General features: G+C 72.5%; 210 protein-coding genes, 1 other RNA gene, 13 pseudogenes and 1 riboswitch (1 of these 225 only partly in view). Of the genes and pseudogenes, 98 read left to right on the forward strand and 126 right to left on the reverse strand.

The genetic code is table 11. The annotated features are described in order from the left end of the window. Window positions 1-451: helix-turn-helix domain-containing protein (locus G567_RS31930; protein WP_051232629.1), on the forward strand; the 451-nt coding region annotated here is incomplete at its 5' end. Continuing rightward, on the forward strand, window positions 448-1,041 hold the full coding sequence (locus tag G567_RS27660; RefSeq protein ID WP_147201388.1) for an IS630 family transposase: 594 nt from the start codon (window positions 448-450) through the stop codon (window positions 1,039-1,041). The genes G567_RS31930 and G567_RS27660, both read left to right, overlap by 4 nt. A gap of 256 nt (window positions 1,042-1,297) precedes the next feature. Here the strand turns inward: G567_RS27660 and G567_RS0108935 are convergent, their stop codons facing one another. Continuing rightward, on the reverse strand, window positions 1,298-1,636 hold the full coding sequence (locus G567_RS0108935) for a DUF6247 family protein (protein WP_147201293.1): 339 nt from the start codon (window positions 1,634-1,636) through the stop codon (window positions 1,298-1,300). Between the two features lie 532 nt (window positions 1,637-2,168). Here G567_RS0108935 and G567_RS37120 point away from each other — a divergent pair. From G567_RS37120 to G567_RS0108965, 4 genes and pseudogenes are all read left to right on the forward strand, one after another. Next, window positions 2,169-2,465, forward strand: a pseudogene (locus G567_RS37120) (FAD-dependent monooxygenase); the annotation flags it as partial. Between the two features lie 261 nt (window positions 2,466-2,726). Then, window positions 2,727-3,056, forward strand: a pseudogene (locus G567_RS37125) (FAD-dependent monooxygenase); the annotation flags it as partial. Between the two features lie 481 nt (window positions 3,057-3,537). Beyond that, a complete protein-coding gene (gene gnd, locus G567_RS0108955; protein ID WP_028929722.1) occupies window positions 3,538-4,560 on the forward strand; it encodes a phosphogluconate dehydrogenase (NAD(+)-dependent, decarboxylating) in 1,023 nt (340 codons plus the stop codon). Between the two features lie 194 nt (window positions 4,561-4,754). Then, on the forward strand, window positions 4,755-5,495 hold the full coding sequence (locus tag G567_RS0108965; RefSeq protein ID WP_147201296.1) for a hypothetical protein: 741 nt from the start codon (window positions 4,755-4,757) through the stop codon (window positions 5,493-5,495). A 127-nt stretch (window positions 5,496-5,622) separates the two neighbouring features. On the opposite strand, the gene G567_RS27665 is transcribed toward G567_RS0108965, so the two are convergent. Next, window positions 5,623-6,672 carry a PucR family transcriptional regulator gene (locus G567_RS27665; protein WP_307724173.1) on the reverse strand — a complete coding sequence of 350 codons (1,050 nt, stop codon included), beginning with the start codon at window positions 6,670-6,672 and terminating at the stop codon, window positions 5,623-5,625. Window positions 6,673-6,837: 165 nt separating this feature from the next. Next, complete coding sequence (locus G567_RS36840; protein WP_307724172.1) at window positions 6,838-7,125, reverse strand: hypothetical protein; 288 nt, start codon at window positions 7,123-7,125, stop codon at window positions 6,838-6,840. Between the two features lie 178 nt (window positions 7,126-7,303). Between G567_RS36840 and G567_RS0108975 the strand changes: the two genes are divergently transcribed. The 6 genes from G567_RS0108975 to G567_RS27675 all read left to right on the forward strand — a co-directional run bounded on the left by G567_RS0108975 (window position 7,304) and on the right by G567_RS27675 (window position 12,683). Next, a complete protein-coding gene (locus G567_RS0108975; RefSeq protein WP_028929724.1) occupies window positions 7,304-8,221 on the forward strand; it encodes a proline dehydrogenase family protein in 918 nt (305 codons plus the stop codon). 188 nt (window positions 8,222-8,409) lie between these two features. Further along, window positions 8,410-8,640, forward strand: coding sequence for an amino acid permease C-terminal domain-containing protein (locus G567_RS36095; protein ID WP_084795994.1), 231 nt, complete (start codon window positions 8,410-8,412; stop codon window positions 8,638-8,640). 82 nt (window positions 8,641-8,722) lie between these two features. Further along, entirely contained in the window at window positions 8,723-10,036 is a 1,314-nt protein-coding gene (locus G567_RS0108985) for a branched-chain amino acid ABC transporter permease (protein WP_028929725.1), read from the forward strand. A gap of 9 nt (window positions 10,037-10,045) precedes the next feature. Next, the gene (locus G567_RS27670; RefSeq protein ID WP_084795995.1) at window positions 10,046-11,116 is read left to right on the forward strand and encodes a branched-chain amino acid ABC transporter permease; all 1,071 of its coding nucleotides are present in this window, start codon (window positions 10,046-10,048) and stop codon (window positions 11,114-11,116) included. After that, complete coding sequence (locus G567_RS0108995; protein ID WP_028929726.1) at window positions 11,113-11,955, forward strand: ABC transporter ATP-binding protein; 843 nt, start codon at window positions 11,113-11,115, stop codon at window positions 11,953-11,955. Before G567_RS27670 ends, G567_RS0108995 begins: the two co-directional genes overlap by 4 nt. Beyond that, window positions 11,952-12,683, forward strand: a complete 732-nt coding sequence (locus tag G567_RS27675) for an ABC transporter ATP-binding protein (RefSeq protein ID WP_084795996.1) — start codon at window positions 11,952-11,954, stop codon at window positions 12,681-12,683. The genes G567_RS0108995 and G567_RS27675 overlap by 4 nt, the downstream gene beginning before the upstream one ends. Before the next feature lie 66 nt (window positions 12,684-12,749). Here G567_RS27675 and G567_RS0109005 read toward each other — a convergent pair whose 3' ends face one another. Then, window positions 12,750-14,027, reverse strand: coding sequence for an ABC transporter substrate-binding protein (locus G567_RS0109005; RefSeq protein WP_028929727.1), 1,278 nt, complete (start codon window positions 14,025-14,027; stop codon window positions 12,750-12,752). Between the two features lie 544 nt (window positions 14,028-14,571). Here G567_RS0109005 and G567_RS27680 point away from each other — a divergent pair. Further along, window positions 14,572-15,624, forward strand: coding sequence for a helix-turn-helix domain-containing protein (locus G567_RS27680; RefSeq protein ID WP_147201292.1), 1,053 nt, complete (start codon window positions 14,572-14,574; stop codon window positions 15,622-15,624). Window positions 15,625-15,692: 68 nt separating this feature from the next. Next, window positions 15,693-15,986, forward strand: a pseudogene (locus tag G567_RS37130) (DUF2784 domain-containing protein); the annotation flags it as partial. 62 nt (window positions 15,987-16,048) lie between these two features. Here G567_RS37130 and G567_RS36100 read toward each other — a convergent pair. The 3 genes and pseudogenes from G567_RS36100 to G567_RS27690 form a co-directional block, all read right to left on the reverse strand. Continuing rightward, window positions 16,049-16,591 carry a response regulator gene (locus G567_RS36100; RefSeq protein WP_051232631.1) on the reverse strand — a complete coding sequence of 181 codons (543 nt, stop codon included), beginning with the start codon at window positions 16,589-16,591 and terminating at the stop codon, window positions 16,049-16,051. Between the two features lie 2 nt (window positions 16,592-16,593). Beyond that, complete coding sequence (locus G567_RS37135; protein ID WP_425414243.1) at window positions 16,594-17,142, reverse strand: response regulator; 549 nt, start codon at window positions 17,140-17,142, stop codon at window positions 16,594-16,596. Beyond that, window positions 17,119-19,782, reverse strand: a pseudogene (locus G567_RS27690) (HAMP domain-containing protein); the annotation flags it as partial. The pseudogene G567_RS27690 and the gene G567_RS37135, both read right to left, overlap by 24 nt. Before the next feature lie 223 nt (window positions 19,783-20,005). On the opposite strand from G567_RS27690, the gene G567_RS27695 reads away from it, so the two are divergent. Continuing rightward, a complete protein-coding gene (locus tag G567_RS27695) occupies window positions 20,006-22,156 on the forward strand; it encodes a SpoIIE family protein phosphatase (RefSeq protein WP_147201277.1) in 2,151 nt (716 codons plus the stop codon). On the opposite strand, the gene cobN is transcribed toward G567_RS27695, so the two are convergent. Continuing rightward, window positions 22,120-25,782 (reverse strand): cobaltochelatase subunit CobN, encoded by a 3,663-nt coding sequence (gene cobN, locus G567_RS0109035; RefSeq protein WP_028929729.1) that lies wholly within the window; start codon window positions 25,780-25,782, stop codon window positions 22,120-22,122. The genes G567_RS27695 and cobN overlap by 37 nt on opposite strands. A 38-nt stretch (window positions 25,783-25,820) precedes the next feature. Continuing rightward, window positions 25,821-25,986, reverse strand: a riboswitch (cobalamin riboswitch). A gap of 74 nt (window positions 25,987-26,060) precedes the next feature. Here cobN and G567_RS36105 point away from each other — a divergent pair. From G567_RS36105 to G567_RS0109050, 3 genes are read left to right on the forward strand one after another with little or no spacing between them, the layout of a single operon-like run. Then, a complete protein-coding gene (locus G567_RS36105; protein WP_037056479.1) occupies window positions 26,061-27,404 on the forward strand; it encodes a hypothetical protein in 1,344 nt (447 codons plus the stop codon). Further along, complete coding sequence (locus G567_RS0109045) at window positions 27,401-28,027, forward strand: precorrin-8X methylmutase (protein WP_028929730.1); 627 nt, start codon at window positions 27,401-27,403, stop codon at window positions 28,025-28,027. Before G567_RS36105 ends, G567_RS0109045 begins: the two co-directional genes overlap by 4 nt. Window positions 28,028-28,029: 2 nt before the next feature. Further along, on the forward strand, window positions 28,030-29,538 hold the full coding sequence (locus G567_RS0109050; protein ID WP_028929731.1) for a precorrin-2 C(20)-methyltransferase: 1,509 nt from the start codon (window positions 28,030-28,032) through the stop codon (window positions 29,536-29,538). Here G567_RS0109050 and G567_RS0109055 read toward each other — a convergent pair. The 3 genes from G567_RS0109055 to G567_RS0109065 are packed head-to-tail and all read right to left on the reverse strand — an operon-like array spanning window position 29,526 to window position 32,253. Next, window positions 29,526-30,284: a cobalt-precorrin-6A reductase gene (locus G567_RS0109055; protein ID WP_245585606.1), complete on the reverse strand. Its 759-nt coding sequence runs from the start codon at window positions 30,282-30,284 to the stop codon at window positions 29,526-29,528. The genes G567_RS0109050 and G567_RS0109055 overlap by 13 nt on opposite strands. Next, window positions 30,281-31,024, reverse strand: coding sequence for a precorrin-4 C(11)-methyltransferase (cobM, locus tag G567_RS0109060; RefSeq protein WP_028929733.1), 744 nt, complete (start codon window positions 31,022-31,024; stop codon window positions 30,281-30,283). Before cobM ends, G567_RS0109055 begins: the two co-directional genes overlap by 4 nt. Next, window positions 31,021-32,253 carry a bifunctional cobalt-precorrin-7 (C(5))-methyltransferase/cobalt-precorrin-6B (C(15))-methyltransferase gene (locus G567_RS0109065; protein WP_028929734.1) on the reverse strand — a complete coding sequence of 411 codons (1,233 nt, stop codon included), beginning with the start codon at window positions 32,251-32,253 and terminating at the stop codon, window positions 31,021-31,023. The genes cobM and G567_RS0109065 overlap by 4 nt, the downstream gene beginning before the upstream one ends. Window positions 32,254-32,352: 99 nt before the next feature. Here G567_RS0109065 and G567_RS27705 point away from each other — a divergent pair, with 99 nt between their 5' ends. Beyond that, window positions 32,353-33,021 carry a haloacid dehalogenase type II gene (locus G567_RS27705; protein ID WP_037056492.1) on the forward strand — a complete coding sequence of 223 codons (669 nt, stop codon included), beginning with the start codon at window positions 32,353-32,355 and terminating at the stop codon, window positions 33,019-33,021. A gap of 52 nt (window positions 33,022-33,073) precedes the next feature. Here the strand turns inward: G567_RS27705 and G567_RS0109075 are convergent, their stop codons facing one another. The 7 genes and pseudogenes from G567_RS0109075 to G567_RS33000 form a co-directional block, all read right to left on the reverse strand. Continuing rightward, a complete protein-coding gene (locus G567_RS0109075; RefSeq protein ID WP_028929735.1) occupies window positions 33,074-33,841 on the reverse strand; it encodes an ABC transporter ATP-binding protein in 768 nt (255 codons plus the stop codon). Next, window positions 33,834-34,631 (reverse strand): ABC transporter permease, encoded by a 798-nt coding sequence (locus G567_RS0109080; protein ID WP_028929736.1) that lies wholly within the window; start codon window positions 34,629-34,631, stop codon window positions 33,834-33,836. The genes G567_RS0109075 and G567_RS0109080 overlap by 8 nt, the downstream gene beginning before the upstream one ends. Further along, a complete protein-coding gene (locus tag G567_RS0109085) occupies window positions 34,598-35,644 on the reverse strand; it encodes an ABC transporter substrate-binding protein (RefSeq protein ID WP_245585592.1) in 1,047 nt (348 codons plus the stop codon). The genes G567_RS0109080 and G567_RS0109085 overlap by 34 nt, the downstream gene beginning before the upstream one ends. Before the next feature lie 149 nt (window positions 35,645-35,793). Further along, entirely contained in the window at window positions 35,794-36,732 is a 939-nt protein-coding gene (locus tag G567_RS0109090; RefSeq protein WP_028929738.1) for a GAF and ANTAR domain-containing protein, read from the reverse strand. Window positions 36,733-36,916: 184 nt separating this feature from the next. Further along, window positions 36,917-37,643, reverse strand: a pseudogene (locus G567_RS27710) (enoyl-CoA hydratase-related protein). Further along, window positions 37,640-37,906, reverse strand: coding sequence for a Clp protease/crotonase-like domain-containing protein (locus tag G567_RS0109100; RefSeq protein ID WP_028929739.1), 267 nt, complete (start codon window positions 37,904-37,906; stop codon window positions 37,640-37,642). Before G567_RS0109100 ends, G567_RS27710 begins: the two are co-directional and overlap by 4 nt. After that, on the reverse strand, window positions 37,903-38,778 hold the full coding sequence (locus tag G567_RS33000) for an acyl-CoA dehydrogenase family protein (protein WP_084796027.1): 876 nt from the start codon (window positions 38,776-38,778) through the stop codon (window positions 37,903-37,905). Before G567_RS33000 ends, G567_RS0109100 begins: the two co-directional genes overlap by 4 nt. Window positions 38,779-38,992: 214 nt before the next feature. Here G567_RS33000 and G567_RS0109110 point away from each other — a divergent pair, with 214 nt between their 5' ends. Together G567_RS0109110 and G567_RS36110 are read left to right on the forward strand one after the other, a co-directional pair. Beyond that, window positions 38,993-39,622 carry a TetR/AcrR family transcriptional regulator gene (locus G567_RS0109110; RefSeq protein ID WP_051232637.1) on the forward strand — a complete coding sequence of 210 codons (630 nt, stop codon included), beginning with the start codon at window positions 38,993-38,995 and terminating at the stop codon, window positions 39,620-39,622. Between the two features lie 220 nt (window positions 39,623-39,842). Further along, a pseudogene (locus G567_RS36110) lies at window positions 39,843-39,923 on the forward strand (hypothetical protein); the annotation flags it as partial. A 189-nt stretch (window positions 39,924-40,112) separates the two neighbouring features. On the opposite strand, the gene G567_RS36115 reads toward G567_RS36110, so the two are convergent. Genes G567_RS36115 through G567_RS31935 form a run of 4 tightly spaced genes read right to left on the reverse strand, consistent with a single transcriptional unit; the run spans window position 40,113 to window position 45,723 of the window. Next, window positions 40,113-43,025, reverse strand: a complete 2,913-nt coding sequence (locus G567_RS36115; protein ID WP_051232638.1) for a sensor histidine kinase — start codon at window positions 43,023-43,025, stop codon at window positions 40,113-40,115. Next, window positions 43,022-44,362 carry a sensor histidine kinase gene (locus G567_RS0109120; RefSeq protein WP_037056496.1) on the reverse strand — a complete coding sequence of 447 codons (1,341 nt, stop codon included), beginning with the start codon at window positions 44,360-44,362 and terminating at the stop codon, window positions 43,022-43,024. Before G567_RS0109120 ends, G567_RS36115 begins: the two co-directional genes overlap by 4 nt. Before the next feature lie 36 nt (window positions 44,363-44,398). Further along, on the reverse strand, window positions 44,399-45,064 hold the full coding sequence (locus G567_RS0109125; protein WP_028929742.1) for a response regulator transcription factor: 666 nt from the start codon (window positions 45,062-45,064) through the stop codon (window positions 44,399-44,401). After that, entirely contained in the window at window positions 45,055-45,723 is a 669-nt protein-coding gene (locus G567_RS31935; protein ID WP_051232640.1) for a histidine kinase, read from the reverse strand. The genes G567_RS0109125 and G567_RS31935 overlap by 10 nt, the downstream gene beginning before the upstream one ends. A 177-nt stretch (window positions 45,724-45,900) precedes the next feature. Here G567_RS31935 and G567_RS0109135 point away from each other — a divergent pair, with 177 nt between their 5' ends. After that, complete coding sequence (locus G567_RS0109135) at window positions 45,901-48,474, forward strand: Hsp70 family protein (RefSeq protein ID WP_028929743.1); 2,574 nt, start codon at window positions 45,901-45,903, stop codon at window positions 48,472-48,474. Window positions 48,475-48,607: 133 nt separating this feature from the next. Next, the gene (locus G567_RS27735; protein ID WP_037056498.1) at window positions 48,608-48,787 is read left to right on the forward strand and encodes a DUF7455 domain-containing protein; all 180 of its coding nucleotides are present in this window, start codon (window positions 48,608-48,610) and stop codon (window positions 48,785-48,787) included. Between the two features lie 41 nt (window positions 48,788-48,828). Here G567_RS27735 and G567_RS27740 read toward each other — a convergent pair whose 3' ends face one another. Further along, the gene (locus G567_RS27740) at window positions 48,829-49,713 is read right to left on the reverse strand and encodes a DMT family transporter (protein WP_245585607.1); all 885 of its coding nucleotides are present in this window, start codon (window positions 49,711-49,713) and stop codon (window positions 48,829-48,831) included. An 83-nt stretch (window positions 49,714-49,796) separates the two neighbouring features. Next, the gene (locus G567_RS27745; RefSeq protein WP_051232644.1) at window positions 49,797-50,678 is read right to left on the reverse strand and encodes an EamA family transporter; all 882 of its coding nucleotides are present in this window, start codon (window positions 50,676-50,678) and stop codon (window positions 49,797-49,799) included. Between the two features lie 290 nt (window positions 50,679-50,968). Here G567_RS27745 and G567_RS36120 point away from each other — a divergent pair, with 290 nt between their 5' ends. Continuing rightward, window positions 50,969-51,154, forward strand: coding sequence for a DUF7455 domain-containing protein (locus G567_RS36120; RefSeq protein WP_028929744.1), 186 nt, complete (start codon window positions 50,969-50,971; stop codon window positions 51,152-51,154). Between the two features lie 112 nt (window positions 51,155-51,266). Here G567_RS36120 and G567_RS0109160 read toward each other — a convergent pair whose 3' ends face one another. After that, entirely contained in the window at window positions 51,267-52,994 is a 1,728-nt protein-coding gene (locus tag G567_RS0109160; protein ID WP_028929745.1) for a DEAD/DEAH box helicase, read from the reverse strand. Window positions 52,995-53,183: 189 nt separating this feature from the next. Between G567_RS0109160 and G567_RS27750 the strand changes: the two genes are divergently transcribed. Further along, entirely contained in the window at window positions 53,184-54,341 is a 1,158-nt protein-coding gene (locus tag G567_RS27750) for a YihY/virulence factor BrkB family protein (RefSeq protein WP_051232646.1), read from the forward strand. On the opposite strand, the gene G567_RS0109170 is transcribed toward G567_RS27750, so the two are convergent. Continuing rightward, window positions 54,314-54,556 carry a DUF3039 domain-containing protein gene (locus tag G567_RS0109170; protein WP_028929746.1) on the reverse strand — a complete coding sequence of 81 codons (243 nt, stop codon included), beginning with the start codon at window positions 54,554-54,556 and terminating at the stop codon, window positions 54,314-54,316. The genes G567_RS27750 and G567_RS0109170 overlap by 28 nt on opposite strands. Before the next feature lie 10 nt (window positions 54,557-54,566). Here G567_RS0109170 and G567_RS0109175 point away from each other — a divergent pair, with 10 nt between their 5' ends. Next, on the forward strand, window positions 54,567-55,496 hold the full coding sequence (locus G567_RS0109175) for a pseudouridine-5'-phosphate glycosidase (protein ID WP_051232648.1): 930 nt from the start codon (window positions 54,567-54,569) through the stop codon (window positions 55,494-55,496). A 32-nt stretch (window positions 55,497-55,528) separates the two neighbouring features. Here the strand turns inward: G567_RS0109175 and G567_RS0109180 are convergent, their stop codons facing one another. The 7 genes from G567_RS0109180 to G567_RS0109210 all read right to left on the reverse strand — a co-directional run bounded on the left by G567_RS0109180 (window position 55,529) and on the right by G567_RS0109210 (window position 59,578). Then, on the reverse strand, window positions 55,529-55,849 hold the full coding sequence (locus G567_RS0109180; RefSeq protein WP_028929748.1) for a DUF3099 domain-containing protein: 321 nt from the start codon (window positions 55,847-55,849) through the stop codon (window positions 55,529-55,531). A gap of 90 nt (window positions 55,850-55,939) precedes the next feature. Beyond that, a complete protein-coding gene (locus tag G567_RS27755; protein WP_051232650.1) occupies window positions 55,940-56,800 on the reverse strand; it encodes an energy-coupling factor ABC transporter ATP-binding protein in 861 nt (286 codons plus the stop codon). A 34-nt stretch (window positions 56,801-56,834) separates the two neighbouring features. Continuing rightward, a complete protein-coding gene (gene cbiQ, locus G567_RS0109190) occupies window positions 56,835-57,581 on the reverse strand; it encodes a cobalt ECF transporter T component CbiQ (protein WP_028929749.1) in 747 nt (248 codons plus the stop codon). Beyond that, complete coding sequence (locus G567_RS0109195) at window positions 57,581-57,889, reverse strand: energy-coupling factor ABC transporter substrate-binding protein (protein WP_028929750.1); 309 nt, start codon at window positions 57,887-57,889, stop codon at window positions 57,581-57,583. The genes cbiQ and G567_RS0109195 overlap by 1 nt, the downstream gene beginning before the upstream one ends. Beyond that, window positions 57,886-58,572: an energy-coupling factor ABC transporter permease gene (locus G567_RS0109200; protein ID WP_028929751.1), complete on the reverse strand. Its 687-nt coding sequence runs from the start codon at window positions 58,570-58,572 to the stop codon at window positions 57,886-57,888. Before G567_RS0109200 ends, G567_RS0109195 begins: the two co-directional genes overlap by 4 nt. A 126-nt stretch (window positions 58,573-58,698) precedes the next feature. Continuing rightward, window positions 58,699-59,145, reverse strand: coding sequence for an ArsR/SmtB family transcription factor (locus G567_RS27760; protein WP_051232652.1), 447 nt, complete (start codon window positions 59,143-59,145; stop codon window positions 58,699-58,701). Between the two features lie 10 nt (window positions 59,146-59,155). Continuing rightward, on the reverse strand, window positions 59,156-59,578 hold the full coding sequence (locus G567_RS0109210) for an HhH-GPD-type base excision DNA repair protein (RefSeq protein ID WP_261763879.1): 423 nt from the start codon (window positions 59,576-59,578) through the stop codon (window positions 59,156-59,158). Window positions 59,579-59,638: 60 nt separating this feature from the next. Between G567_RS0109210 and G567_RS0109215 the strand changes: the two genes are divergently transcribed. Continuing rightward, the gene (locus G567_RS0109215) at window positions 59,639-61,162 is read left to right on the forward strand and encodes a DUF7782 domain-containing protein (protein ID WP_028929753.1); all 1,524 of its coding nucleotides are present in this window, start codon (window positions 59,639-59,641) and stop codon (window positions 61,160-61,162) included. Window positions 61,163-61,202: 40 nt separating this feature from the next. On the opposite strand, the gene G567_RS0109220 is transcribed toward G567_RS0109215, so the two are convergent. The 3 genes from G567_RS0109220 to G567_RS0109230 all read right to left on the reverse strand — a co-directional run bounded on the left by G567_RS0109220 (window position 61,203) and on the right by G567_RS0109230 (window position 62,772). Continuing rightward, a complete protein-coding gene (locus G567_RS0109220) occupies window positions 61,203-61,733 on the reverse strand; it encodes a hypothetical protein (protein ID WP_028929754.1) in 531 nt (176 codons plus the stop codon). A 142-nt stretch (window positions 61,734-61,875) separates the two neighbouring features. After that, window positions 61,876-62,262: a hypothetical protein gene (locus tag G567_RS0109225; RefSeq protein ID WP_028929755.1), complete on the reverse strand. Its 387-nt coding sequence runs from the start codon at window positions 62,260-62,262 to the stop codon at window positions 61,876-61,878. 69 nt (window positions 62,263-62,331) lie between these two features. Beyond that, on the reverse strand, window positions 62,332-62,772 hold the full coding sequence (locus G567_RS0109230) for a helix-turn-helix domain-containing protein (RefSeq protein ID WP_028929756.1): 441 nt from the start codon (window positions 62,770-62,772) through the stop codon (window positions 62,332-62,334). 262 nt (window positions 62,773-63,034) lie between these two features. Here G567_RS0109230 and G567_RS27765 point away from each other — a divergent pair, with 262 nt between their 5' ends. Then, a complete protein-coding gene (locus G567_RS27765) occupies window positions 63,035-64,261 on the forward strand; it encodes an alpha/beta fold hydrolase (protein WP_051232654.1) in 1,227 nt (408 codons plus the stop codon). Window positions 64,262-64,419: 158 nt separating this feature from the next. After that, entirely contained in the window at window positions 64,420-65,433 is a 1,014-nt protein-coding gene (locus G567_RS0109240) for a sigma-70 family RNA polymerase sigma factor (RefSeq protein ID WP_028929757.1), read from the forward strand. A gap of 19 nt (window positions 65,434-65,452) precedes the next feature. Here G567_RS0109240 and G567_RS35445 read toward each other — a convergent pair whose 3' ends face one another. Both G567_RS35445 and G567_RS33020 read right to left on the reverse strand, forming a co-directional pair. Beyond that, complete coding sequence (locus tag G567_RS35445) at window positions 65,453-65,677, reverse strand: hypothetical protein (RefSeq protein WP_028929758.1); 225 nt, start codon at window positions 65,675-65,677, stop codon at window positions 65,453-65,455. A gap of 685 nt (window positions 65,678-66,362) precedes the next feature. After that, a complete protein-coding gene (locus tag G567_RS33020) occupies window positions 66,363-66,863 on the reverse strand; it encodes an MFS transporter (protein WP_028929759.1) in 501 nt (166 codons plus the stop codon). Between G567_RS33020 and G567_RS34070 the strand changes: the two are divergent. The 3 genes and pseudogenes from G567_RS34070 to G567_RS0109265 all read left to right on the forward strand — a co-directional run. After that, a pseudogene (locus tag G567_RS34070) lies at window positions 66,798-67,411 on the forward strand (PLP-dependent aminotransferase family protein); the annotation flags it as partial. The gene G567_RS33020 and the pseudogene G567_RS34070 sit on opposite strands and share 66 nt — an antisense overlap. Further along, window positions 67,404-67,617, forward strand: a pseudogene (locus tag G567_RS33030) (L-serine ammonia-lyase, iron-sulfur-dependent, subunit alpha); the annotation flags it as partial. The pseudogenes G567_RS34070 and G567_RS33030, both read left to right, overlap by 8 nt. 229 nt (window positions 67,618-67,846) lie before the next feature. Then, window positions 67,847-68,326, forward strand: coding sequence for a flavin reductase family protein (locus G567_RS0109265; RefSeq protein WP_051232720.1), 480 nt, complete (start codon window positions 67,847-67,849; stop codon window positions 68,324-68,326). Window positions 68,327-68,344: 18 nt separating this feature from the next. Here the strand turns inward: G567_RS0109265 and G567_RS0109270 are convergent, their stop codons facing one another. Genes G567_RS0109270 through G567_RS0109295 form a run of 6 tightly spaced genes read right to left on the reverse strand, consistent with a single transcriptional unit; the run spans window position 68,345 to window position 74,983 of the window. Beyond that, window positions 68,345-69,538, reverse strand: a complete 1,194-nt coding sequence (locus tag G567_RS0109270; RefSeq protein WP_028929763.1) for a vWA domain-containing protein — start codon at window positions 69,536-69,538, stop codon at window positions 68,345-68,347. 34 nt (window positions 69,539-69,572) lie between these two features. Next, the gene (locus G567_RS27780; protein WP_051232656.1) at window positions 69,573-70,439 is read right to left on the reverse strand and encodes an AAA family ATPase; all 867 of its coding nucleotides are present in this window, start codon (window positions 70,437-70,439) and stop codon (window positions 69,573-69,575) included. Further along, window positions 70,436-71,209 carry an XdhC family protein gene (locus G567_RS27785; RefSeq protein WP_084796003.1) on the reverse strand — a complete coding sequence of 258 codons (774 nt, stop codon included), beginning with the start codon at window positions 71,207-71,209 and terminating at the stop codon, window positions 70,436-70,438. The genes G567_RS27780 and G567_RS27785 overlap by 4 nt, the downstream gene beginning before the upstream one ends. A 3-nt stretch (window positions 71,210-71,212) precedes the next feature. Further along, entirely contained in the window at window positions 71,213-73,615 is a 2,403-nt protein-coding gene (locus tag G567_RS0109285; RefSeq protein ID WP_051232658.1) for an aerobic carbon-monoxide dehydrogenase large subunit, read from the reverse strand. Then, entirely contained in the window at window positions 73,612-74,091 is a 480-nt protein-coding gene (locus G567_RS27790; protein WP_037056502.1) for a (2Fe-2S)-binding protein, read from the reverse strand. The genes G567_RS0109285 and G567_RS27790 overlap by 4 nt, the downstream gene beginning before the upstream one ends. A 1-nt stretch (window position 74,092) precedes the next feature. Beyond that, window positions 74,093-74,983, reverse strand: coding sequence for an FAD binding domain-containing protein (locus G567_RS0109295; RefSeq protein WP_028929765.1), 891 nt, complete (start codon window positions 74,981-74,983; stop codon window positions 74,093-74,095). 114 nt (window positions 74,984-75,097) lie between these two features. Here G567_RS0109295 and G567_RS0109300 point away from each other — a divergent pair, with 114 nt between their 5' ends. Beyond that, a complete protein-coding gene (locus G567_RS0109300) occupies window positions 75,098-76,045 on the forward strand; it encodes a LysR family transcriptional regulator (protein ID WP_028929766.1) in 948 nt (315 codons plus the stop codon). Between the two features lie 6 nt (window positions 76,046-76,051). On the opposite strand, the gene G567_RS0109305 is transcribed toward G567_RS0109300, so the two are convergent. Further along, window positions 76,052-76,732 carry a maleylpyruvate isomerase N-terminal domain-containing protein gene (locus G567_RS0109305; protein WP_051232660.1) on the reverse strand — a complete coding sequence of 227 codons (681 nt, stop codon included), beginning with the start codon at window positions 76,730-76,732 and terminating at the stop codon, window positions 76,052-76,054. A gap of 208 nt (window positions 76,733-76,940) precedes the next feature. Here G567_RS0109305 and G567_RS36125 point away from each other — a divergent pair. From G567_RS36125 to G567_RS0109325, 3 genes and pseudogenes are all read left to right on the forward strand, one after another. Beyond that, a pseudogene (locus tag G567_RS36125) lies at window positions 76,941-77,186 on the forward strand (DNA glycosylase AlkZ-like family protein); the annotation flags it as partial. Window positions 77,187-77,269: 83 nt separating this feature from the next. Beyond that, the gene (locus G567_RS27795) at window positions 77,270-77,575 is read left to right on the forward strand and encodes a DUF3099 domain-containing protein (RefSeq protein ID WP_051232662.1); all 306 of its coding nucleotides are present in this window, start codon (window positions 77,270-77,272) and stop codon (window positions 77,573-77,575) included. Window positions 77,576-77,800: 225 nt separating this feature from the next. Next, complete coding sequence (locus G567_RS0109325) at window positions 77,801-79,324, forward strand: GDSL-type esterase/lipase family protein (protein ID WP_028929769.1); 1,524 nt, start codon at window positions 77,801-77,803, stop codon at window positions 79,322-79,324. A gap of 34 nt (window positions 79,325-79,358) precedes the next feature. Here the strand turns inward: G567_RS0109325 and G567_RS34790 are convergent, their stop codons facing one another. Both G567_RS34790 and G567_RS0109335 read right to left on the reverse strand, forming a co-directional pair. After that, window positions 79,359-79,781 (reverse strand): MarR family winged helix-turn-helix transcriptional regulator, encoded by a 423-nt coding sequence (locus G567_RS34790; protein WP_161631685.1) that lies wholly within the window; start codon window positions 79,779-79,781, stop codon window positions 79,359-79,361. Window positions 79,782-80,653: 872 nt separating this feature from the next. Then, window positions 80,654-83,329, reverse strand: a complete 2,676-nt coding sequence (locus G567_RS0109335; RefSeq protein WP_028929771.1) for a PEP/pyruvate-binding domain-containing protein — start codon at window positions 83,327-83,329, stop codon at window positions 80,654-80,656. 222 nt (window positions 83,330-83,551) lie between these two features. Here G567_RS0109335 and G567_RS0109340 point away from each other — a divergent pair, with 222 nt between their 5' ends. From G567_RS0109340 to G567_RS0109375, 7 genes are all read left to right on the forward strand, one after another. Beyond that, on the forward strand, window positions 83,552-84,574 hold the full coding sequence (locus tag G567_RS0109340; RefSeq protein WP_028929772.1) for an Acg family FMN-binding oxidoreductase: 1,023 nt from the start codon (window positions 83,552-83,554) through the stop codon (window positions 84,572-84,574). Between the two features lie 102 nt (window positions 84,575-84,676). Next, entirely contained in the window at window positions 84,677-85,219 is a 543-nt protein-coding gene (locus tag G567_RS0109345) for a hypothetical protein (RefSeq protein ID WP_028929773.1), read from the forward strand. Between the two features lie 117 nt (window positions 85,220-85,336). Further along, window positions 85,337-85,897 (forward strand): copper chaperone PCu(A)C, encoded by a 561-nt coding sequence (locus G567_RS0109350; RefSeq protein WP_037056504.1) that lies wholly within the window; start codon window positions 85,337-85,339, stop codon window positions 85,895-85,897. Then, a complete protein-coding gene (locus tag G567_RS0109355; RefSeq protein WP_028929775.1) occupies window positions 85,897-87,099 on the forward strand; it encodes a Dyp-type peroxidase in 1,203 nt (400 codons plus the stop codon). Before G567_RS0109350 ends, G567_RS0109355 begins: the two co-directional genes overlap by 1 nt. Before the next feature lie 177 nt (window positions 87,100-87,276). Then, window positions 87,277-88,302, forward strand: a complete 1,026-nt coding sequence (locus tag G567_RS0109360) for an Acg family FMN-binding oxidoreductase (RefSeq protein WP_028929776.1) — start codon at window positions 87,277-87,279, stop codon at window positions 88,300-88,302. Between the two features lie 25 nt (window positions 88,303-88,327). Continuing rightward, entirely contained in the window at window positions 88,328-88,609 is a 282-nt protein-coding gene (locus G567_RS0109365) for a hypothetical protein (RefSeq protein ID WP_028929777.1), read from the forward strand. A gap of 136 nt (window positions 88,610-88,745) precedes the next feature. Then, complete coding sequence (locus G567_RS0109375) at window positions 88,746-89,405, forward strand: response regulator (protein ID WP_028929778.1); 660 nt, start codon at window positions 88,746-88,748, stop codon at window positions 89,403-89,405. A gap of 7 nt (window positions 89,406-89,412) precedes the next feature. Here the strand turns inward: G567_RS0109375 and G567_RS0109380 are convergent, their stop codons facing one another. Continuing rightward, a complete protein-coding gene (locus G567_RS0109380) occupies window positions 89,413-90,306 on the reverse strand; it encodes a universal stress protein (RefSeq protein ID WP_028929779.1) in 894 nt (297 codons plus the stop codon). A gap of 153 nt (window positions 90,307-90,459) precedes the next feature. Here G567_RS0109380 and G567_RS31940 point away from each other — a divergent pair, with 153 nt between their 5' ends. The 3 genes from G567_RS31940 (at window position 90,460) to G567_RS34075 (ending at window position 92,063) form a co-directional block, all read left to right on the forward strand. Further along, a complete protein-coding gene (locus G567_RS31940) occupies window positions 90,460-91,053 on the forward strand; it encodes a hypothetical protein (RefSeq protein WP_051232665.1) in 594 nt (197 codons plus the stop codon). Window positions 91,054-91,208: 155 nt separating this feature from the next. Further along, window positions 91,209-91,745, forward strand: coding sequence for an HdeD family acid-resistance protein (locus G567_RS0109390; RefSeq protein WP_028929780.1), 537 nt, complete (start codon window positions 91,209-91,211; stop codon window positions 91,743-91,745). Window positions 91,746-91,802: 57 nt separating this feature from the next. Next, a complete protein-coding gene (locus G567_RS34075; RefSeq protein WP_245585608.1) occupies window positions 91,803-92,063 on the forward strand; it encodes a nuclear transport factor 2-like protein in 261 nt (86 codons plus the stop codon). On the opposite strand, the gene G567_RS27805 is transcribed toward G567_RS34075, so the two are convergent. Continuing rightward, window positions 92,038-92,940: a YihY/virulence factor BrkB family protein gene (locus tag G567_RS27805; RefSeq protein WP_051232666.1), complete on the reverse strand. Its 903-nt coding sequence runs from the start codon at window positions 92,938-92,940 to the stop codon at window positions 92,038-92,040. The genes G567_RS34075 and G567_RS27805 overlap by 26 nt on opposite strands. A gap of 44 nt (window positions 92,941-92,984) precedes the next feature. Further along, window positions 92,985-93,668, reverse strand: coding sequence for an alternative oxidase (locus G567_RS31945; RefSeq protein WP_028929781.1), 684 nt, complete (start codon window positions 93,666-93,668; stop codon window positions 92,985-92,987). A gap of 241 nt (window positions 93,669-93,909) precedes the next feature. Between G567_RS31945 and G567_RS0109410 the strand changes: the two genes are divergently transcribed. The 3 genes and pseudogenes from G567_RS0109410 to G567_RS27820 form a co-directional block, all read left to right on the forward strand. Beyond that, window positions 93,910-94,341, forward strand: coding sequence for an NfeD family protein (locus G567_RS0109410; RefSeq protein ID WP_028929782.1), 432 nt, complete (start codon window positions 93,910-93,912; stop codon window positions 94,339-94,341). 2 nt (window positions 94,342-94,343) lie between these two features. After that, a complete protein-coding gene (locus G567_RS27815) occupies window positions 94,344-95,426 on the forward strand; it encodes an SPFH domain-containing protein (RefSeq protein ID WP_051232668.1) in 1,083 nt (360 codons plus the stop codon). A gap of 134 nt (window positions 95,427-95,560) precedes the next feature. Next, window positions 95,561-96,496: pseudogene (locus tag G567_RS27820) on the forward strand (isopenicillin N synthase family dioxygenase); the annotation flags it as partial. Window positions 96,497-96,597: 101 nt separating this feature from the next. Here the strand turns inward: G567_RS27820 and G567_RS0109425 are convergent. Genes G567_RS0109425 through G567_RS36130 form a run of 3 tightly spaced genes read right to left on the reverse strand, consistent with a single transcriptional unit; the run spans window position 96,598 to window position 99,547 of the window. Then, window positions 96,598-97,848 carry a tyrosine-type recombinase/integrase gene (locus tag G567_RS0109425; RefSeq protein ID WP_028929783.1) on the reverse strand — a complete coding sequence of 417 codons (1,251 nt, stop codon included), beginning with the start codon at window positions 97,846-97,848 and terminating at the stop codon, window positions 96,598-96,600. A gap of 2 nt (window positions 97,849-97,850) precedes the next feature. Then, window positions 97,851-98,051 carry a helix-turn-helix domain-containing protein gene (locus G567_RS0109430; protein WP_028929784.1) on the reverse strand — a complete coding sequence of 67 codons (201 nt, stop codon included), beginning with the start codon at window positions 98,049-98,051 and terminating at the stop codon, window positions 97,851-97,853. Further along, window positions 98,048-99,547: a replication initiator gene (locus G567_RS36130; RefSeq protein WP_245585594.1), complete on the reverse strand. Its 1,500-nt coding sequence runs from the start codon at window positions 99,545-99,547 to the stop codon at window positions 98,048-98,050. Before G567_RS36130 ends, G567_RS0109430 begins: the two co-directional genes overlap by 4 nt. Between G567_RS36130 and G567_RS36135 the strand changes: the two genes are divergently transcribed. Further along, the gene (locus G567_RS36135; protein WP_342662916.1) at window positions 99,440-99,883 is read left to right on the forward strand and encodes an NUDIX hydrolase; all 444 of its coding nucleotides are present in this window, start codon (window positions 99,440-99,442) and stop codon (window positions 99,881-99,883) included. The genes G567_RS36130 and G567_RS36135 overlap by 108 nt on opposite strands. On the opposite strand, the gene G567_RS0109445 is transcribed toward G567_RS36135, so the two are convergent. From G567_RS0109445 to rnpB, 5 genes are all read right to left on the reverse strand, one after another. Beyond that, a complete protein-coding gene (locus G567_RS0109445; protein WP_028929785.1) occupies window positions 99,880-100,431 on the reverse strand; it encodes an HD domain-containing protein in 552 nt (183 codons plus the stop codon). The two genes, G567_RS36135 and G567_RS0109445, sit on opposite strands and share 4 nt — an antisense overlap. Before the next feature lie 84 nt (window positions 100,432-100,515). Beyond that, window positions 100,516-101,223, reverse strand: coding sequence for a PaeR7I family type II restriction endonuclease (locus tag G567_RS27835; RefSeq protein WP_147201185.1), 708 nt, complete (start codon window positions 101,221-101,223; stop codon window positions 100,516-100,518). After that, window positions 101,216-102,892, reverse strand: coding sequence for an Eco57I restriction-modification methylase domain-containing protein (locus tag G567_RS33050; protein WP_084796010.1), 1,677 nt, complete (start codon window positions 102,890-102,892; stop codon window positions 101,216-101,218). Before G567_RS33050 ends, G567_RS27835 begins: the two co-directional genes overlap by 8 nt. 372 nt (window positions 102,893-103,264) lie before the next feature. Continuing rightward, the gene (locus G567_RS0109455; protein WP_147201184.1) at window positions 103,265-103,453 is read right to left on the reverse strand and encodes a hypothetical protein; all 189 of its coding nucleotides are present in this window, start codon (window positions 103,451-103,453) and stop codon (window positions 103,265-103,267) included. A 381-nt stretch (window positions 103,454-103,834) separates the two neighbouring features. Beyond that, an RNA gene (gene rnpB / locus G567_RS31955) (RNase P RNA component class A) lies at window positions 103,835-104,261 on the reverse strand. Between the two features lie 60 nt (window positions 104,262-104,321). Here rnpB and G567_RS0109460 point away from each other — a divergent pair. Next, a complete protein-coding gene (locus G567_RS0109460) occupies window positions 104,322-105,083 on the forward strand; it encodes a sulfite exporter TauE/SafE family protein (RefSeq protein WP_028929787.1) in 762 nt (253 codons plus the stop codon). 86 nt (window positions 105,084-105,169) lie between these two features. Here the strand turns inward: G567_RS0109460 and G567_RS33055 are convergent. The 4 genes and pseudogenes from G567_RS33055 to cobC form a co-directional block, all read right to left on the reverse strand. Further along, a pseudogene (locus tag G567_RS33055) lies at window positions 105,170-106,245 on the reverse strand (histidine phosphatase family protein). A gap of 10 nt (window positions 106,246-106,255) precedes the next feature. After that, window positions 106,256-106,993: a zinc ribbon domain-containing protein gene (locus tag G567_RS0109470; RefSeq protein ID WP_028929788.1), complete on the reverse strand. Its 738-nt coding sequence runs from the start codon at window positions 106,991-106,993 to the stop codon at window positions 106,256-106,258. Between the two features lie 50 nt (window positions 106,994-107,043). Then, complete coding sequence (locus tag G567_RS0109475) at window positions 107,044-108,192, reverse strand: Nif3-like dinuclear metal center hexameric protein (protein WP_028929789.1); 1,149 nt, start codon at window positions 108,190-108,192, stop codon at window positions 107,044-107,046. Beyond that, a complete protein-coding gene (gene cobC, locus G567_RS27850) occupies window positions 108,189-109,289 on the reverse strand; it encodes an Rv2231c family histidinol phosphate aminotransferase CobC (RefSeq protein ID WP_084796011.1) in 1,101 nt (366 codons plus the stop codon). The genes G567_RS0109475 and cobC overlap by 4 nt, the downstream gene beginning before the upstream one ends. Window positions 109,290-109,440: 151 nt before the next feature. Here cobC and G567_RS0109485 point away from each other — a divergent pair, with 151 nt between their 5' ends. From G567_RS0109485 to G567_RS0109495, 3 genes are all read left to right on the forward strand, one after another. Then, window positions 109,441-109,854 carry a low molecular weight protein-tyrosine-phosphatase gene (locus G567_RS0109485; RefSeq protein WP_245585609.1) on the forward strand — a complete coding sequence of 138 codons (414 nt, stop codon included), beginning with the start codon at window positions 109,441-109,443 and terminating at the stop codon, window positions 109,852-109,854. Next, window positions 109,851-110,693, forward strand: coding sequence for a fructosamine kinase family protein (locus G567_RS0109490; RefSeq protein ID WP_037056514.1), 843 nt, complete (start codon window positions 109,851-109,853; stop codon window positions 110,691-110,693). Before G567_RS0109485 ends, G567_RS0109490 begins: the two co-directional genes overlap by 4 nt. Before the next feature lie 167 nt (window positions 110,694-110,860). Further along, window positions 110,861-111,118 (forward strand): hypothetical protein, encoded by a 258-nt coding sequence (locus tag G567_RS0109495; RefSeq protein ID WP_147201220.1) that lies wholly within the window; start codon window positions 110,861-110,863, stop codon window positions 111,116-111,118. A 24-nt stretch (window positions 111,119-111,142) separates the two neighbouring features. Here G567_RS0109495 and G567_RS27855 read toward each other — a convergent pair whose 3' ends face one another. From G567_RS27855 to G567_RS0109540, 9 genes are all read right to left on the reverse strand, one after another. Beyond that, on the reverse strand, window positions 111,143-111,991 hold the full coding sequence (locus tag G567_RS27855; protein WP_051232674.1) for a hypothetical protein: 849 nt from the start codon (window positions 111,989-111,991) through the stop codon (window positions 111,143-111,145). 13 nt (window positions 111,992-112,004) lie between these two features. Further along, window positions 112,005-113,291, reverse strand: coding sequence for an ABC transporter permease (locus G567_RS0109505; protein WP_211223879.1), 1,287 nt, complete (start codon window positions 113,289-113,291; stop codon window positions 112,005-112,007). An 11-nt stretch (window positions 113,292-113,302) separates the two neighbouring features. Beyond that, entirely contained in the window at window positions 113,303-114,040 is a 738-nt protein-coding gene (locus G567_RS0109510; protein ID WP_245585596.1) for an ABC transporter ATP-binding protein, read from the reverse strand. Further along, entirely contained in the window at window positions 114,030-115,217 is a 1,188-nt protein-coding gene (locus G567_RS0109515; RefSeq protein ID WP_028929795.1) for a peptidoglycan-binding protein, read from the reverse strand. Before G567_RS0109515 ends, G567_RS0109510 begins: the two co-directional genes overlap by 11 nt. 18 nt (window positions 115,218-115,235) lie before the next feature. After that, entirely contained in the window at window positions 115,236-115,940 is a 705-nt protein-coding gene (locus tag G567_RS0109520; RefSeq protein ID WP_037056521.1) for a hypothetical protein, read from the reverse strand. A 26-nt stretch (window positions 115,941-115,966) separates the two neighbouring features. Then, the gene (locus G567_RS27860; protein WP_147201219.1) at window positions 115,967-116,923 is read right to left on the reverse strand and encodes a hypothetical protein; all 957 of its coding nucleotides are present in this window, start codon (window positions 116,921-116,923) and stop codon (window positions 115,967-115,969) included. A gap of 117 nt (window positions 116,924-117,040) precedes the next feature. Then, entirely contained in the window at window positions 117,041-120,196 is a 3,156-nt protein-coding gene (locus G567_RS0109530) for an efflux RND transporter permease subunit (RefSeq protein ID WP_028929797.1), read from the reverse strand. 34 nt (window positions 120,197-120,230) lie between these two features. Continuing rightward, the gene (locus G567_RS0109535; RefSeq protein WP_028929798.1) at window positions 120,231-120,665 is read right to left on the reverse strand and encodes an efflux RND transporter periplasmic adaptor subunit; all 435 of its coding nucleotides are present in this window, start codon (window positions 120,663-120,665) and stop codon (window positions 120,231-120,233) included. 33 nt (window positions 120,666-120,698) lie between these two features. Beyond that, on the reverse strand, window positions 120,699-123,872 hold the full coding sequence (locus G567_RS0109540; protein WP_028929799.1) for an efflux RND transporter permease subunit: 3,174 nt from the start codon (window positions 123,870-123,872) through the stop codon (window positions 120,699-120,701). Between the two features lie 261 nt (window positions 123,873-124,133). Between G567_RS0109540 and G567_RS0109545 the strand changes: the two genes are divergently transcribed. Then, window positions 124,134-125,699, forward strand: coding sequence for a sensor histidine kinase (locus G567_RS0109545; RefSeq protein ID WP_028929800.1), 1,566 nt, complete (start codon window positions 124,134-124,136; stop codon window positions 125,697-125,699). After that, on the forward strand, window positions 125,696-126,367 hold the full coding sequence (locus G567_RS0109550; RefSeq protein WP_028929801.1) for a response regulator transcription factor: 672 nt from the start codon (window positions 125,696-125,698) through the stop codon (window positions 126,365-126,367). The genes G567_RS0109545 and G567_RS0109550 overlap by 4 nt, the downstream gene beginning before the upstream one ends. A gap of 29 nt (window positions 126,368-126,396) precedes the next feature. Here the strand turns inward: G567_RS0109550 and G567_RS0109555 are convergent, their stop codons facing one another. From G567_RS0109555 to G567_RS34795, 5 genes are all read right to left on the reverse strand, one after another. Then, window positions 126,397-126,750, reverse strand: coding sequence for a PepSY domain-containing protein (locus G567_RS0109555; RefSeq protein WP_028929802.1), 354 nt, complete (start codon window positions 126,748-126,750; stop codon window positions 126,397-126,399). A 71-nt stretch (window positions 126,751-126,821) separates the two neighbouring features. Continuing rightward, window positions 126,822-128,213, reverse strand: coding sequence for a sensor histidine kinase (locus tag G567_RS27865; RefSeq protein ID WP_084796013.1), 1,392 nt, complete (start codon window positions 128,211-128,213; stop codon window positions 126,822-126,824). Beyond that, window positions 128,203-128,880 (reverse strand): response regulator transcription factor, encoded by a 678-nt coding sequence (locus G567_RS0109565; RefSeq protein ID WP_028929803.1) that lies wholly within the window; start codon window positions 128,878-128,880, stop codon window positions 128,203-128,205. Before G567_RS0109565 ends, G567_RS27865 begins: the two co-directional genes overlap by 11 nt. A 198-nt stretch (window positions 128,881-129,078) precedes the next feature. Next, window positions 129,079-130,257 (reverse strand): FAD binding domain-containing protein, encoded by a 1,179-nt coding sequence (locus G567_RS0109570; RefSeq protein ID WP_051232681.1) that lies wholly within the window; start codon window positions 130,255-130,257, stop codon window positions 129,079-129,081. A 13-nt stretch (window positions 130,258-130,270) separates the two neighbouring features. Then, window positions 130,271-130,549, reverse strand: coding sequence for a hypothetical protein (locus G567_RS34795; RefSeq protein WP_161631686.1), 279 nt, complete (start codon window positions 130,547-130,549; stop codon window positions 130,271-130,273). A gap of 19 nt (window positions 130,550-130,568) precedes the next feature. On the opposite strand from G567_RS34795, the gene G567_RS0109580 reads away from it, so the two are divergent. After that, window positions 130,569-132,149 carry a thiamine pyrophosphate-binding protein gene (locus G567_RS0109580; RefSeq protein WP_028929806.1) on the forward strand — a complete coding sequence of 527 codons (1,581 nt, stop codon included), beginning with the start codon at window positions 130,569-130,571 and terminating at the stop codon, window positions 132,147-132,149. 68 nt (window positions 132,150-132,217) lie between these two features. Next, window positions 132,218-133,039 carry a (2Fe-2S)-binding protein gene (locus G567_RS27870; RefSeq protein WP_147201217.1) on the forward strand — a complete coding sequence of 274 codons (822 nt, stop codon included), beginning with the start codon at window positions 132,218-132,220 and terminating at the stop codon, window positions 133,037-133,039. Here the strand turns inward: G567_RS27870 and G567_RS0109590 are convergent. From G567_RS0109590 to G567_RS0109610, 5 genes are read right to left on the reverse strand one after another with little or no spacing between them, the layout of a single operon-like run. Beyond that, a complete protein-coding gene (locus G567_RS0109590; RefSeq protein WP_084796015.1) occupies window positions 133,020-134,018 on the reverse strand; it encodes an ABC transporter substrate-binding protein in 999 nt (332 codons plus the stop codon). The genes G567_RS27870 and G567_RS0109590 overlap by 20 nt on opposite strands. A 55-nt stretch (window positions 134,019-134,073) precedes the next feature. Then, window positions 134,074-135,468, reverse strand: coding sequence for a WS/DGAT/MGAT family O-acyltransferase (locus G567_RS0109595; RefSeq protein ID WP_028929808.1), 1,395 nt, complete (start codon window positions 135,466-135,468; stop codon window positions 134,074-134,076). A gap of 7 nt (window positions 135,469-135,475) precedes the next feature. After that, the gene (locus G567_RS0109600; protein WP_037056529.1) at window positions 135,476-136,708 is read right to left on the reverse strand and encodes an SAM-dependent methyltransferase; all 1,233 of its coding nucleotides are present in this window, start codon (window positions 136,706-136,708) and stop codon (window positions 135,476-135,478) included. Next, the gene (locus G567_RS0109605) at window positions 136,705-138,045 is read right to left on the reverse strand and encodes an FAD-binding oxidoreductase (protein ID WP_028929810.1); all 1,341 of its coding nucleotides are present in this window, start codon (window positions 138,043-138,045) and stop codon (window positions 136,705-136,707) included. The genes G567_RS0109600 and G567_RS0109605 overlap by 4 nt, the downstream gene beginning before the upstream one ends. A 52-nt stretch (window positions 138,046-138,097) precedes the next feature. Further along, window positions 138,098-139,081, reverse strand: a complete 984-nt coding sequence (locus G567_RS0109610; protein ID WP_028929811.1) for an aldo/keto reductase — start codon at window positions 139,079-139,081, stop codon at window positions 138,098-138,100. A gap of 118 nt (window positions 139,082-139,199) precedes the next feature. On the opposite strand from G567_RS0109610, the gene G567_RS0109615 reads away from it, so the two are divergent. The 13 genes from G567_RS0109615 (at window position 139,200) to G567_RS0109675 (ending at window position 148,777) form a co-directional block, all read left to right on the forward strand. Beyond that, window positions 139,200-139,823: a DUF47 domain-containing protein gene (locus G567_RS0109615; protein WP_245585598.1), complete on the forward strand. Its 624-nt coding sequence runs from the start codon at window positions 139,200-139,202 to the stop codon at window positions 139,821-139,823. Further along, window positions 139,824-140,819: an inorganic phosphate transporter gene (locus G567_RS0109620; protein ID WP_028929813.1), complete on the forward strand. Its 996-nt coding sequence runs from the start codon at window positions 139,824-139,826 to the stop codon at window positions 140,817-140,819. A 149-nt stretch (window positions 140,820-140,968) separates the two neighbouring features. Next, window positions 140,969-141,823: a (2Fe-2S)-binding protein gene (locus G567_RS27875; RefSeq protein WP_051232685.1), complete on the forward strand. Its 855-nt coding sequence runs from the start codon at window positions 140,969-140,971 to the stop codon at window positions 141,821-141,823. A gap of 14 nt (window positions 141,824-141,837) precedes the next feature. Then, window positions 141,838-142,566 carry a pyrimidine reductase family protein gene (locus G567_RS0109630; protein ID WP_245585599.1) on the forward strand — a complete coding sequence of 243 codons (729 nt, stop codon included), beginning with the start codon at window positions 141,838-141,840 and terminating at the stop codon, window positions 142,564-142,566. A gap of 111 nt (window positions 142,567-142,677) precedes the next feature. Beyond that, window positions 142,678-143,166, forward strand: coding sequence for an Asp23/Gls24 family envelope stress response protein (locus G567_RS0109635; protein WP_028929815.1), 489 nt, complete (start codon window positions 142,678-142,680; stop codon window positions 143,164-143,166). Window positions 143,167-143,203: 37 nt separating this feature from the next. Beyond that, on the forward strand, window positions 143,204-143,455 hold the full coding sequence (locus G567_RS27880; RefSeq protein WP_037056532.1) for a hypothetical protein: 252 nt from the start codon (window positions 143,204-143,206) through the stop codon (window positions 143,453-143,455). Between the two features lie 16 nt (window positions 143,456-143,471). Continuing rightward, on the forward strand, window positions 143,472-143,651 hold the full coding sequence (locus G567_RS0109645; protein WP_028929816.1) for a hypothetical protein: 180 nt from the start codon (window positions 143,472-143,474) through the stop codon (window positions 143,649-143,651). Further along, window positions 143,648-144,055, forward strand: coding sequence for an Asp23/Gls24 family envelope stress response protein (locus G567_RS0109650; protein ID WP_245585600.1), 408 nt, complete (start codon window positions 143,648-143,650; stop codon window positions 144,053-144,055). Before G567_RS0109645 ends, G567_RS0109650 begins: the two co-directional genes overlap by 4 nt. 20 nt (window positions 144,056-144,075) lie before the next feature. Then, window positions 144,076-144,639, forward strand: coding sequence for a DUF6286 domain-containing protein (locus G567_RS0109655; RefSeq protein WP_028929818.1), 564 nt, complete (start codon window positions 144,076-144,078; stop codon window positions 144,637-144,639). Next, on the forward strand, window positions 144,636-145,265 hold the full coding sequence (locus G567_RS0109660; protein WP_154667133.1) for an alkaline shock response membrane anchor protein AmaP: 630 nt from the start codon (window positions 144,636-144,638) through the stop codon (window positions 145,263-145,265). The genes G567_RS0109655 and G567_RS0109660 overlap by 4 nt, the downstream gene beginning before the upstream one ends. Window positions 145,266-145,310: 45 nt before the next feature. Further along, a complete protein-coding gene (locus tag G567_RS0109665) occupies window positions 145,311-146,084 on the forward strand; it encodes a 3-hydroxybutyrate dehydrogenase (RefSeq protein WP_028929820.1) in 774 nt (257 codons plus the stop codon). Between the two features lie 69 nt (window positions 146,085-146,153). Continuing rightward, window positions 146,154-147,734 (forward strand): alpha/beta fold hydrolase, encoded by a 1,581-nt coding sequence (locus G567_RS0109670; RefSeq protein ID WP_028929821.1) that lies wholly within the window; start codon window positions 146,154-146,156, stop codon window positions 147,732-147,734. Window positions 147,735-147,796: 62 nt separating this feature from the next. After that, window positions 147,797-148,777: a glycine betaine ABC transporter substrate-binding protein gene (locus tag G567_RS0109675; protein WP_245585601.1), complete on the forward strand. Its 981-nt coding sequence runs from the start codon at window positions 147,797-147,799 to the stop codon at window positions 148,775-148,777. A gap of 33 nt (window positions 148,778-148,810) precedes the next feature. Here the strand turns inward: G567_RS0109675 and G567_RS0109680 are convergent, their stop codons facing one another. The 5 genes from G567_RS0109680 to G567_RS0109700 all read right to left on the reverse strand — a co-directional run bounded on the left by G567_RS0109680 (window position 148,811) and on the right by G567_RS0109700 (window position 156,095). Beyond that, entirely contained in the window at window positions 148,811-149,047 is a 237-nt protein-coding gene (locus G567_RS0109680) for a hypothetical protein (protein WP_028929823.1), read from the reverse strand. Between the two features lie 144 nt (window positions 149,048-149,191). Further along, complete coding sequence (gene ligD, locus G567_RS0109685) at window positions 149,192-150,238, reverse strand: non-homologous end-joining DNA ligase (RefSeq protein ID WP_037056537.1); 1,047 nt, start codon at window positions 150,236-150,238, stop codon at window positions 149,192-149,194. A gap of 29 nt (window positions 150,239-150,267) precedes the next feature. Continuing rightward, a complete protein-coding gene (locus tag G567_RS0109690) occupies window positions 150,268-153,171 on the reverse strand; it encodes a LuxR C-terminal-related transcriptional regulator (RefSeq protein WP_147201289.1) in 2,904 nt (967 codons plus the stop codon). Between the two features lie 252 nt (window positions 153,172-153,423). Next, on the reverse strand, window positions 153,424-155,718 hold the full coding sequence (locus G567_RS34080) for a hypothetical protein (RefSeq protein ID WP_154667134.1): 2,295 nt from the start codon (window positions 155,716-155,718) through the stop codon (window positions 153,424-153,426). Between the two features lie 119 nt (window positions 155,719-155,837). Continuing rightward, a complete protein-coding gene (locus G567_RS0109700) occupies window positions 155,838-156,095 on the reverse strand; it encodes a hypothetical protein (protein WP_028929826.1) in 258 nt (85 codons plus the stop codon). Window positions 156,096-156,465: 370 nt separating this feature from the next. Here G567_RS0109700 and msrB point away from each other — a divergent pair, with 370 nt between their 5' ends. After that, a complete protein-coding gene (gene msrB, locus G567_RS0109705) occupies window positions 156,466-156,894 on the forward strand; it encodes a peptide-methionine (R)-S-oxide reductase MsrB (RefSeq protein ID WP_028929827.1) in 429 nt (142 codons plus the stop codon). Between the two features lie 254 nt (window positions 156,895-157,148). Here the strand turns inward: msrB and G567_RS0109710 are convergent, their stop codons facing one another. Further along, the gene (locus G567_RS0109710) at window positions 157,149-157,790 is read right to left on the reverse strand and encodes a class I SAM-dependent methyltransferase (protein ID WP_028929828.1); all 642 of its coding nucleotides are present in this window, start codon (window positions 157,788-157,790) and stop codon (window positions 157,149-157,151) included. A gap of 396 nt (window positions 157,791-158,186) precedes the next feature. Between G567_RS0109710 and G567_RS33065 the strand changes: the two are divergent. Together G567_RS33065 and G567_RS27890 are read left to right on the forward strand one after the other, a co-directional pair. Then, window positions 158,187-158,387: pseudogene (locus G567_RS33065) on the forward strand (QcrA and Rieske domain-containing protein); the annotation flags it as partial. A gap of 373 nt (window positions 158,388-158,760) precedes the next feature. Further along, window positions 158,761-160,077 carry a PucR family transcriptional regulator gene (locus G567_RS27890; protein ID WP_084796017.1) on the forward strand — a complete coding sequence of 439 codons (1,317 nt, stop codon included), beginning with the start codon at window positions 158,761-158,763 and terminating at the stop codon, window positions 160,075-160,077. Between the two features lie 28 nt (window positions 160,078-160,105). On the opposite strand, the gene G567_RS27895 is transcribed toward G567_RS27890, so the two are convergent. After that, window positions 160,106-160,669, reverse strand: a complete 564-nt coding sequence (locus G567_RS27895) for a hypothetical protein (protein ID WP_051232687.1) — start codon at window positions 160,667-160,669, stop codon at window positions 160,106-160,108. Window positions 160,670-160,744: 75 nt separating this feature from the next. After that, complete coding sequence (locus G567_RS0109730; protein ID WP_028929830.1) at window positions 160,745-161,845, reverse strand: enolase C-terminal domain-like protein; 1,101 nt, start codon at window positions 161,843-161,845, stop codon at window positions 160,745-160,747. Between the two features lie 63 nt (window positions 161,846-161,908). On the opposite strand from G567_RS0109730, the gene G567_RS0109735 reads away from it, so the two are divergent. Then, window positions 161,909-162,919: an SDR family oxidoreductase gene (locus G567_RS0109735; protein ID WP_028929831.1), complete on the forward strand. Its 1,011-nt coding sequence runs from the start codon at window positions 161,909-161,911 to the stop codon at window positions 162,917-162,919. 20 nt (window positions 162,920-162,939) lie between these two features. Here the strand turns inward: G567_RS0109735 and G567_RS0109740 are convergent, their stop codons facing one another. Then, window positions 162,940-164,127: a zinc-dependent alcohol dehydrogenase gene (locus G567_RS0109740; protein WP_028929832.1), complete on the reverse strand. Its 1,188-nt coding sequence runs from the start codon at window positions 164,125-164,127 to the stop codon at window positions 162,940-162,942. A 104-nt stretch (window positions 164,128-164,231) separates the two neighbouring features. Beyond that, window positions 164,232-165,323, reverse strand: coding sequence for a substrate-binding domain-containing protein (locus G567_RS0109745; RefSeq protein WP_261763854.1), 1,092 nt, complete (start codon window positions 165,321-165,323; stop codon window positions 164,232-164,234). A gap of 128 nt (window positions 165,324-165,451) precedes the next feature. Here G567_RS0109745 and G567_RS0109750 point away from each other — a divergent pair, with 128 nt between their 5' ends. Next, window positions 165,452-166,756: an acetamidase/formamidase family protein gene (locus G567_RS0109750; RefSeq protein ID WP_245585602.1), complete on the forward strand. Its 1,305-nt coding sequence runs from the start codon at window positions 165,452-165,454 to the stop codon at window positions 166,754-166,756. Window positions 166,757-166,848: 92 nt separating this feature from the next. Here G567_RS0109750 and G567_RS27900 read toward each other — a convergent pair whose 3' ends face one another. Next, complete coding sequence (locus tag G567_RS27900) at window positions 166,849-167,073, reverse strand: hypothetical protein (protein WP_211223880.1); 225 nt, start codon at window positions 167,071-167,073, stop codon at window positions 166,849-166,851. On the opposite strand from G567_RS27900, the gene G567_RS34085 reads away from it, so the two are divergent. Further along, window positions 167,072-167,278, forward strand: coding sequence for a hypothetical protein (locus tag G567_RS34085; protein ID WP_028929835.1), 207 nt, complete (start codon window positions 167,072-167,074; stop codon window positions 167,276-167,278). The genes G567_RS27900 and G567_RS34085 overlap by 2 nt on opposite strands. 7 nt (window positions 167,279-167,285) lie before the next feature. Here G567_RS34085 and G567_RS0109765 read toward each other — a convergent pair whose 3' ends face one another. Then, the gene (locus G567_RS0109765) at window positions 167,286-168,404 is read right to left on the reverse strand and encodes a baeRF11 domain-containing protein (RefSeq protein ID WP_028929836.1); all 1,119 of its coding nucleotides are present in this window, start codon (window positions 168,402-168,404) and stop codon (window positions 167,286-167,288) included. A gap of 78 nt (window positions 168,405-168,482) precedes the next feature. After that, the gene (locus tag G567_RS34090; RefSeq protein WP_154667135.1) at window positions 168,483-168,629 is read right to left on the reverse strand and encodes a hypothetical protein; all 147 of its coding nucleotides are present in this window, start codon (window positions 168,627-168,629) and stop codon (window positions 168,483-168,485) included. A 484-nt stretch (window positions 168,630-169,113) separates the two neighbouring features. Between G567_RS34090 and lexA the strand changes: the two genes are divergently transcribed. Next, on the forward strand, window positions 169,114-169,854 hold the full coding sequence (lexA, locus tag G567_RS0109775; RefSeq protein WP_028929838.1) for a transcriptional repressor LexA: 741 nt from the start codon (window positions 169,114-169,116) through the stop codon (window positions 169,852-169,854). 218 nt (window positions 169,855-170,072) lie between these two features. Here lexA and G567_RS27905 read toward each other — a convergent pair whose 3' ends face one another. The 5 genes from G567_RS27905 to G567_RS27910 all read right to left on the reverse strand — a co-directional run bounded on the left by G567_RS27905 (window position 170,073) and on the right by G567_RS27910 (window position 175,233). After that, entirely contained in the window at window positions 170,073-171,116 is a 1,044-nt protein-coding gene (locus tag G567_RS27905; RefSeq protein ID WP_028929839.1) for an SdiA-regulated/phytase-like domain-containing protein, read from the reverse strand. Window positions 171,117-171,151: 35 nt separating this feature from the next. Then, window positions 171,152-172,612 carry a GTPase HflX gene (gene hflX / locus G567_RS0109785; RefSeq protein WP_028929840.1) on the reverse strand — a complete coding sequence of 487 codons (1,461 nt, stop codon included), beginning with the start codon at window positions 172,610-172,612 and terminating at the stop codon, window positions 171,152-171,154. Between the two features lie 75 nt (window positions 172,613-172,687). Next, window positions 172,688-173,560: a diaminopimelate epimerase gene (dapF, locus tag G567_RS0109790; RefSeq protein WP_211223887.1), complete on the reverse strand. Its 873-nt coding sequence runs from the start codon at window positions 173,558-173,560 to the stop codon at window positions 172,688-172,690. Between the two features lie 18 nt (window positions 173,561-173,578). Further along, entirely contained in the window at window positions 173,579-174,514 is a 936-nt protein-coding gene (gene miaA / locus G567_RS0109795; protein WP_028929842.1) for a tRNA (adenosine(37)-N6)-dimethylallyltransferase MiaA, read from the reverse strand. After that, window positions 174,511-175,233 carry a DODA-type extradiol aromatic ring-opening family dioxygenase gene (locus G567_RS27910; protein ID WP_037056539.1) on the reverse strand — a complete coding sequence of 241 codons (723 nt, stop codon included), beginning with the start codon at window positions 175,231-175,233 and terminating at the stop codon, window positions 174,511-174,513. The genes miaA and G567_RS27910 overlap by 4 nt, the downstream gene beginning before the upstream one ends. Before the next feature lie 243 nt (window positions 175,234-175,476). Between G567_RS27910 and G567_RS27915 the strand changes: the two genes are divergently transcribed. Next, window positions 175,477-177,057: a DUF349 domain-containing protein gene (locus tag G567_RS27915; protein ID WP_245585603.1), complete on the forward strand. Its 1,581-nt coding sequence runs from the start codon at window positions 175,477-175,479 to the stop codon at window positions 177,055-177,057. Between the two features lie 19 nt (window positions 177,058-177,076). Here the strand turns inward: G567_RS27915 and G567_RS27920 are convergent, their stop codons facing one another. Beyond that, complete coding sequence (locus tag G567_RS27920; protein ID WP_051232689.1) at window positions 177,077-177,544, reverse strand: Rv2732c family membrane protein; 468 nt, start codon at window positions 177,542-177,544, stop codon at window positions 177,077-177,079. Beyond that, entirely contained in the window at window positions 177,541-179,031 is a 1,491-nt protein-coding gene (gene miaB, locus G567_RS0109820) for a tRNA (N6-isopentenyl adenosine(37)-C2)-methylthiotransferase MiaB (protein WP_028929844.1), read from the reverse strand. The genes G567_RS27920 and miaB overlap by 4 nt, the downstream gene beginning before the upstream one ends. An 85-nt stretch (window positions 179,032-179,116) precedes the next feature. Here miaB and G567_RS0109825 point away from each other — a divergent pair, with 85 nt between their 5' ends. Further along, window positions 179,117-180,094: a TAXI family TRAP transporter solute-binding subunit gene (locus G567_RS0109825; protein WP_037056541.1), complete on the forward strand. Its 978-nt coding sequence runs from the start codon at window positions 179,117-179,119 to the stop codon at window positions 180,092-180,094. 8 nt (window positions 180,095-180,102) lie between these two features. Here G567_RS0109825 and G567_RS0109830 read toward each other — a convergent pair whose 3' ends face one another. Further along, window positions 180,103-181,488: a sensor histidine kinase gene (locus G567_RS0109830; RefSeq protein ID WP_028929846.1), complete on the reverse strand. Its 1,386-nt coding sequence runs from the start codon at window positions 181,486-181,488 to the stop codon at window positions 180,103-180,105. Window positions 181,489-181,495: 7 nt separating this feature from the next. Next, a complete protein-coding gene (locus tag G567_RS27925) occupies window positions 181,496-182,194 on the reverse strand; it encodes a response regulator transcription factor (protein ID WP_037056543.1) in 699 nt (232 codons plus the stop codon). Window positions 182,195-182,328: 134 nt separating this feature from the next. On the opposite strand from G567_RS27925, the gene G567_RS0109840 reads away from it, so the two are divergent. From G567_RS0109840 to G567_RS0109855, 4 genes are all read left to right on the forward strand, one after another. Continuing rightward, a complete protein-coding gene (locus G567_RS0109840) occupies window positions 182,329-183,057 on the forward strand; it encodes an amino acid ABC transporter ATP-binding protein (RefSeq protein WP_028929847.1) in 729 nt (242 codons plus the stop codon). Window positions 183,058-183,093: 36 nt separating this feature from the next. Beyond that, on the forward strand, window positions 183,094-183,990 hold the full coding sequence (locus tag G567_RS0109845; RefSeq protein WP_028929848.1) for a glutamate ABC transporter substrate-binding protein: 897 nt from the start codon (window positions 183,094-183,096) through the stop codon (window positions 183,988-183,990). 65 nt (window positions 183,991-184,055) lie between these two features. Next, the gene (locus G567_RS0109850; protein WP_028929849.1) at window positions 184,056-184,706 is read left to right on the forward strand and encodes an amino acid ABC transporter permease; all 651 of its coding nucleotides are present in this window, start codon (window positions 184,056-184,058) and stop codon (window positions 184,704-184,706) included. Further along, window positions 184,703-185,581, forward strand: a complete 879-nt coding sequence (locus G567_RS0109855) for an amino acid ABC transporter permease (protein ID WP_028929850.1) — start codon at window positions 184,703-184,705, stop codon at window positions 185,579-185,581. The genes G567_RS0109850 and G567_RS0109855 overlap by 4 nt, the downstream gene beginning before the upstream one ends. A gap of 219 nt (window positions 185,582-185,800) precedes the next feature. Here the strand turns inward: G567_RS0109855 and G567_RS34800 are convergent, their stop codons facing one another. The 6 genes from G567_RS34800 to G567_RS0109880 all read right to left on the reverse strand — a co-directional run bounded on the left by G567_RS34800 (window position 185,801) and on the right by G567_RS0109880 (window position 193,473). Further along, window positions 185,801-186,121 carry a Rieske (2Fe-2S) protein gene (locus G567_RS34800; RefSeq protein ID WP_028929851.1) on the reverse strand — a complete coding sequence of 107 codons (321 nt, stop codon included), beginning with the start codon at window positions 186,119-186,121 and terminating at the stop codon, window positions 185,801-185,803. Continuing rightward, window positions 186,118-186,336, reverse strand: a complete 219-nt coding sequence (locus G567_RS34805; RefSeq protein ID WP_161631688.1) for a hypothetical protein — start codon at window positions 186,334-186,336, stop codon at window positions 186,118-186,120. The genes G567_RS34800 and G567_RS34805 overlap by 4 nt, the downstream gene beginning before the upstream one ends. Before the next feature lie 51 nt (window positions 186,337-186,387). Beyond that, entirely contained in the window at window positions 186,388-189,426 is a 3,039-nt protein-coding gene (locus tag G567_RS0109865) for a bifunctional [glutamine synthetase] adenylyltransferase/[glutamine synthetase]-adenylyl-L-tyrosine phosphorylase (RefSeq protein ID WP_028929852.1), read from the reverse strand. Between the two features lie 91 nt (window positions 189,427-189,517). Then, window positions 189,518-190,351 (reverse strand): GNAT family N-acetyltransferase, encoded by an 834-nt coding sequence (locus tag G567_RS0109870; protein ID WP_028929853.1) that lies wholly within the window; start codon window positions 190,349-190,351, stop codon window positions 189,518-189,520. Window positions 190,352-190,478: 127 nt separating this feature from the next. Next, on the reverse strand, window positions 190,479-191,822 hold the full coding sequence (locus tag G567_RS0109875; protein WP_028929854.1) for a glutamine synthetase family protein: 1,344 nt from the start codon (window positions 191,820-191,822) through the stop codon (window positions 190,479-190,481). Between the two features lie 67 nt (window positions 191,823-191,889). Next, entirely contained in the window at window positions 191,890-193,473 is a 1,584-nt protein-coding gene (locus G567_RS0109880) for an alpha/beta hydrolase (RefSeq protein ID WP_245585604.1), read from the reverse strand. Between the two features lie 58 nt (window positions 193,474-193,531). Here G567_RS0109880 and G567_RS0109885 point away from each other — a divergent pair, with 58 nt between their 5' ends. The 5 genes from G567_RS0109885 (at window position 193,532) to G567_RS0109905 (ending at window position 198,080) form a co-directional block, all read left to right on the forward strand. Further along, window positions 193,532-195,253, forward strand: coding sequence for an NAD+ synthase (locus G567_RS0109885; protein WP_028929856.1), 1,722 nt, complete (start codon window positions 193,532-193,534; stop codon window positions 195,251-195,253). 167 nt (window positions 195,254-195,420) lie between these two features. After that, entirely contained in the window at window positions 195,421-196,284 is an 864-nt protein-coding gene (gene panB, locus G567_RS0109890) for a 3-methyl-2-oxobutanoate hydroxymethyltransferase (RefSeq protein WP_028929857.1), read from the forward strand. A 212-nt stretch (window positions 196,285-196,496) separates the two neighbouring features. Continuing rightward, window positions 196,497-197,090, forward strand: coding sequence for a nitroreductase family protein (locus tag G567_RS27935; protein WP_051232691.1), 594 nt, complete (start codon window positions 196,497-196,499; stop codon window positions 197,088-197,090). A gap of 112 nt (window positions 197,091-197,202) precedes the next feature. Further along, the gene (locus G567_RS0109900) at window positions 197,203-197,379 is read left to right on the forward strand and encodes a hypothetical protein (protein ID WP_154667136.1); all 177 of its coding nucleotides are present in this window, start codon (window positions 197,203-197,205) and stop codon (window positions 197,377-197,379) included. 5 nt (window positions 197,380-197,384) lie between these two features. Continuing rightward, on the forward strand, window positions 197,385-198,080 hold the full coding sequence (locus tag G567_RS0109905; RefSeq protein WP_037056546.1) for a hypothetical protein: 696 nt from the start codon (window positions 197,385-197,387) through the stop codon (window positions 198,078-198,080). A gap of 50 nt (window positions 198,081-198,130) precedes the next feature. Here the strand turns inward: G567_RS0109905 and G567_RS0109910 are convergent, their stop codons facing one another. The 4 genes from G567_RS0109910 to G567_RS0109925 form a co-directional block, all read right to left on the reverse strand. Then, window positions 198,131-198,850 carry a maleylpyruvate isomerase family mycothiol-dependent enzyme gene (locus G567_RS0109910; RefSeq protein ID WP_028929860.1) on the reverse strand — a complete coding sequence of 240 codons (720 nt, stop codon included), beginning with the start codon at window positions 198,848-198,850 and terminating at the stop codon, window positions 198,131-198,133. Beyond that, a complete protein-coding gene (locus G567_RS0109915; protein WP_028929861.1) occupies window positions 198,847-199,674 on the reverse strand; it encodes a fumarylacetoacetate hydrolase family protein in 828 nt (275 codons plus the stop codon). The genes G567_RS0109910 and G567_RS0109915 overlap by 4 nt, the downstream gene beginning before the upstream one ends. Before the next feature lie 103 nt (window positions 199,675-199,777). Beyond that, window positions 199,778-200,932, reverse strand: coding sequence for a serine hydrolase domain-containing protein (locus G567_RS0109920; RefSeq protein ID WP_037056549.1), 1,155 nt, complete (start codon window positions 200,930-200,932; stop codon window positions 199,778-199,780). Between the two features lie 138 nt (window positions 200,933-201,070). Continuing rightward, window positions 201,071-203,437, reverse strand: a complete 2,367-nt coding sequence (locus tag G567_RS0109925; RefSeq protein WP_028929863.1) for a xanthine dehydrogenase family protein molybdopterin-binding subunit — start codon at window positions 203,435-203,437, stop codon at window positions 201,071-201,073. A gap of 166 nt (window positions 203,438-203,603) precedes the next feature. On the opposite strand from G567_RS0109925, the gene G567_RS0109930 reads away from it, so the two are divergent. Further along, window positions 203,604-205,253, forward strand: a complete 1,650-nt coding sequence (locus tag G567_RS0109930) for a fumarate hydratase (protein ID WP_028929864.1) — start codon at window positions 203,604-203,606, stop codon at window positions 205,251-205,253. 49 nt (window positions 205,254-205,302) lie between these two features. Here G567_RS0109930 and G567_RS27940 read toward each other — a convergent pair whose 3' ends face one another. The 3 genes from G567_RS27940 to G567_RS0109945 form a co-directional block, all read right to left on the reverse strand. After that, window positions 205,303-208,053, reverse strand: coding sequence for a bifunctional acetate--CoA ligase family protein/GNAT family N-acetyltransferase (locus G567_RS27940; protein ID WP_084796021.1), 2,751 nt, complete (start codon window positions 208,051-208,053; stop codon window positions 205,303-205,305). Between the two features lie 60 nt (window positions 208,054-208,113). Beyond that, a complete protein-coding gene (locus tag G567_RS0109940) occupies window positions 208,114-209,283 on the reverse strand; it encodes an acetoin utilization protein AcuC (protein ID WP_028929865.1) in 1,170 nt (389 codons plus the stop codon). Between the two features lie 94 nt (window positions 209,284-209,377). Further along, window positions 209,378-210,241: a sulfurtransferase gene (locus G567_RS0109945; protein ID WP_028929866.1), complete on the reverse strand. Its 864-nt coding sequence runs from the start codon at window positions 210,239-210,241 to the stop codon at window positions 209,378-209,380. Between the two features lie 80 nt (window positions 210,242-210,321). Between G567_RS0109945 and G567_RS0109950 the strand changes: the two genes are divergently transcribed. Next, the gene (locus tag G567_RS0109950; protein WP_028929867.1) at window positions 210,322-211,050 is read left to right on the forward strand and encodes an iron-dependent transcriptional repressor DtxR; all 729 of its coding nucleotides are present in this window, start codon (window positions 210,322-210,324) and stop codon (window positions 211,048-211,050) included. A gap of 113 nt (window positions 211,051-211,163) precedes the next feature. Further along, complete coding sequence (gene galE / locus G567_RS0109955) at window positions 211,164-212,126, forward strand: UDP-glucose 4-epimerase GalE (protein ID WP_028929868.1); 963 nt, start codon at window positions 211,164-211,166, stop codon at window positions 212,124-212,126. A 24-nt stretch (window positions 212,127-212,150) separates the two neighbouring features. Here galE and G567_RS0109960 read toward each other — a convergent pair whose 3' ends face one another. The 3 genes from G567_RS0109960 to G567_RS27945 form a co-directional block, all read right to left on the reverse strand. Continuing rightward, window positions 212,151-213,425, reverse strand: coding sequence for an acyl-CoA dehydrogenase family protein (locus G567_RS0109960; protein WP_028929869.1), 1,275 nt, complete (start codon window positions 213,423-213,425; stop codon window positions 212,151-212,153). Beyond that, on the reverse strand, window positions 213,404-214,006 hold the full coding sequence (locus G567_RS37140; RefSeq protein ID WP_425414242.1) for an AraC-like ligand-binding domain-containing protein: 603 nt from the start codon (window positions 214,004-214,006) through the stop codon (window positions 213,404-213,406). Before G567_RS37140 ends, G567_RS0109960 begins: the two co-directional genes overlap by 22 nt. Before the next feature lie 104 nt (window positions 214,007-214,110). Then, window positions 214,111-215,148: a DUF4192 domain-containing protein gene (locus G567_RS27945; RefSeq protein WP_147201309.1), complete on the reverse strand. Its 1,038-nt coding sequence runs from the start codon at window positions 215,146-215,148 to the stop codon at window positions 214,111-214,113. 253 nt (window positions 215,149-215,401) lie between these two features. Between G567_RS27945 and sthA the strand changes: the two genes are divergently transcribed. Then, a complete protein-coding gene (sthA, locus tag G567_RS0109970) occupies window positions 215,402-216,808 on the forward strand; it encodes a Si-specific NAD(P)(+) transhydrogenase (RefSeq protein ID WP_028929870.1) in 1,407 nt (468 codons plus the stop codon). A 3-nt stretch (window positions 216,809-216,811) separates the two neighbouring features. On the opposite strand, the gene G567_RS27950 is transcribed toward sthA, so the two are convergent. Both G567_RS27950 and G567_RS0109980 read right to left on the reverse strand, forming a co-directional pair. Next, entirely contained in the window at window positions 216,812-217,753 is a 942-nt protein-coding gene (locus tag G567_RS27950; protein WP_245585605.1) for a M23 family metallopeptidase, read from the reverse strand. 447 nt (window positions 217,754-218,200) lie between these two features. Then, a complete protein-coding gene (locus G567_RS0109980) occupies window positions 218,201-221,674 on the reverse strand; it encodes an indolepyruvate ferredoxin oxidoreductase family protein (protein ID WP_028929871.1) in 3,474 nt (1,157 codons plus the stop codon). Window positions 221,675-221,909: 235 nt separating this feature from the next. Here G567_RS0109980 and G567_RS0109985 point away from each other — a divergent pair, with 235 nt between their 5' ends. Beyond that, a complete protein-coding gene (locus G567_RS0109985; protein WP_028929872.1) occupies window positions 221,910-222,701 on the forward strand; it encodes a 2-keto-4-pentenoate hydratase in 792 nt (263 codons plus the stop codon). Then, window positions 222,701-223,465, forward strand: coding sequence for a 2-keto-4-pentenoate hydratase (locus G567_RS0109990; protein WP_028929873.1), 765 nt, complete (start codon window positions 222,701-222,703; stop codon window positions 223,463-223,465). Before G567_RS0109985 ends, G567_RS0109990 begins: the two co-directional genes overlap by 1 nt. A gap of 37 nt (window positions 223,466-223,502) precedes the next feature. On the opposite strand, the gene G567_RS36625 is transcribed toward G567_RS0109990, so the two are convergent. Beyond that, the gene (locus tag G567_RS36625; RefSeq protein WP_273701364.1) at window positions 223,503-224,009 is read right to left on the reverse strand and encodes a UGSC family (seleno)protein; all 507 of its coding nucleotides are present in this window, start codon (window positions 224,007-224,009) and stop codon (window positions 223,503-223,505) included. Continuing rightward, window positions 224,006-225,475, reverse strand: a complete 1,470-nt coding sequence (locus G567_RS0110005) for a thioredoxin family protein (RefSeq protein WP_211223883.1) — start codon at window positions 225,473-225,475, stop codon at window positions 224,006-224,008. Before G567_RS0110005 ends, G567_RS36625 begins: the two co-directional genes overlap by 4 nt. Before the next feature lie 32 nt (window positions 225,476-225,507). On the opposite strand from G567_RS0110005, the gene G567_RS27955 reads away from it, so the two are divergent. After that, window positions 225,508-225,816, forward strand: a complete 309-nt coding sequence (locus G567_RS27955) for a hypothetical protein (protein ID WP_147201308.1) — start codon at window positions 225,508-225,510, stop codon at window positions 225,814-225,816. Window positions 225,817-225,837: 21 nt separating this feature from the next. On the opposite strand, the gene G567_RS0110015 is transcribed toward G567_RS27955, so the two are convergent. After that, window positions 225,838-226,188 (reverse strand): YkvA family protein, encoded by a 351-nt coding sequence (locus G567_RS0110015; RefSeq protein WP_028929877.1) that lies wholly within the window; start codon window positions 226,186-226,188, stop codon window positions 225,838-225,840. Beyond that, window positions 226,185-226,352 carry a hypothetical protein gene (locus G567_RS35140; protein WP_028929878.1) on the reverse strand — a complete coding sequence of 56 codons (168 nt, stop codon included), beginning with the start codon at window positions 226,350-226,352 and terminating at the stop codon, window positions 226,185-226,187. The genes G567_RS0110015 and G567_RS35140 overlap by 4 nt, the downstream gene beginning before the upstream one ends. Before the next feature lie 149 nt (window positions 226,353-226,501). Between G567_RS35140 and G567_RS0110025 the strand changes: the two genes are divergently transcribed. Further along, on the forward strand, window positions 226,502-226,957 hold the full coding sequence (locus G567_RS0110025) for a hypothetical protein (protein WP_147201307.1): 456 nt from the start codon (window positions 226,502-226,504) through the stop codon (window positions 226,955-226,957). 59 nt (window positions 226,958-227,016) lie between these two features. Here G567_RS0110025 and groEL read toward each other — a convergent pair. Next, window positions 227,017-227,178, reverse strand: a pseudogene (groEL, locus tag G567_RS33085) (chaperonin GroEL); the annotation flags it as partial. Window positions 227,179-227,339: 161 nt separating this feature from the next. Here groEL and G567_RS0110035 point away from each other — a divergent pair. Then, window positions 227,340-228,099, forward strand: partial view of a thiamine pyrophosphate-binding protein gene (locus tag G567_RS0110035; protein ID WP_028929880.1) — the start only. The gene runs 827 nt beyond the window's last position; 760 of the gene's 1,587 nt are visible here — the first part of the coding sequence; it begins with the start codon at window positions 227,340-227,342; its stop codon lies beyond the right edge, outside the window.

Here is a 228,099-nt window from a genome sequence, read left to right on the forward strand (position 1 = left end):
ACTGACAGCGGTGTGCTGGTTGGTTGGCGGGGGTACCCAGGGCGACGTGCGGGCGTACTCGATGGATCTGCGTGAGCGGGTGGTGGCCGGGGTCGATGCGGGGATGACCCAGCCGCAGGCGGCTGCCCGGTTCGGCGTGTCGGTGAGGACCGTGCAGCGGTATCTGGCCCGTCGGCGGGCCACCGGCGGCCTGGCCGCGACCGGGCAGCGGCACGGGCCGGAGCCGAGGAAGAAGCGGCGGCTGCACGCCTGGCTGCCGGCCCGCCTCGACGCCGCCGCCGACGCCGCCCCGGCCGAGCACGTCGCGGCCTTCGTCGCCGCGGGTGGTGAGCCGGTGTCGCTGGCGTCGATGTCGCGGGCGATCGCCAGCCTGCCGGCCGCCCCCGGCCAGGCGCGGACCCCGACGGGGCGGGCGCGGCGGCCGGGCCGGCCGCTGAAGCAACGACCCTGACCGCCACCGAACGTGACGAGGACGCGCGCGCCGCGTGGCGGGAGCGGATGGCCCCGATCGATCCGGGCCGGCTGGTGTTCGTCGAGGAGTGCGGCACGCACACCGCGATGACCCGCCGCCGGGCCCGCGCGGTGCGCGGAGAACGCGCGCACGGGGCCCTGCCGCGCAACCGTGGCCCGGTGACCACCTTGCTCGCCGGGCTGGCGCTGGCCGGGATGAGCCCGGCGATGACCGTGGAGGGCGGCACCGACACCGCGGTCTTCGCCACCTATCTCGAGTACTTCCTGCTGCCCGGCCTGCGCCCGGGGAGGGTGGTCGTGGTGGACAACGTCGGCGCGCACAACCCCGACCGGATCCGCGCGCTGGTCGAGGCCGCCGGCTGCGAGCTGGTCTTCCTGCCCGCCTACTCGCCGGACCTCTCGCCGATCGAGGAGGCCTTCAGCAAGCTCAAGGCCCTCATCCGGGCGGCCGCCGCGCGCAGCCGGGCGGCCCTGGACGCCGCGATCGCCGCCGCGCTGGACGCGGTCACCCCGGCCGACGCCGCCGGCTGGTTCACCCACGCCGGCTACCCCACCCGTCAAGCTGCCTGAAAACCGCTGTGACACGATGTCCACGCGCTCGTCGCGGTCGAGGATCAGGTAGGTGACCAGGCCGGACGCGCCGAACGGCATGTTCCGCAGGGGCGCGTCCGGGTTGGCCACGGGGTCGACGGACCGGCCGGCCCACGGGGTCAGCTCGAGCACGGCGAAGACCTCGGCCAGCGCCTGCAATCCCTCGGGCGGAACGGCCGCGATGGCGGCCTGGGCCTCGGGGTAGACCTCGATCGTGTAGGTCACCGAGGAGGCGTCACTCCGCGAGCCCGAGCTCGACCTTGAGTTGGCTCCACGGCACAGCTCCTTCGGCCCTCTCGCCGGTACGGAGCCGTTCCTCCGCCGAGGCGAGGATCTTCCGGTAGCCGTCGTGGCCGTGCGCCGAGGTCAACCAGGCGACTCGGCGCCAGGACTCGAGTGCCTCATAGACCTCGGTGAGGTCGAGGCGTTCGGTCGCCCGCTGCATCACCGAGCGCCAGTGCTGGTCGAACTTCGCCGCGTCCTCGCTGGTCAGCGCGGCGCGGATCTGCGCAGGGGTGGCGTCGGCGAAAGGTGGGCCGCTCGCGCTCGCTCCGCCTGCCACCGCTGCTGTCATGACCTGGACTCTAGCGGTCCTCACGGTCACCGCCGAGTCGCGAACGGGCGGCTGCCAAGCCTCGGCCCGGCACGGGCAACGCCGCGGCGCGGGTGGGCGCCGGGAGCGATGGATCCTGGTGCTCGCTCCGAACCTCGGGCGAGCGATCGGGCAGCTCGGATCGCAGGCCTCGGCCGTGCACGTGATCGCGTGGTAACGCGTGCTCATTGACCACAGCCTGATCACACTCCTCAAATAGGTCTCTCATGGGCATCGTGGGGTGCTGCTCGAGCGAGCCGCCACACTGCACATCCTGGTGAACACGGTGCGCGATGCCGCAGCAGGCCACAGCTCGATCGTGCTGGTCACCGGCGAGGCGACCTGCTGACCCCGCGTCCGCTCGGTCCGCTGCGCGACGCCGCCGGAACCGGTGGCCTCCTGGGCGCGGCGCCGGACCGGACGCTGAACGGCATGTTCACCACCGATGTCCTCCTCGTCGGCGCCGGCCCGGCAAGGCTGGCCACGGCCGTGACCGCCCTCGACCGTCCCGCGCGCGGCCGGCGTCAGCACCCGCACCATGGGACTGTTCCGGTTCTGGGGAATCGCCGACGCGGTGCGCGCCGAGGCCGTGGCGTGCGACCCGCTCGTCGCCGTCACCCGCACCCTCGCCGAGGAACCCGCCGAGCTCGTCCCGTTCAACCACCCGTCGATGCGCGAGGCGCTGCCGGTCAGCCCCGCGTTCCCGGCGGTCTGCGCGCAGGACCGCATCGAGCCGCTGCTGGTGCAGCAGGTGCGCGGGCTCGGCGGCGAGGTCCGGTTCGCCACCCCGCTGATCGGTCTGCGGGTGACGGCCGACGGCGCGCGCCGACCTCGGCGCGGCCGGGCCCGTCCGCGCCCGGTACGTCGTCGGCGCCGACGGCCCGCGCAGCACCGTGCGGCGGCACTGGGGATCGGCTGGGAGCACCTCGCCACGATCGGCGAGTTCGTCCAGGTGCTGTTCCGGCCCGACCTCGCCGCGCTGCTGGGGCGACGACCGCCCGGCCGGGTCTTCGTCACCCACCCCGACGCCGAGGGTGTGCTGCTGCCGGTCGGCGCCGGCCGCTGAGGGTTCGTGCGGCAATGGGATCCCCGGCGCGGCGAGAGCCCGGCGGACTACACCCCGGCGCGCTGGACGGCGCTGCTGCGCACCGCCACCGGCCTGCCCGGCCTCGATCCGGAGATTCTCGCCGGCTCCGCGTTCACAATGGCGGCCGACGTGTCCACTGCCGTCCGGGCCGGGCCCGGCTTCCTCGTCGGCGACGCCGCGCACCGCATGAGGCCCTACGGCGGGATCGGGATGAGCACCGCCATCCACGACGGCCACGAGCTCGGCTGGCGGCTCGGCTGGGTCGTGCGCAGCCTGGCCGGCGCGGCGCTGCTCGACAGCTATGCCGCCGAGCGCGAGCCGGTCGGGCGCTGGCGGCACGGTCGCTGCGCGGAGCGGGACCCGAGCGACGGGCTGCCCGGCGACCTGGGCCGCACCTACCGGTCGGCGGTCATCACCGACGACGGTGCCCTGCCCGCGGAGGGCCACTCCCGCACCGCGCGGCCCGGCGGGCGCGGCCCCGGCGGTGGCCGTAGGCAGGCGCATCATTCGGACCAGCATGTTCCCCCGTTTCCCGGGGTGACACCGCCGCGCGGGTGGGTCTACCGTCCGAGCCGGGTGACCGGCGCTCTCGGGGTGAGCCGGGAATTCGGCATACAGCCGCGGTCAGGCGGCGCGACCACCACCACCGCCACCGCGACAGGCTCGGCCCGGTGCCCACCATCGCCGGGACCCTCAGGGGCATCGTGCTGTGGACCCAGGAGGAGATGCCGGCCCGGGCGACCGCCCCGCAGGCGCACGTCCACCCGGCGGTGCAACCACGGCAAGGGAGCCAGGCATGAAGATCGGCATGGTCGGACTGGGCCGGATGGGCTCGGACATGGTGCGCCGGTTGCTGCGGGCCGGGCACGAGTGCGTGGTCTACGACGTCTCGGACCAGGCGGTGGAGCAGCTGGTCGGCGAGGGTGCACAGGGCGCGGGCTCGCCGGCGGAGCTGGTCTCCGCGCTGACCCCGCCGCGAGCGGTGTGGCTGATGCTGCCCGCGGCGATCACCGGCGACATCGTCACCACGCTGCTGGGCCTGCTCGACCGCGACGACACGATCGTCGACGGCGGTAACTCCTCCTATCGTGACGACATCGACCGTGCCGAGACGGCCGCCGCACAGGGCGTGCACTACGTCGACTGTGGCACCAGCGGCGGGGTCTGGGGCCTGGACCGGGGCTATTGCCTGATGATCGGGGGGGATACCACGGCGGTCGAGCGGCTGGACCCGGTGTTCGCGGCGCTGGCTCCTGGCGTGGCCGCCGCCGAGCGCACCCCTGGGCGCGCCGGGGACCCGTCACCCGCGGAGCGGGGCTACCTGCACTGCGGATCGCCGGGGGCGGGCCATTTCGTCAAGATGGTGCACAACGGCATCGAGTACGCCTTGATGGCCGCCTACGCGGAGGGCCTGAACGTCATCCGGGGCGCGGGGGTGGGCGCCCGCGGCCGGGAGGCCGACGCCGAGACCGCACCGCTGCGCGACCCGCGCTACTACCCCTACGACAAGATCGACCTGGCTGCGGTGGCCGAGGTGTGGCGGCGCGGCAGCGTCATCGGTTCGTGGCTGCTGGACCTCACCGCGGAGGCGCTGCTCGCGGACCCGGGGCTCGACCAGTTCACCGGCCGGGTCTCCGACTCCGGGGAGGGCCGCTGGACCTCGATCGCCGCGATCGAGGAAGGAGTCTCCGCGCCGCTGCTCACCGCCGCGCTCTTCAGCCGGTTCGCCTCGCGCGGCAGCGAGCTGTTCGCCGACAAGGTGCAGTCCGCGCAGCGCAAGGAGTTCGGTGGGCACGTCGAGAAGCCGGTGCCGCGGTGAGCAGGACGCCGGCGGGGCCGGGCATGATCGGCGACATCCTGGTTCTCTTCGGCATCACCGGCGACCTGGCCCGAAAGAAGATCCTCCCGGCGCTGTAGCGGCTCACCGAGCGCGGCGCGCTCACGGTGCCGGTGGTCGGTGTGGCGCTGACCGACTGGGACACCGACGCGGCCACGTTCGGCCGGTTGGCCGACATGGTGCGCGAACAGGCGGCCCCGAGGCGTTCTCGGTGCACCATCTCGCGGTCCCGCCCGGTCTGTTCGGCACGGTCGTCGACGGCCTCGCCGCGGTCGGGCTGCACGAGCGGGCCCGGGTGGTGGTGGTCCGCGGGCAGTACGTCGGCTACCTCGACACCCCCGGGGTCCGGGTCGGCTCGGCCACCGACCTTCGTCGCGGTGACGCTGCACATCGACAACTGGCGGTGGGCGGGCGTGCCGGTCCGGCTGCGTGCCGGGAAGTCCCTGCCGGTGACGACACTGGAGGTCGTCGTCGAGCTCCGCACCCCGCCCCGCCCGCTCTTCGGTGGGCCGGGTGGCGTCCTGCCCCCGCCCAACCTGGTCCGCCTGCGGCTGCAGCCCGACGCGGGCGTGGAGCTCGAGCTGATCGCAAAGCAACCCGGCACCGGCGACGTGGCCACCGCGCTGCCGTTGGCGGTCGACTTCCGCACCGTGCTCAGCCCGATGCACGCCCCCTACGAGCGGATCTTCGCCGACGCGCTGGCCGGCGACCCCGCGCACTTCGCCCGGATGGACACCCTCACCGAGGCCTGGCGGATCGTCGGCCCGGTGCTCGATCCCGGCACACCACCCCTGCCGTACCCGCCGGGGACCTGGGGTCCGGAGGCCGCCGCCGTCGTCCCCGGCGAGCGCGGCTGGCATCCCGTGAGGGGCGCGCCACGACCGTCACCTCCAGCACCTGCGACCGCGGCGCCATGATCCCGCCCGACGCGTACGACCTGGGCCGGCGCAGGCGGGCGAATCCGGTTGATCGGCGTTTCGGCAGGCGCGGCCGCGGCTGCCGCGGCTCCCGGTGCCCAAACGGTAATCGGCGCCCAAACGGTAATCATGGTGAGCCGGCGACGGCGCGGGGTCTGGTCAAACCGGACGGGGCGGATCGCCGGGCGATCAGCAGCTCCAGGTGGTGCATCAGCCGCGACCGCGGGTCGTCGAGAGCGAGCCCGCCGACGGCCACCGCGCGCCGCACCCGGTACCGCAGCGTGTTCGGGTGCACGCCGAGCGCCGCCGCCGCGGCCCGCACGTCGCCCAGCGCGTCGAGCCAGGCGAGCACCGAGCCGACCAGGTCGGTGCGGTGCGCGGCGTCGTAGCCGACGAGCCGGGCAACAGCGGGGTCCTGGAGGTCGGGATCGCCGGCGAGCGTCTCCAGCGTCTGCTGCAGCAGCACCTCCGCGCGCAGGTCCCCGATCAGTGCGACGTCGGCGGCGGCGGGCATCGCCTCGAGCACCCGGTCGGCCTCCGCGCGCGACGCGGGCACCTCGGCCAGCCGCGGCACCGCGGAGCCGAGGCCGACCTGCACCCGTGCGCCCGTCCGCCGTCCCACCGACGCCGCGATATCGGTGCACAGCGCCACCAGCGCAAGCTCCGCACGTTCGACCCCGGGCAGCACCGCGTAGATCCGGGAACCGGCGGTCGCGGTCAGCGCGCCCCGCCGGTGCGTCGCGGCGAGCACGGGCACCATCTCGGCGAGGTCGGCGCGACCCAGCTCGTGGACGGCCGGGTCGCCGGTGTCGGTGCGGACGGCGAACCCGGCGACGATCGCGGTCACCCGCTCGTCCAGCCCGAGCGCGGGCGCCACCACGTCGGCGCCGATGCGCCCGTCGAGCAGGCCGGCGACCAGCTGACGCTCGGGCGGGTGGCGGGTGCGGCGGCGGATGAGATGCCCGGCCGCCACCCGCGCCGCGCCGAGCAGCACACCCGGCGACCGCTCGGCGAACGGTTCGGCGCCCTCCTGCACCCAGATCGTGCCGAGGGTGCGCTGCCCCGCGTGGATGCCGACAGCGAGGCGGGCCCGGATGCCCAGCTCGGTGTGCTCCTCGACGCACACCACCTCCTCGCCCGCCCGCAGCCGGTCGAACACTCCCCATTCGCGCAGCATCCGCAGATAGCCCGGTGGCCCTGGCGACCGAGGATCGACAACCTGCGCAGCTCGTCGGGGGTGTCCCCGTCGGTGCGCGAGTAGGCCAGGACGCGGCTCGCGGTGTCCTCGATGCTCACGATGCCGCCGGTGAGCATCGCGACGGTCTGCGCCAGGGAAGACAGGTCACCGTCGGGGTTCTGGGCACCGGGACCGCCCGCCGCGTCGAGCACGTCGCGGACCAGCAGCTCCAGCTGGTCCCAGCGCGCCTCCGGCCGGACGGCGAGCACCGCGATCCCGCGCGTCGGAGGCGGGCGGCGCGACCCTCGGCGTGCCCTTGACCGCGACGGCCGCCGCTCCCCGCCGGGCCAGGCTGCCCACCAGCCGATCGGCCTCCCGGCCGCGGGCGCCGATCACCAGCACGAGCTGATCGGGGTAGTGGTCGAGCTGGTCGTCGGGATCGACGATGGCCACGCCGTCGATCGCGATGTCGAGGCCCGCCGGCGCCGCGACGACGTCGAGGAGCGGCTCGCCGAACGCCGGAGGAGGTGGCGCACGGTAGCGCTCATCGTCGGATCCTACGACCGATCGAGACGAACATCATCCGATCGGACAAACCCGGTGGCCGCCCGCCGCTCTAGTGTTCCGGGACATGTTCCGGTCGACGCTGCTCGCCGCCTCTCGTTCGACCGCGGTCCGTGCGCTGGTCGAGTCCGCCCCGCTGAGCCGGCTGGTGGTCGATCGGTTCGTGGCCGGGACCGGGGTGGACCAGGCGCTCGCCGTCACCCGCGAGATCCTCACCGACCGGCTGGTCACCATCGACCACCTCGGCGAGGACACGACCGACCGGGCGCGCGCCGACGCCGCGGTGGAGACCTACCGGACGCTGCTGCGCCGGCTCGGCGACGCCGGTCTCGCCGACCGGGCCGAGGTGTCGGTCAAGCTGTCGGCGCTCGGCGCACGCCTGCCGGTGGATGCGGAGAAGATCGCGCTCGACGGCGCGCGGCGGATCTGCGAGGCGGCCGACGCGGTCGGCACCACGGTGACGGTGGACATGGAGGACCACACCACCACCGACGCGACCCTGCAGGCCGTCCAGGACCTGCGGCTGGATTTCCCGTGGGTCGGCGCGGTGCTGCAGGCCTATCTGCGGCGGACCGAGTCCGACTGCCGCAATCTCGCCGTCCGTGGTTCACGGGTCCGGCTCTGCAAGGGGGCCTACGACGAACCGGCGTCGGTGGCCTTCCGGGACCGGCACGAGGTGGACCGGTCGTTCGTCCGCTGTCTGATGGCCCTCATGGCCGGCGCCGGGCTGCCCATGGTGGCCACCCACGACCCGCGCCTGATCGCCATCGCGCGTTCCCTCGGACAGCGTCACGGCACCGCCTACGAGCTCCAGATGCTCTACGGGGTACGGCCCCAGGCGCAGACCCGGCTGGCCGCCGAGGGCGAACGGGTCCGGATCTACCTGCCCTACGGGACGGACTGGTTCGGCTACTTCATCCGCCGTCTCGCGGAACGTCCCGCGAACACGGCGTTCTTCCTGCGCTCGCTGATCACGGGAGGCTGACCAAGGGGGTTCACCTTGACCCGGTGATCTTTCGGCGCAAGCCCGCTCGTACAGGGCCGGGATGGCCGCTCGATCTGGTCGTCGTTGCTACTCCACGTGCTGTCGAAGGATTGACAGCGGGACGCCGCCGCGCGACGCGGCGAACTACGACGGCGACCACGGGTGCTCGGCGAGCGGGAATACGTGGAGTGCGCACACGCCCGTTCTGCCCCGCCGCCGGAGGGTGTCAGGGTTGTCAGAGGTTCTCGCTCTGGCTGATCAGCCTGCTGAGCCCGGAGACCTGGCTGCGGTTCGCGGTGTGGTTCGTGATCGGGTGCGCCGTGTACTTCGGCTGCAGCATCCGGCGCTCGGTACTGGGACGCGACGCCGCGGGCGCATCGGGTTCGGTGCCCCGCGCGGCTGACCCTCGATCGAGGTAACGATTGTGAACGTCTCCGCGCCCACCCTTCCCGGCCAGGGCATGGTATAGCCACATACCACGTATCGGGGCGAGGAGGGTCCGTGCGCATTCGCCTGGTGTTACTGCTCCTCGTGGTCGCCGCGCTGATGATGCCCTCCGCCGCCGCGATCGCCCAGGAGGGGCAGGCGGTCGGCGGCACGCTGCGCGGCCCCGACGGCGGGCCGGTGGCCGGGGTGACGATCAGCGTCGCGCAGGGCGGCGCGGCGATCGGCACCGCGACCTCCGGCCCGGACGGGACATGGCAGGTGCCGATTCCGGCACCCGGCAACTACGACATCACGCTGGACACCTCGACGCTGCCGGCCGGCGTGGAGCTGCGCGACCCGGACGGGGCGACGCTGGCCGGGGTGACCGTCCGTCCGGGCCAGCAGCGCACCGTGCTGTTCCCCCTCGTCGCGGCCGGCGCCGCCACCGGGGACGGCGGGGCGGCCCCGGCACCCGTACCTGCCCCCGCGGGCCCCGGAACCGGCGCCGTGCTCGCCCAGCTCACCCTGGCGGGCATCAAGTTCGGCGCCATCATCGCGATCACGGCGATCGGGCTGTCGCTGATCTTCGGGACCACGAACCTGATCAACTTCGCGCACGGCGAGCTGGTGACGATCGGGGCGATCGCCGCGTTCTTCCTCAACGCGGCGACGCTGGGACCGGAATGGGGCCTGATCCCGTCGGCGCTGGTGGCCATCGCGATCGGGGCCCTGGTCGGCGCCGCGCTGGAGCTGGGGCTCTGGCGGCCGCTGCGCCGCCGGGGCACCGGTCGCATCCAGTTGTTCGTCGTCTCGATCGGGCTGTCCCTGCTGCTGCGCCACATCCTGCTCGTGATCTTCGGTTCCCGGCCGCGGCCCTACGCCCAGTACGTCATCCAGGAGGTCATGGTGTTCGGGCCGATCTCGATCACCCCGCGCGACCTGGTGATCACCCTGCTGTCCCTCGGCGCGCTGGTGGCGGTGGGGCTGATGCTGCTGCGCACCCGCATCGGGAAGGCCATGCGGGCGGTCTCCGACGACCGCGAGCTCGCCGAGGCATCCGGGGTGAACGTCTCCCGGGTCATCCTCTACGTCTGGATCCTCGGCGGCGGGCTGGCGGCCCTGGGTGGCGTCCTGTTCGGACTGGCCGAGATCGTCGCCTGGGACATGGGTTTCCGCCTGCTGCTGCTGATGTTCGCCGCGGTGATCCTCGGCGGGCTGGGCAGCCCGTTCGGCGCGATGGTGGGCGGGCTGCTGGTCGGACTCGTCGCCCAGCTGTCCACCGTGTACTTCCCGGTCGAACTGCAGAACGCCTGGGCCCTGGGCGTACTCATCCTCGTGCTGCTGGTGCGCCCGCAGGGCATCCTCGGCCGCCCGGTGCGGGTCGGGTAGGCGGTGGCGATGGACCTGATGGTGATTCTCTCCGACGCCGGGCGCGGCGCGCTGGGCCCGGTGGCGGCGATCTACGCGCTCGCCGCGGTCGGGTTGAACATCCACTTCGGCTATACCGGCCTGCTGAACTTCGGGCACGTCGCGTTCATGCTCGTCGGCGCCTACGGCGTCGCCGTGACCGTCGCGGTCTACGACGGGCCGCTGTGGCTGGGCGCGCTGGTCGGCCTGATCGGCGCCGGCCTGCTCGCGCTCCTGCTGGGGCTGCCGACCCTGCGGTTGCGCGCCGACTACCTCGCGATCGCCACGATCGCCGCCGGGGAGGTCCTGCGCATCGTCTTCAATGCGGGCTTCGCCCAGCCGGTCACCGGCGGCGTCTACGGCCTGCAGCAGTTCGCCGGGGCCTTCTACGCCGTCAACCCGATCCCCTCGGGGTCCTACGGGCTGGGCCCGCTGAGCTTCACCCAACGGGACGTGTGGGTGATGCTCGTCGGCTGGGGCGCCGTCGCGCTGGCCGCCCTGGGCCTGTTCCTGCTCGTGCACAGCCCGTGGGGACGCGTGCTGCGGGCGATCCGCGAGGACGAGGAGGCCGTCCGCAGCCTCGGCAAGAACGTCTACGGCTACAAGATCCAGAGCCTCGTGCTCGGCGGGCTGATCGGCGCCGCCGGCGGGATCCTGCTGGCGGTCGACGCCCAGTCGGTGACCCCCAACACGTTCAACCCGGTGGTGACGTTCTACCTGTACACGCTGCTCATCCTCGGCGGCGCCGGCACGGTCCTCGGGCCGGTCCTGGGCTCGGTGCTGTTCTGGTTCCTGCTCTCGTTCGCCGACAGCGCGCTGCGCCAGGCGATCGGAGCGGGATACGTCTCGCCGCAGGTGATCGAGCCCGCCGACGTCGGTGCCCTGCGGTTCGCGCTGGTCGGCCTCGGCCTGGTGCTGCTGCTGGTGTTCCGGCCGGAGGGCATTCTCGGCAACCGCGCCGAGATGCGGCTGGAGGCGGGTGCGGCCGGCACCCCGCGCCGTCCGCGCCGCCGTCCGCCGAACCAGGTATCGGGTCGGATCAAGGAGGAGGCCGGTCAATGACACCGCGGGAGGCGCTGGCCGGCGTCGCCGCAGTACCCGGGGCGGCCAAGCCGGACCCCCACCTCGTCGTGGACGCCGTGCGCCGGGACTTCGGCGGGATGCGCGCCGTGGACGTCGAGCACCTCGAGGTGCAGCGCGGGGTGATCACCGGGCTGATCGGGCCCAACGGCGCGGGCAAGACCACGTTGTTCAACGTGCTCACCGGGTTCGACCGGGCCGATTCCGGACATTGGGCCTTCGACGGACGCAACGCCTCGGGTCTGCCCGCACACCGGTTGGCCCGCCGTGGCATGGTCCGCACCTTCCAGCTCACCCGCGTCCTGTCCCGGCTGACCGTGCTGGAGAACATGAAGCTGGCCGCCGTGGGGCAGCGGGGGGAGCGCTTCGGGCCCGCGCTGCTGCGGCCACTGTGGAGCGCCCAGGAGGCCCGGGTCGAGCGGCATGCCGACGAGCTGCTGACCCGGTTCCGGCTGGCGGCCAAGCGCGACGACTACGCGGGCTACCTGTCGGGCGGGCAACGCAAGCTGCTGGAGATGGCGCGCGCCCTCATGGTCGACCCGGCGCTGGTGCTGCTGGACGAGCCGATGGCCGGGGTGAACCCGGCGCTGCGCCAGGACCTGCTCGGCCACATCACCGACCTGCGCGACGCGGGTCGCACCGTGTTGTTCGTCGAGCACGACATGGACGTGGTGATGACGATCAGCGACTGGGTGGTGTGCATGGCCGAGGGCCGCATCATCGCGGAGGGACCACCCGCTGCCGTCGCGGGCAACCGCGCGGTCATCGACGCCTACCTCGGCTCCCGCCACGACGAACCCGAGTTCCGGGAGGGCCGATGAGTGCGCAACCGCTGCTGGCCGCCGAGTCCGTTGTCGCCGGCTACCTGCCCGAGGTCAACATCCTCGACGGCTGCGACCTGTGCCTGGAGCAGGGCGAGATCGTGGGCATCATCGGGCCCAACGGGGCCGGGAAGTCCACCCTGGTGAAAACCATGTTCGGACTGCTGCCCGTCCGGTCCGGAGCGATCCGGCTCGAGGGTGCGGACATCACCGACCTGCCCGCGCACCAGTTGGTGTCCCTCGGGATCGGCTACGTGCCCCAGACCCGCAACGTGTTCCCCAGCCTCACCATCGAGGAGAACCTGCAGATGGGGCTCTACCAGCGGCCCAAACGGTTCGCGCAGCGGATGCGGGCCGTCGCGGAGCTGTTCCCGCTGCTGGCCCGGCGGCGCACCCAGCGCGCCGGCTCGCTGTCCGGCGGCGAACGCCAGGTGGTCGCGATGGCCCGGGCGCTGATGATGGAGCCGAAGGTCCTGCTGCTCGACGAACCCTCCGCCGGGCTGTCCCCGATCGCCCAGGACGACGCGTTCGAGCGGATCCGGGCGATCAACGAGGCGGGCGTCTCGCTGGTCATGGTCGAGCAGAACGCCCGGCGCTGTCTGGAGATCGCCCACCGTGGCTACGTGCTCGACCAGGGCCGCAACGCCTACACCGGCACCGGCCGCGAGCTGCTCACCGACGACGCGGTGATCGAGCTCTACCTGGGCACGCTGGCCAGGGCCGGATGAACCCGCGTCCGGGTCCGGCAGTCCACTGCCGGACCCGGACGCGGACGGCACCGCCGCGGTGCCCGCCTACTGCACCGGTGTCGACTGCACGGTCCGCAGCGACTGCAGCCTGCCCTGCTCGTCGAACGAGTAGATCTCGATCGACGCGGTGCCCGGCTCACCGGCCGGGATGAAGTCCAGCGGCCCGCTGGCGCCGTCGTAGTCGATGTTCTGGCCGTCGGCGAGAAGCTTCTGGCACTCGGCGAAGCTGGTGCACTTCGTGCCGTCCTTCGTCACCTCGACGATCCGGTCCTTGAAGACGGTCGGATCGTCGCTGTTCGCCGCAGCCGCGGCGAGCGCGATGATGTTCACGCAGTCGAACACCTGGGGCGCGAACTGCACCTCGACGAGGTCCGGCGCGAACTTCTTGAGGTCGGCGATGAACTGCTCGTTGGCCCCCGACGCGGGCGCAGTGCCCTTCATCCCCGCCAGCACCCCGGGGTTGCCCGGGGCCACGAGCTCGGGCAGCTCCTCGCTGCGCAGCCCGTCGGCGCCGTAGATCCCGACGGTGCCCGGCCCCATCCCGGCCTCGATCAGGCCCTGCAGGATCTGGGTGCCCTCCTCGAAGGCGATCACGACGACCGCATCCGGCTGCGCACCCCGGACCTGCTGCACCAGCGCGTCGAAGTTCTGCGCGTTCGGGTCGTAGGTCTCGTTCAGCACGACGGTGGCCCCGGCCTCCTTGAGCGCCTGCGCGGTCGCCCCGGCCAGCCCGACGCCGTAGTCGTCGGCGCGGGCGACGATGGCCACCCGGCTGTGACCGTCCGAGATGATCGTCTCGGCCAGCACCGGGCCCTGCAGGGCATCGCTGGGCGCGGTGCGGAAGTAGTAGCCCGCATCGTTGTAGTCGGTGAAGTTCGGTGCCGTGTTCGACCCGGAGCACTGCACGACCTGCGCCCCGGTCACCCGGTCGATGATGGCCAGCGACATGCCCGACGCGGCCGCGCCGATGACCGCGTCCACCCCGCTCGCGAGCACCCGGTCGGCCGACTGCTGGGCCACCGCGGCCTGGTCGCCCTCATCGCCGCCGACCAGCTCCGGAATCGGTTTCCCGAGCACCCCACCGGCGTCGTTGATCTGCGAGACGGCGTAGCTGGCCGCCTGGATCTGCGGCGGGCCGAGGAAGGCGAGCTGTCCCGTCTGCGGCAGCACGTACCCCAGCTTGAGGGTGCCGTCCGCGCGGGCACCCCCGCCGTCGGTGGGCGGGGCGGCACCACCACCCGGTTCCCCGCCGCCCCCGCCGCACCCGGCGGCGACCAGCGCCAACACCGATAGTCCCACCAGCAACCGCATGCGCCTGCGCATCGTTTTGTCCCTTATGCGATACCGAGCGAGCTTCTGGCCTTACCCGTCACTCTCGTGACCCGGCAGCAGTGGGCAAACGATCGCAGAGCAATCGTTATCAGTCCGTGTCTATGGAGCATCGGTACCCGTCGGCGGAGCGGCGGCCGGGCCCGGGCCACCGCCACCTGAGCGGCGCAAGCGTCGTCGGGCGGCGTATGAGCCGCTCAGGCGCGGGCGCTTCGGCCGCGATGCGGCGCACCGCCCGGCGGAGGACCGCGAGATCACGCGAGGGCGAATGCGCCCGGCGAGCGGCCTGCCCGACGGGAGGTGCCGGTCCGCGACGGATCCACCAGTCCTGGCCGTCGCGGCTGTCGACCCCGTACCGCCACGCCGCGGCGTAGCACAGTCCGAACAGGAGCAAGGCGACCAACCAGGCCGGCATCAGGAGCACCTCCGGTCGGGCAGCGTCGCGCGGATCGAGGGAACGCGCATACGCCAAGCATCCGCCGGGCCGAGACTCCCCGGGACTGGCAGGACTGTCAGGGACCGGGCATATCCTGCCAATATGCTGCGCGACGTGGTCGCCCTTGTCGACGGGCGGATCCACCCGTTCGAGCTCGGCGTGGTCTGCGAGGTGTTCGGGCTCGACCGGACCGCCGATGGCCTGCCGGAATTCGCCTTCGCCGTCTGCGCCGCCCGGCGCAGGCGGCTGCCCGCACCCGGCGGCGCCACGCTGCACGCGAGCCACGGGCTCGACCGGGTCGCCACCGCCGACCTGGTGGTCATCCCGGCCTGGGAGACCGGGGAAGGCGCGGTTCCGGCCGGGGTCACCCGCGCCCTGCGCGCGACGCTCGAGCGCGGCGCCACGGTGCTGAGCGTGTGCTCCGGAGTGTTCCTGCTGGCCGCGGCCGGCCTGCTCGAGGGCCGCCGGGTCACCTGCCACTGGCTGCACGCCGAGGTCCTCGCGCACCGGTTTCCCTCGCTGCGGGTCGAGCCGGACCGGCTCTACGTCCACGACGGTCCGATCATCACCAGCGCCGGCACCGGCGCCGGGATCGATGCCTGCCTCTACGTGGTGCGCCGCGAGTTCGGGGCCCGGGCCGCCAACGCCATCGCCCGGCGCATGGTCGTGCCGCCGCACCGCGACGGTGGCCAGGCCCAGTACATCGACACCCCCGTCCCTCGCCGCGCCGGGGATGGCGAGGACCTCGCGCCCCTGCTCGCCTGGATACAGGCCCACCTGCACCGCCGGATCACGGTCGCCGGCCTGGCCAGACGGGCCCACATGTCCCCGCGGAGCTTCGCTCGTCGCTTCGCCGCCGCCACCGGGACCACCCCGCACCGGTGGCTGATCCGGCAGCGGGTCCTGCTCAGCCAGGAGCTCCTCGAACACGGCGACCTCACCATCGACGAGATCGCCCGCCGCAGCGGCTTCGGCACCGCGGACCTGCTCCGCCACCACTTCACCCGCCAGGTCGGCACCACCCCCCGGGCCTACCGGCAGATGTTCGGCCCGCGGTCCGGGGGCGGTCCGGATGGGGGCGGTCTGGCTCGCCGGGTGATCACACCGGTCCCGAGCGCACCGGATCGCTCGGCGCCGGCCGAGACGCCGGCGTAACGTCGGGTCACGGGGTGGATCCGCGGGTCGATCCGGAGGCGGCCGTGGGCTATCAGGTTCTCGCCGATGTGACCATGGCTGTGCATTTCGCCTTCCTGGTCTACGTGGCCCTCGGAGGGTTCCTCGCCTGGTGGCGGACGTGGCTGATCGTCCCGCACGTCGGGTCCGCGGTCTGGGGCCTGCTCACTGTGGCGGTCGGTCTGGTCTGTCCGCTCACCCTCATCGAGGACTCAGCCCGCCGCCGAGCCGGGGAGCAGGGCCTGCCCCGCGGGTTCATCGACACCTACCTGACCGGCGTGGTCTACCCCACCGACGCCGTCGTCGTCATCCGCTCGGCGGTGGCCGCGACGGTCGCGCTGTCCTGGATCGGGTTGCTGGTGCTGCTGCACCGCAGACGACGCGCGCGGCGAGCGCCCGGCCTGCCTCACCCGTGGCGACGCCGGTCGCGGACGGCGGCGAGCCGGCCGCGGACCCGGACGAGCGCATCGGCGGGGTCGTCCCCGGGATCGGTGAGCAGCAGGAGCGCGTCGTCGACGGCCCGGCCGAGCTCGTCGCGCTCCGCGGCCCGTTCCGCGAGCTCGGTGTTGAGCCGCCACAGATCGACGAACACCGCGATCTTCGACCGCAGCACCCACGGGTCGAACGGTTTGGTGATGTAGTCGACCGCGCCGGCCTGGTAACCGCGGAACGCCAGGTGGGCGTCGTAGTCCACCGCGGTGAGGAACACGATCGGGATATGCCGGGTGCGTTGCCGGTTCTTGATATGCCCCGCGGTCTCGAACCCGTCCATCCCGGGCATCTGCGCGTCGAGCAGGATGACGGCGAAGTCGTCGACGAGCAGCCGTTTGAGCGCGTCGTCCCCGCTGGTCACGCCGACCACCTCGAGCGGAAGGCCCTGCAGGATCGCCTCGAGCGCGAGAAGGTTCTCCTTGCGGTCGTCCACCGCAAGGGCCTTGGCGGTGCACATCGTCACGGGACCGGCTCCTGCCCGGCGGTGCGACCCACCCGGGACCGCTCGACCCAGGATGCCATCACCGCGAGCAGCCGGTCGATGTCGACCGGCTTGGTGATGTAGTCCGACGCCCCGGCGGCCAGGCTCGACTCCCGGTCGCCGGGCATCGCCTTGGCGGTCAGAAACACCACCGGAAGACCCCGCCCCTGGGGCAGCCGCCGGATCCGCCGGGTCGTCTCGTTCCCGTCGAGGTCGGGCATCATCGCGTCCATCAGCACGATGTCGACCTCCGGGTGCTCGGTGAGCAGCCGGATCCCCTCGATCCCGGTGTCGGCGTAGAGCACCCGCAGCCCGTGCAGCTCCAGCGCGCTGGTCAGCGCGAACACGTTGCGCACGTCGTCGTCGACGATGAGAACGGTGACGCCGTCGAGCCGGCAGGCAGAACCGTCGCCGCCCGGACCGGAGAGGAGGATCGGCTCCGCGGATCCGCGCGGCGAGGGTGCCGTCCCGGGCGGGCCCGGTGGTTCGGTGGCCAGTGCCGCCGGCAGCTCGTCGGGCAGCAGCAGCGTGAACACCGAGCCGTTCCCCGGCCGCGCCGACACCCGGATGGCGCCGCCGAGCAGCTGCGCCAGCTCCTTGCTGATCGACAGCCCCAGCCCGGTGCCGCCGTACTTTCGGCTGGTGGTGCCGTCCGCCTGCTGGAACGCCTCGAAGATCATGCCGAGCTTGTCGTCGGCGATGCCGATACCGGTATCGCTGACCACGAAGGCGATCACCGACCGGGCCGCGTCCAGGGTCGGCACCTCGTACCTCAGCTCCGACGCCGCGGGTTCGATCCGCAGGCTCACCCGGCCCGCATCGGTGAACTTCACGGCGTTGGACAGCAGATTGCGCAGGATCTGCTGCAGCCGCTGCGGGTCGGTCGTGATCGTCGAGGGCAGCCCGGGCGCGAGGTCGACGTGCAGCTCGAGGCCCTTGTGCTCGGTGTGCGGGCCGAAGGCGGCCAGGACGTACCCGCGGATCTCGGCCAGATCGACCGAGTCGGCTTCGACGTCCACCCGACCGGCCTCGACCTTGGAGAGGTCGAGGATGTCGTCGATGAGCCGCAACAGGTCCGAGCCCGCCCGGTGGATGGTGCTCGCGAACTCCCGCTGCTTGTCGGTGAGACGGCGTTCGGGGTCCTCGGCCAGCAGCCGCGACAGCAGCAGCAGCGAGTTGAGCGGGGTCCGCAGCTCGTGGCTCATGTTGGCCAGGAACTCCGACTTGTAGCGGCTCGTCCTGGCCAGCTGCTGGGCCTTCTCCTCCACCCCGCGCCGGGCGGCGTCGATCTCGGCGTTCTTGATCTCGATGCTGCGGTTCTGCGCGGACAGCTGCGCCGCCTTCTCCTCCAGCTCCGCGTTGGTCCGCTGCAGCTCGGCCGATCGGTCCTGCAGCTCGCGGGCCATGTCCTGGGACTGCGCCAGCAACTGCGCGGTACGCCGGTTGACCTGGATCGTCTTGATCGCCACCCCGATCGTGCCGACCAGGCGCTCGAGAAAGCTCAGGTGCAGCGGCGAGAACGGCCGGACCGAACCGAGCTCGATGACCCCGAGCGGCTCCCCCTCGAACAGCACCGGCAGCACGACGAGGGCGCGGGGCGAGGTCGAGCCGAGGCCCGATCGGATGGGCAGGTAGCCCTCCGGGATCTCCTCGACCAGCACGACGTCCTTGGTCACCGCGACCTGCCCGACGAGCCCCTCGCCGGGACGGTAGGACTGCGCGGCGGCATCGGGGCCAAGCGCGTAGCCGGCGCACAGCCGCCATTCCGCGGGTTCGGCGAGCGGCTCGTCACCGCCCGGTTCGGCCGCCACGAAGAACGCACCGACCTGCGCGTTGACCAGGGGGGTCACCTCGTTCATGATCATCTGACAGACCTCGCGGACGTCGTGCTGCCCCTGCATCGACTCGCTGATGCGTGCCAGGTTGGAGTCGAGCCAACCCTGTTCGGCGTTCTCCTTCGTGGTCGCGCGGAGGGTGACGATCATCTGGTTGATCGTGTCCTTGAGATCGGCGACCTCCCCGTGGGCCGCCACGCTGATCTGCTGGGTGAGATCGCCGCTGGCGACAGCCGTCGACACCGCCGAGATGGCACGCAGCTGCGTGGTGAGCGTCGAGGCGAGCTGGTTGACGTTCTCGGTGAGATCCCGCCAGGTGCCGGCGATGCCCCGGACATACGCCTGGCCGCCGAGCTTGCCCTCGGTGCCCACCTCCCGGGCCACCCGCGTCACCTCGTCGGCGAAGCTCGACAGCTGATCCACCATCGTGTTCACCGTCGAGGTCAGCTCGAGGATCTCCCCCCGCGCGTCCACGGTGATCTTCTGCGACAGGTCGCCGCGCGCCACGGCCGTCGCCACCTGGGCGATGCCGCGCACCTGGGCGGTGAGGTTGGCGGCCATGAGGTTCACCGCATCGGTGAGGTCCTTCCACGTCCCGGCCACGTTCGGCACCTCGGCCTGGCCGCCGAGCCTGCCCTCGGTGCCCACCTCCCGGGCCACCCGCGTCACCTCGTCGGCGAACAGCCGCAGCGTGTCGGTCAGCGAGTTGATGGTGTCGGCCAGCTCGGCGACCTCGCCGCGGGCGATCACGGTGATCCGCCGCGACAGGTCGCCGCGGGCGATCTCGGTGGCGGCCGAGGAGATGGACCGAACCTGGTTGGTGAGGTTGCTAGCCATGGTGTTCACCGAATCGGTGAGCGCCCGCCAGGTGCCGGCGACGCCGCGCACGTCCGCCTGGCCGCCGAGCCTGCCCTCGGTGCCCACCTCCCGGGCCACCCGCGTCACCTCGTCGGCGAAGCTCGACAGCTGGTCCACCAGCGTGTTGACGGTGCGGGCGATGCGCAGGAACTCCCCCCGCAGCGGGCGGCCCTCGATGTCCAGGGCCATGTGCTGGGACAGATCGCCCTCGGCGACCGCCTCGAACACCCGGGCGATCTCGGCGGTCGGCCCGGCGACGTCGTCGATCAGCCCGTTCACCGCCCGCACCGCGGACGCCCACGCCCCCTCGTAGGACTCCTCGTCGAGCCGCTCCAGCATCCGGCCCTCGCGCCCGACCATCCGGCTGATCCGCAGCAGATCGCGGTTGCACCGCTCCAGCATCGCGATCAGGCCGTTGAACTGGGCGACCACCTCGCCGGCCTGCCCGCCGCGACGCGCCAGACGCACGTCGAACCGCCCGCATCGCACCCGCGTCAGCGCCTCGACGAGCTCATCGAGCAGCTCGGCGGGATCCCCCGATGTCCGTCTGTCACCGGCCGGGCCACCGGGGCCCGCCGGCCGTACCGCGCCTTCTACATCCATTCCTCGTGCCTCCACCCCCAGCGGCACCAGCCTGCCACCCAACGAGGAGGGGTGTGCCGCTGCACCCCTGCGATCTGCCCGGCAAACTGTCCGAGTGGCGACCCGGGGTCAATGGCGGATGCGGTTCCCGCCCGCCGCCGACGCGCCGCGGCGGGCGCGCGGCCTGCTCCGCCGCGAGCTCACCGCCGCAGGTCTCGACGAGTTCGACGAGCTCGCCGAGACGGTCGTGCTGCTCGCCAGTGAGTTGTGCGACAACGCCGTGCTGCACGCCGGTACCGAGTTCGAAATCGAGCTGGAGGCGGCGCCGGATGTGGTGACGGTCGCGGTCAGCGACCACGGCGCGGGCCCGCTCGAACAGCATCTCACCCAGCCCCGGCAGCGCTTCGGCCGGGCGGCGGAGCACGGCCGCGGGCTGCTCCTCGTGCAGCGGATGGCCACGACCTGGGGCACCCGGCACGACGCCGACGGCACCCACACCGTCTGGTTCACCCTGCACCGCGATGCGCCCGAGCGGCGGCCGGCGCCGGCCGCGCCGGAACCGGCGGTGGGTGGGTCGGCGCCGACGTGGCCGCAGCCCGACCAGGTCCGCTGGCTGCTCCACGTCCCCAACAGGGTCGGTGACCGCCTCGACACGACCACGCTGGTCGCCGAGCTGGCCCGGCGGCTGCGCGAGATCCTCACCCCCGAGGGGGTCGACGGGGTCGCGGGAGTCGAGGGGGTGGCCGTCGAGGTCGATCACGGCGATGGGACCGGCCTGCGGCAGCTCACCCGCGACGGGCGCGATCCCGACACGCAGGTCTCCCCCGACCGGGTGCTCGACGTCGCGCTGCCGCTCACCGCCCCGCAGCGCGGCAGGCTGCGGATCGCCATCGGGCCCGGCGACAGGCCGGCACCGAGCCTCACCGAGATCGCCGAGCTCGCCGCGCACCGGATCGCGCTCGCCGTCGAGTCGGACTGGCTGCGCGGGGCCGACCTGCGCCGCCGGTCCTGGATGACCTATCTCGCCGACACCAGCCAGCTACTCGGCCAGTCCCTGGACGTCGAGCTCACCGTCACCGTCATCCCGCAGATCGTCGTGCCGCGGCTGGGCGCGTGGTGCGCGGTCCACCTGCTCGGCCCCGCTCGGGAGCTGACCCTGGCCGCGCTCACCCACGCCGACGAGGCCACCATCCCCGAACTGCGCGCCGCGCTGGACCCCGCGCCCGGCGGCGCCCTGCCCGACGCCCTGCGCGCGCAGCTCGCGAAGCTGACCGATGCGGGCGCCGCGACCACCGCGACCACGGAACCGGCCTGGGTCAGCGGGCCCACCGACGGGATCGCCGTGCCGCTGGTGGCCGATGGGCGCCCGATCGGAGTGCTGAGCGTCGGGCGCCCGGCCGACCGGCCGCACGCGCCCGAGGACGTCGTCCTCGTCACGGATGTCGCCCGCCGCTCGGCACTGGCGATCGACAACGCCCAGCGCACCGCCCGCCACGTCGCCACCTCCCAGGCGCTGCAGCAGGCTCTCCTGCCCCGGGCGCTACCCACCGCCGAGGGGGTGGAGTTCGCCGCCGAGTATCTCCCCGCCAGCATCGGCAGCGATGTCGGCGGGGACTTCTACGACGTCATCACCCTGGCCCCCGGACACTGGCTCGCGGCCATCGGCGATGTGTGCGGCAAGGGTGCCGCGGCCGCGGCGCGCACCGGGCTCGTCCGGGACGTGCTGCGGGTCCTTGCCCGCGACGGACGCCCGCTGACCAGCGCGCTCGAGCTGCTCAACGACGTGATGACGGAGGCGCACGACCCGTCGCAGTTCTGCACGCTCGCCGCCGCCGAGGTGCGGCGGCGCGCGACCGGCGGGCTGCTGGTCGATCTCGTGCTCGCCGGCCACGAACGACCGGTACTGGTCCGCGGCCGTCACGGCGCCGCCGAGCTGGTCGGTACGTACGGGACCGCGCTCGGCCTGGTCAACCGGGTGCAGCTGACGCATACCCGGCTGCACCTCGCGCCCGGCGACGCGCTGCTGGCCTATACCGACGGCGTCACCGAGCGCCGCGACGCCGACGAGTTCTACGGCGCCGACCGGCTGCTGGAGGCCGTCGCCGCGATCGGGGGCACCTCGGCCGCCCAGCTCGTCGGCGGCGTGCGCGCTTCGGTCGAGGCGTTCTCCCGCGCCGAACGCCGCGACGACATCGCCCTGCTCGCCGTGGCCGCCACCGAGCGCGGCGCTCAGTCCCCCTCGAGATCGCCCTCGGTCTCCAGATAGGCCTGGCGCAGCGCCTCGAGCGTCGCGGGCTCCGGGGCCGCCCACATCCCGCGGTCGACGGCCTCCAGCAGCCGTTCGGCCATGCCGTGCAGCGCCCACGGGTTGGAATCGGTGAGGAACTTGCGGTTCTCCGGGTCGAGCACGTACTCAGCCGTCAGCCGCTCGTACATCCAGTCGGCGACGACGTTGGTGGTCGCGTCGTAGCCGAACAGGTAGTCCACCGTCGCGGCCATCTCGAACGCGCCCTTGTACCCGTGCCGGCGCATCGCCTCCATCCACCGCGGGTTGACCACCCGCGCGCGGAACACGCGGGCGGTCTCCTCGGTGAGGGTGCGGGTGCGGACCGACTCCGGGCGGGTGGAGTCGCCGATATAGGCCTCGGGGGCCTTGCCGGTCAGCGCGCGGACGGTCGCGATCATGCCGCCGTGGTACTGGTAGTAGTCGTCGGAGTCGGCGATGTCGTGCTCGCGGGTGTCGGTGTTCTTGGCCGCCACCGCGATCCGCCGGTAGGCGGTCTGCATGTCCTCGCGCGCCGGGACACCGTCGAGGCCGCGGCCGTAGGCGAAGCCGCCCCAGGAGGTGTAGACCTCGGCCAGATCGGCGTCCCCGCGCCAGTTGCGGGACTCGACGAGCTGCAACAGCCCCGCCCCGTAGCTGCCCGGTTTGGAGCCGAAGATCCGGGTGGTGGCGCGGCGGCGGTCCCCGTGGCGCTGCTGGTCGGCAAGCACGTGGGCGCGCACGAAGTTCTGCTCGGCGGGTTCGTCGAGGTCCGCGACGAGATGGACCGCGTCGTCCAGCAGCCCCAGCACATGCGGGAACGCGTCGCGGAAGAACCCGGAGATCCGGACCGTGACGTCGATGCGCGGGCGGCCCAGCTCGTCGAGGTCGATCACCTCCAGCCGCACCACCCGCCGCGACATCTCGTCCCACACCGGCCGCACCCCCAGCAGCGCGAACACCTCGGCCACGTCGTCACCGCTGGTGCGCATCGCGCTGGTCCCCCACACCGACAGGCCGACCGAGCGTGGCCATTCGCCGTGGTCGCGGCGGTAGCGCTCCAGCAGCGAGTCCGCCATCGCCTGCCCGGTCTCCCACGCCAGCCGCGAGGGGACGGCCTTCGGGTCCACCGAGTAGAAGTTGCGTCCGGTGGGCAGCACGTTGATCAGCCCGCGCAGCGGCGAACCGGACGGTCCGGACGGGATGAAACCACCGTCGAGGGCGTGCAGCACCCGATCGATCTCACGGTCGGTCTCGGCCAGCCGCGGCACGATCTCGGTCGCCGCGAACCGCAGCACCCTGCCCACCTCCTCCCCGCGAGTCGCGGTATTTCCGCGCGCGAGTCGCGAGATTTCCGAGCGCGCGTCGGGGTCGTCGTGCCTCCCGAGCCGCCCCGCGACGACGCCCGCGACGGCGTCGGGCTCCCAGCCGGCGGCGTCCATGTCCGCGACGAGCGCGTGCGCCAGCGCCTCCGTCTCGTCGACGCGTGCCTTGGTCTCCGAACCGTCCTCGACGAGGCCGAGCGCCTCGCGCAGTCCCGGCACGCTCTGCTCGCCGCCCCACATCTGCCGGGCGCGCAGCATCGCGAGCACCAGATCGACCCGGGACTCGCCCTGCGGCGCCGCACCGAGCACATGCAGCCCGTCGCGGATCTGCACGTCCTTGATCTCGCACAGCCAGCCGTCGACGTGCAGCAGGAAGTCGTCGAACTCCGCCTCGTGCGGGCGCTCGGTGAGCCCGAGATCGTGGTCGAGCTTGGCCGCCTGCATGAGCGTCCAGATCTGCTGACGGATCGCGGGCAGCTTCGCCGGGTCGAGCGCGGCGACGTTGGAGTGTTCGTCGAGCAGCTGCTCGAGGCGGGCGATATCGCCGTAGCTCTCCGCGCGCGCCATCGGCGGGATCAGGTGGTCGACGAGGGTGGCGTGGGCCCGGCGCTTGGCCTGCGTGCCCTCGCCGGGGTCGTTGACCAGGAAGGGGTAGACCAGCGGCAGGTCGCCGAGTGCCGCGTCGGTGGCACACGCCGCGCTCATGCCGAGCGTCTTGCCCGGCAGCCACTCCAGGTTGCCGTGCTTGCCGACGTGCACGACGGCGTCGGCGCCGAACCCGCCGTCGGCCGCGGCCAGCCACCGGTAGGCGGCGAGATAGTGGTGCGACGGCGGCAGGTCCGGATCGTGGTAGATCGCGACCGGGTTCTCCCCGAAGCCGCGCGGCGGCTGCACCATGAGCACGACGTTCCCGGCGCGCAGCGCGGCGATGACGATCTCGCCGTCCGGGTCGGCGGACCGGTCGACGAACAGTTCGCCCGGCGCCGGGCCCCAGTGCTCCTCGACGCGCTCGCGCAGCTCGGCGGGCAGCTGTGCGAACCACTGCCGGTAGCGCGCCGCGGAGATCCGGATCGGGTTGCCCGACAGCTGCTCCTCGGTGAGCCAGTCCGGGTCCTGGCCGCCCGCGGCGATCAGCGCGTGGACGAGCGCATCGCCGTCGCACGCGTCGACCCCGGGAAGCTCGCCGATCTCGTACCCGGCCTCGCGCATGGCGCGCAGCAGCGCGACCGTGCTGGCCGGGGTGTCGAGGCCGACGGCGTTGCCGATCCGGGAGTGCTTGGTCGGATAGGCCGACAGCATCAGCACGATCCGCTTGTCCCGGTTCGGGATGTGCCGCAGCCGGGCGTGGCGCACGGCGATCCCGGCGACCCGGGCGGCTCGTTCCGGGTCGGCGACGTAGACCGACAGCCCGTCGGCGTCGATCTCCTTGAACGAGAACGGCACCGTGATCAGCCGGCCGTCGAACTCGGGGATCGCGACCTGGGACGCGACATCCAGCGGGGTCAGCCCGTCGTCGGCCTCCTCCCAGCTCGCCCTGCTGCTGGTCAGGCAGAGGCCCTGCAGGATGGGGATGTCGAGCGCGGCGAGCGCGGCGACGTCCCACTCCTCGTCGTCTCCGCCCGCCGTCGCCGCCGCGGGCCGGGTTCCGCCCGCCGCAAGGACTGTGACGATCATCGCATCCGCTTCCCGGAGTTTCTCCAGCAGCGCGGCATCGGCCTGGCGCAGCGAGGCGCAGTAGACCGGCATCGGGCGAGCGCCCGCCTGTTCGATCGCGGCGCAGAGCGCGTCGATGTAGGCGGTGTTCCCGGCGAGCTGCTGGGCGCGGTAGTACAGGACCGCGATGGTCGCTCGTGCGTGGCGATACTCGCTCGGGCGATCCGCGTCGCGCACGAGCCCCCACAGGGGCAGTTCGACCGGCGGTGCGAAGCCCTCGCCGGTGAGCAGGATCGTGTCGGACAGGAACGCGTGCAGCTGGCCGAGGTTGTCGGGGCCGCCCTGCGCGAGGTACCGGTGGGCCTCCGCGGCGACTCCGGCCGGGACGGTCGAAAGGCCCATCATCTCGGCGTCCGGCGACTGCTCGCCACCGAGCGCCACCAGCGGTTTCCCGGACGCGATCAGCGCGTCGAGGCCGTCCTCCCAGTAGCGGCGGCCGCCGAGGATCCGCACGATCACCACGTCGGCGCCCTCGAGCAGGGCGGGTAGGTCGTCGAGGGTCAGCCGCGCCGGGTTGGCCAGCCGGTAGTCGGCGCCGGAGGCGCGCGCGGACAGCAGGTCGGTGTCCGAGGTGGACAGCAGCAGGATCACCGGGATGAGCCTTCCTCGGGATCCGCGTCCCGGGTTGGAGGGAAAAGGGCGGGCGGGTCAGTGTCCTGGCTCCCGGATCGACGCTCGCCCCGGCCTTCCAGGCGTGCCGCCCGTGGCCGTGCGTGGGGTCCGCTCCCCGGTGACAGTGGCGGGACCGCGCCGGACTCGCACCGGCTTCCTGGCTCCCGCTCGCCGCATGCAATTGTGCGTCCACTCTCGGCAACCAGGGGCCACCCGTCAAGCCAGGACCGGAGCGGGAGGGTGTTTACAGTGGCGCCGTGCCCGCCCCCCTTCGTGCCCGAGCCGACGCGTGTCCCGGCGTGTTCGCCGTGCACGACGCCGCCGACGGCGCGCTGGCGCGGATCCGGCTGCCCGGGGGGACTGTCGGCGCGGCCCAGCTGCGGGCCCTCGCCGCCTGTGCCGAGGATCTCGGTGACGGCGCGGTGCACCTCACCTCGCGCGGGAACCTGCAGCTGCGCGGCCTCGACCGGGACGACCCCGAGTTGGCCCGGCGGCTCACCGCCGCCGGGCTGCTGCCCTCCCCCGCCCACGAGCGGGTCCGCAACGTCCTCGCCTCCCCGCTCAGCGGCATCCACGGCGGGCTGGCCGACGTGCGTGGCCGCGCCGCCGCGCTCGACACCGCCCTGTGCGCCCGGCCCGGGCTCACGGCGCTGCCCGGCCGGTTCCTGTTCGCCCTCGACGACGGCCGCGGCGATATCGCCGCCGAGGAGCCCGACGTGTGCTGGCGCGCGTCCGGCCCGGTGGTGGGCGCGCTGTTGGTCGCCGGCACCGACACCGGGCTGGCGGTGCCGATCGCCGACGCGGTCGACGTGCTGCTGGCCGCCGCCGAGGCGTTCCTGCTGGTCCGCGGGCCCGGCGGGGACGGGGCGAGTCCGGCATGGCGGGCCCGGGAGATCCCCGACGCCGCCGCCCGGATCGCGGCCGCCCTTGGCGGGCCCGAGGCTCCGGTCGAACAGGGTCCCGTCCGCCGTGATCGGCTCTCCCATGACCCTGCCGGCCCCGATCCCGATCCCCATGATCGCCGTTTGGGCGGCGCCGACCGCGAGAATCGCGGCTGTCGGCTCCCAAACGGCGATCATGCTGACGGCGGGGCCGGAGGCGGCACGCACGACGGCGACGGGCTCGGGGGCACGGTCGGCCGGATCGGCACCGGGCCCGCGGTTGGCGTCGCCCCCCGTCTCGGCGAGCTGTCGGCCGCGGGGCTGCGGCTCCTGGCCGGGCTCGCCCCGACCTTGATCGTCACGCCGTGGCGCACGCTGGTCCTGCCCGACCCGGCCGCCGGGACCACGCCCGCACTGGCCGCGGCCGGGCTGATCGTCGAGCAGGGCGACCCGGCGCTCGGGGTGAGCGCCTGCGCCGGGCGGCCGGGGTGTGCGAAGGCGCTGGCCGACGTCCGCGCCGAGGCCCGAACACTGCTGGACACCGGCGCGCTGCCCGGCGGGTTGCGCGCCCACCTCGCCGGTTGCGAGCGGCGCTGCGGAGCCCCGCACGGGCCGCACGCCGACGTCGTCGCGACCGCGGACGGCTACCGGGTCGACGGCACCCCGGTGCCGGTGGCCGCACTCGCCACCACCCTGCAACAGCTCGGAGGAGCACCGTGAGCAGCACCTACATCCGGGACGGCGCGGAGATCTACCGACGGTCCTTCGCCACGATCCGCGCGGAGGCCGACCTGTCGCGGCTACCCTCCGACGTCGCCGACGTGGTCGTCCGGATGATCCACGCCTGCGGTCAGGTCGACCTCGTCGCCGACATCGGCCACTCCCCCGGCGTCGTGGCCGCCGCGCGCGCCGCGCTGCGCGGCGGCGCGCCGATCCTGTGCGACGCGATGATGGTCGCCTCCGGGGTCACCAGGGCCCGGCTGCCGCGCGCGAACGAGGTGCTCTGCCTGCTGCGAGACGAGCACGTCCCGGCGCTGGCCGAGCGGCTGGGGACCACGCGCACTGCCGCGGCCGTCGAGCTGTGGCGCGAGCATCTCGACGGGTCCGTGGTCGCCATCGGCAACGCCCCCACCGCCCTGTTCCACCTGCTGGACATGATCGACGCCGGGGCGCCGCGACCGGCCGCGGTTCTCGGCATCCCGGTCGGGTTCATCGGTGCGGCGGAGTCCAAGCAGGCCCTCGCCGCGCGCACCGACCTCGAGCACCTCGTGGTCCACGGCCGTCGCGGCGGCTCGGCGATCACCGCGGCCGCACTCAACGCGCTGGCCAGCGAGCAGGAGTGACAATGAGTTCCACGACGGGCACGCTCTACGGCGTCGGGCTCGGCCCCGGCGACCCCGAACTGATGACGATCAAGGCGGCCCGGCTGATCGCCGCCGCCGACATCATCGCCTACCACTCCGCCCGGCACGGCCGCTCGATCGCGCGGAGCATCGCCGAGCCGCACCTGCGGGGCGACCAGATCGAGGAGCCGCTGGTCTATCCGGTCACCACCGAGACCACCGACCATCCCGGCGGCTACCAGGGCGCGATGGACGAGTTCTACGCCGAGGCGGCCGGGCGGCTCGCCGCGCATCTCGACGCCGGCCGCGACGTCGTGCTGCTCGCCGAGGGCGACCCGCTCTTCTACGGCTCCTACATGCATATGCACAAGCGGCTCGCGCACCGCTACCGCGCCGAGGTCGTCCCCGGCGTCACCTCGATCAGCGCGGCCTCGGCCGCCCTGGGCGCGCCGCTGGTCGAACGCGACGAGATCCTCACCGTGCTCCCCGGCACGCTGCCCCGCGAGGAACTCGCCCGGCGGCTGTCCGAAACGGACTCGGCGGCGGTCATGAAGCTCGGCCGCACCTTCACCCGGGTGCGGGGCGCGTTCGTCGATGCGGGCCGCATCGACGAGGCCCACTACGTGGAACGCGCCACGATGGACGGCCAGCGCACCGCGCCGCTGGCCGACGTCGACCCGGCGTCGGTCCCCTACTTCGCCATCGCGCTGCTGCCCGGGAAGGTCGCCTCCGCGGTGCCCGAGCCTTCCCCTGCCCCGACCAGCGGCGCCGGTGAGGTCGTCGTGGTCGGCACCGGCCCGGCCGGGCGCGACTGGCTCACCCCGCAGGTTGCCGCCGCGCTCGCCGCAGCCGACGACCTCGTCGGCTACGGCCCCTACCTCGACCGGGTCCCGCCCAACCCGCGGCAGACCCGCCACCCCTCGGACAACCGGGTGGAGGCGCAGCGCGCCGCGCTCGCCCTCGACCTCGCCGCAGCCGGACGCTGCGTCGCGGTGGTCTCCGCCGGCGACCCGGGGGTTTTCGCGATGGCCAGCGCGGTGCTGGAGGTCGCCGCCGAGCCGACGTACCGCGACGTCCCCGTCCGGATCCTGCCCGGTCTCACCGCGGCGCAGGCCGTCGCAGCCGCGGTCGGCGCCCCGCTCGGCCACGACTTCGCGATGATCTCCCTGTCGGACCGGCTCAAGCCGTGGGACGTGGTCGCCGAGCGGCTCGTCGCGGCGGCGCGGGCCGATCTGGCCATCGCGATCTACAATCCGCGTTCGAACGCCCGGCCGTGGCAGGTCGGCGCCGCCCGCGACCTGCTGCTCGAACACCGCCGCGCCGACACCCCGGTCGTGCTCGGCCGCGACGTCGGCGGCAGCGGCGAACGGATCGTCGTCACCACGCTCGCCGACCTCGATCCCGAGCAGGTCGACATGCGCACGCTGCTGATCATCGGATCGTCGACCACCCGGATCATCGAGCGCGCCGGGCACACCACGGTCTTCACCCCGCGGCACTACTCCCGCTGACCCGCATCCCCCCGCGACTCGCGGAGCCAGGTGAGGGCCTCGTCGACGGTGGGGACCGCGGTGACCCCGGCCGGAAGCGGCGGGCGCCGCTGCACGACCACCGGGATTCCGGCGTCGCGGGCGGCGGTGAGCTTGGCGGCCGTCATGATCCCCCCGCTGTCCTTGGTCACCAGCACGTCGATGCGGTGCTCGTGCAGCAGGGCGCGTTCGCCGTCGATGGAGAACGGGCCGCGGTCGAGCAGGACCTGCATCCGCGCCGGAGCCGGCGGCTGCGGCGGGTCGACCGACCGGACCAGGAACCACAGGTCGAGCTGCGCGAACGCCGCGAGGTCCTGGCGGCCCGTGGTCAGGAACACCCGGGAGCCGAGCGAGGGCAGCAGCGCCGCCGCCTCGGACAGCGAGTCGACCCAGCGCCATTCGTCACCGGGACCCGCGGTCCAGCCCGGGCGGCGCAGCACCCGCAGCGGCACCCCGGTCGCCGCACTCGCCGCCGCCGCGTTGGCCGTCATCCGGGACGCGAACGGGTGGGTGGCGTCGACGACCGCGTCGATTCCCTTGTCCCGCAGCCACTGCGCGAGCCCCTCGGCCCCGCCGAAGCCGCCGATCCGCACCGCGCCCGGTGGCAGCGACGGGGCGCGCACCCGCCCGGCGAGCGACGAGACGACCTCCATTCCCGGGGCGTCGACGAGCGCGGCGGCCAACCGGCGTGCCTCGGAGGTCCCGCCGAGGATCAGCAACCGGATCAGGATCGGCACCTCGCCTCGGAGTAGAGGTGGCTGTCGGGGAACTGCTCGGCGGCCAGCGCCGGCCCGATGATGATCACCGCGGTGCGCTGGATCCCGGTCCGCTGCACCGCGCCGGCGATCTCGTCGAGCCGTCCGCGCAGCACCACCTCGTGCTCACGGCTGGCATGGGCGACCACCGCCGCCGGGCAGTCCGGCCCGTAGCTGCCCACCAGCTCCTTGACCAGCTCGTCGATCCGGTGCACCGCCAGGTGCAGCACCAGCGTTCCCCCGGCGGAGCCGAGCGCGGCGAGGCTCTCCCCCTCCGGCATCGGGGTCGCTCGGGCCGCGATTCGGGTCAGCGTCACCGTCTGCGCGACGGTCGGGACCGTCAGCTCCCGGCGCAGCGCCGCCGCGGCGGCCGCGTAGGCGGGAACGCCGGGGCACACGTCATAGGGCACCCCGGCCGCGTCCAGTCGACGCATCTGCTCGGCCATCGCCGAGAACACCGACGGGTCCCCGGACACCAGCCGCGCCACGTCCAGCCCGTGCTCGTGCGCCCGGACCATCTCCTCGACGATCTCGGTCAGCGTCATCAGCGCGGTGTCGACCTTGCGGGCGTCCGGCGGACAGAACTCGAGCATCTCCGGCGGCACCAGGCTGCCCGCGTACAGGCACACCGGTGACGCGGCGAGCAGTCCCCGGCCGCGGATCGTCAGCAGGTCGGACGCGCCCGGCCCGGCACCGATGAAGTGAATGGTCATGGCTTCTCCACGCTCCAGATCGTCACCGGCATCGCCGGGCGCCAACCGGTGAACCCGCCGACCGGCGCCGCCCGCTGCACGGCCACCCGCACCAGCGACCCGCCGAACCGGGCGTGCCCGGCAGCGAGCACCCCCTCGGCCTCCAGCGTCACGGCGTTGGCCACCAGTCGCCCGCCGGATCCGAGCGCCTCCCAGCAGGCGTCCAGCACGCCGTCGCGGGTCACCCCGCCGCCGATGAACACCGTGTCCGGGTCCGGCAGCCCGGCCAGCGCGGCCGGGGCCCGGCCGGTCACCACCTGAAGCCCGGGGACGCCGAGCGCCGCGGCGTTACGGGTGACCGCCGCGGCGCGCTCGGGGTGCGACTCCACCGCGACGGCCCGGCAGGACCGATGGGCGCGCATCCACTCGATCGCGATGCTGCCCGCCCCGGCGCCGACGTCCCACAGCAGCAGGCCGGGTCGCGGGGCCAGCTGGGCCAGGGTCACCGCCCGCACCTCGCGCTTGGTGAGCTGGCCGTCGTGCTCGTAGGCCTCGTCGGGCAGCCCGGGGACCTCGCCGAGCAGTCGCGCCCCCGCCTCGGCCGCACAGGACACCGCGACCACGTTGAGCGCGTCGCCGGGCGGGTGGTCCCAGTCGCGGGCGGTCCCGTCGAGCCGCCGCTCCTCCGGGCCGCCCAGCTGCTCCAGCACGGTCATCGCGCTCGGCCCGTACCCGTCGCCGGCCAGCAGCGCGGCCAGCTGCTTCGGCGAGTCGGCACCGGCGGACAGCACCAGCACCCGGCGGCCCGGGGCCAGCACCCGGCGGACCGCGGCGAGCGGACGGCCGACGACGCTCACCGTCTCGACGTCGTCGGCGGCCCAGCCCAGCCGCGCGCAGGCCAGCGCCGCCGACGAGGGCACCGGCAGGACGCGCAGCCGCTGCGGGCCCAGCACCCGCGCCAGCGTGGCGCCCAGCCCGAAGAACATCGGGTCGCCGCTGGCCAGCGCGCACACCCTCCGGTCCCGCAGGCTCTCGAACAGCGCGGGCAGCGCGGGCACCATCGGCGACGGCCACGCCACCCGTTCCGCACCCACCTGCGCGGGCAGGAGCGCGAGCTGGCGCGGGGCACCCAGCACGACCTGCGCCGCGCACACCGCCTCCCGCGCCGCTCCGGACAGCCCGTTCCACCCATCGGCTCCGATGCCGACGACCGTCACCGGAGTCTCCGCCACCACTGCCCCTCTCGTCACGACCGGACTGCACGCTAACCCGGCGGCGGGCGGTTTCGGCGATGAGCCCCGCCACTGATGAGCCCGCCACGGGCGCCGGAGGCTGCGACGATCGCGGCCATGAACCGACCCACCGTCGTCGTCTTCGACGTCAACGAGACCCTGTCCGACCTCGCGCCGCTGGCCGACCGCTTCACCGACGTGGGCGCGCCGGCGCAGCTGGCGCCGCTGTGGTTCACCTCGGTGCTGCGGGAGGGACTCGGGCTCGCCGCCTGCGGCGACATCCAGACCTTCGCGACGATCGGCCGGGAGGTCGGCCGGGTGCTGCTGGCCGGCGTGGCGCTCGACCGGGACGTCGACGCCGCCGTGGACCACTTGTTGGCCGGTTTCCTCGCGCTGCCGGTGTATCCCGACGTTACCGAGGGGGTCCGCGCGCTGCGCGCCGCGGGGTACCGGCTGGTGACACTCAGCAACGGCGCGGCGGACGTCGCGGAGCGGCTGCTGGGCCGCGCCGGGCTGCGCGGCGAGTTCGAGCACCTGCTGTCGGTGGAGGACGCCGGGGTGTGGAAGCCGGCGCGGGCGCCCTACGCGTACGCCGCGCGGGTGTGCGGAACCGAGCCGGCGGACATGGTCATGGTCGCGGTGCATCCCTGGGATCTGCACGGCGCCGCCAGGGCGGGTCTGCGCACCGCCTGGATCAACCGGACCGGCGCGCCGTACCCGGGTCATGTGCAACCGCCGACCCACACCGTGCGGGTGCTTCCCGAACTGGTGAATCTGCTGGGCTGAACCAAGCCTCGGCAACGAAGCAGGCGGACCTCCCACGGCCCGGCACCGCGGCTCACCGGGTCGTGGGCACGGGGTCGGTCCGTCCAGGCCCGCGCAGCGCGTCGAGCAGTTCCGCCTCGACGGCGTGCAGCCGCGGCCAGCCGACCATCCCGGCCTCGCGGGGGCGCGGCAGTCCCACCTCGACCTCGCGGCACACCCTCGCCGGACGCGGGCCCAGCACCACGACCCGATCGGAGAGGAACACCGCCTCTCGGATGTCGTGGGTGATCAGCAGCACCGTCCAGCCGTAGCGGGCCCGCACCTTCTCCAGCCACTCCTGCATCCCGGTGCGGGTCAACGAGTCCAGCGCGCCGAAGGGCTCGTCGAGCAACAGCACCTCACGGTCCTGCACGACCGTGCGCAGCAGCGCCGCGCGCTGGCGCATCCCACCGGAGAGCTGGCTCGGCCGCGCCCGCTCGAACCCGGCGAGCCCGAACGGCTCGAACAGCGCCTGCGCCTTCGCCCTGGCGGCGCGCCGCCGCATCCCGGCGACCTCGAGGCCGAGCGCCGCGTTGTCCAGCACCGTGCGCCACGGAAACAGCAGATCCTTCTGCGGCATGTAGCCGAACGCGGACCCGCCGGCGGGCGCGCCGTCGACGAGCACCCGGCCGGAGTCCGGCGCGACCAGCCCGGCCAGCACGTTGAACAGGGTGCTCTTGCCGCAGCCGCTCGGCCCGATGATCGAGACGAACTCGCCGGGCGCCGCCCGCAGCGACACGTCGGACAGCACCGGCAGCGTCCCGAAGGTCTTGCCCAGATGTTCGACACGGATCTCACGCACGTCGCCGCTCCTGGGCGTACCAGGGGATGACGAGCCGCTGGACCAGGTAGGTCAGTGCGAACAGGGCGACGCTGAGCAGCGCGGTGACCACCACCGCGGCGAGCACCAGGTCGGTGCGGAAGGAGTTCTTCTGCTGGTTCATGAAGATTCCCAGCCCGGCGCTGGCGCCCACGTACTCGGCGAAGATCGCACCGGTGACGGCGTAGGTGATCCCGATCCGCAGCGCGGTGAAGAAGTACGGCATCGCCCCGGGCAGCCGCACGTAGCGGAACTCCTTCCAGCGTCCGGCACCCATGCTGCGCAACAGGTTCGAGGCCTCCGGGTCGGTCGAGGCGAATCCCTCGATGAGCCCGACCGCGATCGGGAAGAACGTCACCAGCGCGATGACCACGACCTTGGGCAGCAGCCCGAACCCGAACCAGATGATCAGCAGCGGGGCGATGGCGATGATCGGCAGCGTCTGCGACGCCACCAGCAGCGGAACCAGCGCGCGGCGCAGCCACGGCGAGAAGTCCACCAGGATCGCCAGCGCCCAGCCCATCACCAGCGACACCCCGAAGCCGACACCGGTCACCTTCAGCGTCGGGACCGTGTTGGCCCAGATCACGTCGCGGGACGCCCAGCCCTGTTCGACCACGCGGCTCGGCGAGGGCAGCACCTGCGGCGCGATGCCGCTCGCCGTGACGTACCACTGCCAGCCCACCAGCAGCACGCCGACGACGACCAGCGGCGGCAACGCGCGTCGCAGCCCCCTGGTCAGGGTGCCGCCAGATACTCGTCGGTGAACCATGTCGCGAAGTCCGGACGGGTGGTGAGCGGCTTCCCCGCGGAGTCGGCGAGGATGCCGGCGTCGTAGAGGAACCCGGAGAACCCGGCCCACTGGGCGAGCGTCTGGGTGCCCACCCGGCCCGAGGCGTCGCGCAGGTAGCGCTGGCTCAGCATCTGCTGGCTGCGCTCCACCAGCTCGGGTTCGGTGAACGCGCCGGGGTTGGCGTCCATGAGCAGCCTGCCCGCGGCGGACGGGTCGTCGGCGCCGAACTGGTAGCCGCGCTGGGTGGCCTGCACGAACGCCCTGGCCTGCTGCGGGTGCTCGGCGAGCCACGGGCCGTTGCCGATGAGCAGCACGCTGTAGGCGTCGGGAAATCCGTAGTCGGCGTAGGCGAACGTCGTGAGCGGCTGGCCGCGCAGCTGCGCCTCGATGCCTTCCCACGCCACGAACGGCTCGGCGAAGTCGACCTTCCCGGCGTAGAGCGCCTCGTAGGCGGACGTGCCCAGCACCACGGTGTCGAACTCGCCCCGGCCGCCCGCGTTCCTGATCACCGCGCGCATCTTGGCTTCCTCGCCGGGCCCGCCGAAGCCGCCGTAGACCTTTCCGTCGAGGTCCTTGGGCGAGTTGATGTCGGTCCGGTCCGCGCGCACCGCGATCTCGCTCGCCCAGTGCTGCAGGATCGCCATGACCGACGTGATGTCCGCGCCCGCCGCCTTCGAGACGCTGAACGAGTCCTGGAAGCTGATCCCGAACTCCGCGGCGCCGGAGCTGACGAGCGTGTCCGGCGAGGTCCCGCTGTAGGGCAGGAACTGGACGTCGAGCCCCGCGTCGCGGAACCAGCCGCGCTGTTGGGCGACGAACAGTCCGGTGTGGTTGGTGTTCGGGGTCCAGTCCAGCGCGACGCGGATGGGCGACGGGCCGCCGCCCGCATCCGCCGTGGTGGCACCGCCGCAGCCGCTGAGGAACACCACCAGCACCGCGAAGAGGCCGAGGATCCGGCCGATCCGGGATCTGGTCAGCTCGGGGGCAACCACCGTTTCCTCCCTACGCCGGTGCTAACCGGGTCAGGTGCGAACGGTCGACGGCCGGTCCTGCCGTCCTCTCAGCCCTCGGTACGTGAGTGCTCCCGCGGTCGGCGACGACCATACGCGGCGGCGGAGCCCAAGGCCACCGGCCGGGCTGCTCAGTGGATATCGGCGCGGCGATGCCGCGGGGTGTGCGGCGCAGCCCCCCGGTGATCCGCGACGGGTTCGCCCAGCCTGCGCCGCCCACCGGGACGGTCGGCCGACGTCCGGGCCGGCGGGGGGAGCGGGTGCGGGTACTCATGGAGCCTGCGCCGTCCGGGCCGGTCCTCGGTGGGCGGTACCGGATCGGCGTGGCGCTGGGCGGGCACCTCGGGGCGGTCGCTGCCGACGACGGTGCCGGCGACGGTCCCGGCCACGATGGTGGCGGCCATCTCGGCGATCGGGACACCGGCCTTCGTGGCCTGGCTGGCCAGGAACCGTCCCGCCTCCTCGGCGTCGGTGTGGTAGCGCTCGGCCAGCATCCCGGTGGCCTGCGCGATCGGTGCCGCCACCTCCAGCTGCGCGGTCATCCGGGCGACCGCGCCCGAAGCCGTCCGGAACGCGCGGCCGTCGGCGAGCCGGCACGACAGCATGTCGACCAGCGGCCGGACGGCGTCCGCGTGCTCGGGCGCCACCGGCTGGTGCTGGCTGCCGAGCAGCTGCAGCACACCGGCCGGCCTACCGTCGATCATGATCGGGACGTTGACCGCGCTCGTCAGACCGGTCTGCTTCGCCGCCTCGGCGAGCTCCGGAGGGCTGCTGCGGGTCAGGTCCGGGGTCACCGTGCGCCGACCGGTGCGCACGGTGGTGGGCAGCGGGCCCTCGCCCGCCTGGTGCTGCACCTCGCCGATCCGCAACGCGGCGGCATCGGAGCCGAACAGCCCGCCGGCCAGCGGGTCCGGCACCTCCAGGACCACGACCACCGCGCCGGGCACCCCGACCGCCACGGGTAGCGCGTTGCAGACTCCGGCCAGCATGGCGCCGACGTCCAGGTGGGCCACCGGGGTGCGACCCACCTGGAGTACGAGGCTGATGAGCGCGGAGTCGTTCTTGGGCACCTCTCACCGTCCTTTCGCCACCGTTTCGCGGAGGCACGCCGTCGGTTGAATACCGTAGTCAATCACCGGCCATCGCCGGCGCCGCACGGACGATCATGTCGTGCTCCACGAAGCCGTATGGGCGGCCCCATTACGTCGAATGATCACTCCCGATCGAGGGGCCTCACCGCCGCGGAAGACCGGCTCAGGATGGCTCGCCCGGCCAGTCCGGTACGACATCGAGGTAGTCGCCGACCCGGCCGGGGAACCGCGGCGCCCGCTTCTCCAGGAACGCGGTGACGCCCTCCGCGGCGTCCGGGCCCCGGCCGAGCCGGGCGATCGCCGCCGAATCGAGCCGGTGAGCGTCCCACGGCGTCGAACACCCGGCCGGTGGCCACCCACTCCATCGCCTGGGAGATGCCCACCACCCGCGGCAGAAACCAGCTCGACGCGGTCTCCGGAACCAGGCCGCGGCGGGTGAACACGAACCCGAACCGGGCCGACTCGGCGGCGAGCCGGATGTCCATCGGCAGCGTCAGGGTGGCCCCGACGCCGACGGCGGGACCGTTGATCGCGGCGATCATCGGCTTGCGCGAGGCCGCGACGCGCAGCGACACATAGCCGCCGCCGTCGCGCGCAACGCCGTCGATGGTCCCGAAGCCGGCCCGCTCCGCGGCCCTGGTCTCGTCGGTGGCGTCGAACGTCGCCGCCCCGCGGCCGAGATCGGCACCCGCGCAGAAACCCCGGCCGGCGCCCGTGACGATCACGACCCGGACGTCGTCGTCGGCGTCCGTGGCGTCGAAGGCGGCGACCAGTTCGCGGGCCATGGTCGCGGTGAACGCGTTGAGCCGGTCCGGCCGGTTCAGCGTGATCGTCGCGATACCCTCGGCGACGTCGCAGCGGATCTGCGAGTACCCGGTGGCCCCGGTCACGGCACGGCCCAGGCACCGGTGAAGACCGGGTCACGCTTCTCGTCGAACGCCCGGATCGCCGCGGGCGCGTCCGCGGTGGCGAAGTTCACCACCTGGGCGCGCGCCTCGCCGGCCAGCGCCTCGCGCATCGAGCGGTCGGCGGCCTCGTTGAGCAGCGCCTCCCCCAGCGCCGGGTCCAGCGCGTCCTTGCGGCGCGGCCGGTTCAGCGTCAGCGTCAGCACGCCGCCGTCGCGGTGCGACAACAGCACGGACTCGTCGATCATCGACTTCCCTTCGCGGCGGTGTGCTCTACAGACCCAGCCGGTCCGCCAGCCGGCGACGGTGCTGCGCCGGGGTACCCAGCAGCTGCGAGCTCTTGGCGCTTGTAGTACAGGTGCGCATCGTGCTCCCAGGTGTAGCCGATCCCGCCGTGGTACTGCACCATCGCGGTCGCCACCTGGAAGTAGGCGGGTCCGATATAGGTCTGGGCCAGTGCCGCGGCCAGTGGCAGCGCGGCTCGGTCGTGGTCGGCGGTCCAGGCGGCGTGGCGCAGCACCGCGACGGCGTGCTCCCACGCGCAGTACATCTCGGCACAGCCATGTTTGACCGCCTGGTAGGAGCCGATCGGGCGGCCGAACTGCACCCGCACCTTCGCGTAGTCGACCGTCAGCTCCATGGCCCGTTCCAGTCCGCCGACCTGTTCGGCGGCCAGCGCGACCGCGGCGAGATCGGCGACGAGATCCAGCACCGCGGCCGCGTCGGCGCCGGCCAGCTCGCTCGCGGTCTCGACGGCCCGGCGCGCCAGTAGCGCGCCGGCGAACTTGGCCACCGAGCCGCGGGCTCCGGGCGGCTCGCCTGCCGCGGCCTGCTGGCGCATCCGGAGGTTGACCTGCTCCAGCGCCCGCTCGTGCGCATAGAACTCGGCCAGCCGCTCCCGCTGCGTGCCCGCGGCACCGGTGCGCCGGGCCAGCGCGACGAGCGCATCGTAGGCCAGCGCGTTGCTGCGGGACGGCCGGGCGGCGCCGATCGACACCCGCTCGTGGCCCAACATCGTCACCGCGGCGCGCCAGCCGGCGTTGACCTCGCCGATCACCGCGTCGGCCGGGATCCGCACGTCGTCGAGGTACACCTCGTTGAACGGGGCCTTCCCGGACATGTCCCGCAGCGGCCGCACGGTCGCCCCGGCCAGGTGATCCCGGCATACCCGGCGGCGTGCAGCGCGGCCTGGAACTGCTTCGCGCGGCGCAGCTGTTCGGCCACAGTTGTTCACCTCGCCCGTTCCCGACCGGCGACACCTGCCCCGAACCTACTGATCACTCGTTAAGCAGGCAAAGGAACGTCCGGCCCGGCGACGCTCCTATGCTGTCCCGATGAGCACCCCCGACCGGTCCGTCGCCGACCTGCGGGTGGCTCCGGGCGTTCCCCGCGGCGGTGGCCGCGACGCTCTCACCGGCGCCGCCCGCGAGATCTTCGCCGAACGCGGCTACCACGGCGCCTCGATTCGCGACATCGCCAGGCGGGCCGGGCTCAGCCTCTCGGCGCTCTACTACTGGCATCCCAGCAAGCAGAGCCTCCTCGCCGCGCTCATCGAGGAGAGCGCGCAGGCCTTCTTCCGGATGTGCGAGATCGCGCTGGCCGAGGCGGGCGACGACCCGACCGAGCGGCTGCGCGCGATGGTCGCGGCGACGGTCGAGTTCCGGGTGCGGCATCGCGTCGAGAGCAACATCGGAGCCAGGGAATGGCGCAACCTGGAGCCGGCGAACCGCGAGCGGCTCGACGGTCTGCGCCGGTCCGCCACCCTCCTGTGGGCCGGCATCGTCGACGAGGGCGTCGCGCGGGGCGTGTTCTGCTGCGAACACCCCGACGACGCGCGCCGCGCGATCGAGGCCGCCTGCAACGCGATCGCCCAGTGGTACGACCCGCGGGGCGAGCTCGGTCTGCCCGATCTGGTGGCCCGCTACACCGCCATCGCGCTGCGGATCGTCGACCACCGGCCCTGATCGGATCGCTCGGTCCGTCCGGGCGGACCCGGGCGGCCGCCGGGGCCAGCGCGGCGGCCAGGGCCTCTTACCACAAGAACACCCCCAGCGGCGGCTGCCCGACGATCACCGATGAGGGCGTGTTCGCCCACTACCAGGAGAAGGTGGAGGGCCACAAGATCCGCAAGCGCGCGGTCGGCTTCCAGGACTACTACAGCCAGGCCACCTGTTCTGCAACTCCATGTCGGACTGGGAGCGCGAGCACATCGTGGCGGCGTTCCGCTTCGAGCTCGGCAGATGCGACCACAGGCACGTCCCCGAGGCCGGGGTCGAACAACTCAACCACGTCGACCACGGGCTCGCGACCCAGGTCGTCGAGGGCATCGGCGTCAAACCGCCGGCCGGGAGGTCGAGCCTCGTGGAGCGCGCCGCCGTGGGCGCGGTGCAGCGACGGCCCCGGGCCGGCATACCCTTCCTGACCGCCCGTGAGCGGCGAGTAGCGCCCCCAGCGCTACTCGCCGCTCACGGGCGCCAGCAGGCGTTCGCAGATCCGGATCAGCACCTCGGCGCCGTCGCGCACCGCCTTCGTCGACGCGGGATGCGAGAACCGGCGCCGCCACCTCGCCAGCTGCGCCATCGCCGCCGCGTGCAGCTCCTGCGGCCCCGTGTCCGCGGCGAGCCCCAGCCGGCTCCACGGCTCGGTGCCGGCCGCGCCCAGCAGCCGCTCGGCCGCGCGGCACTCGTCCTCGGGCAGCGGGAGGTCGCCTGCGCGCAGGACGTCGAGCAGCTCGATCTCGGCGAGCTCGTGCTCCCCGGCGCGGATCCGGTCGATCCGGTAGCGCAGCCGGCGGCCCTGCTCATCGGCGGGTGCCGACCGGACCAGCGCGTCGAGCTCGGCCAGTACGGCATTGGCCCGCGCCGCCACCACGGTCGACCCCCCGGGACCCGGTGGGCCGCTCACGGCGATCCGCTGCGGCTGCTCCAGCCGTTCGCCGAGCTCCCGCACCGGCTCGCGCAACGGGCCATCGCGGTAGAGCTGCCCGGCCTCGCGCACCGCCTCGCGGACCTGGTCGACGAGCGCGGGCTCGTCCGGCGGCGCGGCGGCCGCGACGGGGGTGGCGGGCGGGCCGGCCGCCGCGGGCGCCGGTGCGGCCGGAACCGGCACGGAGCCCTCCATGCTCGTCCCCGCGCCCGGCGCGGAACGCACGGCGATCGTCCCGCCGACCGCGCTGATCCGGGTCATGACGTTTCGCAGCCCACGCCCGGCCGCCCGCGGATCCCGGTCCTGGGCGAACCCGGGCCCGTCGTCGCGGACGGTGAACGTCAGGCGGCCGTCGGTCTCGGCCAGCCGTAGCGCGATCGGCGCACCCGGTGCGTGTTTGCGCGCGTTGTTCACCGCCTCCAGGCAGCAGAAGTACACCGCCGCCTCGATCTCGGCGGGGAACCGGCGCCCGGCGACCGCATCGTCGGTGTCGACCGCGACCGGCGCCGGGCCGCCCGCGAGGTCGGCGGTCAGCGCGGCGTACAGACCGTGCGTGGACAGGGCGGTCGAGGACACCCCGGTGGCGGTCTCGGCGAGCACGGCCTCGGCGGTGCCCAGCTGCTCCTCGACCTGGTCGAGCTGCCGCCGGGCCTGGTCCCGGTCGCCCGTCGCAACCTGGAGCTCGACCAGCCCGAGAGTGAGGCTCAGCGAGACGAGGTGGTGCTGCGCCCCGTCGTGCAGGTCCCGCTCGATGCGCCGCCGCTCGGCGTCCATCTCGGCCACCGCCTGCCGGCGGGAGACCGCGATCTCCTCCGCGTGCGCGACCGCGGCCCGCAGCTGGCGCTCCAGCTCGATCCCGAACCGGCTCGCCTGCAGGACGACGCCCAGACTATCGGCGATATCGGCGAGCAGGTGCGCGCGCTCGGCGTGCAGGCCCGCCACCGCGGCCCGGTCCACCGCGATCCGGCCGATCTGCTCCTCGCCGTGCCGGATCGGGACCGCGACGAGGTCCTCGGCCGCCGGCGGGGACCCCGTGTCCGACCAGCGGTAGGTGCGGTCGCGCAACCCCGCCCGGAAGACGGTCAACGAACACGAGGTCGCGCCCAGCCCGCGGGCGACCGCCTCGGCCATCCGCGTCAGGTCCGGCGCGTCGGTCGAGGTCGCCCGCGACAGCGCCGCGACCTCGGCCAGCACGCTGTAGGGCGTCGGCCGAGTGCCGTAGAGCAGCCGGTCCACCAGCCGCTCGACCCGGACGTACAGCGGCAGGGCGGCCAGCGCGACCAGCGCCGTCGGCAGGGCGGTCGCGGCCACCGGCGCCACCGGCCAGTTGACGAGCAGCACCATCGTGACCGCCCTGGCCACCACGTACCCGCCGCCGAGCAGCGTCACCAGCAGCGCGGTGGCCAGGCCGCGGCTGAACAGCCGCTCGGCCGTCCAGAGCCGGGTCCGCCTGCTCGCCACGAGCACCGCGCCCGCGATCGCGGCCGCCGCCAGCCGGGCGAACCAGAACAGCAGCCCGGTCGGCTCGCCGTGCTCCCCGCCCGCGGTCGGGTCGTGGACCGTGAGCCCGGGCCAGTCCAGCACGACCAGCAACAGCGTGATGACGCCCAGCACGACGGTCGTCGCGAACGCGGCGGCCAGCACGCTGAACAGCAACCTGGCCTGGGTGCGTTGCCCCGCGGTGGGGCCGCGCCGGATCCGGCGCGGCAGCACGGCCAGACCGATCAGCGGCACGCCGAAGCCGAAGAGCAGCACGCAGCTGGTGGTGTGCGGGAGCAGCGCGGTCGCGAACCCGGCGACGAGCAGCGCGCCGAGGCCTGCGAACAGCAGCAACCGGCGGGTCAGGCCGGAGTCGGGCTGTAACCGCCACAGCGAGCTCGGGAACACCAGCATGGCCAGGATGTAGGCTGCGCCCGCCACCCCGTGCAGCAGGATCTGGTGCAGGGTTCCCATCGACAGCCCGGTCGCGATCTGCACCGCGACCGCCGCCGCGTGCGCCTGGAGGTTGAACGCACCCGCGGAGCCGATCATCGCGATGGCCAGCAGCCGGATGAACCAGGCCCGGTGGCCCAGCCAGAGCAGCAGGACCGCGATGACCAGGTTCAGGAGGCTGAAGGCGAAGTCGGGCACGAGCTGGTCGAACGGCTCGCTGCGCGGAATCGCGGCCTGCACGCCGCGGGCCCAGGCGCTGCCCCCCTGCGCGGCCTCGGTGAACGCGGCGGCGACCTCGGGCCGGTAGGCCGCGACGGCGACGACCGCGCCGACGGCGAGCCAGCCGACCGTCACGACGGCGACGAGCGTCAGCAGCCCGATGTACCCGCCGACCATGAGCCGCGACTCGCGCGGCGCCGTATCCGCCCGCTCGACCGGCAGCGTGACGGCCGGACGGGCCGCTGCCGCCGGTGCCGCATCCGCGACCCGTCCGGCCGCCGGGACGGTCATCGTGGCCCCGGCGCGAGCGCCCGCAGACCCAGCTGCTCGACCGCCGGATGGAGCTGGTCGGGCAGCGTCGCCCGCAGCAGCGCGCCGCCCTTGCCGTCCTCGGTGAGTTCCACGTCGCCGCCCAGCGCCGCGAGCCGCTCGACGTCATCGGCGAGCGCGGCCCGCACCTCGCCGGCGGGGGTCGGAAGGGCCGGGTCCGTGATCCGCACCGTCAGCCTCCCCTCGGCGTGCTCGAGGTGGACGCGCAGCGCCTCCTCCGCCGGGACACCCGCCAGATGCTGCATCGCCGATGCCGTGAGATAGTAGATCCCCGACTCGACCTCCCAGTCCAGCCGCTCGATCGGTCCGCCGCTGAGCTGCACGGGACGCGGCAGGTCGGCCACCAGCTCGTCGAGCGCGCCCACCGGCCCCTGATCGCGCAGGACCGCCGGGTACACGCCCCTGGCGATCACCCGGAACCGCTCGAGCAGCTCGTCCAGGCCCGCGCGGGCCTTGGCGAGCCCCCGCTGGGGTTGCTCGGGATCACCGGGAGGGCCGTTGAGCGCGGCGCGGGCCGCCGCCAGGTCGCGGTGCAGCGCGGCGAGCCGGTCGGTGGTCACGTGGGAGAGCTCGGTGACGAGCCTGCGCCGCTCGACCTCGCGGGCATGGGTGAGCCGCTGCCGGGACTCCTGCAGCTGGGCGGCCAGCTCGGCCGCCCTCCGGACGCGCTGCTCGAGCTCGGTGTTGAGCGCGACGCCCCGCAGCAGCAGCCCGGCGCCGTTCGCGACGTCCTGCATCAGCTGCTGGTCGGCCGGGGTGAGGGGGACATCCGGCTTGCCGATCGCCAGTGCCGCGCGCAGCACCGGCCCGTCGAGGACCGGGACGACGTGGTCGGTGTCCGGCCGGGCGAGCAGCACCCCGAGGTTGTCGACGGTGTGCGGGGTCGCGGTGTTCCCGTCCGGCTCCGGCGGGAACACCGCCGCGCTGACCAGCCGGTCGGAGACCGCGAGCCACAGCACCGCCCGCTGCGCGCCGGTCCCCTCCGCGAGGACCTCGGCCAGCCCGGGCAGCGCCTCGGCCAGCGTTCCGGCCCGGATCCGCGCGGCCGCCGCCGCGAGCGCCGAGTACGGCGTGGTCTGGCGGTGCTGGGTCAGCTGCCCGACCAGGCGGTCGATATGGGGCAGCACGAGCCCGAGTCCGCCCGCGGCCACCAGTGCGGCCGCGAACGGCGCCAGCAGGTCCAGCCGCTCGGCCCCGAGAACCAGCCCGGCCACGGCGAGGACCGCGAGGAACACCACGGCGACATAGCAGCCGACCAGCAGCAGGCGCAGCACCCTCGCCACGATCATCCGCGTCATCGCCCACCGCGCCCCCGTCGCTTATCCCGGCGTCGGCTACTCGCCGTCGCGCTGCGACCGCAGGTAGGTCAGGACGGCCAGCACCCTTCGGTGGTGCTCGGCGGTGTCGGCGTGCAGCCCGAGCTTGCCGAAGATGCTCGCGATGTGTTTCTCGACGGCCTTGGGCGTCACGAACAGCTGCCCGGCGATACCGTTGTTCGAGCGGCCCTCGGCCATCAGCCGCAGCACGTCGAGCTCCCGTTCCGACAGCGCCGCGACGACGTCCTTCTTGTCTCCGCGCGGCCGCTCCACCAGCCGTTTCGCCAGCACCGGCTCGATGACGATCTCACCGGCGTCGATCCGGCTCAGGGTGTCGGTGAGGACGTCGACGCTGCCCACCTTCTCCTTGAGCCGGTACCCGATCGCTTCGGTGCCGATCTGCAGGATCCGCATCAGGTAGTGCGACTCCGCATAGTGCGAGAGGAACAGCAGCCCCATCGCGGGATGCGCGGCGCGCAGCCGCTCGGCGGTCACCAGGCCCCCGTCGGGTTCGGGCGGCATCCGGATGTCCAGGATCGCGACGTCCGCGGATTGGTTCGCCAGCAGCGCGACGAGCTCGTCGCCACCCGCCGCGCAGGCCACGACCTCGTGCCCGGCAGCCCGCAGCAGCATCAGCAGGCCCTCCCGGAACAGGGCTCCATCCTCGGCAAGGGCTACTCGCATGGGATCCTCGCAGTGATCGTCCCGGTTCCGCCTCCGGCGGCGACGTCGACCGTTCCACCCAGGGGCCGGACCTGGTAGTCCACCACCTCGGCGTGCCGCGTGTCGACGCCGGTCAGCGACAGGACCAGCACGCCGTCGGCGGCATCGACCACCACCGCGACCGGCCCCGACCCGGGCGCGAGCACGGCCAGCAGCTCGCCGACGGCGAAGTAGGCGGCGCCCTCCGCGGCCGCACCGAACCTGCTGGCGGTGGTCGTGACGTGCACCGGCACGTCGGCCCGGTCCGCCAGCTCGCGCAGCGCCGGGCCGAGGCCCGCCTCGTCCAGCAGCGGCGGATAGATCTTTCCCGCGACGTCGCGCAGCTCCTGCAGGACCGCGTGCAACTCGTCCTGCAACCCGTCGATCGACTCCTGCAGGACCGCCTCGTCCGCGGGAACCCGATGCCGGAACAACCCGAGCTGCAGGGACAGCGCGGAGATCCGCAGCGCGGCGCCGTCGTGCAGCTGCCGCTCCAGCCGCCGCCGGCGCAGCCACTGCTCGCGTCCCTGACGCCGGCGCTGCTCACCCGCGGGCTCGGGGATGCGCTCGGCCCGGTCGGGTGGGTCGGCGGGACGATGCCCGGACGCGTCACCGGTGCGCTGCGCGGGCTCGAGCGTCATGGGAAGATCCTGACCCCCGCCGGGCGGGCCGGGAAGGGGGGCGAACCCCACCTCGCGGGTCGGGTTCTCCCCGAATCCGCGGTATCCGGCTAACACCGATCTGACTCTTCTCGACTGTGCAGGTATCGGCTCGGACGTGATTCTCGTTACGATGGCAACCCGCTCAGAGGAGTCGCGGTGACCTACAACCTCGGCGTCGATCTCGGCACGACATTCGTCGCTGCCGCGATCGCGCATGAGTCCCGGGTCGAGATGTTCACCCTGGGCGACCGGTCCGTGGTCACTCCCGCCGTCGTCTACCTGCGCGAGGACGGCACGGTGGTCACCGGCGACGCCGCGGGCCGCCGGGCGGTGAGCAGCCCCGAGCGGGTGGGCCGCGAGTTCAAGCGCAGGCTCGGCGACCCCACGCCGGTGATGCTGGGCGGCGCCGCGTACGCGGTCACCGCGCTGCTGGGCGCGCTGCTGCGCGACGTCCTCACCCGGGTCACCGAGACCGAGGGCGAGGCACCCGACCAGGTCGTGCTCACCCATCCGGCCAACTGGGGCCCGTTCCGCCGCGAGCTGTTCGAGGAGGTCCCGCAGGCCGCGGGGCTCACCGCCCCGCGACTGGTCACCGAGCCGGAGGCGGCGGCGGCCCACTACGCCGCGTCCCGCGACCTCGCCGACGGTGACACCGTCGCGGTCTACGACCTCGGCGGGGGCACGTTCGACGCCACCGTCCTGCGCAAACAGGCGGAGGCAATCGAGATCCTCGGCATCCCGGAGGGGATCGAACGCCTCGGCGGCGTCGACTTCGACGAGGCGATCCTGTCGCATATCAACTACGCCTCCGGCGGCACGCTGTCCGAGCTGGACATGGGCGATCCGCAGACCGCGATCGCGCTGGCCCGGCTGCGTCAGGACTGCGTACTGGCCAAGGAGGCTCTGTCGATCGACACCGAGACCACGATCCCGGTGTTCCTCCCCAACCGGCACTTCGACGTCCGGCTGACCCGGGCGGAGTTCGAGGACATGGTGCGGGCCCCGGTCGAGTCGACGATCGTGGCGCTGGAGCGGACGCTGCGCTCGGCGAACGTCACACCCGAGCAGCTCACCGCGGTGCTGCTGGTCGGCGGATCGTCCCGGATCCCGCTGATCGCCTCGATGCTCTCCGCGGCGTTGCGGCGCCCGACCGTCGTCGACGCTCACCCGAAGTACGCGGTCGCGCTCGGCGCCGCCGCGCTGGCCGGGGCCCCCGCGGGCGCCCCCGCCCCGAGCACCATCATCGTCCCCGACGAGCGGGAACCACCGGCGCGGGCGGCCGCGGGATCGACCGCAGCCGCCGCGGCGGCTGCGTCCTCCGGGCCGCCGGGGCAGTCCGGATGGGGTGGGTCTGCGAACGGATCGTCCGTCGGACGGGAGGCCCTCACCGGCGCGGCCGCCGTGGCCGCTCCGCCGCGCTCGCCGGCGCCCGATCCGCGCCCGGGGGTGGGCGGCTCCGTGCCACCCGGCGTGCCGCCCGGCGCGATCCCCAGCCAGCATTCGCCGCAGCCGGGGGCCACCACGGGCCGGATGGGTCCCGGTGGACCGCCGGCAGGCCCGCCGAACGCCTGGCCAGGGCCGCCCGGTGCTCCGCCGGGCGATATCTCCCCGGGCCCGCCGCCGCCCACCTCCCCCGGCGGGGGCAGGCGGACGCTGCTGATCGTCTCCGCGGTCGTGGCGCTGCTGGCGCTGGTCGGCCTGCTCGGCTACGTCGCGGTCGACCGGTTCGGGAACCCGCAACCGCCCGTCGCCGAGTCCACCGATCCGAATGCCGGCGGCGCGGGCCAGGGCGGCCCGGGTACCGCCGCGGTCGCCACCAGCGTGCCGATCCCGACGATCGGCCCCACCATCCCGGTCGGACGCACCCCGGGTTTCGTCACCGCCTCCCCCAACGGCAAGCTGCTCTACATCGCGGGCCGCAACGCCGGGATCGTCACGGTCGTCGACACCGCGGTCAACCAGGTCACCGCCACCATTCCGATCAGCGCGGGACCACCGCAGTACCTCGCCTTCTCCCCCGACGGCAAACGCGTGTATGTGAGCGTCTTCAACGAGGCCCGCACCGTCAACGTCGTCGCCGTCCTCGACACGACCACCAACTCGGTGATCGCGACGATCCCGGTCAACACCCGGCCCTTCGCGCTGGCTGTTCAGCCCGGCGGGAAGCGGCTCTACGTCCCCAACCACGACTCGGGCAACGTGTCCGTGATCGACACGAGCAACAACGCCCTGCTGGACACCATCACGGTGGCTCGCAACCCGCACTGGGTGGCGTTCTCCCCGGACGGCACCCGCGCCTACACCGCCAACCACGAGTCGAACCTGGTCTCGGTCCTCGACACCGCCACCGACACCGTCATCGCCGAGGTTCCGGTGGGGACCAGCCCGCACAGCGTCGCCGTGCATCCAACCCGGCCGCTGGTCGCGAACGTCAACTACGACAGCGCGTCGGTGTCGGTGATCGACACCAACACCCAGAAGGTCGTCGCGACGGTTCCGGTGGGCAAGAACCCGCAGAACATCGTGTGGGCCCCGGACGGGCGCTTCGCCTACACCGCGAACGTCACCGAGGGCACCGTCTCGGTGATCAATGCCGAGACCTTCCAGGTCACCGCGACCATCCCGACCGGGAAGTCGCCCACGAGCATCGCGGTGCTGCCCAACGGCAAGCAAGCCTACGTGACCAACCTCGAGGACGGGACCCTGCGGATCCTGGAGATCGGGACCTGACCCGACGGGTTGTCCCTACCCGCGGCGGCGGGTTCGCCCCGGCGTTGTGAGGGACAACGTGATGGCTGGCCGAAGGCCCGGCGGCGCATCCTGCAGGGGCCCGGGAAGAACCGGCTCCGGAAGGAGACCCACGATGGTCACGACGCTGTCCGCCCCGCTCACCCGCCGGGACCGGTGCGACCGCTGCGGCGCCGCCGCCAAGGTCAGGGCCGTGCTGCCGGCCGGTAGCGAGCTCCTGTTCTGCGAGCACCACGCCCGCGCCCACCGATCCGGCCTGCACGCCGCCGGCGCACGCCTCAGCCCGGAGCAGTGACCGGGCGCGCGCCGGTTCTGCGCGGGATCGCGTCGCCACGATCAGGAGTGGGCCCGCTGACCCGCGGCCCTCTCGTCGGCCTCGCCGTCGTGCTCATGTGTCACGTCCGGGTCGAGCAGCTCCGACCGGGCCAGCAGGATCGTCCCCGCACCGATCAGCCCCGCGCCCGCGAGCGTGCCGGCCAGGAAGGGCCAGCCGCGGGCGTGCTCGCCGAACACCACCAGCCCCCACGCCACCGACACCAACGGGTTGACCAGGGTGAAACCGGGCTGGGAGGCGACGAGGTTGCCCGCGGACAGCGCGTTCTGCAGCAGGAAGAACGAGATCGGGCCCAGCACCGCGACACCGTAGGTCTGCCAGGTGGTGAAGAGACCCCCGCCGTGGGTCACCGTGGCACCGACGCCGGCGATCAGGGCGGAGTTCAGCCCGAACGCGGCGCCGGTCGCGATGCCGAGCAGCGCGGCCCGGTGCTCGCGACGCCCCCGGTGACCCAGCACCACGATCGCGGCGATCGCCGCCGCCGTCACCCCGATCCCCAACGCCCACGTCGCGCCCGGGACGGCCCCCGGATCGCCGTCGCTGGGGGCCAGGCAGGCCACGAACGCCACGAGCCCGGCCGACTGCATCCCGATCGCCAGCCAGTCGCGGGCCGCAAGCCGCATCCGGAACGCCCACGACGCCATGACCAGGGTGAACGGCAGTTCGGCCACCAGCAGCGGCTGGACAAGGGCGATCCGCGACAACGAGATCGACACCGCATGCAGCACGAAACCGGCGATCATCGAGCAGATGCCGAGCAGCCACACCGGATGGCGAAGCAGGTCGCGGATCATTCCGATCGAGAACTCCGCGGACTCGGGTTGATCCCTCGTCGTGCGACGCTGCAACACCGACGCCAGCGCGTTCAGCAACGCCGCCACCAGCATGAGCGCAACACCGAGCACACCGCTGGTTACCCGGTTCCAAACACGGGCCCGCCCGATTCCGCCGGCATCCGGGACGAATTCCGTTACTCTCCGTAGTAGTCTGTCGCCCTTCGATCCCGCCCGACCGGACCGTCTCCGTCGCGGGAACGCAGCCCGACGGCGATCACCACGGCGACGATCCCGAGCGTCTCCAGCCCGCCGGGCACCTGGCCGAGACCGATCAACCCGACGACCGTCGCGGTCGCCGGCAGCAGCGCCAGCAGCACCGCGAACCGAGCCCGCCCGAGGCGCCGCAGGACGACCTGGTCGAGCACATAGGGCAGCGCGCTGGACAGCACACCCACCCCGAGGCCGATGAGCAGGACCTTCGGCTCCGCCAGTGCGGGAACCGCCCGGTCGTCGAGCAACAGCACCGGCAGCAGCGCCGCGGCGGCCAGCGTGAAGCCCACCGTCATGTCGTCGAGGCCGTTGCCACCGCTGGCAACGCGCTTGCCGAGCAGGATGTAGGCGGCCCACAGGGCCGCCGCCGCGAGTGCCCACAGCACCCCCGACGGGCTGCCCGACCAGCGCACATCCGCGATGAGCGCGACGCCGAGGGCGGCCAGCACGACGGCGGCGACATCCCGCACCCGCCGCGAGGCCAGCCCCGCCACGGCGACCGGCCCGCAGAACTCCAGCGCAACAGCCGTACCCAGCGGCAACCGGGCGATCGCCGCGTAGAAGGCGATGTTCATTCCCGCCGTGGCCAGACCGAACGCAACCGCCGGACCCAGCCGGCCGCCGCGCCATGCGGCAGCGCCGGGCCGTCGCCAGACCAGCAGGACCACCGCGGCCCCGACGATCCGTAACACCGCGACGGAGGTGGGCGAGAGAAGGTCGAACAGACCGACCGCGAGGGCCGCCCCGACATACATGGAGGTGCCCCCGACGACGAACAGGACGGGAGCCGGAACCCGGTCTCGCATCCCGCCCCGCACGACTGCGCAGCGTAGTCGTCACCCGCGAGGCGATGACGGAGGACACCTTGCGATGGTGACGCCTCGCACCGCATTATTCACTCGTAGTCAACTGAATCTGCGGATGTTCACCGCCGCGACGCCCCGTCGATCTCCACTGGCAAACGTGACGGTTGTCGCGACGGAAATCGGGAACATCCGCAGGGGTGCTGTACGTCTGCAAGAGTGGGCGCACCGCGCGAGCGGTCGTCACAGCAAGCGATACCGGGGAACCGGTGTCGAGACGGAGGGAGACCGCTGTGCAGCCAGGAACACTCACCCGGCCTGAGTTGACCGCCGCCGACCGCTGTGACCGATGCGGAGCGGCTGCAAAGGTCCGTGCCGTACTGCCGTCCGGCGGAGAGCTCCTCTTCTGTGGGCACCACGCGCGAGCGCACGCGGCCAAGCTGCGCGAGCTGGACGTCGAACTGCAGTCTGGCGCTTGATCGAGGCCGGCGATCAGGCCGGCCTTCCGCGAACACCCGGCAGGGCGGGAACCGCATGGTTCCCGCCCTGCCGTCTTCGCTCCCCGCGAGTGCGAGCCCCCGCGCACGGGGGTCAGCGCCAGGAGCGGAGGGTGGCGATGCGCTCCTCGAGCTGTTCGATCGTCGCCATCGCCGTCACCGGCCCCCCGCAGGTGCGACGCAGCTCGTTGTGGATCGCCCCGTGCGACTTGTTCGTCCGGTGGTGGTACATCGCGACCAGCGTGTTGAGCTCCTTGCGCAGGCTGTGCAGCCGCTCGCGCACCGAGGGCTCGGGACGCCGGGCAGGCGGCTCGGGCCGCGACATGGCCGGCGGCTGCGCACCCCCACGCACCCCACGGGCCAGCCACTCCTGCTGCCGCTGGTTGAGCAGCGTGCGCACCTGCTCGGGCTCGAGCAGCCCGGGCAGACCCAGATAGTCCTCCTCGTCGGCGCTGAACGAGGTGCCCTCGTAGATCAGCTGGTCGAGCTCCGCGTCGGCGTGCAGCGCGGTGAAGGACTTCTCCTCCTCCCCCGGCTCGTCCTGGCGCTGTTGCGCGGCGGCGAGTTCCTCGTCGTTCCAGCGCTCGTCGGCCCGCTGCGGCTTGCCGAGCACGTGGTCGCGCTGGGCCTCCAGCTCGCTGGCCAGGCCCAGCAGCACCGGCACGCTCGGCAGGAACACCGATGCGGTCTCCCCCGGCCGTCGCGACCGGACGAACCGGCCGATCGCCTGGGCGAAGAACAGCGGCGTCGACGCGCTGGTGGCGTACACCCCGACGGCGAGGCGAGGAACGTCGACGCCCTCGGACACCATCCGGACCGCGACCATCCACCGCTCGTCCGACTCCGCGAACCGGGCGATCCGTTCCGAGGCGCCCCGCTCGTCGGACAGCACGATCACCGGGGGCGCGCCGGTCACCCGTTCCAGAATCGCGGCATACGCCCGCGCGGCGGCCTGATCGGAGGCGATGACGAGACCACCGGCGTCGGGCATGCCGCCCGCCCGGTGCCCCGTCAGCCGCCGGTCCGCCGCCTCGAGCACCGCGGGTATCCACTCGCCGCCCGGGTCCAGCGCGGTCCGCCACGCCCGCGCCGTCTGCTCTGCGGTCATCGGCTCGCCGAGCCGGGCGGTGATCTCCTCCCCGGCGCTGGTCCGCCAGCTCGACGTCCCGGAATAGGCGAGGAACACCACCGGCCGGACCACGCCGTCGGCGAGCGCCTCAGCGTAGCCGTAGGAGTGGTCGGCGCGGCTGCGCGGCGCGCCCTCGGCGTCGGGCACGTACTCGACGAACGGGATCGGGTTGTCGTCGCTGCGAAACGGGGTCCCGGTGAGGGTGAGCCTGCGGCCGGCCGGGTCGAACGCCTCCTTGATCGCCTCCCCCCAGGACCGGGCGTCGCCGGCGTGGTGGATCTCGTCGAGGATCACCAGGGTGCGCCGGTTCTCGGTGCGCGCGCGGTGCAGCATCGGGTGGGCGGCGACGCCCGCGTAGGTCACCGCGATCCCGGTGTAGTCCGACGACGTCCCGCCCGCCGAGTTGCGGAACTCCGGGTCCAGCGCGATCCCGGCCTGCGCCGCCGCGGCCGCCCACTGGTACTTCAGGTGCTCGGTAGGCGTGACAACGGTCACAGCGTGGACCGTCCGATCGGCCAGCAACTCGGCCGCCACCCGCAGCGCGAATGTGGTCTTGCCCGCACCCGGGGTCGCGACAGCCAGGAAGTCCTGCGGCTTCGACGTCAAGTAGCGGGCGAGCGCGCTGCGCTGCCAGGCGCGCAGCGGACGTTCGGCGACGGTGAGCGCGCTACTGTTCTCGGCGGCCTGCGACACACGACTCCCTGGTCGGACGGATATTTCCCTGAGTCCGGCCACGCGACGGCGCGGGGCTCGACCGGCTCCGCGGTCGGCCGAGGGGCCGGCACGCAGGCCGCGGTCAGGGTAACCGGGCGGATCATCCGGCGTGTCGTGACCCGGCCGCGGCGTGGCGGACCACAGGGCGTGGTCCATCCTGGAGAGGCGATGGCCATCGAGACAAGCCCGGACACGGCCGCCAGCGGTACCGCCGAAGGGCGGACCGGGGGGCCGTCGCCGCCGCGCGGCCGCAGGCACGGCCTCCGGCGGGTGCTCGGGCGCACCGTCGCCAAGGCGTGGGACGACGGCATCTTCTCGATGTCCGCGCAGACTGCGTTCTGGCAGGCCCTGTCGCTGCCGCCGCTGTTGCTGGCGTTGCTCGGCTCGCTCGGCTATGTGGGGGGCTGGTTCGGCCCGGCCACGGTGCAGATCGTCGACGGCAAGATCATCCAGTTCTCCCGGCGGGTGTTCACCCCGGAGGTCGTCGACCAGATCATCGCGCCGACGGCCGCGAGCATCCTGACCAAGGGTCGCGCCGACGTCGTCTCGATCGGCTTCCTCATCTCGCTGTGGGCGGGATCCTCGGCGATCTCCGCGATCGTCGACTCGATCACCGAGGCGCACGGTCAGTACGAGGTGCGGCATCCGGTGTGGCAGCGCATCTTCTCGCTGCTGATCTACCTGTTCGCGCTCGTCGTCGCGGTCTTGACCCTGCCGATCGTGGCGCTCGGGCCCACGCTGCTACCCCAGGTGCTCCCCGAGTCGTGGCGGCCGACGGCCGTCTCGATCGTCGACGCGTTCTACTACCCCGGTGTCGGGCTGCTGCTCGTGCTGGTGCTCACCACGCTCTACAAGGCCGCGCTGCCACACAGCCTGCCGTGGCGGCGGCTGCTGCCCGGTGCGCTGCTGGCCATGGTGGTGTTCATCGTGTCGACCACCGGGCTGCGGATCTACATCGCCGTCATCACCAGCACCGGTTACACCTACGGGGCGTTGGCCACCCCCATCGCGTTTCTGCTGTTCGCGTTCCTGCTCGGGTTCTCGATCGTGCTCGGCGCGCAGCTCAACAACGCCGTCGAGGAGGTCTGGCCGGTCCGGCCCACCCGGCGCCAGCGCAGACTGCAGCGGCTGCTGTCGATGCGCCGGATCGCCGCCCGACGAGCGGCCGCGCCGGCCCCCGAGGACCCCGGCCCGTCCGCACCGAGGAGGCGACCGAGCCTCTCCTCAGCGGTCCCGGCGAGGTCCTGGACGCCCCGGCCCGCGGTACGTGACCAGGCCCGGTGCCCGGCAGGTCCGGCTCAGTCGCCGGGCGGCAGCGACTCGTAGATCTTCTTGCAGTCCGGACAGACCGGCGAGCCCGGCTTGGGCGACTTGGTGACCGGGAACGTCTCCCCGCACAGCGCGACCACGAGGTTGCCCACGACCGCGCTCTCGGCGATCTTCGCCTTCTTCACGTAGTGGAACATCGTGGGCTCGTCGTTGCCCGTCGAGTCGGTGCCCTCCGGGCGAGTATCGACATCGGGCAGCGCTTGGGTAGCCATGTCCTCCATGATGCCGTACGTGCCCCGATCCGTCCGCTCCCCCGTCACGTCCCCCGAGATCGCCCCCGAGGTCGCGGCCGCGCTCGCCGCGGGCCGCGGGGTGGTGGCACTGGAGAGCACCCTGCTCGCCCACGGCCTCCCGGCACCGCTGAACCGCGGCGTCGCCGACTCGTTGGAGGCCGCGGTCCGGGCGCACGGCGCGATCCCGGCGACGGTTGCGGTGCTGGAGGGGAAGCCCCACGTAGGGCTCGACGCGGCCCAGCTCGACCGGGTGTGCGCCGGGGGCCTGGACAAGCTCTCCGCACGTGACCTCGGGGTGGCCGTCGGGCTGGGCCGCAGCGGAGCGACCACCGTGGCGGCGACCGTGGCCCTCGCCGCGGCGGCCGGTATCGAGGTGTTCGCCACCGGTGGGCTCGGCGGGGTCCATCGGGGCGCCCGCGAAAGCTGGGACGTCTCCGCCGATCTGGCCGCGCTGGCCCGCACCGCGGTCCTCGTGGTGTGTTCGGGAGTGAAGTCGATCCTCGACGTCGCAACGACCCTCGAGGTGCTGGAGACCGAGTCGGTTCCGGTGCTCGGATACCGGACCGACGCCTTCCCCGGCTTCTACCGGCGCGACTCCGGGAATCCGGTGCCGCGGCGGGTCGACAGCGTCGCACAGGTGGCCGCGGTGTGGCGGGCGCACCGGGTGATCGGATCGGGCCTCGTGCTGGCCCAGCCGGTCCCGGCGGCCGACGAACTCGACGGCGCGCTGCACGACCGGCTGCTGGCCGAGGGGCTCGCCATGGTCGCCGAGCGCGGGATCACCGGCAAGGACGTCACGCCCGCGCTGCTCGGGCACATCCACTCCGGTAGCGGCGGGGCGAGTCAAGCAGCCAACCTCGCGCTGGTCAGAGCGAATGCCGAGCTCGCTGCGAAGGTGGCTCGCCAGCTCGCCCTGTGAGTGCGTAACAGTGTTAGAACACTGTTACGCACTCACAGGGAGCCTTCAACTGCGCCTTTGGACGGCGACTCCAGCTCGGGACGCCCGCGACGGAACCGGCTCGGCCGCTCGGCCTTCTTCGGCAGCCGGTCGTTCGCAATGATCACTGCCATCCACGGCAGCGGGATCGACAGCACCAGCAAGGTCACCGCGAGCCACGGGATCTGGTAGAAGACCGCGGCGAGGACCATGAACGGCAACCGAAGGCCCCACAAGATCTTGTAACGATGCTTGCGGACCTCGATCTCCTCCTCGTGGGACATCGCCGCGTCCGTGATCAGAACTGGTTCAGGCTTCCGCTGCGGGTCCTCCACGACCCCTCCCTCGCTGACGCTGCTCGGCGCTGTGATCGACGGTGCCGCACCGGTCCGGGCGATACCGGCCACGCGCAGGACCCCATCGTGTCACCCGGCGCCCCGGGGCGCTGGCCGGGTTCCCGCCTCCGCGGCCGCGGTGAGGGTGGCGACGAGCTCGGCGGCCGTCCGCGGCCGACCGGGCAGGCCCAGACCGTCGAGCAGCCGGTGTACCGCGGGGGCCCAGGCGGGCCCGAGCCGGGCCGCGGCGAGCAACGCCGGATCGCCGAGCGCATCCTCCACCCCGGCCACCTGGACCCGCTGCCCCGCCACCACCGCGACCTCGTCCGCCCAGCGGTAGGCGAGATCGACGTCGTGGGTGGAGAGCACCAGCGTGGTGCCGGCCGCATGCAGCTCCGCCAGGGACTCCAAGAGTTCCTCGACACCGGCGGGGTCGAGCCCGGCGGTCGGCTCGTCGAGGATCAGCAGCCGCGGGCGCATCGCCACCGCCCCGGCGATCGCCACCCGCTTGCGCTGGCCGAACGACAGCAGATGGGTGGGACGGTCGACAAGGTCGGCAATGCCCAGCGCGGTGAGCGCGGCCGCGACCCTGGCACGCACCTGATCCCCCGGCAGCCCGAGGTTGACCGGCCCGAACGACACGTCCTGATGCACGCTGGCGGCGAAGAGCTGGTCGTCGGGATCCTGCATGACGAGCTGGACCTGGGTGCGCAGCTGCGTGAGGCCGCGCCGGGACCGCCGAATCGGGTCGCCGTCGAGCAGCACCTGTCCGGCCGTCGGCGCGAGCGCACCGACCAGCAGCCGGAACAGCGTGGTCTTGCCGCCGCCGTTGGGACCGAGCACGGCGAGCCGGCGCCCGGCATGCAGCGCGAGGTCGGCATCGTCGAGAACCGGACGATCGGGCTCGTAGCCGAAGCGCAGCCCGCGCGCGGCCAACACCGGCGCGGTCATAACGCCGCCTCCGCGGCAGGGAGTACGTCGGCGGTCACCCCATCACCCCGCGCAGCGCCAGCGTCCCGCCAACCACCGCGCCCAGCAGCACCGCGGAGGCCGCCACGAACGGCCGCGACACCGGCCGCTGTTCCACCTCGACCCGCAGCGACCCGCTGTACCCGCGCAGCGCAAGACCGTCCTCCAGCCGCCGCGCCCGGTCGAAGGCCCGCACGAAGATCGCGCCACCCTGCGCGGACAGCGACCGGTACGACGTCGACCAGGTGCGGAAGCCGAGCCTGCTGGCCTGCGCCTCGCGCACCGCGTGCACCGAGTCCAGGAGCAGGAACAGCATCCGGTAGATCAGCGTCGCGACCTCGGTGACCGCCGCCGGCACCCCGAGCCGGGCGAGCCGGGGCAGGGTGTCGGACAGCGGCGTCGTTGCGGCGAACAGCAGCAGACTCAGCAACGCCGCGGTCGCCCGTGCGGCCAGTTCGAGCGCCAGCGGCAGCCCGGCGGGTTCGAACCGGATCCACGGCGTGCCCCCGACCGCCACCAGCAACGGCAGCGAGCCGACCGTGACGAATCCCAGCGGCACCGACAGCACCCGCCATGCCTGCCCCGGCCGGACCCCGGCCGGACCCAGCAACAGCGCAGCCGCGACGGCGCCGACGAGGAGTGCGCCCGGCCACGGCGGCAGCGCGACGGCGCAGACCAGCAGTCCGAGCGACAGGAACGCCTTCTCACCGGGATGGCGGGGCCGCCACCGATTGGTGTAGGCGGCTGCGTCGAGCGGGAGCATCAGCCCTCGCCGTCAGGAGCGTCGGATTCGCGGCGCAGCCGTCGTTTGGTGCGGACCACACCGAAGTAGTAGCCGAGGAATCCGGCGCCGAGCGCGGCCTGCAGCGCGAACAGCCCCGACGCCACCTCCGCCGACGGCTCGAACAACGCGGAGGCCCAGGGCCGGTAGTCCGGGTGGTCGGCGGCGATCCGCTCCGCCGCGATCCCATCGGCACCGCCGAACTCGCCGCCGATGAACACCAGCGGCACGGCGGCGATGGTGACCACCGCGAGCACCAACAGCCAGTTGACCAGTGTTGCGCGCTTCACGCCGCGATCTCCTTCCCCGGGGCAGGCCGCAGCAGGCCGAGCCGGGTGAGCTCGGCCGGGCTGACCCTGGTCAGCAGCCGGACGATGAGCACCGTGAGCAGTCCTTCGCTGATGGCCAGCGGAATCTGGGTGATCGCGAAGATCGAGCCGAACTTCACCACCGCGCCCAGCACGCCCGAGGCGGCGTCCGGAAACGCGAGCGCGAGTTGCACGCTCGTGACGCAGTAGGTGGCGAGATCACCCAGCGCCGCGGCGAGGAAGACCCCGAGGGCGAGGCCACCGCCGAGCCGCCGGGCCAGCCGGTACACGCCATAGGCGACCCACGGACCGGCGACAGCCATGGAGAAGGCGTTGGCGCCCAGCGTGGTCAGGCCGCCGTGCGCCAGCAGGGTGGCCTGGAAGAACAGCACGATCGTGCCGAGCAAGGCCATCACCGGTGGTCGGAACAGCACCGCGCCCAGCCCGGTGCCGGTCGGGTGGGAACACGAGCCGGTGACCGACGGGATCTTCAGCGCGGAGAGCACGAAGCTGAACGCTCCGGCGGCACCGAGCAGCAGCTTCGACTCGGGATCGGTGCGGAGCTGGCGGACCACCGCACGGGCGCCGTGAACGACGAACGGCGCCGCGGCCACCGTCCACGCCACGGCGTGCAGCGGCGGCAGATAGCCCTCGGCGATGTGCATGGAAATGCTCCTCGGATCCGCGACGTTGTCGCCTCGGTCCGGGACCCTACGGCGCACCTCGATCGGGCTTCAAGACTGAACAACTCATCAGTTATTCACCTCGCACCCCGACGGCGCGACGGCGGGTCAGGAGGACGCGACGTGCTCCTCGGGTGCGTCGGCCGGACCGTCGACATCATCGTCGAGATGGCCGTGGGCGTGCAGTCGCGTCGGGCGAACGACCTCCGCGGACACGACCTCGAGCAGGAGCTTGGCCAACCCACCCGCGATGCGGTAGCGCACCAGCCGGCCCTCGCGATGCGCGGTGACCATCCCGTGCGCGCGCAACAACCGAAGCGCATGCGAGACGGCGCTGTCGCTCATGCCCACGGCGACGGCCAGATCGGACACGCACAGGTCACCGGCGTGGTGCAGGGCGAGCAGAATGCTCAGCCGATTGACCTCGCCCATCGCGTCGAGCACCGTCGCGGCGTGCTGCAGCCGCTCGCCGTCGGCGAGCACGGCGGTGGCGTCGCACACCTGATCCGGATCGATGACCCGGAGCCCGCGGCGCGTGGTCGGGACTCTGTGCACGGAGGCGATGTTATCCCTTCGTGGCGGTGTTACCGGCCGAGGCCTTGATCGCCTGCTTGTACTCGCGCACCCGGACCAGCGACTCCGCGTCGACGACATCGGCGGCCGACCGGTGCACCCCGTCCTCGCCGTAGTCTCCGGCGGCCTCCCGCCGGCCCGGCGGGGTGACCCCGCGCTGCTTGCCCAGCAGCGCGGTGCAGATCTGCGCCTTCTGGCTGCCGAATCCGGGCAGCGCGGCAAGCCTGCGGAACAGCTCGCGGCCGCTGTCGAGGCCCGTCCAGATCGCGGTGACGTCCCCGTCGTAGCCCTCGAGGACGGCGGCGGCCAGCGCCTGTACCCGCTGCGCCATCGACCTCGGGTAGCGATGCAGCGCCGGCGGGTCGCGGTCGAGGAGGACGTCGGCGTCGGCGTCCTGGGCCAGGCTGAGGCTCACGACCCGCACCCTATCGATCCGGTCAGGGGCGATCCGCCCCCGATCCGGGAGGATGGCGGCGTGCTCCCCCGGTTGTCCTCCGGCCTCGCCCCTCGGCTGCGCGGCTTCTTCCTCGACCACGACTACACTCCCGGCGGTGTCCACGCGCTGCTCGGCGCGCAGGCGCACGCCGCGCTGAGCCGCGGCGAGCCCGAAGCCGCCTTCCGCGCCACCCGCGGCGCCGGCGAGCTCGGCGTGATCGTCCGGCTGCTGCTGCTCGGCGGCGCCGAGCCCGAGCCTGCCGTCGCCGCGGCGCTGGGCCACCCGTCCGATCTGGTGGCCGCGGGGCTGCTGCGGGAGACCCCCGACGGTCTGGTCGCTGCGCTGGACGTGCGGCCCTACGGCGACGACGCGGGCAGCGACAGCGACCCCTACGAGGACGCGTGGTGGGTGGTCTCCGACCTCGAGACGCCGGCCGTGCGCCAGCAGCGGGACCACGTCACCGGCGCCGGTGGGGCCTCGGTGACCCTGGCCGCGGCGACCGTGCGCCGCAGGGTCACCGGTCTGCTGGATCTCGGCACCGGGTGCGGCATCCAAGCGCTGCACGCGAGCAGGCACGCGGGCGTCGTCGTCGCCACCGATGTGGCACCGCGGGCACTCGCGATGGCGGCGGCGACGTTCGCGCTCAGCGACGTCGACGTCGAACTGCTGGCGGGCCAGTGGCTGGAGCCGGTGGCCGACCGTGAGTTCGACCAGATCGTGTCGAACCCGCCGTTCGTACCGGGACCCGCGCGCGTCGACTACATCTACCGCGACTCCGGCCAGGCCGGTGACGCGGCGTTGGCCGCGCTGCTGCGCAAGCTCCCGAGCGTGCTGGTCCCGGGCGGCTTCGCCCAGCTGCTGGGCTCGTGGCTGCACGTGCTCGGCGAGAACTGGCCCGACCGGGTGTGCGAGTGGCTGCCCCCGGGCTGCGACGCGTGGATCCTGCAGCGCGAGGTCGTCGATCCGGCGATGCACGTCGGCACCTGGCAGCGCGACGCAGGTCTCGACCTCGACTCACCACAGGCCAGGGCGCAGGCGTCGCACTGGATGGACTGGATGGAACGCGAACGCGTCGAGGGCATCGGGTTCGGCCACATCCTGCTGCGCCGCACCGATGCGGCCCCGACGGTGGTCGTCGAGGATCTGCCCGGCGAGCTGGCCGACCCGCTCGGTGGCGAGGCCGCGGGCTGGCTGGACCGGGTGGAGTGGCTGCGTGCGCACTCCTCGGACGAGGCGTTGCTCGCGGCGCGCCTCGCGCTCAGTCCGACCGCGGTGCTGGAGCGCTACAGCACTCCGGGCACGGAGGGGGGCTGGGCCGATGCCGGTGCCGCGCTCGTGCGCGGTGACGGACCGCGCTGGCGCCACGAGGTCGACGAACCCGCCGCCGCACTGCTGGCCGGCTGCCGCGGGGAGCTGCCGCTCTCGGAGCTGATCGCGTTGGTGTCGCTCGGCCACGACCGGCCGCACGACGCCGTGGTGGCCGCGGCCCTGCCGGCGGTGCGCGAACTCGTCCGGCACGGCGTGCTGCTTCCCGTCGACGGCTGGCCCGCCGTGAGTGCGTAACAGTGTTCTAACACTGTTACGCACTCACGGCGGGGGAGGGTCAGGTGTGGACCTGCACCAGGCCCATCACCTCGGTGCGCCAGTCCTCGTACTGCTTGCTCGTGACCTGTTCGCCCGGCTCGCCGACCAGCCGGGCCGTCGGGTCCGCCCCGCCGCGCAGTGCGAAGCGGACGATCTCGATGTCGGTCCGGGCGCCGTTGACGACTGTGACGGCCACGCCGTGCGGGGCGAGCTCGGCCCGGGTCGCGTGGGCGAGAACGTGCAGCAACGCGAGCCTGGAGTGCTCGTCGTCCGGGAGGGCGGTGGTGCCGGGCGTGTTCCCCGAGACGAGGACGACGGTCTTCGCACTGGTCAGCACCGGCAGCAGCCGGTCGAGCAGCGCGAAGCGCCCGAGCAGACCCTCCGAAAGGAACGAGCGCACCCGTCCGACGAGGGTCTGGCCGGCGGGATGTACCGCGACCGGCAGCTGGACGTAGTGATCGAGACCGGCCTCGAGGTCGAGCGCCGCGAGCTCAGCGAAATCCCCTGCCGTCACGACCTCCATGCCCTCGGCGGCCAACCGTTCGGCCACCCTCCTGGCTCGTTCTCCTGACCCGGTCACCAATGCGCGTGCCACAGGCCAGACCCTAACCGCGCAGCGCAGCAGCAGCACCAGAACGGCCCCGCCCGCTCCCGGGGGGAGCGGGCGGGGCCGCAGAACTGTCGACGGAACGTCAGCTCTTGGCCTGTGCGGCGCGCGCGGCGCCGGCCTTGGCGACGGGAGCCTCCGCGGCGGGCGCGGGCTTCGCCGCGGCCTTCTCGGTCGCCATCTGCGCGCTGACCGACTCCGCGGCCCGGGCCGCCTGGTCGGTGACCGCCTCGACGGTCTGGGTGCCGGCGCTGAACAGCGTGTGCGCGAGCTGCCGCTGGTTGGCGAGCACCTTCTCGGCGAAGTCGAAGGTGCTGTCGACGAAGGCGTGCGCGTCCGGCAGCTTCGCCTGAGTACCGGTCATGGTGCCCGCGTAGGTCTGCACGGTGTCGGCCCAGGTACGAACGGCCGTGGTGACGGCCTCCTGGCTACGCTTGGCGAGGTCGATGAACTGGTCGGTAGCCACGGTCATCTACTCGTCCTTTCTGGCTGGGAGTGGATGTCCGCTATCTAAGTTACGCACCGGCGTTAAGTATGTCAATCACCCCGAGTGTGGCCCTGGCCCCTCCACGAAGCTGCGGTACACCCCGAGAAGCGCGGCCTTCTGCTCATCGGACAGCCGCGGGTCCGCGCGGATCGCGTCCTCCGTGGACGTCGGGGCATCCTCCCCGGCGCCCGCGGTCGTGCCGTTGGCCTGCGTCCGGTCGGAATCGACCCAGCCCGCCTGCTTGAGCAGCTGCTCGGTGGACAACTGCAGCGCGTCCGCGATCGAGCGCAGCACCTTCAGCGACGGCTGGTGCAACCCGCGCTCGATCTGGGAGAGATAGGCGTTGGACACGCTGGTCAGCGAGGCCATCTCGCGCAGGGACAACTTGGCCATCTGCCGTTGCGCGCGGATGAACCCGCCGAGCGCGTTGACCTGCGCCGCCCAGACCTTGTCCGCGCCGCTGGGCGTCGTGTCTCCGGTCCGCGACTCGCTCATGATCCGCCGCCGTCGCCGTGTCTCATGGCCACATCATTCTCCCGCCCGGCCACCTCGACGTCGCCCCGGGCTTCGGACCCGCCGCGCGACCGCACCGGAGACGCCATCTGGGTGGGCCCGGGCCGAATCCGCGTGACTCTGCGTAACATAACGATCGCTACTTTCCGGTAACCAGCCTATTGCTCAACATCCGAATCAAATCTACTGTCTGGACACTTGGACATCCAAGCAATCGGACATCAGCGTCGATGGGAGAAGGACTATGACCAGCCTCGTGGACCCACCCCTGGAAACCGTGGCCCGTCCCGCTCCCGTATCGGACGGTCCGCTCCGTTTCCTGCTCGACTATCACACCGTCAACACGGTGCGTAGCCTTGCCGAGGTCTCCCGCGCCGCCGGGACCGTCTGGGCGGATGCCCTGACCCGCGCCGGCACGCCGTTCGACGTCGCGACCCGCGGCCTTCGGTGGTGGACGGCGATGCTGGACCGCCAGGCCCCCAACTGGCATCTCGACAACGAGATCGTGCTCAGCACTCCGTTCGCGCATCTGCGCGACTTCACCCGCGACGAGCACCGGACCGGCCGGGACGCCGGCGTCGTTCCCACGCTGGTGCTGCCGCCGCAGGCCGGCCATTCCTCCACCGTCGTCGACTTCTCCCCCCGGCAGAGCCAGCTCTCGGTCATCCAGGCGGCCGGGCTGACCAGGCTCTATGTCCTGGAGTGGCGACCGGCGACGCGGGCGACGCGGGACATCACCATCACCGACTACCTCGAGGTCATCGACCGGTCGGTGCGCCAGATCGGCGGGCGGGCGAACATCATCGGCGACTGCCAGGGCGGCTGGCTCGCCGCGATCTATGCCGCGCTGCACCCCGATCGGGTGCACACCCTGACCCTCGCCGGGGCCCCGATCGACTTCCACGCCGGCGACTCCGTCATCGCCGCCTCGACGATCGCGCTCACCCGCGCGTTCGGGCTGGCTCCGTACCGGGCGCTGGTCGGGCTGGGCGGCGGCAACATGCCCGGCCGCGCGGTGCTGGGCAACTTCATCCACATCCAGCCGCACTCCGAGCTCTCCCGGCAGCTGCAACTGCTGGAGAACATCGAGGACCCGGCCCACCTCGAGCGCTACCACCACTTCGAAGACTGGTTCAAGTACACCCAGGACATCCCGGGCGCGTTCTACCTGTGGCTGGTCGAGCACCTGTTCTGGCGAAACCAGCTCATCTCCGGCGCACTCGTCGTCGACGGCCGCCGCGCCGACCTGGCCGCCGTCACCTGCCCGCTGTTCCTGCTGGCCGGCTCGACCGACCACATCACGCCGCCGCCGCAGGTGTTCGCCGCCGCCGACGCCGTCAGCACGCCGCGCGAGCAGATCACGCTGCGCACCGCCCAGGGTGGGCACCTCGGCCTGTTCATGGGACGCGACGCGCTGGCCCAGGACTGGCCGCCGATGCTCGAGGAGATCCACCGGCTGTCCATCCCCTGAGTGCGGACGCCGCCACGACAGGTGACCGGTTCCACGTTCACCCGCCCAGCCGATACGGCTGGGCGGGAACGTTTATCGGTCGACGCACGTTCTTCCCTGTGAGAGCCCGGGCGGCAGTCGCCACAGCGTTCCGCCCGGTCGCGCAGGGGAGGAACCAGATGACAGCGCCGAAGACCATTCCTGGGCAGCGCACCGCGCTCGACAACGCACCGGCCGCCGAGCTGTCCGCGGAGGACCTCGACGCCCAGAGCCCAGCAGCCGATCTCGTCCGCGTATACCTCAACGGTATCGGAAAGACCCCGCTACTGACCGCCGCGCAGGAGGTCGAGCTCGCCAAGCGAATCGAGGCGGGCGTGTTCGCCAAGCATGTGCTCGACAGCGCGGCCGCAGACGGCACCGCGCTCGACCTCGGGTACGCCGCCGACCTGCGCGCGATCGTTCGCGACGGGGAACGGGCTCGCAATCACCTGCTGGAGGCCAACCTGCGGCTCGTGGTGAGCCTGGCCAAGCGCTACACCGGACGCGGGATGCCGCTGCTGGACCTCATCCAGGAGGGCAACCTGGGGCTGATCCGTGCCGTGGAGAAGTTCGACTACGCCAAGGGCTTCAAGTTCTCCACCTATGCGACCTGGTGGATCCGCCAGGCCATCACCCGGGGCATGGCCGACCAGGCCCGGACCATCCGACTGCCCGTGCACCTGGTGGAGCAGGTGAACAAGCTGGCCCGGATCAAGCGGGATCTGCACCAGCGCCTCGGTCGCGAGGCCACCCACGAGGAGCTGGCCGCGGAGTCAGGCCTGCCGGTGGAGAAGATCTCCGACCTGCTCGACCACGCGCGGGACCCGGTGAGTCTCGACATGCCGGTGGGCTCGGAGGAGGAGGCCCCCCTGGGGGACTTCATCGAGGACGCCGAGGCCACCGACGCGGAGAACACGGTGATCTCCCACCTGCTGCACGACGACCTGCGCCGGGTACTGTCCACGCTGGAGGATCGCGAGCAGAACGTGATCCGGCTGCGCTACGGCCTCGACGACGGCCAGCCGCGCACCCTCGACCAGATCGGCCGCACGTTCGGGCTGTCCCGCGAGCGGGTCCGGCAGATCGAGCGCGAGGTCATGGCCAAGCTGCGGATCGGCGAACGGGCCGACCGGCTGCGGGCCTACGCCAGCTGAGGAGGTCCGGCGGGCTCGGTCATCCGGCGTGGCCGAGCCGCGCCGAGATCTCCTTGGTGGCGTCGACGACGTCGTGCACCAGCGCCTCGATCATCTGTGCGGGCATCCGGAAGCGAGGTGCGGGCAGCGGGCCGGCGAGCGCCAGCAGCCCGAGCCCGAGGCGGAAGCGGCCGCTCGTGGGGTCCCGCTCGACGTAGCCGGCGTGTTCGAGGCCAGCCTCCCGGCCGTAGTAGTGCGACGGCACCCCGAAAGGAATGGCCGTAGCCGAAGGTCCGGTTCGGCAACAGCCCATGGGCCTGATAGATCTCGTTATCGGGGAAGGTGCGGGCGATCTCGCGGACCATCCCCTGGGTGCCGACCAGCGCGACCTCGTGCTCCGGGACGCCCTCGCGCACCGCGGCGACCACGGCCCCGCCGCCCAGATCCGCGATCCGCGCGCCGTGCCGGATCAGCTCGATCTTCTCCGCGGGCACCGCGTCGGCGACGTGGGCGCGCAGCAGGCCCGGGATGCGGTCGTCCTCCACACCGAGCAGGGCCGCTGCGCACACCGGCCCGCTCGAGCACGGTGGCGACCGCATGCAGATGGTTGTCGCGCCGCCAGTCGGTATAGACGATGTTGTCACCGAAGCTGCGCCGCCACGGCTGGCCTGCGTCGATATTCGCCGAAATGGTGGCGTGGCTGTCCTCGGTGACCGCGAGGCCATAGGGCCTGCCGAATGCGGGGTATAAAAAGTCGCTGTAATAGTTGATGTTGTGGTAGCTGGTGAACAGCACCGCCGATGCCCGACTCGGCCATGTGCTTGCGCAGCAGGGTGAACCTTCGCTCCATCTCCATGGCGGAGAACGTCGGTGCGTCCTTCGCGCCGTTGTGGATGTCCTTGAGTCGTTCGAGGTTCGTTTCTCTACTTTCCGTCGACAATCAGGACCGCTCAGGCCAGCGGCCGGCCTGCGGTCTCCGGGCAGGCGAGCATGGCCAAGAGGGCCACCACCGCGGCTGCGGCCAGGTAGTAGGCCGGCGCCAGCTTGCTGCCCGTTGTGGAGATCAACAGCGTGGCGATGAACGGGGCGGTACCGCCGAAGAGCGCGTTCGCGGTGTTGAAGCTGAACGCGAACCCGGTGTAGCGCACGCGGGTCGGGAAGCATTCGGTGAGATAGCAGGCGAGTGTGCCGTCGTTCAGGGTCAGGAACGCGCCCGGCAGGATCTGTACCACCACGATCGCGGCGAACGTCGCCGTGTCGAGAACGGCGAACAGGGGCACGGTGCCCACCATGAACAGCACTGCTCCCGCAATCAGCGCCTTCTTCCGGCCGAACCGGTCCGAAAGCGCCGCCGAGCAGAAGATGAATCCGTGCAGACCGGGAGCATCGCCCCGGACCTCGGCAGGACGGTCCTCGATCGCACCCTCGGCGAGACCGACCCCGAGGTGCACGCGACCGTCGCCGCCGAGCTCACTCGGCAGCGCACGACGTTGGAGATGATCGTGAGCGAGAACTTCGCGCCGCTGGCGGTCATGGCCGCGCAGGGCTCGGTGCTGACCAACAAGTACGCCGAGGGCTACCCCGGCCGGCGCTACTACGGCGGCTGTGAGCACGTCGACGTCGTCGAGCGGCTCGCGATCGACCGGTTGCGTGCCCTGTTCGGCGCGCGGTACGCGAACGTCCAGCCGCACTCCGGGCGCAGGCCAACGCCACGGTGATGGCCGCCCTGCTGGAGCCCGGCGACACCATCCTCGGCCTCGACCTCGCCCACGGCGGTCGCCTCACCCACGGGATGCGGCTGAACTTCTCCGGCAGGCTCTATGACGTCGCGGCCTACCACGTGCGCGAGTCCGACCACCTCGTCAACATGGACGAGGTCGCGCGGCTGGCCCGCGAGCACAGGCCCAAGCTGATCATCGCCGGCCGGTCGGCCTATCCCCGCCACCTCGACTTCGCCGCCTTCCGGCGCATCGCCGACGAGGTCAGCGCCTACGCTCTACGCGCTCGCGGTGAACGAGGAGAACGCTGCCGGGGGGCCGGATCGTCACCGCCCCCACCAACGGGGCCGCCGGGATCGTCCCGGCCGTGCTGTACTACTACCACCGGTTCTGCCCCGGCGCCGACGATGACGGCGTGATCCGGTTCCTGCTCACCACGGCCGCCATCGGCACGCTGTTCAAGGAGAACGCCTCGATCTCCGGTGCCGAGGTCGGCGCCGGTCTCGCGCATCGTCTTGATGGCCTTGCGGGGGTCTCGCGCTCAACATCGTCGAGTGTTGATCGCGACGGGCCGGTGGGCGGCAACCGGAGCTCCGGGTCCGGTGCGCGACGCGCGGGGCGGATGGTCAGGAGCGGCACGCGGTGCCTAACCTTGGGCTGTGTCAGGAATTCCGTCGAGTGCCGGCGCGCCCCCGGGCCCGGTGAATCCGGCGGTCATGCGCGACGTGCTCGGCCACTTCGTGTCCGGCGTCGTCGTGATCACCGCCCACGGCGGCGCCCGGCCGGTCGGGTTCACCTGTCAGTCCTTCGCCTCGCTGTCGCTGGATCCACCGCTGGTCAGCTTCTGCCCGGCCCGCACGTCGACTACCTGGCCCAAGATCCGCGAGATCGGCCGGTTCTGCGTCAACGTGCTCGCCGAGGACCACCAGCACCACAGTCTCCGGTTCGCCCGCTCCGGGGTGGACAAGTTCGCCGGCGTCGAATGGCAGCCCGCGCCGTCGGGCGCGCCGATCCTCGAAGGGGTCAGCGCCTGGATCGACTGCTCGCTCTGGCAGGAGTACGACGGCGGTGATCACACCATCGCCGTCGGCCACGTGCACGATCTCGGTGCCGCCCCGGACCGGCTGCCGCTGCTGTTCTACCGCGGCCGCTACGGTATCGCCGACGTCTCGGCCCCCAAGGAGGGCAACCGGTGAGCGGGATGCTCGCCGAGCTCAGCCCCCGGGCCTGACCCTGCGGGTGGCCGGCCCGCCGTCGGCCAGCGCGGCGAGCAGCTCGCCGAGTGCGTCGAGGCGGTGCGCGCTCACCAGCGCGTCGCAGTAGGGCAGAGCCGCCGCCATCCCGCCGACCAGCGGGCGGTAGTCCGCGTGCCGGGTGCGGGGGTTGGCCCACACCACCCGGTGGGCCAGCCGCGACAGCCGCGCCATCTGCGCGCCCAGCTCGTCGGGGTCGCCGGTGTCCCAGCCATCGGAGATGATCAGTACGACAGCGCCGCGCGCCATCCCGCGGGCGCCGTGGTCGTCGAGGAACCGCTTGAGGGCCTCGCCGATCCGGGTGCCGCCCGACCAGTCGGGGGCCAGCGTCGAGGCCCGCTGCAGCGCGACGGCCGGGGTGGTGTGGGCCAACGCCCTGGTGAGCCGGGTCAGCCGGGTCGCGAAGGTGAAGATCTCGGCGCGGGCGGCGCCGCCGGCGCAGTAGAGCAGCTGCAGCAGCGCGCGGGCGTAGGGCTCCATCGAGCCGGAGATGTCGCACAGCACGACGAGCCGCCTCGGCCGCGGCCGGCGGGTACGCCGGACGAGCCGGACGGGGTCGCCGGCGGTGCGCCGGGCCCCGCGCAGGGTGGTCCGCAGGTCGATGCGGCGCCCGTACCCGGCGCGGCGGGTGCGCCGGGAGCGACGCGGCGGCGTCGCGATGCCGAACCGCCGCATCGCCGCGGCCAGGACTCGCAGCTCCTCGGGCGTCAGCACGTCGAAGTCGCGGGACGCGAGCCGTTCGGCCGCGCTCGCCGCCGCGCGCACCGGGGTTTCTGCCGGCCGGTCGGGCCGGTCACCGGTCCGCCCCCCGGTGCGGGCGATCCCGTTCCCGGCCGCGCCCGGCCATCCGGACGCGGCCGGACCGGCCGCGTCCGGGGCGGGGTCCAGGGGCGGCGAACCGGGGTCGCCGCGGTGTTCGGCCTCGTCGACGAGACCGCCGAACACCGCGGCGAACACCCGCTCGAGTACCGGGATCTGGGCGGGGTCGGTGACCAGGGTGGCCAGCGCGCAGTGGTAGAGCCTGCGCGTCGTGGCCGGTTCGGCGGCAAGCACCGCGCGGGTCAGCCGCTCGGCACGGTCCGGCCCGACCGGCAGCCCGGCGTCGCGGCAGGCGGCGGCGAACCGGGCGGCGAGCGCGGGCAGGTCACCGGTCACAGGGGATACCCGACTCGCGGGCACGTGGGTCCGCTCAGGCACGGGCGATCAGAGTGGCCAGGCCCGCGTTGCGGGCGGTGCCGATGTCCTCGTCGTATTTGAGCACCGCTCCCAGGGTGCGCTCGGCGGCGGCGTCGTCGAGCGCCGGGACCCCGAGCATGTGCAGGGCGGTCGTCCAGCTGATCGCCTCGGCGACCCCGGGCGGTTTGAGCAGGTCGAGCCCGCGCATCCGGGCCACCGCGCCCGCCACCTGCCCGGCCAGCCAGCCGGCCGCCACGGGCACCCGGCGGCGGATGATCTCCTCGACGCGCGCCGGGCCGGGATAGCCGATCCAGTGGTAGAGGCAGCGGCGCTTGAGCGCATCGTGCAGGTCGCGGGTCCGGTTCGAGGTCAGGACCGCGACCGGCGGGACGACCGCCCGGCGGGTGCCCAACTCCGGGATCGTCACCGCCGCCTCGGCGAGCAGCTCGAATAGAAACGCCTCGAACTCGTCGTCGGCCCGGTCGATCTCGTCGATGAGCAGCACCGCGGGCCGCGGACCGGGATGGCTGATCGCGGCGAGCAACGGCCGGGCGAGCAGATGGTCGGGGGTGAACAGGTCGGCGTCGCGCAGCTGCTCTCCCCGCGACTCCGCCAGCCGGATCGAGAGCAGCTGCCGGGGGTAGTTCCACTCGTAGAGCGCCTCGGACGCGGTCAGCCCCTCGTAGCACTGCAGGCGCAGCAGCGGGGTGTCGAGCACCTCGGCCAGTGCCACGGCCGCCTGCGTCTTCCCGGCCCCGGGTTCGCCCTCCAGCAGGATCGGCTGGCCCATCGCGACGGCCAGGAACAGCGCCGTGGCCAGCGCATCGTCGGCGAGATATCCGGTGCGTTCCAGGCCCGCGCGCAGTCCGTCGACGTTCACGGCGCCTCCGGCGCCCGTGGGTGTGCAGTACCGCCGGAACGTGACTTCTCGCTCACGAGCCGCGCAGCGGCAAACTGGGCAAAGATCGACAGGGCGATCTCGCCCGGGGTGCGGGCGCCGATGTCGAGGCCGGCCGGGGCGTGCACCTGCCGGCGCTGCTCCTCCTCGACGTCGAGCCCACCCAGCACCGCCGCGGCCCGGCGCCGGCTCGCCACCAGCGCGATGTAGGGCACCCCCGACCGCAGCGCCGCGGTCAGCACCCGTGCCTCGTCGCGCCCGTGCGAGGCGACGACGACCGCGGCGGTGTCGGCCGGGAGCGCGGCGACCGGATCGATGATCGGGCGGACGTCGTAGTCCAACGCCTCCCCGACCCGCCGCAGCGCATGCGCGACCGGGGCGTCGCCGAGGACCGCCACCAGCGGCGCGGGCAGCACCGACTCCAGGAAGATCTCCAGGCTCCCCCCGGAAAGGCAGTGGTTCTCGACGGTCCGCAGCCCGGGCTCGGGTGCCGCGTCCCCGCCGCCGCCCGGCGTGATGCGCAGCAGGACGGACTCGCCCCGCTGCAGCATCCGCAGGCCCTCCAGCCGCATCGTCGACTCGGCGCACACCCCGCCGACGAAACCCTCCACGGTCCCGTCGGGCAGCACGAGCGCCTGGTCACCGGGTTTCGCGCTGGTGGGCCGCTCGGCGCGGACCACCGTCGCGAGCACGAACGGGGTCCGGCACCCGCGCAGCTCCCCGGCGCGGCCGGCCAGCCCGATGCCGTTCACGGCTCACCCGATGGCCAGGTCGGTGCGCAGCGGGCGGCCCTGCATGGCCCGCCACACCTGCGCGGGGGTGAGCGGCATATCGGCATGCCGCACCCCGATGGCGTCGAGGACGGCGTTGACCACGGCGGGCGGCGAGCCGACCGTGGCCGACTCCCCGACGCCCTTGGCGCCGATGGGGTGGTGCGGCGAGGGCGTCACGGTCTCCCCCAGCTCCCACGACGGACACTCCACCGCGGTGGGCAGCAGGTAGTCCATGAACGACGCACCCAGATGGTTGCCGTCGGTGTCGAACGCCATCACCTCCATCAGCGCCATCCCGATGCCGTCGGCGAGCCCGCCGTGCACCTGCCCCTCGACGACCATCGGGTTGATCCGCACCCCGCAGTCGTCGACGGCGACGAACCGGCGGACCTTCACCTGGCCGGTGCCCGGATCCACGTCGACGACACAGACGTAGCCGCCGCACGGGTAGGTGAGGTTGGGCGGGTTGTAGACGCAGGTGGCGTCCAGATGCCCCTCGACGCCCTCGGGCAGCTCCAGGTCCGAGTGCGCGGCCATCGCGATCTCGGCCATCGCCTTCGACGCCGAAGGATCGCCCTTGACGTGGAAGCTGCCCTTCGACCATTCCAGATCGGCGGGCGAGACCTCGAGCATCGCGGCGGCGACGATCCGGGCCCGCTCCCGGACCTTGCGCGCCACCACCGCGGCGGCCGCACCCGACACCGGTGTCGAACGCGAACCGTAGGTGCCCAGCCCGAACGGGGTCTGGTCGGTATCGCCCTGCACAACCTCGATGTCGTCCGGGGAGATCCCCAGCTCCTCGGCGACGATCTGAGCGAACGTCGTCTCATGCCCCTGGCCCTGCGATTTGCAGGACAGGCGCAGCACGGCCTTTCCGGTGGGATGCACCCGCAGCTCCGCGCCGTCGGCCATGCCGAGCCCGAGGATGTCCATGTGCTTGCGCGGTCCGGCGCCCACGGCCTCGGTGAAGAACGACAGCCCGATACCCATGAGCTCGCTCGCCTCGCCGCGCTCGAACGCGGCGCGCCGGGCGGCCTGCTCGCGGCGCAGCTCCTCGTAGCCGACCATCTGCAGCGCCAGCCGGAGCGTCTGCGGGTAGTCCCCCGAGTCGTACTCCCAACCGGTCGCGGTCGTGTAGGGGAACTGCTCGGCCCGGATGAGGTTGTTCATCCGCAGCTCGGCAGGATCCCACCCCTGGTCGGTCGCGAGCACGTCGACCAGCCGCTCGATCAGGTACACCGCCTCGGTGATCCGGAACGAGCAGGCGTAGGCGACGCCGCCGGGCGCCTTGTTGGTGTAGACGCCGGTGACGGCGCAGTGCGCCGCCTGCAGGTCGTAGGAGCCGGTGAAGACGTGGAACAGCCCGGCCGGCATCTTCGACGGCTGGGCGGTGCCGTTGAACGCGCCATGGTCGGCGAGCACCTTCACCCGGACCCCGAGGATGGTGCCGTCCTTGGTCGCCGCGATCTCGCCGTGCATGTGATAGTCGCGGGCGAAGGAGGTGCTCATCAGGTTCTCGGAGCGGTCCTCCACCCACTTGACGGGGGCGCCGGTGACGATCGACCCGACGACCGCGCAGACATATCCCGGATAAATCCCGACCTTGTTGCCGAACCCGCCGCCGATGTCCGGCGAGATGATCTGGATCTTGTGCTCGGGCAGGCCCGCGACCAGCGCATACACAGTGCGGTGCGCGTGCGGGGCCTGGGTGGTCGTGTACACGGTGAGCTTGCCGGTCACCGGGTCCATGCTCGCGATCGAGCCGCACGTCTCCATCGGCGCCGGATGCGTCCGCGGGTAGACCATGTCGCACGAGGACACGACGTCGGCCCGGGCGAACACCTCGTCGGTGGCCGCGGCGTCGCCTGCCTCCCAGTCGAAGATGTGGTTGTCGGTACGTCCTGTGATGTCGTCTCGAATCAGCGGCGCGTCGGGATCAAGGGACTTTCGAGCATCCACGACCGGGGTGAGGGGCTCGTACTCGACGTCGATCAGCCCGAGCGCATCCCGGGCGGCGTAGCGGTCCTCGGCGACGACGAACGCGACCTCCTGCCCCTGGAACCGGACCTTGTCCGTGGCCAGCACGGCCTGCACGTCGTGGCTGAGCGTCGGCATCCAGGCCAGGCCCAGCCCGGCCAGGGTCTCCCCGGTGATCACCGCGTGCACCTTGGGGTGAGCCTCGGCGGCGCTGGTGTCGATCGCGGTGATCCAGGCGTGGGCGTACGGGCTGCGCAGGATCGCCCCGTGCAGCATCCCGGGCAGCCGGATGTCATCGAGGTAGTGGCCCTTGCCGCGCAGGAACCGGGCGTCCTCCTTGCGGCGCATCGGACCGTAGCCCCGCGGTGTGGTCGCGGCGGCCGTGATCGAGTCGATTCCCGCGCTCATGCTCGGGCTCCCTTCACCTGCGACAGCTCGGCCGCCGCACGCACCGAGCGGACGATGTTCTGGTAGCCGGTGCAGCGGCAGACCTGCCCGGAGATGGCTTCCCGGATCTCCTGCTCGGACGGATCCGGGTTGCGGTCGAGCAGCCAGCGGCCGGTCATCAACATCCCGGGGGTGCAGAACCCGCACTGCAGGCCGTGGTGGTCGGAGAAGGCCTGCTGGATGGGGTCGAGACCGTCGGCGGTCGCGAGATCCTCGACGGTGCGGACCTCATGCCCGTCGGCCATCGCGGCGAGCACCGTGCACGATTTCACCGGGGTGCCGTCGAACCAGACGACGCAGGTCCCGCAGTTGGACGTGTCGCAGCCCCAGTGGGTGCCGGTCAGCCCGAGATGGTCACGAAGCAGGTGCACGAGCAGCAGCCGGGGCTCGACCTCGACCGTGCGCTCCGCGCCGTTCACGGTGACGGTGATCTGCATGTCAGGCCCCCTCGGTCTCGACGGCGGCGCCGGCGGCGCGGGCGGCGGCCCGGCGCAGCGCCCGGGTGGTCAGCTCCCCGGCCAGATGACGCTTGTAGTCGACCGGGCCCCGCTGGTCGGCCACCGGGTTGCAGTGCGCGGCGGCGATCCGCCCCGCCGCGGCGAAGCTCTCCTCGGTGGCCGGTCTGCCGCGCAGGAAGTCCTCGGCCTCCTCGGCGGCGAAATGGGCGGCGCCGACGGCGGTGAGCCCGATGCCGACATCGGACACGGTGTTCCCGTCCAGCCACAGTACGGCGCCCGCGGCGGCCACCGCCCAGTCGCCCGCCCGGCGTTCGACCTTGGTGTAGGCGCTGCCGCCGCCCGGCCGGATCGGGACCCGCAGCTCGGTGAGGATCTCCGCGGCACCGACGACGGTCTGGTACGGCCCGGTGTGGAACTCGCGCACGGGCACGGTGCGCTCGCCGTCGGCGCCCTGGATGACCGCGATGGCGCGGACCGCGCTGAACGCGGCCGAAAGATCCTCCGACGGATCGGCCTGGCACAGCGATCCGCCGACGGTGCCCCAGTTGCGCACGATCGGGTCGGCGATGACCCGCTCGGCGTCGCGGAAGATCGCGAAATGCTCGCCGACCACGGCCGAGTCCAGCAACTCCGCGTGCCGGACCAGCGCGCCGATCCGCAGCAGTCCGGAGTCCAGGCCGATCCTGGTGAGCTCCGCCAGGTCGTTGATGTCGATCAATGTCTCAGGGTTGGCGATCCGCAGCTTCATCATGGGGATGAGGCTGTGTCCGCCCGCGACGAGGCGGGACTCCGGGCCGTGGCGGCGCAGGAGGTCGATGGCGTGCGCGACGCTCGTCGCCCTCGCGTACTCGAACTGGGCAGGCACCTGCATGGTCCCTCCCGTGCTCCGGTTGGACGAATGAACATCATCGTGATGCCGATCACGTTCGGGTTCAAGAGCCGGATAACCCTTCGCTTAATCCCCTGGTCGCGCACACTGTGTCAGGTGACACTGACGCAACTGAGCGCCTTCGTGCTCGTCGCCCGGCTGGGCTCCGTCCGGGCGGCGGCGACGGCGCTCGGGGTGAGCGAGCCGGCGGTCTCTCAGGCGCTCGCGGCGCTGCGCCGCCATCTCGGCGATTCCCTCGTGATCCGCGGGGATGCCGGCATGGTGCTGACCGAGGGCGGGAAACGGCTGGTCACGATCGCCGCCCAGATGGTGGGGCTGGGCGCCGATGCCGAGGCCGCGGTGCGTTCGGCGCAGGGCGCGCCCGATCAGCTCCGGCTCATCGCACCCAGCGAGATCGTCGAGTTCGTCGCGGGCCCGCTGGCCGCGGCGTTCAGCACCCGCAGCGGCAACGGCGTCGAGGTCTCCTCCGGGGTGGCGGGGGTGGCGGAGATGGCCGTGCTGGTCGCGCAGCGGCTCGCCGATGTCGCGCTCGGGCCCTATCTGGGGGCCGACCGCAGCCTCGGCCTGGTCAGCGACCCGATCTTCCGGTGCCGGCTCGTCGTGCTCGCGGCGCCGGACACGCCGCCGCGCGGCGCCCCGGCGCAGTGGCGATGGCTGGTCGATCCGTCCGGCACCGATCCCGGCAGCGACATCGCGCGGCTGCTGCGCACGCTCGGCATCCCGGAGTCGCGGGTGAGTGTCTATCCGAACCAGACCGCGGCGTGGGATGCGGCGGCGCGTGGGACCGGCGTCGCACCGGGGATCGCGCATCTGGCCGCCCATCAGCTACGCCGCCGGGAGCTACAGGTCGTGGAGGTTCCCGGCACCCCCGTCGCACTGAGCTGGTATGCCACCACCCTGCCGGCCGACCGGCGGTCGGCGTCCACGGGCTCGCTGCGCCGCTTCCTCGACACCCCGGAGGCGATGAAGCTGCTGCGGGCTCCGGGCGCCGGCGTCCCGCCGTCGCGGTTCCGGCCACCGGTGTTCGTGACGCTCTGGAACTGAAGCCTGTCACCCCAACAGCGGGAACCGGTACGCGTCGGCTCCCAGCAGCGTTCGTTCCCGCGCGGTCAGCGGCACCCGGCCGGTACCGGCCCGCAGGTAGGACACATCGTCCCACGGGACGGGGACCGCGCTGCCGAGCAGCCCGTCGAGTACCGCGCGGACGGCGGTGAGCCCCGGCCCGGACGGACCGGGCCGGTCCAGATGGGCGACGAGGTCGTCGTGGTGCACGGTGGCCTCCACGGCGAGGATGTGGAACAGGTCGTCGACCCGCAGCGCCCGCCCCCGGGTGCGCACCACCGCCTCGCCTGCCACTCCCGCGCCGAGGTGCAGCAGCGCGGCGACCGCATCGGCATACTCGGTGGCCAGCTGCTCGATCCTCGGATAGAGGCTGGCCAGAACCCGCACGCCACGCCGGTCGGCACCGGGGGACGGGTCGGCGAGCAGGCCGGGGGTCCAGTAGCGGATGGCGTCGATGTCCGGCGGCCCGTCGGCCGGGGTGCCGAGCGCGACCAGCGCATGGCGGACCCCGCCGAGCAGATGCGCCACGAGGTCGCGCACGCACCAGCCCGCACACGCCGTCGCCGCCCACCCCTCGGGCTCGGCCAGCGACGTCACCAGCCCGACGAGATCCCGGTGGACCTCACCGGCCAGCTCCCGCGTCGATGGTGAACTGGTACTGCGGCACACCGCTGCTCCTCATACCTGTCATACCTGGCGATCGAGCCGGGCAGACGCCGACCGGCACCCGGCCCGCCGGCCGAACCCGCAGTATTCCGGAGAATCGGGCGGACGACGGCATCCCGGAGGATCACCAAATGAACGCGGTTCGGACGGTCGGTGTGGCGCAGCGACGCGCCCGGCTCGCGGTGCGTCACCGGCTGGTGCCCGACGCGCGCATCGGCCCGCGTTGTTCGACCACAGCGGCAACATCGGGCCCACGGTGTGGTGGGACGGGCGGATCGTCGGCAGCTGGGGTCAGCGCCGCGACGGCGAGGTCGTCGTCCGGCTGCTCGAGGACGTCGGGGCCGAGGCACAGGCGGCGGTCGAGGCCGCCGCGGGACGGCTGGCCGACCAGCTGGACGGCACCCGCGTCACCCCGCGTTTCCGCACTCCGTTCGAACGCGAACTCGCCTCGTCCTGAGCCCCTGTTCCGCACCGAGCTGTGCTTTCCTGGTCACAGCCCGACATGCGGTTCCCGGCAAACGGGCGGATGGTGGGGATGCGATGAGTACCCACGGACAGCGGTTCCGGCGGCACCGGACACCGGTCATCACCGACGCGCCGATGTCACCGACCGAGGAGCGGCGGCACCGGGAACGGGTCTACTCGACCCTGATGGCCGTGCATCTCGTCGGGCTGACGATCGGCGCGCTGCTGTACTTCCAGGCGTTCTGGGTCGGGCTGGCGATCCTGATCGTGACCGGTCCGCTGCCCTGGGTCGCCGTCGTGCTGGCCAACGAGCGCACCCGGCGTCCGGGCGGGCCGGGCCACGTTTCGTCGCCGCACGATCCGGGCACCTCGGACTCGTGACGCACCCGGCGCTGGATGCGCCGTCCCCCGGCGAACGCGAACGGGTGCACCATTCCCGTTACCTGGGCCTGCGCGACGACAAGCCGGCCGCCGACGTGGTGTGCGAGGGATGATCGCGCCGTCCGTCGGTCGCTGCGGGCGCCGGCTCGGCCGTGCCGCAGGCGCATGGTGCTGTGGGAGGCTGGATGGGGTGATGCGCGCCGTTGCTGCCGAAGGACCGACCCGATGCTGAGGACCGCGCAGCGCCGTCCCGAGCCGCCGCGGCGGCATCCCCGGCGCCACCTCGGGGGCCTGCTGCGCGAGCTGCGTTCCTGGCCGACGCTGCTGCTCATCGCGCTCTGCGTGTTCGCCGGTATTCCGGCCGCGGTCGCGCTCACCCCGAACCAGGAGATCGTGACACTCGGCCAGCACATCAGCGTCGGCGCCCGGACGCCGACGCTGTCGGTGGCCGGGCCCGCGCAGCTCGTCCAGATCGGCAACACCGAACTCGACATCCCGCGGCTTCGGGTCTACGGCCCGCTGCGCCCGCAGCTCGTGCTGGGTCCGGTGCAGCGCAACGCGGCGGCGGCGGAGGTGCTCGACCCCGATCGCACCCGGCAGGCGCGGGAGGACGCCACGACGACGCTGACCAACGGGTTTCTGCGCTGGTACGCGTTCGGCGCGCTCGGCCTGGTCGCCATCACCCTCGCGGCCAGTGCCATCGCCGGCTGCATCCGGATCCTCGCCCTGCTGCGACGGCAGAGCCGGATCGACCGCGCGCACCTCAGCATCGCCGAGATCTGGCATCGCAGCGCGGGGACGCTCGGGCGGATGACCGTGCTGGCGTTGACCGCGTCGCTGCTGGCCTGGGGTGCGTGCGGAGCGATGGCCTATCAGGGCACCGTGCGCGGGCTAGCGCACATCAGTTCCCTCTCCGATCTCGTCGGCACCTACCACGTCTCCCCCGCACCGGTGGGGCCCAAGGTGTTCGGTTACACCGGCGCCGTGATCGGCGACTCCCGGGTGGCGCGGGTGGGTGGACCCCCGATCCCCGACGCCACGCCCGCGGATCTCGCCTGCGAGCGCAGCGCCGACTCGCTGGCCCGCGAGCTCGGCCGGTTGCTCACCACCCAGGTGCGCAACCTGGCGTGTTCGGGTGCGACCATCACCGAGGGCCTGCGCGGACCGCAACAGCGCGGGGACCAGACGGTGCCGGCCCAGGTCGGCCTGCTCAAGCAGATCGACGGGTTGCGCTTCGTCGTCGTCGCGATCGGCCCCAACGATCTGGGCTGGGCCGATTTCCTCAGCTACTGCTACGGCGCGCCCGACTGCACGGACAACCTCACGCAGGGCGAGTTCGACTACCGGCTCGCCGCATTCGACCGCGAGTACGGCAATCTGCTGCAGGACCTCGGCGAGCTGCCCGAGCGGCCCCAGGTCGTGATCATGACGTCGTACGACGTGTTCGACCCCGACGCGGACTGTCCGGACTCGCACGGTCCCCCCGGCGTCGCCGGGCTGGACCGGGCCAAGATCGAGCTGCTGAGCGCCCGCAACGCCGCGCTCAACTCCATCCTGCGCAGCGGCGCCGAGAAGTACGGTTTCGACGTGGCCCGGCCCGGGCTCGCCCAGCTGTGCACCGGGCCTGCGGGCGATGCGCTGGGCCCCGATCTGCAGGGGCTCGCGGCTCCCCATCCGTTCCACCCCACCGGGGTGGGCTCGCTGCGGATGGCCGCGGCCACCGCGCGACTGCTCGAACCGCTCCCCTGAGGCGGGGCCCCGCGGCGGGGTTACTGCGGCGGGGTCACCGATCGCGCAGCCCGCGGGCGCGACGCTGCCGACCCTCCTCGGAGTCGAGCCGCTCGCCGATGGTGCGCAACGAGTTGCCCAACCTGCGCATCGCGTCGGCGCTGAGCGAGGAGACCACGAAGCTCTCCTCGGCGTTGAACCGCGGGAACAGCTCCTCGATGAGCTGGCGGCCCTTGCCGGTGAGCTCGACGATGACGAGCCTGCCCTCGGTCTCGTGCGCGCGACGGGTCAGCAGCCCCCGGCGCTCCAGGGTGGCGAGCACGCCGCTGAGGGTGCTGCGGTTGACGCCCACCTCCTCGGCCAGGTGGCGGGTCTGCAGCTCGCCGTGCAGCCAGAGCACCCAGAGGACGACGAAACCCGTCCAGGTCAGCTCGCTCTGCTTCAGCACACCCTGCTCGAGGTGATGGCGGATGCGCATCGCGATCCGCTGGATGCTCGAGACCGTCGTCAGCGCCTGGAGATCGACCCGCTCCCCGGCGGTCTGCCGATCAGCGAGCAGCTCCGCGACGGATCGTGGATTCGATCGTTCGCTTCCGATTCTTTCTGCACGTACGGTACCGGCCGGTTCTGCCCGATCTCGTCGCCGTGCCGAGGGCCCACCCGCCATGTCAGAATAATAGCGAGTAATGCGCGAACAGACCTTCTCCTGGGGGCACCTGTCACGGGTCGGCCTAGCGCCGCTGCCGCCATCAGTGATCGCGGCGGGGCAGTGATTAGCCGAGGGCATTTCTTCGCAGACACCGAAGGAACGCCATCCGGCCCGGAGCCGGAACGGGCGGAGGGCCGGATGCGCGCGGTGGTGCCGCGCCGTACATCGACCCGATGACGCCGGGTTCATCGTCTGATCCAGACCATTACCTGCCCATTCGGAGAGGTGGCCGGGACACTATCCACGAGAAACAACCTGGACAGTGTCCGGGCCGCCACGTGGTCCACCGAGGCCGAAGCGCCATGGCGGCCGCCGCACCTGCGCTCGCTTCGCGCGGGCACCCCGACCAGGGGTGGCGCGGTGCCGAACGGCACGAACCGGGCCCGCGGCGTCGCCACCCACCCCGAGTACGCACCCCACAGGCCCGGCGCAGCCGATCGGAAGGCTGTGCGGTCGCGACGTTCGGGCGGTCGGCGGTGGACATATCCGCACGCCTGAAATAGTCCCGCCCGGCGCATCCGGCCGCCTTACTTCACGCCATCTCTCCAGGCACGTGAGAAGGAATTCTGAAACCGCCGGACAACGGTCTGAATGGAGCCGAACATCCCGGAAATGAGGGTGGTCCGGGCGGTGCCGCCCGGTCAGCCCCGCGGGTCCGCGCGCACGATGCTGCCCGCCGCGCCGTCGACGGTGATCATGTCGCCGGTCGCGAGCAGCGCCGTGGCGTCCGGGACGCCGACGACCGCGGGAATGCCGTACTCCCTGGCGACGACGGCCCCGTGCGAGTTCGCCCCGCCCATCTCCATGACCAGGCCCCCCGCGGTGAGGAACAGCGGCGTCCAGCCCGGATCGGTGGAGGGCGCGACGAGGATCTCGCCCGGCTCCAGCCGGGCGTCATCGGGGTCGAGGACCACCCGGGCCGGTGCCGTCACGACCCCGGCCGAGGCCGGGCTGCCGATCAGCGCTCCCGCGGCCCCCGCCGCCGGGGTCCGGACGGCCTCGGGCTGGGTCCCGTCGGAGCACATCACCCGCGGAACCTGCCGGCGACGCAGTTCCCGGTCGTAGTCAGTGCGCCGGCGTTCGACCTGCGACCGCAGGTCCGCCCCGGCCACGGCCTCGGCGGCCTGCACGAGGTCGAGGAAGAAGATGTCGGCCGGGTCGTCGAGCAGCCCGCGCCCGGCCAGTTCCTGGCCCACCAGCCCGAGCTGGGTGCGGGCCGCGGCGAACACCCGGATCAGCTGGTCCTTGTGCGTCTCGCGCATCCCGGCGAGCGCGCGGACCCGCCCGAGGGCGAAGCCGACCGCGGCCGCGCGCGGCCGGGAGCGCCACCGGACCCGGCCGACCACCGTCGCGATCGCCGCCGCCGCGGACCGCTCCCCCCGGGCGAACTGGGCGTCCGGGGCGAGACCGTTCCGGTCCGCGGCCAGCCGCAGATAGCCGGCCAGCACCCCGAACAGATAGGCCGGGTCATCCGACCAGCGCGGCATCCCGAGGTCGATCTCCGCGACCGCGTGGTGCCCGTGCGCCCGCAGGAACCCCGCGACGCCGTGCTGCAACACGGCGGGCAGCGCGCCGCGGTGGTAACGCTCGGCCAGCTCCGTGGGCGTCTCGTCGCGGACCGCGGCCGCCGCCTCGACGCTTTCCCGGATCCGCACGGCCAGCGCCCACAGCGCCAGGTTCATCTGGGTCGTGACGTTGTGCGGCAGCGATCGCAGCACCTCGTGCACGTCGTCGGCGGCGAGGTCCGGGCCGGCCAGCCTGCGCGCAACCTCGAGCATCGCGAACCCCGCCGCGGGGACCGGGACGACCGTGAGGAGCAGCGGATACACCCCGCGCAGCAGCCGCTCGACCTCCCCGAGCCGCTGCGCGGCGGTGAGCCCGGGCCGCACGGCCGTCACCGTGGCGAGCCCGACGTCCACCCGCGCGAGGTGGCGGCGGCCCGCGGCGGGCGAGGCCAGCGCCCGCAGCAGCCGCAGCGGGATCCGGAACCGCACCGACAGCCGCGCCACCCGGCGCACCAGCGGCCACCACGCGCTCTTCTCCACGGCATAGATCGGATCGTCGAGCAGCGATCGCAGCACCACGGCCGAGCGGGCCTCCATGACGTCGAACACCCGCGGCACCAGCGCCCGCCCGACTCGGCTGCGCAGCGCGGGGGTGGCGTCGACGAACAACCGCCCGCCCGCCGTGGCGAAACCGCGCGGGCCCAGGCGCGGGTCGCCGAGCGGGACGTCGAACAGGTGGTGCGCGGCGACCGCGCCGACGACCTGGAAGGCCGAGATCCCCATCGGGGTCAGCGGCCGGACCAGGCCCTGGGCCAGGCTCACGCAAAAGTACACGTGCCCGGGGGAGGCCGGCTCGGGCAGCGGGAACAGCGTCGTGATCGGCCGGGCCTGGGTGAGCCAGACCGCGCCGGAGGCGTCGATCGCCCATTCGAGATCCTGCGGGGCGCCGTAGTGCTCCTGGACCCGCGCGCCGACTGCGGCGATCCGCGCCAGCTGCGCCGCCGTGAGGCACGGCGTGGCGTCGGCCGGACGGTCCCGCCGCTGCGTTCCGCCGCCCGGCAGCGCCCGGATCTCCACCCGTTTGTCGCCCAGCCGCTGCTCGACGATCCTCCCGGTCGCGTCGATCACGAAATGGTCGGGGTTCACCGCGCCGGAGACGACGGCCTCACCGAGCCCGGGGCTGGCGTCGATCACGGTGCGGCCGCGCGCGCCGGTGACCGGGTCGGCGGTGAATGCCACCCCGGCCACCCGGGCGTCGACCATCACCTGGACGACGACGGCGAGCCGGACCGTGGACCGGTCGGTCCCGGCCGAGGCGCGGTAGGCGACGGCGCGCTCGGTCCACAGCGAGGCCCAGCAGGACCGCACCGCCTCGAGCACCGCGGCGGTGCCCACGACGTTGAGATAGGTGTCCTGCTGGCCCGCGAAGCTCGCGTCGGGCAGGTCCTCCGCGGTCGCCGAGGAGCGGACGGCGACCGGGACGTCGGCGCCGAGGCCGGCGTACGCCGCGGCCACCTGCGCGCTGATCCGCCCGGGGATCGGGACGGCGCGCAGCCGCGCGCGCAGCGCGGCCGCGTCGGCGGCGGTGATCGGCCCCGCGGCCTGCCCGCTCAGCCCGGCCGCGTCGGCGGCCTGGGCGTATGCGTCGGTCGTGAGGCAGAAGCCGGGCGGGACGGGCAGCCCGGCCGCGATGAGCTCACCGAGGTGGGCGGCCTTGCCCCCGACCTGCGTCCACGACGCGCCGGTGAGGCCGGCGAGATCCAGAACCAGGGGACGGTCGGCGGCGAGGGCGGACGGCTGCGGGCTGGCCATGGTTGACGGTAGCGCCGTCCGGCCTGAAGTTCAACGGCCGATGAAAATTTCGTCGCCGTCCCACCCCACCCACGGAGCGCGTTATGGAGCCATAACGTGCTCCCTGGCCCGACCCCAGCACGTTGTGGCTCCATAACGCGCTGGGCGGCAGGGTCCGAGAGTCCCGGCGCGCCGAGCCTTCCGGCCCTGGCGACGCCGCACCGACGGGACGAACGTGGGGACATGGCAGCAAGCGACGATCCCCGGGCCGGGCCCGTTGCGCGCGACGTTCTCGCGCGGGCCGTGGAGCATGCGCTGCGCGCCCCGTCGGTGCACAACACCCAGCCGTGGCGCTGGCGCATCCGCGGCGATGCGGTCTGGCTCTATGCCGATCTCAACCGGCAGCTGATCGGCACCGACCCGGACCGGCGCGACCTGGTGATCAGCTGCGGGGCAGCCCTGCATCACCTGCGCGTCGCGCTCGCCGGCCTCGGCGTGGCCACGACGACCCGGCGGCTGCCCGACCCCGAGGACCGCACGCTGCTCGCCCTCCTTCGCGCCACCGAGGGCCAGCCCGACCCCCGCGATGCGGCGCTGGCCGCCGCGATCGACCGGCGGCACACGGATCGGCGGGTCTTTCCGGACGAGCCCGTGGGGCCGGGCCGGCTGCGGCAGCTGGCCGAGGCGGCCGCCGGGCAGGGCGCCGAACTGCATCCGGTGGTCGGCGCCGAGGCCCGGGAGCGCCTGGTGGGTCTGCTCGGCGAGGCCGCCACGCGCCAGCGGTTCGTTCCCGGCTATCCCGCGGAGCTGGCGATCTGGACCCGTCGGTACCCGGGAGGCCGGGACGGGATACCGGCCACCGCGCTCCCTGCCCACCACGAGGTCGGACCGGAGGGCACAGGCCTGCGGCGGTTTCCCAGCGGCCGGCTGGGCACCGGCCACCACGTGCTGTCCGCCGACGAGGACGGCGCCGTTTTGATGGTGCTCACCACCGCGGGCGACGAGGTCTCCGACTGGCTGCGCGCCGGCGAGGCGACGAGCGCGGTGCTGCTGACCGCGACGCGTCTCGGGCTGGCCACCACGCCGCTGAGTCAGGCGGTGGAGATCGCCCACACCCGCCGCGCCCTCGCCGACACGGTGCTGCGGGTGCCCGAACATCCGCAGTTGCTCATGCGGGTAGGCCGGGTCCCGGCCGGCCCCGCGCTGCCCGCGACTCCCCGCAGGCCGCTGAGCTCGGTGCTGCAGCCGGCGGTCAAGGAAGGCTGAAGGTCGCCGCGCTGGTGGTCCTCGGCAGCGTCGCGCTGGCGTCCTGACGCGGCGCCCTCGGCCGGTGTCCGCGCCGAGCCGCCCTCGATCTACCGTGTATCCATGGGTTCGCCGGGGACGGGTGTGCTGCGCGTGGTGCGCGCCACGGCCGTCACGGCGACGGTCGTGGGTTTCGCCGCCGCCGCGCACACGCTGGGCGGCGCGTCTGTACCCGGGCCGACGCTGGCGGCCGGATCCGCCCTCGTCCTGCTGATCGTGTCGGCCGTGTCGGGGCAGCGCTTCTCCGGTGCGGCGCTGCTCGCCCTGCTCGCCGTCGGCCAGTTCGCGCTGCACCACGTCTTCACCATCGGCGCCCCGGCCCATGCGATGGGCCAGGGGTCCGCGTCCCCGGCCATGCTCGTCGCGCACGTCGTCGCCACGGTGGTCAGCACGGGTGTGCTGCTGCGCGGCGAGCGAGCCCTGTGGGCGATGTGGTCCTGGCTGTGGCGTCTGCTGCCGACCGCGGTCACGCTGTGGCTTCCGGTGCCGGCCCGCCCGCCCCGCCGGTGGACGCGACGAGCGCCCCGGCCACGACTCGTCCTGCTCCTGACGGCAGCCCGGCGCGGGCCGCCGGCGCCGGCCAGGCCCCTCTCGGCCGCTTCCTGACCACTCAGCCCGGTCCCGGGCTGCCTCGCCGACGTCGTTTGCGGCGCCGATCACGCCCGCCTGTGCACGGTCCGCGCCGGCGCGCCCCTCGGCGTCCCCACACCCTGTCTCCAGGAGATGACCGTGTTCCACACCCGTACCCGGCTGTCGCACCGCCTCGCCGGAACCGCTCTCGTCCTCGGCGTGGCCGTCGGTGCCGCGGGCTGCGGCGACTCCCCGACCGCCGCCGACGCCGCCACCGAGAAGCCCTCGGTGTCCTCCCTCGTCCTCATCGACGGCTGGGTCAAGGCCGCCGACCACGGGATGACCGGCGCCTTCGGCAAGCTGGTGAACAGCTCCGGCGCCGACATCCACATCGTCTCGGCCACCTCGCCGATCACGAAGTCCATGGAGCTGCACGAGATGGCCCACGGTGACGGCGGCGAGATGGTGATGCGCGAGAAGACGGACGGGTTCGTCGTGGCGGCCGGCGGCGAGTACCGGCTCGAACCCGGCGGTGACCACCTGATGTTCATGGAGCTCACCAGCCCGATCCAGCCCGGCCAGGACGTCCCGGTCGCCCTCACCGCCGAGGACGGTTCCCGGGTCGAGGTCAGCGTGGTCGCCCGCTCCTACACCGGGGCCAACGAGAACTACCAGGGCGGGGAGCACGGGGACGACGGGCACGGGGGCCATTGATGGCCCGACGCCTCGGGCGTCGCGCATTCCTGGCGTCGGGTGCGGCGGTGCTCGGTGGCGCCGCCGCTCTCGGCGGCCGCGAACTGCTCGACGCGGACCCGGAGCCGGCCGCCCCGGATTCCCCGGGACGCGCGACGGTCGCGTTCCACGGCGAGCACCAGGCGGGTGTGGTGACACCGGGGCAGGCCTTCGCGTCCTTCGTCGCCCTCGACCTCGTCGACGGCGTCGACCGGGAGGCGCTGGTGCGCCTCATGCGGGTCTGGACCGACGACATCGAGCGGCTCACCCGCGGCGCGCCCGGTCTGACCGATACCGAGCCGGAACTGGCCGCGGTGCCGGCCGGGCTGACCGTCACCGTCGGCTACGGGCCCGGGGTCCTCACCGCGGCCGGCCGGGAGGACCTCCGGCCCGGATGGCTCACCCCGCTGCCCGCGTTCGGGGTCGACCGGCTGCAGGAAGCCTGGAGCGGGGGCGATCTCCTGCTGCAGATCTGCGCCGACGACGAGATCACCGTCGCCCACGCGGTGCGGGTGCTCGTGAAGGAGGCGCGGACGTTCGCCACCGTCCGCTGGGTGCAGCGGGGGTTTCGCAACAGCCCGGGCACGGTCACCCCCGGAACGACCATGCGCAACCTCATGGGCCAGGTCGACGGCACCAGCAACCCGATTCCGGGAACCGAGGACGACCGGCTGATCTGGATCGGCCCCGAGGGGCCGGCCTGGCTGCACGGCGGAACGGGAATGGTGGTGCGGCGGATCGCGATGAATCTGGACACCTGGGACGAGCTCGATCGGCCCGCCCGCGAACAGGTTATCGGGCGGCGCCTCGACAACGGGGCCCCGCTGACCGGCACGCACGAGCATGAGGAGCCGGATCTGGAGGCGATGACCGAGCTCAAGCTGCCGGTGATCGAATCCTTCGCCCATATCCGCCGGGCCCGCTCGGACGACCCGGACCACCGGTTCCTGCGTCGCTCCTACAACTACGACGAGTCGCCCCCGGCCGGGGAGCTGTCGAACAGCGGCCTGGTATTCGTGTCGTTCCAGGCGGATATCGACGCCCAGTTCACGCCGATCCAGCGCAGGCTCGACCAGCTGGATCTGCTCAACCAGTGGACGACGCCGATCGGTTCCGCGGTGTTCGCCGTCCCGGGCGGCTGCCGCCCCGGTGAGTACCTCGGCCAGCGCCTGTTGGAGCCGTGAGCGGCCGGGCGGCGAAGGTGATCATCTCCGCCGCCCGGCGGCCCCACAGGGCCCATCACCCCGGCCGCGAAGGACCTTCGACGGTATCGCCGGGCCGCCCCGGGAAGCATCGTGAGAGCAACGGCGCACCAGCGCCGCCCGGCCTCTCGACGATCTCTCAATGGGGGCGAGCTCGACATGACTCGGATCCCGACAGCGCTCGGTCTCACCGAGGAGCAGGTGCGCGTACTGCTGGACGCCGCGAGCCGCGCCCCATCGGTGCACAACACCCAACCGTGGCGGTTCCGGCTGACCGAACAGGTGATCGAGTTGTACGCCGACCCGCGGCGCCAGCTGCTCGTCGCCGACCCGACCGGGGTCGAGCTGCGGCTCAGCTGCGGGGCGGCGCTGTTCAACATCCGCACGACGCTGCGCGACTTCGGGATCCGGCCGATCGTGACGGTGCTGCCCGACCGGGATCGGCCGGATCTGCTCGCCGCCGTCCGGCACGGGGGGCGCAAGGGCACGACTCCCGAACTCGAACGGTTGCGGCGGGCGATCCCGTTGCGCCGCACCAACCGGCAGCCGTTCAGCGACACCCTCGTCGCCACCCCGGAACAGCACGCGCTGCGCCGCGCGGCGCACGAGGAGGGTGCCTGGCTGCATCTCGTGCAGGATCGAGGGCAGCGCGCGGAGCTGCGGCGGTTGGCCGCGCGCGCCCACGACATCCAGATGTCCGACCCCGCGTTCCGCGCCGAGCTGGCCTCCTGGACGGGGACCGGCGGTGACCGTCCCGACGGGGTTCCGGCCCGCGCCGGCGGCCCGCTCCCGGCGCCGCAGGACGTATGGGTGCTGCGCGACTTCACCAACGGCCGGGGCCGGGTCCGGGTCGCCGGCAAGGACTTCGAGGACGAGCCGCTGATCGCCGTGCTCAGCTCGCACACCAGCGGACCGGAGGCCGAGCTGCAGGCAGGCCAGGCCATGCAGCGGGTGCTGCTCACCGCCACCGCCTCCGGGCTTGCCGTGTCCTTCCTTTCCCAGCTCGTGGAGGTGAGCACGATCCGCGAGCGGATGCGCAGGCTGATCGACGGCACCCACCTGCCCCGCGTCGTCCTGCGGATCGGCCGCGGGTGGCCGATCCCCGCGACCCCGCGCCGGGCGATCGAGGACCTGGCGCTGCCCGAGCGCGCCGGATCGGTACCCGGCGGGCCGGACGCGCCCTAGCGGACCCGGCAGGACGGAGGATCACATGATCACCGAACGGATCGACAACGGCACGCTCTCCCGGTTGCGGGCGGGCGAGGCCGCGAGCGCCGTCCTGCTGCATGCCACCGAGGCCGGGCCGGCCAGCAGCCTGCTCACCCAGCCGCTCGAGGTCGGGCCGGCCCGGCGGACGGTGCGCGACCGCGTTCTCGCTGGGAGCCTGTGCGCGCAGCTCGTGCTGCGGATCGGGTGGGCCCCGGGCGCCATGCCCCCGCCGCGCACCCCACGGCGTCCGGTGCTCGACGTGTTCGACCGCCAACTGCGATGACCGAGCGCGATCCGGTCCGGCGCATCGCGAGCGAGGCCCGCGGGGCGGGGCCGGGCGACCCGTCGTCCTATCCTTCCGGGGTTCGAGATCGCATCCGCCGCATCGGCACGGCGGTTGGCCGGGACCTGGAGGAACCGTGACCATCTCGGTGTTCCTGCTGGACGACCACGAGATCGTCCGACGCGGCATCGCCCAGCTGCTGGAGACCGAGGGCGATATCGAGGTGGTCGGCGAGGCCGGCACCGCCGCCCAGGCGCTCGCCCGGATTCCCGCCCTGCGCCCCGACGTCGCCATCCTCGACGTCCGGCTGCCCGACGGCGAAGGCGTCTCGGTCTGCCGCGACGTCCGCTCCGCGGTGTCGCCCCCGCCCGCCTGTCTGATGCTCACCTCCTACTCCGACGACGAGGCGCTCTTCGGGGCGATCATGGCCGGCGCCGCCGGCTACCTGCTCAAGCAGGTCGCCGGGATGGATCTGGTCGACGCCGTCCGCACTGTCGCCGCCGGTGGCTCGCTGCTGGACCCTCGCGCCACCACCCTGGTCCTGGAACGGCTGCGCACGGGCGAACAGGCCACGGACCCCCGCTACGAGGCGCTGTCCCCCCAGGAGCGACGCATCCTCGGGCTCATCGCCGACGGGCTGACCAACCGCCAGATCGGCACCCAGATGCACCTCGCGGAGAAGACCGTGAAGAACTACGTCTCCTCCCTGCTGCACAAGCTCGGGTTCGCCCGCCGCACCGAGGCCGCCGTCTACGTGACCGAGCTGCGCCGGTCGGGGCTGGGCCACCGGGGCTGATCCCCCGTCACCCGTCCGTACGGGGACGGACGATGGCGACCGGGCAGTGGGCGTGCCGCAGCAGGGTCTGGCTGACCGAGCCCAGCAGCATTCCTGCCAGGCCGCCCCGTCCACGGGATCCGACCACCAGCAGCTGCGCCCGATCCGACTGCTGCACCAGCGCCCGCGCCGGTCGATCCCGGGTGACCAGCCGGTGCACCTCGACGTCGGGATACTTCGCCTGCCAGCCGGCCATCCGCTCGGCCAGCAGGGCCCGCTCGTCGGCCTCGATCGCGTCCCAGTCCAGCAGCGGGACCATCGTCGGCTCCAGCATCACGTCGAGCCAGGTATGCACCGCGAGCAGCGGTGCGCCGCGCCAGGAGGCGGCGTCGAAGGAGAAGGCGAGCGCCGCCTCGCTGGTCGGTGACCCGTCCACCCCGACCACCACCGGTCCGCCCGGCGCGGCCGGTCCGGTGGGCACCGGGCCGCGGACGACCACGACCGGGCTGACCGCGCAGGCGGCCACGCCGGTGGCCACCGACCCGACGAGCAGCCCGGTGAACCCGCCGAGGCCACGCCGGCCCAGCACGACGAGCTGGGCGTGCCGTGACTCGTCGGTCAGCACCGGAACCGGGAAGCCCGTGCGCACCTCCTGCTCGATCTCGATTCCCGCGGCCATCGCGCGGGCCTCGGACGCGGCGAAGGCGAGCGCGCTGCGGGCCGACTCCCGCAGCGTCTCCACGTAGTCGCTGCCCAGCCGGAGCTCCCCGACATGGCGGGTCTCGGGCCAGTTGAACACGGTGACCAGGCGCAGCGTCGCGTTGCGCCGCCCGGCCTCCAGCGCCGCCCAGCGGACGGCCTCCAGCGCGGGCTCCGATCCGTCGACCGCGGCCACCACCGGTCCACCAGCCTCAACGTTCATTGCGTCTCCTCATGCTCTGCCGGGTCCGCGGCCCGGGCCTATCATGGGTCGCAGGTGACGGGGATCACCCGCCGGCCATGGAGCCGGGCGCTGGCCGCACTCCGGTTCTCCCAGACCCGGCCGACCCTATCCGTGGAAGAGGAGCTACCAGCGATGTCCGCCCTTCACCGCCGTGACGAGCAGCCCACCGGACTGCCCCAGCTCACCCGCGGCAAGCACACGAACGCCCGCTCCGGGACCTGCCTCATGGAGTACGTCTCGATACTCGCCGGCTCCCGGTTCACCGATCGGCCGCGCTGCACCCATCCGCTGCTGGCCTGGGTGGCCCGCCGGGTCAACGACGACATCACCGATGACGCCACCCGCCAGCAACTGGTGCTGCGGGCCCCCGCACTGATCGATACCCGGGTCCGGGACCCCCGGGTGCGCCCGACGCTTCTCATCGCGCTCGCCGAGGCCGGGTTGGCGCAACATCCGGACGACGAGTGGCTGCGCCACACCATGCAGCGCGCCACCCGCAGACTCGCCCGGCTCGCCGATCCCGAACACCGGCCGAGGTTCGCGCAGCTGTGCCCCTCGGTGGATCTGGCCAGCCTCTACGTCCACGTCTTCCACTCGATGTGCCACCGTCCCGACGCCGAACGCGACCGGCTGCTGGTCGCGATGCTCGACATCGCGATCACGAAGTGCCGCGGCCTGCTGACCCTTCCGACGGTCCCCACGGCCGCCACCCCCGTGCTGCGGTGACGGCTCGCCGGGAGCTGCGCCGTCGCTAGGTCGGGCAACACCGGCATCCCGGGCACCACCCGTCCGGACATCTCATCCGCTGCAGGTGAGGACGTCAGCGCGCCACCACGGCATGCTTCCCGACCGCACCCGGTCGGCCCGAAGGGGGCATTCCGATGACCAAGCCAACCCTCGAACGACGCAGGACCGGCTGGGACGTCGTCCTCGGGGTCCTGTTGATCCTCGGCGGGATCTACGTCCTCGGCAACACCGTACTGGCGACGGTGATATCGCTGTTCGTGCTCGGCTGGGCGGCGCTGATCGCGGGCGTGGTGCAGCTCGTCGGGGCGATCCTGCGGATCCGCTCCGGCGGGTCCTGGTCGGCCGCCCTCGGCGGTGCGGTGCTCGTCGTGCTCGGCCTGTTCATCCTGCGCAATCCGGTGGTCGGCGCGTTGAGCCTCACGCTGCTCGCGGGTGCGATGTTCCTGGCGACCGGGCTCACCCGGATCTTCGTCGCCGCCCAGTTCGCGCAGTCGAGATGGCTGCTGGTCATCAGCGGGCTCATCTCGGTGGGTCTCGGCCTGTTCGTCCTGTTCAACTTGGCCACCACCACCCTCACGCTGCTCGGGATCCTCGTGGGTGTCCAGGTCGTCCTCGAGGGTGCGACGCTGCTGGTCGCGGGCCGTACTCGGCCGGTCGCGGACACGTCCTAGCCCTCGGCCGACGCGTCGTGTCGGTGCGGCAGAAGGACAACCGAGGCCGCGCTGGGCCTGTTCGCCGACGACGCCGAGCTCGTCTCCGACGACCCGTTCCCGCCCGGTGAGCACCGGGGCACCGAACAGCTGCGCCGCTTCCTCGCCGGCCGGTTCACCCAGCGGGTCGGGGTGGACCCGACCCGGAAACAGCTGGCGGGCGACCGGGTCGTCTGGACGCTGCGCGCGCGGACCGAGGGCCCGCGGTCCGCGCCGACCGGCCGTGCGGAGGCCGAGGTCCAGGACGGGAGGATCATGCGGCTGCGGGTGGGGAGGTGACGCCGTCGGTCCGCGCCGTGGCCCGCCGCTGGACGAGCCGCACGTCGACCTCGACGCCGATGAGCATGGCGAAGTTGCCCAGCCAGACCCAGCCGAGGAACACCACGGCCGTCCCCAGCGTCCCGTAGGCGCCCACGTCCGGGGCGACATACGTGATGTACCCGGAGAACCCGGCGGAGGCGGCGAGCCACAGCCCGCTGCCCGCCACCCCGCCCCAGCTGACCCATCTCCGGCGCGTCGGACGGTCGTGGGCCGACGCCGCTCCGCCGCGCTGGAGCAGGGCGAAGAACAGGGTGAGCACCAGCACGAGCACCGGCCAGCGCACGAGGTGCCAGACCGCGGCGAGCAGCTTCGGCAGACCGACGGTCCGTTCGAGGACGGCGCCGAGCGGGCCGGTGGCCAGCAGCACCAGTGTGATCAGCGCCAGCATCGCGAGCAGCAGCAGCGTCAGCGGCAACCGCGCCAGCTTCGACTTCCATGGTGGCCGGGTGTCGGGAGCCCCGCGGATCGCCGAGGTCGCCCGGTGGAAGGCGGCGACGTAGCCCGAGACGGCCCAGATGCTGGTCAGCAACCCGACCCCGATGAACGTCCCGGCCTGGACGCGGGCCTCGAGAGCCCGACGCAGTGCCGGGCCCACCCCGTCGGCTCCGGCCGGCAGCAGTTCGGCCATCACGGCGACGACGGCGTCCGCGACCCGGTCCGAGCGCACGGACACCCCCAGCACCGCGACCAGCACGATCATCGCCGGGAAGATCGCCAGCAGGGCGAAGTAGGTCAGCGCGGCCGCGCGGTCCACCAGTTGGTCCTCGACCAGCACCCTGGCCCCGGCCTGCACCGCCGACCGCAGCTCGCGCCGGCCCGGAACTGCGGGGCTCACGGTGGCGGCACCGGCTCAGCGCGGCCGGGACGCGACACGGGCGGTCATCGGAAGCGCGGCTCGGACATGTGCGCGACCGACGACTCCTTGTGCACCCGTTCGTCGTGGCCGATCTGCCGGAACAGGTCGGCCAGCGAGTCGAACGAGCCGTAGTCGGCGGCGAAGGCGCACTCCCACGGCGTCGTCTCCCATTCCGGGTGCTCGGCGACGAACTGCATGTACTCGTGCTCGGCGTGGTCTTCGAAGTCGGCGTTGAGCCGGTAGGACGATCGCGGGTGCAGGACGAACAGCAGCCAGGAGATCTGGTAGTACGCCAGCGCGATCGCCTGCGGAAGCCAGAAGCCGTAGACGCTGTTCTCACGCTTGCCCGAGCGCCCGATCAGCTCCTCCAGGATCAGCAGGTGCCACTGCTCGTTGTCCTGCTGCTCCCGGGTCTCCCGGACCCGGTCGTGGATCCGCCGAGCGAGCCCGGTTCGGCTGTGGACGTGGGTGATCGCGACATAGGCGACCTGCTCCCACGACTGGTACGGGACGCGCGCGACCAGTTCGAGCACCTTGAACTTGGAGAAGGTCCGCGTGCGTCCGTAGAGCAGGTTCATGGTGGTGAACAGCAGCCGCGCCAGGGCCCCGTACCGGCGACGCGGCGTCGTGCGCGTCTCCGCCTGTGCGCGCAGTAGCTGATCATGGTCCAGGCGTGGTGGCCGGCCATGGACGACGGCTCCGGTCACAGCGGCTCCCCTCCCAGCCGGTCAGCATGCCATTCCGGCCATGGTCTCGGCACCTTCCTCACCCTCTCCGCCGCGAGCCCGCGTCCGATTGTCGGTCCGCTCACCTCCGACGCGGTGCTCGATCGGGGCAGGAGGCGTTCGCCGAGTGCCCATCCGTTTCTTCCCCGGTACGTGACCCACTTTCGGGCGAAAAAGGGCACCATGGGTTTTGAGGGCCTCGTCGGTGGTGGAGGGCCGGCTGATGACAGCTTGGGTGGTGTGGATGGTCATCGCCGTACTGCTGGGCGTCGCCGAGGTGTTCACGCTGACCGCGGTGCTGGGCCTGCTCGCCGGCGCCGCTCTCCTGACGTCCGGCGTCGCGGCCGTCGGGCTGCCGCTGCCCCTGCAGCTGGTGGTGTTCGCGATGGCCTCGGCCGCCGGGCTGCTGGCGATCCGTCCGATCGCCCGGCGGCATTCGCAGCAGCCCCGGCTCGAACGGTTCGGGGTGGACGCGCTCGTCGGCCGGAAGGCCTACGCCGTCACGGAGGTGACCGTTCGAGAGGGAACGGTGCGCATCGGCGGTGAGGACTGGACCGCCCGCTCCTTCGACGAGAGCGTGGTGATCCCAGCAGGGGCGACGGTCAACGTCATGCAGATCGACGGAGCCACCGCGATCGTCTACCCGGAGGAGTGACCGTGGAGATCACCGGATTGCTCATCGCCGCACTACTCGTCGCACTGTTCGTCATCGTCACCGTGGTTCGTGCCGTACGGATCGTGCCGCAGGCCCGCGCCCGCAACGTCGAACGGCTCGGTCGCTATCACCGCACGCTGCAGCCCGGCCTGAACTTCGTCATCCCCTACATCGACCGGGTCTATCCCGCGATCGACCTGCGCGAACAGGTCGTCTCGTTCCGGCCGCAGCCGGTCATCACCGAGGACAACCTCGTCGTCGAGATCGACACGGTGCTGTACTTCCAGGTCACCGACCCGCGGTCGGCCGCCTACGAGATCGCCAGCTACCTGCAGGCGGTCGAGCAGCTCACGGTCACCACGCTGCGCAACGTCGTCGGCTCGATGGATCTGGAGAAGACGCTGACCTCCCGCGACAGCATCAACAGCCAGCTGCGCGGTGTGCTCGACGACGCCACCGGCAAATGGGGTCTGCGGGTCAACCGGGTCGAGATCAAGGCGATCGACCCGCCCAAGACCATCAAGGACGCGATGGAGAAGCAGATGCGCGCGGAGCGGGACAAGCGCGCCGCCATCCTGACCGCCGAGGGGCAGCGCCAGTCCCAGATCCTCACCGCCGAGGGCGACAAGCAGGGCGCGATCCTGCGCGCCGAGGGCGAGCGGAGCGCCGCCATCCTCACGGCCGAGGGCCAGTCCCGCGCGATCGACGAGGTGTTCCAGGCCGTCCACCGCAACGACCCCGACCCCAAGCTGCTCGCCTACCAGTACCTGCAGGTGCTGCCGCAGCTCGCCCAGGGCGAGGGCAACACGTTCTGGGTGATCCCCAGCGAGGTCACCTCGGCGCTGCAGGGCGTCTCCCGCGCGTTCACCGAGGCCCTGCCCCGCTCGGAGGCCACCCGAGAGGTCGATGCCCAGTCCAGCGAGACGGCGGCCAGGGCCAAGCGGGACGCCGCCCGGGCCGAGGAGGCCGCCGCCGAGGCGGTCGCGGACGCCCGCGAACCCGGGGGGATTCCCGAGCTCATGGCCCGGGCCAAGCGCGACGAGCAGCCGGTCGACGGGGAAGACGAGCGCCCCGGGGCGCGCTGACCATCGAGGTCGCCACCGCCAAAGGATTCCGGTAGACATGCCCGAAACCGGGTTCGACACGAGGAGCGACTTTCGCGACCGGTCACGGTTGCGCTGCTCCCGGCGAGGAGGTCGAATACCGGCGTGAAGTCGGATTCATGCAGCTGACCCACTTCGGCGCAGCCGCGGGTCAGATCGAGGAACTGGCCGCTACCACTCGGCGGTTCTTCGAGCTGCCGCAGGAGGATCGGCTGGCCCTCGACAACCTCCGCTCCCCGCATTTCCGTGGCTACACGCGGCTGGGCCACGAGATCACCGCCGGCCGGCGCGACGCGCGGGAACAACTCGATTTCGGCCCCGAACAACCGATGCGCCCGCGCGCGGACTGGGACGCCCCGTACCGGCTGCTGGAGGGCCCCAACCAATGGCCCGACTCCGCACAACCGGAGCTACGGACCGTCGTGCTGGCCTGGATGGAGCTGCTCAGCCGGGTCGCCACCGAACTCACCCACGCCATCGCCGCGTCCCTGGGACTGCCCGAGGACCAGTTCGACGACGCGTTCGTCGACGCACCGCACTGGTTCGGCAAGCTCATCCGTTACGTCGGCCTCGACGCCGACGGGCTCGACGTCCAAGGGGTCGGCCCGCACGCCGACTACGGCTTCCTCACCCTGCTGCTGCAGGACGGCGCCGGCGGGCTGCAGGCCCGCCCACCCCGCATGACCGAATGGGTCGACATCCCGCCGATCGAGGACGCCCTGGTGATCAACGTCGGGGAGATGCTGGAGGTGGCCACGCACGGGTACCTCGTCTCGCCGGTCCATCGGGTGCTGCCGTGCGCGCCCGGGACGACCCGGCAGTCGATCGCGTTCTTCTGGTCGCCACGCCTGGACGCGACGCTGCGTCCGGTCCCGCTCACGCCGGAGCTCGCGGCGCACGCCCCGGGCGTCACCGAGACCGAGTACAACCCGGTGCTGCCCCGGTTCGGTGACAACGCGCTGAAGGGCTGGTTCCGCTCGCACCCGGAGGTCGCGGCACGCCATCACGCGGACCTGCTCGATTCCCTTCTGATCAAGGGCGGCCACGAGTAAGGAAGAGCAGGCGCGATCCGGCGCCGACCCCTCCCGGTCCAGGCGCCGAAGAGCAGGGCGGACGAGCCGGCCTGTAAGCCGGATTCAGCGGGAGCCGCAGGTCAGAGCGCCGATTCGACGTCCTGGGCCGTCTGTGGGCCGTCACGGCCCGGATCCGTTCCCCCGAACAGACCGTCGATCGCCCGGCGCGTCCGCTCGGCGCTGTTGGGCATGAGGTGGGTGTAGGTGCGGAGTGTGAAGCCGGCGTCGTGGTGCCCGAGGTACTCGGACAGCGCCTTGATGCTCTCCCCCGCGTCGAGGAGCACCGACGCGAAGTGGTGGCGAAGGGCGTGCGTGCCGTCCTGCCGCGTCGGGGTGGTGACGCCGGCGGCCCGGCGGGCGGGGTTCCAGACGCGCTCGTTGAACTTGTTCCGCCACAGCGGCCGTCCGTCGTCGGTCGTCAGGAGGAGCCGTACGGTCGTCGGCGTTCCGGACGGGATGCGCCAGGGCAGCGTGACCGCGGGCGGCGGGAACCGCTCGATGTGCTCGTCGAGGAGCCGCAGCACGCTCGCCGCGACCGGCACGTCACGCGTCTTGTTGCGCTTGGGCAGGGCAAACACCTGCTTGCCGGCGACGACGCGGACCTGCCGCACCACGTGCAGCACGCCGGCGTCCCGGTCGAAGTCCTCCGGGGACACCCCGAACATCTCGCCCTGGCGGAGCCCGAGCCCGGCACCGAGCACGATCGCGATCTTGTAGCGCTCGGCCATGGCGAGGCGCATCGCAGCGACCCGGGCGCGGCTCCACGGGACGATCTTCGGAGCGACCGGCCGGGGCCGGACCACGGTTCGGGCGTGGCAGGGGTTCTCGCGGATGAGCTTGTCGTCGACCGCGGCGCTCAGGATCGCCGCGAGGTGCGCGAAACAGCCGGCCTGGTAGCTCGCAGCGACCTCGCGATCCTGCATGCCGCGGATCCAGGTCCGGACGTCGGTCGGCCGGATGGCACCGAGCTCGCGCCGCTCGAAGATCGGCAGGATCTGCGCATTCAGCCGCCACGTCACGCTGTCTCGGGTGGAGGCGTCGAAGGTCTGGCTGGCGAGCCAGGTGCGGGCGTAATCCCCGAACGTGACGCGGCCGGCGTCCGGGTGGATGTACGCGCCCCGCTGCTTGTCGCTCTCGATCCTGACGAGGAAGTCCTCCGCGGCCTTCTTCTGGCGGTCCGGGAAGCTCTTGCTCCGCTCCCGGCCGTCCGGGTCCAGGTAGCGCACCCGGTAGCGGCTACCGCGGCCGTGCCGCTCGGTCCTGGCCTTCACCGGCTTCCCGGTGGTCGGGTCCGTGGAGTCGTTCCACCAGCGGTCTTCGACGTGGCCCATGGCTACGCCGCTGGGGCGTCGAGCGACGCGAGCCAGCGCCGCACCTCGGAAGGGTCGTAGCGCAGGTGGCGGCCGATCTTGCGTACCGGCGGGCCCTCACCCCGCCACTTCCACTGGTAGAGCGTCTTCACCGGAACCCCGAGGTAGTGCGCCAGGTCCGGCGCTGTCCAGAGTGGCTCGACGGCCACCGGTGCCCGTTTCATGCTGCCTCCTCCGAGTCGAGATCACTAGTTGCCGAACGGTTGTCGTCGAGGTCGGCGGTGGCGAGCTGGGCGGCGGTGTAGTCGGCCTTCCAGCGTTGTCGTTCGCTGATCGCGTGCAGCAGCAGCACAGGCCGAGTGGGCACGTCGGGGTCGCCGGGGCGGGTGCGCTCCCATGCGAACGGGCCGTCGTCGACGGCGTAGCCCGGCCTCACGCCGGCGTTGATCAGGAGTTGCCGAACGAATGCGGCACGCTCGGCGCGGTGGTCGTCGAGGCTCTTGTTCGACCACTTCCGGGACACGAGCACGCGGCGGCCGGCGATGCCGAGGTGTTCGGGCTTGTGCGCCTTGGCCTTGCACGCCCCGGGCGTGGTGGAGGGGCGGGCCCCCTTCGGTTCGATGCCGTAGAGCAGCCACACCGGGCAGCGGGGCGAGCACGGGGTGATGCGCAGCTCGGCGACGAGCCGGCGGGCGTGCTCGCGCTGCCGCTCGGTGGCGTCGTCGCCGAGGCCGGCGGCGGTGGAGACGGACTTGGTGAGGTACTTGGTCAGGTAGCCGATATGCCGGCCGGCCTCCTCGGTGCCGCCGAGGATGCCCTTGACGTGCACCTGCGCGCCGAACCGCACGGTGTGCGCCGGCACCGCGAGATCCTGGCGGGCCTCGTCGAAGGTGGGCAACGGCTCGCGAGTGTCCGGGTCGACGAACGCCTTGGCCCGGTCGCACCACCGCGGCACCCGGCCGCCCGAGTACACGATCTCGTCGTGCGCCGGCCACCACACCTGGTGATAGGTGGCGGCGGCGATCATCCGCAGCTCGGCGCGCGAGATGCTGCCGCGGATGGCGGCGTGCAGGTGCGGCGCGCCGCGGCGTTGCGGTTCGAGAGTGGCGAAGTACTGCACATCCCAGCCGACGCAGCGCCGGGTGTTCTGCCAAAACCGGTCCACGATCTTCGGGTAGTGGATCGCGTCCCGCGCGGCCCGGCGGTAGTCGTAGGTCTCCGAGTCGATGGCGGCGCCGTCGCCGTCCACCCGCCCGTAGGAGGGCAGGGTGAGGGTGAGGAAGGTCGAGGGCCGGTAGCGGCCGCCGTAGACGCGACCGAGGGTACGGTTCTCCACCGGGCGCCGGGGAAGGTTCGGCGCGTCCTGCCGCCGCCGGGTCGAGCGCCGGACGGGCTTGTCGTCGGGGTCAAGCGGGGCGAGCCGGCCCCGCACCCCGAGCCCGCGCAGCTCGGCGTCGATCTCGGCCACCGTGTCGCGGATCGCCTCGCACTCCTCCTCGTCGTCGTCGCGGCGGGCAGACGCGTAGGCCATGTGGAGGTCGGCGCGGGCGGCCATGAGCTGCTTGTGCCGCTCGCTCGGAGCGGCGGGCGTGCCGATCGGTTCGTCCTCGAGGTGCCAGCCCTCCCGGCACTGCACCATCCGCAGCCGGCGAGCCTTGTCCGCGCACGGCCGGCACTGGTCCTCCCACGTCGACCCGCACGGCACGGCGACCACGTCCACCCGCCCGGAGGAATGGACCTCGGCGAATCCGTCGCGGATGCAGCCATCCGCGAGGTCAAGGAGGAAACCGGCGTCACCGCCGCGATCATCGGCCTCGTCGGCATCTACACCGACCCCGGCCACGTCATGGCCTACGACGACGGCGAGGTCCGCCAGGAGTTCTCCGTCTGCTTCCACGCTCGTGCCGTGTCCGGCGAGCCCCGCCAGGACAACACCGAGACCAAGGCCGCCCGCTGGGTCGATCCCGCCGACGTGCCCGACCTCAACATCCACCCGTCCATGCGCCGCCGCATCAACGACGCCATCGCCGCACGGCCCGAACCGACGATCGTCTAGCCGGCCGCGAGTCGCTGCCGGGTCCTGCTGATTGCGCCCTCGATCGCCGGCCTGGCTCGCGTCATCGCACGCGCCACCGGCGAATCCGGCTCGTAGCGGCTCAGAATCTCGTCGAGCCGGTCCGCGTAGTCCATCCGCTCGCCGCGTGGACCCGTCGTCATATCTGCGGTCCAGAGCGCGTCTGCGACGGCGCTGTCCTCACGCGGCCATCGCGCCAGCTCATCCGCAAGCCCGCGTTCGTCGGCCTCGAAGCTTGCCGCGGAGTGGTGCGCGATCAAGGCACACAGCCGCGGCGCGTACCCCTCACGATCGAGGTGGAGAGCGCCGTCGAGCGGATGGAACCCCGTCTCCGCCAACTGCGGCGCGTACCCCAAGTCGTGCCACCACGACGCGACGAGCAACAGCTCCCGAGCCTTCTCCGGCACCGCCTCAGCCAGCTGCTTCGCCCGCGCGGCCACCGCCTGAGTGTGCAGCCACCGGTTCGGCAGTGGCGACAACAGTTCCCCCGCAAGCGCTGCAGCCACCGCGAGGCTGGGGACCTCCTCCACGTCGCCACCCTATGCGTCGCGCCCCCAGCAGTGCCGCGGCGGAGAGCCGGACGCGCCCTGGAGCGCACAAGCATCAAACGCGATTCAGTCCACGATGCTCCGGACGAACTCGATTCTTCCTCTTACGGCCGCACGAAACGCCTTTCCTGTTGCTGTAGCGAGCGGTTCCGCGTAGTATACTGTTTCGTTGTCATCACTGGCGCGAGTTGTGATGAACCATCCCGCCTGATAGATATTGTCACCCATGAAGCGCCGGATCATCTCTTGATAGCGCTCGTTGTAGGAAAGGCCAGAAAAGGCTGAATCTGCCGGGAAGAGGGCAGCGGTCGAGCGGTTGGTCTTCTCCGTCTCCAGGGTCTCCTGGAGAACGAAGACGTACCCCAGCCAAGGCGGAACATCCCCGTACGACGCCAGCTTAGTTTGCGAGGCCCAGGTATCGGTAGCAGTACCGAGCGCCTCTTCGAACCGGTTATTAATGTTCTTTCCGACGCTACCTACTTGGCTCTTAAATTCTAACGCGGCGACGAGCGTGTTTTTGTATCGGACAGCCATATCCCACCTCTTCCGGGCGCGGTAATAGCCGGGGAGGTAGGGTTCGTAGACAATGCTCTCACGAGGCATGCCGTACTCGACAAACATGTTCGCAACAAGATTCCGTACGCCGTCCATATGCCCTGCTGCGCGTGCACCGCCGCCAGCGAGACCACCGTCTGCCAGCGCAGCCGCCTGGCTTTCTCGCTTTGACCAGAACAGCCTGACTGCAGCCCCGGTCTTGTCGTCGTACTCAGTCAAGAAGTCGCTCGCTATCTAGTTTGTACGCATCGAGTGCGGCCGCTGTCGCAGCTGGGACGTCACGATCACGGAACGCAGTGGCAAGTGCTAGTCGAACAGGTTCGGACAACTCGTGATACGCCGGAACCCGAATCCGCCTCAAGTACTGCGCCTGGAAGCGCAGCGTGCCACCGCGCATACGCACGCAGTAGGCCTCGATGAACGCCTGCGCAATTCTAGAAAGCAGGATCCCACCGAGAACCTCCATGTCCCAAGTATCCGAGACGACGTAGTACAAGTTGTGATGGGGGTAGCACCCTCCTCGTTCGAGGACAGGATGAATCGTGGTTCGCATATCTTGCAGTAGCAACTTAGGACGGTCGACAAGCGAATGATCGACCTTGTCAATCGTGCGGAACCAGGATTCGGGCGCCCGTCTCGCCACGAATCGCTCCCGCAGTTCCGAGCCCCGATCGTGGAGATAGGCCGCCATCTTTGGGTAGTCGGAGAGTTCAATTAGCTTGCCGTCAAGGCCCCACGGATCGACTAGATACTGACCAGACCATTGAAACTGACCTGTAGCGAGGTCGCGAACCATCGCAAGTGGGAGCAACCTTTCGGCCTCCACCGCATCGCTGTCGCTTGTAACGAAGATCTTGTCGGCGCCGGTCGCAACGCCAATTCCGACCCGTGTCTTCGTCCGAGGATCATGCAGCGGATAGAAGGTGTCGTTGAGGTGCTCAATGAGTCGGAGACGAGCCGGGCTTCCCGTAGGCCACGATTCGTCTCCGGGAAACCAGTGGGGTAAGCGATACGCCGATACTGATTCGTCTTGGAACTCAGCCTCTCGGTTCTCCGAAACCGACCACGCAAGAAGGTTTCGGCATTCGGCTTCGCCGAAGTTCTCGTTAGCGTCGGCAGCAAGTACCGGACCCTGTCGCCCCTTCCGAAGAACAGTGATCGCTGGATAGGCCGAAACCTGCGATTCGAACGCGTCGACGTCGTGCATAACCCACACGGCCTCAATTGAGGCGCATTTAGAGATGTGCTGACGAAGGTTGGCCCCGTATTGGTTTCGCATCCACCGATCGGCACAAATGAAACCAAGTCTCCCTTCGGGCCGAAGGATCGAAAGCGACCTCTCGAAGAAACCGACGTAGATGTCCGCTCTGCCACCCATGGTTGTCCAACGGCGGCGATAGCTTGCAGTGTGTGCGGGCGGCAGGTCCTCGAGCCTGATGTAGGGCGGATTGCCGACCACAATGTCCGCCTCCACCTGACCCGAGCCCGCCGAAAACAGGTCATCGTCAGGACGCAAGAAATCGCCCTCGATCATCCACTCGCGAGCGAGGCGATCCGCGACCTGCGAATCGGCACCATGACTAACGAGCAACTCATGAGCAAAGCGACGACACGCGGCAGCATTCGGAGCTTGCAGCTCCCAGGCGCGTATCGCTGGACCGAGCGAGCTCAAATCTCGCCCGTGGCGTTCGGCACTCGCAACTAGTCGCTCGATCGCGGGGAGAAGGAACGCCCCCGAGCCGGCGGACGGCTCGACCAACACCAACGCCCCTAAATCTCTGTCGGTTGTGTAACCGACAAGGTCGAGCAGCGCATCGACTACCCAACGCCTCGTGAAGACCTCGCCGTAGGCCTGAGCCCTGGCGGCGCTCGCCGCGATCACGGTCACGGGCTGATCCTATGCAGGGGGCATGACAATCAGTTCGCTGCCCACGCCAGGCGTCACGACAGGATGGTTGCGGTGACGGCTGCTGCCAGGCGTCGAGGTGTCGGCCACGGGCGGCTAAGACCGCGATGGCGAGGCGCCAAACTCTGCGCGTCACGGGAGACCGCCGGGCACGTCAACCCAGAGCTCCGGTCCGCTGCCGAATCCGCCTCTATACGATCAAGGCGCCGCCTTCGGCGGCGCTCGGGCCGGCGACGCCGGCCCTCGCCGGCTCGCTCCCTCTACCTCCGGCCCGGTCGCGGCCGGCGGGACCGACAGCCGGCCCGACAGCCTCAGCAACGTCTTGCTCGTAGAGGGCGGTGGGCCGGCGCACGGCTACTCGCGACCCGCCCAGCGCATGACGACGACCTGCCCGCGGGACTCCCGCGTACGCACGTACCGATGCCGCGTACCGTCCATCATCGTCACGCTGACTTCATCGACTTCGGCCTCGACGTCCAGCTCGTCGCCGTCAAGCGGCCCGCCGTCCACGGGGATGCCCTTCCGGCGCTGGTCCGCCGCCACGACGGCCACACTACGGCGATCGTCGTACAAAAACACCGGGCTCCGCCCGGACCCGGCACCGCTTCGGAGATCAGGAAGGGCGGGACGGCGGCGACCTCCTCCCGGCACGCCCGAGGGCTGCCAGACCGCCGGCCCCAGCCGCAAGCCGGAAGGACATGGCTTGCGGCTCGGACCACCGGCCCGGCAGGGAGGACCCGCGCCGCGAGGAGATCACCACCGAGGCCGGGCCGCGCGAGGACGGCAACTACAAGATCGTTCCCTGGGCCGTCCCTGGGCCGTCAGATGCAGGGGACCGCTGAGAACTCGGTAGAAGCAGCGAGAGCGTTTCGCCTGCTCAGCAGGCATATCCCGCTCCTCCGGCACTGGCGCCGGAGGGCGGGGCGGACGAGCGGGCCTGTAAGCCGGATCCTGTTCCCGGGCACCTCACGGTGCTCCGTTCGGCGGCCATCCATCTCGGCCCGCCGTCGCCGACGGGCTCTGTGCGGCCTACCCGCAGGCTCGGACGGGCCGTCCTCGAACGCCTGCGCAGCGCCCCGTCCGGGTAGACGCGACGCCTCTTGGCCTTGCTCCGGGTGGGGTTTACCGAGCCACCCCGGTCACCCGGGGTGCTGGTGGTCTCTTACACCACCGTTTCACCCTTACCCCGCGCCTCGTGAAGCTCACGGCGCGCGAGGCGGTCTGTTTTCTGTGGCACTGTCCCGCAGGTCATCCTGGGTTGCCGTTAGCAACCACCCTGCCCTATGGAGTCCGGACTTTCCTCGGCGACGGCCCCGTGCGGGACCGTCGACGCGGCCGCCCAGCCAGCTCATCCGCTGTTCCAGTTTATCCGGTGCGGTGTCCCCGCCGTTCGGGGGCTACCGTCCCGGTCGTGGTCGTCGCGTCGCCGGGCACGCTGGCGTTCCTCCTCCTGGCCGGCCTCCTCGCCGGTGCCGTGAACGCCGTGGCGGGTGGGGGTTCGCTGCTGGTGTTCCCCGCGCTGCTCGCGGTCGGCTTCCCGCCGCTGGCCGCCAACGTCACCAACTCGGTCGCGCAGTGGCCCGGCTATCTGGGCCTCATCCTCGGTCAGCGGCGCGACCTGCGTGAGCAGCGCCGCCGGATCCTGCTCACCTCCGCCGTCGCCGTCGTCGGGGCCGGACTCGGATGTGCGCTGCTGTTGATACTGCCCGGCGCGGTCTTCGACGCCGTCGTCCCCGCCCTGGTGCTGCTGGCCAGCCTGCTGCTCGCGCTCCAACCGAAGATCAAACGCTGGGTCGGACACCCCGAGCCCGGCGCCCCCGACCGGATGGGCGCGCTGCTGCCGGCGATCCTCGTCGCATCGATCTACGGCGGCTACTTCGGGGGCGCGCTCGGCGTCATCCTGATCGCGACGCTGTCGCTGTTCGCCCACGACAGCCTGATTCGGCTCAACGCGCTCAAGGGGCTGTTGTCGCTGGTGGTCGCGACCGTATCGCTCGCGATCTTCGCGGTCGGCGCGCCGGTCGACTGGCTCGCGGTCGCGCTGCTGGCCCCCACCACTCTGATCGGTGGGTTTGTCGGCGCGAAGGTCGCGCAACGGCTGCCGGAGACCGTGCTGCGCTGGTGCGTGGTGGGGCTGGGCGTCGTGGTCGGCGTCTGGCTGCTCGTCGCCTGAACGCCGCCGGCCCGGTGCGGCATCCGCGTCCGTCGCCGCTCAAACCCCCTGTGAGTGCGTAACAGTGTTAGAACACTGTTACGCACTCACAGGGGGAGGTGGGAGGTGTCGTTGACCAGGCGGACGGAGGTGCCGCCGTCGGGATAGAAATCGGCGACGCACAGCGAGGCCAGGTCGAGATGCAGGGTGTAGAGGATCGAGGGCCCAGCGCCCAGCGCCTCGCACAGCATCATCTTGATCGGCGTCACGTGGCTGACCACGACGACGGTCCGCTCCGGGTAGGCCGCGGCGATCTCGGCCCGCTCCGCGGCGAGCCGCTGTCCGACCTCGGCGAAACTCTCCCCACCGGGCGGGGCGACGTCCTGCGAACCCAGCCAGGCCCGGTGCAGCTGCGGGTCCCGCTCCCGGGCCTCGACGAACGTGAGTCCCTCCCAGGAGCCGAAGTCGGTCTCGATCAGGCCACGGCGGACGACGAGCGGGGCGCCGGTCGCCTCGGCCACCGCCGCGGCGGTCTGCGCCGCGCGGCGCAGCGGTGAGGACAGCACCGCGGCGATCCCGTCGACGGCGGCCAGCCGAGCCGCGGCACCGGCCGCCTGCCGCAGGCCGAGCTTGGTGAGCTCCGGATCGCCGTGCCCGGAGTAGCGCCGCTCGACCGAGAGTGCGGTCTGCCCGTGGCGCAGCAGCAGAAACCGGGTCGGCCGGCCGAGCTGTCCGGTCCACGCGGTGGTCGCTGCCTGCTGCCCGGCACCGGTCACGGAACGTCCCCGGCGTCCATCGCCTTGTTGGCCAGCGCGTCGGCGCGCCCGTTGCGGGCCCGCGGCACCCAGCCGAACCGCACCCCACCCAGCTCACGGACGAGCGCGGCGGCCTCGGCGGCCAGCGGCTGCAGGCCCGGGTGCTTGATCCGCCAGCGTCCCGACATCTGCTCGACGACGAGCTTGGAGTCCATCCGCACCTCGACGTCGGTCGCGCCCAGCTCCCGCGCGGCCTGCAGGCCGGCGATGAGACCTCGGTACTCGGCGACGTTGTTGGTGGCGATCCCGAGATAGCCCTGCCGCTGCGCCACCACCTCGTCGGTCGCCGCGTCGAGCACGACGGCCCCGTAGCCCGCGGGACCCGGATTGCCCCGGGCGCCGCCGTCGGCCTCGACGATGACCTTCACCGGTCTGCCCTCAAACGCCCGACTCCTTCGTCCGCACCAGGATCGTTCCGCACTCCTCGCAGCGCACCAGTTCGTCGGCGGGAGCCGCGCGCAGCTGGCTGAGGAACGTGCGGTCCAGCTCCAGCCGGCAGGCCCCGCAGCGCCGCTCGCGCAGCGGCGCGGCACCCACGTTCCCCTGTTCGCGGCGCCGCTCGTAGATCGCGAGGACCTCGCCGGGAATCTCCCCGACGACCGCGGTGCGGTCCCGCCCGCGCCCGGCCACGACGGCGTCGATATCGGCGAGGGCGTTGTCGCGGCGCTCGGTGATCTCCGACAGGCGCTGCTCGGCCTCGGTCAGCACCCGGCGGGCGTGTTCGAGGTGGACGCCGAGGGCCTCGCGCTGCTCCATCACCTCCAGCTGCTCGTCCTCGAGGACGGTCTGGCGGCGCGCCAGGGTCTGCAGCTCGTGCTGCAGGTCGGCGGCCTGTTTGGCCCCCACCCCGGACCCGGCGAGCAGCTGCTCGTCGCGCCGGGTGCGGGCGCGTACCCCCTCGACGTCGTGCTCGAGGCGGCGGATGTCGCGGTCCAGGTCGCCCGCCGCCGTCTCGGTGGCGATGAGCTTGTCCTTACCCTCCTGCACCGCGGCCTCGGCCTCGGTGAGTTCGGTGTGCTCGGGGAGGGTGCGCCGCCGGTGTGCCAGCCGGGTCAGCTCGGCGTCGATCTCGGCCAGGTCGAGTAACCGCCGCTGGACGGCGGGGTCGGCCTTCATGTGGCCCTCCTTCATCTCGCCCCCTGATTGCCGCTCACCCCAGCGTGGGATCAGGGCTTTCCGATCGTCCAGGGGTCCGTCCGCAGAGCGGAGACGCGGACCTCGACGCTACCCCCCAGCGCCGCACGCACCACGCCCGCCGCCTGCTCGCACCACGGCCACTCCGACGCCCAGTGCGCGACGTCGACGAGCGCGGGCGTGGGGCGGCCCGGCAGCGAACCCGCGAGCAGGTGCTCCGACGCCGGGTGGTGGCGCAGGTCGGCGGTGACGTAGACATCGACACCCGCGGCGATCGCCGCGTCGAGCGCGGAGTCGCCCGCGCCCCCGCACACCGCGACCCTGCGGATCTCCCGGTCGGGGTCGCCCGCCGCGCGCACCCCCCACGCGGTGGCCGGCAGCGCGGCCGCGACCCGCCGCGCGAACGCCGAGAGCGGCTCGGGCTCGGGCAGCGCGCCGACCCGGCCGAGCCCCTGTGCCGAGGGCCGCTCGGCCAGCTCGAACACGTCGAAGGCGGGTTCCTCATAGGGGTGCGACGCCCGCAGTGCGGCGACGACCTCAGCCCGCCGGGCGCGCGGCAACACCATCTCCAGTCGGGTCTCCGCGACCCGTTCGAGCCTGCCGACCTGCCCGATCGCCGGTGTCGCGCCCTCGTGCGGCAGGAACTGGCCGGTCCCGGCGGTGGCGAACGAGCAGTGGCTGTAGTTGCCCAGATGCCCGGCCCCGGCCGCCGACAACGCCTCGTGCACGGCGGTGAGCGCGGGCCCGGTCGGCACGAACGCGACGATCTTGTCCACCGGTGGGCCGGGCACCGGCTGCAGCGGGCCCTCGATGGCCAGCCCGATCGCGGCGGCGAGGGCGTCGGAGACACCGGGGTCGGCGGCGTCGGCGTTGGTATGCGCGGTGAACAGCGCCGTCCCGGCCCGGACGAGCCGGTGCACCAGGGCACCCTTCGGGGTGTCCGCGCCGACCCCGTGCACTCCGCGCAGCAGCAGCGGATGGTGGGTGACGAGCAGTCCGGCGCCGGTCTCGATGGCCTCCTCGACGGTCTCGGTGACCGGATCGACGGCCACCAGCACCCGCTCGACGGGATCGTCCGGGTCGCCGCAGACCAGGCCGACGGCGTCCCAGCTCTGGGCGAGCGCGGGCGGGTACGCGGCCTCGAGGGCGGCGATGACATCGGCGAGGCGGGGCGTGGTCATGCCGCAATTCTCGCCAACGCCGAGGCCAGCGCCGCGACCAGCACGCCGACCTGATCCGGCGGCCGCACCGCCACGCGCAGATGGTCCGGTCCGAGGCCGGGGAAGGTGTCGCCGCGGCGGGCCGCGATCCCGGCCGCCCGCAGTTCCTCGCGCACCCGCGGACCCTGTCCGGCGGGAAGCCGCAACAGCAGGTAGGGGGCCACACCGGGCAGCACCACGACGCCCGGCAACGCCGCGAGCGCGGCGGCCTGCGCCGCCCTCTGCGCCACCAGGGTCCGCGCGGCCCGCTCCGCGAGCTCGACGGCCGCGGGCTCGCTGCAGGCGATCACCGCCTCCAGCGCGAGCGTCCCCACCGGCCACGGCGGCCGCGGCGCCGCCAGCCGGGCGAGCAGATCCGGGGCGCCCAGCGCGTACCCGGCGCGCAGCCCGGCGAGCGCCCAGGTCTTGGTGAGGCTGCGCAGCACGAGCAGGCCCGGGACCGCGGCGTCCGCCCCGGCCAGCGACTCCGGCTCGCCGGGCAGCGCGTCGGCGAACGCCTCGTCGACCACCAGTACCCGGCCCGGCCGGGCCACGGCCGCCACGGCGCTCGCCGGATGCAGCACCCCGGTCGGGTTCGTCGGGTTCCCGATCACGACGAGGTCGGCGTCGGGCGGGACCGTGGCCGGGTCGAACCGGTGCCCCTCGGCCTCGTCGGTGAGCACCCTGGTCACCGCGATCCCGGCCGCGCGCAGCGCCGCCTCCGGCTCGGTGAACCCCGGATGCACGACCGCGGCGCGCCGCGGCGCCAGCCCCGGCAGCAGCGCGAACCCCTCCGCGCTCCCGGCCAGTACCAGCACCTCCTCGGGGCGGCGGCCGTGCCGCGCGGCCACCGCGGCCCTGGCGGCGGCGTCGTGCGCCGCGCTCGGGTAGCGGGCCAGCCCGTCCAGCGCCGCGGCCAGCCGGTCGCGCAGCCACGCAGGCGGCGCGTCCGGCTGCACGTTCACCGCGAAGTCGAGCAGGCCCGGCTCCGCCTCGACGTCACCGTGGTGGCGCAACCGGGCATCGTCCGGATCCGGGTCGGGGTTGCCGTGATCCGGTCCGTCCGCGCCTCGCACCATGGCGAGAACCCTACGGTGAGCCTCCCCCGTGAGTGCGTAACAGTGTTGGAACACTGTTACGCACTCACGGGGGAGGATGGGCTGCGTGAATGCTCCCCGAGAGAGACTGTCTGTGGCCTTCGTCTGCACCGGCAACATCTGTCGCTCGCCGATGGCGGCGCAGGTCTTCCGCGCCGAGCTGACCCTCGTTGGGCTCGCGGACCAGGTCACCGTGATCAGCGCCGGAACCGGTGACTGGCACATCGGCAACCCGGCCGACGAACGGGCGGTCGCGCTGCTGCGCGAGCGCGGATACCCCGTCGATCACGTGGCCCGTCAGGTCGACGCGGCCGTGCTGGCCGCGGACCTGCTCATCGCCCTGGACGACGACCACGTTCGGGCGCTGCGTCGCTCGGTCGCCGAACCGGACCGGGTGCGGCTGCTGCGTTCCTTCGACCCCGACGCACCCGCCGGCGCCGAGGTTCCCGACCCCTACTACGGCGGCTCGGAGGGCTTCGTGGAGGTCCTCGGGATGATCGAGGCGGCCATGCCCGGCCTGCTGGACTGGGTGAAGTCGCGGCTGTGAGGCATCCGCAGGCACCGGTGGCGCGGCTGCTCGGGGTCCGGGTGCGCCGCTCGGCGCCGCTCGGCGCGGCCACCAGGGTCGACCTGGACGACGGTCGCGTCGCCGTGGTGAAAGCAGGCGACGGGGTGGTCGCGGAGGCGGCCGGGCTGCGCTGGCTGGCGGTGCCGGGCGGGCCGCCGGTCCCCGCGGTACTGGCCGCGGACGACGGATGGCTGGTCATGGAGTTCGTCGCGGGCGGGCATCCGGCGCGGGAGCCGGCGGCCGCGTTCGGCCGCCGGCTCGCGACCCTGCATGCCGCCGGTGCGCCCGCGTTCGGCTCGCCGCCCGACGGTGGTCCGGCCGACGCCTGGATCGGTTCGGCTGCGATGCGCAACGTGCCGGGACCGCGCTGGCCGCAGTGGTATGCCGCCGAGCGGGTGCGGCCCTATGTGCGGATCGCCCGCGACGCCGGCACCCTCTCCGCGGTCGAGGCGGCGGTGTTCGACACCGTCTGCGACCGGCTTCCCGATCTCGCCGGCCCCGCCGAGCCGCCCGCGCGGCTGCACGGGGATCTGTGGTCGGGCAACGTGCTGTGGTCGCCGGACGGGGCGTGGCTGATCGACCCGGCGGCGCACGGCGGGCACCGCGAGACCGACCTGGCGATGCTGGCGCTGTTCGGCCTGCCCCGTCTCGACACCGTGCTCGCGGCCTACGACGAGGCCGCCCCGCTGGCCCCCGGATGGCGCGAACGGGTGCCGCTGCACCAGCTGTTCCCGCTGCTGGTGCACACGGTGCTGTTCGGCGGCGGGTACGCGGGGCAGGCCGTGGCCGCGGCCCGGGCGGCGCTGCGAACCACATGAAGATCGACGTTTCGGCGCCGGGAGCCGCGATCCGCGCGGTTGCGGCCGCCGAAACGGCGATCTTGGCAGCGGCCGGGCAGGGGCCTTCAGGTTTGGTTCGGCGCTCGGTGGGCACAATTCGTCCGTCGCGCGCGACCAGCCAGACCGGCCACACAGGGGAGGCATTCATGACGAGCACCAGACCTGCGCTGCGCACCCGCCGGGTGCCGGCGCACGCACTGCGCGCGCGCAGCGAGGTCGAGTCGCGGGCCCAGTTCCGCTGCCTCGTCGAACCGACGCGCACCCCGCCGTTGCCAGCGGACCGGCGCGGCGGGCGGCGCAGCCTCAGCACGATGCTCGCCCGTGCCGGGGGTGCCCTGTGTGTCCTCACGGTCGTGCTGGTGTATGTCCTGGTGATGCAGCAGCTGGCCATACCGGCAGGGTGACGGTCCGCCGAGGGCGGCCCGGGGTCAACCGCTGACCGGCCGCCCGAACACCTCGGTCTCGACCTGGCGGAAGACCGCGTCGGTGTGGCGCTCCTGGCAGTCCAGATCCGCCAGCGATACCGCGATCTCCTCGGCCTGCAGCGCGCGCAACGCGGTGAGCCGCTCCCCGATCAGCGTCTCCGGATCGTCGCCGCCGAGCAGCGCATCCAGGCGTTTCTGGAAGTCCTCGATGATCATGTCCTGGTCGTCGCGGTACTGGTAGCCCTTGTCCTGCATGCACCGGGTCCACTCGTCCTGCGCCGCGATGACCCGCGGGTCCTGCGCGACGAGGACATCCTTGGGGTTGACATAGGTGCCCTCCAGCTGTTCGGGCGTGAACACCTGGGCGACCGCCTCGCGGGTGCATCCACCGGTGGCGGAGAAGTCCTCCTCGTCAAGGGCGAAAGCGAAGTCGGAGTCGCGGCCCTCGCCGAACAGCGTGAGCTCGTAGGCGACCCGGTCGGCCGCGGAGAGCCCGTCCATGATCTGCACGTTCGGCCCGAGCCCGATCGTGCGGACCGGATCGTCGAAGCGGGTGGTGACCGACAGCCCCCACCGCTGCTTGTACTCCCGGCGCGACATGCCCGGCTCCTTGCGCACCGACTCCTGAGCTCGCCCGATCGTCGCGACGTCCACCGGGATGTACTCGAACCCGGCCCGCTTCATGCAGTCGGCGATGAGCGACTGCGTCCGCTCGACGTGCGCGACGAAATCCGCGTCGGACAGGCCGAACTCCCGGACCCCGGGCGGGCCGCCGGCGGCCGGGTCACCGCCGCCGCACGCCGACACCGCGAGGACGGCGAGGAGCATGCCGACGCCGAGGATCTTCCGCATGTCTGTCCTCCCATCAGGTTCCGGACCGCAGCGCCTCCACCGGCTCCAGCCGGGCCGCCCGCAGGGCCGGGTAGAGGCCGGCGAGCAGCCCGGTCACCCCACCGACGAACGGGGCCAGCACCGGCACGAGGGGATGGATCACCGGTGTCCAGGTCTGGACGAGCGCCACCCCGACCACGACCAGCAGACCGGCACAGGCCCCCAGGACCCCGCCGAGCACCCCCATGGCCCCGCTCTCCAGCAAGAACTGGAGCGCGATGTGCCGGCGGGTCGCGCCGAGCGCGCGGCGCAGCCCGATCTCGCCGATCCGCTCCATGACCGAGACCAGGGTGACGTTGGCGATGCCGATCGCGCCGACGAGCAGCGACACCCCACCCAGCATCAGGAACAGCACGTTGAGGTCGCTCTGCACGCCTTCCCGGACCCGTTGGGGCTGCTCCGGAACAGCGATCTTGAATGCGCTGGGGTCGGCAGGATCGAGCGCGAGCGGGCTCTGCCACGCCAGCAGCGACGCGGCACCCAGCTTCGTCTCGACGATCACCGACTCCGGGGACGCGAGCCCGTAGTGCCGCCGCGCGGTGCCCTCGGGCACGATGACGGCGCTGAGCAGGTCGAACTGCCGCTCGACCCGGTCCAGGATGCCGATCACCGTGAACAGCTCGTCGCCGATGCTGATCGTGGGCAACTGGTCGACGCGACTGATGCCGAGGCGGGCGGCGGCGTTCGGGCCCAGCACGACGACGTGCTCCCCCCGCGCGGCGAGCCCGCCGTCCAGCAGCCGCCCGGTCCGCAGCTGGGCCCGGACGGCGGTGAAAAGGTCCGGCGACGCCGCCCAGACGCCGAGCTTGAACTCGGTGCGACGCTGCGGGTCGTTGATCGGCGAAGCGCTGACCAGCGCCTCGCCGACATCGATCTCGCTGAGGTTGCCGGCCGCGACGACGCCGTTGAGGCCGCCGAGGCGCTGCGGCGCGTCCCACGGGATCGCGCGCTGCGGCCTGTCCTCCGCCTCCTTGAGGGTGATCGTGAGCTGGGTGGCGGCCAGCGCATCGAACCGGCCCGCGATGCGGCTGCTCGCGGTCAGCGACAACCCGAGTGTCGCCACCAGCGCAGCCAGGCCGATGACGGTGCCGAGGACGGTCAGGACCGTCCGGCCCGGGCGCGCGAACAGGCCGGCGATCGCCTCGTCCACCAGGTCCCGGGTGCGCATCCCCGCGGGCGGAACGTCACCGGCCGCGCCGAGACGCGGACCCTCCTCGCCGGCGCCGCGGGCGGTGCCGGTCGCCACGGTGTCGACCCGCACCCGGCCCACCCTCATCCGTCGCCCCGCAGTTCGCCGTCGACGATCCGGACCCGGCGCTGCGCGCGCTCGGCCACGCCCGGATCGTGCGTGATCACGATGATGCTCAGGCCACGGTCATGCAGGTCACCGAGCAGCCCGAGGATGGCCGCCGTGGTCCGCGAGTCGAGGTTGCCGGTCGGCTCGTCGCACAGCAGCAACGCCGGCTCGTTGACCAGGGCGCGGGCGATCGCGGCCCGCTGGCGCTCACCACCGGACAGGTGCGTCGGGAGGTGGGCGGTCCGATCGGCCAGCCCCACCGCGGCGAGCGCGGCGAGCGCGCGGTCGCGGCGGCCCGTCCGCGGCCGCATGGCATACACCTCGGCCAGCATGACGTTCTCCAGCACGGTGCGGTGGGCCAGCAGGTGGAAGGACTGGAACACGAAGCCGAAACGGTGACTGCGCAGCCCGGCCCGGCCGCGGTCGGAGAGCGAGGTGACGTCGAGCCCGTCGAACCGGTACGAGCCCTCGTCCGGCCGGTCCAGGCAGCCGACGATGTTGAGCAGGGTCGACTTCCCCGAGCCCGACGGCCCGACGACGGCGAGCCAGTCGCCGGTCCGCACCCGCAGGTCGACGCCGCGCAACGCCACCACCGGAGGATCGGTGCCGTAGCGCCGGCCGATCCGTTCGAGCATGACGAGCTCGGTGCCGACGGGTCGCTCGCCCGCTCGCTCGGTGCCGACGGGTCGCTCGCCCGCTCGCTCAGCGGCCACCGGGGGGCCCCATCGGTTCGATCCCGACGACCACCTGATCACCGGGCTTCAGGCCACCGCCGGGCACGGTGACGGCGACGAACCCGTCGCCGGAGACTCCCGGCTCGACCGGGAGGAACTCCAGCGCCCCGTTCACCGCGCGCTGGACCCGCGACGAGCCATCGGGGGCCATCGACACGGCGCTGACCGGAACCGCGAGGACGGCCTCACCGGTCGACCGCACCGGAACGGTCAGTCGCACCGACGCCCCGACCAGGGTCGGCGGCGGCTCGGCCACCACGGTGGAGAAGAACACGTGGAACCCGTCGGCCCCGTCCGTGCCGGGCCGCTCGGCGACCCGCTCGACCGTGCCGCGGGCCGTGATCCCCAGCGTCGGCTCGTCGATGGCGACCTCCATGCCGGGCCTGACCAGCCGGGCCTCGTCGAGGGTCAGCGAGCCGTCGACGGTGACCCGCGAGTCGGTCACGGTCAGCAGGGCGCCCGTGGGCTCGCCGCCCAGGGTGGCCTTCACCTCGGACACCCGGACGGGCAGCGTCGGCACGAAGACCGCCTCGTCGGCGGCGAGCTGCACGCCACCGGACGCGCGGCTCCCGGCGACAAGGGTCGCCTCCACCGGCCGGACCGCGTCCAGCTGAGCATCGGTCGCCACCATCGGCGCGAAGCCGGCGCGCCGGAACAGCGCGCTGATCGCCTGCCCGGTGGCCTGGTCGTAGAGGCCGTCGACCTGGCCGGGGCCCAGACCGAGTCGGCGCAGCGCGATCTCCAGCTGCTCGACGTCCTGACCCCGCACCCCCGGCCCGAGGTCGCGGTAGGCGGGCTGGGCGCCGCCGAGCAGGAACACCGGGCGACCCGACACCGTCATCACCACCGCACCCTCGGCGAGCTCGGCGCCGGGCTCCGGTAGCTGCGTGACCACCTGAGGCCCGGTCTTGAGCGCCGACCGGCTGACGGTCAGCTCCTGGGGAGAGCCGAACCGCCCGGTCCCGCGGCTGAGCACCTTGGTGGTGATCACTCGCTGCTCGACCGGCACGAGGATCGGCGTCGGCACCGGGGGCGCGGCCCTGGCCGCGACCTCGGCCGGTGACCGGATCAGCGTGGCGGCCAACGCGGTGGCCAGGGACGACACCACCACGGCGGCGAGCACGACCATGGCGAGCTTTCTGCGGGTCAGGGTCATCGGGCATCCCCTCTGCGCTCACCCGGCCGGGCCGTACCGGACCAGCGCGAGCCCGCCGTCGCGGACCAGGCCGATCCCGGGCGCGTAGTGCTTGCTTCCGCTCGTGAGCGGTTCGAGCGGAGTGGTCTCCTGTACCCTCACCACCCCGGTGAGCGCGCCCGCCGGCACGGTCACCGTGTCGGCCGTGCTGAGGATCTCGGCCCGGTCCAGTGCCACGTCGGGGGCGATCTCCTGGTAGTGCCTCATCCCCACCCGCGGCCTGCCAGGCATCATCAGGCCGAACCGGGCGCCCCCGACCCCGGAGCGCCAGGAACCCTGGTGGCCGACGACCCGGCCACCGGAGTAGTCGTCGACGTCCTCGCCGAAGTAGTACACGTCCCGGGTGCGGGGATCGATGGCGAAGAAGTTCCGCGAAAGCTCCACGAGTGCCCCACCCGCGGTCTCGCGTTCCTCGACCACCCTGGTCGTCACCCCGTCGACCGGCTCGGTCTCGTCCAGGACCGTGATGACCAGCTGTGCGCCACCGCCCTCGAAGGCGAGCTGGTAGCCCGGTTCCAGGACGAAGTAGGGGTTGCGGCCAGTGGGCGCGAGCGCCCCGCGGTCCACCGGGAACTCGTCGGTGAACCCCGACCCGCGCAGGTACTGCCAGCCGATCCAGCCGGCGACCGCGACGACCGCCACCCCGACGACGATCACGACGGGAATCCAGACCCTTCTCCGCATGAGCTCTCCTGGACGCCCGCGGGAGCTCAGCCGCCCGCGGGGGGCTGCTCGATCGGCGTGGTCAGCGCGTAGACGGCCCGGCTGCGTTCGTAGCCGCTCTTCTCCAGCTCCAGCGCCTGCGCCCGGGCCTCGGCGAGCCCCGCCGGGTCGAGCTGGACGACCTTGATCAGCTCCAGTTGCTCGCGGGTGGCGTCCGTGCCGGTGAAGTCGACCCGGGTGTTGCCCACCCCGGGGGCGTAGTACTTGAGCTGGATGGCGCCCGACTCCTCGCGGTTGAACTCCTCGGTGACGATGCCGTTCTGGTAACAGCCCTGCGGAACACAGTCCGTGACGCCCACCTGCGCGACCCGCGCCCGGTCGGTCCACGGCACCGTGGGCGACCATCCCTGCGAGTAGCTCGGCCCGCCGAGCTGCGGCTCCTTCTTGATCGTGATGCCGGCACGGGCCCCGGCGATGCCGGCGATCCAGGTCGGGGTCTCGACGATCTGACCGCCCTCGTACACCTGGGGGTACTCTCCCAGCCGCCAGACGTCGCCCGCGTCGGACTGGGCGTTGAAGGCGATCTCGGCCTCGGCCAGCTCGCCGCCCTGGAAGTCCTGGTCCCACACCACCACCGACCGCACCCCGTTGATCGGCTTCGTCAGGTCGGTGACGGTCTGCACGAACCGGTGCTCGACCCGCTCGCCCTGCAGATCGCTGAAGCCCTCGTAGACGAACTGGGTGCCGGGCTTGAGCGGGTACCACGTGTTGTCGATGCGCGTCGGGTTCGAGAACGTCGCGGCCTCGAAGTTCTCCAGCTGGTTCGGCCAGTCGATCGTCTCGGCGAGCGGTGGCGCGGTCGCGTGTGGGGTGACGGTGGGCTGGGCCGCCGGGGGCGGCGGGGGCGGGGCCGCGGCGGGTGGGGACGCACCGCCGCCGCATCCGGCGATCGTGCCCACCAGCACCAACCCCAGGGCCACCGTCGCACCGCGCCGCCCGCCCATCCGGGCCACCTCCGTCCGGCCGCTGTCCGGCACGACTCTGCGGCAGACGCCGGGGCGGCCTCATCGCCAAAATTCAGTAAACCGGTGCCGGCTCCGGCGCCTCGCCGGAGACCTCGCTCAGCCGGCACCCGCCGGGGTCGGCGGAGCCTGGTCCGCGCCGGCTGCCGGGCGCTTCCGGCCGCCGAAGCGCAGATACAGCGAGGGCACCACGAACAGGTTCAGCAGCGTCGAGGTGACCAGGCCGCCCAGGATCACGGTGGCCATCGGGTGCTCGATCTCGTTGCCCGGGACCGAGCCCGCGACCACCAGCGGAACCAGGGCCAGCGCGGTGGCCAGGGTGGTCATCAGGATCGGCGCGAGCCGTTCCCGGGCCCCCCTGATCACCAGTTCCCGGCCGAACGACACGCCCTCGTACCGTTCGAGGTGCTGATAGTGACTGATCAGCATGATCCCGTTGCGGGCCGCGATCCCGAACACCGCGAGGAACCCGATCAGCGATCCCAGCGAGAGCACCCCACCCCCCAGCCAGGCCGCGAGCACCCCGCCGACCATGGCCGAGGGCAGCGTCACGAAGGAGAGCACGGCCAGCCGGGTGCTGCGGAACGAGGTGACCAGCAGGACGAAGATCACCACCGCGGCCACGATCGCCAGCACGTTCAGCCGGGCCGACGCCGCCTGCCGCTCGGCGTACTCGCCCAGGACCTCCGGGCGGTACTCCTGCGCGAACGGGATGTTCGCGACCTCGTCCGCGACCTCGCGGGCCACCGAACCGAGGTCGCGTCCCTTCACGTTCGCGGTCACGTCGATCTTCCGATAGGTGTCGTAGTGGTCGACGTGGTTCGGCGTCGGCACGATCTCCAGCGCCGCGACCTGGTCCAGCCGGATCTTCTCGCCGCTCGGCGTGTCGATCGGCATGGCGCGGATGTCGTCGAGGTTGTTCCGGGTGGCCGGCGTGGTCCACACCTGCACGTCGTAGGTCCGGCCACCGCGGAAGATGTCGCCGACCTCCTCACCGGACAGGACCGTGGCGCTGGCCCGCCGGACGTCGCCGGGCTTGAGGCCGTACCGCTGGGCGGCCGCCAGATCGACGCTGACCTGGATCTGCGGGATGTCCACCAGCCGCTCGACCTTGAGGTCGACGGTCCCGTCGACCTCCGCCATGGCCTTCCTGACCTCCTCGGCCTTGGCGCGCAGCTCAGGGAGCTTCGGCCCGTAGATCCGCACGACGATCGAGTCGCTGGAGCCGGTGAGCACCTCCTTGACCCGTTCCTTGAGGTAGGTCTGCACGTCGCGCTGCAGGCCCGGATAGCCGTCGACGACCTCCTGGATCTTCGCGAGCGTGGCGTCGTAGTCCACGTTCGGGTCGATGCTGATCCAGTTCTCGGTGAAGTCGATGCCGTAGGGCTCGTCGGCCAGCAGCGCCTGCCCGACGTGCGCGCCGAAGTTGCGCACCCCGGGGATCGCCCGCAGCTCCCGGCTCGCCGCCTCGGTGACCCGGATCATCTCGGTGTGCCCGGAGCCGGGGCGCAACAGCCAGTGCATGAGGAAGTCGCGCTCCTTGAACGACGGCAGCAGCGACTGGCCGAGCAGGGGGAACACCGCGAGGCCGAGTGCGACGATCACCCCGACCAGCGCGTAGGTCGGCTTCGGGCTGCGCACCGTCCGGGACAGCACGGCGGTGTAGCCACGCCGCAGTCCCCGCATCACCGGCGACTCGCGGCGGTCCAGGGGGGCACCCCGCAGCAGGATCAGCGCCAGCGCAGGGGTCAGCGTGAGCGCGACGAGCAGCGAGGCGCCGACGGCGAGCGCGTAGGCCCCGATCAGCGGCCGGAAGAACGAGCCGGACAGCCCCCCGATGAAGAACACCGGCATGACCGCGACCAGCGTGATGACCGTCGCGTAGAAGATCGCTCCGCGAACCTCCAGCGAGGCCTCCAGGATGACCCGCGCCGTCGACCGCGGCCTCGTGTCCCCGCCCTGCGAACGGTGCTGGCGCAGCCGGCGCAGGATGTTCTCCACGTCGATGATCGCGTCGTCGACCACCACGCCGACCGCGACCACCAGCCCGGCCAGGATCATCGTGTTGACCACGGCGCCGGTCCAGTAGAGCACCAGTCCCGCGGCGACCAGCGAGATCGGGATGGCGATCACGCTGATCAGCGCGCTGCGCCATTCGAAGAGGAACGCGCCGATGATCAGGATGACCAGCAGGCAGCCGATCAGCAGCGCGAGGGTGAGGTTGTCGATGGCCTGGGTGATGAAGGTGGCCGGCCGGAAGATGGTGGTGTCGATCTCGATCCCGGTCAGCCCCGGCCGCAGCTCGTCGATCGCGGCCTCGACGCCCTCGGTGACGTCGACGGTGTTGGCCCACGGGAACTTCTCCACGATGAGCATCAGCCCAGGACCGTCGTTGATCACCGCGTCGCCGATCAGCGGCTGGTGGTCCTCGACCACGTTGGCCACGTCGGCCAGCCGCAGCGTGCGCCCGTCCCGCTGGGCGAGCGGGACCTGGGCGAGGTCCTCGGGGGTCACGATGGGCAGCACGTGCTGCACGGCGAGCCGCTGGTTGGGCGTCTCGACGAACCCGCCGGTGCCGATGAAGCCGCCTTCGGAGAACTGCAGCAGGCCGGCGTCGACCGCGTCGGCGGTCGCGAGCATCACCTGGTTGAGCGAGACCTGGTTGGCCGCCATCCGGTTCGGGTCGGTCTGCACCTGGTACATCTGCAGCCGCTCGCCATAGATGGTGGTGTTGGCGACGCCCGGCACCTTCAGCAGCCGCGACCGGATCGTCCAGTAGGCGGTCATCGACATCTCGATGACGGACTTCGTGTCCGACGAGAGTCCGATCTTCATCGCCCGGCTGGTCGAGGACAGCGGCTGGATCATGAACGGGGGTGAGGCCCACCTCGGCAGGCTCGGCGAGACCAGCTGGACCCGTTCGGCGACGAGCTGCCGGGCCCGCAGCAGGTCGGTGCCCCGCTCGAAGCGCAGGTCGAGCTGAGCCAGGTCGGTCACCGACTTCGACCGCATCACGTCGAGGCCGGGGATGCCGGCCAGGGCCTGCTCCATCGGGACCGTGACCAGCTCCTCAACCTCGGTCGCGGACAGGCCCAGGCACGGCACCTGGATCTCGGCGCGGGGCGGCGCGAACTCCGGGAACGCGTCGACGGGCGTCTTCGGCAGCAGCAGCACGCCGAAGAACATCATCACCACGGCCCCGGCCACCACCAGGAAGCGGAGCTTCAGGCTCGTCCCGACGATCCAGCGCATCATGGCAGGACTTCTTCCCTACCGGCCGTTCGAACCGTTACTTGATGCCGAACTCGGCGCCCCACAGCTCGGCCCCGCCGGCGGTCACCACGGCGGTGCCGGCCGCCGGGCCCGAGGTGAGCACGGCCTGCTCGCCGCGGATGCTCTCGACGGTCACCGGCGCCCGGACGTAGCTGTGGCCCTCCGGGTTGGTGTAGGCGAACGTCGTGCCGTCCGGCAGGTAGAGCAGCGCCGCGTGCGGCATCACCAGCCGGCCGTCGTGCTCGGTCACCGGGAAGGTCTCGATGGCCAGGCGCTCGACCGCCTTGTCGGTCAGGGTGATCCGTTTGACGCCGGTGTCGCCGATCGGCTCGACCTTCGCCGGCTCCGGGGCCTTCGCGGTGGTCGCCTCGGACTGGCCGCAGGCCGCGATCGGCAGGGCGGCGCCCACGACGACCGCGGCAGCCGCGATCCAACGGGTTGTGCGGTGCATTCTCCTGCTCCTCTGCGTCGCCGGCACCTGTGCTCATGTCCTGGTCCCGCCGGCCACGAGCTCCTCGCCGGTGTCCTCGCCGCCGCGAACCGCCGGCGTCGTGAGCTCGAGGTCCTCCTCCTGTCGCCCGGCCCGGGCCGCGTACAGCCCCGGGATCACCCACAGGACCAGCAGGGTGGTGGTGACCAATCCGCCGAGCACCGTGACGGCCATCGGGTGCAGCAGCTCCAGCCCGGCGACCGGACCGGCGATCACGATCGGCAGCACGGCCAGCGCGATCGCGATCGTGCTGGTCACGATCGGGCCGAGGCGTTCGCGCACCACCCGGCGTACCAGCTGCGGTCCGGCCTCCTCGCCCGCGGCCCGCAGCTCCTGGAACTCGCCGGTCAGCGAGAGCGTCAGTTTCAGGCTGAGCGCCGCGATGGTGAGCAGGCCCATCAGCGTCCCGAGCGAGACGACACCGCCGCCGATCGCCGTGGCGATCGCGCCGCCGGCCAGCGCGACCGGGAGGGTCGCGAGGAAGACCAGTGCCAGCCACCAGCTGCGCGTCGCGGCCTGCAGCAGCAGGTAGATCAGGACCAGCGCGACGGCGGCCACCCCGATGATCTGCCACATCGCCGCCTGCCGCGCCGCGTAGTCACCGACGATCTCGGCCCGGTGCTCGAACGGGAACGCCACCGCGCTCAGCTTCTCCCGCACCTCGGCCTCGACCGCGCCGTAGCTGCGCCCGGCGACGGTCGCGGTGACGTCGAGGAAGCGGGACGACGAGTCGCGGTGGATCACCGCGGCGGCCGGGACGATCCGGACGTTCGCCACGTCCCCGACCCGGACCTGCCCGGCGCCGTCGGGCCGGTCGACGAGCAGGTTCTGCACGCTGGCGAGGCTGTGGCGCAGCTCGGGGGTGCCCCAGACGATGACCTCGAAGACCTTCTGCTCCTCGAACACACTGCCGGCCTCGAGGCCGGCCAGCAGCGTGGCGATGGTGCGCCGCACATCCCCGGGCTTGATGTTGAACTGCTGGGCCTTGGCCAGGTCGACCTCGACCTGCAGGGTCGGCCGCAGCGGCGCCCGCTGGACGGTGGCGTTCTGCAGGCCGTCGACGCCGGACAGCAGCGTCACCACTTCATCGGCCTTGGTGTTCAGGACCGCGGAGTCCTCGCCGTACACGCGCACGACCAGCTCGGAGTCGGGGCTGGACAGCACCGTCCCGCTCTGCTCCCCGAGGTAGGTCTGGACCGCGCGTTCCAGCCCGGGGTAGCCGCTCACGATCTCCTGGACCGCGGCGACGGTGGCGTCGTGGTCCGCCGCCGGGTCGAGATGCACCCAGATCTCGCCCGCGTCGACGTCGGCGACCTGGTCGGACTGCAGGGCCCGCCCGACGTGGGCCCCGACCTGGTCGACGCCGGGCAGTGCGCGCAGCTCGGCGCCGGCCGCCGCGGTGACCCGGGCCATTTCCGGCCGCGACACCCCCGCCGACCCGTCGAAGGTGATGAGCAGGTCGGACTCCCGCAGGGTCGGCATCAGCGAGGTGGACAGCAGCGGCAGCATGGCCGCGCCGGTCACCACCACGACGATCGCGGCCACCAGGGCGGAGCGGGCCCGCGGCACGGCGCGGCCGCCGAGCCGGTCGTAGCCGCGCTGCAGCCGGCGCACCACCGGGGCCTCCCGGTGCGCGCCGCCGCGGGCCGCCAGGAACGAGGCCAGCGCCGGGATCACCAGCAGCGCGACCAGCATCGCGGACGCCAGCCCGATCAGGTACGCGACGGCCAGCGGGGCGACGAAGGCACCCGGGGAGCCGGGGACGAAGAACACCGGCACCACGGCCAGCGCGACGATCAGCGTGGCGTAGATCGCCGGCCGGCGCATCGAGAACGCGCCCCGGACGATCGCGGCCGTGCGGCTCCCGTTGGCCGCACCGTCGGTCCGCCGGTCGGCCAGCCGGCCGGCGATCGCCTCCGGGTCGCGGACGGCGTCGTCGATGACCACGACCAGCGCGGCGACCAGGCCGAGCACCACGAGCAGGTTCATCGTGACGCCGAACAGGTCGAGCACCACCACCGCGGTGGCGACCGCCAGCGGAATGGTCACGATCGCGATCACCGCGGTACGCCAGGAGAACAGGAACAGTCCGATCAGCAGCAGCGCCAGCGCCACCCCGATGAGCAGGGTCAGGCCCAGGTTGCGCATCGCGGTCTCGACGAAGCTGGCCGGCCGGTACACGGTCGCGTCGATCCGCACGTCCCCGAGGCCGGGAGCGAGTTCCCGCAGCGCGGCCTCGACGCCCCGGGTGACCTCGACCGTATTGGCGTCCGGGAACTTCTCGATGACGATCATCAGGCCGCTGGTATCGCCCACGATGCCGTCACCGATGAGCAGCTGGTGGTCCTCGACGACCGTGGCCACATCCCCGAGGCGCAGCCCGGGGTGCCCCTCGACAGCGACCTGGGCGAGGCTCCTGGCGTCCACGATCGGCGAGACGTTCTGCACCGACAGCCGCTGGTTGGGGGTGTCGATGAACCCGCCGGTGCCCGGGGTCGAGGCCTCCAGGAAGGTCAGCGGCGAGGCCCAGGTCGCGTTGCCGGTCGTGCTGATGACGTCCTGCAGGCCGACGCCCTTGGCCTCCAGCTCGGCCGGGTCGACCTGCACCTGCAGCTGCCGCTCCCGCTGGCCGAAGACCGACACGTTGGACACGCCGGGGACGCCGAGCAGGCGCGGCTTGATGGTCCAGCGCGCGAGGACCGACTGCTCGATGAGCGAGAGCTGCTGCGAGGACATCCCGAGGACCAGCGCGCGGCTGGCCGACGAGACCGGCTCGAGCATGACCGGTGACTTGGACACGTTCGGCAACGCGGCCGTCTGCGTCAGCCGCTCCGACACCAGCTGACGCGCCCGATAGAGGTCGGTGCCCGGCTCGAAGATCATCACGATCGACGACAGCCCGGGCACCGAGTCGGACCGGATCTCGTCGAGGAAGGCGACGCTGTTGAACAGGTCCTGCTCGAGCGGGACCGTGATCAGCTGCTCGACCTCCTCGGCGGAGAGCCCGAGCGCCTCGGTCTGGACCTCGACGTAGGGCGGGCTGAACTCGGGGAGCGCGTTCATCCGGGTGTTCTGGAACTGGATCACACCCAGGGCCAGCACCCCCGCGGCCAGCGCCACGATGAGCAGACGGAACGTGATACTGGTCTGGACCGCCCAGCGGAGCATGGCTGGCCGCCTCGTCTCGGGATGTCTCACGGCTCGTTCAGCGAACGTTCAGCCACCGACCGCTCAGCCTGGGGTCGGCACCCCGGGACGGGCATCGTCAATTTATGGGATTTTTCCGGCCCGGCCCGCGCGGCCGGTCGGAGGAAATCGCCCGTTCAGCGGTAACGCCGCCGGTCCGTGCGGCGAACATCCCCTGCAAGGCCCAGCACAGTCCTCCCACCAGCCGAGGGGGCGAGCGGGATGGGACACCATGGGCGTGCGGTGCCGGCCTCGAGCCATCCGCGCGGTCGACTCGTCGCGGGGGTCCGCGACCTGATCGGGGTGTATCTCATCGGGCTGGCCATGGTCGGGCTCGCCCTGCTGGAATCGGCGAACGGGGCCGTCGGGCAGGACGACGCGCTGAATCTGCTGATCCTCGGCACGGTTGGGCTCGGCTCGGCCACCGCGCTGCTCGGGGACGTCTCCGGACGGCTCTTCGGGGACGTCCGGCCGAGCTGGATCGCCGCGGCGCTCGCCCTCTACACCTTCGCCGTCGTGCCCAGCACCACCCTGTGGCCGGAGCCCCTGAAAGGCGCCCCCATCGTCATCGCGGCGCGGATGGCGGCGTTCGCTGTCGTGCTGGTCGTGCTGCTGATCGCCGTGCGGCCGCCGGTGCGGCTCGGGCACTGGGCGCCGTGGCTCGCCGCCGCGACCGGTGTGCTGGCGTCGATCGGCGCCGCGCACGGCGCGGTGGCCCTCCCGGGGGTGTTCACCCCGCTCACCCAGCCCGTGGTGCTGAGCGTCGTGGTGATCCTCGCCTGGATGGTGACCAGCACCTGGCTGGTGCTCGGCGGGGTGCTCCGGCGGGACCCGACGGTGTGGTGGATGAGCCTTGGCCTGCTGATGGTCGGGGTGGCGCACCTCTACCAGGTCGGGACCGGCGTCGAGCAGACCGAACCCGACCTGGTGTTCGGCGCGATCGGGCTGGTCGGCATGCTGACCGTGCTCGTCGGCACCCTCCGGCTCGTCCGCGGCGAGGTCGACGCGGTCCGCGACGAGCAGGAGGAGCTGCGGGTCGCGGCCGCGCATATGGAGCGGGCGAGCGCCCGGGTCGCCGAGCGCGACCACGAGCTGCGCAACGGGTTGACCGGGCTGACCGGGATCACCCAGCTGCTCAGCGCGGGCCGCGGGGACGCCGAGCAGGAACACCTGCGCTTCGCGGTGCTGCACGAGCTCTCCCGGCTGGCCGCGATCCTGGAGGGCGACCAGCCCGGCGGCGCCGCGCACGTCCCGGACCAGCGGGGCTACGAGATCACCCCGGTGCTCGACGACGTCGTCCGGCTGCGCCAGGCCGCAGGCGCGCGCATCGAGCTGGACAGCCGGCCCGGATTGCGCACCACCGGATCGCCCGACGTGCTCACCCAGGTGATCGGCAACCTGCTGAGCAACAGTGCCCAGCACGCGCCCGGCGCCGCGGTCCGGGTCCGCGCCGCCGCGGTGGGCAGCCGGATTCAGGTCGAGGTCTGCGACGACGGCCCCGGCCTCACCCGGGGCCAGGAGCGGCTGGTGCTCGGACGGGGCGTGCGCGGCGCGGCGAGTGACGGGCACGGCCTCGGGCTGTTCGTCAGCCGGGAGTTGCTCGACAGCGTCGGCGGCAGCCTGCGGGTGCTGGGGCGCGGAGGTCTCGGTGGCTGCGCGGTGATCGTCGAGCTGCCACGAGTGCCGCCGCCGGTGGCCCGCCGCCAGGTCCTGACGGCGTCCGGCGAGGCCCGGGGTCGGACCGGGCAGCCACCGCCGTGGACCGACGGGCCGCGCGGGACCCGGCCCAGCGAACGGGGATCGCGATGACGGGGCCGGCGTACCCCGTGGTGCTCGTGGTGGACGATCACGAGCTGGTCCGGGAGGTGCTGGTCGCCACCCTGCGCGCCCAGCACATCGACGCCCACTGCTGCACCGAGACCACGGTGCCCGGCATCGTCCGCGAGGCCGCCGCCCACCCGCCGGGTCTTGTGCTGCTCGACCTCGAACTCGGCCGGGGCCCGCACGGCGTCCCGATCGATGGCGTCGACGCGATCGCGATGCTGCGGGCCGCGGGTTGGGCCGTCCTCGTGGTCAGCGCGGAGCGGCGGCTCGCGCAGGTCGCGGCGGCGATCGCCGCCGGAGCGATCGGCCAGGTCCCGAAGTCCGCCTCGTTCGCCACCCTGTTCGAGACCGTGCTGCGGGCCGTGGCCGGGACGCCGGTCATGACCGAGCAGGAGCGCCAGACGTGGCTGGGGCTCGACCGCAGGGAACGAGCCGGGGCCGCCCGGCGGGCCGCGCTGCTCGCCCGGCTGACCGCCCGCGAGCGACTCGTGCTCCAGCGACTGGCCGAGGGGCGCCGGGCCGCCGAGATCGCCGAGGAGTCCGTCGTCTCGGTCACCACGGTGCGCAGCCAGATCCGGGCGATCCTGGCCAAGCTGGAGGTCAGCTCGCAGCTCGGGGCGGTGGCGCTGATCAACGCCGGGTCCGAGGGTTGACGGGGGTCGGCGGCCGGGGTTGGCCTGGCTCAGTCGTTGTCGTTGTCGTCGGCTTCCTGACCGGTCACCGCGAAGTTGCCGTCCAGATTGACCTCGACGTGCCGGCCATCGGGGGTGCGGATCTCGACGCCGTAGGCCGCACCGTCGTCACCGGCCTCGGTCTCGGTCACGGTGCCGCCACCGGTGTGGGCCAGCGCGGCCTGGGTCGCCCGCTCCAGGTCACGGCCGGTCAGCGGAGCGTCGGAGGTCTCCGGACCGTCGTCGGTGTCCTGCACTGCTACCGTGGCCGGAGCTGCGGTCAGCCCGGCGGCGGTCCCGGTGCCGACCGCGACCGCCACTGCCAACGCCACCGCGGCACCGCCGATCCAGATCAGCTTGCGCACGCTCGTTCCTTTCCGCGGATCCCCCGCATGGTGCCCGATCGGCGCTGAACGGTCCCTGAACGCCGCTGATCTCAGCCCCGGTCCGCCGGTGACCTCGACGGCGGCGCGTCGGCAGTCACCGGCGGGAAGGTCAGCCGCAGACGGGCGCCACCATCCCGGCTGCCGGAGATCATCAGACTGCCGCCGTGGGCGGTGACCAGCTCGCTCACGATGGCCAGCCCGAGCCCGCTGCCCCCGGCGTCGCGGGCCCGGGCGTCGTCGAGCCGAACAAACCGCTCCAGCACCCGCTCCCGCTCGGCCGGGGGGATGCCCGGCCCGTCGTCGTCGACGGTGAGGACCACCCCGGCCGCGGTTTCGGCGAGCGTGAAGGCGACCCTGGACCGGGCGTGCCGGGCGGCGTTGTCTCCCAGGTTCGCAAGTACCCGGCGCAGCCCGTCGGCGTCGCCGCGGACCCGGCCCGCAGACACCCCGGTGGTGTCCACCCGCAGGCCACTGATCTCGCAAAGCCGCTCGGCCTCGGCGAACACCAGGTCGTCGAGATCGAGCGGGACGGTCCGCAACCGCAAGCTGTGCTCGTCCACCCGGGCCAGTAGCAACAGGTCCTCGACCAGACGCTGCACCCGTAGATTCTCGTCCAGGACGGTGCGGGCCAGCTCGAGCACGCTGGTGCGGTCCGGATGGGCCAGCGCGACCTCGGCGGACTGCCGGATCGCCGCGACCGGGGATCGGAGCTCGTGCGAGGCGTCGGAGGCGAACCGGCGCTGCCGCTGCTGAGAGCGTTCCAGCCGGTCGAGCATCCGGTTCATGGTGCGCGCCAGCAGGGCGATCTCGTCGGCTCCCGGGGATTCGGGAACCCGGCGATGCAGGGCCGTCGAGGAGATCTCGTCGACCTCCCGGCGAATCCCCTCCACCGGCCGCAGCGCCCGGCCGACCAGAACCCAGGCCAACACCGCGACGATGAGCAGCAGCAGCGGCAATCCGATCAGGAGCAGGTCGGCGACGAACCGCAGCGCGTCGTCCCGTACATCGACGGTGCGCGCGACGAGCACGACCTCACCGTCCATCCAGTGCGACACGACGAGCAGTCGCTCGGCGTCGACCGGGCCGATGATCTCGACCGGGTCGTCCGGTGCCGGCCACACGAGCGGGGGACGACCCGCGGCGTTCGGGCTCGCCGCCAGCACCGTGCCGTCCGAGCTGACGAGCTGGGCGACGTCGTCCTCGAGGTCACCCACCGCAAGCACCGGCCGCACCGGGCTGGTGCGCAGGGACGCGTCGATCTGCAGCGCACGGCTGCGGGCGGCGGCGGCGAGCTCGTCGGTCAGCAGCTCACGCAGCACGGTGAGCAGCAGCAACGCGCCCACCGAGGTCGCCAGCGCCACGACGGCGACGGCGGCGAGGGCGGTGCGCACCCGGACCGAGCGGGCCCCCGCCCGCGGCCGGCGTCGGGCCTCATTCGGCATCGGGCTCGACCCGGTAGCCGGCGCCGCGGACCGTCCGGATCGTCTCTCGGTCGAACGGCCGGTCGAGCTTGTTGCGCAGGTGCCGGACGTAGACCTCGACGATGTTCGGGTCGCCCTCGAAATCCTCCCCCCACACGTGGTCGAGAACCTGCCGCTTGGAGACGACCTGCCCGCGGCGGCGCAGCAGGAACTCCAGCAGCGCCAGCTCGCGGGCGGTCAGCGCCACCTCGTTCGCCCCCCGCCAGACCTGTTTGGTCGCGGGGTCCAGCCGCAGGTCGCCCGCCTCCAGCACGGCGGGCCGCTCGGTGGCCCCCCGGCGCAGCAGCGAGCGCAACCGGGCCAGCAGCACCGCATAGGAGAACGGCTTGGTCAGATAGTCGTCGGCACCGATGTCCAGCGCACCGACCTCGTCGCGCTCGTCATCGCGTGCGGTGAGCACCAGGACCGGGGTCCAGTTCTGCGCCGCGCGCAGCTCCCGGCACACCGAGTGACCGTCCAGGCCGGGCAGCATCAGATCCAGCACGATCGCATCGTAGGAATGCTCGCCGGCGAGCCACAGTCCGTCGATCCCGTCCGCCGCCACGTCGACGGTGAAGCCCTCGGCTTCCAGGCCGGACCGCAACCCCGCAGCCATCACCGTCTCGTCCTCGACCACCAGCAGTCGCATCGGTCCTCCCGAGACCCGCGCCGATCCGTGCCGGCCAAGGATCGACCTGCGGCGAGCGCGTGTCGACGTACCGGTCGAAGGCCCGCCCTCTGATGGTTGCCGAGCACGGCGTACCGCACCAGCGGCGAGGTGGAGATCGGCGTTTCGGAGCCGGGAGCCGCGATCCGCACGGTTGCGGCCGCCCAAATGCCGATCTTGTCAGCGGCCGGGCCCGCGCAGTCCGAAAATCAACACCGGGTCGCCGGGGGTGAACGTGGCATGCCGCTGCGAGGCGTCCCCGATCCGGCGGCTGCGCTCCAGCACGGTCCGCCCGAGCGCGAGCTGCCGGCGCTCCCACTCCGCCAGTGCGGGTTCCACCGCCCCACCGTGGGCGACGAGCTGGGCGGCGAGCTCCCACCCGTCAGCGGCAGCCTTCGCGGTGCCGGCGGCCGCATGCGGACGGATGGCGAACGCCGCGTCGCCGACGAGACAGATCCGGCCGAACGCCATCCGGGGCACCTCGACGTCGAACACGGCCTGGACGAACGGTTCGGCCACCCCGAGCACCGCCTCGGCGAGCACCGGCGCGAGCAGGTCCGCCGCGTCGGAGCGCAGCCGTTCGACGTGCTTCTCGCGCGTCGCGCCCGGCGGCAGCGAGACCGGATGCGACCGGCCGTCCCGTCCGGTCATGAGGTCCGTGAACGCCGGACCCGCGGCGACGTTGCGGTACCAGACGAAGTTCATCAGCCGCTCGCCCGCGGCCAGCGCCCCGGACGGCCCGGGGATCGGGTAGACGAGGACGTGGCTGCCGGGCAGCACCTGGTAGGTGATGGCGTCCGCGAGCGCCGCGAACGTCGCCGGACGCAGCGCCGACTCCGGCATGGTTCCGCGCCAGGCGACATATCCGGAGTAGGAGGGGGCGACCTGCGGGAGCAGCGCCGCCCGGGTACCCGAGGCGACCCCATCGGCGGCCACCACCAGCTCCACGCGTCGTCGCTGCCCGCGCGCCAGCACCACCTCGACGTCACCGGCCCGCGACGAGATCGACCCGACCTCGCGGCCCAGCTCGTAGCGCTCGGCAGGCAGCTGCGCCAGCAGGGCCCGGTAGATGGTGTTCCACGAGGAGAACCGGTAGCCGTGCGCGCGTTCGTGCACCAGCCCGCCGCCGGCGTCGAGGAACCGGATGAACGACGTCGCGCTGCACAGCGAGCCCGGGTCGATCTCGGTCTTCTCGGCGAACCAGCGCATCGTCTCGTCGAGAACGGCGATGCCCGCCCCGCGGGCCTCCAGTCTCGCGGACGAGCGTTCGAGCACGGTGACGTCGCAGCCGATGTCGGTGAGGACCAGGGCGGCGGTGAGCCCGCCCAGGGATCCGCCGACCACCGCGACGGTCGGCACGGCGGGCAACGGCTCAGGGCCGTCCGAAGGTCGCGACCCGGTCGACCCCCATCTCGAACAGCACCCGGCGCTCGTCGATCGAGGGGTCGCGCAGGCCGTAGGGCGGTGGGTTGCCGGTGTACTTGGTCCAGATCCGGTCGAGCTGGGCGACGACCCGGGGGTCCTCGAGCAACTGCGTGTAGATGGGGTCCAGGCCCGACAGCGCCGAGACCGTGTCATGGCCGCCGAGGGTGAACTGGCCGGGCTGCACCCCGTCGGCAACATCCAGGAAACGAGCAACGCTGATCGTCATGGCGGTTAGCGTAGAGAACATGTCGGCCTCGGCCCACCCGTTCGGTCCGCAGGGTCGCGGCCTGGCCGGCGTCGGGGTGCGCAGGTTGTTCGGGATACCCGGAGGCGGGGCGAACCTGGAGATGATCGAGGTCGCCGCCCTGCGCGACATCGACTTCACCCTGACGCACACCGAGTCGGCCGCATGCGTGACGGCCGGGGTGTTCGGGCTGCTCACGCACACCGTCGGCGTCGCGCTGGTCACCCGGGGGCCGGGCCTGACCAGCGCCGCCAACGGGCTCGGGCAGGCCACCCTCGACCGGGCCCCGCTGCTGCTGCTCAGTGACTGCGTGCCCGCGGACCAGCGGACTCGCGTCGGGCATCAGCGACTCGACCAGCGGGCGGTCGCGGCCCCGCTCACCATCTGGAACGGCGTCCTGGGGTATCGCGATCCGGCCGGGACCGTCGCCGCCGCGGCCCGTCTCGCGGCCGGTCCGCCCCCAGGGGCGGTCCAGCTCGACGTCGATCCGGGCGTGCCGGGGGACAATCCACCGGCGCCCGCCGCCCCCACTGGCGTCGACGGCGCCGCGCTGCACCGGGCGACGGCGATCGCCGCGGGCCGGCGCCGTCCGGTGGTGGTGCTGGGGGTCGCCGCGCCGCCGAGCGCCGCTGTGCTGCGGCGCGCCCTCGACCGGGTTCGCGTCCCGGTGCTGACCACCTACCAGGCACTGGGCACCGTCGACGCCACCGGGCCGCAGGCCGCCGGGCTGTTCACCAATGCCGCGTTGGAGCGGCCGCTGCTGGCGCAGGCCGATCTCGTCGTGGGTGTCGGATTGGACGGCGTCGAGCCGATGCCCGGCCCGTGGCCCTACGCGGCGCCGGTCGTGCTGCTCGCCCCCACCGCCGGCGACGGCGCGTACTACGGCGAGCCGACCGTCGTCGCCGGGCCGCCGGGTACGACGCTGCCCGCCGTGCTCGCCGCCACCGATCCGCGGTGGTCCGCCGATGCCGGGCGGCGACACCGCGAGGCACGGCTGGCGGAGCTCGCGGCCGGTCCCCGCGGCGGCGGGCTTCACCCTGTCGACCTCGCGCACGCCGTCCGGGACGTGGCGGGGGCCGCCCGGATCACCGTCGACGCCGGCGCGCACATGCTCGCCGCGATGCCGTTCTGGCCGGCGACCCGCCCACACCAGGTGCTCATCTCCAACGGGCTGGCCACCATGGGCTACGCGCTGCCCGCGGCGATCGGCGCGGCGCTGGCTCACCCCGGAAGGCGGGGGTTCTGCCTGGTCGGGGACGGCGGGCTGGGGATGGCGCTGGCCGAGCTGGAGACACTCGCCCGGCTCGCGCTGCCGGTCACCGTCGTGGTGTTCGACGATGCCGCGCTCAGCCTCATCGAGGTCAAGCAGCGGGCCGGGCAGGGCGGCACGGGTGCGGTGCGGTACGGCCGAGTCGACTTCGCCGGCGTCGCGACGGCGATGGGCGTGCCCGCCGCGGTCGCCGACGACCTCGCGGGGGTCCGCGCGGCGCTGGCCGGGGTGGACGGCGGTCCGTTCCTGCTCGACGCGCGCGTGGACCCGAGCGGATACCGCCATCTGCTGGAGGTGTCGCGCGGCCCGTAACGCCCCACTCCGCTTAGCGCAGGCTTACCTCAGTTGGATAGGCTCTGAAAATGAGCCACACGCCGGCCATGGCAGAGCACCCCCTCGCACCCAGCCTTGCCAGGACCGCGGGTCCGCTCCCGTTCTGGCCGGTGCGGTGCGGCCGGCCGCACGGACCGGGCTGGCTGACGTATTCACAACTGCTCACCGAGCACGCCGTCGAGGGTCTGCTCGCCGAGGTGGACGCCGCGCTGGGCGGCGGGCGAGCGCTCGCCGCCCAGACCCTCGTCGGCCGGGTCGGCGGCCCCGTGGTCGGTGTGCTGGCCGCGATGCTGTTCGCCGAGCGGCGGCTACCGGTCCTCGAGCCCGGGCGGATCCTCCTCCGGTTCCCGGCCGGCCCGGCCGAACCGCCGGACCTGGCCATCGCGGACGCCTCGCTGCTCGCCCTCTCCGATGACCCGGCGGCCGCCCGACCGGACGTCACCGTCGTAGCGGGCGTGGACGATCTGCAGCGCGCCCTCGTCGCGCACTCCCACCGCCTGTTCGAGCCCTTCGTCGAGCTGGTCTCGCGGCTCGGGCGGCGCGGCAGACGCGCGTTGTGGCAGGGCTTGGCCGACCGGATCGCCCTCGGGTTCCTGGAGGTTGGGAAGCACGCCGAGGCGGCCGAGCGGGCCCGCGCGGAGGCCGAGGCGACGCTGGGCGGGGCCGCGGTTCGCCCCCTTCGGCTCGACGTCGACTGGCTGGAGGTCGAGCACGCCGGCCGCACCGAGCTGTTCAAGCGCAAGTCCGTGTGCTGCCTGCGCTACAAGTCCGTCACGCGCCCCGCCCGCTACTGCGCGACCTGCCCCCTCGTCCCGCGGGAGCACTCCGTCGAGCGGCTGGGCGCGCTGCTCAGCCGCTCGACGGACTGAGCACGCCCTCGGACAGGGCCTGCACCAGCAGCTGGGCCGCGACGTAGGTACCGCCGTTGTAGACCGCATTGGGCAACCGCAGCACGCGCCCCGACCGCACGGCCGGCAGGCCGGGCCACAGCGGGCTGTCCTCCAGCCCCTCGGTGCCGCTCACCCCCGGCCGGGTGGGCACGACGATCACGTCGCCGGTGACCGCGGACAGCTGCTCGAGGCTGTAGGCCACGTAACCGTGTTCCGACGGCCTCCCGCCCGCGCCGCCGTTGTCCACCGCGAACCCGGCCTCGGCGGCGACATCACCGGCGAAGGCTCCGGTGCCGTCGATGCGGAACCCGTCCGCGCCCCGGCCGCGCAGGAAGGTCACCGTGGTCTGGCGGGCCGCTTCCGGTACCCGGGCGACGGCCTGGTGGTAGCGGTCGCGGACGACGGCGGCCTCGTCGGCCCGGTCGGCGGCCTCCACGGCCTGATCGAACGCGGTGCGCCAGTCGGCGTTGGACGGCCGGTCGATCACGACCGTGGGGGCGATCCGGGACAGCTTCTCGTGAAAGGCCATGGCGTCGCGCTCGATCAGGATCAGTTCGGGATCGAGCTGGGCGATCAGCTCGAGGTTCGGCGTCTCCGCCACCCCGACCGGGACGATCGACTCGACGTCCGCCTCCGGCGGCAGCAGCGAGCGGTACGCGTCGAGCCACGCCGCCATCCCCTCCTGCGCGCCCACCGGCAACAGCCCGACCGAGGCGAGATGTCCCGTCAGCGCCTCCCCCAGGGTCACCACCCGCTGCGGCCGAACCGGCACCTCGACCGGGCCGGCGCCCCCGGCCACGGTGCGGGTGGACCGTTGCGGGGCGGCACCGGTCTCGGCGCCGCAGCCCGCGGTCACCAGCCCGGCGGCCGCCAGCAACGCGAAGAACTCGCGGCGTGTCGTGTCGCGGACATCGGGCACCGGCGGGATGGCATGGACGAGCATCGACAAGGCAGGCATACCAAAAGTAAAGCAAGCCTCATCAAACAGGATCAGCGTGGGTCGCTGTGCCGGCTCAGACGCGCTCGAGCAGCTCCGCCAATGAGGAGTTCATCGCGCCGGCGAGCACGTCCACGTCGGGCATCGCGTCCCGGTCGGCGTTGAGCCCGTAGCAGATCCGGCCGTCGTAGGAGGTGATCCCGATGGCCACCGCCTGCCCCTTGGCCAGCGGCACCACCGGGTAGAGATCCTCCATCCGCGCACCCATCGCATACAGCGGCCGCGGCGGGCCGGGGACGTGGGTGACCAGCACGTTGAACAGCCGGCTCGACAGCTCGTTGGTCAGCCGGGCGCCCAGGTTGTGCACCGCAGGCGCGACCAGCCCGGCCAGCCCGACCAGCGCCGTCGGCCCGGCCGCCCGGCCGTCGCGCTTCTGCTCGCCCATCGCGGCGGCGATGCGGCACAGCCGCGCCACCGGATCCGGCTCGCCGACGGGGAGGTCGACGAAGTAGGCCGAGATCTGGTTGCCCCCGGCCGACCCGGTGCGCGCGCGCGTGCTGACCGGGACCATCGCCCGCACCGTGGTGGCCTCGACCAGCGGTTCACCGCGGGTGCTCAGCCAGTACCGCAGCGCCCCGGTGACGACGGCGAGGACGACGTCGTTGACGGTGCCGCAATGTGCCTTGCGGACGGCACGGTGGTCGGCCAGCGTCGTCCGCGCCATCCCGAAGCGGCGCTGCTCGCCGATCGGCGGGTTCAGCGGCGCCAGCGGGCCGCCGCGCGCGGCGTTGCGGGCGGCGTCGAGAAGCCCGCCCGCCACTCGTCCGACCCCGGCGACCGCCTGCTTGAGGTCCGCGCCGGCCCTGGCGGCGGCGTCGAGCGCGCCGCGCGGCCTGCGCACGTTTTCGAGCACCGCCGCCGCGGCGAGATCCAGGCCGGACGGCTCGGGGGCGGGCCGCCAGTCCTCGGCGGGCGACTTTCTGGGTTGCGGGGTCCGGTCGAGCAGCACGGCACCGATGTCCATCGAGGCCAGCCCGTCGACCATCGCGTGGTGGGTCTTGGTGATCATCGCCAGCCGGTCGTCGGAGAGCCCTTCCACCAGGTAGATCTCCCACAGCGGGCGAGACCGGTCGAGCCTGCGGGCGAGCACCCGGCCCGCGAGCTCGCGCAGGGCCTCGTCGGTCCCCGGCGCGGGCAGCGCGGAGCGGCGGACGTGGTAGCTCAGGTCGAACGCCGGATCGTCCACCCAGACCGGCGGCCCGAGCCGGCCCGGGACCTCGCGCACCTTCTGCCGGTAGCGGGGGACCAACCCCAGCCGGTGCCCGATGAGCTCGATGAAGGCGTCGATATCGAACCCCGCGCCGCCCTCCGGGGGACGGAACGTCATCACCCCGCCCACGTGCATCGCCGTCGTGGGCTGCTCCATGTACAGAAAAGACGCGTCAAGTGCGGACAGCCGGTCCGGCCCCATCCGCGATCTACCAGCCGCGCAGCGGGAAGCCCGACCGGCCGGCCGCCCCGAGCTTGACGCCCAGCATCTGGTGGAGCTGGATGTTGTCGCGCTCGAACCCCAGCCTGCTGGCCGCCATGTACAGCCGCCAGACCCGCGCCCGGGCCATGCCGACCTCGGCCACCGCGGCCGTCCAGCGCTCCTCCAGGTTGGCGCCCCAGGCCGCCAGGGTGGCGGCGTAGTGCTCGCGCAGGTTCTCCTCGTGGCGAATCTCCAACCCGGCGTCGTTCATCACCGTGACCAGATGACCCACCGACACCAGCTGGCCGTCCGGGAAGACGTACCGGCCGATGAACGGGTCGACGTTGCGCTGGCGCACCGTCCACGGATGGGTGATGCAATGGTTGAGCAGCCGGCCCTCCGGGCGCAGCTTGCTCTGCAGGAACCGGAAGTACGACGGCAGCTTCTCCCGTCCGATGTGCTCGGTGAGCCCGATCGAGCTGACGGCGTCGAAATCGGTCTCGGCGACGTCGCGGTAGTCCAGGTGCCGGACCTCGGCCAGCCGTTCCAGCCCACGGCGTTCGATCTCGGCCTGCGCCCATTCGGCCTGGCCGCGCGAGAGCGTCACGCCCAGCGCCCGGACCCCGTGCTCGGCGGCGGCGTGCATGACCATCCCGCCCCAGCCGCAGCCGACGTCGAGCAGCCGCATCCCCGGCGCCAGCGCGAGCTTCTGCGCGACGAGCTCGTGCTTGGCGGTCTGCGCCTCCTCCAGCGTCGACCCGGCCGTCGGGTAGCACGCGCAGGTGTAGGTCATCGACGGTCCGAGCACGTACTCGTAGAACGTGTTGGACACGTCGTAGTGATGGGCGATGGCCTGGCTGTCGCGCGACTTGGAGTGCTTGCGCCCCCGCGGGCGCGCCTCGAGATCGGGCGGGGCGGGCCGGTGCCGGAGCCAGATCGGCAGCATCAGGGCGGCCACCCGCAGCTGATCGGACCGGGGAATCGAGTTGAGCGTGACGTCGGCCAGCGCGTCGATCGCAGCGTAGATGTCGCCCTCGACCTCGATCTCACCGGTCACGTAGGCGCGGGCCAGCCCGAGCGTGCCCGGCGCGGACGCCAGCCGGGCCAGCGCGCGCGGCGATTCGATGCGCAGCGCCACCTCGGCGTCGTCGGGGCCGGCCTTGCTGCCGTCGTACGCGACGACCCGGATCGGGGGGTTCGCCCCGATCACCATCCCGATGAGATCCGCCACCCGTCTCATCCAGCCCCCACCACCTTCTCGTAGAGACCCGGCAACCGTCGCGCAGGGTCATACCGGCTCTTGATCGCGTGGTACGCGTCGCCGTTGTAGTGCTCCCAGAACTCGTCCTCGTCGTAGTGCACCGTCGAGTAGAGCGACTTGTGCCCGCCGAGCTCCGCGACGAGCTCCTCGATCAGCCGATTGTGCGCGTCGGGTCGCCCGGGTATCTCGGGCACCGTCGACCAGAACCCGACGTTGACATACAGCTGGCCGGGCTGCATCGGGTACAGCGGCCAGCTGCGTTCCCCGCGTAGCCGCAGCGGACACAACCACACCGGCGAGATGCCGATCTCGCGGTGGAACACGTCGAGGAACTCCGGCAGCCGCGCGATCGGGATCTCGACGTCCTGGATCACCGGTTCCTGCGCGGGCACGCCGATCAGCCGGTGGAGCCGGTCGCTGAACCGGGTGCGGCGGTCCAGCGCGACGAGCCTGCGGTAGACGTCGGAGCGGCGGAACCGGCTCGGCCAGAGCCTGCGCACCAGCGGGTGCTGCACCCCGAACGCCCGCGAGCACCAGAACCAGTCGGTGTCCCAGCGCCAGATGTAGTCGCGCACCCGCAGATGGTCGACCGGGCGCGCCTGTAGCGAGCGATAGAAGATCTCCTGGCCCGTGTAGTCGGAGACCCGTGCCCCGGCCGCCGGTTCGTCGGCGAACTCCCCGAGGGTCAGGTACTGCTCGACGGCGCCGAACACCGTGCCGTCGAGGAAGTCGATCGGGCCGTCGGCCAGCGCGGTCATCGCGGCGGTGGCGGACGCGGCGTCGCCGTAGCGGCGGTGGGTGAGCTTGACGTACGGCGCCACCGGTTGCAGCTCGATCACCAGCCGCAGCGCATAGCCGAGCGTGCCGTAGGAGTTGGGGAACGCGGCGAACAGGTCGGCGTGCTCGCCGTCCGGGGTCGCGGTGACGACCTCCCCGGAGCCGGTCAGCACGTCCATCTCCAGCACCGACTCGTGCGGCAGCCCGTGCCGGAACGAGGTCGACTCGATGCCCAGCCCGGCGACCGCCCCGCCGAGAGTGATCGTTTTGAGCTGCGGGACGACGAGCGGCATGAGCCCGTGCGCGAGCGTGGCGTCGACGAGGACGGCGTAGGTGGCCATGCCCTGCACGGTCGCGGTGCGAGCGCTCGGGTCGACGGTGATCACGCTCGACAGTGCGCTCGTGTCGAGCAGCTGCGCATTCGACGCGGCTGTGCCGAACCGGAACAGATTGGACGTTCGCTTGCCCAGCCGCACCGGCTGGTCGTGCGGCATCGCACGGAATCGTCGCACCAGTTCTGCCGCGGCGATCTCGTGCATGCGCCCGACCATACCCGTGAGTGCGTAACAGTGTTAGAACACTGTTACGCACTCACCGGGCGGACCACCTTGCGGCGACCAGTTTCGGCAGCGCCGCGCCGCCCGTCACCGGGTTGAAGCGCTCGGCGACGACGGTGAGCTCGCGGTGCTCGTCGTCGGTCAGGGTGATCTCGGCGGCGGCTGCGTTGCTCTCCAGCTGCGCCACGCTCGACGCCCCCGGGATCGCCACCACGTTCGGGTGATGGACCAGCCAGGCCAGCGCGATCTGGGCCGGCGTCGCACCGTGCGCGGCGGCGGTGTCGCGCAGCGCGTCGAGCAGCGGCGCGGCGGCCGTCAGGTTCTCCGGAAGGAACAGCGCGTTCGCCGCCCGCACCCCACCCCTCGGCGCGTTCGACGGGCCGTAGCGGGCGGACAGCAGGCCCTGCGCCAGCGGGCTGTAGGCGATCACGATATGCCCGGTGCGCTGCGCCCACGGGAGCATCTCGGCCAGCGGTGCCCGGGACACCAGGCTGAAGTGCACCTGGTCCGACAGCACCCGTGCGCCCAGCGCCACCTCCGCGCGCTGCCAGCGCCGCAGTGGGTAGTTCGAGACGCCGACCTCGTCGACGATGCCGACGTCACGCAACGCCTGCATCCCCCGCATCGTTGTCGAGTCGGGGACGAGGGGGTTGGGCTGGTGCACCTGGTAGAGATCGAGCCGCCGCACGCCGAGTCGCCGGGCGCTGGCCACGCCGCGCTGCTGGACGATCGCCGCGGTCGGCAGCACCGGAAAGACCTTGGAGGCGATGACGACCTCGTCGGTGCCGCCGCTCGCCCGCAGCGCCGCGCCGAGGATCCGCTCGCTTCGACCGAAGCCGTAGATCTCCGCGGTGTCGAACACGGTGACGCCGAGCTCGCGGGCCTTCGCCACGATCCGGCCCGCCTCGCGATCGGCGTAGTCGGCGCCGTAGTTCCACTCCCGGGAACCGAACTGCCAGGTGCCAAGGCCGATCACCGAGTACCGCTTCGTCGTGTTCGTGCCGTCGAGATAGCGCATGCGGCCAGTCAACACTCGCCGACGCAACACCGCAGCTCACCAGGCCCTACGCGGGCAACGGTGTCCACCGCTGTTACCCACGCACGGGTACTGTTTACTCGGCACCATGGCTTTTCGCTTGACGCCTCATGAACGCGGGTTCTACCCGTTGTTCACGCGGGCTGCGGAGAACATCGTCGCGGCCGCCGACGAGCTCGCCAAGCTCGTCGCGGCGGAGCCCGAGGCGCGCCCGGAACTGGCGGCGCGGGTCAAGGATGCCGAGCACGCCGGCGACGAGCTGACCCACCAGATCATGGTCAAACTCAACTCGACGTTCGTGACGCCATTCGACCGCGAGGACATCTACCGGCTCGCGTCCTCCCTCGACGATGTCATCGACGCCATGGAGGAGGCCGCCGACCGTATCGTGCTCTACCGGCTCGGCACCCTCCCGCAAGGCATCGCCGTCCAGGTCGAGGTGCTGCGCCGCGCGGCCGTCGCGACCGCCGAGGCGATGCCGGGACTGGAGAAGATGGCCCAGCTGCGCGAGTACTGGGTGCACGTCAACTCCCTCGAGGACGAGGGCGACGAGATCTATCGCACCCTGCTCGGTGACCTGCTCGCCCCGCAGCCGGGCACCACTTCGCTCGACGTGCTCACCGTGCTCAAGATCAAGGAGATCATCGAGACCCTCGAGGAGGCCGCCGACGCATTCGAGACGGTCGCCAACACCGTCGAGAGCATCGCGGTCAAGGAGGCTTGAGTGGAGCTCGCCGCGGTCCTCCTGGTGATCGCCGTCGCGCTTGTCTTCGACTACACCAACGGTTTTCACGACGCGGCCAACGCGATCGCGACCTCGGTCTCCACCCGGGCGCTCTCGCCCCGCACCGCGCTGCTGATGGCGGCGGTGATGAACCTGGTCGGCGCGTTCCTCGGCACCTCGGTCGCCTCCACCGTAGGCGGGGGCATCATCTCCCCGCCGGAGGGGATATCCGGCCTGGTCGTGGTGCTGGCCGCGCTGATCGGGGCGATCACCTGGAACCTCGTCACGTGGTATTTCGGGATGCCCTCGTCGTCCTCGCACGCCCTGATCGGCGGGCTGGTCGGCGCCGGGCTGGCCTCGGCGGGGTCGGTCAAGTGGTCCGGCGTGGTGGAGAAGGTGATCATCCCGATGGTCGTCTCACCGATCGTCGGGTTCCTGCTGGCCGGACTCGTGATGATCGCGCTGCTGTGGATCTTCCGGAGCGGCCGGCCGCGCAGGCTGACCCGCGGGTTCCGGCACGCGCAGACGGTCTCCGCGGCGGCGATGGCGCTCGGTCACGGGCTGCAGGACGCGCAGAAGACGATGGGCGTGATCGTGCTGGCGCTGGTCGTCGGCGGCTACCACGAGGGCTTCGCGATCCCCTGGTGGGTCGTCCTGGTGTCCGCGGGTGCGCTGTCGCTGGGCACCTACTCGGGCGGCTGGCGCATCATGCGCACACTGGGCAGGCGGATCATCGACCTCGATCCGCCCCGCGGGTTCGCGGCGGAGGCCACCGCGTCGGCGGTGCTCTACACGACGGCCTTCGCGTTCGCGGCACCGATCTCGACCACGCAGACGATCACCTCCGCGATCCTCGGGGTCGGCGCCACGAAACGGTTGTCCGCGGTGCGCTGGGGTGTGGCCGGCAACATCCTGGTGGCCTGGGTACTGACGATCCCGATGGCCGCCCTGTCCGGGGCCCTCGCCTTCTGGCTCATCCACGCGCTCGTGACCTGAGCCCGACCACCCCCGGATCGGGGGCAGGCCCGATCCCGGCCGCCCACCCGGATCACCCTCGGTGATCGACATCCCCCTCCATGAGGTGAGGCATCCCCTTTGGTAGACCAGGCATACCTACCCTCTTGAAGTAAGGATAGCCTCACCACATGACGACACCGGTCTGCACCGCGCTCGCGGACACCGCCGTCCGGGTGTCCGCCGCCGTCGAGGGGCTCGACATCCGCACCGGGCCGGGCTTCGCGGGCTCCGAACCGGGGTGGACCCGGTGTTCGCAGGTCGACGCCGCGTTCGTCGCCGATTGGGAGCGGGCGACCACCGCTACCCTGCCCGGCCGCTACGGGGCCTCGCACCCGGCCACCGCGGCCGCCTACGTCCTGCACTGGTACGCGGCGGTGCCCGGGCTGGCGGGCGCCGCCCTGTTCCGGCACGCCCGGCGGGTCCCCCGGCTCGACCGCGACGCGCTGGCCTTCCACCGCGAGCCGGACAACCCGGTCCCGAACCGCACCTCGCTGCTCGACGAGCGGTTCTGGTGCCTTCCCGACGACCCCGCCGCCGGCGATCCCGCCGCCACCGTCGTCCCCGACGAGACTGCACTGGCGGCCGTGCTTCGCGCCCAGGTCCGCCTGCACGCCGACGCCTTCCTGGCCGGCTACGTGCCCGGTGCACCGCTGCCCCGACGGGCCCGCCTCGGCGCGTTCTTCGACGCATTGGATACCGGGATCTGGCGCGGGGCCGACGGCACCAACCGGTGCCCGGACCCGGTCACCGTCGCCGCGACGCTCGAGGAGGCCGCGCTGGTACTGCCGGGCGGGACGCCCGAGTTTCCCGGTCCGTCGACCGTCCACATCCTCCGCGACGCCCTCGGCCGAACCCGCCTGTCCCGGCGACGGGCCTCGTGCTGCTTCTACTTCAAGGTCTCACCGGACGGCTCGGCGTGCGTGACCTGCCCGCGCACCTCCGCGGCCGAACGCGCCCAGCGGTATGCCGATCCGACCGGCTGAGGTGAGATGTGCCGGTGCGCCAATCCGCCGGCTCCCGGGATCTGGGCGACCTCGATCGTCTCGACGATCAGACGCTCGCGGACGCCTACGCCTATCCCGAGGCTCTCACAAGGCCGTTCGTCAGGGTCAACTTCGTGTCCAGCCTCGACGGCGCCGTGTCCGTCGACGGGCGCTCCGGGGGGCTCGGTTCCGCTGCCGACAGGCGGGTCTTCGGACTGCTGCGCAGGCTCGCCGAGGTGATCCTCGTCGGCGCCGGGACCGTGCGCGCCGAGGACTACCGGGGCGCCCGCCGGGCGACCATCGGCCGCGACGGCCCGCCGCCGATCGCCGTCGTCAGCGGCTCGGCGAACCTCGATCCGCACAGCCGCTTGCTCACCGACACCGGTGTCCCCCCGATCGTGCTCACCAGCACCGAGGCCCCCGCGCAACGCCGGCGGCGGTTGCGGGCGGCGGGCGCCGACGTCGTGGAGCTCCCGACGCTCACCCCGCATACGATCCTCGGCGAGCTGGGCCGCCGCGGGCTGCACCGCGTGCTGTGCGAGGGCGGGCCGAGCCTGCACGGCGAGCTGGTGGCCGTCGATGCCGTCGACGAGCTGTGCCTGACCCTCTCACCGTTGCTCGTCGCCGGACCCGCGGCCCGGATCGCAACGGGTGTGGCCGCACCGGACCCGCGGACGATGACGCTGGCCGGCATTCTGCGCGCCGACGACGTGCTGCTGCTGCGGTATACCCGGTTGCGGTAGGGCCGGGCCGGCTACCCCAACCGGGTGATGCCCCGTGAGAACGGTGCCGATCCGGACGTCAGATCAGTGTCCGGCCGGGAACCGGCCGCCCGCAGCGAGAGGGAGCACGAGATGACCGAGAACACGCCACCGACGACCCCCACCGCCACCCCGCGTTCGGTACCCGCCGCGGGATCGGGTGCGCGGCTGGCCGAGGACACCGCGCTGGGCCGCACCACGATCGCGGCGATGGTCGTGCAGAAGATCGCCGGTATCGCGGCCCGCGAGATCGCCGGCGTGCATTCCATGGGCGGCGGGGTGTCCCGCGCCTTCGGAGCGATCCGCGAGCGGATTCCCGGCGGCGGCGCCGGTGCGGCCAATATCGCCGGGGTCCAGGTCGAGGTCGGCGAAAAACAGGCCGCGATCGACCTCGACATCATCGTCGAGTACGGCGCGTCGATCGTCGAGCTCGCCCGCGCGGTGCGCCGCAACGTGATCACCGCGGTCGAGCGGATGACCGGCCTCGAGGTCATCGAGGTCAACATCGCCGTCAACGACATCCACCTGCCCACCGATGACGTCGAGGAGGCCCCGGCCACTCCTGCGTCCCGGGTCGAATGAGGACGCGGGCGGGCGGGCCCGGCCCGGCGACCGGCCGGTGAACCCGCAGGAACGCGCCGCCTACCGAGCCTTCCTGCGCGAGCACCACCCGGACCGCGGCGGGGATCCCGCCGTGTTCGCGGCCGGGCTTGCCCGGTTGCGGGAGACGCAGCGACCCCACCGCGAGCCGGACCCACCCCCCACCGAGCGCCCTGCCGACCTGCCCTTCCCGGTGCGGGTCGCCATCGCGCTGGTCCGCACGGTGCGCGCGCGACGCAGCGCCGCGACGGACGACACCCCGCAACCATGAGAACCAGGAGAGCCAGATGAACGCGACCCAGACCGGCCTGCTGGCGGGTCTCATCCTCGGTGCCGCGGGCGCCTTCGGCGGGTTCAGCGCCTTCGTCATCGTCCTCGTCGTCGGCGCGCTCGGCCTGGTGATCGGCCGGGTGCTCGACGGCGAGCTCGACCTCAGCGGTGTCCTCGGCCGGGGACGGGACCGGTGACCACCGGCGCGCCCGCCGTGCGCTCCGAGGCCACCTCCGTAACCACCGCCGGCCCGGAGATGCGCGGCCGCCTCGACATCCACCCGACCGTGCTCCGCAAGATCATCGAACACACCGCCGACCAGGTCCCGGGCACGTTGCGCGGTGCGCGCAGAGTGGCCGGGATCGGCGTCGGGACGACCGGGGCGAGCGCGCGGATCAGCGCGGGCGGAGGCGCTCCGGCCGTGGTCGACGTCCGCCTCGAGCTCGCCCTCGGCTATCCCTGCGACGTCCGCGCGGTCGTCGCCGCTGTCCGCACCCGGGTCGAGGAACAGCTGTGGCGGCTGGCCGGGCACCGGCTGCGCACCCTGGCCGTGACCGTCACCGGGCTGCGCGGCCTTCCGGCCCCGCCGCGGCTGGGCTGACGACGAGAGGAGAGGTTCCGATGCGCGCTCTGGTGCGGGTGCTCGCCCCGCTGCTGGGCCTCGGCCTCGCGGCGGTCGGCGCGATCGCGGTCATCGAGGTCGTCGCCGCGTGGGCCCGGCCGCCCGCGGGCCCGGGCCTGGTCGTGCCGTGGGCCGGCTGGCGCTCGGTGCTGGCGGAGGTGACCTGGCAGCATCAGCTGGTGGCGCCCGTCGCGATCGGCGTCGCGGTGGCAGGCCTGCTCCTCGCGCTGATCGGGATCATGGCCCGCCGCGCCGCGATCCGACTGGCCGAGCCCGCGCCCGGGGTCACGGTGGTCACCTCGCCCCGGGTGCTGGCCCGGCTGGTCGGCCGCCGCGTCCGCGCCGCCGACGACGTCGCCGCCGCCTCCGTGACCGCCTCCGGCCGCACGGTCACCATCCGCGCCGAGGGCTGGGCCTCCGGCGCCGGTCCCGGTGCCCCCGGCGACCTCACGGCGCTGCGGCGCGACGTGCGGGAGCGGGTCGACCAGCTGTTCGACGAGCTGCCCCTGGTGCACCGGCCACGGGTCAGCGTCGGCGCCCGCGCGCGGAGGGGACCGCGGTGAACCGCCCGACGCTCGCCCCCGCGGCGCTGCACCGCCGCTCGCGGCGCGCCCTCACCCGCTCGACGGCCGGTGACCGCTCGCTCGTGACGCTGGTCGGTCTGCTCCTGCTGGTCGCCGGCACCCTGGCCGCGCTGCTGTCCTACGGGGTCTTCGGCGCCGGTCGCGCCGACCGCCCGCTGCTCGATCCCCTCGTCGTGGACACCCTGCGGGCGTTCCCGCTGCCCGCCCGGCTCATCGCGCTGGGCGCGGGCCTGCTGCTCACGGCACTCGGCCTGGTCTGGGCCGTGCGGTCGCTGCGCCCGGAGCACCGACCCGACCTGGTGCTCGACGGCGGCCCCGACACCGCGATCGTGATCACGGCGCCGGCCGCGGCCGGGGCCGTGGCCGGCGCGGCCGAGACACTGCCCGGGGTCGCCAGGGCCCGCGCCCGCCTCGTCGGCGACGCCCGGGTGCCCGCGCTGCGGGTGACGCTGTGGCTCGCCGAGGACGCGGACGTCGCCGAGGTCTGCCGGCGCCTCGACGCCGAGGTCGTCGCCGAGGCGCGCGCCTGCCTCGGCGTCGCGGATCTCCCGGTCGCGGTGCGGCTGGAGCTCGACCGCGGTGACGGAGGTCCACGGGTGGCGTGAGAGGTGCCCGGGCCGTGGCCCCCGACACGCCGTAGCGTTCCGGACATGACGCGGAATCACCTGCCGCTGGCGGGAAGGACGGCTCTGGTCACCGGGGCCGCCAGCGGGATCGGGGCGGCCATCACCCGGCGGCTCGCGCGCGACGGCGCCTCCGTCACCGCTGTCGACCTCGACGGGCCGAGGCTGAAGACACTGGCCGGCGACGCCGACGGCGCCGCGGGCGAGGTGGAGCCGGTGGTGTGCGACCTCTCCGACCTCGACGCCGTGGACGCGCTGCCCGCCGGGGTCGACGTCCTGGTCAACAACGCGGGGCGGCAGCACGTCGCGCCGATCCAGGAGTTCGACCCGGCGGTCTTCGGCCAGATCCTCACGATCATGTTGGAGGCGCCGTTCCGGCTGATCCGCGCCGCCCTGCCGACGATGTACGAGCGCGGCTGGGGGCGGGTCATCAACATCTCCAGCGCCCACGGGCTGCGCGCCAGCCCGTTCAAGTCTGCGTACGTCACCGCGAAGCACGGCCTGGAGGGCCTGTCCAAGGTGACCGCGCTCGAGGGTGCCCCATACGGTGTCACGAGCAACTGCATCAACCCGGCCTATGTGCGGACACCGCTGGTCGAGGCCCAGATCGCCGACCAGGCGCGGGTGCACGGCATCGACGAGGACGAGGTCATTGAGTCGATCATGCTCACCCCGGTGGCGGTGAAGCGGCTGATCGAACCCGACGAGGTCGCCGAGCTCGCGGCCCTGCTCTACGGTCCCGCCTCGGCCTCCGTCACCGGCACCTCGCTGTCCCAGGACGGCGGCTGGACCGCGCGCTGAGGTTCACCAGGGCCACACCCCGGATGCGCCAGCATGGGCCGAGGCGTCGGTGAGAGGAGGAGCGGGCGCGTGTCACCCGCACCGCAACGCGCCCTGCTGGTGGGGCTGTCCCTGGTGGTCGCCGTGCTGGCCGGGTGCACCGTCGGTCCGTCCCAGCGCCCGCCCGTCGCGGTCCGCGGGGAGACCGTGCCGCCCCCGCCCTCGGTGACCGCCACGGCGCCGGCCCAGCCGTCCGAGGAGCTACCGGTCCCCGAAGCGCAGCACGCCACGATCCCGTTCGCCGACTGCACCGCCGACACGCTCACCGCACTCGGCATCGGGGCGCCCGCGACGGGGGCGCTGCGCATCGAGTGCGGGGAGATCAGCGTGCCCACCGACCCCGATCAGCCCGGTCTCGGCCGCTCCCGGCTCGGTGTCGTCCAGGCCGGCGCGGCCGATGCGCCCGCCACCCGCCCTCCCCTGCTCGTCGTCGGCGACACCGGCACCGACCCCTCGGCCCGCCACGCCGCGCGGCTGGCCACCCAGGTCTCCCCCGAGGTCCTGGCCCGGTACCGGCTCGTCGGCCTCGACCGGCGCGGCTCCGGCGTGGACGCCCTGGACTGCGCCCCACCGGTGGCCCGCGCCGCGCTCATCGACGCCGATCGCGGCGCGGGCACCGACGACGGGCTGACCGCGCTGCTCGAGCAGGCCCGCGGCATCGTGCAGAGCTGTTACCTGCTCCTCGCGGGGGAGATCGGGAGCTACCGGACGGCCAGCACGGCCGCGGACATCGAGGAGCTGCGCGGCGCGCTCGGGGTGCGGCGGCTCTCGGCGATCGGGGTCGGGGACGGGGCCGCGGCACTGGCCGGCTGGGCGAACGCGCATCCCGAGGCCGTCGGCAGGCTCGTCCTCGACGGCCCGCTCGACCCCGCGCTCGACCAGCCCGAGCTCAGCCAGGCCCGGGCGGGCGCCGCGGAGGAGACGTTCGACGCGTTCGCGACGACCTGCACCGCCACCGGGACCTGCCCGCTGGGTCCCGACCCGCGCGGGGCGGTGACCACGCTCGTCGAGCGGCTGCGCGCCCAGCCGCTCGCGACCGCCGACGGGCGCAGGCTCACCGCGGGGATCACCGTCAACGCTCTGCTCGCCGCGCTCTCCGAACCCCGCGGGTGGCCCCAGCTGGCCACCGCGCTCGGGCAGGCGGTGCACGGTGACCCGGACGCGTTGCTGGCGATGTTCGAGCCGGTGGCGGGCTCGCAGGGCCGCTTCGACGCCGAGCTGGCGACCTCCTGCAACGACGCGCACCGCCGGCTCACCCCGCCCGAGGTCGGCCAGCTGGCCGCGCGATGGAGTGCCGAGTACCCGCTCTTCGGCGGCACGTTCGCGCTGCGCTTGCTGGCCTGCGCCCCGTGGCCGGCCGCGCCGGCCGGGCCCGCCACGGGACCGGCCGCCGAAGCCCCGCCGATCCTGGTGCTCGGCACCGCCCATGACCCGCGGGCCCCGCTCGCCGGTGCCAAGCGTGCGGCCGACAGCCTGCGGACGGCCCGGTTCGCCGGCTGGCAGGGCTCGGGCACCGGGGCCTACCCGCGCACGCCGTGCATCTCCGGCATCGTCGACCGGATGCTGGTGGACGGGATGGTGCCGCAGACCGGTACCGTCTGCCCGCCATAGCCGCCCCTGTCCCGTGGTCCGAGCACTCGTTCGCCGGGCCGGTATCTGATGTGATGCGGATCGTGAAGCTCGCGTCACGCCGGGGTGTGCGGCGGATCGCCGCGGTGCTGGCCGGCGCCGTCCTGACGCTCGCCGGTTGTGGCGCGCCCGGCAGCGCCCCGGCTGCGCCCGCCGACGGGCTCGCCGCCCGGCTCGACCTTGCGGGCCAGCGCTATGTCGTCGGCGGGAAGAACTTCGACGAGCAGTTGGTGTTGTGCCAGATCGCCGTGGCCGCCCTCGAATCGGTGAACGCGGAGGTCATCGAGCGCTGCAACATCGGCGGTACGGACGCGACCCGCAACGCCCTGCTGGCCGGGGACATCCAGCTCTACTGGGAGTACACCGGTATCGCCTGGGCCGGATTCTTCAAGCAGACCGAGCAGGTCCCCGACGCGCAGACGCTGTTCGACCTGGTGTCGCAGCGCGACCTCGCGCAGAACCGGATCCGGTGGCTGCCGCGCGCACCGTTCAACAACACCTACGGGTTCGCCGTCAACGAGCGGACGGCCGCCGAGCTCGATCTCACCACGTTGTCGGACATGGCGCACCACCTGAGCTCCGGGCGGCCGGGCGCGCTCTGCGTCGAGACCGAGTACGCCAACCGCGCCGACGGCCTGCGCGGGCTCGAGCAGGCCTACGGCTTCCAGGTCCCGCCGGAGCGGGTGTGGACGCTGCCCACCGACGCGATCTACCAGGCGACGGCCGATCGGGATCCCTGCCTGTTCGGCGAGGTCTTCACCACCGACGGCCGCGTCGCCGCGCTGCAGCTGAGGGTGCTGCAGGACGACAAGAGCTACCACGCCACGTACAACGCGGCCGTCACCATCCACGAGGACGCCTACGCCAAGGCGCCCGAGATCGCCGAGGTCTTCGCCCCGATCGCCGCGGCCCTTGACGAGTCGGCCATCTCCGAGCTCAACCGGCAGGTCTGGGCCGGCGACCGGCAGCCGCGCGAGGTGGTCCGCGCCTGGCTGTCGGACAAGGGGTTCATCGGGGCGGGCTGAGCGTGGTTCGCCGGCTCTCGCCGGCGCCGGGCGTCAGCTGGGAACGGCGCGCAGCGGCCGGTGGCGGCCGCTGCGGGGGGTGACGGGCAGGTCGCCGGTCCGGAGGCTCTGCGCCTCGGCGGCGACCTCCCGCATCAGACAGGGCCAGGTGGCGGAGACCCCCGAGGGGCCGCGGCACTCCCTGCAGTACCCGCGTCCATCCGGGACGTGCTCGGAGAGCGTGCGCTCCAACAGATCCGGCATACCCGCAAGGACCGCCACCAGACTCATCGTGCTCCTCTCGGCTCGGGCCGCCGAGAGTAGTCAGACAATTGCGTACGGTAGCAAGCACCACCCCTTCCCGCGACGATTCGAGACGGTGCTAATGGGCGGACGCACCGCCGCACCGGCAGGTCTGCCCGCGCAGCGCCGCGCTCACTCGGCGGTGTTCTCCGGGGACGGTCGGCGCGCGCGGCTGGGCTGCACCCGCATCGGCTCGCCGGGCATCTTCGGATACTCGGGTGGGTACGGCAGCTCCCCCAGACCGCGGTCGCGCTCGTCGGCGGCGTACCAGTCCAGCGCGGTCTCCAGCCCGCCGATCGCGATGTCCATCGCGGCATGCGGGTCACCGCGCTCGGCGAGCAGCCCGGGCACGGTGCGCAGGTCGAAGTCCTCCGGCTGGACCGACGGCAGGTCCTCCCAGGTCGCCGGCATGGACACGGTGGCCCGCGGGAGCCCGCGCACCGACCATGCCGACGCGATCGTGCGGTCTCGGGCGGCCTGGTTGTAGTCGAGGAACACCCGCTCGCCGCGCTCCTCCTTCCACCACGCCACGGTGGCCCGATCCGGGATCCGCTCGGTCAGCCGACGGGCGATCGCGATCACCGCCCGGCGCACCTCGATGAAGGTCCAATCGGGGCGGATCCGGGCGGACACGTGCACGCCACGCCCCCCGGAGGTCTTGGGCCAGCCGATCAGCCCGGCCTCGTCGAGCACCTCGCGCAGCGCCGCCGCGACCTCGACGGCCTCGGCGAAACCGGTGCCCGGCTGCGGGTCGAGGTCGATGCGCAGCTCGTCGGGGCGGTCCGGATCGGCCCGGCGGACCGGCCACGGGTGGAAGTCCAGGGTGCCGAGGTTGGCCGCCCAAGCAATCACGGCGGGCTCGCTCGGGGCCACCGACTCGGCGGTCCGCCCGCTCGGGAACGTCACCGTCGCCGTCCGCACCCACGACGGGGCGCCCTTGGGCACCCGCTTGGCGAAGAACGGCTCGCCCTCCACCCCGTCCGGGAAGCGCTTCAGGTTGGTGGGCCGGTCGAGCAGCACGCGCAGCATCGGCTCGGCGACGGCCAGGTAGTACTCGACGACCTCCCGCTTCGTGATGCCCCGCTCCGGAAAGTAGATCTTGTCCGGGTTGGACAGCCGGACCGTGCGGTTGCCGTCCGGGCCCGGCACCGTCAGCTGCACCACCGTCTTGGCCGTCATGCGCCGGACGCTACCGCCTCGCCCCGTCCTCAACCATGACCGTCGTTTCGGCGGCCGGCACCGCGCGATTCGCGGCTCGCGGTGCCCAAACGACGATCACGACCTGCTGCCGGGTTCGTGCTCAGCACCTGGCTGTAGCGCGGCCGCGGGGCATGCGGCGCCACGGCGGGGCAGGGCTCGGTCGCCGCCACCGGGGCCGCCGGGCGGCGCCCCAACGCCGCGCGCAGCTCGATCCGGCTGTTGATGCCGAGCTTGGCGTAGACATTGGCCAGATGCGCCTCGACCGTCCGTCTGGACAGGACGAGCCGTTCGGCGATGGCCTGGTTGGTCAGTCCGGCGAGTGCCAGCCGGGCCACCTCGTCCTCCCGCGACGTCAGCTCCGGCGACACCAGTCCGGCGAGCGCAGGGGTCCGCAGCGTCTCGCACGAACGCGCGAGCTGTCTGGCCCGCGCCGTCGCGACGGCGGCACCGCGCCGGTCACCCGCACGTTCGTAGGCCGTGGCGGCCTGGCCGGCGGCATCGGCGGCCAGGATGCGCAGCCCCATGCGTTCGAAGCGTCCCGCCACCTCCTCCAGCTGCGCCGCGACCCCGGTGACCGCGGCCTCGGCGTGCTGCGCGTACGCCCGCACGAGCGGACCGTCGACCTTGACGACCAGTGCACGCAGCCGGTCGGCCACCTGCCGGGCGTAGCCGATCCGGACGGCGACATGCAGCGCCCGGGCCTCGAGCGCCCACTCCCCCAGCTCCGCGGCCTCGGCCGCCGCCAGCACGGCCCGGTCCGCCGCCTCCACGAGCTTGTCCTGGGCCGCGGCACTCCACGCCTTGGCCAGCAGCGCATGACCGCCTCGCCGCAGACCGAAGTCCGCTTCGGACGACTCCTCGTCGGCGGGACTCCCGTCTCCGGTGAGGGCGTGGGCCTGCGCCAGATGGTCGGCGCACAACCCGCGCAGGCCGACCGGATCGAACCGGTCCAGGCACGCGGACGCCTCGGTCAGCCAGCGCACGGCCGTCCGTGGCTGCCCCGCGACGAGCGCGGCCTGGCCCAGATGGAGCACGGAGACGGCATCGTCGACTCCTTCCGGTCCGCTCAGACAGTCCTGGTAGAGCTGCGTGGCCCGGCGCCGCAGTTCACGAGTCCGGCCGGACAGCTCCAGGGCGAGCAGCTCCGCGTGCGCCAGCACGATCCTCGACCACCCCGCCGCGGTGGCCGTGCGACAGCGTTCGAGCGTGACCCATCCGGATGCGATGGTGGTCAGCGCCTCGTCGAACCGCCCGGCTGTCGCCAGTGCGGTCGCCCGCGCGGCCGCGACGAGCGACCCGGGCGCGGAGGGGTCATCCGTGCCGGCCCCGACGGTGCCGGCGAGCTCCAGGGCCTCGGCCACCCCGCCGGTGAGGAACGCGAGCAGGCTGCGGGCCCCGAGCACATCGCACCGGACCGGTTTCGACAGGGCCGCCGCGTCCGGCTGCTGCAGCACGGTCGCGGCCGTGTCCCCCCTGCCGAAGCCGCCGAGCAGGTTGAGGGCCCGCACGACCGCGAGGTCACCCGCCTCGTCCGCGCAGCCGACCAGAGTGGCGGCCACGGTGGCGACTCGTTCGGCCTCGACCGTCTGGCCCTGCCAGTGCAACGCCTCCATGAGCGCGAGATGGGCGGGGAAACCCCCGCCGCCCTCGATCGCGGTCCGGGCCAGACGTTCGGCGAGACCGTGCTGCCGCCGACCGAGGGCCTGCCGGGCGCCCGCGACGAGCAGATCGCTGTCGAGCTGCGGCTTGTCGCTGTCCAGCAGCAGGATACTGACACGCAGAGGGTCGACCGTGCCCGGCGCGGAACAGGTCTCGGCGACCTGCCGGCACAGCCGGCCCCGGGCGGCCTCGGGGACCTGGGCGCGAACGACCTCCCGGTGCAGCGGATGGGCGAGCCGGGCCTGTGCGGTCCGGCCCGTCCGCTCGACGACGATGAGCCCCCGCCGCTCCAGCGCGGTCACCGCCTCCGGATTCGCCAGCGTGAGCAGCCGGTCCAGTGGCAGCGGCCCACCGACCGCCAGGATCTCCAGGGCGGCCTGCTCGCCGGTGCCCAGCTCACCGAGATGGGTCCGGACCACCTCCGTCAGCCGGCAGGTCGGGGCGAGCCCACCCTCCCAGCGCCACACCCCGTCCCGGACCTGCAACCGTCCGGTGGCGTATCCCGCCTCGATCAGTTCGCGCAGGTACAGCGGGTTGCCTCGGCTGAGCCGCCACAGGAACTCGGTCGTCCGGGCCGTCACGATGCCGTCGAGGGTCGCGTGGACCAGCCGTCGGGTATCGGCCCGGCTGAGCGGCAGCAGTTCCAGCCGGTCGGCCAGCGCGTCCTTCCACAGCGCCGCGATCGGGGCCGGGATCGGCGAATCGGAGGGCACCACCAGCACGAGGGCGGCCGTGCCGCTCAGCGCGATCTGATGCAGCAGCGTCATCGAGAGGTCGTCGAGCAGATGCGCGTCGTCGACTCCGATGAACCGTCGCGCCTGCCCATCCCCGGTGAACGCGAACACCGCCCGCTGCAACAGGGTGAACAGGCTGGATGTCGTATCGCTCACCGGGACCAGATGCGCCAGCGCCCCCAACGGGATGGCCTGCGCCGCGCTGGTCCCCGCGGCCCAGCAGGTCGGCCGCCGGCAGGCCTCCGCCTGCGCGAGCGCCTCCCTCGCAAGTCGCGACTTGCCGAGCCCGGCCGTGCCGGTGACGACCACATTGCGTGGTGCGGCGGCACTGAAACAATCCGCGATGAATCGAAGCTCTGCCTGTCGGCCGGTGAAGGCCCAATTCTCACTTGTCATAGCACTGACCGCGACACGCTTGCCGGCGCGCCGCTCCCCCCTGGCCTGAGTATTGCCTGGACATACCCCCCGCGCAGTGCCCCGATGGCTCCGACGATAGACCCCTACCCCCCTTCTGGCCATGGGAAACGCCTCGGCAGCCGTAGCTCTGGTCAATCCGCGCGGCGCGGTTCGGACGTCGCGCCGCCGGACTACGCCGAACGGCCCCACCCAGTATCATCTGATTAAGACGGTATGACGGTGAGCATGGCGCCGCGGCGGCGTCGGCGAATTCTCGTTTCCGAATTCATGTCGAGAGGGTGAACGAGAGAGCCGGTCACGATATGCGAATGACCCCGGAAATCGACGGTGGCCGAGGACGGCGGCTGATCGGGCTCACTGCGCGGCACCCGTCTCGGCCGGCGCCGACGCCGGTACCGGTGCCGTCGCCGCTGGTGCCGGCACGGGCGTGGGCGCCGGTGCCTTGCGGAATGCGCGGTCGAGTAGCACCACGGCCAGCACCGCCAGGATCGGGGCCACCAGCAGCAGCGCCGTCGTCGCGTGCGGGCCGGGCGCGGCGACGCAGACGACCAGCGCGCCCGCCGCACCCGCGGCGGGCCGCAGCCTGCGTGACCGGGACCAGGCGGCGCCGAGCATCGCGGCGGCGCCGAGCAGGACCGGCAGCAGCGTCGGTGGCACCGGGCCGGCCCCGGTGACCACGAGCGGGCCGTCGCCGGTGGCCGCCACCGCGACGGCCGCGGCGGCCCCGGCCAGCACCGCGCCGCCGAGCAGGCGAACCACCCCGGGGCGCGAGGCACCGGCCAGCAGCGCGCTCGCGCCGGCGGCACCCAGCGCGACGGCCGCCAGCGGCGCCGTCAGCACCCCGATGACCGTCGCCACCACAGCCACTGCGTTCTCGGTCCGGCCCCGTCCGACGGTCGCGGCCGCCAGGATCAGCCACGCCGCGGCGAGCCCGCCGGGATCGATCGAACCGTGCAGCAGCACCAGCCCACCCAGACCGACGGCCAGCGCCGCCGCCGGGGGCCGCACCCGGCAGCGGCGGACCACCGGCCACAGCGCAAGGCATCCGGCCAGGCCGGCGGCGATCGCCGCCACCCGGACGATATCCGGAAGCACCGGTGGCGCGTAGCCCGAGAGCAGGACCTGCAAGGCCGCGAGCTGATGCACCGCGACGGCATCCGGCCAGGACGGCAGCATGGCCAGACCGGCGACGGCCGACGCGGAATCGGCGAGTGCGGTCTCGCCCGGGGTCGCGCCCCGGGTGCCCATCCGGACCAGCACGATCCCGGCGATGAGCGCCAGGCCCGCTGCCGCGGTGATGAACCACCCCCGGCCCGCGGCGGCACGCGGTTGCGGTCCGGTCCGGGTCCCGCCGGCCGCGCTCGCCGGGCGATGGCGTCGCCCGAGCACGCCGATGAGCGTGCGACCGAACGCGGCCGCGATCATCACGAGGCCCGCCCACGGCAGGATCAGCAGGCTCACCTGGATCATGCCCAGCGTGGCGGCGGCGACCTGCCCGGTCCGGATGGCCTCGGCGACGCCCGCGGTGATCACCTGCAGGGAGTCCCACACCATCGGCAGGATGCGGGGCATCGCGAACACGAGCAGGGCGAAGAAGTACAGCAGGCAGGGAACGGCCAGCAGGACCCACACCGTGATCACCCGCCGGGTCCACGGCTTGAGCTCCGCGACCCGCGGATGGGGCTCGCGACCGGGGATGAGGCTGCGCAACACCGGCCCGAGGAGGCTGAACAGGTCCGGGACGCCCGCGAGGTCGCTGAGGATGTAGTAGCCGTCCAGCCGCAGCGAGGGCAGGAACTGCCAGATCGTCTGGACGTGCAGCAGGACAAGGGTGATCAACAGCCACGGCGCTCCCGTGACCAGGTAGGCGGCACCCGCGACGATCAGGAACAGGACATTGAAATAGATACCGCCCAGATCCGTTCGCAGCCGCCCGGTCCGGTCCAGGCGATAGGCGTCGGTGACCGTGCTGTACATCGCGGGCCAGACCAGATAGATGCCGATGCCCATCGGCCCGGGGCGCGCACCGCCGTAGCGGCAGGCCGTTACGTGGCCGCACTCGTGGAACATCCCGAAGACGAAGACGACCACGAGCACGAACAGCGTCGCGATCGGCTCGTGGACCAGCGTCTGCACGCTCGGCAGCAGCTGAGCGATTCCACCCAGCACGACGATCGCGACGTCGACGGCGACCAGCGCGAGCAGCGCGGCGATCACCACGGGTCGCCAGAACAGCGGCCGGAACAGACCCGCGATGACCCACGCCGCCGCCGCGGGCACCACCGTGGTCCGAGAGCGCAGGGCCAGCAGCGGATCCGGGCGGACCGACCGGGGCTGAGCCTCCCCGTCCGCGGCGGCGATGAGCCCCGCGGGCCGCAGCTTGTTGTCGACCAGGTAGGTGATCTGTTCGCCGGTGAGGCTCCTGCCGAACTGGTCGCTGACCATGATGGCCACCTCGTCGGCGGTGCGTTTCCCGTCGATGTCCGCCAGCACCAGGTACAGCAGCCGAGGGAGCTGGATGATCTGGCCGTCGGCCCGTCCGACCAGGTACTGCGGCTCCTGGAAGCCCGAGTCGCGGTATTCACCGATCAGCTCGACGCCTGCGGCCAACCGGAGTGTCGGCGGCGCCTCCGTCCGAGCCTCGAGCACCCCACCTTCGGTGACGATGACGATCCCCCCACACGTGCTCGTTCGGACGCAACGGATAGGGGCGGCCGGTATCCGGCCGCCCCTACCGCGGTCGCTCACGAGTCTGTCAACGCAGACCGTCAGTCGAACAGGTTGCCCACGGCCCAGCCACCGTTGCCACCGTTGCCACCCACGGCGATGGCCTCGTTGATCTGGTTGGCCTCGGCATCGCCGAACACCGACAGCGCAAAGTTGACGTTGCCGGCGTTGATGGCGAGGGCGTCGCCACCCCTACCGCCGTCGCCGCCGACGCCGACGCCGACGATCATGGTCGTGCGGGCGGGAAGCAGCTCGACGTGCTGGCTGTCCAGTTCCGCGATGCTCAGAGCATCCGACATTTTCGTCCTCCCGGACTTCGGGCCCCGAAGGGCACCATCCATCGGCCACGAGGCACCGCTCCAGGTGCGCCTCCCCCTCGATCCGGGGCGTCACCGGCGACTCGCACCTGGAGCGGACCTCTCCTGGAACCGGCCTCTCTGGCTGTCTGACGAGGCCAAAGCCATAGTCACCCGGCGGTCGCACACTGTCATCACTTAGTTCGGGCCCGCGGCTACCTAAACTCCCGACCGGCCGCCGCCCAGATTTCGGACCTGCGAGCAAGCTCTTCAGATCACCCATCCCTGGGGCTTTGTCGGATTCGGCGAGGACCGAACCGGACTGACAGTCCGGTGCCACGTGCACCCGGCCGTGGCGCGTTACCGTTGACGCATGGATCCGGTCACGGAACACGCGCCCAAGGTCGTCAGGTCCGACGAGGAGTGGCGCCGGCTGCTGAACCCGGCGGAGTATCACGTGCTGCGACAGGCCGGCACCGAGCGTCCCTTCACCGGGGAGTACACCGACACCAAGACGGTCGGTGTCTATTCGTGCCGGGCCTGTGGGGCGGAGCTGTTCCGCAGCGACGCGAAGTTCGAATCGCACTGCGGCTGGCCGTCGTTCTTCACCCCGCTCGCCGGCCACGCGGTCATCGAGCGCACCGATACGAGTCTTGGCATGCGCCGGGTCGAGGTGCTGTGCGCCCGCTGCCACAGCCACCTCGGGCATGTCTTCTCCGGTGAGGGCTACGACACGCCCACCGACCTGCGGTACTGCATCAACTCGGTGAGCCTGCGGCTGGTACCGAGCGAAGCCGAGTAGACGAAAAGTCACCACCCGGCGCGGCCGCGGCTACGCTCCCGAGGCTGCCCGGGCCCTGACGGAGTTCGCCCTCACCGCCCCAGGCGTCCACACCGTCTACGCCAACGTGGAACTGCCGATCCCGCACATCCCGAGCAAGACGCCATCAACACAATCTCGTACGACCCAGCCATCACCAATGTCAGCCCGGAGAACATGTGTGGGCAGCGCACTGGTCGGACGACCACAGCCCACTGGGGACGGCATGCCCGCAGTCAGGGCCGCAGACGCCACACCGTGGTGCGGCGGATGTCGACGCCTTCCATCTCGGGGACCGGTACGTCGTAGGTCGCGAGGGCGGTCAGGCGATCCTTCGGCAGGTAGGCCCGGCCAGGGTCGCCGATGAGCACGTCCGACCCGCGCGCTCGCGAGCGGAGCAGGAACGGCAGGACCCGCCCCGTCATCGATCTGTCATAACAGACATCCCCGGCCAGCACGATCCCCGCGTCCGCGGGCTCGTCGTCGAGCACGTCGCGCAGGACGCAGTCCACCGCGATGCCGTTCGCCGCGGTGTTGAGCCCGATCGCCGCGACGGCGTGCTCGTCGACCTCGACGGCCGTCACCCGCGCCGCGCCCGCCACCGCCGCCGCGATCGCGGCGATTCCGCATCCGGATGCGAGGTCGAGTACCGTCCGGCCGGCGACCGACTCGGGGACGTCGAGGACGTACCTGGCCAGCGCCTGCCCACCCGCCCAGGCGGCCGCCCAGAACGGCGGCGGCAGCCCGGTGTGGTCGAGCTCGGTCTCCATCTTCTCCCACAGTGCGATGACGTCGTCGGCGAGATACAGGGCGATCTCGGAGACCAGCGGCGGAGCGGCGAGCCGCGTGTGCGCCCGGACGAAATCCACGGGTGTCATGTCCCTCCAACGCCCCGAGCCCGTCGGTCGGGTGCCCTGACCGGAAGCGGCACCCGCAGGAGTGTGCGGCCACGAGTATCCGGCGACCCAGCGGGTAGGCAGCGTCGTGCCTCGCTCGAAGCGCCCCGGCACGGGCGAAGGTGAGGACGACGGGATAGGCCACCCCGGAGCGGATCTCGCTGCGCACGGTCTGGCCCAGGCCGATCGGCGTCGTGTCGGGCAGCGCGGCCTCGCCGGCACCGGCGGCGAGGACGTGATGGCCGGCGATCGTGGCGGCACCGAGGACGGCACCGTCGCCGGCGAGCGGGCTGCTGATCGACAACGGCGGCGGGCCGCAGTTCCTTCTACGCCTTCTCCAAGGTATGCACGCACCTCGGTCGCCCGGCGTCCCTCTACGATTCACAGAGCACTATCACGACCTGCCCGTGCCACTACTCGAAATTCCTGATCACCGATTCGGCGAAGCCGATCTCCGGCCCGGCTGCCCGCCCGCTTCCGCAGCGGCCCATCACCGTGAACGACGAGGGATACTTCGTCGCGCGCGGTGATTTCAGCGAACCCGTCGGTCCCATCTTCTGGAAAATTCGGTCCTCCTGATCGCGATCACGCCCACCGCCGCCGGACGCAGCACCCGCCCGGCCCGGTCGCCGGGTCGGCGATTCGCCGCCGCAGCGGCCGTGCGAGATCAGCGGAAGGGCCTCGAACTGCGATACGGTGACCGCGTCCTCGACTGCGGCGATCGACCACGCCGTCATCCGGCAGGCACCGGGCGTCGGCCCCGATCGCCTCGACCTGCTCGGGGGATGGACCGGCCGGCACCGACGCCGCAGGATCGGGCCGCACGTGCGCAGAGCGCGCATCGGATCTGCGACCACGCCATTGATGTCCATGAAGCAGGCCGAGGCGTGATCCGCCGCGCGCGGGGTATGCACGACCGCAACGCCGTCACGCGTGGAGGGGAGGTGGTTCCGTGTCCGAGACCGACGACGGGCTGGACGATCTCGTCCCGCTGATAGTCGACCGGCTGCCGGCGATCCTGACCGAGGTCCGTGACATCCTCGCCGATCAGTACCCGGACTATGCGCGGTTTCTCACCGAGGAGTTCGACGAGGTCGTGATCGGTGCCGGTGCGTTCGCGACCCGCCTGGTCTCGCTGGCCCGATCCGGCCCGGCCACGGTTCCGCAGTTCGTTTCCGGTATCGAGGAAGCGGTCTTCGAGGAGATCGGGCGGATGCACCACCGCCACGACCAGGACGTCACCGGTCTGCTGGCCGCGTACCGGACGGGCGCGAGCGTGACCTGGCGTCACGTGGCCGAGGCGGCTCTTCAGCGGTCGATCGCCGCCGAGACGTTCGCCGCGCTGGCCACGGCCGTGTTCGCCGCCGTCGAGCAGCTGTCCTCGGCCTCGCTGCGGGGCTATGTGCGCGAGCAGTCCAACCGGGCGTTCGCCCGCGACCGGCAGCGTGAGGAGCTCGCGGACCTGTTGCTGTCGGACGGTTCCGACACGGCCGCCGTCCGCGCCGTCGCCCGCAAGACCGACTGGACCGTCCCGGCGGAGGCCGCGATCGTCCTCGTCGACCCGGACAACGAGGTCGCCCGCACGCTGCTCGCCCGGCTGGACGACTCCTGTCTTCTCGTGCGCCGCCCCGCCCAGCTGCTGGCGATCGTGCCCGACGCCTCAGGGCCGGGACGGCGCGCCTGGCTGGAGGCCATCCTGTCCGGGGCGGGAGCGATCGTCGGGGTGACGGTCCCGCTGGAGCGCCTCCCCGCGAGCGTGCAGTTCACCGAGATCGCGCTGCGGCTGCGGAACGCCCGGCTGCTGCACGGGGACCCGGTTTTCGTCGAGGACCACCTCGACGCGATCATCGTGCACCACGACCACAACCTGCTGGATGCCCTGCGCCAGCGTCATCTGGCCCCGCTGAACGGGCTCCCACCGGCCACCGGCCATCGGCTCGCCGAGACCCTCACCAGCTGGCTCCTGCACATGGGCAACCGCAAGGCGGTGGCCGACGAGCTCCACGTGCACCCGCAGACGGTGCGCTACCGCCTCAGCAGGTTGCGCGAGTTGTTCGGCCCCGCCCTGGACGACCCCCGTCAGCGGGGGGCCCTGCTGCTCGCGCTGGCCTGGGGTCCGTCGGTCCCGCAGGACTCCGGCGGGGCCGATCGGTCCGGCGATCACGGTGAGACCGTGGTCGATCCGAAGCCGGTCCTGCCGAAGGGGTTCCTCTCGCTCGGTCTGCGGTCGGACCCGGCCGACCATCCCGCACCGCCATCCAAGGAGTGAGACGGCCCGACCCGGCTCCGCCGGCGGATCAGGCGTCGCGGACCGATCGGACGCTGATCCTGCCGAGCGCGCCGGCCGCCAGCGTCGTCACGAGCGCACCGAGCGCGTAGTAGTAGCCGAGCTGCTCGAACATCACCAGCACGGTCCCGCCGATGGGCGGACCGATCGGGGCGGCGGGGCCCTGGGTACCCCACAGCTGACTCACCGTCGGCCCGATGATGAACCAGATGCCGCCGACCAGCGCGAGCCAGGCCCCGAATCCGGCACCGAGCCGATGTCCGCTCGGCGCCAGGATCAGGCCACCGAGCAGCACCGCGATACCCGGCAGGATGTTGAGCCACAGCCGGTCGGCCGTGTAGGTCCACGGCGCAAGACTGCCGAAGGCGTAGGAGAAGTACGGCCCGACGAACGGGATCAGCGCCCCCCAGAGCCCGAGCAGGACCAGCCAGAACCCGCTGAACGCCCCTCGGCTGCGGCGCATCTGCATCGCCGACCGCCGCGGCGGCTCCATCCCGTCGCGAGTCGCCCCCTGCACATCCCGTGTGGGGGTCGTGTCATGCGCCGCCAGGCGCTCGTCCCGGTCGCTGGACACAACGTCCTCCTGTCCGCGTGATGCTCACGGGATACCCGGCCCGAGTACGCCGAACACCTGGATGCCCGCCGAGCCCTATGCGACGCGGTAGCGCTCGAGATCGACCTGTTTGACCGTGAGGCCGAGACCGGGTCGGGACCGATCCGGATGCAGCAGGCCGTCGGGTTCGGGTGCGAGCACCCCGTCGAAGGCCATGCCCTCGATGCGGACGTGGTCGTGGAAGTACTCCAGGTGGCGCAGGTGCCAGACGGCGGTCCCGACCTGGGCCGAGACCTGCGGTGCGCAGTGCAGCGACAGATCCATCGACCGCGCGTCGCACAGCGCCGCCACCCGCAGCAGGCCGCTGATCCCACCGCAGCGGGTGACGTCGGCCTGCAGGCAGTCGACCGCGCCGGCGTCGAGCATCCGCTGGAAGTAGGGCAGGTCATAGCCGTACTCCCCGGCCGCGATGTCCATCCCCGCCGGGCCGCGGTCGCGCAGCAGGGCCAGCCCCGCCAGGTCGTCGGAGCTGACCGGCTCCTCCAGCCAGCGCACGTCGAACTCGGCGAACCGCTGCGCCCACAGCGTCGCCTCCTTGCGTTGGTAGGCGCCGTTCGCATCGACGAGCAGCCGCGCGTCGCCGATCGCGTCGCGGGCCGCGCGCAGCCTGCCGAGGTCGGCGTCGGGGTCGCGGCCCACCTTCATCTTCACCTGTGGGATGCCCGCCTCGACCCAGTCCGCGAGCTGCGCGCCGAGGGTCGCGTTGTCATAGGAGGTGAACCCGCCGCTGCCGTAGACCGGGGTGGCCTCGTGCACGGCGCCGATCGCCACCGCCAGCGGCAGGTCGAGCAGCCGCGTGTGCAGATCCCACAGCGCGATATCCACCGCGGAGATCGCCTCGGCGGCCAGCCCGGGCTTGCCGAGGTTGCGCACGGCGGGCAGCATCGCGGCCCACGAGGCCACCGGGGTCCTCGCGTCACGGCCGACGACGACGCCGGCCAGCTTGCCCGTGACCACCTGTGCGGCGGCGGGCCCCGCATAGGTGTAACCGATCCCGGTCCGGCCGCCGCCGTGCGCGGTGACCAGCACGAACGTCGTCGAGTCCCATTCCAGGGTGCCGTCGGACTCCGGCGCGTCGGTAGGGATCACGTAGACGGCGGCCTCGATCCGTTCGACGGTGGGCGGGGCATCGGTCACGGCCGCGAGTACCCGGTGCGGCTCCGGGTACACGCCGGCGTAGGAAGCGAACGGAGGGTAGGCATGACGACGAGCACGGCGGGGCAGCGCAAGATCGCGGTGGTCACGGGCGGCACGGCGGGGGTGGGCCGAGCGACGATCCGCGAGTTCGCCCGCGCCGGCTACGACGTGGCGGTGCTGGCCCGCGGCCGGGCCGGTCTCGACGGCGCCGCGGCCGACATCCGCGAGGCGGGCGGAAAGGCGTTGGTGATCCCCGCCGATGTCGCCGAGCCCACGGCCGTGGACGTCGCCGCCGAGCAGATCGAGAACGAGCTCGGCGAGATCGACGTCTGGGTGAACGCCGCGTTCGCCGGCTCGTTGGCCTTCTTCTGGGACACCTCCCCTCAGGAGTACGAGCGGATCACCCGGGTGACCTACCTTGGCCAGGTCAACGGGACCCGCTCCGCCCTGGCCCGGATGCGTCCGCGCGATCGCGGAGTGATCGTCAACGTCGGTTCGGCGATGGCGTACCGCTCGATCCCGCTGCAGTCGGCCTACTGTGGGGCCAAGCACGCCGTGAAGGGTTTCACCGAGTCGATACGGACCGAGCTGGCGCACGAGCGCAGCAGGGTCAGGCTGTGCATGGTCCAGCTTCCGGGGCTGAACACCCCGCAGTTCAGCTGGAATCTGAACAGGATGCCCAAGCACCCGATGCCGGTGCCGCCGATCTTCCAGCCGGAGCTGCCCGCCCGCGCCATCCGATTCCTCGCCGAACATCCGCGCCGCAACGTGTGGGTGGGTCTGTCGACCGCCTACACGATTCTCGCCGAGCGGCTCGCACCCGCACTGGTGGACCGCTACCTGGCCCGGACCGGCATCGAGGCCCAGCAGACCGATGCCGACAGGCCCCGGCGCGGACCAAATCTGTTCGAGCCGTCCGACGAGCGCGACGACCCCGGCGCGCACGGCGCGTTCGACGACCGGGCGCACCGGAGCGACCCGTTGCTGTGGGCCTCCATGCATCGCCGGGCGGTCCTGTCCGGAGTAGCGGCCGCGGCGGCGGGCGTCGTCGCGGCCGCCACGATCCGCGGCTGACCCGGCCGCTCGGCGGATGCTCAGGTCCGCAGCACGACCTTCTGGCAGCCGTCCAGCTTCTTCTGGAAGATCTCGTAGCCGTGCGGCGCCTGCTCCAGCGGCAGGTGGTGGGTGGCGTAGCCCTCGGTGTCCAGCGGGTCGGCGTCGTCGAGCAGCAGCGGCATGATGTCGTCGACCCAGCGCTTGACGTGGCACTGGCCCATCCGGAGCTGGATGCCCTTGTCGAACATCTGCAGCATCGGCATCGGGTCGACCGCCCCGCCATAGACTCCGACGACCGACACCGTGCCACCGCGGCGCACGGCGCTGATCGCGTCGTTCAACGCGTGCAGCCGGTCGATGCCGAACTTCTCGGCGACCGGGGCTCCGATGGTGCCGGGCAGCATCGACGCCACCTGCTGGCCGAGCCGGGCCACCGGGCTGCCGTGGCTTTCCATACCGACGGCGTCGATCACCGAGTCCGGACCGCGGCCGCCGGTGATCTGGCGCAGGTACCCGGGCACATCCCGGACGCTGCGCAGGTCGATCACCTCGACGCCGTGCTTGCGGGCGGTTTCCAGCCGCTCGGGCACCAGGTCGATACCGAACACTCGCTCGGCCCCCAGGTGCTTCGCGATCCGGGTGCAGAACTGGCCGACCGGACCCAGCCCGTGGACCGCGACCGACCCACCCTTGGGGATGTCGGCCCACACGACCGCCTGCCAGGCCGTCGGCAGTATGTCCGACAGGTACACGAACCGGTCGTCCGGCGGGCCCTCGGGGACCTTGATCGGCCCGAAATGGGCCTGCGGGACCCGCAGATACTCGGCCTGTCCACCCGGCACCTGGCCGTAGAGCTTGGTGTACCCGAACAGCGCGGCACCCTTGCCGTGCGCACGCACCTGGGTGGTCTCGCATTGGGCGTAGAGGCGCCGCTGGCACATCCAGCACCGCCCGCAGGAGATGGTGAACGGCACAACTACCCGGTCGCCCGGCCGTAGGTGCTCCGCCGCCTCCGGCCCGACCTCCTCGACGATGCCCATCGGCTCGTGGCCGAGGATGTCCCCCGGCTCCAGGAACGCCCCGAGCACCTCATACAGATGCAGGTCGGAGCCGCAGATGTTCGTGCTGGTGATGCGCACGACCGCGTCCGTCGGCTCCTTGATCCTCGGGTCCGGCACGTTCTCCACGCGCACGGCCCGCTTGCCCTGCCACGTCAACGCCTTCACGTCGTCCTCCTTCGCCCCGCTGGGCACGCCGGGGAGGTACCCGGTGAACGCGCTTGCGCCAACGCGGGTTTTCGGGCGGGGGACGGTTCTCGGACCGCGGTCGGCTACGTCCGGATCGGGTCGAGCACCCCGATGACGTGAAAGTCGTGCGCCTCGGCGACAGCGAGATGCACCCGCTGCTGCAGATGGCCGTTGCGCATGCTCATCGCCCCGCGCGGGCCGTCGTAGCCGACGCTGTCGGATCTGGCCAGCAGCGTCCGCACATCGGCGGAGTCGGCGGCGCGGTGCAGCGCCTCGAGGGTGCGGATCCCCTCGTAACAGGACTCCGCGGCGTTGTTCAGCGGCGGCCCGTCCGGCCCGTGGGCCGCGACGTAGGCGTCCATCAGGTCCATCGCTCCCGCCGTGGCGAGGCTGTTGAAATAGGCCGCGGCGACGTAGAGGCCCGCGGTCGCGTCGGCACCGCTGGCCAGCAGCATGTTCTCCTCCATCAGCGGGCTGAACCGCACCGCCCGATCGTGCAGCTCGCGCGCGGCGAACTGCCGGTTGAACAGCACGGCGTCCTGCCCGACCAGCAGCATGAGCACCGCCTGCGCGCGCGAGCGGTCGACCCGCTCGAGCACCGGGCCGAAGTCACCCGTGCCGAAGGGGACGAACACCTCTTCCACCAGCTCCAGCCCGAGCTCGCGACAGTAGAGTCGGGCCGCGGCGGCGGAGCCGTGGGGCCAGACGTAGTCGTCGCCGACGAGGAACCACCGGCGCAGTCCGAGGGTGTCGCGCAGCCAGGCCAGCCCGGGCGCGATCTGCAGCCACGGGATCTCGCCCGCGCAGAACACTCCCGGTGTCCGCTCGCCGCCCTCGTACAGCGAGGTGTACACGTACGGGACGCGCCCGCTGACGATCGGCGTCAGCGTCTCGCGGACCGAGGAGATGTGCCAGCCGGTGAGGGCGTCGAGCCGCCCGGCCCGGAGGACGCGGGCCACGTCCGCGGCGACCTGCCACAGCGGCGCTCCGCCGTCGATGACCTCGATGTCGATCGGGCGGCCGAGGATCCCGTCGCGCCGGTTCACCTCGGCGGCCGCCATCTCGACGACGGCCTCGCACGAGGGACCGAAGATGCCGGCCGGCCCCTGTAACGGGATGACCAGTCCTACCCGATACGGCCTGTCCGCTGACGCCAATGGAGACACCCCGCCGATCGCGACAGTCCTTTCACTGTGAAGTTTCTAACATGAACGCGTTCGCATGAGTAGGGAGGGACCGGGCGTGCGGTCCGCACGGTCGACCGCCACACCGACCATGTCCGGCCGCGCACATCCGCCCGAACATGACCCTTTCGATTGACTTATTTTCGTTCGGAAGTAGTGTCGGGGGCCACACGGCGCTCCGCCGCGTGACCGCGCTGCTGCTCTGGGAGGACCACATGGCTGACGGACGCATCGACTTCACCAAGTCCGGGGTCTCGCGCTTTCCCGACCGGGACCTCGGAGTTCCCCGGTTCAGCTGCGAGGTCGGCGTCCCGCTCGCCGAGCAGAAGGAACTGGGACACAACCGCTGGCACCCGGACATCCCCCCGCTGTTCGAATGCGACCCCGGCGACGAGGTGATCCTGGAGAGCCCCGGCTACGACGACTATCAACTCCAGGACCAGGACGACGACGAGGACATCCACACCCTCGACCTCACCCGCACCCACCCCATCACCGGCCCGGTGCGGGTGCGCGGTGCCGAGCCCGGCGACCTGCTCGTGGTGGAGGTGATGGACGTCCAGCCGCTGAGCGGAATCGGATACTCCAACGTCCTGCCCGGCATGGGCGGGCCGCTCAAGGACCGGTTCCCGCGCGGCTTCAAGACGGTATGGGACCTGCACGGGATCTATGCGACGTCCCGGCAGATCCCCGGCGTGCGCATCCCCGCGATCAGCCACCCCGGCGTGATCGGTGTCGCGCCCTCGCACGAGCTGCTGGAGCAGTGGAACCGCCGCGAGGACCCGCTGGTCGCCGACGGGCAGGCCGGCCCGCGCGCCGACGCCACCGCGACGGCCGTGCTGCGCACCCTGGAGGGCGAGGAGTGGCAGCGGGTCGCGGCCACCGCCGCCCGCACCGTCCCGCCACGTGAGAACGGCGGGAACATGGACATCAAGAACCTGTCCCGCGGCTCCAAGATCTACTTCCCGGTCTTCGTGGAGGGCGCGCTGTTCTCCTGCGGGGACCTGCACTTCGCCGAGGGCGACGGCGAGATCACCTGGAACGCCATCGAGATGGACGGCTCCGCCTGGCTGAAGTTCGGCCTGATCAAGGGCGGGTCGCGCAAGTACGGCATCCGCAACCCGGCCTTCCGCCCCTCCCCCGTCGACCCGAATTTCGGCGACCGTTACCTCAGCTTCGTCGGCTACAGCGCACGCGGCGACGAGCAGCGCTACCTGGACACGACGATGGCGGCGGTCGATGCGGTGGAACAGGGCATCGACTACCTCACCAGGTTCGGCTACACGCCCGAACAGGCCTACACGATCATCAGCGTGGCGCCCTGCGAGATGCACGTCGGAGGAATCGTCGACATCCCCAACGCGGCGGTGACGCTGAGCATCCCGCTCGACATCTTCGACCAGGACATCCTGCCCAAGCCCTGACCGTCACGCCCGCAGAACGCCCCGCGACCGGTCGGCCACGGACAACACCTCGTGGCCGACCGGTCGTCGTGGGCACCGACGTCGCCAGGGCGTCACACCGTGGCGAGCGCGCTCTCGGACTCCAGCGTCACCGCGGCGGCGTTCACCACCCGCCGCGATCCGCAGCGCCTCGTGGATGGTCTCCCGATCCTCCCGGCGCCCCACAGCACCTTCTCGTGCGACTCGAGACAGACCCCGCAGCCGCCGATGGTGCTGACGGCCAGCGACCAGAACTCGAAATCCTCCTTGTCCACGCCCGGGTTACCGATCACCTGCATGCGCAGCCGTGCCGGCAGGTTGCCGTACTCGGCGTCGCCGATGAGGTGCTTGGCCCGGTTCTCCCGGCCCGCGCCGGGGCGGCGGATCAGTCTGGTCTACCGGCGCGGCGACGAGCGAGGCGACGAACACGCGGCGGCGCTGCGGCGGGCAGCGCAGGTGCGCAGGCTACCGGTGCAGCTGGTCAGCCCGGATCTCGAACCGTGAGCCGGCTTCAGAGGCTGTAGCGCAGGATGGCGGCGACGTCACCACCGCCAGGGATGTCCTCCCGGCGCAGGGCCAGCACCCGGCCGCCGGTCAGCCACACCCGGCGCACGATCTCGTCGACCACGCCGTAGGCGGTGGCGTCGTCGGACTCCTCGAAGGTCACCGCACCGGCCTCATCGAGGTGTCCGGGAACGACGACGTCGATATCGGCGAAGACCGTCTCGACCGCACCGTGGGTCGCGAGCCGGGCGACGTCGGCGACGTCGGTGACGGCCCGGCCCTGCGCGGACCGCTGCCCGAACAGCTCGCGCAGCTGCGACATCTGGTCGGCGTACAGCCGGTCGAGCACCTCGCGGGCGCTCGCGACGAGCTCGGCGTCGGGGAGGACGTCCGGGTTGCCGGGCAGGGCGGCCGCGGCGAGGCCGGGGTAGCGGCACGCCGAGCGGACGATGCTCCCCAGCGGTTCGGGCGCGGCCAGCAGAAGCGGCACGCCGTGCTCGGGCAGGATCGGCCGCAAGGCCTGGTCGATCTGCCGAGCGTACTGCCGCATCCGCACCTTCTGCTCCTCGGCCGCGGACATCCTGCGGATGGCCATCTGGTCGGCGAGCGGCTCCTTGCCCACGGCGCTCTCCAGATCCGTGGGCAGGTTCGGGACGTCGACCGGCTCGGCGTCCACATCGGGCAGGATCTCGAGCACCCGCACCGCGTTCTGGGTCACCGCGAGCACGAACGCCAGCTGCGGAAAGGTGATCGCGCGCAGCAACGGCTTCAGGTGGAAGCGGTCCGCCACCGCAGCCAGCGGCAGCAGCCGGTTCGGCAACCGGAACGCGACCAGCGCGGACGGCGTCGCGAACAGCGCGAGGCTGCGGGCCTGGTGGCGCCAGAACGTCTCGTCCAGATCGAGGTCGATCAGCTGCTCCTCGACCGCGGCGATGTCGTTCTTGCCCGCCTCGGCCTCGCGCATCTGGTTGAGCGCGTCGCGGACGAGGTTCTTCAGCTCGAGCCGTTCGCCCTCGCCGGTCGATACCGGATCGGTCGGGAGGTAGAACGAGACGCACCAGCGCTCCTTGGCCTGGAACAACGCATCGATCTCGGCGCGGCTCGGAATATCGGTGTGCAGCGTCACGGCAGCTCCGTCGTCCATGGTCGACTTCTGCCCCACGGTACCCGCGGGGGGCTGTTCCAGCTCATCGCAACGATGCGGTCACGGCCACAGCGACGTTCCACCGGGGGGCGCGGTGCCGGTGCCCGGCCCCGCCGTCACGACGGACCCCGCGGACACCGCCTCGGCCAGCAGACCCAGCGCGGTGACCACGGCCGCCGAGGCCAGGGCGAGCGCTACCGCGACCACGGCACCGCGCAGACGGTAGCGCCCGGTCCGCCCGCGGCGCCGAGGACGGAACGCGGCCCGCCGGCCGGGCACGCCAGACCGGATCTCGTGGGCCTGCCACGCCCCCGGTCCCCCGGCCCTCCACCGGACGCCGGGGCGAACCGGGCGCGGCCCCCGGGTGGGCGATGGCCGCCGGGCCCCGAAACCCCGCGATCCGGTACGCGCGGCGGCCCCGTCGCCGCGCCCGATCGGATCGTTCGCCGTCCTGAGCCCCATGGCGATCCTCCGTCTCCGGCGAGGTTCTTCGCACATACGTTCGATCGAACGCCTGTGCGATTCCTACCACCCGGCGGGCGGCCCTGTCGAGAGCTCGGCGCGTTCTTCGAACATGCGTTTGGCAGATCGCCGGATCAGGACTACCGTGTTCGATAACGGCGGCGGTTCACCCGAACCGTCGCACCGCAGTGATGTCGTCGATGAAGGATCCACGGAGGAGGCCGACCAGATGGCACGGGACAAGTCCGGTACCGGCGCTGACGCTGACCGGGGGCCCGGGCAGGTACGGACCTTTCCCGATCCCCCCAACGATCCGGCGGGCCTGACCCCGCGGCAGCGGAAGGTGCTCGAGGTGATCCGCGACTGGGTGGATCGGTTCGGCTACCCACCCAGCGTCCGCGAGATCGGCGACGCCGTCGGGCTGACCTCGACGTCGTCGGTGCATCACCAGCTGCGCACCCTCGAACGCAAGGGCTACCTACGCCGCGACCCGAACCGCACCCGGGCCGTCGATGTGCGCGGGACGGACGAGATGTCCGGCGACGACGTGCCCGCGGCAGCCGCCACCGCCGACGATGCGCGCTCCGCCGGCCCGGAGCCGGCATTCGTGCCGTTGCTGGGCAATATCGCCGCGGGTGGGCCGATCCTGGCCGAGCAGGCGGTGGAGAGCGTCTTCCCGCTGCCCCGCGAGATCGTCGGCGAGGGCACGCTGTTCCTGCTCAACGTCCGCGGCGACTCGATGGTCGAGGCGGCCATCACCGACGGCGACCTCGTGGTCGTCCGCCAGCAACCCGTGGCCGAGCAGGGCGAGATCGTCGCGGCGATGATCGACGGCGAGGCGACGGTCAAGACGTTCAAGCGCCGCGACGGGCGGATCTGGCTGATGCCGGCCAACCCGGCGTACGAGCCGATCCCCGGCGAGCAGGCGACCATCCTCGGCCGGGTGGTCGCGGTCCTGCGCCGGCTCTGACCGCGACGGCCCGCGGCCGCGGACGGCCCGCCACGCAGCCGATCGGATGCCACGTAGCCGCGGGCCAGTTCATGATCGCCATTTCGGAGGCGGGAGTCGCGGACTGCATAGCTCCGTCCACCGAAATGGCGATCATGGGCGGGCCCGGCATGGGCGGGCCCAGGCGTCGAACAGCGTGGCCCGGCCCGCGCCGGGTGGAGGCCGGGCGGACACGCCGCTCACGGTCGCCGGCGCACCAACGCGTGAACGGCCATCGCCACGATCGCCAGGACGAGCAGCCCGGCCACGGCGGCAGCCCCGGCCGCAGCGGGTGTCCAGGCCGGGCCGGTGTTCTCGGGTGTCGCAGCCGGAGCGGCGCGGGGCTCCGCGCTCTGCCCGGCTACGGCCAGCGCGGCCGCTCCGGGCACGGCGCGGATCGCACCGCGCGCCCCGCCACGCGATTCCGAACCCGACAGCAGTCGGCCGTCGGCCTCGAACGCGATGGCCTCACCCTGCGGTTCGCCGGGCAACGGGACCCGGACGGGGTTCGTGCGCAGGGCCGCCACGAGATCGGCGGCGGTCTCTCCGGCGACCGGGAAGAGCCAGGCGTCGGTGTAGGTCCTCACGGCAGCGACCCGCCCGTCGGCGTTGAGCGCGGCGCCCGTGACCAGCCGCGCACCGATCCCGCCGACCGGGCCGCCGACGGTGTCCGAGCCCGGCAGCACGACCTCGCCGACCCGGATCAGCGGGGTCGGGCCGGGTTCGGCGAGCGGGCCCTCCGGCAGGTAGATTCCGGCGGCCGCCACCGTCTCCTTCGTGATGACGAGCGGCACCCCGTCGGCGGCGACGAGCAGGGCCTCCGCATCGTGTGGCCCGTCCGGGTAGCGGAGCCGGTGCAGCCGCGGCGCACCGGTGGGCGGCAGGGCGATGAGCGCAACGGTCTCGCGGCGCCGCTCGTTGTCTCCGGTATCGGCCACCCACAGCGTCCCGTCGGGACCGCGGGCAAGATCCTCGGCGTCGAAGGGGTCGATCGCCGCGGTCCGGGTACGGGTGATCGAGCAGTCGTCGAGATCGAGCCGGTGCAGGGCGACGCGGCGCCCGCCGTCGGCCATCGCCCAGACCCCGCCGCGGTCGACGGCGAGCCCGGACAGCTCGCCGAGACGCCGATCGGTCACCGTGCACAGGGTCTGCGGCGACGCCGGTTCGGCAGCCTCGGCGGCCGCCGCACCGCCGCCCAGCGCCGCACCACTGCCCAGGCCGGCCACGCCGAGCACGACACTCATCCCGAGTGCCGCGCGGCGACGGCGCCCGGGCGCGCTCAGCGACCCGCGACGGCGCCGTCGCGCCCGGCAACGGCGAACGGCAGCACCGCGTTCGCGAGCTCCGCACCGACCCGGGCGCGCAGCCGCGTGCCGTCGGCCGTGTGGTCGGAGGCGAGGACCTCACCCTCCGCGTGCACCCGCGCCGCCAGCGAGCCCTCGGTGTAGGGCAGCAGCAGCTCGACGTCCACCTCGGGCCGCGGCAGCAGCTCCGCGATGCGCCTGCGCAGCACGTTGATTCCGTCCCCGCGATGCGCGGAGACGAACACCGCGCCGGGCAACAGGTGGCGCAACCGGGCGAGCTGCAGGTCTCCCGCCACGTCGGTCTTGTTGACCACCAGCAGCTCGGGCGGCATCGCGCCCCGCTGCTCGCCGATCTCGACGAGCACCTCCCGGACGGCCTTGATCTGGTCCTCCGGCAACGGGTCGGACGCGTCCACGACGTGGAGGAGCAGATCGGCCTGGGCCGTCTCCTCGAGCGTCGAGCGGAATGCCTCGACGAGCTGATGGGGCAGGTGCCGCACGAACCCGACGGTGTCGGTCAGCGTGTAGGTCCGCCCGTCGGGGGTCGTGGTCTTGCGGGTGGTCGGGTCCAGGGTCGCGAACAGCGCGTCCTCGACCAGCACCCCGGCGTCGGTCAGGGCGTTGAGCAGGCTGGACTTTCCGGCGTTGGTGTAGCCGACGATCGCGACGCCGGGCACCTCGTTGCGCCTGCGGCTGCCCCGCTGGGTGTCGCGGACCGTACGCATCGCGGCGATCTCGCGACGCAGCTTCGACATCCGGTGCCGGATGCGCCGCCGGTCGAGCTCGATCTTGGTCTCGCCGGGACCACGACCGCCGATGCCGACGCCGCCCGCGGCGCGACCACCGACCTGCCGGGACAGCGCCTCGCCCCAGCCGCGCAGCCGCGGCAGCAGATAGGACAGCTGGGCCAGCTCGACCTGCGCCTTGCCGTCTCGGGAGCGCGCGTGCTGGGCGAAGATGTCGAGGATCAGCGCGGTCCGGTCGATCACCTTGACCTTGAGCCGCTCCTCCAGCTGACGCAGCTGGCCGGGCGAGAGCTCGCCGTCGGCGATCACGGTGTCCGCCTCCGCGGCGTCCACGGCGTCGCGCAGTTCGTCGATCTTTCCGGAGCCGATGAAGGTCGCCGGGTCGGGACGGCTGCGCCGCTGCACCAGACCGTCGAGCACCTGGGAGCCCGCGGTCTCGGCCAGCCGGGCGAGCTCGACGAGCGAGGCCTCGGCCTGCTCGGCGCTGCCGGAGGTCCAGACACCGATCAGCACCACCCGCTCCAGCCGCAGCTGCCGGTACTCGACCTCGGTGACGTCGGTGAGTTCGGTGGACAACCCGGCGACGCGACGCAGCGAGGAACGTTCTTCGAGCTCCAGGTCGCCGGTCGAGGGGACGGCGTTCTCGTCGGCGGCGCCGGGGACGTCGAGGTCCAGTGAGAATTCAGTCATCGTGATTTCCATGCTCCCATGGCAACGCCGTTCCTGTCCGTTTTGTTTCCTCGGAAGCGGCATCGGCGGGCGTGCTCAGGAAAGCGAATCCCACCACGAGCGCTCGAGCTCCCCCTGCCCGACCAGCACCGCGGGGCCTTGCAGGGTGGTGCCGTCGGCATCCACCGTGACCCGCAGCCGTCCGCCCCGGGTGCACACCGCGACCGTGCCGGTGTCCGCACCGGACTGCCGCAGCGCCGCGACGACCGCCGCCACCGTGCCGGTGCCGCACGAGCGGGTCTCCCCGACACCGCGCTCGTGCACCCGCATCGTGACCTGTCCACCGCGCAGCGGCGTCACGAACTCGACGTTGACGCCGTGCGGGAACAGCGCCGGGTCGTGGCCGGGCGGCACGGTGAGATCCAGGGAATCCAGCCCGACGGCGGTGACGCAGGCCAGGTGCGGGTTGCCGACGTCGACGGCGACACCGGGGAACGCGTGACCGTCGACCGTGGCCGTGCTGGCGGGCCCGATCTGCGCCGGGCCCATCCCGACCGCGACCTCGCCCGCGTGGCCGTCACCGTCGGCGAAGCCCACCGTGCGCACCCCGCCCCGGGTGCCCAGCTTCAGTTCGGCTCCGGGGCCGTCGGGCAGCCAGCCGCGGTGGGCCAGATAGCGGGCATAGACCCGCACCCCGTTGCCGCACATCTCGGCCACGCTGCCGTCGGCGTTGTGGTAGTCCATGAACCACTCGACACCCGGTTGCGGTGCCCCCGCCGTGGGGTCCCCGCAGATCAGCGCCGACCAGCGGATCACCCGCAGCACCCCGTCGGCGCCCAGCCCGCGGCGCCGGTCGCACAGCGCGGCGACCCGCTCGGCGGTGAGCTCGAGCGTCCCGTCCGGGTCGGGAAGCAGCACGAAGTCGTTCTCGGTCCCATGCCCCTTGGCGAACCGGATCCCGGGCTGCACGCTGCGCACGCCGTCAGCCTACGACCGGACGGCCGCGGCGCCGCGCACCAGTGACAGGGCGCGCCCGGGCAGGTCGGGCTCCTCGGCGTCGAGCCAGTGGATGCGCCGGTCACGGCGAAACCACGAACGCTGCCGCCGGACGAACCGCCGGGTGGCCTGCGTCGTCTCCGCGGCGGCGGCGGCCATGTCCCCGTCGGTGTCGAGGTGGGCGAGAACCTGCTGGTAGCCCAGCGCCCGCGAGGCCGTCCGGCCCTCCCGCAGGCCGCGCTCCACCAGCCTCGTGGTCTCCTCGACGAGACCGGCCGCGAACATCCGGTCCACCCGCAGCGCGATCCGCTCGTCGAGCGGCCCGGACGGGCGGTCGACGCCGATCTGCACCGCGTCGTAGCGCGGGGTGCGCCGAGCGGGCAGCCGGGCCCGGAACGGACGTCCGGTCAGCGCGATGATCTCCAGCGCGCGGACGATGCGCCGCCCGTTGCTGGGCAGCACGGCCGCGGCGGCGTCGGGGTCGAGTGCGGCCAGCCGGGCGTGCAGCGCCGCCGGGCCGCGCGCGGCCAGCTCGGCCTCCAGCTCGGCGCGCAGCGCCGGATCGGTGCCGGGGAACTCCAGCTCGTCGAGCACCGCCTGCACGTAGAGCCCCGAGCCGCCGACCAGCACCGGGGCGCGTCCGGCCGCCCGGAGCCGCTCGACGACGGCGCGGGTGGCGCGCTGGTAGGCGGCGACCGACGCGGTCTCGGTGATGTCGAGAACGTCGAGCAGATGGTGCGGGATCCCATGGCGCTGCGCGACCGTGAGCTTCGCGGTGCCGATGTCCATGCCGCGGTAGAGCTGCATGGCGTCGGCGTTGACGACCTCGCCGCCCAGCCGGGCCGCGAGGTGCAGGCCGAGGTCGGATTTCCCCGTCGCCGTCGGCCCGACCACCGCCACCAGCGGCGGCGCCGCCGGATCACTCATGCCGGCATCCACACCGCGACGTGGTAGGCCACGCCGAACGGGGCCGACGAGTACAGCAGCTCGCCGCGCCACGCACCGGAGCGCGTCGCGCCGGCCAGCACTTGCCACGGCGCCCGGCCGATCGCGCCCAACTCGGTCGCGAGTCCGGGGTCGAGCCGCAGCAGCCCGTCGGCGTCGGCTGCGGCCAAGGCCTCGGCGACCGCGGCGTCGAACTCTCCGGCGCGCTCGTCGAGGTATCCCGGCGCCTTCTCGGTGTGCGTCGTGGCCCCGTCCCCGACGACCAGCAGGCCGACGGGGACGGCGCCGGCCGCCGCGTCCGCGAGCGCGGCCCCGAGCGCCGCGCAGTCACCCGGGTCGGCGTCCGGGGCGACGAGCTCGCCGCGGATGCGCACCGGGGCACCGGTCCGCGCAGCCACCCAGCCCGCGATGAGCAGCGGCAACGGCAGCCGCGGATCGGCGGGCTGCGCCGGGGCGGCGGTGTCGAGCGCGACCCGCACGTCGACCCCGAACCCGAGGAAGCTGCCCGCCGCGCCCGGCGACACGGTCCGCCGGCCGCGCGCATCGGCGCCCACGGCGACCCAGTCCGGCGTGACGGCAGCGAGCCGCACGGCCGCGGCGTCGCAGGCGGCGCGCAGCTCGGCGGTCTCGTCCGCCGCGCCCGTCGCCAGTTCGGGAACCAGCAACGGCGGCTGAGGCAGCACAACGACCGCGGCGAACACGAGAACCAGCCTAATGTCGACGGTCAGCACATCTCGCGGGCACCGGGGCGGCCCGGGAAAGGGCGGCTCGTCGATCGAGACCGGCCGCTGGCCCCAGCTCCTCGTGTCCGATGGTTTCGGTCCGTGCCGGTAGCTGTTTGAATCCCTAACGCCCCGGTCTCACGGGACCGATCGGCATGCGCACGGCTTCGCCACACGGCGGAGCGCCCATCCCCGCGGATGGGCTGGACGAGGGAGGACACGGTGTCGGAGCATCACGCGACCAGCGGTACGGACGAACGACGGCGCGGCAGCACCGCCGCGGACCTCGCGGACCGTCGGATCGCCCCGGATCCGGAGGACCCCCGCCCGCCGACCGTGGACTCCGAACCGAACTCGGGCGAGAACCCCGGCCACCGGGGCGACGAGGCGGGAACCGGCGGGTCTCGGCCCGCCACGCCCCGCCCACCGGTTCCCGGGCCACCGTCGCGGCGCGCCCCCGGCCCCCGGCCAGGCCCCGCCGCGCGCCCGGCGCCATCCGAACCGCGCCCGGCACCGGCCCCGCCCCGGCACCCGGTCCCCGACCCGGCCCCGGTTCTCACCCCGCCCACCCCCACCCCGGTCGCCCAGGCCGGCAGCGACCCGAGCCGCTGGGGCCGCGTCGATGCCGAGGGCACCATCTACCTGATCACCGCCGAGGGCCAGCGCGTCGTCGGGTCCTGGCAGGCGGGTTCCCCGGAGGAGGGCCTCGCGCATTTTGCCCGCCGGTTCGACGATCTGCTCACCGAGGCCGAGCTGCTCGCCGCCCGGCTCACCGCGGGCGGCGACCCGAAGCACTCGCTGCACAGCGCGAAGGCCCTGCGCCAGCATCTGGACGAGGCCGCCGTGATCGGGGACGTGACCGCGCTGCGCACCCGGATCGACGAGCTGGTGGCGTTCGCCGAGCAGTCCGTCGGCGCCGCCCGCTCGGCCCGCGAGGCCCAGCGCGCCGCCGCCATCGCACGCAAGGAAGAGCTGGCCGCCGAGGCCGAGCACCTCGCCGCCGAGGCCACCCAGTGGAAGCAGGCCGGTGACCGGTTCAAGTCGATCCTCGACGAATGGCGCGCGATCAAGGGCATAGACCGCAAGACCGACGAGGCCCTCTGGAAACGGTTCTCCCGGGCCCGGGAGTCGTTCAACCGGCGTCGCGGGTCGCATTTCGCCGACCTCGACCGGCAACGGGCCGGCGCGAAGGCCCGCAAGGAGGAACTCGTCGCCGAGGCCGAAGCGCTCGCCGACTCCACCGACTGGGGTCCGACCGCCGCGCGCTACCGCGACCTGATGACGGAGTGGAAGGCCGCCGGCCGCGCGCAGAAGGACGCCGACGACGCGTTGTGGCAGCGTTTCCGCAGCGCCCAGGACGTCTTCTTCCGCCGCCGCGCGGCCACCTACGCCGAACGCGACGCCGAGTTCGTCGCCAACGCGGAGGCCAAACGAGCGCTGCTCGGCGAGGCCGAGAAGATCGATGTCTCGGATCCCGACGCCGCCAGGGCCGCGCTGCGCAGCATCCAGGAGCGCTGGGAGGCGCTCGGCAAGGTACCGCGGGAGGACATCCGCCCACTGGAGGCCCGGCTGCGCGCCGTCGAGGAGAAGGTACGCGAGGCCGCCGACCGGCATTGGCGGCGCACCGATCCCGAGGCCGAGGCCAGGGTCGCGCAGTTCCGCGAGCGGGTGGCGCAGTTCGAGGCCCAGGCCGCGAAGGCCCGCGCGACCGGCGACCTCCGGCGCGCCGAACGGGCCCAGAGCCAGGCGGACCAGTGGCGCGAGTGGCTCGCCACCGCGGAACAGGCCGTCCAGCAGCGGTAGCGGGTGAGGCGGTTGGGCCTCAGCGCCGCGCCAGCGCGATCCGCGACCACGCTCCGGTCAGCACCACCACCGCGAGCGTGGCCATGACCAGCCCGATGCCGGGCCCGATCCCACCCTCGGGGAGGGTGACCTGGCGGGACCAGATCGCCCACACCCCGGTGACCACGGAGATCCCGCAACCCACGGCACACACCCACGCGAGCGCCCACAGCCGGGTGGACAGCGCGAGCGCGGAGCCGAACACCCCGAAACCGAGTGCGGTGAAGGTGAACAACCGGGGCAGCACGCCCAACGACGGCGCGCCCGCGAGGACCTCCCACCCGGCCACGGGCCCGACCCACGGCAGCAGGAAGGCCCCGATCAACACGAGGACGGTGATCGAGGTGACCAGCCCGGCGGCCCCGGGGTCGATCCGTTGTTCCACCCGGCGCTCCACCTCCCGCAACTCCTCGTCGAACTGCCTCAGATCGTCGAACGGCTCGCTCATCTCGTTCCCCCTCCCCCGGCCGGCACGGCCGAGCAGGTGCTGTCGTTCACCGCGGCGACGGGTGCCCCGAGACCGGGAAGCCCCAGTGCGGTCGGCGCACCGCGCGGACGGCTCCCGGCCTCGTGCGCGTCGCCTGCGCGGGTACGTCGGTGGGCGGTCGGTCCGCCGTCGGCGACGAGGTGGTGCGGCGCTCCGTACCCGATCCGCACGCTGACCAGGTCGCCGGGTCGCACAGGTGCGTCGCCGGGCGCGAAATGCACCAGCCGCCCGTCGCGGGCCCGCCCGCTCATCCGCCGGGTCTGCGCGTCCTTGCGGCCCTCCCCGGTGGAGACCAGCACCTCGACGTCGCGCCCGACCATGGCCCGGTTCTCCTCCCAGGAGATCTGCTCCTGCAGGGCGATGAGCCGGTCGTAGCGCTCCTGGACGACGGCCTTGGGCAGCTGGTCGGGCAGGGTCGCGGCCGGGGTGCCCGGGCGGGGCGAGTACTGGAAGGTGAAGGCCTGGGCGAACCGGGCCCGCGCGACGACGTCCAGGGTGGCCTGGAAGTCCTCCTCGGTCTCCCCCGGGAACCCGACGATGATGTCGGTGCTGATCGCGGCGTCCGGGATCGCCGCGCGCACCTCGTCGAGGATCGCCAGGAAGCGCGCGGACCGGTAGGACCGGCGCATCGACTTCAGCACCCGGTCCGATCCCGACTGCAGCGGCATGTGCAGCTGGGGGCACACGTTCGGCGTCTCGGCCATGGCGGCGATGACATCCGAGGTGAAGTCGCGCGGGTGCGGGGAGGTGAACCGGACCCGTTCCAGGCCGTCGATCCCGCCGCAGGCACGCAGCAGCTTGGCGAATGCGCCGCGGTCGCCGAACTCGGCGCCGTAGGAGTTCACGTTCTGGCCCAGCAGGGTCACCTCGAGCACGCCGTCCTCGGCGAGCGCGGCCACCTCGGCGAGTACATCGTCCGGGCTGCGGTCGCGCTCCTTGCCGCGCAGCGCCGGCACGATGCAGAACGTGCAGGTGTTGTTGCAGCCTACCGAGATGGATACCCAGGCGGCGTAGGCCGACTCGCGGCGCGCGGGCAGCGTCGAGGGGAACACCTCGAGCGACTCGAGGATCTCCACCGAGGCCTGCTCGTTGTGCCGGGCCCGCTCCAGCAGGGTCGGCAGCGCGTGCACGTTGTGGGTGCCGAAGACGACGTCGACCCACGGGGCCTTGGCCACGATCGTCTCGCGGTCCTTCTGGGCGAGACAGCCGCCGACCGCGATCTGCATGTCCGGGCGGGCCAGCTTCTCGGGTCGCAGCCGGCCGAGGTTGCCGTAGAGCTTGTTGTCGGCGTTCTCCCGCACCGCACAGGTGTTGAACACGACGATATCGGCCGGGCTGCCCTCCGCGGCCTTCGCGTAGCCTGCCGCCTCGAGCAGACCCGCCATGCGCTCCGAGTCGTGTACGTTCATCTGGCACCCATAGGTGCGGATGGAGTAGCTGCGGGTCACGACATCAAAGGGTAGGCCGCCCGGCCAGGCCCCGGCGCACCGCCCGACCCCCCTTTTTGCGCCCGACTGCTGCGAGGATGCCGCGGTGGCCCCAGACACGCTCAGCAGGCGGGACGTACTGCGTGTGCTGTGCGTCTGCGGGGTCGCGGCCGGGCTCGCGCCGTTGCTGTCGGGGTGCTCGTCGCCGTTCCGCGACGAGCGCATCGCGATCGCGACCGGAGGCACCCAGGGTGTCTACTACGCCCTCGGCGGGGCGCTGGCCACGATCTGGCAGGAACATCTGCGGCTGGCGGTGCGTCCGGAGGTGCTCTCGACCGCCGGCTCGGTGCAGAACCTGGCGCTGCTCTCATCCGGGGACGCGGACGTCGCGTTCAGCCAGGTCGACACCGCCGCGGACCTGCTGGCCGGGACCGCGGCCGGCCTCCCCCGCGCGCCGCGCGCGCTGGCCCGGATCTACGACGATGTCGTCCACGTCGTCGTCCGCGCCGACTCCCGGTTCCATCGGCTGGCGGACCTGCGCGGGGCCCGCGTCTCGATCGGGGCCGAGAACTCGGGCGTCGAGCCGATCGCGCGGCGGCTGCTCACCGTGGCCGGGCTGAGCCCCGAGCGCGATGTGCGGTCCACCCAGCTCGGGATCAACAATTCGGTCGCGGCGATGCGCGCGGACACGATCGACGCCTTCTTCTGGTCCGGTGGTCTGCCCACCCGCGGGGTGAGCGAGCTCGCCGCCGCGGTCCCCATCCGGCTGCTCGACCTCGGCGACGTACGAGGTCCGGTCCGCGCCGCCTACCCCGTCTACTCCACGGGTACCGTGCCCGCCTCGAGCTATGGCCTCCCGGACCCGGTGAACACGCTGCTGGTCCGCAACTTCCTGCTCGTCCCCGCCTCGATGGGCGAGGACCTCGCGGAGGCGCTCACCAGCGCCCTGTTCGCCGAGCAGCCGCGGCTGTCGACGGCCAGCCCCGCGGCGCTGACCATCGACGCCAGGGCCGCGATCGGCACCCAGCCGGTTCCCCTGCATCCCGGGGCGGAGCAGTTCTACCGCTCGACGAAGGCCTTCTGACGCAGCGGTCAGGGCGGCGCCGGATCCAGCAGCCGGGCGACCACCCGCAACCCACTCGCACGCGGCAGCTCGAGGCGAAGTGTCCCGCCGGAGAGCTCCACGGTGCGTGCCGCGATGGCCAGCCCGAGCCCGGAACCCTCGACGTTGCTCTGCCCGGGACCGCGCCAGAACCGGTCGGTGGCCCGCTCGAGCTCCTCGGGTGCCATCCCGGGGCCGGTGTCTCGGACCACGAGATCGACGCCGCCGGGCACCTTCCGGACCCCGATCATGACCACCCCACCGGATGGGGTGAACTTCATGGCGTTGTCGAGCAGCGCATCGAGCAACGTCTCGATCCCGCCGTGGGTCGCCCTGGCGCGCAGCCCGCGCATTCCGCAGTGGGTCAGCTTCAGCCCGATGTGTTCGGCGAGCGGGCGCCACGCCTCGATCCGGTCCTCGATACTGGGGTCGAGCTCGACCGGCCCGGTTTCCGATACGCGTTCGGCCCTGGCCAGCGCGAGCAGCCCGTCGAGCACCGCGGACAGCCGCTCGGCCTCCTCCAGCGCGGCGGCGTGGTGTTCGGCCGCCGCCGCGTCGACGTGGCCGTCCAGGTTGGACAGCCGCAGACGCAGCGCGGTGAGCGGGTTGCGCAGCTGGTGGCTGGCGTCGGCGACGAAGGCGCGCTGGGCCGCCAGCGCCTGCGTGACGATCCCGGCCATCCGGTCGAAGGACGCCGAGAGCCTGCGCAGCTCCGGCGGGCCGCTGCAGGTGGCGATCGGCTCGACCTCCTTTCCGGCCAGCACCGCGCCGGCGATCCGCCCGGTGCCCTCGTCGAGCCGGCGAACCGGGAGGAGGATCCACCGCACCACCGGCAGCGCCACCAGCACCCCGAGGACCAGCGCCAGCAGGATCGCGCCCGCCACCATCGACCACACCCGCAGCTCCTGCGCCCGAAGCGCCTCGGTGGGTGAGATCGTGAGCGCGGCGCCGCGCACCTCGCCGTCGACGAGCACCGGCTCGGCGAGCACCAGCGGCTGGTCGTCCCAGGGCAGGATGAACGGGTAGGGCTCGGAGCGGCGGTTGGCCAGCGCGACGCGGACCCGCTCCCGGCCGACCTCGTCGAGGACGATCGGCTCCGCCCGGGATGCGGCGACGATCCGTTGCTCGCGGTCGAGCACGGCCACCGTGACGCCGTAGACCTCGTCATAGCGGGCCAGCTCGGCGGCCAGCCCGGTCGCGTTCGCCTCGGTGATCGGTCGCTGCGCGATCGAGGCGAAGAAGATCGTGTCGGTGAGCCGGTCGGTGAACAGCTCCTGTTGCGCGCCACGGGCATCGGCCATGGCGAGCGGGACGCCGAGGCCGACGGCGAGCAGCCCGACCAGGACCAGCACGATCACCAGCAGCCGGGCCCGCATGTCTGCGTTACCCCTGGTCCGGGGAGCGGGGCTCGGGACGGTCCAGCCGGTAGCCGATCCCGCGCACGGTCTGCACCAGCTCGGCCCGGCCGAGCTTGGTCCGCAGCGTGGCGACGTGAACGTCGAGGGTCCGGTTGGCTCCGGGCCAGCTTCGCCCCCAGACCTCGGCGACGATCCGGCTGCGCGGGCACACCGCACCCTTCACGCTCGCCAGCAGCGCGAGCACCTGGAACTCCTTGCGAGTCAGCGCGACGTCACGGCCGTCGACGGTGACGGTGTGCCGGTCGAGGTCGATGCGCAGATCGTCGACGACGACCGTGCCGGCGGCTCCGGAGCCGGGCGTGCCCCCTGCCCTGCCGCGGCGCCGGTACACCGCGTGCACCCTGGCCACCAGCTCGCCGATGTCATAGGGCTTGACCAGGTAGTCGTCGGCCCCGGAATGCAGGCCGAGGATGCGGTCGTCGACCTCGCCGCGGGCCGACACCACGATGACCGGGATCTCACTCACCCCGCGGATCTCCCGGCAGACGTCGACACCGTCGATATCGGGCAGGCCGAGGTCGAGCAGCACGACGTCCACCCCGCGCAGATGGTCGATCACCCCCCGGCCCCGGGCCAGCCGGGTCGTCGTCATTCCGTGCCGATGCAGGGCGGGGCGCAGCGCGGCCGCGACGCGATCGTCGTCCTCCACGAGCAGGATGTGCACGCCCCACCTCTCGCGAATACCGGGAGTGTTATGAGGCTGAGACCCTAAACGTTCCCCAAGGTGGTGGACTCCTCAGACCCACCGCCCTACGTTCCCGCCATGCCCGGAGGACCTCGATGAGTGACACGACGCCCATGGTGCGCATGGTCGGCGTCGACAAACACTTCGGCGATTTGCACGTCCTGCGAGACATCAACCTCGAGGTCGCCGCCGGCCAGGTCGTCGTCGTGCTCGGCCCGTCGGGTTCGGGCAAATCGACGCTGTGCCGCACGATCAACCGGCTCGAACCCGTGGACAACGGGCTGATCGAGGTCGATGGCAAGGCGCTGCCTGCGGAGGGCAAGCAGCTGGCCGGGCTGCGCGCCGACGTCGGCATGGTGTTCCAGAGCTTCAACCTGTTCGCGCACAAGACGATCCTGGAGAACGTCACGCTCGCGCCGATCAAGGTGCGCAAGGTGGGCAAGGCCGAGGCGCAGCGGCGCGCGCTGGAACTGCTGGAGCGCGTCGGTATCGCCGACCAGCGCGACAAGTACCCCGCCCAGCTCTCCGGCGGGCAGCAGCAGCGCGCCGCGATTGCCCGGGCGCTGGCCATGCGGCCCAAGGTGATGCTGTTCGACGAGCCCACCTCCGCGCTCGACCCGGAGATGGTCCAGGAGGTGCTCGACGTCATGACCGCGCTGGCCGCCGACGGGATGACCATGCTCGTGATCACCCATGAGATGGGCTTCGCCCGCCGCGCCGCGCATCGCGTCGTCTTCATGTCCGACGGCGAGATCGTCGAGGACTCGACGCCGGACGCCTTCTTCTCCAACCCCACCTCGGGTCGTGCCAAGGACTTCCTCGGCAAGATCCTCACCCACTGATCTCCCGCGCATCCCGTCAGGAAGGACACCACCCCCATGCGCCTTTCTCACCTCGCCCGGGTCGCCGCGGTCGCGGCGGCCCTCGTGCTCACGGCCACCGCCTGCGGTGGTCAGTCCCCCTCACCGGGCTCCGCGGGCGACGGGCCGACGGTCGCCCAGGACGTGACGTTCGAGGCCGGCACCACTATGGACAGGCTCGCCAAGGCCGGCACGATCCGCGTGGGCACCAAGTTCGACCAGCCGCTGTTCGGGCTGAAGGGTCTCGACGGAAAGCCCGCCGGGTTCGACGTCGAAATCGCGAAGATCATCGGTGCCAAGCTCGGCATCCCCGCCGACAAGATCGCCTACACCGAGACTCCGTCGGCGACCCGAGAGGAGGCGATCGAGCAGAACCGGGTGGACATGGTCGTCGCCACCTACACCATCAACGACAAGCGCAAGGAGCGGGTCAGCTTCGCCGGTCCGTACTACATCGCCGGCCAGGACCTGATGGTCAAGTCCGACAACACGACGATCACCGGGCCGGAGTCGTTGAAGGCCGCGAACGCGAAGGTCTGCTCGGTCACGGGTTCGACGCCGTCGGTGACCATCCAGGAGTACGTCGACCAGGCGAACCTCGTGTTGTTCGATGTGTACTCCAAGTGCGCCGATGCGCTGCGCACCGGCCAGGTCGACGCGGTCACCACGGACAACGTCATCCTGCTCGGCCTGGTCGAGGCCAGCGAGGGCGCGTTCAAGCTCGTCGGCAAGCAGTTCACCGAGGAGCCCTACGGCATCGGCATTCCCAAGGGCGACGTGAAGTTCTGCGAGTTCATCAACACTGCCCTGAAGGATGCCGCGGCCGACGGCTCGTACGAGGCGGCGTGGAAGAGCACCGCGGGCGCGGTGTCGCCGCAGACACCGACGCTGCCGCCCGCCGATCCGTGTAGCTGAGGCCCGATCCGTTCGAGCGGGACGGCGGCCCTCGGCCGCCGTCCCGCTCGGCAGGAGGAAGTGTCGTGGGGGTCATCCTCGAGCAGTTCCCGCTGTACGTGCAGGGCTTCCTGCAGACGCTGCGGATCTGCGTCTTCGCCGCCATCGGGTCCCTGGTCCTCGGAACGCTCCTGGCCGGCTTCCGGGTCTCGCCACTGGCTCCGCTGCGTGCCGTGGGCAGCGGCTGGGTGACGGTGTTCCGGAACACCCCGCTGGCCGTCGTACTGTTCGCCGTTGCCTTCGGACTTCCCGAGGTCGGGGTGAACGGGTCGTATTTCTGGTTCGGTGTGACGGGCTTGACGATGTACACCAGTGCGTTCGTCTGCGAGGCCGTCCGCAGCGGCATCAACTCCGTCGCCCCCGGCCAGGCGGAGGCGGCGCGGGCCGTGGGGCTGACGTTCTCCCAGACGCTGTCGCTCGTCGTGTTGCCCCAGGCGTTGCGGACCGTTGTTCCGCCGCTGGGCAGCGTGATCATCGCCATGATCAAGAACTCGGCCATCGTCGGGGCGTTCGGCGTGGGAGGCGACCTGTACTCGGTCGGCCTGCAGCTGACCTCGGCTCAGGGCTACGCGGCGGTGGGTGTGCTCACCGGGGTGCTGCTGGGCTACCTCGTGTTGACGATCCCGGCGGGAATCGCCCTCGCCGCCATTGAACGAAGGACGGCGCTCGCGCGATGACCAGTTCCGTTCTTTACGACGCACCGGGACCCGTCACCCGGCGCCGCACGATGATCTCCAGTGTCGTCGCCGGGGCCATCGTACTGGTGGTGATCGCGCTGGTCCTGGTACAGCTGGCCGGCCAGGGTCAGTTCTCCGCCGAGCGCTGGGGTCCGCTGCTCAACCCCGCCAATTCGAGCTTCGCCCCGGTCTGGGAGTTGCTCGGCCGAGCACTGGTCGCAACGCTCGTGGCCGCCGGGCTGACTCTGGTCTTCTCGTTGGTCATCGGGACCGCACTCGCCGTCACCCGCGTGACCGCCGCGCGCTGGTACCGCTGGCTGGTCGTCACCGTGATCGAATTTCTGCGGGGCGTGCCCGTCGTCATCGCGATCTTCTTCGCCGCCCGGGTGCTCCCCGAGGCCGGGCTGACCCTCCCGACCCTGTGGTATCTCGTCATTGGCCTCACGGCCTACAACTGCGTGGTCATCGCGGAGATCGTCCGGGCCGGCATCGCTTCCCTGCCGCGCGGCCAGTCGGAGGCCGCCTACTCCCTGGGGCTGCGGCGCAGCCAGGTGCTGGGCTCGATCCTGCTCCCCCAGGCGTTCCGGGTCATGCTGCCGGCGCTGATCAGCCAGATGGTGGTGATTGTCAAGGACACCTCGCTGGGCTTCATCATCAGCTACGAGGAGTTCGTCCGCACAGCCAACATCATCATCCAGAACCTGCACAACCCGATCCAGATTTACACCGTCGTCGCGTTGATCTTCATTCTGATCAACTATTCGCTGGGCAGGCTCGCTGAGGCCGTCGAGCGCCGGTTGTCGCGTTCGCGGACCACCGCCGCCCCGCCCGCCGCCGCCGGCGCCGTCGACACCGGTGCCGCAGGCGGCGGCTGAGCAATCGGACGAGATCGCGCACAAGGCACGGCCCCACCGCACAAGGCACGGCCCAACACGGTCGAGTCCACGACCCGGCAGCCGGGTGAAGCGCGGCACCCGGCTCGTGATCGGCGTTTGGGAGGCGGGGGCCGCGAAAGCGCGGCGACCGCCGCCCAACTGTTGATCATGGGGCGGCAGTTGGCGGACCCGACCCGGATTCGCCGATCCGTTCCGGCGCTACTCGACGGGTAGCCCGGGCACCGCGACGACGCGCACTTCCAACCGTCCGTCCTCGGTGCGGGTCTCGAACCCGGGTAGCGACGCGGTGGCCGGCCCGTGCACCACGGCGCCGTCGGACAGCCGGAAGACGCTGCCGTGCCATGGGCACGTGACGCAGATGTCGCCGTCGGTTCCGCTGGGCGTGCCCTGATGGAGCGGCCCCGCCATATGCGGGCAGCGATCGGATCGGACCGCGACATCGTCGCCGCGGCGAAGGATGAGGACGGGCACGTCGCCGACCACCCGCCGGACCAGCTCACCCTCGGGAAGGGCGGTCACCGGCCGAGCGGCCGCCAGTCGCCCGGGCCGAGCAGTTGCGCTTCCCCACCCCGGTTCGCGCCGACCGCCTGGTGATAGCCCAGATGTCCGCCCAACGTCGCGCCCGCCCCGGCGAGCGCCGTCCCGGCCAGCGAGAGCAGCCGGCCGCGCCGACGGCGCCGCGGCCGACCAGCACCGGGCAGAGAAGATCCGGCAGCACCCGGTAAGGGTGGCACGTGGTTCTCGTCCCCGGCAGCACCCGCACCGCGTCGGCCGGCGTGACCCGGCTACGTCCGGGGCGCACCGTAGAAGACGCGTTCCACGACGGCGCGGGCGCGACGGGTGGTGCGGCGGTACTCGTCGAGGAACACACCCGGGTCGCCGTCGGCCGGATAGCCCAGTGCGCTGGCCACCGCCGCCAGGTCCCGGCCTGAGCGCGGCAGCTGGTCGCCCGGCTTCCCCTTGACCAGCATCACCGCGTTGCGCGCCCGGGTCGCGATCGTCCACCCGGCGGCCAGCTCGGCGGCGTCCTCGTGGCTGATCAGGCCCGCCGCGGCGGCCGCCCGCAGCCCGTCCAGAGTGGAGGTCGTGCGCAGCTGCGGAACGGAGCCGACGTGCTGGAGCTGCAGCAGCTGCAGCGTCCACTCGACGTCGGCGAGCCCCCCGCTGCCCAGCTTGGTGTGGGTGGCACGATCGGCCCCGCGGGGCAGCCGCTCGGCGTCGACGCGGGCCTTGATCCGCCGGATCTCGGTCGCCGCGGCCGGGGGAAGCCCATCGGCCGGATACCGGATCGGGTCGATGAGCTCGACGAACCGCCTGCCCAGCGCGGCGTCCCCGGCGACCGGCCGGGCCCGCAGCAGCGCTTGGGCCTCCCACACCTCCGACCAGCGCGCGTAGTACTCGCGGTACGAGCCGAGCGTGCGGACCAGCGGTCCGGACCGTCCCTCGGGACGCAGATCGGCGTCGACGACGAGCGCCGGATCCGGGCTCGGCGCCCCGAGCTGGCGGCGGACGGTCTCGGCGAGGCCGGTCGCGTACCGGACCGCCTCGTGGTCGCTCGTCTCGCCGGTCGGCTCGCAGACGAACAGCACGTCGGCGTCGCTGCCGTAGCCCAGCTCCGCCCCGCCGAGCCGGCCCATCCCGATCACCGCCATCCGGGCGGGTGGGGGGCCCGGCCGGGCCAGCGCACGCTCGGCGCTGTCCAGGGCCGCCTGCAGCACGGCCACCCAGACCGAGCTCAGCGCCCCGCAGACCTGCTCGATCGGCAGCAGCCCGAGCAGGTCGGCACAGGCGATGCGCAGCAGCTCGTGGCGGCGCAGCGAGCGGGCGGCGGCCGTGGCGGCCGCGAGGTCGGGCTGGCGGGCCACGGCGGTGCGCAGCGACGCGGCCACCTCGGCCGGGTCCTTGATCAGCTCGTCGCCGCGCCCGGAACTGGGCGTGGCCAGCAGGCGCAACACCTCCGGGGCTCGCACCAGCAGGTCCGGGACGAGCGCGGACGTGCCGAGCAGCTTCATCAGCCGCTGTGCCACCGCGCCCTCGTCGCGCAGCAGCCGCAGGTACCACGGCGTCGTCGCCAGCGCCTCGGACACCCGGCGGTAGGCGAGCAGCCCGCGGTCGGGGTCGGGGCTGGTCGCCAGCTCGTCGAGCAGCACCGGCAGCAGCGTCTGCTGGATCGCCGCGGCCCGCGACACCCCACCGGTGAGCGCCCGCAGATGGTTGAGCGCCCCCTCGGGCGAGGCCCAGCCCAGCGCGGCGAGTCGGGCCTTCGCCGCCGACTCCGAGAGCCGGGCGGCGTTCGCGGGCAACCGCGAGACCGCGGTGAGCAGCGGCCGGTAGAACAGCTTCTCGTGCAACCGGCGAACCCGATGCGCGTTGCGGTTCCACTCGGCGAGCAGCATCTCGACGACGTCGCGGCGCCCGTCGGTGCGGATCCGGGCGGCGCGGGCGAGCCAGCGCAGTGCGTCGGTGTCGTCCTCGGCCGGGAACAGATGGGTGCGGCGCATCCGCTGCAGCTGCAACCGGTGCTCCAGCAGCCGCAGGAAGCGGTAGGACGCGGCCAGGTTGGCGCCGTCCTCGCGGCCGACGTAGCCGCGCTCGGACAGCGCGCGCAGCGCCTCCAGTGTGGAGGATCGCCGCAACGCTTCGTCGGTGCGCCCGTGCACCAGCTGCAGCAGCTGCACGGCGAACTCGACGTCGCGCAGCCCGCCGGGACCCAGCTTCAGGTGCCGCCCGGCGTGGTCGGGCCGCACGTGCGCCTCGACCCGCCTGCGCATCGCCTGCACGTCGGCGACGAAGTCGTCGCGGTCGGCGGCGTTCCACACCAGCGGGGCGACGGCCTCGGCGTACTCCCGGCCGAGTTCGGGATCACCGGCGGCGGGGTGGGCCTTGAGCAACGCCTGGAACTCCCACGTCTTGGCCCAGCGTTTGTAGTACGACAGATGGCCGTCCAGGGTGCGAACCAGCGCGCCGTGGCGGCCCTCGGGGCGCAGGTTGGCGTCGATCTGGAAACACGCCTCACCCGCGATCCGCAGCACCCGGCTCGCGAGCCTGGTCGCGGTCGCATCGGCCGGTTCGCCCACGAAGATCACGTCGACGTCCGAGACGTAGTTGAGCTCGTGGCCACCGCATTTGCCCATCGCGATGATCGCCAGCCGGGTGCCGGCCTCGCCGTCGGGGTCGACCTCGGCCACGGCGACCGCGAGGGCTGCCCGCAGCACGGCGACGGCGATGTCGGCGAGCTGCGCGGCGACGTCGTCGAGTTCCATCACCGGCAGCGACGGCTCGCCGACGGCGGCGAGGTCGGCACCGGCCAGCCCGAGCAGCTCGTCGCGGTGCGCGATGCGCAGCGCGGAGACGGCCGCGGCACCGGTGAGCACGGCCCGCCCGCCGCCGGGGGTCCCCGCGGGCGGGGCCGCGGGATCGGCACCGACGGCCCGCAGCAGGTTCGCGGTGCGCCGGGCCCGGTCGGGCGGCGGATTGTTGCGGTCCGGGCCGTCGGCGAGCATCGGCCACCGATCCGGATGGGCGACGAGATGATCCCCCAACGCGGTCGAGCCGCCCACCAGCCCGAAGAGCCGTCCGCGCAGCCCGAGATCGGTGCGCAGCTCGGCGTCGATCGTGTCCCATTCGGGTGCGGCGGCAAGCCGGTCGACCGTGCGCAGCGCCAGGTTCGGATCGGGGCTGCGGGCCAGCGCCCACATGATCGGCCCGGCACCCTCGACCGGCCCGTCGCCGCGCCACCAGCCGAGCCGCTCCAGTGTCGCCTCGGCCCGGGGCTCGGTGAGTCCCAGGCGGGCCAGCGAGGTACCCGAACGCCGATCCGTCACAGGAATCGATCCTGCCGCATCAGCACCCCGCATCGCGGCCCCTCATTGGCGACACCGTGCGCTCATCCGGGTGCCGACCCAGCCGGCGCGGCTACCGGAAGGCGACTTCGAGGGCGTCCAGGACCGGGTGGAAGCCGATCCGCGGATAGATCGCGTTGCTGACGGGGTTGGCCAGGTTGGTGAACAGCACGACGTCACGGGCCCCCGCCTGCCGTGCCCAGGCCGCCGTTGCGGCCGTGACGGCCGAGCCGTACCCGCGTCCGCGGTGCCCCCGCGGGGTGTAGACCGGCCCGATCCGCGACATGCCCGCCACCGGGGGTCGGGCCACGGCAAATGCGACCGGTGAGCCGTCGGCCTCCCACAGCAGCACCCCGCCGCGGCGCACCGCGTCCGCCACCTCCAGGCGGGGGTTCTCCGGCACCGCTGCCAGTTCGCGGACGGCCTCGGCGGCGAACGCCCCGTACCACCGGGTGAGCAGGTCGACGTCGCCGGTTTCGGCCGGGCGCGCCGAACCCGCAACCCCGCGCGGCGGGCACAGCGTCAGGAGCCGGAACAACCGTTGGCGCATCGCGACGTGCACCGCCGACCCGGTCCGGGCGGCGTGCGCCGCGGCGAAGGCCTCCACCTCGGTGACCGGCCCGGTCGCGGCGTCCAGATCGGGATCGGCCGCGGCCGCGGCGTCGGCGGCGGTGGCCACGGCCGGCGGGAGCGCGGAGACGAGCAGCGGCCGGCCCACCACCCGCAGCGCCGCCCCCGTCACCTCGCCGCGCCGGTACACCGTGAGCAGCAACGCGGGCGTCGCCGCGCCGTGCCGCACCGCGTCGAATGCGGTGTGGGCGATGGTGTGGCGCACGGGGTCGGCGTCGTACAGCGGACCCGCGAGCGCGGCGAAGCCCGCGAGATCGTCGTGCAGCCGGACGTCCACCCGCCCAGGGTGGCCCGCGCTCCGCTCTTCCCGCGACCGGATTCCCACAGCTCGGACCACCGGTGAGTGCGTAACAGTGTTAGAACACTGTTACGCACTCACCGGGGCTTGTGGCCTGAGCGATGAGTCAGAGCACCGGCAGGTAGGTCGCCAGCTCGTAGGGCGTGACGTTGCGCCGGTAGGCGTCCCATTCCGCACGCTTGTTGCGCAGGAAGAAGTCGAAGACGTGCTCGCCGAGGATCTCCGCGACCAGCTCCGAATGCTCCATCGCCCCGAGCGCCTCGGTGAGGTTCTGTGGAATCGACTCGTAGCCCATCGCGCGCCGCTCGGTTTCGGTGAGCGACCACACGTCGTCCTCGGCGGCGGGCACGAGATCGTAGCCCTTCTGCACCCCGGTCAGCCCGGCCCCGAGGATCGCCGCGAACGCCAGGTACGGGTTGCACGCCGAGTCCAGCGTCCGGATCTCCACCCGAGCGCTGGACGCCTTGCCCGGCGAGTACATCGGCACCCGGACCAGCGCGGACCGGTTGGCGTGTCCCCAGCAGACCGTGGTCGGGGCCTCGCCACCGATGATCAGGCGCTTGTAGGAGTTGACCCACTGGTTGGTCACCGCGGCGATCTCCCGGGCATGCCGCAGCACCCCGGCGACGAACGCCTTGCCGGTCGCGGACAGCTCGTACGGGTCGCCGGGGTCGAAGAAGGAGTTGCGATCACCCTCGAACAGGCTGAAGTGGGTGTGCATCGCCGAACCCGGATGCTGGGTGAACGGCTTGGGCATGAACGATGCCCGCACTCCCTGGGTCATCGCGACCTCCTTCACCACGTACCGGAAGGTCATGATGTTGTCGGCCATGGTGAGCGCGTCCGCGTACCGCAGGTCGATCTCCTGCTGGCCCGGACCGCCCTCGTGATGACTGAACTCCACCGAGATGCCCATCGACTCCAGCGCCTCGATGGCATTACGCCGGAAGTGCGGCGCGATGTCGTGGCTGGCCTGGTCGAAATAGCCGCCGGAGTCGGCCGGGACGGGCGGGCTGCCGTCCTCGGGCAGGTCACGCAGCAGGTAGAACTCGATCTCCGGGTGCACATAGCAGGTGAACCCGGCCTCACCGGCCCGCGACAGCGCCCGGCGCAGCACATGCCGCGGATCGGCCCACGACGGCGAGCCGTCGGGCATCGCGATATCGCAGAACATCCGCGCCGAGTAGTGCCCGCCCGACGACGACTCCCAGGGCAACACCTGGAACGTCGACGGATCGGGGCGCGCCACCATGTCCGACTCGTACACGCGCGCGAAGCCCTCGATCGCGGAGCCGTCGAAGCCGATGCCTTCGGCGAACGCACCCTCCAGCTCGGCGGGTGCAATCGCCACCGATTTGAGATAGCCGAGCACGTCGGTGAACCACAGCCGCACGAAGCGGATGTCGCGTTCCTCGAGCGTGCGCAGCACGAATTCCTGCTGGCGGTCCATGGTCGCCGAGCCTAGGAACACCCTGTTACGGCCATGTTTCGTCGGGGTCCGGATCTGCGACCCGCGATCACGCGAGCTTGCACTGCGCCCCCTCGGGAGGAAGCACCAGGTCGATGAAGTACTGGGTGACGATCTCGTCGGTGCACTGATCGCCTTGCAGCGCCGCGGTGTGCTGGTTGCCCTCGACGGTGAGCAGCCGCCCGTCCAGCGCCTTCGCCAGGTCGATACCGGCCTCATACGGTGTGGCCGGGTCCCCGGTGACCGAGATGACCAGCGTCGGCGGCAGCCCCGAGACCTGCGGGACATGAGGCTTGCTGGTCGGTGGCACCGGCCAGAACGCGCACGGGTCCAGCGAGTTGACCGGGCCGCGGCCGGTGCTGCGGAACGGCGCGACCTCGTCGGCGCGGCGGTTGAGCTCGGCGACCTGAGCCCGGTCGGTGATGCGCTCCTCGTCGACGCAGCTGATCACGGTGAACGCCTCGATCGTGTTGGAGTACCGTCCGTCCGGGGCGCGGTCGTAGTAGAAGTCGGCGAGCCGCAACAGGGTCTCCCCGTCACCGGTGGCCAGGCCGGCGATGCCCTGGAACAGGATCGGATACGCGGCGGAGACGTAGAGGGCCTGGGAGACCCCGGTCTGCGCGTCGGCGAAGCTGAGCACCCGCCCCGGCCCGGCCGGAAGCGGGTTGTCGATCAGCGGCCGGACCAACGCCTGGAACACCGTGGTGGCCTGCTTCGGGTCCTGCCCGAGCGGGCAGGGCGTCTGCTGCTGCGAGCACCAGGCGGCGAACGCGTCGAAGGCGCCCTGGAAGCCGGCGTTCTGGTCGACGGCCCGGTCGATCGTGCTCTGCTGCGGGTCCAGCGCGCCGTCGAGAACCAGCGCCCGCACGTTGCCGGGGAACTCCTCGGCATAGGCCGAGCCGATCCTGGTGCCGTAGGAGTAGCCGAGATAGTTGAGCTTCGCGTCGCCGAGCACGGCGCGCAGGATGTCCATGTCCCGGACGACATCGCGGGTGCCGACGTTCGCCAGCACCTCGGTACCGACCCGCTCGGTGCACCGCTGGGCGTACAGCTCGCTGTTCGCATCGGCGGCCGCGACCCCGGCCGGCGACGGGTCGGCGAACGTCTTCTCCCGCTCCGCGTCCTGCTCCGCATCGGTGAGACAGTCGATCTTCGGCATGCTCGCCCCGACCCCGCGCGGATCGAATCCGATCAGGTCGAACCGCTGCGCGAGCGGGCCGCCTCCGATCCCGCCGCTGACGATGCTGGTCAGCGCGCTCATCCCGGACGCGCCCGGCCCGCCCGGGTTCATCAGCAGCGAGCCGATGCGCGCGTCCTGGTCGAGTGCCTTCTGCCGGAGCACCGCGATCTCGGCCTTCTCGCCGTCGGGCTTGGTGTAATCGAGCGGCACCTCGAACCTGGCGCAGTCGAACTTCGGGTTGGCGAATGCGGTGCGATCGGTGGCGGTCGTCGCGTACGGCGCGCACGGCCCCCACGACAGTTTCTGGTCATAGAACGGCTGCAGCGCCGCGTCCGGTGCCGTGGACGCCACCGGGCTCGGGGAGCCGGGCGACGCGACGGTGCAGGCCGTGGTGAAGACCGCGGCGCAGACCACGACGGTCAGGGCGAAGGAGCGTGTGCGTCGGAGGGACACCGGCCCAGCATGCCAGCGTTGCACCCCGGCGCCGGCGGCGGTGCGCGATGATGGAGGTATGCCCCAGCTCCGCCTCGCCCTCGCTCAGGTCAACGCGTGCGTCGGCGATCTCGCCGGGAACTCCCGGCTCGTGCTCGAGTCGTGTCGGCGGGCCGCGGAGGAGAATGCCGATATCGTACTGCTGCCCGAGATGGTGCTGACCGGCTATCCCGTGGAGGACCTCGCGTTGCGCGAGTCCTTCAGCACCGCGTCGCGGCGCGCGCTGGACGCCCTGCCCGGCGCGCTGGCCGCGGCGGGGCTCGGCGAGCTGCTCGTCGTCGTCGGCTATCTCGACGCGGACGAGGTCGGGCCGCGCAACGCGGCGGCGATCATCCACCGCGGCGCGGTCGTGGACCGCTACCACAAGCACCATCTGCCCAACTACGGCGTCTTCGACGAGTTCCGCTACTTCCACGCCGGTGACGATCTGCCGGTGATCCGCTACCGCGGCGTCGATCTCGGCGTGGTGATCTGCGAGGACATCTGGCAGGACGGCGGCCCGGTGGCCGCGTACCGCGAGGTCGGGCTCGACCTGTTGCTGTGCCTCAACGGTTCGCCCTACGAGCGGGCCAAAGGCGACGTGCGCGGTGAACTCGTGGCCACGCACGCCCGCGAGGCCGCCGCCCCGATCGCGTACGTCAATCTCGTCGGCGGGCAGGACGAGCTGGTCTTCGACGGCGACTCGATGGTGGTCGACGCCTCCGGGGTGGTGCTGGCCCGGGCGCCACAGTTCGTCGAGCATCTGCTCGTGATCGATCTCGACCTGCCGGGCGGCCGGTCACCCTCGGACGCCCGGCCGGCCGGTTTCGAGGTGCGGCGGCGCACCGTCGAGGGGGTCGAGGCCGTCGAGCGCGGGCCGGTCGGCGACCCGGGCGTCGCCGAGCCGCTCCCCGAGGAGGCCGAGGTCTGGCAGGCGCTGGTCACCGGGCTCGGCGACTACGTGCGCAAGAACGGGTTCCGGTCGGTGATCCTCGGACTGTCCGGCGGGATCGACTCGGCGCTGGTCGCCGCGCTCGCGGTCGACGCGCTCGGCGCCGACGCCGTGTACGGCGTCTCGATGCCCTCGGAGTACTCCTCCGAGCATTCCCGCCACGACGCGGCCGACCTCGCCGAGCGGACCGGGCTGCACTACCGGGTCGAGCCGATCGCCGGCATGGTGACGGCCTTCGTCGACCAGCTGCACCTGAGCGGGCTCGCCGAGGAGAACATGCAGGCGCGCTGCCGGGGTATGGCGCTCATGTCACTGTCCAATCGCGACGGTCACCTGGTGCTCGCGACGGGTAACAAGTCCGAGCTCGCGGTCGGCTACTCCACGATCTACGGCGACGCCGTCGGCGGTTTCGCGCCGATCAAGGATGTACCCAAGACCCTGGTCTGGAAGCTCGCTCGCTGGCGCGACGAACAGGCCTGCAAGCGCGGCGAGACCCCGCCGATCCCCCCGAGCTCGATCGAGAAACCACCGTCGGCGGAGCTGCGCCCCGGCCAGCTCGACTCCGACTCGCTGCCCGACTATGCCCTGCTCGACGACGTGCTCGACGACTATGTGGAGTCCGACCGCGGCTTCGACGACCTCGTCGCCGCCGGGTTCGACCCGATCGTCATCGAGAATATCGTGCGAATGGTCGACCGCGCCGAGTACAAGCGGCGCCAGTACCCGCCCGGCACCAAGATCAGCCTCAAGGCGTTCGGCCGGGATCGGCGGCTGCCCATCACCAACTCCTGGCGCGAACACCGCCCCTGACCCCTCCCCCGCGAGTCGTGGTATTTCCGAGCGCGAGTCGGGGTCTTCCGGCATGTGAACCTCGTCCCAGAGCGGTGCCGCCGCCCCGCCGCGATGGCAGGCTTCAATCCTCAGCCCCTGACGACCCGGGGACCCGTGACACGGGCCTCGAGGGAGGACGGACGATGATGTCTGCTGACGCGAACAGCCCGCGCGCGGCCGAGGATCAGTCACCCTACCGGGCACCGTCCCGGCCGAAGCGGACCCGCATCCACCACCTGCGCGAACTCAAGGAGCGCGGCGAACGCTGGCCGATGCTCACCGCCTACGACATGTACTCGGCCGAGATCTTCGACGAGGCCGGAATCCCGGTGCTGCTCGTCGGCGACTCGGCCGCCAACAACGTCTACGGCTACGAGAACACGCTGCCGGTGACGGTCGACGAGCTGATGCCGCTGGTCAAGGCGGTGGTGCGCGGGGCGAAGACCGCGCTGGTCGTCGCCGATCTGCCTTTCGGCAGCTACCAGGTCTCGCCCGCGCAGGCGCTCCAGACCTCGTTCCGGTTCATGAAGGAGGGCGGCGCGCACGCCGTCAAACTCGAGGGCGGGGCACAGTTCGTCCCGCAGGTCGAGGCCCTCACCGCCTCCGGCGTTCCGGTGATGGCCCATCTCGGCTTCACCCCCCAGAGTGAGCACGCGCTGGGCGGATTCCGCGTCCAGGGTCGCGGCGGAGCAGGTGAGCGGCTGGTCGAGGACGCACTGGTCCTCCAGGAGGCGGGCGCGTTCTCGGTGGTGCTCGAAATGGTCCCGGCCGACGTGGCGAAGCGGATCACCGCCGAGCTGCGCATCCCGACGATCGGGATCGGCGCCGGCCCGGAGTGCGATGCGCAGGTGCTCGTCTGGTCGGACATGGCCGGGATGAACCGCGGTCGCAAGCCGCGTTTCGTCAAGCCCTACGCCGACCTCGGCGGGATCCTGCTCGACGCGGCGCGTCGATTCGGCGACGAGGTGCGCGGCGGCGCCTACCCCGACGCGGAACACTCCTACTCCTGATCGGCAGGGGCGGCCGCGGCCGCCCCTGCCCCACAGCAACCCGCACGGGCGCGGGCCCCGAGGCGCGCCCGTGCGGGGAACCAGCTCGATGACACCCCGACTCGGTCGCGGAAACACCGCGACTCGCGGGGAGGACGCGGGGGGGACCGAGGGGTTCGGGCGGATGAGGGTAGCCTCACATCCATCCGACACCGGGTAGGGAGTTGACCGACGTGACGAGGCCTGAGCCGAGAGCCGAACCGGGTTCCGGGTCCGACCCGCTGGCGCCGCTGCGCGACCGCCGCTCCTGCCCGGCGCTCACCGCACCCGCACCGTCGGCGGACGACCTGCACGCCCTGCTCACCGCGGCCTGCTCGGCCCCGGATCACGGGCGGCTGCGGCCGTGGCGGTTCATCGTGATCGACACCGCCGCCCTCGGACCGCTCGGTGACGCGTTCGCCGCCGGGCTCGCCGAGCGTGACCCGGGTGCCGGCCCGGACGCACTGGATCGCATCCGGGCCAAGGCACAGCGGGCGCCGATGATCGTCGTGGTGGTGAGCAGCCCCGTGGGGCACCCCACGATTCCGGCATGGGAACAGCAGGCCTCGGCGGCGTGCGTCGCCTACGGGCTCGTGCTCGCCGCCGACGCGCTGGGATACGGCGCGATGTGGCGCACCGGCTGGTTCGGCGAGGCCCCGAAGGTGCGCGCCCACCTCGGACTGGCCGATCACGAGGACGTGACCGGATGGATCTACCTGGGAACTCCCGCGGGTTCCGCACGACCGCCCCGCAGCCCGCACGACGTTCCGGTCAGCCGGCTGAGCTGACCCCTCGCGGGTGGTCCTGAAGCGGGTTGTCGCTCGCCCCTGGACAACCGGCCGCAATACGGCCAGCCTGATGGGACCGGATTTCGCGTCCGTCGAGTTCGCAGGAGGCGCCATGAGACTGGGCAGGAAGCTGGCCGACGGGTTCGCCGCCGATCCGGAAGCCGAACAGGTGCAGCACGCGCCCGCGCCGGAGATGACGTCCGAGCGGACCGCCGTCCGTGCAGCCGACGCCGGGCACACCGAGGCCGAGCGCACCGCGCCGCGGGCCGAACGGTCCGCGCGGGTCTGACGACGGTGGCCTGGTCGGCCAGCCGCACCCCGCGCGAGCACTCCGACCAGCCGCTGCCGGGGTTCAAGCTGGCCTACCCGATGCTGTCGGCCGACGGCACGAGCACCGGGTTCAGCGGGGTGACACTCGGCCGCGCGCACGTCTACCGCGCGATCGATGACGCCCTCTGCGTGCACGGATCCCGGCACGCCTGCCCCTCGCGCTGGTGCGACTGCGGGTTCTACTGCTTCCACGACATCACCGCGGCCCGCGATCTGGCCTGCGAGCCGGAGTACCGGGGCGCGGTGCTGCTCGAGGTGGCGGTGTCGGGTCGCTACCGTCGCTATGAGCGCGGGCTGCGCTACGCCCGGCAGCGGGTCCGGGCGGTCCGGATCGGCCGCTGCGAATGCGGCCGCCGAGGGGAGGTGCTGGCCGATTCGGGAACCGGAAGCATCGGCTGGCGACGGCTGGTCCCGGTCTGTGGGTCGTGTGCGGGAGTCCGGCCGGTCCTCGATCCGGACACGTTCGGCCGGCTCGCCGGCGGCGACGTCACCGTCACCACCGACGGGCCACCGACCGGACCGGTCGCCCCGCTCTCGGCGACGCCGGACCCATCGGCGGCAGGAGCGGTCGCCGTGCTCAGCGCCGAGGTGGCGCTGCTGCAGGCCCGCCTCGACGATGTGCAGGCCCGCCTCGACGAGCTGACCCGCCGCAAGGACTGACGCGCCGTGAGGACCGCTCCCGGGTCAGATCCACAGGTCAGATCCACAGGTCAGATCCACAGGGGCAGCTCCGGCAGGGGACGGCTGTCGTCGGCGCGCAACGACCGGCTTCGGGTGCGACCGAGCGCCCAGCCGACGAGATCGGCCACCGGGCCCCGGACCGACACCGCACCGGCGGCCGGCCCGACCGACCACTCCTGATCGTGGTCGGTCGCGATCAGCCGCACCGCAGGCGCGTCCGGCATCTGCGCGAGCGTCTCGGTGACCTCGGTCAGCAGGTCGTACATCATCGGCGCCGGCAGGTCGGCGAACGAGGCCCCGACGTCGAGATCAACGGCGTGGATCCACATCTCCCGTGCCCGCAGCCACGGGATCTCGCTGGCGGGGACCTCCTGGCCGGCCACGTTGCGCACGGTCGCGGACCAGGCCGACGCCGGCATCGCCTTGACCGCCTTCGCGAGCTTGTCCGACGTCTCCACGACATCGTCGCGGATCTCGGCGGGCGATCGCCGCGCTCCCGCCGCGATGTCGGCGTCGCGCTGCTCGCGGCTCGCGTAGGCCGGGGTGACGGTGCCGGTGCGGGCCCAGGTCAGCAGGTTGATCATGGCGTCGGCGTTGCGCGCGATATGGGTGAGCAGGTGGGCGCGGCTCCATCCGGGCAGCGCGCACGGAGCGGCGAAGGCCTCGTCGCCCAGCCGCACCATCAGCCCGCGCAGGTGCGCGGCGCCGTCCGCGGCCCAGGCGAGCGCTTCGGCCACGGTGTGGCTCACGGTTTCTCCTTGCGACAGGTGTTGCGGCACTTCCCCACCCCGGCGATCGAGGTGACGAGCACGGCGCCGTCGGTGAGATAGCGCGGGGGTTTGCGGGCGTGGCCGACCCCGCCCGGGGTGCCGGTGGCGATGACATCGCCGGGGTTGAGCGTGACGATGGTCGAGATGTAGCGCACCAGGTCGACGGCGCTGAACACGAGCTGGTCGGTCGTCGAGGACTGCATGACCTCGCCGTCGATCGTGCTACTGATCGCCCAGCCGCCTTCCGGTAGCTCGTCGGGGGTGACCAGGACCGGCCCGAGCGGGGTCGAGCGCTCGAACGTCTTGCCCTGCAGGAACTGCTTGGTGCGGTTCTGGTAGTCGCGCACGCTCACGTCGTTGAGCACGGTGTAGCCGGCGATCGCGGCGACGGCCCGCTCGGCGTCGGCGTGCCGGACCGGACGGCCGATCACGACGGTCAGCTCGGCCTCGTAGTCGACCTGTTCGGACACCGCGGGCAGCAGGATGTCGTCGTAGGCACCGACGAGCGCCGGGGCGAACTTCGCGAACAGCGTCGGGTACGCGGGCAGCTCGTTGCCCATCTCCGCGACGTGGTCGCGGTAGTTCAGGCCGACGCAGATGATCTTTTCCGGCGACGGCACCAGCGGCGCGTAGTCCAGCCCGTCGATCGGATGCGCGGGCCCGGCCGCGGACGCGGCGTGCGCGGCCCAGTCGGGGCGGGAGAGCAGCGCCCGCAGGTCGGTCTCTCCCGTCTCCACCGCGCTGTTCGCGTCGATCCGCACCGCTCGTGTCCCGGTCGCGGTGCGGATGGTGGCCAACCTCATCGTTCCTCCTCCATACGCTGCCCGGCAGTCTGCCCGCGTCGGACCGGTCACAGTGATCAGGGGGTGGGACGGAGCCGCCCCACCCCCTGATCACCCCAGCGCGCTACCGCGAGGCGTACAACGCCTTCTCGAAGTCCGCGTACATGTCCAGCGACTCCGGCGCCGCGAACGGGAGGAACTGGCTGTAGATCGCCCCGGTGATCCCGGTGGTCCGATCCACCCAGAAATGGGTGTTGCACAGACCGGCCCACGCCCCGCTGCCGGCCCGGCGCATTCCCGGGATGTCCCGGGTGGTCAGCAACAGCCCGTAGCCCCATTTGAAGCCCGGTCCGAGGTTGAAGTCACAGGTGGCGGTCGGGTCGGCGGTCGGGAGCGCGGGTGGGAACTCGAGGTCGCCGATCTGGCTGGTGAAGGCGGCATCGACCGTCTCCGGGCGCAGGATCTGGGTGCCCTCGACCGTGCCGTCGCCCAGCAGCATCCGCTGGAACTGCAGGTAATCCCGCGGCGTCGAGTGCAGCCCGTGGCCGCCCGCGAAGTACTCGGGGTTCTGGTTGAGATCGATCTCGCTGGGCGCCCAGCTGCCGTCCTCGCCCTTGAGATGGACCGGGACCGAGTTCGCCCGCTGCTGGGGACTCATCAGGAACGCCGTGTCGTCCATCTCCAGCGGTGCGGTGATGTTCTCCTTCACGAAGACATCAAGGCTCGTCCCGCTCGCCGTCTCGATCACCCGGCCCAGCCAGTCGATGTTGGTGCCGTACTGGAAGGTGGTCCCCGGATCGGCGGTCAACGGGGCGGTGAAGATGACGTTGGCCCCGGACAGCACGTTCGGCGTCCCGGTGACCTGCTCCCAACGCAGCAGGTCGGCATTCCAGAACCAGTAGCCGAGACCGGTGGTGTGAGTGATCAGCTGCTTCACCGTGGCCCGGCTCGCCGCGGGCCGCAGCTTCGGGGTGTCGCCGTCGAAGCCCTCGAGGACCTGCAGGTCGGCCCATTCCGGCCGGTAGTGATCGATCGGCGCGTCCAGCTCCAGACTGCCGCGCTCGACGAGCTGCAGCGCGGCGACGGTCGCCACCATCTTCGTCATGGACATGATCCGGAAGCTGCTGTCCGGACCGACCGGGTCGCTTCCCCCGGCCTCCCGCGGGCCCGCCGCCCCCTCGTAGATCACGCCGTTGCGGTCCGCCGCGATCCCCACCACGTTCGGAACCGCGCCGCTCTCGACAGCGCACTGCAGGACCTGATAGATGCTCGACGTCACGGCCGTTCCCCCTTGCCTCCGAGTGGGGCGCCGTTGGGTGGCGCCGGCCCCACCATCGTCCGGACGTCCGGCGCCGTCAACGGACCCCGGCGAACCCCTCCGATCGTGGCCACCGCAATCTGACCGAAAGACGAGAACCTAGATCGTTCCGGGCTCCTCGCCCTCGGCGGCACCGCGAACCGGGAGGTCGGCGAACACCGCGGGGGGTTCGCGCCACGGGTCGACCGGCCGGCCGGCGCACGCCTCGCGCACCGCGCGCCACACCCGCTGCGGCGTGCAGGGCAGATCGATGTGACGCACCCCGAGGTGGCTCAGCGCGTCGATCACGGCGTTCTGCACCGCCGGGGTCGACCCGATCGTCGCCGACTCACCAATTCCCTTCGCGCCCAGCACATTCAACGGCGTCGGGGTCTCGGTGGTCGCGGTCTCGAACGGGCACAGGTCCGCCGCGCTGGGCATCCGGTAGTCGGCCAGCGTCGCGGTCAGGGGCTGTCCCTCGGCGTCGAAGAGGACCTCCTCGTAGAGCGCCTGCGCGATCCCCTGGGCCAGCCCGCCGTGCTGCTGACCCTCCACCAGCAGGGGATTGAGGATCCGCCCGCAGTCGTCGACCGCGACATGGCGCACCGGGCGCACCCTTCCGGTCTGCGTGTCGACCTCGACGACCGAGACGTGCGCCCCGAACGGGAACGTCGCCCCGTCCTGGCGCGCGTCGATCCCGGCGGAGAGCTCCTCCCCGGCCTCCCGTGCAGCCCCGGCCACCTGCTGCCACGTCACCGTCGCGCCGGGCACCCCGGCCACCGCGAACTCGCCGTCCCCGGTGAGCTCGACGTCGTCCACCGCCGCCTCCAGTAGCGCCGCCGCGCGCCGGCGCGCCCGATCCAGCACGTCGACCGCGGCCGCGTGCACCGCGCTGCCACCCATCTGCAGCGATCGCGACCCCCCGGTTCCCCCGCCGCGCGGCACGGCCGCGGTATCGGACTGGGAGAAGGTGATCTTCTCCAGGGGGATGCCGAGGGTGTCGGCGGCGAGCATCGCGAACGCCGTCGCGTGCCCCTGCCCGTGCGCGGAGGTACCGGCCGACACCGTGGCCGACCCGTCGGGGTGTACCCGCACCGACCCGAACTCCGACCCCTCGCCCGCGGTGATCTCCACGTAGACGCTGACCCCGATACCCAGCTGCACCGGATCATCGCGCTCGCGGCGGGCGGCCTGTTCCTCCCGCAGCTTCTCGTAGCCGGCCAGCCGCAGCGCCTCGCGCAACGGCAGGTCGTAGTCACCGGAGTCGTACCGGGCGCCCACCGCGGTCGTCAGTGGGAACGCCGCCGGGTCGTGGAAGTTGCGTCTGCGCAGCTCCACCGGATCCACGCCCAGCGCGGCCGCGGCCAGATCCATGAGACGTTCCAGATGCGCGGCCGCCTCGGGCCGTCCGGCACCACGGAAGGCCCCCATTGCGGTGGTGTTCGTGACCGCCACCGCGACGTCGAAACCCACCGCCGGGATGTCGTAGACCCCCGGCGCCATGATGTAGGTCATGTACATCGGCAGCGCCCCGCCGAAACCCGCGTACGCGCCGGCGTCGCCCACCACCCGCGCCCGCAGGCCGGTGATCTTCCCCTCCCGGGTCAGGCCCAGCTCGTAGTAGCCGATCTGGCCGCGCCCGTGCGGCATCGACACCAGGTTCTCCGAGCGGCTCTCCACCCAGGCCACCGGACGGTCCAGCGCCCGTGCGGCGCCGATCGTGGCGGTGTGCTCGGCGAGCAGCCCCGCCTTGCCGCCGAATGCCCCGCCCACATGCGGGGCGATCACCCGTACCCGCGGCGCGTCCAGCCCGAACACCCCGCACAGCTGGTCGCGGAACCCGTGCGGCATCTGCGTCGACACGTGCACCACGAGATCGTGCTCGTCGTCACCGCCCGGATCGGCGAGGATGGCGTTGCCCTCCATCGGCGCCACCGCCACCCGCTGGTTGACCATCCGGGCCCGCACCACCACCTCGGCGCCGGCCAGCGGGTCGGGATCCGGCGACGAACGGGCTCCGGCGACCCGGTTCGATCCGTAGTCGGGGAACTGCAGCGGGGCTCCCGGTTCCAACGCCGCCTCCATGTCGACGACCGCGGGTAACGGCTCGTAGTCGACCTCCACCAGCTCCGCCGCGTCGGCGGCCGCGGCCACCGACTCCGCGACCACCAGCGCCACGGCCTCACCGACGAACCGCACCCGATCGGTCGCCAGCGGCGGGCGCGGCAGCTCGGGGTTCAGCACCATGAACCCGTGATGCGCGGGCAGCCGGAGGTCCGCCGCGGTGAACACGGCGACCACTCCCGGCGCCGATGCGGCGGCGCGGGTGTCGATGCCGTTGATCTCGGCGTGGGCCAGCGGCGAGCAGACGAACGCCGCATGCAGCAGCCCGTCGCGGTGCAGGTTGCCGACGAAGGTCGAGGCACCGGTGATCAGGGCAAGGTCCTCGACCCGGCGCACCCGGGTCCCGAAAATCGATCCCGCCATGTGACGCACATTACGACCTCCCGAACGCCGCCGCCGTCGACAACGAACCTGTGGTGATCAACCTGGTCATTCGATCACCACAGGTTCGTTGTCGAGGTTGACGATGACTGGTCGGGGGCCGGTCCGGCCTCCCGACCAGCTCAGGGCGCTCCGGTACGTTCGTCGCATGCCCGAGTTCCACCACACCGACGTACTGCCCCTCGGCGCGGACGAGACCGAGTATCGAGAGCTCGGTCTGCCGGCCGGGAAGGTCGTCGAGGCCGCAGGCCGGAGGTTCCTGGAGATTCCGCCGGACACGATCACCGCGCTCGTCCGCGAGTCGATCACGGACATCCAGCACCTGCTGCGACCGGCGCACCTGGCGTCGCTGCGGGCGATCGTCGAGGACCCCGAGGCGTCCCCCAACGACCGGTTCGTCGCGACCGACCTGCTGCGCAACGCCTGCGTCGCGGCGGGCGGGGTGCTGCCGATGTGCCAGGACACGGGCACCGCGATCGTCGTCGGCAAGCGCACCGAGACCGTCCTGACCGGGGGCGAGGACGAGCAGGCGATCTCCCGCGGCGTCCACCAGGCCTACGCCGAGCTCAACCTGCGCTACTCGCAGATGGCACCGCTGTCGTTCTGGGAGGAGCGCAACACCGGGACGAACCTGCCCGCGCAGGTGGAGCTGTACAGCGCGCCGGGGCAGGCGCCGCGATATGAGTTCCTGGTGCTGGCCAAGGGCGGCGGCTCGGCCAACAAGACCTTCCTCTACCAGGAGACGAAGGCGCTGCTGAACCCGAAGAGGCTCGCCGCGTTCCTCGACGAGAAGCTGCGCTCGCTGGGCACCGCCGCCTGCCCGCCCTACCATCTGGCGGTCGTGGTCGGCGGCATGTCGGCGGAGTACACCCTCAAGGTGGCCAAGCTCGCCTCGGCCCACTACCTCGACACACTCCCGGCGTCCGGTTCGGAGCTCGGGCACGGCTTCCGGGACCGCGGCCTCGAACAGCAGGTGCTGGAGCTGACCCGCAAGTTCGGGATCGGCGCGCAGTTCGGCGGGAAGTACTTCTGCCACGACGTGCGGGTGATCCGGCTGCCGCGGCACGGCGCGTCGCTCCCGGTCGGCATCGCGGTGTCCTGTTCGGCCGACCGGCAGGCGAAGGCGAAGATCACCCCCGAGGGGGTGTTCCTCGAACAGCTCGAGCGGGACCCGGCCCGGTTCCTGCCCGATACGCAGGCCGACGACCTCTCCGACGAGGTCGTGCAGGTCGATCTCCACCGCCCGATGGCGCAGATCCGCGAGCAGCTCTCGACGCTGCCGGTGAAGACCCGCGTGTCGCTGACCGGCCCGCTGGTCGTCGCCCGCGACATCGCCCACGCGAAGATCGCCGAGCGACTGGAGGCGGGCGAGCCGATGCCCGCCTACCTGCGCGACCACCCGGTCTACTACGCCGGCCCGGCCAAGACCCCCGACGGCTACCCGTCCGGCTCCTTCGGACCGACCACCGCCGGGCGGATGGACTCCTACGTCGCCCAGTTCCAGGCCGCCGGCGGCTCGCTGGTCATGCTCGCCAAGGGCAACCGGTCGAAGCAGGTCACCGAGTCCTGTGCCCGGCACGGCGGGTTCTACCTCGGCTCGATCGGCGGTCCGGCCGCGCGGCTGGCGCAGGACTGCATCCGGCGCGTCGACGTGCTGGAGTATCCCGAGCTCGGCATGGAGGCGGTCTGGAAGATCGAGGTGGAGGATTTCCCCGCGTTCGTCGTGGTGGATGACAAGGGGAACGACTTCTTCGCCGAGGTGAGCAGGCCGCTGCTGAACGTGCAGTTCAGCTCCTAGCCGCCCACCCCCGGTGAGTGCGTAACAGTGTTAGAACACTGTTACGCACTCACCGGCCGAGGCGACGTGGGCCGGTGTCGTCGCGGGTCGGGGGCGGGCCGAGCACGACCCGCGCGCTGGTGACGAACGCGCCGTCGGCGGACGCGAGCACCGGGTTCAGCGCCAGCGACCGCACCTCGGGGAGCTCCTCGGCGATCTTCCCCACCTTCAGCACCAGGTCCTCGAGCGCGCCGAGCCGGACCGGTTCGGTGCCGCCGTAGCCCTCCAGCAGCGGTGCCGCCCGCGGCGCCCGCACCAGTGATGCCGCATCGGTGGTCGAGACGGGCACGACGCGGTAGGCGCGGTCGCCGAGCAGCTCGGTGGCGATCCCGGACAGCCCGAACGACAGCAGCGAGCCGAACGAGGGGTCGTCGACGATCTCCAGCACGCAGGACAATCCCTTGGGCGCCATCCGCTGCACGTAGACCTCGGCGGAGCCGGTGACGGCCGCCAGCTCACGGTAGGCGCGGGCGACCCCGGCGGGCGCGCCGAGGTCGAGCCGGACACCCACCAGATCGGTGCGGTGCCGCCAGCGCTCCGCGACCGCCTTGACCGCGACCGGGTAGCCCAGCTCGTCCGCGGCGGCCACCGCGGCCTCCACCCCGTTCACCCGCCGGAAGGGGGCGACCTCGATGCCGTAGCAGCCCAGCAGCTCCGCGACGTCGGCGTCGCGCAGCGCGTGCTGCGTGCGCGCCCCCAGCCGCGCCACCAGCTCCCGGGCCCGCTCGCTATCGGTGCCCTCCGGGGTCACGAACTCCCCCACCGGCTCGGCCCGCCAACGGGCGTAGCGGATCACCCTGCTCAGCGCCGCGACCGCACGCTCCGGGCTCGGGTAGCTGGGCACCGAGCCCGGGCCCGGGGTGCCGTCCCGGCGCGGCACGGCAAGCTCCTCCGGCACCCCCTCAACCGCCAGGAACGTGGTCACCACCGGCTTCTCCGAGCCCGCGACGGCCTCCCGCAGCGCGCGTGCGTACGCCGCACCCGGGGTCGCGACCGGCGGCACGAACACCGCGACCAGCGCGTCGGTGCCCTCCGCCGAGATCGCCTCGGCGACCGCCGCGGCGAACTGATCGGGGCTGGCGGAAGCGCCGACGTCCACCGGCTCGCCGGCGACCTCGAGGCCCACGTCGAGCAGCCCATCGGTGACCAGGACACCCAGCGCCGTCGAGTTCCCCACGACCGCGACCCGCGGCCCGGCCGGCAGCGGCTGATAGGCCAACAGCAGCGCGGTGTCGAACAGCTGCGCCACCGAGCCGACCCGGATCACGCCGGACTGCTCGAACAGGGCCTGCACGCTGGCGTCGTCGATCGGCACGGCGGTGGCCCGCCGCCGCCGCGGATCCGTGTGCCGCCCGCTCTTCACCGCCACGATCGGCTTGGTCCGTGCCAGCCGCCGCGCCAGCCTGCCGAACTTGCGCGGGTTGCCGAACGTCTCCAGATACAGCAGCACGACATCGGTGTCCGGATCGGTCTGCCAGTACTGGAGCAGGTCGTTGCCCGAGACGTCGGCGCGGTTACCCGCCGAGACGAACGTCGAAAGCCCAAGACCGCGTTTGGTCGCCGTCGCCAGTAACGCGATCCCCAGTGCACCGGACTGGGAGAAGAACCCGACCCGGCCCGCGCGCGGCAGGTACGGCGCCAGCGTGGCGTTGAGTCGCACGCCGGACGCGGGGTTGGCCACGCCGAGGGCGTTGGGCCCGACCACGCGCATCCCGTGCGCCCGTGCGGCCTCCACCATCCGCAGTTCCGCGCTCGAGCCGTCGGAGCCGGCGTCGGCGAACCCCGAGCTGATGACGATGAGCGCCTTGACCCCCTTGGCCAGGCAGGAGTCCATGACCTCGTCTATCCCCGCCGCCGGCACCGCGACGACGGCGAGGTCGACCTCGTCGGGGATGTCGGTGACCGAGGCATAGGCACGCACCCCCCGTACCGACCGCGCCCGGCTGCCGCCGGAGTTGACCGGATACACCGCACCGCTGAAGTTGCCGCGCAACATGTTCTGGAAGATCGCGTGACCGATCTTGGACGGGTCGGTGGACGCGCCGATCACCGCGACCGAACGCGGATGCAGCAGGTTGTGCACGCTGCGCGCCTCGGCGGCCTGCTCCCGGGAGTCCCGGACGGCCAGCGAACGCTCGGTGGGGTCGATGTCGAACTCCAGGTGCAGCACCCCCTCGGCGAAGGCTCGGCTGACCTGGTAGCCCGCGTCCCGGAACACCCGCACCATCTGGTGGTTCTCCACCAGGACCTCGGCTTCGAAGCGGCGCAGGCCGTTCTCCCTGGCCGCCGCCGCGAGGTGTTCGAGCAGGATCGAACCGAGCCCGCGGCCCTGGTGGTCGTCGCGGACCACGAACGCCACCTCGGCGGAGCGGGGCTTGTCACCGCCGGCGGCGTCGCCACTGAGCCCCTCGTAGCGGCCGACCGCGATGATCTCGTCGCCGAGCAGACCGAGGAAGGCCACCCGGTCGCGGTGGTCGACGTGGGTGAAACGTTCGAGGTCGCGCGGGGGGATCCGCGGGTAGGGGCCGAAGTAGCGCAGGTAGCGGGTGCGGTCGGAGAGCCGCCCGTGGAAGTCCACGAGCGCGTCGGCATCGCTGGGCGCGATGGGCCGCAGGTGCACGATGCCGCCGTCCGAGGCAACCACATCGGCTTCCCAGTGCCGCGGGTAGCTCGGTTCGGACGCGGCGGCCTGGTCCGGTTCGGCGCCGGCCGCGGGTTCCGGGCCGGTCGACGCCGCCGGCGCGGCGGGTGGCGGCTGCATGGGTCGGACTCCGTTTCGTACTGCGTGGTTCTGGCCGGCGGAACTGGTCGGATCGGCGACTCAGTCACGCGGGTCGTCGGGGTCGAGGCCGTGCAACGGGAGCACCGCCCGCCGGATGTCGATGATCGCCGTGTCGACCCGGTCGGGCGTACCCCCCCAGGGTTCGAACGACGGGTCCTGCCCGTCGGTCATTCCGCTCGGCAACGGCTGGCGGGTGAGGGTCGCCGCATGTGCCAGCCAGTCCGCCGGAACCGGCCGCTCGGGCTTGATGTCGCGGTCGAGCACGATGGCGAGCAGATGCGTCCAGGACCGTGGCACCACCCGGAACAGCGCGTACCCCCCACCGCCGAGCACCAGCCATTTCCCGCCCGCGGTGGTCTCGGCCAGCTCGCGGAGCCTGCCGTAGATCGCCCGGTGGCCGTCGACCGACAGCTCCAGGTTGGCCAGCGGGTCCTCGGCGTGGGTGTCGGCCCCGCACTGGGTGACCAGCACCTGCGGGCGGAACGCCGCCAGTACCGAGGGGACCACCGCGTTGAACGCCCGCAGCCAGCCCGCGTCCCCGGTCCCCGGCGGGAGCGGCACGTTGACCGAGTACCCGGCTCCGTCACCGCTGCCGTACTCGCCTGGCCAGCCGGTGCCCGGCCACAGGGTCAGCGGATGCTGGTGCACGGAGACCGTCATGACCCGCGGGTCGTCGTAGAAGGCCGCCTGCACGCCGTCGCCGTGATGGACATCGACGTCGATATAGGCGACCCGCTCGTAGCCGTGCTCCAGCAGCCAGGCGATCGCGATCGCGCAGTCGTTGTAGACGCAGAAGCCCGCGGCCCGATCGCGCATCGCATGGTGCAGCCCACCGGCGATGTTCACCGCCCGGTCGGCCCGGCCCTCGGCGATCAGCTGCGCGGCCCGCAGCGAACCCCCCGCTATCGACGCGCTGGCCTCATGCATCTCGAGGAAGATCGGATTGTCCTCGGTTCCCAGGCCGTGGCCCACCCCGAAGGGCACCACCGGGGCCGACTTCACCGCCGTCAGGTAGGACGGCGTGTGCACCCGCGTCAGCTCCGTGTCGTCGGCGATCTCGGGTGCGTGGGTCGTGATGCCCTCCAGCACCCCGAGCTCGGTGGCCAGGCGCATCGTCAGGTCGAGCCGCACCGGGTTGAGCGGGTGATCGTCGGAGAGCTGGTAGGTCAGGAAGTCCGGAGTCCAGACCACAGCCGCGCGGGGGCTCATGACCCCTGACGGTAAGGGATCCGTCGTCCCTCCGACCATACCGACCGTCCCGCGCGCCGGGCGGTCCCGTTCCGAGCGGTCCTGTTCCGGACGGTCATGGCCGGCTCCCGGTCGCCGCCGGACGGGTCGGGTCGGCGCTCCACTGCGACCACGACCCCACATATAGCCCGGCCGGTCGATCCTCCGGGGCCAGGCCAGCGTGTTCGAGGGCGAGCACCAGCGCCGCCGCGTTGACCCCGGAGCCGCAGTAGGCGCCGACCGCTCCCGTGCCGTCCACGCCGAGCGCGGCGAACCGCGCGGCCAGAGCCTCGGGGTCGAGCCAGCGCCCGTCCGGACCGACGTTGCCCGTGGCCGGCGCGTTGCGGGCACCGGGAATGTGCCCCGCTCGCGAATCGACCGGCTCGGTATCGCCGCGGTAGCGCGCCTCGGCGCGAGCATCCAGCAGGATCCCGGTGCGTGCCAGTTCGGCCGCGGCCTCGACGTCGAGCACCGGCATGCCACCGGGGCGCACCACGACGTCGCCGGGCTCGGGGTCAACGGGTTCGGCCGATACCGCGCGACCTTCGGCCACCCACGCGGCAAAGCCACCGTCGAGGACCGCCACTTGCTCGGGCGCCAGCCCGGCCCAGCGCAGGAGCCACCAGGCCCGGGCCGCGACCGATCCGTTGCCGTCGTCGTAGGCCACGACCGCCGAGTCCGCACGGACCCCGGCGCCGCGCAGGACCGCACCGAGCCGCTCTGGCGAGGGAAGTGGATGGCGGCCCCCTGCCCCGGGCGCTCCCGCCAGCTCGGTGTCGAGATCGACGTACACGGCACCCGACAGATGGCCGGTCTCGTAGTCGGCCTTCGCGGGCGGACCGCCGAGGCGCCAGCGGACGTCCAGCACCACCGGGCGGTGCCGCAGGTCGCGTCGGCTCAGCCATCGGGCCAGGTCAGTGGGTGTGAGCAACGGGGACACGACCTCATCGTCCCCCAGGATGGCGACCGTGACGCAGGTCCGACCCGGCTAGGATAGGGAAAGCTACGAAAGGGCCGGCCGTGAACGAGCTCATCGACACCACCGAGATGTATCTGCGGACCATCTACGAACTCGAGGAGGAGGGGATCGTCCCGCTGAGGGCGCGCATCGCGGAGCGACTCGGACAAAGCGGACCGACCGTGAGCCAGACCGTCGCCCGGATGGAACGCGACGGGCTGGTCGTGGTCGCGGGCGACCGTCACCTCGAGCTCACCGAGGCAGGGCGGGCCCGTGCCGTCGCCGTCATGCGCAAGCACCGGCTCGCCGAGCGCCTGCTCACCGACGTGATCGGCCTGGAATGGGAGTATGTGCACGCCGAGGCCTGTCGCTGGGAGCACGTCATGAGCGACGCGGTGGAGCGCAAGCTCGTGCAGCTGCTCGACAACCCGACGATCTCCCCCTACGGCAACCCGATCCCCGGGCTGAGCGAGCTGTCGGCCAAGCCCGGCTCGGCCAGCGGCACGAGCACCGCGGTGTCCGCACCACCCACCCTCGAACTGGGGCTCCAGCGGCTCGACGAGTTCGCCCGCCGCGGCGGCGGCCGGGTCGAGGTCCGCCGCATCGCCGAACACGTCCAGGTGGACTCGGACCTGATGACGGAGCTCAAGAGCGCCGGGGTCGTCCCCGGGAGCGACGTCGAGGTGCGCGCGATCCCTCGGTTCGGCGACGCCGTCCCGGTGGTTGCCGACGGCGCCGAGGCCACTGTCGCGCCGCTCATCGCGCACGCCGTGCTGGTGCGCGCCCAGTAACGGGTGGAGGGAACGGTCGCAGGGCAACGCCCGGCGACCGCGGCCGGCGCGGCGCATGAGAGCGTTCGTACGCTGCATCGTGCAGCCCGACACCGCCGCCCGTGGAGGAACCTGTGAAGCTGCTCGTCACCGGCGGAGCCGGCTACGTCGGCAGTGTGTGCGCCGCGCACCTGACCGAGGCCGGCCACGACGTGGTCGTGCTCGACGACCTGTCCACCGGTCACCGGGATGCGGTGCCGGACGGCTGCCGATTCGTCGAGGGCGATCTGGCTGAGCTGGCCGGCGAGGTGCTCGCCGAGGGCTTCGACGGCGTCCTGCACTTCGCCGCCCGCTCGCTCGTGGGCGAGTCGGTGCAGCGCCCACATCTGTACTGGGACGGCAACGTCGTGACGTCGCTGCGGCTGCTGGAGGCCATGCGGGCGAACGGCACCCCGCGCCTGGTCTTCTCCTCCACCGCCGCCACCTACGGTGAGCCCGAGCAGGTGCCGATCCGCGAGGACGCCCCGACCCGCCCGACCAACCCGTACGGCGCGAGCAAGCTGGCCATCGACTACATGATCACCTCCTACGCCGCCGCGCACGGACTGGCCGCGGTGAGCCTGCGCTATTTCAACGTGGCCGGCGCGCACGGCCGCTACGGCGAGCGGCACACGGTGGAGACCCACCTGATCCCGATCGTGTTGCAGGTGGCCACCGGGCAGCGCGAGGCAGTGCAGGTCTACGGCGACGACTGGGACACCCCGGACGGCACCTGCATCCGCGACTACATCCACGTCGACGATCTCGCCGACGCCCACCTGCTCGCGCTGGAACACGCTCAGCCCGGCCGGCACGGGATCTACAACCTGGGCAACGGCCGCGGGTTCTCGGTGCGCGAGGTCATCGAGGTCTGCCGCGCCGTCACCGGCCACCCGATCCCGGCCTCCGCGGCGCCGCGGAGGCCGGGCGATCCTGCGATCCTGGTGGCGTCCAGCGACCGGGCCATGGCCGAGCTGGGCTGGAACCCGGTGCGGACCGAGCTGGCCGGCATCATCGCCGACGCCTGGCGTTTCACCCAGGATCGCCTGCCGGTCTGAGCCGGGCTCCGAGGGCGGCGCAGCCTACTGCCGCCACGGGGGAACATCCCCGCGAGCGGCGAGCATCGAGTCGTACCCGGGCTGACGGAGGATGTCGTGCAGCTGTCGCCGCCGTACCCCCTGGTTGCCCCCGTCGTAGAGCGGAAAGACCATCGCGTTGCGCATCATCCGCTCCAGCGGCGCGAGATCGCGGGTGTAGCTGGCGATCCCGACGACCTGCATACAGTCATAGACCGCGCTGACCGCGGCCTCGGAGCAGTACACCTTCGTCATGATCGGCAGCTCCTCGGTCAGCCCGCCGGTGCGATCGAAGTCGTGGCACGCCTTCCACGTCAGGTAGCGGCAGGCCTCGATGCGCATCTTGATGTCCGCGAGCATGAACCCGACGTTCTGGTGTTCGATCACCGGTACGGTGCCCAGCCGCTTCTCGGTCCGGGCGAAGTCGAGGGCGTACTCGAACGCCGCCCGCATCGTGCCGACGCAGGCCGCCCCGATCAACGCGGCGGTCCAGCTGAATGCGCCGGACACGATCTGCTTTCCGAGGCGGCCCGGCTCCCCGATGAGGTTGTCGACCGGCACCCGGACGCCGTCGAAATCCACCCGCGGCGTCACGACGCCCCGGTTACCGATCTTGTCGTAGACGTCGCTGACGGTGATCCCCGCGACGTCGCCCGGTACCGCAATCACCGCCAGCGACTCATCAGCACCCCCCGCAGGCTCGGTCCGGCACACCACCGTGTACAGGTGGCAGCCGATGCGGTCCCAGCCGGTTCCGTTGGTCGTGTAGTGCTTCTGCCCGGTGATGACCCACTCGTCGCCGTCCCGGCGGGCCGTCGTCTGGATACCGCCGGCCGGGTCGGGTGAGTCGAAGTTCGCGCCACCGGCGACATCGGTGAAGGCGTAGGAGGCCAGCAGATCTCCCTCCCCGTCGGCCGCGAACGGACGGAGCAGGCGCTCTTTCTGCTCCGGTGTGCCGTACTGGATGATCGGCTGCAGGCCGAGCCCACTCGCCAGCAGCGTCGTCGGCACATTGATGTCCACCCGGGCGAGCTCCTCCGCGGCAACCGCGAAGTCGATCATGCTGAAGCCGGCGCCGCCGTGCTCGGCCGGGATGAAGGACCTGGTGAAGCCGGCCTTGGCCATCTCGCGGTAGGCCTCCCGGCCGGCCAGGAACGCCTCCCAGCCGTCGGCGGCGCGGTCGATGCGCTCGGCAACCGGACGCAGCACGCTCTCCGCGAACGCCTGCGCGTTCTTCTGAAGCTCCTGCTGGCCATCACTCATGGTGAAGTCAATCGCCACTGATCCACTCCTCGCTTCTGGGAAAGTGCTTCAGCCTGCAGTTTCGGGCCACCGGGGCAATGACTGGATGGACGTCTCTGCACCAGGGCAGGGATGATCGTGCAGCAACATGCGACGGAGGCACCCGGAACGACAACACGCGCCACGGTTCGCCGGCCGCTGATTCCTCGAATTCCAACCGATATGGCCGGGTCGTGTCGAAGAGTGCGAAGGTCCCCGGGTGCGACCACACACTGCCGGCCGTCCTGCTCGCCGCGACACGTTCCGGTCAACTGCAGGTTCACGAAGACCATGTCTGCCGGTGAGCGATGGACCTCCGTGTTGCCGTGGGTGAGGAGTTGCGTACAGGACGCGATCTCGGCGCAGCTGGTCGAGCTGAGCGGCGCTGAGCGAACCCAACCACGCATCCCGTCGGTATGGCGGCTCCGCGCCAGATGGCGTCGTGTGCGTGCCGGAGCCAGCGGGGTGAAGGCCTCACATACGACGTCAGCCCAGTAGCCGAGCTGATCCTTGATCGGATGGTCCGCCGTTGTCCAGTACACGCGATCCTCCCGGACGCTGCTGTGCGGACCAGCTGCCACGCCGACCGCCGCGACCAGGTGTCTAGCAGCAGGGCATCGGGGACGCAATGGAGGTCATCGGCGCGACGGGCGGGCGCTCGTGACCGCGGGCGGCGATCCATGCCTCAGCCATCAGTGCCCAGCCAGCGGCGCACCTGCACGGGCCCGAACCCGCTCGCCACCGCCTCCCCGAGCACCGCGCTGAGGCGATGCCCCGGCCACGCCTGTTGCGCGCGGTTGAGTGCGACATTGGCCAGCGCGCCGTCGCCACGGGCGAGCGCGGCCACCGCGAGCAGCGTGGCCGCGTCCGCCGCCTCCGGGTCGGGCAGCTCCCGGGTGAGCGCGGCCCACAACTGCTCGGCGGCCGCGGCGCGCCGCCCCACACATTCGACCAGGGCACGGTCGCGGACCTCCGGAACCTGCAGCGCCACTGCCAACGCCACAACCCCGGCATCGTCGAGTTCGAGCCGCCCCGCCTCGGCGGCCACGAGTGCGGCGTCCAGGGTTGCCTGCTCGGAGGCCGGCGAGACGCCCGGGACGGCGGCGGCATCGAAGACCCGGTTGAGCAGCCGGTCGCGCCTCCGCAGCCGCTCCGCGTCGGCGGGGGTGACCTGCCGCTCGAGCTCGGCTCGATCGGCGTAGACGACCTGACCCGCCGCGACGGCCGCGGCTGCGGCCACCGTGGCCGCGGGATCGGGAAGCTCTCCGGAGCAGCCGCACGGCGGATAGCACGCCCACGGCGCCCCGGCGGCGGTGTCGCGGGCCCAGATGGTTGCGTGTACCCCGATCCCGATCGCCTCGAGCTCGTCGGTGACCGCCGTGGCGATATCGGGCCGCGGGACACCTGCCCCGGCCGACCCACCGAGCACGATCACCACGGCACCGGCCGGGGAGCTCGCGCTCATCGTTTCGGCCGCCGCCCGGCACACCGGCACGGTGTCCGCCGGCGGGGGCAGGTCGATACGCAGCGTCAGCCCGAGCCGCCCGCCCGAGTCGTCACCGGCATCCCCGATCCCGATGACCACCAGCGAGTCGCCCGGGTGGAAACCCAGCAGCACGGGCACCACCGCGACGAGCTCGCCGGGATCGCGCACCCGCGCGGTGGCCGGGCGTGGGAGACCGGGCCGGGTGGAGGGGTGGTCGGGCACTCCGAGGGATGTCATGACCGCAGCGTGCGCGGGCGTGCCGCTCACGGCCAGCACGGCGACCGCGGACTGTGGACAACCCGTTCCTCGAGCCCGGTTCGCCGCCCTCGGTGAGCACGTTGTGGACGGCGCGGTCCGCTCGGCCGGAAAATGTCCTCGCCCAGTGTTAACGTCGAGAACTTGTTCACGTGGCTTCGGGCCGGAACGCCAGCGCGAGCCTGCCGCGCGTCCGCCGGCCGCGCCGGGTTCGGGCAGGGGCGGGAGGCGCCCGGTGTACGACTATGACCTGCTGGTGATCGGTTCAGGGCCAGGCGGCCAGAAGGCGGCGATCGCCGCCGCGAAGCTCGGCAAGCGGGTCAGCATCGCAGAGCGCCGCGACATGATGGGCGGGGTGTGCGTCAACACGGGGACCATCCCGTCGAAGACCTTCCGCGAGGCGGTTCTCTACCTCACCGGCTTCGCCCAGCGCGATATTTACGGCGCGAGCTACCGCGTCAAATCCGAGATCACCATCGCCGATCTGCTGGCACGCATCCGGCACGTCATCGGCCGCGAGGTCGAGGTGATCCGCAACCAGCTTCTGCGCAACCACGTCGACATCCTCGGCGGTACCGCACGTTTCGAGGACCCGCACACGGTCGTCGTCGGCGGCAGCACCCGCGGGGAGCACGTCACCGTCTCCTCGGAGAAGATCGTCATCGCCACGGGGACGCGACCGGCGCGGCCCGACGAGGTCGAGTTCGACGACGACCACATCGTGGACTCCGACGCGGTGCTGCGGCTCCAACGCATCCCCTCGTCGCTGGTCGTGGTGGGTGCGGGAGTGATCGGCATCGAGTACGCGTCGATGTTCGCCGCGCTCGGCACGAAGGTCACCGTGGTCGAGAAACGGCCGCAGATGCTGGAGTTCTGCGACCCCGAGGTCGTGGAGTCGCTGAAGTTCCACCTGCGCGACCACGCCGTGACCTTCCGGTTCGGCGAGAAGGTGGCGAAGGTCGAGGTGGCCGAGCGCGGGACCGTCACCAGCCTGGCCAGCGGCAAGAAGATCCCCGCCGACATGGTCATGTACTCGGCCGGACGCCAAGGCGTCACGGAGGAGCTGTATCTGGACAAGGCCGGCCTCTCGGCCGACGCGCGCGGCCGGATCGCGGTCGACGACGACTACCGCACCGAGGTCGGGCACATCTATGCGGTCGGCGACGTCATCGGCTTCCCGGCGCTGGCGGCGACAGCGATGGACCAGGGCAGGCTGGCCGCCTATCACGCCTTCGGCGAACCTGCCCAGCAGTTGCGGGCACTGCAGCCCATCGGCATCTACACGGTCCCGGAGATCTCCTACTGCGGGAAGACCGAGGCGGAGCTGACCGAGTCGGCGGTGCCGTACGAGGTAGGGATGTCGCGGTACCGCGAACTGGCCCGTGGAGCGATCGTCGGCGATCCGTACGGCATGCTCAAGCTGTTGGTGTCCACCGAGGACCGCACGCTGCTCGGCGTGCACCTGTTCGGCTCGGGTGCCACCGATCTGGTCCATATCGGACAGACCTTGATGGCCTGCGGCGGCACCGTCGACTACCTGGTCGATACCGTCCTCAACTACCCGACGCTGTCGGAGGCCTACAAGGTCGCGGCGCTGGACGCCACGAACAAGATCCGTGCCGTGCAGACCTTCGGCGGCTGAGCGTCACCGGTAGCGGAACCCGTGGGAGTCCAGCCACGGCCGCGGGTTGATCTTCTGCCCGCCCGGACTGATCACCTCGATGTGCAGGTGGGGTCCGGTGGACTGGCCGCGGTTACCGACCTCGGCGATCTGCTGGCCCGCGGACACCTTCTGGCCGACCTGCACGAGCGAGCGGTTGATGTGACCGTAGACCGTGATGGTGCCGTCGCCGTGCTGGACCCGGACCCACAGCCCGAAGCCGCTCGCGGGCCCGGAACTGATCACGGTGCCGGCCAGCGGCGTGTGGATGGGGGTTCCGATCGGGGCGGCGATGTCCAGGCCCGAATGCATGGCGCCGCCGCGCATCCCGAAACCGGAGCTGACCCGGCCGGCGACCACCTGCACGCCGCCCACGGCCGACTTCACCTGTGCCGCCAGCGCGACCTGCACCTGCGCGGGGGGCCTCGCCGCCTGCGCCGTCTTCGCCCGCTGGGCCTCCTGTGCCTTCGCGACCTGAACCGCCTGCACCGCCGCCGCCGCGTCCGTGGCCTTCGCAGCGGCAGTGGCCGCTTCCTGGCGCGGATCGACGGCCGCGACCAGGCTCGCAGTCGTGCCGGGCGCGGGTGCCGCGGCCTGCGGTGCCGCCAGCGCCGCCAGGTCCGCGCCGATCACGGGCCCCTCGGCCGGGGCGGGTGCACCGGAACCGGTGGGCTGCTCGGCGCCGAGGCGGAGCATGTGCGCCGCATCGGTCACCACGGGCAGATCGCCGGTCTGGGCAGCATAGCCCGCGCCGGCGAGGGTGCCTCCGGCGATGACGGCGGCGGCAGTGGCCGCCCATCGCGGGGGCGTCGGACGAGTTGGGGACAGGGCCCGGTGCGTACCTCCGGCCCCCGCTACCGACCAGGCGGCCAGCAGCGGGGGGCCGTGGTGCGCGCGACGGCCCTTGGGGGAGCGGTGCCGTGACACGACCTTTCCTTCCGGATCTCACGGCCCGGACGGACGTCCCGTGGGGGGCGGGCGGATCGATCGGGGTTCGATCCGAGTCCGTTTCGTGACCGCGCCGTGATGCGATCCGGATGCGACGCTAACGGTCGGCCCGGAAAGCGAAACCGATTCGGCGTGATGCTGAGACCATCGGGCGAGCGGGCGCGACGAGCGGATCCTCGGCGTGTCACGCACGACACGCCGGAGATTAGCCTGCCGTTCACCGCAGAGGGACCGCAGATCCTCCCTCGGCTGCTCACCCAGCGTGACGGATCACGGACACATCGTTGCTACGGGGCCGAACGACAGCCGGTCGCCGCGCCGATGTCGCGGCGCCCGGCTTCAGGCCGAGATCGAGAACGCCGGGACCGGCGCGGGTCAAGACCCACGCAACGCGTCACACCATGCGTCCCCCGGAGCCGATGCCGCTCACCCCACGCCCAGCGCGGCCAGCCGAGCCCGGTAACGCTCGACGCCCGCGAGCTTGATGTCCTCGTAGCCACGCACCAGATCGGCGGCCTGCGCCGCGGCGAGCGCCGTCGCATAGGTTTCGGCCGTGAGGGAGGCGGCGAGCCGCAACATCAGCGCCCGGTACTCGGCGGCCAGTAGGCGCTCCAGCTTCCGCACCGCGGTGCGGCCGAACGGGTCGAACGGGGTGCCGCGCAGCACCTTGCCCCGCGCCAGTGCCTTCAGCACCGGCCGCAGCCACGGACCGAAGGCGATCTTTGTGTCCCGGCCCATGGCGCGCAGCAGCGGCGGCTGCAACCGGTAGCGCAGCCTGCGCCCACCCGGCACCTCGGCGGCGAGCCGGGCCTCGAAGTCCGGGTCGGTGAGCAACCGCGCCACCTCGTACTCGTCCTTGTAGGCGATCAGCTTGTGCAGCCCGTGGGCGACCGCCGCGGAGAACCCGGTCGCCTCCCCCACTGCCCGCTCGGCTCGCCACACCGCAAGCACATCGGCGACATAGCGACGCGCGGTCCGCTCGTCGGAGAACCCGACCAGCTGCGCGGCCCGGATCTCGACCAGCCGCCGGGTCTCCCCCGCCAGCTCGCCGAGATCGATGCCGGTCGGCAACCGTGACGCCCCGGTCCCGGGGGCCGCGGGACCGGTCGTCGCGGCGGCGAACGCCGCGGGGTCGGCGACGGCCGCCCGTCCCCACCGGAACGCCGCGGTGTTGACCGCGACCGCGACCCCGTTGAGCGCGATCGCCCACTCGATCGCGGCGGCCGACAACGGAAGCGCGCCGGACTGGTAGGCGGCCCCGACCAGCAGCAGGTTCGCCGGCATGGTGTCACCGAACAGCGCGTGGGCCGCGGCCTGGGCATCGATCCGGACCACCTCGCGGCTCACCCGCGCGATCCGCTTCACCAGCGCGTCGGGGTCCGGGGCGGCGACCGAGGCGTCGCGGACCATGGCACCGGTCGGGACGGTGCTCGTCGAGACCACGGCCGTGGTCGCCTCCGACGAGGCGTAGCCGAGGTTCCTCGGATCCGCGCCGACGAGCGGGTCGAAGGCGAGATAGCACCCCGCCTGCGCGGGCCCGATCCGGTTGGCCGGGCCGAGCGCCGCCTCGTCGGCCGCGATCCGCAGATGCGAGGTGACCGGGCCTGCCTTCTGCGAGAGCCCGGTCTGATCGACACCGTGCACCGCGAGGCCATCGCGGACCGCAGCGGAACCGAGCACCTGGTTGACCGTGACGATGCCGGTTCCGCCGATCCCGGCCAGGAAGACGTCACCGTCGGGTCCGCGGGACACGTCCGGTACCGGCGGGGGCTCCGGCCGGGAGACCGGAGGCTTCGCGGGTGCCGCCCCGGGCGGGAGCTCCACCGTCACGAACGACGGGCAGTCGCCGTCCAGACAGGAATAGTCGGTATTGCACGAGGTCTGGTCGATCCGCGTCTTGCGGCCGAACTCAGTGTCGACCGGCTGCACCGAAAGGCAGTTGCTCTTCGCCCCGCAGTCGCCGCAGCCCTCGCACACCGCCTCGTTGATCACGACGCGCATGGGCCGCACCGGCAGCGTGCCGCGCTTGCGCATGCGGCGGGACTCGGCGGCACACCGCTGGTCGTACACGAGCACCGTGACGCCCTCGACCTCGGCGAGCATCCGCTGCGCCTCGGCGAACCGGTCTCGGTGCCACAGGTCGACCCCGGCGGGCAGCGGCGGCAGCGCACGGTAGCGCTCCGGCTCGTCGGCACAGACGATGATCTTCTTGACGCCCTCGGCGAGCAGCTTCGCCGCCAGCGCCGGTACCTCGAGCCCGCCCTCGGCGTCCTGGCCGCCGGTCATGGCGACGGCCCGGTTGTAGAGCAGCTTGAAGGTGATCGATACCCCGGCGGCGACGCAGGCCTGCACGGCGAGCTGCCCGGAATGCGCGAACGTGCCGTCGCCTATGTTCTGGTACATGTGCCCGGCCGTGGTGAACGGCGACTGGCCGATCCACTGCGCGCCCTCCCCGCCCATCTGGGTGATCGAGGAGACCTCACTGGACGGCTGCGGCGTGATCGCGACCATCGCGTGGCAGCCGATCCCACCGCCCGCGACCGCGCCGTCGGGCACGACGGTCGAGCGGTTGTGCGGACAGCCGGAGCAGAAGTACGGGGACCGCTCGACCGGCAGGATCTCCAGCACCGGCCGGGGCGCGGACGGCGGCGCCAGTGCGACCCGGGCGTCCAGTACCCGGCGCAGCGGCGCGGCCAGTGCGCCCGCGGTCAGCTCCCCCGCGACGGGAACCAGTGGCACGCCGTCGGCGTCGCGCTCGCCGAGGACCGCGGGCGCGTCCGGAAGCCCGTACAGTGCGTCGCGGACCGCCGACTCGACGAAGGCGGACTTCTCCTCCACCACCAGCACGGTGTCCAGCCCGGCGGCGAACTCCCGGAGCAGCTCGCGTTCGACCGGATGGATCATGCCCAGCCGCAGCAGCCGGATCCCGGCCCGTCGGCACGCGGTATCGGGATCGGGGTCGTCGAGGCCGAGGTCGCGCAGCACCTGCCGCACGTCGGTGAACACCTTGCCCCCGGCCACGATGCCCAGCCAGGCCTCGGGCGGGTCGACCTCGACCGTGTTGATCGGGTTGGCGGCCAGAAACGCGCGCAGCATCGCCCGGCGCGGGCCGTACAGCTGCGCCTCGGCCCGCAGCGACCCCGGCGGGATCAGCATCGGCACCTGCTCGTAGACCCAGCCCCGTCCCTCCCACTCCAGCTCCGGGACCGTGATCTCCACCTCGCCGCAGTCGGCGGAGAGCGTGTACACGCCGTCCGCGACGTCCGCGGTGATCTTCATGCCGACCCACATGCCCGACGCCCGCGAGAGCGCCACCCCGTACCGGCCGAGCCGGACGATCTCCTGAGCGTTCGACGGGTAGAGCACCGGCAGCCCGTACCCGGCCAGGGTGCGCTCGGAGATACACGGAATGGTCGAGGACTTGCAGCCCGGATCGTCGCCGGCGAGCACGAGCACACCCCCGGCGGGATGCGCCCCGCACATGTTGCCGTGGCGCATCGGGTCGCCCGCCCGGTCGACCCCGGGCGCTTTGCCGTACCAGACCCCCACCACTCCGTCGACCGTTCGTCCGTGGCCGGGCACCGCCACCTGGCTGCCCCAGACCGCGGTCGCCGCGAGCTCCTCGTTCACGCCCGGCACGAACTCCAGCCCGGCGGTCTGGGCCAGCTCCGGCGCGGCCGCGAGGATCTTGTCCAGCCCACCCAGCGGGCTGCCCTGATAGCCGGACACGAACGACGCGGTGCGCAGGCCTGCGGCGGCGTCGGCGGCGTGCTGTTCGGCCAGCAGCCGGGCGATCGCCTGGACCCCGGTCAGCAACACCGGGCCGGTCCGCGCGCGATAGCGGTCGCGCAGATCGAAGCCGACGGGGATGGCCTCGGGTCGGTAGTTCTGGGCGGTCATCGGCATCGCTCCACGTCACGGGTTGCGTCCGTGAGCCCGCCACCGGCACAGACCGCGGCGGCCACACTGCCCACACTCTGCCCCACCGCAACCACGCGCACGGCGGGCCGATGCACGATACGGCGCCGGGCCCCGGACCCCCGCGGCCGGCGTTCCGGAGAATGAGACGAGGTCGGTGACGCGCGGCGGGGAGTCCCGCCACGATCACCGCCGACCGCACTCCAGGAGGACACCAATGGCCGTGACGGATGCGCCCGCCAAGGCGCGGGCGCTCTACGAAGCCCGTCGGACCCGGATACCGATCCCGCCGTTCACCGACGCCGAACCCGACCTGGACATGGCCGACGGGTACGCGATCCAGGCCGAGCTCGTGCCGCTGCTGCTGGCCGACGGGGACCGGATCATCGGGCACAAGGTCGGCCTGACCTCCAAGGCGATGCAGCAGCTGATCGGCGTCGACTCCCCCGACTACGGTCCGGTCCTCGCCTCGACCGTCTACCGCGACGGCGACACCGTCCCGCTCGACCGCTTCATCCAGCCCAAGATCGAGGCCGAGATCGTCTTCGTGCTCGGCGAGCGGCTGGCCGGTCCCGGAGTCACCGTCACCCAGGCTCGCGCCGCGATCGCCGGCGCGGTGGCCGGCATGGAGATCGTCGACTCGCGGATCGCCGACTGGCGGATCAAGCTCGCCGACACCGTTGCCGACCTCGCGTCCAACGGCGCGATGGCCACCTCCAGCCAGATCGTGGCGCTCGACGGTACCGACCCCCGGCTGATCGGGATGACGCTGACCCGTAACGGGGAGCTGATCGACACCGGCGCGGGCGCCGCCGCGCTCGGCGACCCCGTCGCGGTCGTCGCGTGGCTGGCGAACGTGCTCGGCGAGCACGGTGTCGCCCTCGAACCGGGACACCTGATCATGACCGGCGCGCTGCATGCGGCGGTTCCGATGACGTTCGGGGACGTGTTCCGGGCCGAGTTCGACCGGCTGGGCCCGGTGACCATCCGAGTGGGAGGGAGCGCCTGATGACCGTCAACACCGCCGACCTGGCCGCGCGCCTGGCCAAGGCCGTCGCCGACCGGACCGCGATCGACCAGCTCTCCGGCGAGTTCGGAGAGCTCGACCTGGCCACGGGCTACGCCGTGCAGCGCGAGCTGCGCACCGCCGCGGGACCGCTGGTCGGCTGGAAGCTGGGCCTCACCTCGCGGGCCAAGCAGGCGCAGGTCGGGGTGAGCGACCCGATCTACGGCTTCCTCGCCGGGGCCAACGCACTCGATCTCGGCGCCCCGCTGGACACCGGCAACCTCATCCAGCCCCGCTGCGAGCCCGAGATCGTCTTCATGCTCGGCCGCGACCTGGCCGGACCGCATGTCACCGCGGCCGACGTCATTGCGGCGTCGGCCGGGGTGGCCGTCGGCATCGAGGTGATCGACTCCCGGTACCGCGACTACCGCTTCACCATGGCCGACGTCGTCGCCGACAACACCTCCGCGGGACGGTTCGTGGTCGGCGCCCCGGTTCCGCCGGCGGGGATCGACCTGCGGCTGGTCGGGGTGGTGCTGGAGCGCAACGGCGAGGTCGTCGCGACCGCCTCCGGGGCGGCGTCGCTCGGGCATCCGGCCGCGGCCGTGGCGTGGCTGGTCCGCAGGCTGGCCGCCGACGGCGAAGGACTGCACGCGGGCGAGATCGTGTTCTCCGGCGGGCTGACCGCCGCGGCTCCCGTCACCGCGGGCGACGTCGTCGTCGCCTCGATCGACCGGCTGGGCACCGTCGAGCTGGGCTGCCGCTGACACCCCCCGGTGAGTGCGTAACAGCGTTAGAACACTGTTATGCACTCACAGGCGCGGTCAACCATGCCTGATCGGCGAGCGCGCGCATCTCGTCGTCGGTGCGGTCCTGGATCGGGTGCGGCACGTACACCGCGGGTATCGCGGCATACCCCAGGGCACGCGCCTGCGCATCCACCGCGTCGGCGAACTCGCTGGAGACGACGAACATCGTGGGGATGCCCAGGCCCTCCAGGGCGACGAAGTCGTGCACACTGCACGACGTACAGGAGCCTCAATCGGCGAGCGCCTCGATGACCACGTCGCATTCGGTGGCGATCTCCCGGCGCAGGTCAGGCGGCATCGGCTTGGTGAACGTCGGCTTGACGTAGCGCCGCACGGTGACCCCGCGCCCGGCGAACAGCGACTCCAGCCGGTCGAGGAAGACGTCGCCGCGCGGCTTGGCGATATCCAGCAGCCCGACGCGCACGCCGTCCAGCACGGATCTTCGCCGCAGCGGCTCGCGCCGAACCGGCGAGCGCTCGTCGGTGGGATCGAGCACGATCAAGAGCCAACCTCCCTGCTCACCGGCCTGCTACCACCGGGCCCGCCGACCCAGCCGCCGATCACGGTCGAGAACATCCCGGCACCGCCGCCCGCATAAGCGATCATGAGCCCGTCCGGCCGGAACTTGGGAACCGGGCCACGGGCAGCCCCCGCCGGAATCCCCTCGGCGATCCCGCCGGCACCGCGGACGATCTCGGCGGGCTCGAGCAGCAACAACTCGGCCAGCTCCGCGGCCAGCCGCCCGCGCGACCAGCCGGCCTGCGCGAACACCCGCCCGTGCTCGGGGCACACCACCAGCGTCGCGTCGAACGCCAGCGCCAGCTTGGGATGCGCGACGGCGCGCAGCCCCGCCGCCAGCGAGCGAGCCAGCGAGTCCGGGGTCCGGGAGATCTGGTCCACCACCCCGCGGGGACCCTCGGCGGCGAACACCGTCACCGCCGATGTCCCCGGCGCGATCCCGCGCGCGACGGCCAGCGGCTCCCACGGGGATCCCGCCTCGTCCTCGGCGAAGCAGAAACCGATCTTGCCGGGGTGTCCGAGCGTCGCCCGGTCCACCTCGCCGGGACGGCCGCCGCCCACGTTGCGGATCACCAGCTGCAATGCCCGGCCGATCGTCGCGTTGGCCCGGTTGCCCTGGCCCAGCGCGTTGCCGCCGCCGTTCATCCCGAGCGCCCGCGCGACCGGTCCGTTCACGATGATCGCGGGCGCGGCACCCCACGTCGTGGCCAGCAGGCCGTGGGCGTTGAACTCGTCGGTGCTCGCGGCCTCGACGGCCGCGAGCACAACCGGCAGATACTCCGGACGGCAGCCGGCGAGGACCGCGTTGATCGCGACCTTCTCCACGGTCGCCCCGGCCAGGTTCGGCGGCACGACGGCGACGACCTCGCCGGGCTCCCGCGTGGTGCCCTGCAACATTCGCAACACCCGCGCCGGGGTCGGCGCGACGACCGGCAGCCCGTCGGTGAAACCCCGCTCGAACAGCGCCTCGGCCTCGTCCTCGAGCGCCGCGATCTCCAGCCGTCGGGCCGCCAGCGATCCGCCGCGGGCGCGAACCAGCAGCTCGTCGGCCACCTCGAGGTCGTGGGTCAGCGAGCCGCAGCCTGGTCGATACTCGGGCAGGCCGGTCCCCAGCCCGGCGACCCCGGCCAGTTCCTCCCACGCCTCCCGCAGCCAGCCCTCGGTGCGGCCCACCTCGGTGCCACCGCCGAACCGCAGCAGCGTCGGAACCGTCTCGATCCCCAGCGCCACGCTCACGTCGAGCCCGGTGTCGTCGCGGACGTCGGCGAGACCCGCCGGGAACGCCGGATCGTCCTGGCTGTAGACGACGAGCCCGGGACCCAGCTGCGCGAGCACCGGCGCGATGAGCCGGCAGGTCGGGCAGTCCCGCTTGACGACCGCGACCAGTCCGTCGGCGGGCAATCCCGCACCGGCAGGAGGCGCCGGGGCCAGCGCGACGCGTTCGGGCACCCGGCGATGCTAACGCGACTAGCCTGGAGCCTGTGAGATCATCGCGACTGCGCTCGTTCATCGCGGGAATGCTGGTGAGCAACAGTGCTCCGCACCTGGCCACCGCCATCACCGGACGTCGTCATCTCACCCCGCTTGCGGGCCGGGACTCCGGTCCGGGTGTCAACGCGGTCTGGGGTTCGATCAACCTGCTGTCCGGCCTGCTGTTGCTCTCGCCCGACCGGCACCGCGTCCCGGCGAGCTGGACCAACGACCTGCTCGCGTTCGAGGCGGGTGCCGCCGCCTTCGCGATCTGGATGGCCGCCTCGGAACGGCTGCTGCGGGTCAACGTCCGAGACTGACAACCCGCCGCCCGCCGGTGATCAGGCCGGGGCCGGCACCGCGGAACGCACGCGCTCCCACTGCAGGTATCGCTGTGTCTCGCCGAGGAACGCACCCCCGAGCCACAGCGCGACGACCGTGTCGTCGACGAAGCCGAGGATCATCAAGGCCGCCTCGGGCACCACGTCGAGCGGCGAAACGAGGTAGGCGACCGCCGCGATGAGCAGGGCCAGCCTGCCGTACCTCAGCCCCGGGTAGCGTCCGACGACCGCACCGGCGAGCATCCGGGGCAACGCGCGAACCCGTTCACCGAGACCGGGATCCCCCGGCCTGCCCGCCTGCGACACCACTCGCCACAGCGCGTGGAATGCCGCGATCCGGCGTGGGTTCATCGCAGGGACTTGCGGTCGGAACGGCCCGTCACCGCCGACCACACCGCCACCCCGGCGAACGCCAGCGCCCCGATCACGACCGCCCAGGCCAGGAACTTGAACATCGCCCCGATCACGGAGATCGCGATCCAGATCAGGAGCAGGATCCCCAACACCTTCAGCATTGCTCGTCCTCCCGTCGACCGCGTCTTCAGTCTCCACCAACAGGACGATTCGCCGCATCAGGGAGTTCCCGGGATGCCCCTGCGGGTCTCCCCTATGGTGACCGCTCTGTCCCCCGCCCGCTCCCGACGACAGCCTTGGAGTGCCGACGATGCGCCCGATCCTGCGCGCCGCACTGCTCACCCCCATCCTGGTGGCGGCGGGAGCGTGTGGCGGATCGGCGGGCGATGACCTCCCGGCCGCCGCGTCGCCGGTGTCGGCGGGTTCGCCGTTCTGCGCCGCGGTGCAGGCCAACGTGGATGCGGCCCGGCCGCTCGCGATGCTGGCGGCAGGCACGCCGGTGGCCGGGCTGGGCGACGTCGCGGACTCCGTCCGGCGGACCAACCAGCAGGTCATCGACGCCGCGCCACCGCAGATCCGCGCCGACTTCGAGCACGCCGCCCAGATCGCCGAGCTGCAGCTGCGGGCCCTGGAGACGGCCGGCGGCGACCCGGCGGCCATCGGGACGGACCCCGAGCTCGCACGGCGCGCGAGCGATCCCGCGTTCGCCGAGGCGAGCCGCCGCCTGCAGGCTTTCATCGACGAGCACTGCGGCGCTCTGGGCTGACCCGCCGTCCTCGCTGGGTCCTGGTCGCGGCGCCGGGCCGCGCACCTGGTGTGGCGTCGGCCCGGCGCCTTCACCGCGACCGACTTGAAGGTGCCGCGGATCTTGTTGACGACGAGCGTGGCCAGTGCCTTGCCCTCGACGTCCTCGGCGATGATCGCCAGCGGCTTGCCGGACTGCATGACCTTCTCCAGCAGCGGGAGCAGGTCCTTGACGGTCGAGATCTAGGAGCTGACCAGGAGGAGGTAGCGGCCGCGCGGGCCGAGTGCCACCTTGACGGCGTCGGCGAGGGTGTTCATGCCGGGCTCGAGCCCGCGGCGCGCTTCCTCGTACGACGATGCGGCACAGCGGCCGATTCAGGGTCGAATCTGATTAGAGTCGCAGCGTGGCGACGGACGTGACGGTGGCCCGGCAACTCCTCGACGCGATGCGCCGGCACGGCGCCCGGACCGTGTTCGGCCTGCCCGGGGTGCACAACCTGGCGTTCTGGCGCGATCCGGGGGACGCGCCCGTGGTCGTCCGGCACGAACAGGCGGCGGTCTACGCCGCCGACGGGTGGGCACGGCGCACCGGGCGGCTCGGCGCCGCCGTCGTCACGACCGGGCCGGGCGCGGCCAACACCGTCGCCGCGTTCGGTGAGGCCGCGGCCGCCGGATCGCCGGTGCTGCTGGTGGCCTCGGAGATCCCGGAGGCCCTGCGCAGGCCGGGCCGGCTGCGCGGGGTGCTGCACGAGTCGCGGGATCAGGCGGCGCTGTTCGCGCCGCTGGCCAAGGCCGTGTTCCGGCCGCGGAATCCGGCCGAGGTGGCCTCCGCGGTCGACGCGGCCGTCGCGACCGCGCTGCGGGAGCCACGCGGGCCGGTCTATCTCGATGTGCCCGCCGACGTCCTCGGCGAGGCCGCGGCGCCCCGGCCCGAGACGGCGATGGCGCCCGAGCCGCTGCCGGACGACGCCGACCTCGACGCCGCGGCGACGCTGCTGCGCGGCGCGCGGGTCGTGCTGTGGGCCGGGCAGGCAGCGGTCGGGGCCGCGGCCGGTGTCGCAGCGCTGGCCGAGCGGCTCGGGGCGCCCGTCGTCACCAGCTACCAGGCTCGGGGGATGCCGGGGGCGCTCGGCGTGCCACCACACGAGCCCGAGGTGGCGGAGC

Source organism: Pseudonocardia asaccharolytica DSM 44247 = NBRC 16224 (assembly GCF_000423625.1).
Classification (GTDB): domain Bacteria; phylum Actinomycetota; class Actinomycetes; order Mycobacteriales; family Pseudonocardiaceae; genus Pseudonocardia; species Pseudonocardia asaccharolytica.

What these genes read in the sequence shown, in the direction of transcription:
- G567_RS0109980 (WP_028929871.1), bottom strand. Translation starts at nt 221,674, where the DNA reads ATGACCGCCCAGAACTACCGACCCGAGGCCATCCCCGTCGGCTTCGAT.
- G567_RS0110025 (WP_147201307.1), top strand. Translation starts at nt 226,502, where the DNA reads ATGCGCCCGATCCTGCGCGCCGCACTGCTCACCCCCATCCTGGTGGCG.
- G567_RS0108975 (WP_028929724.1), top strand. Translation starts at nt 7,304, where the DNA reads ATGTTCCGGTCGACGCTGCTCGCCGCCTCTCGTTCGACCGCGGTCCGT.
- G567_RS27745 (WP_051232644.1), bottom strand. Translation starts at nt 50,678, where the DNA reads ATGCGAGACCGGGTTCCGGCTCCCGTCCTGTTCGTCGTCGGGGGCACC.
- G567_RS34790 (WP_161631685.1), bottom strand. Translation starts at nt 79,781, where the DNA reads ATGCGCATCCGCCATCACCTCGAGCAGGGTGTGCTGAAGCAGAGCGAG.
- G567_RS0108965 (WP_147201296.1), top strand. Translation starts at nt 4,755, where the DNA reads ATGGTGCGCGAACAGGCGGCCCCGAGGCGTTCTCGGTGCACCATCTCG.
- lexA (WP_028929838.1), top strand. Translation starts at nt 169,114, where the DNA reads ATGGCACGGGACAAGTCCGGTACCGGCGCTGACGCTGACCGGGGGCCC.
- G567_RS0109390 (WP_028929780.1), top strand. Translation starts at nt 91,209, where the DNA reads ATGACCAAGCCAACCCTCGAACGACGCAGGACCGGCTGGGACGTCGTC.
- G567_RS0109360 (WP_028929776.1), top strand. Translation starts at nt 87,277, where the DNA reads ATGACTCGGATCCCGACAGCGCTCGGTCTCACCGAGGAGCAGGTGCGC.
- G567_RS27905 (WP_028929839.1), bottom strand. Translation starts at nt 171,116, where the DNA reads ATGAGTGTCGTGCTCGGCGTGGCCGGCCTGGGCAGTGGTGCGGCGCTG.
- G567_RS0108935 (WP_147201293.1), bottom strand. Translation starts at nt 1,636, where the DNA reads ATGACAGCAGCGGTGGCAGGCGGAGCGAGCGCGAGCGGCCCACCTTTC.
- G567_RS0109940 (WP_028929865.1), bottom strand. Translation starts at nt 209,283, where the DNA reads ATGAGCCCCCGCGCGGCTGTGGTCTGGACTCCGGACTTCCTGACCTAC.
- G567_RS27790 (WP_037056502.1), bottom strand. Translation starts at nt 74,091, where the DNA reads ATGCAGATCACCGTCACCGTGAACGGCGCGGAGCGCACGGTCGAGGTC.
- G567_RS27920 (WP_051232689.1), bottom strand. Translation starts at nt 177,544, where the DNA reads ATGAGCGAGCCGTTCGACGATCTGAGGCAGTTCGACGAGGAGTTGCGG.
- G567_RS0109265 (WP_051232720.1), top strand. Translation starts at nt 67,847, where the DNA reads ATGCGCGACGTGCTCGGCCACTTCGTGTCCGGCGTCGTCGTGATCACC.
- G567_RS27860 (WP_147201219.1), bottom strand. Translation starts at nt 116,923, where the DNA reads ATGGGCGGGCGGCGCGGTGCGACGGTGGCCCTGGGGTTGGTGCTGGTG.
- G567_RS0109680 (WP_028929823.1), bottom strand. Translation starts at nt 149,047, where the DNA reads ATGAGTCTGGTGGCGGTCCTTGCGGGTATGCCGGATCTGTTGGAGCGC.
- cobC (WP_084796011.1), bottom strand. Translation starts at nt 109,289, where the DNA reads ATGGTGCGAGGCGCGGACGGACCGGATCACGGCAACCCCGACCCGGAT.
- G567_RS27765 (WP_051232654.1), top strand. Translation starts at nt 63,035, where the DNA reads ATGACCAGCCTCGTGGACCCACCCCTGGAAACCGTGGCCCGTCCCGCT.
- G567_RS0109655 (WP_028929818.1), top strand. Translation starts at nt 144,076, where the DNA reads ATGCGCGCTCTGGTGCGGGTGCTCGCCCCGCTGCTGGGCCTCGGCCTC.
- G567_RS0109900 (WP_154667136.1), top strand. Translation starts at nt 197,203, where the DNA reads ATGAGACTGGGCAGGAAGCTGGCCGACGGGTTCGCCGCCGATCCGGAA.
- G567_RS0109050 (WP_028929731.1), top strand. Translation starts at nt 28,030, where the DNA reads ATGAGTTCCACGACGGGCACGCTCTACGGCGTCGGGCTCGGCCCCGGC.
- G567_RS0110015 (WP_028929877.1), bottom strand. Translation starts at nt 226,188, where the DNA reads ATGAACCCACGCCGGATCGCGGCATTCCACGCGCTGTGGCGAGTGGTG.
- G567_RS27735 (WP_037056498.1), top strand. Translation starts at nt 48,608, where the DNA reads ATGGTCACGACGCTGTCCGCCCCGCTCACCCGCCGGGACCGGTGCGAC.
- G567_RS0109340 (WP_028929772.1), top strand. Translation starts at nt 83,552, where the DNA reads ATGGCAGCAAGCGACGATCCCCGGGCCGGGCCCGTTGCGCGCGACGTT.
- G567_RS35140 (WP_028929878.1), bottom strand. Translation starts at nt 226,352, where the DNA reads ATGCTGAAGGTGTTGGGGATCCTGCTCCTGATCTGGATCGCGATCTCC.
- G567_RS0109750 (WP_245585602.1), top strand. Translation starts at nt 165,452, where the DNA reads ATGACCCTTTCGATTGACTTATTTTCGTTCGGAAGTAGTGTCGGGGGC.
- G567_RS0109885 (WP_028929856.1), top strand. Translation starts at nt 193,532, where the DNA reads ATGCCCCAGCTCCGCCTCGCCCTCGCTCAGGTCAACGCGTGCGTCGGC.
- G567_RS31935 (WP_051232640.1), bottom strand. Translation starts at nt 45,723, where the DNA reads ATGACGCTCGAGCCCGCGCAGCGCACCGGTGACGCGTCCGGGCATCGT.
- G567_RS27865 (WP_084796013.1), bottom strand. Translation starts at nt 128,213, where the DNA reads ATGCCGAATGAGGCCCGACGCCGGCCGCGGGCGGGGGCCCGCTCGGTC.
- G567_RS0109230 (WP_028929756.1), bottom strand. Translation starts at nt 62,772, where the DNA reads ATGAGCGAGTCGCGGACCGGAGACACGACGCCCAGCGGCGCGGACAAG.
- G567_RS27900 (WP_211223880.1), bottom strand. Translation starts at nt 167,073, where the DNA reads ATGCAGGTGATCGGTAACCCGGGCGTGGACAAGGAGGATTTCGAGTTC.
- G567_RS0109590 (WP_084796015.1), bottom strand. Translation starts at nt 134,018, where the DNA reads ATGCCTGCCTTGTCGATGCTCGTCCATGCCATCCCGCCGGTGCCCGAT.
- G567_RS0109380 (WP_028929779.1), bottom strand. Translation starts at nt 90,306, where the DNA reads ATGAACGTTGAGGCTGGTGGACCGGTGGTGGCCGCGGTCGACGGATCG.
- G567_RS0109665 (WP_028929820.1), top strand. Translation starts at nt 145,311, where the DNA reads ATGACGCGGAATCACCTGCCGCTGGCGGGAAGGACGGCTCTGGTCACC.
- G567_RS33000 (WP_084796027.1), bottom strand. Translation starts at nt 38,778, where the DNA reads ATGTCCGGGAAGGCCCCGTTCAACGAGGTGTACCTCGACGACGTGCGG.
- G567_RS27705 (WP_037056492.1), top strand. Translation starts at nt 32,353, where the DNA reads ATGAACCGACCCACCGTCGTCGTCTTCGACGTCAACGAGACCCTGTCC.
- G567_RS0109540 (WP_028929799.1), bottom strand. Translation starts at nt 123,872, where the DNA reads ATGCTCCGCTGGGCGGTCCAGACCAGTATCACGTTCCGTCTGCTCATC.
- G567_RS0109335 (WP_028929771.1), bottom strand. Translation starts at nt 83,329, where the DNA reads ATGGCCAGCCCGCAGCCGTCCGCCCTCGCCGCCGACCGTCCCCTGGTT.
- G567_RS0109875 (WP_028929854.1), bottom strand. Translation starts at nt 191,822, where the DNA reads ATGGACCGCCAGCAGGAATTCGTGCTGCGCACGCTCGAGGAACGCGAC.
- G567_RS0109915 (WP_028929861.1), bottom strand. Translation starts at nt 199,674, where the DNA reads ATGAGGTTGGCCACCATCCGCACCGCGACCGGGACACGAGCGGTGCGG.
- G567_RS0109355 (WP_028929775.1), top strand. Translation starts at nt 85,897, where the DNA reads ATGGCCCGACGCCTCGGGCGTCGCGCATTCCTGGCGTCGGGTGCGGCG.
- G567_RS27870 (WP_147201217.1), top strand. Translation starts at nt 132,218, where the DNA reads ATGGCAGAGCACCCCCTCGCACCCAGCCTTGCCAGGACCGCGGGTCCG.
- G567_RS27795 (WP_051232662.1), top strand. Translation starts at nt 77,270, where the DNA reads ATGAGTACCCACGGACAGCGGTTCCGGCGGCACCGGACACCGGTCATC.
- G567_RS0109830 (WP_028929846.1), bottom strand. Translation starts at nt 181,488, where the DNA reads ATGCGGGCCCGGCTGCTGGTGATCGTGCTGGTCCTGGTCGGGCTGCTC.
- G567_RS0109700 (WP_028929826.1), bottom strand. Translation starts at nt 156,095, where the DNA reads ATGTCGGATGCTCTGAGCATCGCGGAACTGGACAGCCAGCACGTCGAG.
- G567_RS0109425 (WP_028929783.1), bottom strand. Translation starts at nt 97,848, where the DNA reads ATGGGCCACGTCGAAGACCGCTGGTGGAACGACTCCACGGACCCGACC.
- gnd (WP_028929722.1), top strand. Translation starts at nt 3,538, where the DNA reads ATGAAGATCGGCATGGTCGGACTGGGCCGGATGGGCTCGGACATGGTG.
- G567_RS0109125 (WP_028929742.1), bottom strand. Translation starts at nt 45,064, where the DNA reads ATGCGAGTAGCCCTTGCCGAGGATGGAGCCCTGTTCCGGGAGGGCCTG.
- G567_RS36100 (WP_051232631.1), bottom strand. Translation starts at nt 16,591, where the DNA reads ATGTGCACCGCCAAGGCCCTTGCGGTGGACGACCGCAAGGAGAACCTT.
- G567_RS27755 (WP_051232650.1), bottom strand. Translation starts at nt 56,800, where the DNA reads ATGACCGCGCCGGTGTTGGCCGCGCGCGGGCTGCGCTTCGGCTACGAG.
- G567_RS0108995 (WP_028929726.1), top strand. Translation starts at nt 11,113, where the DNA reads ATGACACCGCGGGAGGCGCTGGCCGGCGTCGCCGCAGTACCCGGGGCG.
- G567_RS0109565 (WP_028929803.1), bottom strand. Translation starts at nt 128,880, where the DNA reads ATGCGACTGCTGGTGGTCGAGGACGAGACGGTGATGGCTGCGGGGTTG.
- G567_RS0109845 (WP_028929848.1), top strand. Translation starts at nt 183,094, where the DNA reads ATGCGCCTTTCTCACCTCGCCCGGGTCGCCGCGGTCGCGGCGGCCCTC.
- G567_RS27750 (WP_051232646.1), top strand. Translation starts at nt 53,184, where the DNA reads ATGGCCATCGAGACAAGCCCGGACACGGCCGCCAGCGGTACCGCCGAA.
- G567_RS0109240 (WP_028929757.1), top strand. Translation starts at nt 64,420, where the DNA reads ATGACAGCGCCGAAGACCATTCCTGGGCAGCGCACCGCGCTCGACAAC.
- G567_RS27945 (WP_147201309.1), bottom strand. Translation starts at nt 215,148, where the DNA reads ATGACATCCCTCGGAGTGCCCGACCACCCCTCCACCCGGCCCGGTCTC.
- miaA (WP_028929842.1), bottom strand. Translation starts at nt 174,514, where the DNA reads ATGAGTGATCCGGCGGCGCCGCCGCTGGTGGCGGTGGTCGGGCCGACG.
- G567_RS27740 (WP_245585607.1), bottom strand. Translation starts at nt 49,713, where the DNA reads ATGCTGGTGGCGGCGTTGCTGAACGCGCTGGCGTCGGTGTTGCAGCGT.
- G567_RS36115 (WP_051232638.1), bottom strand. Translation starts at nt 43,025, where the DNA reads ATGACCGTCCCGGCGGCCGGACGGGTCGCGGATGCGGCACCGGCGGCA.
- G567_RS0109735 (WP_028929831.1), top strand. Translation starts at nt 161,909, where the DNA reads ATGACGACGAGCACGGCGGGGCAGCGCAAGATCGCGGTGGTCACGGGC.
- G567_RS0109515 (WP_028929795.1), bottom strand. Translation starts at nt 115,217, where the DNA reads ATGACCCTGACCCGCAGAAAGCTCGCCATGGTCGTGCTCGCCGCCGTG.
- G567_RS34795 (WP_161631686.1), bottom strand. Translation starts at nt 130,549, where the DNA reads ATGACGATCAGCGTTGCTCGTTTCCTGGATGTTGCCGACGGGGTGCAG.
- G567_RS0109595 (WP_028929808.1), bottom strand. Translation starts at nt 135,468, where the DNA reads ATGGGGCCGGACCGGCTGTCCGCACTTGACGCGTCTTTTCTGTACATG.
- G567_RS27680 (WP_147201292.1), top strand. Translation starts at nt 14,572, where the DNA reads ATGCTGCGCGACGTGGTCGCCCTTGTCGACGGGCGGATCCACCCGTTC.
- G567_RS0109485 (WP_245585609.1), top strand. Translation starts at nt 109,441, where the DNA reads ATGGCGGCGCAGGTCTTCCGCGCCGAGCTGACCCTCGTTGGGCTCGCG.
- G567_RS0109535 (WP_028929798.1), bottom strand. Translation starts at nt 120,665, where the DNA reads ATGCACCGCACAACCCGTTGGATCGCGGCTGCCGCGGTCGTCGTGGGC.
- G567_RS27665 (WP_307724173.1), bottom strand. Translation starts at nt 6,672, where the DNA reads ATGCTGCGCGAATGGGGAGTGTTCGACCGGCTGCGGGCGGGCGAGGAG.
- G567_RS0109840 (WP_028929847.1), top strand. Translation starts at nt 182,329, where the DNA reads ATGGTGCGCATGGTCGGCGTCGACAAACACTTCGGCGATTTGCACGTC.
- G567_RS0109120 (WP_037056496.1), bottom strand. Translation starts at nt 44,362, where the DNA reads ATGACGCGGATGATCGTGGCGAGGGTGCTGCGCCTGCTGCTGGTCGGC.
- G567_RS27675 (WP_084795996.1), top strand. Translation starts at nt 11,952, where the DNA reads ATGAGTGCGCAACCGCTGCTGGCCGCCGAGTCCGTTGTCGCCGGCTAC.
- hflX (WP_028929840.1), bottom strand. Translation starts at nt 172,612, where the DNA reads ATGACTGAATTCTCACTGGACCTCGACGTCCCCGGCGCCGCCGACGAG.
- G567_RS27940 (WP_084796021.1), bottom strand. Translation starts at nt 208,053, where the DNA reads ATGCAGCCGCCACCCGCCGCGCCGGCGGCGTCGACCGGCCCGGAACCC.
- G567_RS0109495 (WP_147201220.1), top strand. Translation starts at nt 110,861, where the DNA reads ATGACGAGCACCAGACCTGCGCTGCGCACCCGCCGGGTGCCGGCGCAC.
- panB (WP_028929857.1), top strand. Translation starts at nt 195,421, where the DNA reads ATGTCTGCTGACGCGAACAGCCCGCGCGCGGCCGAGGATCAGTCACCC.
- G567_RS0109200 (WP_028929751.1), bottom strand. Translation starts at nt 58,572, where the DNA reads ATGCACATCGCCGAGGGCTATCTGCCGCCGCTGCACGCCGTGGCGTGG.
- G567_RS0109710 (WP_028929828.1), bottom strand. Translation starts at nt 157,790, where the DNA reads ATGACACCCGTGGATTTCGTCCGGGCGCACACGCGGCTCGCCGCTCCG.
- G567_RS0109475 (WP_028929789.1), bottom strand. Translation starts at nt 108,192, where the DNA reads ATGACCACGCCCCGCCTCGCCGATGTCATCGCCGCCCTCGAGGCCGCG.
- G567_RS0109925 (WP_028929863.1), bottom strand. Translation starts at nt 203,437, where the DNA reads ATGGCGGGATCGATTTTCGGGACCCGGGTGCGCCGGGTCGAGGACCTT.
- G567_RS0109295 (WP_028929765.1), bottom strand. Translation starts at nt 74,983, where the DNA reads ATGCAGGTGCCTGCCCAGTTCGAGTACGCGAGGGCGACGAGCGTCGCG.
- G567_RS0109520 (WP_037056521.1), bottom strand. Translation starts at nt 115,940, where the DNA reads ATGCGGAGAAGGGTCTGGATTCCCGTCGTGATCGTCGTCGGGGTGGCG.
- G567_RS27670 (WP_084795995.1), top strand. Translation starts at nt 10,046, where the DNA reads ATGGACCTGATGGTGATTCTCTCCGACGCCGGGCGCGGCGCGCTGGGC.
- G567_RS0109080 (WP_028929736.1), bottom strand. Translation starts at nt 34,631, where the DNA reads ATGGTTCACCGACGAGTATCTGGCGGCACCCTGACCAGGGGGCTGCGA.
- cobM (WP_028929733.1), bottom strand. Translation starts at nt 31,024, where the DNA reads ATGACCATTCACTTCATCGGTGCCGGGCCGGGCGCGTCCGACCTGCTG.
- G567_RS0109170 (WP_028929746.1), bottom strand. Translation starts at nt 54,556, where the DNA reads ATGGCTACCCAAGCGCTGCCCGATGTCGATACTCGCCCGGAGGGCACC.
- G567_RS0109325 (WP_028929769.1), top strand. Translation starts at nt 77,801, where the DNA reads ATGCTGAGGACCGCGCAGCGCCGTCCCGAGCCGCCGCGGCGGCATCCC.
- G567_RS0109600 (WP_037056529.1), bottom strand. Translation starts at nt 136,708, where the DNA reads ATGAGACGGGTGGCGGATCTCATCGGGATGGTGATCGGGGCGAACCCC.
- G567_RS0109930 (WP_028929864.1), top strand. Translation starts at nt 203,604, where the DNA reads ATGCCCGAGTTCCACCACACCGACGTACTGCCCCTCGGCGCGGACGAG.
- G567_RS0109175 (WP_051232648.1), top strand. Translation starts at nt 54,567, where the DNA reads ATGCCGTACGTGCCCCGATCCGTCCGCTCCCCCGTCACGTCCCCCGAG.
- G567_RS0109110 (WP_051232637.1), top strand. Translation starts at nt 38,993, where the DNA reads ATGAGCACCCCCGACCGGTCCGTCGCCGACCTGCGGGTGGCTCCGGGC.
- cbiQ (WP_028929749.1), bottom strand. Translation starts at nt 57,581, where the DNA reads ATGCTCCCGCTCGACGCAGCCGCCTACACCAATCGGTGGCGGCCCCGC.
- G567_RS0109430 (WP_028929784.1), bottom strand. Translation starts at nt 98,051, where the DNA reads ATGAAACGGGCACCGGTGGCCGTCGAGCCACTCTGGACAGCGCCGGAC.
- ligD (WP_037056537.1), bottom strand. Translation starts at nt 150,238, where the DNA reads ATGACGGCCAAGACGGTGGTGCAGCTGACGGTGCCGGGCCCGGACGGC.
- G567_RS0109550 (WP_028929801.1), top strand. Translation starts at nt 125,696, where the DNA reads ATGACGGGGCCGGCGTACCCCGTGGTGCTCGTGGTGGACGATCACGAG.
- G567_RS0109605 (WP_028929810.1), bottom strand. Translation starts at nt 138,045, where the DNA reads ATGCACGAGATCGCCGCGGCAGAACTGGTGCGACGATTCCGTGCGATG.
- G567_RS0109365 (WP_028929777.1), top strand. Translation starts at nt 88,328, where the DNA reads ATGATCACCGAACGGATCGACAACGGCACGCTCTCCCGGTTGCGGGCG.
- G567_RS0109345 (WP_028929773.1), top strand. Translation starts at nt 84,677, where the DNA reads ATGGGTTCGCCGGGGACGGGTGTGCTGCGCGTGGTGCGCGCCACGGCC.
- G567_RS0109690 (WP_147201289.1), bottom strand. Translation starts at nt 153,171, where the DNA reads ATGGCCAGAAGGGGGGTAGGGGTCTATCGTCGGAGCCATCGGGGCACT.
- G567_RS0109285 (WP_051232658.1), bottom strand. Translation starts at nt 73,615, where the DNA reads ATGAGCGCGGGAATCGACTCGATCACGGCCGCCGCGACCACACCGCGG.
- G567_RS0109005 (WP_028929727.1), bottom strand. Translation starts at nt 14,027, where the DNA reads ATGCGCAGGCGCATGCGGTTGCTGGTGGGACTATCGGTGTTGGCGCTG.
- G567_RS27875 (WP_051232685.1), top strand. Translation starts at nt 140,969, where the DNA reads ATGACGACACCGGTCTGCACCGCGCTCGCGGACACCGCCGTCCGGGTG.
- G567_RS0109990 (WP_028929873.1), top strand. Translation starts at nt 222,701, where the DNA reads ATGACCGTCAACACCGCCGACCTGGCCGCGCGCCTGGCCAAGGCCGTC.
- G567_RS0109645 (WP_028929816.1), top strand. Translation starts at nt 143,472, where the DNA reads ATGAACGCGACCCAGACCGGCCTGCTGGCGGGTCTCATCCTCGGTGCC.
- G567_RS31940 (WP_051232665.1), top strand. Translation starts at nt 90,460, where the DNA reads ATGTCCGCCCTTCACCGCCGTGACGAGCAGCCCACCGGACTGCCCCAG.
- G567_RS0109530 (WP_028929797.1), bottom strand. Translation starts at nt 120,196, where the DNA reads ATGATGCGCTGGATCGTCGGGACGAGCCTGAAGCTCCGCTTCCTGGTG.
- G567_RS0109855 (WP_028929850.1), top strand. Translation starts at nt 184,703, where the DNA reads ATGACCAGTTCCGTTCTTTACGACGCACCGGGACCCGTCACCCGGCGC.
- G567_RS0109100 (WP_028929739.1), bottom strand. Translation starts at nt 37,906, where the DNA reads ATGATCGACGAGTCCGTGCTGTTGTCGCACCGCGACGGCGGCGTGCTG.
- G567_RS0109410 (WP_028929782.1), top strand. Translation starts at nt 93,910, where the DNA reads ATGACAGCTTGGGTGGTGTGGATGGTCATCGCCGTACTGCTGGGCGTC.
- G567_RS0109985 (WP_028929872.1), top strand. Translation starts at nt 221,910, where the DNA reads ATGGCCGTGACGGATGCGCCCGCCAAGGCGCGGGCGCTCTACGAAGCC.
- G567_RS0109350 (WP_037056504.1), top strand. Translation starts at nt 85,337, where the DNA reads ATGACCGTGTTCCACACCCGTACCCGGCTGTCGCACCGCCTCGCCGGA.
- G567_RS0109580 (WP_028929806.1), top strand. Translation starts at nt 130,569, where the DNA reads ATGTCGGCCTCGGCCCACCCGTTCGGTCCGCAGGGTCGCGGCCTGGCC.
- G567_RS0109635 (WP_028929815.1), top strand. Translation starts at nt 142,678, where the DNA reads ATGACCGAGAACACGCCACCGACGACCCCCACCGCCACCCCGCGTTCG.
- G567_RS34085 (WP_028929835.1), top strand. Translation starts at nt 167,072, where the DNA reads ATGCGCAGCCGTGCCGGCAGGTTGCCGTACTCGGCGTCGCCGATGAGG.
- G567_RS27855 (WP_051232674.1), bottom strand. Translation starts at nt 111,991, where the DNA reads ATGCGGAAGATCCTCGGCGTCGGCATGCTCCTCGCCGTCCTCGCGGTG.
- G567_RS0109225 (WP_028929755.1), bottom strand. Translation starts at nt 62,262, where the DNA reads ATGACCGTGGCTACCGACCAGTTCATCGACCTCGCCAAGCGTAGCCAG.
- msrB (WP_028929827.1), top strand. Translation starts at nt 156,466, where the DNA reads ATGGATCCGGTCACGGAACACGCGCCCAAGGTCGTCAGGTCCGACGAG.
- G567_RS0109470 (WP_028929788.1), bottom strand. Translation starts at nt 106,993, where the DNA reads ATGAAGGCCGACCCCGCCGTCCAGCGGCGGTTACTCGACCTGGCCGAG.
- G567_RS0109610 (WP_028929811.1), bottom strand. Translation starts at nt 139,081, where the DNA reads ATGCGCTATCTCGACGGCACGAACACGACGAAGCGGTACTCGGTGATC.